General features: G+C 73.8%; 211 protein-coding genes, 1 tRNA gene and 2 pseudogenes (2 of these 214 only partly in view). 97 read left to right on the top strand and 117 right to left on the bottom strand.

The window, feature by feature from the left end; translation table 11 throughout:
• From FHX73_RS02870 to FHX73_RS02825, 7 genes are all read right to left on the bottom strand, one after another.
• On the bottom strand, positions 1–2,063 hold the 5' portion of the coding sequence (locus FHX73_RS02870) for an ABC transporter permease (protein ID WP_145903109.1). It extends 382 nt beyond the left edge of the window; the window shows 2,063 of its 2,445 coding nt (coding positions 1–2,063); its start codon is at positions 2,061–2,063; its stop codon lies beyond the left edge, outside the window.
• The gene (locus FHX73_RS02865; protein WP_145903108.1) at positions 2,060–2,836 is read right to left on the bottom strand and encodes an ABC transporter ATP-binding protein; all 777 of its coding nucleotides are present in this window, start codon (positions 2,834–2,836) and stop codon (positions 2,060–2,062) included. Before FHX73_RS02865 ends, FHX73_RS02870 begins: the two co-directional genes overlap by 4 nt.
• A 193-nt stretch (positions 2,837–3,029) precedes the next feature.
• Positions 3,030–4,364: a DUF2252 domain-containing protein gene (locus FHX73_RS02860; protein ID WP_145903107.1), complete on the bottom strand. Its 1,335-nt coding sequence runs from the start codon at positions 4,362–4,364 to the stop codon at positions 3,030–3,032.
• A 128-nt stretch (positions 4,365–4,492) separates the two neighbouring features.
• Positions 4,493–4,882 (bottom strand): RNA-binding S4 domain-containing protein, encoded by a 390-nt coding sequence (locus FHX73_RS02855; protein WP_145903106.1) that lies wholly within the window; start codon positions 4,880–4,882, stop codon positions 4,493–4,495.
• 235 nt (positions 4,883–5,117) lie between these two features.
• Positions 5,118–6,839, bottom strand: a complete 1,722-nt coding sequence (locus FHX73_RS02850; RefSeq protein ID WP_145903105.1) for an AfsR/SARP family transcriptional regulator — start codon at positions 6,837–6,839, stop codon at positions 5,118–5,120.
• Positions 6,840–7,077: 238 nt separating this feature from the next.
• Positions 7,078–8,421 carry a CHAP domain-containing protein gene (locus tag FHX73_RS45475; RefSeq protein ID WP_211786120.1) on the bottom strand — a complete coding sequence of 448 codons (1,344 nt, stop codon included), beginning with the start codon at positions 8,419–8,421 and terminating at the stop codon, positions 7,078–7,080.
• 116 nt (positions 8,422–8,537) lie between these two features.
• Positions 8,538–9,971, bottom strand: coding sequence for a transcriptional regulator (locus tag FHX73_RS02825; RefSeq protein ID WP_145903103.1), 1,434 nt, complete (start codon positions 9,969–9,971; stop codon positions 8,538–8,540).
• Positions 9,972–10,401: 430 nt separating this feature from the next.
• Between FHX73_RS02825 and FHX73_RS02820 the strand changes: the two genes are divergently transcribed.
• Positions 10,402–11,655 (top strand): S53 family peptidase, encoded by a 1,254-nt coding sequence (locus tag FHX73_RS02820; RefSeq protein WP_246213318.1) that lies wholly within the window; start codon positions 10,402–10,404, stop codon positions 11,653–11,655.
• A gap of 301 nt (positions 11,656–11,956) precedes the next feature.
• Here FHX73_RS02820 and FHX73_RS02815 read toward each other — a convergent pair whose 3' ends face one another.
• Both FHX73_RS02815 and FHX73_RS02810 read right to left on the bottom strand, forming a co-directional pair.
• A complete protein-coding gene (locus tag FHX73_RS02815; protein ID WP_145903102.1) occupies positions 11,957–12,448 on the bottom strand; it encodes a TrmO family methyltransferase domain-containing protein in 492 nt (163 codons plus the stop codon).
• Between the two features lie 51 nt (positions 12,449–12,499).
• Entirely contained in the window at positions 12,500–13,750 is a 1,251-nt protein-coding gene (locus FHX73_RS02810) for a helix-turn-helix domain-containing protein (RefSeq protein ID WP_246213317.1), read from the bottom strand.
• Between the two features lie 154 nt (positions 13,751–13,904).
• On the opposite strand from FHX73_RS02810, the gene FHX73_RS44440 reads away from it, so the two are divergent.
• Both FHX73_RS44440 and FHX73_RS47045 read left to right on the top strand, forming a co-directional pair.
• Complete coding sequence (locus FHX73_RS44440) at positions 13,905–14,078, top strand: hypothetical protein (RefSeq protein ID WP_170304814.1); 174 nt, start codon at positions 13,905–13,907, stop codon at positions 14,076–14,078.
• Positions 14,071–14,421 (top strand): annotated as a pseudogene (locus FHX73_RS47045) (ATP-binding protein); the annotation flags it as partial. The gene FHX73_RS44440 and the pseudogene FHX73_RS47045, both read left to right, overlap by 8 nt.
• Before the next feature lie 99 nt (positions 14,422–14,520).
• On the opposite strand, the gene FHX73_RS02800 reads toward FHX73_RS47045, so the two are convergent.
• Positions 14,521–15,270 (bottom strand): GNAT family N-acetyltransferase, encoded by a 750-nt coding sequence (locus tag FHX73_RS02800; RefSeq protein WP_145903100.1) that lies wholly within the window; start codon positions 15,268–15,270, stop codon positions 14,521–14,523.
• A 112-nt stretch (positions 15,271–15,382) separates the two neighbouring features.
• Here FHX73_RS02800 and FHX73_RS02795 point away from each other — a divergent pair, with 112 nt between their 5' ends.
• The 3 genes from FHX73_RS02795 to FHX73_RS02785 all read left to right on the top strand — a co-directional run bounded on the left by FHX73_RS02795 (position 15,383) and on the right by FHX73_RS02785 (position 17,490).
• Positions 15,383–16,273 (top strand): MerR family transcriptional regulator, encoded by an 891-nt coding sequence (locus FHX73_RS02795; RefSeq protein ID WP_145903099.1) that lies wholly within the window; start codon positions 15,383–15,385, stop codon positions 16,271–16,273.
• Positions 16,274–16,413: 140 nt separating this feature from the next.
• Positions 16,414–17,160, top strand: a complete 747-nt coding sequence (locus FHX73_RS02790) for a ferritin-like domain-containing protein (RefSeq protein WP_145903098.1) — start codon at positions 16,414–16,416, stop codon at positions 17,158–17,160.
• A 12-nt stretch (positions 17,161–17,172) separates the two neighbouring features.
• Positions 17,173–17,490, top strand: a complete 318-nt coding sequence (locus FHX73_RS02785; protein WP_145903097.1) for a hypothetical protein — start codon at positions 17,173–17,175, stop codon at positions 17,488–17,490.
• Here FHX73_RS02785 and FHX73_RS02780 read toward each other — a convergent pair.
• A complete protein-coding gene (locus tag FHX73_RS02780) occupies positions 17,468–17,815 on the bottom strand; it encodes a hypothetical protein (protein WP_145903096.1) in 348 nt (115 codons plus the stop codon). The genes FHX73_RS02785 and FHX73_RS02780 overlap by 23 nt on opposite strands.
• An 80-nt stretch (positions 17,816–17,895) precedes the next feature.
• Between FHX73_RS02780 and FHX73_RS02775 the strand changes: the two genes are divergently transcribed.
• Entirely contained in the window at positions 17,896–18,180 is a 285-nt protein-coding gene (locus FHX73_RS02775; protein WP_145903095.1) for an ArsR/SmtB family transcription factor, read from the top strand.
• Between the two features lie 47 nt (positions 18,181–18,227).
• Here FHX73_RS02775 and FHX73_RS02770 read toward each other — a convergent pair whose 3' ends face one another.
• Both FHX73_RS02770 and FHX73_RS02765 read right to left on the bottom strand, forming a co-directional pair.
• On the bottom strand, positions 18,228–19,415 hold the full coding sequence (locus FHX73_RS02770) for an alpha/beta hydrolase family protein (protein ID WP_145903094.1): 1,188 nt from the start codon (positions 19,413–19,415) through the stop codon (positions 18,228–18,230).
• Positions 19,416–19,747: 332 nt separating this feature from the next.
• Positions 19,748–20,197 (bottom strand): GNAT family N-acetyltransferase, encoded by a 450-nt coding sequence (locus tag FHX73_RS02765; RefSeq protein ID WP_145903093.1) that lies wholly within the window; start codon positions 20,195–20,197, stop codon positions 19,748–19,750.
• 198 nt (positions 20,198–20,395) lie between these two features.
• Between FHX73_RS02765 and FHX73_RS02760 the strand changes: the two genes are divergently transcribed.
• The 3 genes from FHX73_RS02760 (at position 20,396) to FHX73_RS02750 (ending at position 22,851) form a co-directional block, all read left to right on the top strand.
• Complete coding sequence (locus FHX73_RS02760; RefSeq protein WP_145903092.1) at positions 20,396–21,151, top strand: SDR family oxidoreductase; 756 nt, start codon at positions 20,396–20,398, stop codon at positions 21,149–21,151.
• A 132-nt stretch (positions 21,152–21,283) separates the two neighbouring features.
• Positions 21,284–21,922 (top strand): hypothetical protein, encoded by a 639-nt coding sequence (locus tag FHX73_RS02755; RefSeq protein WP_145903091.1) that lies wholly within the window; start codon positions 21,284–21,286, stop codon positions 21,920–21,922.
• 356 nt (positions 21,923–22,278) lie between these two features.
• Positions 22,279–22,851: a DinB family protein gene (locus FHX73_RS02750; RefSeq protein ID WP_145903090.1), complete on the top strand. Its 573-nt coding sequence runs from the start codon at positions 22,279–22,281 to the stop codon at positions 22,849–22,851.
• Between the two features lie 7 nt (positions 22,852–22,858).
• Here FHX73_RS02750 and FHX73_RS02745 read toward each other — a convergent pair whose 3' ends face one another.
• Positions 22,859–23,392, bottom strand: a complete 534-nt coding sequence (locus FHX73_RS02745; protein ID WP_246213316.1) for a DUF6817 domain-containing protein — start codon at positions 23,390–23,392, stop codon at positions 22,859–22,861.
• 213 nt (positions 23,393–23,605) lie between these two features.
• On the opposite strand from FHX73_RS02745, the gene FHX73_RS02740 reads away from it, so the two are divergent.
• Positions 23,606–24,496: a LysR family transcriptional regulator gene (locus tag FHX73_RS02740; RefSeq protein WP_145903089.1), complete on the top strand. Its 891-nt coding sequence runs from the start codon at positions 23,606–23,608 to the stop codon at positions 24,494–24,496.
• Positions 24,497–24,579: 83 nt separating this feature from the next.
• Positions 24,580–25,053, top strand: a complete 474-nt coding sequence (locus FHX73_RS02735) for a nuclear transport factor 2 family protein (protein WP_145903088.1) — start codon at positions 24,580–24,582, stop codon at positions 25,051–25,053.
• Between the two features lie 19 nt (positions 25,054–25,072).
• Here the strand turns inward: FHX73_RS02735 and FHX73_RS02730 are convergent, their stop codons facing one another.
• Both FHX73_RS02730 and FHX73_RS02725 read right to left on the bottom strand, forming a co-directional pair.
• Positions 25,073–25,783 (bottom strand): RraA family protein, encoded by a 711-nt coding sequence (locus FHX73_RS02730; RefSeq protein WP_145903087.1) that lies wholly within the window; start codon positions 25,781–25,783, stop codon positions 25,073–25,075.
• A gap of 83 nt (positions 25,784–25,866) precedes the next feature.
• Entirely contained in the window at positions 25,867–26,721 is an 855-nt protein-coding gene (locus tag FHX73_RS02725; RefSeq protein WP_145903086.1) for an oxidoreductase, read from the bottom strand.
• An 85-nt stretch (positions 26,722–26,806) separates the two neighbouring features.
• Here FHX73_RS02725 and FHX73_RS02720 point away from each other — a divergent pair, with 85 nt between their 5' ends.
• Positions 26,807–27,724, top strand: coding sequence for a LysR family transcriptional regulator (locus tag FHX73_RS02720; RefSeq protein ID WP_145903085.1), 918 nt, complete (start codon positions 26,807–26,809; stop codon positions 27,722–27,724).
• A 77-nt stretch (positions 27,725–27,801) separates the two neighbouring features.
• Positions 27,802–27,872 (top strand) — tRNA-Cys (locus tag FHX73_RS02715).
• A gap of 73 nt (positions 27,873–27,945) precedes the next feature.
• On the opposite strand, the gene FHX73_RS02710 is transcribed toward FHX73_RS02715, so the two are convergent.
• From FHX73_RS02710 to FHX73_RS02700, 3 genes are all read right to left on the bottom strand, one after another.
• Positions 27,946–29,547 carry a glycoside hydrolase family 27 protein gene (locus FHX73_RS02710; protein ID WP_145903084.1) on the bottom strand — a complete coding sequence of 534 codons (1,602 nt, stop codon included), beginning with the start codon at positions 29,545–29,547 and terminating at the stop codon, positions 27,946–27,948.
• A gap of 192 nt (positions 29,548–29,739) precedes the next feature.
• Positions 29,740–30,924, bottom strand: coding sequence for a winged helix DNA-binding domain-containing protein (locus tag FHX73_RS02705; protein WP_145903083.1), 1,185 nt, complete (start codon positions 30,922–30,924; stop codon positions 29,740–29,742).
• A gap of 71 nt (positions 30,925–30,995) precedes the next feature.
• Positions 30,996–32,366, bottom strand: a complete 1,371-nt coding sequence (locus tag FHX73_RS02700) for an NsdA family TPR-like regulatory protein (protein ID WP_145903082.1) — start codon at positions 32,364–32,366, stop codon at positions 30,996–30,998.
• 210 nt (positions 32,367–32,576) lie between these two features.
• On the opposite strand from FHX73_RS02700, the gene FHX73_RS02695 reads away from it, so the two are divergent.
• A complete protein-coding gene (locus FHX73_RS02695; RefSeq protein WP_145903081.1) occupies positions 32,577–33,026 on the top strand; it encodes an ATP-binding protein in 450 nt (149 codons plus the stop codon).
• Between the two features lie 160 nt (positions 33,027–33,186).
• Here FHX73_RS02695 and FHX73_RS02690 read toward each other — a convergent pair whose 3' ends face one another.
• Together FHX73_RS02690 and FHX73_RS02685 are read right to left on the bottom strand one after the other, a co-directional pair.
• The gene (locus tag FHX73_RS02690; protein WP_145903080.1) at positions 33,187–34,173 is read right to left on the bottom strand and encodes an NAD-dependent epimerase/dehydratase family protein; all 987 of its coding nucleotides are present in this window, start codon (positions 34,171–34,173) and stop codon (positions 33,187–33,189) included.
• Positions 34,174–34,258: 85 nt separating this feature from the next.
• Positions 34,259–34,690: a DNA-binding protein gene (locus FHX73_RS02685; RefSeq protein ID WP_145903079.1), complete on the bottom strand. Its 432-nt coding sequence runs from the start codon at positions 34,688–34,690 to the stop codon at positions 34,259–34,261.
• A 35-nt stretch (positions 34,691–34,725) separates the two neighbouring features.
• Here FHX73_RS02685 and FHX73_RS02680 point away from each other — a divergent pair, with 35 nt between their 5' ends.
• Positions 34,726–36,996, top strand: a complete 2,271-nt coding sequence (locus tag FHX73_RS02680) for an FUSC family protein (protein WP_145903078.1) — start codon at positions 34,726–34,728, stop codon at positions 36,994–36,996.
• Here FHX73_RS02680 and FHX73_RS02675 read toward each other — a convergent pair.
• From FHX73_RS02675 to FHX73_RS02660, 4 genes are all read right to left on the bottom strand, one after another.
• Complete coding sequence (locus FHX73_RS02675; protein WP_145903077.1) at positions 36,970–38,475, bottom strand: carboxyl transferase domain-containing protein; 1,506 nt, start codon at positions 38,473–38,475, stop codon at positions 36,970–36,972. The genes FHX73_RS02680 and FHX73_RS02675 overlap by 27 nt on opposite strands.
• A gap of 70 nt (positions 38,476–38,545) precedes the next feature.
• Positions 38,546–39,034, bottom strand: a complete 489-nt coding sequence (locus FHX73_RS02670; protein ID WP_246213315.1) for a GNAT family N-acetyltransferase — start codon at positions 39,032–39,034, stop codon at positions 38,546–38,548.
• An 11-nt stretch (positions 39,035–39,045) separates the two neighbouring features.
• Positions 39,046–40,533: a methionine--tRNA ligase gene (gene metG / locus FHX73_RS02665; RefSeq protein WP_145903076.1), complete on the bottom strand. Its 1,488-nt coding sequence runs from the start codon at positions 40,531–40,533 to the stop codon at positions 39,046–39,048.
• Positions 40,534–40,761: 228 nt separating this feature from the next.
• Positions 40,762–41,763: a helix-turn-helix domain-containing protein gene (locus FHX73_RS02660; RefSeq protein ID WP_145903075.1), complete on the bottom strand. Its 1,002-nt coding sequence runs from the start codon at positions 41,761–41,763 to the stop codon at positions 40,762–40,764.
• 68 nt (positions 41,764–41,831) lie between these two features.
• Here FHX73_RS02660 and FHX73_RS02655 point away from each other — a divergent pair, with 68 nt between their 5' ends.
• From FHX73_RS02655 to FHX73_RS02640, 4 genes are all read left to right on the top strand, one after another.
• Positions 41,832–43,094: an MFS transporter gene (locus tag FHX73_RS02655; protein ID WP_145903074.1), complete on the top strand. Its 1,263-nt coding sequence runs from the start codon at positions 41,832–41,834 to the stop codon at positions 43,092–43,094.
• Positions 43,095–43,126: 32 nt separating this feature from the next.
• Complete coding sequence (locus FHX73_RS02650) at positions 43,127–43,768, top strand: CGNR zinc finger domain-containing protein (protein ID WP_145903073.1); 642 nt, start codon at positions 43,127–43,129, stop codon at positions 43,766–43,768.
• A 190-nt stretch (positions 43,769–43,958) separates the two neighbouring features.
• Positions 43,959–45,677 carry a chitinase gene (locus FHX73_RS02645; protein ID WP_145903072.1) on the top strand — a complete coding sequence of 573 codons (1,719 nt, stop codon included), beginning with the start codon at positions 43,959–43,961 and terminating at the stop codon, positions 45,675–45,677.
• A 38-nt stretch (positions 45,678–45,715) separates the two neighbouring features.
• Complete coding sequence (locus FHX73_RS02640) at positions 45,716–46,576, top strand: alpha/beta fold hydrolase (protein ID WP_145903071.1); 861 nt, start codon at positions 45,716–45,718, stop codon at positions 46,574–46,576.
• A 16-nt stretch (positions 46,577–46,592) separates the two neighbouring features.
• Here the strand turns inward: FHX73_RS02640 and FHX73_RS02635 are convergent, their stop codons facing one another.
• The 5 genes from FHX73_RS02635 to FHX73_RS02615 all read right to left on the bottom strand — a co-directional run bounded on the left by FHX73_RS02635 (position 46,593) and on the right by FHX73_RS02615 (position 50,746).
• Positions 46,593–47,402: a nucleotidyltransferase gene (locus FHX73_RS02635; protein ID WP_145903070.1), complete on the bottom strand. Its 810-nt coding sequence runs from the start codon at positions 47,400–47,402 to the stop codon at positions 46,593–46,595.
• Between the two features lie 55 nt (positions 47,403–47,457).
• Entirely contained in the window at positions 47,458–47,886 is a 429-nt protein-coding gene (locus tag FHX73_RS02630; RefSeq protein WP_145903069.1) for a cupin domain-containing protein, read from the bottom strand.
• Entirely contained in the window at positions 47,883–49,031 is a 1,149-nt protein-coding gene (locus FHX73_RS02625; protein ID WP_145903068.1) for a M48 family metalloprotease, read from the bottom strand. The genes FHX73_RS02630 and FHX73_RS02625 overlap by 4 nt, the downstream gene beginning before the upstream one ends.
• A gap of 69 nt (positions 49,032–49,100) precedes the next feature.
• Positions 49,101–50,267, bottom strand: a complete 1,167-nt coding sequence (locus FHX73_RS02620) for a PP2C family protein-serine/threonine phosphatase (RefSeq protein ID WP_145903067.1) — start codon at positions 50,265–50,267, stop codon at positions 49,101–49,103.
• A gap of 62 nt (positions 50,268–50,329) precedes the next feature.
• Positions 50,330–50,746, bottom strand: a complete 417-nt coding sequence (locus FHX73_RS02615) for a gamma-glutamylcyclotransferase family protein (RefSeq protein ID WP_246213314.1) — start codon at positions 50,744–50,746, stop codon at positions 50,330–50,332.
• A 137-nt stretch (positions 50,747–50,883) separates the two neighbouring features.
• Here FHX73_RS02615 and FHX73_RS02610 point away from each other — a divergent pair, with 137 nt between their 5' ends.
• From FHX73_RS02610 to FHX73_RS02550, 13 genes are all read left to right on the top strand, one after another.
• Positions 50,884–51,843, top strand: a complete 960-nt coding sequence (locus FHX73_RS02610; RefSeq protein WP_145903065.1) for an EamA family transporter — start codon at positions 50,884–50,886, stop codon at positions 51,841–51,843.
• Positions 51,844–51,915: 72 nt separating this feature from the next.
• Entirely contained in the window at positions 51,916–52,152 is a 237-nt protein-coding gene (locus tag FHX73_RS02605; protein ID WP_145903064.1) for a hypothetical protein, read from the top strand.
• 157 nt (positions 52,153–52,309) lie between these two features.
• Entirely contained in the window at positions 52,310–54,061 is a 1,752-nt protein-coding gene (locus FHX73_RS02600) for a peptide-N4-asparagine amidase (RefSeq protein ID WP_145903063.1), read from the top strand.
• Positions 54,062–54,492: 431 nt separating this feature from the next.
• Positions 54,493–56,526 carry an ATP-binding protein gene (locus tag FHX73_RS02595; protein WP_145903062.1) on the top strand — a complete coding sequence of 678 codons (2,034 nt, stop codon included), beginning with the start codon at positions 54,493–54,495 and terminating at the stop codon, positions 56,524–56,526.
• Complete coding sequence (locus FHX73_RS02590; RefSeq protein WP_145903061.1) at positions 56,523–56,972, top strand: roadblock/LC7 domain-containing protein; 450 nt, start codon at positions 56,523–56,525, stop codon at positions 56,970–56,972. Before FHX73_RS02595 ends, FHX73_RS02590 begins: the two co-directional genes overlap by 4 nt.
• 65 nt (positions 56,973–57,037) lie before the next feature.
• Complete coding sequence (locus FHX73_RS02585; protein ID WP_145908016.1) at positions 57,038–57,493, top strand: DUF742 domain-containing protein; 456 nt, start codon at positions 57,038–57,040, stop codon at positions 57,491–57,493.
• Between the two features lie 40 nt (positions 57,494–57,533).
• Positions 57,534–58,130 (top strand): GTP-binding protein, encoded by a 597-nt coding sequence (locus FHX73_RS02580; RefSeq protein ID WP_246213760.1) that lies wholly within the window; start codon positions 57,534–57,536, stop codon positions 58,128–58,130.
• Between the two features lie 71 nt (positions 58,131–58,201).
• Positions 58,202–59,431, top strand: coding sequence for a styrene monooxygenase/indole monooxygenase family protein (locus FHX73_RS02575; protein ID WP_145903059.1), 1,230 nt, complete (start codon positions 58,202–58,204; stop codon positions 59,429–59,431).
• Between the two features lie 113 nt (positions 59,432–59,544).
• Positions 59,545–60,684, top strand: coding sequence for a DUF4190 domain-containing protein (locus FHX73_RS02570; RefSeq protein ID WP_145903058.1), 1,140 nt, complete (start codon positions 59,545–59,547; stop codon positions 60,682–60,684).
• Between the two features lie 364 nt (positions 60,685–61,048).
• Positions 61,049–62,197, top strand: coding sequence for a cytochrome P450 (locus FHX73_RS02565; RefSeq protein ID WP_145903057.1), 1,149 nt, complete (start codon positions 61,049–61,051; stop codon positions 62,195–62,197).
• Between the two features lie 14 nt (positions 62,198–62,211).
• On the top strand, positions 62,212–63,210 hold the full coding sequence (locus FHX73_RS02560; protein ID WP_145903056.1) for a methyltransferase: 999 nt from the start codon (positions 62,212–62,214) through the stop codon (positions 63,208–63,210).
• A gap of 73 nt (positions 63,211–63,283) precedes the next feature.
• Positions 63,284–65,116, top strand: coding sequence for a RiPP maturation radical SAM C-methyltransferase (locus FHX73_RS02555; protein ID WP_145903055.1), 1,833 nt, complete (start codon positions 63,284–63,286; stop codon positions 65,114–65,116).
• A gap of 4 nt (positions 65,117–65,120) precedes the next feature.
• On the top strand, positions 65,121–65,606 hold the full coding sequence (locus FHX73_RS02550; protein WP_145903054.1) for a DUF5825 family protein: 486 nt from the start codon (positions 65,121–65,123) through the stop codon (positions 65,604–65,606).
• Here FHX73_RS02550 and FHX73_RS02545 read toward each other — a convergent pair.
• Positions 65,590–68,409, bottom strand: a complete 2,820-nt coding sequence (locus tag FHX73_RS02545; RefSeq protein WP_145903053.1) for an NACHT domain-containing protein — start codon at positions 68,407–68,409, stop codon at positions 65,590–65,592. The genes FHX73_RS02550 and FHX73_RS02545 overlap by 17 nt on opposite strands.
• On the opposite strand from FHX73_RS02545, the gene FHX73_RS02540 reads away from it, so the two are divergent.
• Positions 68,399–68,653, top strand: coding sequence for a hypothetical protein (locus tag FHX73_RS02540; protein WP_145903052.1), 255 nt, complete (start codon positions 68,399–68,401; stop codon positions 68,651–68,653). The genes FHX73_RS02545 and FHX73_RS02540 overlap by 11 nt on opposite strands.
• Here the strand turns inward: FHX73_RS02540 and FHX73_RS02535 are convergent.
• Together FHX73_RS02535 and FHX73_RS02530 are read right to left on the bottom strand one after the other, a co-directional pair.
• A complete protein-coding gene (locus tag FHX73_RS02535; protein WP_145903051.1) occupies positions 68,630–68,881 on the bottom strand; it encodes a helix-turn-helix domain-containing protein in 252 nt (83 codons plus the stop codon). The two genes, FHX73_RS02540 and FHX73_RS02535, sit on opposite strands and share 24 nt — an antisense overlap.
• Before the next feature lie 144 nt (positions 68,882–69,025).
• The gene (locus FHX73_RS02530; protein WP_145903050.1) at positions 69,026–70,012 is read right to left on the bottom strand and encodes a zinc-binding dehydrogenase; all 987 of its coding nucleotides are present in this window, start codon (positions 70,010–70,012) and stop codon (positions 69,026–69,028) included.
• Positions 70,013–70,388: 376 nt separating this feature from the next.
• On the opposite strand from FHX73_RS02530, the gene FHX73_RS02525 reads away from it, so the two are divergent.
• Entirely contained in the window at positions 70,389–71,009 is a 621-nt protein-coding gene (locus FHX73_RS02525) for a GNAT family N-acetyltransferase (protein WP_145903049.1), read from the top strand.
• 25 nt (positions 71,010–71,034) lie between these two features.
• Positions 71,035–71,685 (top strand): hypothetical protein, encoded by a 651-nt coding sequence (locus FHX73_RS02520; RefSeq protein WP_145903048.1) that lies wholly within the window; start codon positions 71,035–71,037, stop codon positions 71,683–71,685.
• 217 nt (positions 71,686–71,902) lie between these two features.
• Here FHX73_RS02520 and FHX73_RS02515 read toward each other — a convergent pair whose 3' ends face one another.
• A complete protein-coding gene (locus FHX73_RS02515; RefSeq protein WP_145903047.1) occupies positions 71,903–72,589 on the bottom strand; it encodes an alpha/beta hydrolase in 687 nt (228 codons plus the stop codon).
• A 267-nt stretch (positions 72,590–72,856) separates the two neighbouring features.
• Between FHX73_RS02515 and FHX73_RS02510 the strand changes: the two genes are divergently transcribed.
• Genes FHX73_RS02510 through FHX73_RS02500 form a run of 3 tightly spaced genes read left to right on the top strand, consistent with a single transcriptional unit; the run spans position 72,857 to position 75,142 of the window.
• Positions 72,857–73,354, top strand: coding sequence for a MarR family winged helix-turn-helix transcriptional regulator (locus tag FHX73_RS02510; protein ID WP_145903046.1), 498 nt, complete (start codon positions 72,857–72,859; stop codon positions 73,352–73,354).
• Entirely contained in the window at positions 73,351–74,226 is an 876-nt protein-coding gene (locus tag FHX73_RS02505) for an ATP-binding cassette domain-containing protein (protein ID WP_145903045.1), read from the top strand. The genes FHX73_RS02510 and FHX73_RS02505 overlap by 4 nt, the downstream gene beginning before the upstream one ends.
• On the top strand, positions 74,186–75,142 hold the full coding sequence (locus tag FHX73_RS02500) for an ABC transporter permease (RefSeq protein ID WP_145903044.1): 957 nt from the start codon (positions 74,186–74,188) through the stop codon (positions 75,140–75,142). The genes FHX73_RS02505 and FHX73_RS02500 overlap by 41 nt, the downstream gene beginning before the upstream one ends.
• A 32-nt stretch (positions 75,143–75,174) precedes the next feature.
• On the opposite strand, the gene FHX73_RS02495 is transcribed toward FHX73_RS02500, so the two are convergent.
• From FHX73_RS02495 to FHX73_RS02470, 6 genes are all read right to left on the bottom strand, one after another.
• Positions 75,175–75,774 (bottom strand): hypothetical protein, encoded by a 600-nt coding sequence (locus tag FHX73_RS02495; RefSeq protein ID WP_145903043.1) that lies wholly within the window; start codon positions 75,772–75,774, stop codon positions 75,175–75,177.
• Between the two features lie 47 nt (positions 75,775–75,821).
• Entirely contained in the window at positions 75,822–77,159 is a 1,338-nt protein-coding gene (locus FHX73_RS02490) for a DUF58 domain-containing protein (RefSeq protein WP_145903042.1), read from the bottom strand.
• Entirely contained in the window at positions 77,159–78,217 is a 1,059-nt protein-coding gene (locus tag FHX73_RS02485; RefSeq protein ID WP_211786118.1) for an AAA family ATPase, read from the bottom strand. The genes FHX73_RS02490 and FHX73_RS02485 overlap by 1 nt, the downstream gene beginning before the upstream one ends.
• A 22-nt stretch (positions 78,218–78,239) precedes the next feature.
• The gene (locus tag FHX73_RS02480) at positions 78,240–78,875 is read right to left on the bottom strand and encodes a hypothetical protein (protein ID WP_246213313.1); all 636 of its coding nucleotides are present in this window, start codon (positions 78,873–78,875) and stop codon (positions 78,240–78,242) included.
• Entirely contained in the window at positions 78,875–79,705 is an 831-nt protein-coding gene (locus tag FHX73_RS02475) for a DUF4129 domain-containing protein (protein ID WP_170304812.1), read from the bottom strand. The genes FHX73_RS02480 and FHX73_RS02475 overlap by 1 nt, the downstream gene beginning before the upstream one ends.
• Positions 79,706–80,036: 331 nt before the next feature.
• A complete protein-coding gene (locus FHX73_RS02470; protein ID WP_246213312.1) occupies positions 80,037–81,071 on the bottom strand; it encodes a DUF4129 domain-containing protein in 1,035 nt (344 codons plus the stop codon).
• A 214-nt stretch (positions 81,072–81,285) separates the two neighbouring features.
• On the opposite strand from FHX73_RS02470, the gene lepB reads away from it, so the two are divergent.
• Entirely contained in the window at positions 81,286–82,074 is a 789-nt protein-coding gene (lepB, locus tag FHX73_RS45970) for a signal peptidase I (RefSeq protein ID WP_246213311.1), read from the top strand.
• 69 nt (positions 82,075–82,143) lie between these two features.
• Here the strand turns inward: lepB and FHX73_RS02460 are convergent, their stop codons facing one another.
• The 3 genes from FHX73_RS02460 to FHX73_RS02450 form a co-directional block, all read right to left on the bottom strand.
• Positions 82,144–82,878, bottom strand: coding sequence for a succinate dehydrogenase/fumarate reductase iron-sulfur subunit (locus FHX73_RS02460; protein WP_145903038.1), 735 nt, complete (start codon positions 82,876–82,878; stop codon positions 82,144–82,146).
• Positions 82,875–84,782: a fumarate reductase/succinate dehydrogenase flavoprotein subunit gene (locus tag FHX73_RS02455; RefSeq protein ID WP_246213758.1), complete on the bottom strand. Its 1,908-nt coding sequence runs from the start codon at positions 84,780–84,782 to the stop codon at positions 82,875–82,877. Before FHX73_RS02455 ends, FHX73_RS02460 begins: the two co-directional genes overlap by 4 nt.
• Positions 84,783–84,871: 89 nt before the next feature.
• Entirely contained in the window at positions 84,872–85,495 is a 624-nt protein-coding gene (locus FHX73_RS02450; RefSeq protein WP_246213757.1) for a succinate dehydrogenase cytochrome b subunit, read from the bottom strand.
• Positions 85,496–85,735: 240 nt separating this feature from the next.
• Between FHX73_RS02450 and FHX73_RS02445 the strand changes: the two genes are divergently transcribed.
• The gene (locus tag FHX73_RS02445; RefSeq protein WP_145903035.1) at positions 85,736–86,668 is read left to right on the top strand and encodes a LysR family transcriptional regulator; all 933 of its coding nucleotides are present in this window, start codon (positions 85,736–85,738) and stop codon (positions 86,666–86,668) included.
• A gap of 126 nt (positions 86,669–86,794) precedes the next feature.
• On the opposite strand, the gene FHX73_RS02440 is transcribed toward FHX73_RS02445, so the two are convergent.
• Complete coding sequence (locus tag FHX73_RS02440; RefSeq protein WP_145903034.1) at positions 86,795–87,385, bottom strand: TetR/AcrR family transcriptional regulator; 591 nt, start codon at positions 87,383–87,385, stop codon at positions 86,795–86,797.
• A 245-nt stretch (positions 87,386–87,630) separates the two neighbouring features.
• Between FHX73_RS02440 and FHX73_RS02435 the strand changes: the two genes are divergently transcribed.
• Together FHX73_RS02435 and FHX73_RS02430 are read left to right on the top strand one after the other, a co-directional pair.
• Positions 87,631–88,854 (top strand): MFS transporter, encoded by a 1,224-nt coding sequence (locus tag FHX73_RS02435; protein WP_145903033.1) that lies wholly within the window; start codon positions 87,631–87,633, stop codon positions 88,852–88,854.
• Positions 88,855–88,866: 12 nt separating this feature from the next.
• The gene (locus FHX73_RS02430) at positions 88,867–89,259 is read left to right on the top strand and encodes a nuclear transport factor 2 family protein (RefSeq protein WP_145903032.1); all 393 of its coding nucleotides are present in this window, start codon (positions 88,867–88,869) and stop codon (positions 89,257–89,259) included.
• 586 nt (positions 89,260–89,845) lie between these two features.
• Here the strand turns inward: FHX73_RS02430 and FHX73_RS02425 are convergent.
• The 4 genes from FHX73_RS02425 to FHX73_RS02410 form a co-directional block, all read right to left on the bottom strand.
• Complete coding sequence (locus FHX73_RS02425) at positions 89,846–90,247, bottom strand: hypothetical protein (protein WP_145903031.1); 402 nt, start codon at positions 90,245–90,247, stop codon at positions 89,846–89,848.
• A 13-nt stretch (positions 90,248–90,260) separates the two neighbouring features.
• Complete coding sequence (locus FHX73_RS45965; protein ID WP_246213310.1) at positions 90,261–90,887, bottom strand: restriction endonuclease; 627 nt, start codon at positions 90,885–90,887, stop codon at positions 90,261–90,263.
• 99 nt (positions 90,888–90,986) lie between these two features.
• Positions 90,987–91,505 carry a nucleotidyltransferase domain-containing protein gene (locus FHX73_RS45470; RefSeq protein ID WP_211786117.1) on the bottom strand — a complete coding sequence of 173 codons (519 nt, stop codon included), beginning with the start codon at positions 91,503–91,505 and terminating at the stop codon, positions 90,987–90,989.
• Between the two features lie 37 nt (positions 91,506–91,542).
• On the bottom strand, positions 91,543–92,589 hold the full coding sequence (locus FHX73_RS02410; protein WP_211786116.1) for an amidohydrolase family protein: 1,047 nt from the start codon (positions 92,587–92,589) through the stop codon (positions 91,543–91,545).
• 361 nt (positions 92,590–92,950) lie between these two features.
• Here FHX73_RS02410 and FHX73_RS02405 point away from each other — a divergent pair, with 361 nt between their 5' ends.
• Entirely contained in the window at positions 92,951–94,639 is a 1,689-nt protein-coding gene (locus FHX73_RS02405) for a serine/threonine-protein kinase (RefSeq protein ID WP_145903030.1), read from the top strand.
• A 25-nt stretch (positions 94,640–94,664) separates the two neighbouring features.
• Here the strand turns inward: FHX73_RS02405 and ligA are convergent, their stop codons facing one another.
• Both ligA and FHX73_RS02395 read right to left on the bottom strand, forming a co-directional pair.
• Positions 94,665–96,752, bottom strand: a complete 2,088-nt coding sequence (gene ligA / locus FHX73_RS02400; RefSeq protein ID WP_145903029.1) for an NAD-dependent DNA ligase LigA — start codon at positions 96,750–96,752, stop codon at positions 94,665–94,667.
• Positions 96,753–96,919: 167 nt separating this feature from the next.
• Entirely contained in the window at positions 96,920–97,648 is a 729-nt protein-coding gene (locus FHX73_RS02395; RefSeq protein WP_145903028.1) for a VOC family protein, read from the bottom strand.
• A 136-nt stretch (positions 97,649–97,784) separates the two neighbouring features.
• On the opposite strand from FHX73_RS02395, the gene FHX73_RS02390 reads away from it, so the two are divergent.
• A complete protein-coding gene (locus FHX73_RS02390; RefSeq protein ID WP_145903027.1) occupies positions 97,785–98,993 on the top strand; it encodes a serine hydrolase domain-containing protein in 1,209 nt (402 codons plus the stop codon).
• 30 nt (positions 98,994–99,023) lie between these two features.
• On the opposite strand, the gene FHX73_RS02385 is transcribed toward FHX73_RS02390, so the two are convergent.
• Positions 99,024–99,557, bottom strand: a complete 534-nt coding sequence (locus FHX73_RS02385) for a hypothetical protein (protein WP_145903026.1) — start codon at positions 99,555–99,557, stop codon at positions 99,024–99,026.
• An 18-nt stretch (positions 99,558–99,575) separates the two neighbouring features.
• Complete coding sequence (locus FHX73_RS02380) at positions 99,576–100,160, bottom strand: TetR/AcrR family transcriptional regulator (RefSeq protein ID WP_145903025.1); 585 nt, start codon at positions 100,158–100,160, stop codon at positions 99,576–99,578.
• 98 nt (positions 100,161–100,258) lie between these two features.
• On the opposite strand from FHX73_RS02380, the gene FHX73_RS02375 reads away from it, so the two are divergent.
• Positions 100,259–101,035: an SDR family NAD(P)-dependent oxidoreductase gene (locus FHX73_RS02375; protein WP_145903024.1), complete on the top strand. Its 777-nt coding sequence runs from the start codon at positions 100,259–100,261 to the stop codon at positions 101,033–101,035.
• 18 nt (positions 101,036–101,053) lie between these two features.
• On the opposite strand, the gene FHX73_RS02370 is transcribed toward FHX73_RS02375, so the two are convergent.
• The gene (locus tag FHX73_RS02370) at positions 101,054–102,805 is read right to left on the bottom strand and encodes a S53 family peptidase (protein WP_170304811.1); all 1,752 of its coding nucleotides are present in this window, start codon (positions 102,803–102,805) and stop codon (positions 101,054–101,056) included.
• Between the two features lie 695 nt (positions 102,806–103,500).
• On the opposite strand from FHX73_RS02370, the gene FHX73_RS02365 reads away from it, so the two are divergent.
• The gene (locus tag FHX73_RS02365) at positions 103,501–105,222 is read left to right on the top strand and encodes a hypothetical protein (RefSeq protein WP_145903022.1); all 1,722 of its coding nucleotides are present in this window, start codon (positions 103,501–103,503) and stop codon (positions 105,220–105,222) included.
• Positions 105,223–105,329: 107 nt separating this feature from the next.
• Here the strand turns inward: FHX73_RS02365 and FHX73_RS02360 are convergent, their stop codons facing one another.
• Together FHX73_RS02360 and FHX73_RS02355 are read right to left on the bottom strand one after the other, a co-directional pair.
• Positions 105,330–105,719 carry an SCO5389 family protein gene (locus FHX73_RS02360; RefSeq protein WP_145903021.1) on the bottom strand — a complete coding sequence of 130 codons (390 nt, stop codon included), beginning with the start codon at positions 105,717–105,719 and terminating at the stop codon, positions 105,330–105,332.
• 156 nt (positions 105,720–105,875) lie between these two features.
• On the bottom strand, positions 105,876–107,927 hold the full coding sequence (locus tag FHX73_RS02355) for a transglycosylase domain-containing protein (RefSeq protein ID WP_145903020.1): 2,052 nt from the start codon (positions 107,925–107,927) through the stop codon (positions 105,876–105,878).
• A 112-nt stretch (positions 107,928–108,039) separates the two neighbouring features.
• Here FHX73_RS02355 and FHX73_RS02350 point away from each other — a divergent pair, with 112 nt between their 5' ends.
• Positions 108,040–108,702, top strand: a complete 663-nt coding sequence (locus FHX73_RS02350) for a DedA family protein (RefSeq protein WP_145903019.1) — start codon at positions 108,040–108,042, stop codon at positions 108,700–108,702.
• Positions 108,703–108,777: 75 nt separating this feature from the next.
• Here FHX73_RS02350 and FHX73_RS02345 read toward each other — a convergent pair whose 3' ends face one another.
• Positions 108,778–108,966 (bottom strand): hypothetical protein, encoded by a 189-nt coding sequence (locus FHX73_RS02345; protein ID WP_145903018.1) that lies wholly within the window; start codon positions 108,964–108,966, stop codon positions 108,778–108,780.
• A 162-nt stretch (positions 108,967–109,128) separates the two neighbouring features.
• Here FHX73_RS02345 and FHX73_RS02340 point away from each other — a divergent pair, with 162 nt between their 5' ends.
• Positions 109,129–109,479 (top strand): hypothetical protein, encoded by a 351-nt coding sequence (locus FHX73_RS02340; protein ID WP_145903017.1) that lies wholly within the window; start codon positions 109,129–109,131, stop codon positions 109,477–109,479.
• Positions 109,480–109,483: 4 nt separating this feature from the next.
• On the opposite strand, the gene FHX73_RS02335 is transcribed toward FHX73_RS02340, so the two are convergent.
• Positions 109,484–111,571 (bottom strand): S9 family peptidase, encoded by a 2,088-nt coding sequence (locus tag FHX73_RS02335; RefSeq protein ID WP_145903016.1) that lies wholly within the window; start codon positions 111,569–111,571, stop codon positions 109,484–109,486.
• 240 nt (positions 111,572–111,811) lie between these two features.
• Here FHX73_RS02335 and FHX73_RS02330 point away from each other — a divergent pair, with 240 nt between their 5' ends.
• On the top strand, positions 111,812–112,135 hold the full coding sequence (locus FHX73_RS02330; RefSeq protein ID WP_145903015.1) for a hypothetical protein: 324 nt from the start codon (positions 111,812–111,814) through the stop codon (positions 112,133–112,135).
• Positions 112,136–112,172: 37 nt separating this feature from the next.
• On the opposite strand, the gene FHX73_RS02325 is transcribed toward FHX73_RS02330, so the two are convergent.
• From FHX73_RS02325 to FHX73_RS02315, 3 genes are all read right to left on the bottom strand, one after another.
• Positions 112,173–113,693, bottom strand: a complete 1,521-nt coding sequence (locus FHX73_RS02325) for a sigma-70 family RNA polymerase sigma factor (RefSeq protein WP_145903014.1) — start codon at positions 113,691–113,693, stop codon at positions 112,173–112,175.
• 150 nt (positions 113,694–113,843) lie between these two features.
• Positions 113,844–115,196 (bottom strand): sensor histidine kinase, encoded by a 1,353-nt coding sequence (locus FHX73_RS02320; RefSeq protein WP_145908010.1) that lies wholly within the window; start codon positions 115,194–115,196, stop codon positions 113,844–113,846.
• Between the two features lie 58 nt (positions 115,197–115,254).
• Entirely contained in the window at positions 115,255–115,932 is a 678-nt protein-coding gene (locus tag FHX73_RS02315; RefSeq protein WP_145903013.1) for a response regulator transcription factor, read from the bottom strand.
• Positions 115,933–116,391: 459 nt separating this feature from the next.
• Here FHX73_RS02315 and FHX73_RS02310 point away from each other — a divergent pair, with 459 nt between their 5' ends.
• Together FHX73_RS02310 and FHX73_RS02305 are read left to right on the top strand one after the other, a co-directional pair.
• Positions 116,392–117,507, top strand: coding sequence for an MGDG synthase family glycosyltransferase (locus tag FHX73_RS02310; protein ID WP_170304810.1), 1,116 nt, complete (start codon positions 116,392–116,394; stop codon positions 117,505–117,507).
• Positions 117,504–118,220, top strand: coding sequence for a polysaccharide deacetylase family protein (locus FHX73_RS02305; protein ID WP_145903011.1), 717 nt, complete (start codon positions 117,504–117,506; stop codon positions 118,218–118,220). Before FHX73_RS02310 ends, FHX73_RS02305 begins: the two co-directional genes overlap by 4 nt.
• 97 nt (positions 118,221–118,317) lie before the next feature.
• Here FHX73_RS02305 and FHX73_RS02300 read toward each other — a convergent pair whose 3' ends face one another.
• The 6 genes from FHX73_RS02300 to FHX73_RS02275 form a co-directional block, all read right to left on the bottom strand.
• Positions 118,318–119,472, bottom strand: coding sequence for a cytochrome P450 family protein (locus FHX73_RS02300; protein WP_246213309.1), 1,155 nt, complete (start codon positions 119,470–119,472; stop codon positions 118,318–118,320).
• The gene (locus FHX73_RS02295) at positions 119,427–120,836 is read right to left on the bottom strand and encodes a cytochrome P450 (protein ID WP_246213756.1); all 1,410 of its coding nucleotides are present in this window, start codon (positions 120,834–120,836) and stop codon (positions 119,427–119,429) included. Before FHX73_RS02295 ends, FHX73_RS02300 begins: the two co-directional genes overlap by 46 nt.
• 53 nt (positions 120,837–120,889) lie before the next feature.
• Positions 120,890–121,492 (bottom strand): GTP-binding protein, encoded by a 603-nt coding sequence (locus FHX73_RS02290; protein ID WP_145903009.1) that lies wholly within the window; start codon positions 121,490–121,492, stop codon positions 120,890–120,892.
• Positions 121,470–121,826, bottom strand: coding sequence for a DUF742 domain-containing protein (locus tag FHX73_RS02285; protein WP_145903008.1), 357 nt, complete (start codon positions 121,824–121,826; stop codon positions 121,470–121,472). The genes FHX73_RS02290 and FHX73_RS02285 overlap by 23 nt, the downstream gene beginning before the upstream one ends.
• A complete protein-coding gene (locus FHX73_RS02280; RefSeq protein WP_145903007.1) occupies positions 121,823–122,236 on the bottom strand; it encodes a roadblock/LC7 domain-containing protein in 414 nt (137 codons plus the stop codon). Before FHX73_RS02280 ends, FHX73_RS02285 begins: the two co-directional genes overlap by 4 nt.
• Before the next feature lie 62 nt (positions 122,237–122,298).
• Positions 122,299–123,666 carry an ATP-binding protein gene (locus FHX73_RS02275; RefSeq protein WP_145903006.1) on the bottom strand — a complete coding sequence of 456 codons (1,368 nt, stop codon included), beginning with the start codon at positions 123,664–123,666 and terminating at the stop codon, positions 122,299–122,301.
• 197 nt (positions 123,667–123,863) lie between these two features.
• On the opposite strand from FHX73_RS02275, the gene FHX73_RS02270 reads away from it, so the two are divergent.
• Positions 123,864–125,720, top strand: a complete 1,857-nt coding sequence (locus FHX73_RS02270; RefSeq protein WP_145903005.1) for a potassium channel protein — start codon at positions 123,864–123,866, stop codon at positions 125,718–125,720.
• Between the two features lie 69 nt (positions 125,721–125,789).
• Here FHX73_RS02270 and FHX73_RS02265 read toward each other — a convergent pair whose 3' ends face one another.
• The 7 genes from FHX73_RS02265 to egtA form a co-directional block, all read right to left on the bottom strand.
• Positions 125,790–126,692: an AurF N-oxygenase family protein gene (locus FHX73_RS02265; protein ID WP_145903004.1), complete on the bottom strand. Its 903-nt coding sequence runs from the start codon at positions 126,690–126,692 to the stop codon at positions 125,790–125,792.
• Positions 126,689–127,366: a TetR/AcrR family transcriptional regulator gene (locus FHX73_RS02260; RefSeq protein WP_145903003.1), complete on the bottom strand. Its 678-nt coding sequence runs from the start codon at positions 127,364–127,366 to the stop codon at positions 126,689–126,691. The genes FHX73_RS02265 and FHX73_RS02260 overlap by 4 nt, the downstream gene beginning before the upstream one ends.
• A gap of 96 nt (positions 127,367–127,462) precedes the next feature.
• Positions 127,463–128,317, bottom strand: a complete 855-nt coding sequence (locus FHX73_RS02255; RefSeq protein WP_145903002.1) for an alkaline phosphatase family protein — start codon at positions 128,315–128,317, stop codon at positions 127,463–127,465.
• A gap of 47 nt (positions 128,318–128,364) precedes the next feature.
• Positions 128,365–129,342, bottom strand: coding sequence for an L-histidine N(alpha)-methyltransferase (gene egtD, locus FHX73_RS02250; RefSeq protein WP_145903001.1), 978 nt, complete (start codon positions 129,340–129,342; stop codon positions 128,365–128,367).
• The gene (gene egtC, locus FHX73_RS02245) at positions 129,339–130,130 is read right to left on the bottom strand and encodes an ergothioneine biosynthesis protein EgtC (RefSeq protein ID WP_145903000.1); all 792 of its coding nucleotides are present in this window, start codon (positions 130,128–130,130) and stop codon (positions 129,339–129,341) included. The genes egtD and egtC overlap by 4 nt, the downstream gene beginning before the upstream one ends.
• Positions 130,130–131,479, bottom strand: a complete 1,350-nt coding sequence (gene egtB, locus FHX73_RS02240) for an ergothioneine biosynthesis protein EgtB (protein ID WP_425461427.1) — start codon at positions 131,477–131,479, stop codon at positions 130,130–130,132. The genes egtC and egtB overlap by 1 nt, the downstream gene beginning before the upstream one ends.
• Entirely contained in the window at positions 131,476–132,798 is a 1,323-nt protein-coding gene (gene egtA, locus FHX73_RS02235; RefSeq protein WP_145902998.1) for an ergothioneine biosynthesis glutamate--cysteine ligase EgtA, read from the bottom strand. Before egtA ends, egtB begins: the two co-directional genes overlap by 4 nt.
• Before the next feature lie 347 nt (positions 132,799–133,145).
• Here egtA and FHX73_RS02230 point away from each other — a divergent pair, with 347 nt between their 5' ends.
• From FHX73_RS02230 to FHX73_RS02220, 3 genes are all read left to right on the top strand, one after another.
• Entirely contained in the window at positions 133,146–133,886 is a 741-nt protein-coding gene (locus FHX73_RS02230; protein WP_246213308.1) for a TetR/AcrR family transcriptional regulator, read from the top strand.
• A gap of 155 nt (positions 133,887–134,041) precedes the next feature.
• Positions 134,042–135,556 (top strand): MFS transporter, encoded by a 1,515-nt coding sequence (locus tag FHX73_RS02225; protein WP_145902997.1) that lies wholly within the window; start codon positions 134,042–134,044, stop codon positions 135,554–135,556.
• Positions 135,557–136,535: 979 nt separating this feature from the next.
• Positions 136,536–137,576 (top strand): S66 family peptidase, encoded by a 1,041-nt coding sequence (locus FHX73_RS02220; protein WP_246213754.1) that lies wholly within the window; start codon positions 136,536–136,538, stop codon positions 137,574–137,576.
• Positions 137,577–137,711: 135 nt separating this feature from the next.
• Here the strand turns inward: FHX73_RS02220 and FHX73_RS02215 are convergent, their stop codons facing one another.
• Positions 137,712–138,311 (bottom strand): O-methyltransferase, encoded by a 600-nt coding sequence (locus tag FHX73_RS02215; protein WP_145902996.1) that lies wholly within the window; start codon positions 138,309–138,311, stop codon positions 137,712–137,714.
• 170 nt (positions 138,312–138,481) lie between these two features.
• On the opposite strand from FHX73_RS02215, the gene FHX73_RS02210 reads away from it, so the two are divergent.
• Positions 138,482–138,691, top strand: coding sequence for a hypothetical protein (locus tag FHX73_RS02210; RefSeq protein WP_145902995.1), 210 nt, complete (start codon positions 138,482–138,484; stop codon positions 138,689–138,691).
• Positions 138,692–138,720: 29 nt separating this feature from the next.
• Positions 138,721–139,386: a response regulator transcription factor gene (locus tag FHX73_RS02205; RefSeq protein WP_145902994.1), complete on the top strand. Its 666-nt coding sequence runs from the start codon at positions 138,721–138,723 to the stop codon at positions 139,384–139,386.
• Positions 139,387–139,415: 29 nt separating this feature from the next.
• Here FHX73_RS02205 and FHX73_RS02200 read toward each other — a convergent pair whose 3' ends face one another.
• From FHX73_RS02200 to FHX73_RS02190, 3 genes are read right to left on the bottom strand one after another with little or no spacing between them, the layout of a single operon-like run.
• Positions 139,416–140,705, bottom strand: coding sequence for a sensor histidine kinase (locus FHX73_RS02200; RefSeq protein ID WP_145902993.1), 1,290 nt, complete (start codon positions 140,703–140,705; stop codon positions 139,416–139,418).
• Positions 140,698–142,068 carry an ABC transporter permease gene (locus FHX73_RS02195; protein ID WP_145902992.1) on the bottom strand — a complete coding sequence of 457 codons (1,371 nt, stop codon included), beginning with the start codon at positions 142,066–142,068 and terminating at the stop codon, positions 140,698–140,700. The genes FHX73_RS02200 and FHX73_RS02195 overlap by 8 nt, the downstream gene beginning before the upstream one ends.
• Positions 142,069–142,073: 5 nt before the next feature.
• A complete protein-coding gene (locus tag FHX73_RS02190) occupies positions 142,074–142,826 on the bottom strand; it encodes an ABC transporter ATP-binding protein (RefSeq protein ID WP_145902991.1) in 753 nt (250 codons plus the stop codon).
• Positions 142,827–143,124: 298 nt separating this feature from the next.
• Between FHX73_RS02190 and FHX73_RS02185 the strand changes: the two genes are divergently transcribed.
• The gene (locus tag FHX73_RS02185; RefSeq protein ID WP_246213307.1) at positions 143,125–145,038 is read left to right on the top strand and encodes a phosphocholine-specific phospholipase C; all 1,914 of its coding nucleotides are present in this window, start codon (positions 143,125–143,127) and stop codon (positions 145,036–145,038) included.
• Positions 145,039–145,051: 13 nt separating this feature from the next.
• Here FHX73_RS02185 and FHX73_RS02180 read toward each other — a convergent pair whose 3' ends face one another.
• Positions 145,052–146,536 carry a hypothetical protein gene (locus tag FHX73_RS02180; protein ID WP_145902989.1) on the bottom strand — a complete coding sequence of 495 codons (1,485 nt, stop codon included), beginning with the start codon at positions 146,534–146,536 and terminating at the stop codon, positions 145,052–145,054.
• 74 nt (positions 146,537–146,610) lie between these two features.
• Entirely contained in the window at positions 146,611–147,495 is an 885-nt protein-coding gene (locus FHX73_RS47480) for an NAD(P)-dependent oxidoreductase (protein ID WP_145902988.1), read from the bottom strand.
• A 274-nt stretch (positions 147,496–147,769) separates the two neighbouring features.
• Here FHX73_RS47480 and FHX73_RS02170 point away from each other — a divergent pair, with 274 nt between their 5' ends.
• A complete protein-coding gene (locus tag FHX73_RS02170; RefSeq protein WP_145902987.1) occupies positions 147,770–148,147 on the top strand; it encodes a hypothetical protein in 378 nt (125 codons plus the stop codon).
• Positions 148,148–148,210: 63 nt separating this feature from the next.
• The gene (locus FHX73_RS02165; protein ID WP_145902986.1) at positions 148,211–150,400 is read left to right on the top strand and encodes a wHTH domain-containing protein; all 2,190 of its coding nucleotides are present in this window, start codon (positions 148,211–148,213) and stop codon (positions 150,398–150,400) included.
• A 15-nt stretch (positions 150,401–150,415) separates the two neighbouring features.
• On the opposite strand, the gene FHX73_RS02160 is transcribed toward FHX73_RS02165, so the two are convergent.
• Positions 150,416–150,760 carry a putative quinol monooxygenase gene (locus FHX73_RS02160; protein WP_425461357.1) on the bottom strand — a complete coding sequence of 115 codons (345 nt, stop codon included), beginning with the start codon at positions 150,758–150,760 and terminating at the stop codon, positions 150,416–150,418.
• Between the two features lie 142 nt (positions 150,761–150,902).
• On the opposite strand from FHX73_RS02160, the gene FHX73_RS02155 reads away from it, so the two are divergent.
• Entirely contained in the window at positions 150,903–151,235 is a 333-nt protein-coding gene (locus FHX73_RS02155; RefSeq protein ID WP_145902985.1) for an ArsR/SmtB family transcription factor, read from the top strand.
• 4 nt (positions 151,236–151,239) lie between these two features.
• On the opposite strand, the gene FHX73_RS02150 is transcribed toward FHX73_RS02155, so the two are convergent.
• Positions 151,240–152,175, bottom strand: coding sequence for a LysR family transcriptional regulator (locus FHX73_RS02150; protein WP_145902984.1), 936 nt, complete (start codon positions 152,173–152,175; stop codon positions 151,240–151,242).
• A gap of 155 nt (positions 152,176–152,330) precedes the next feature.
• Between FHX73_RS02150 and FHX73_RS02145 the strand changes: the two genes are divergently transcribed.
• Positions 152,331–153,575, top strand: a complete 1,245-nt coding sequence (locus tag FHX73_RS02145; RefSeq protein ID WP_211786115.1) for an MFS transporter — start codon at positions 152,331–152,333, stop codon at positions 153,573–153,575.
• A gap of 34 nt (positions 153,576–153,609) precedes the next feature.
• Here FHX73_RS02145 and FHX73_RS02140 read toward each other — a convergent pair whose 3' ends face one another.
• Positions 153,610–153,891 carry a hypothetical protein gene (locus FHX73_RS02140; RefSeq protein WP_170304809.1) on the bottom strand — a complete coding sequence of 94 codons (282 nt, stop codon included), beginning with the start codon at positions 153,889–153,891 and terminating at the stop codon, positions 153,610–153,612.
• Complete coding sequence (locus FHX73_RS44435; RefSeq protein WP_170304808.1) at positions 153,888–154,322, bottom strand: ATP-binding protein; 435 nt, start codon at positions 154,320–154,322, stop codon at positions 153,888–153,890. Before FHX73_RS44435 ends, FHX73_RS02140 begins: the two co-directional genes overlap by 4 nt.
• Positions 154,323–154,560: 238 nt before the next feature.
• Between FHX73_RS44435 and FHX73_RS02130 the strand changes: the two genes are divergently transcribed.
• Both FHX73_RS02130 and FHX73_RS02125 read left to right on the top strand, forming a co-directional pair.
• Positions 154,561–155,424, top strand: coding sequence for a helix-turn-helix domain-containing protein (locus FHX73_RS02130; protein ID WP_211786114.1), 864 nt, complete (start codon positions 154,561–154,563; stop codon positions 155,422–155,424).
• Entirely contained in the window at positions 155,421–155,633 is a 213-nt protein-coding gene (locus FHX73_RS02125) for a DUF397 domain-containing protein (protein WP_145902980.1), read from the top strand. Before FHX73_RS02130 ends, FHX73_RS02125 begins: the two co-directional genes overlap by 4 nt.
• Positions 155,634–155,705: 72 nt before the next feature.
• Here the strand turns inward: FHX73_RS02125 and FHX73_RS44430 are convergent, their stop codons facing one another.
• A complete protein-coding gene (locus FHX73_RS44430; RefSeq protein ID WP_170304784.1) occupies positions 155,706–156,203 on the bottom strand; it encodes a hypothetical protein in 498 nt (165 codons plus the stop codon).
• A 206-nt stretch (positions 156,204–156,409) separates the two neighbouring features.
• Between FHX73_RS44430 and FHX73_RS02120 the strand changes: the two genes are divergently transcribed.
• Positions 156,410–157,513: an NUDIX hydrolase gene (locus tag FHX73_RS02120; protein ID WP_145902979.1), complete on the top strand. Its 1,104-nt coding sequence runs from the start codon at positions 156,410–156,412 to the stop codon at positions 157,511–157,513.
• A 35-nt stretch (positions 157,514–157,548) separates the two neighbouring features.
• Here FHX73_RS02120 and FHX73_RS02115 read toward each other — a convergent pair whose 3' ends face one another.
• From FHX73_RS02115 to FHX73_RS02105, 3 genes are read right to left on the bottom strand one after another with little or no spacing between them, the layout of a single operon-like run.
• The gene (locus FHX73_RS02115) at positions 157,549–158,196 is read right to left on the bottom strand and encodes a LutC/YkgG family protein (protein ID WP_145902978.1); all 648 of its coding nucleotides are present in this window, start codon (positions 158,194–158,196) and stop codon (positions 157,549–157,551) included.
• A complete protein-coding gene (locus FHX73_RS02110; RefSeq protein ID WP_145902977.1) occupies positions 158,196–159,704 on the bottom strand; it encodes a lactate utilization protein B in 1,509 nt (502 codons plus the stop codon). Before FHX73_RS02110 ends, FHX73_RS02115 begins: the two co-directional genes overlap by 1 nt.
• Positions 159,701–160,519 (bottom strand): (Fe-S)-binding protein, encoded by an 819-nt coding sequence (locus FHX73_RS02105; RefSeq protein WP_145902976.1) that lies wholly within the window; start codon positions 160,517–160,519, stop codon positions 159,701–159,703. Before FHX73_RS02105 ends, FHX73_RS02110 begins: the two co-directional genes overlap by 4 nt.
• Before the next feature lie 230 nt (positions 160,520–160,749).
• Here FHX73_RS02105 and FHX73_RS02100 point away from each other — a divergent pair, with 230 nt between their 5' ends.
• Entirely contained in the window at positions 160,750–161,370 is a 621-nt protein-coding gene (locus FHX73_RS02100) for an SRPBCC family protein (RefSeq protein WP_170304807.1), read from the top strand.
• Positions 161,371–161,399: 29 nt separating this feature from the next.
• On the opposite strand, the gene FHX73_RS02095 is transcribed toward FHX73_RS02100, so the two are convergent.
• The 4 genes from FHX73_RS02095 to FHX73_RS02080 all read right to left on the bottom strand — a co-directional run bounded on the left by FHX73_RS02095 (position 161,400) and on the right by FHX73_RS02080 (position 164,886).
• Positions 161,400–162,218: a phosphotransferase enzyme family protein gene (locus FHX73_RS02095; protein ID WP_145902974.1), complete on the bottom strand. Its 819-nt coding sequence runs from the start codon at positions 162,216–162,218 to the stop codon at positions 161,400–161,402.
• A gap of 39 nt (positions 162,219–162,257) precedes the next feature.
• A complete protein-coding gene (locus FHX73_RS02090; protein WP_145902973.1) occupies positions 162,258–163,019 on the bottom strand; it encodes a FadR/GntR family transcriptional regulator in 762 nt (253 codons plus the stop codon).
• A gap of 680 nt (positions 163,020–163,699) precedes the next feature.
• Positions 163,700–164,374, bottom strand: a complete 675-nt coding sequence (locus FHX73_RS02085) for a class I SAM-dependent methyltransferase (RefSeq protein ID WP_145902972.1) — start codon at positions 164,372–164,374, stop codon at positions 163,700–163,702.
• Complete coding sequence (locus FHX73_RS02080) at positions 164,371–164,886, bottom strand: RidA family protein (protein ID WP_145902971.1); 516 nt, start codon at positions 164,884–164,886, stop codon at positions 164,371–164,373. The genes FHX73_RS02085 and FHX73_RS02080 overlap by 4 nt, the downstream gene beginning before the upstream one ends.
• Positions 164,887–165,096: 210 nt before the next feature.
• On the opposite strand from FHX73_RS02080, the gene FHX73_RS02075 reads away from it, so the two are divergent.
• Positions 165,097–165,741, top strand: a complete 645-nt coding sequence (locus FHX73_RS02075; protein ID WP_145902970.1) for a TetR/AcrR family transcriptional regulator — start codon at positions 165,097–165,099, stop codon at positions 165,739–165,741.
• 98 nt (positions 165,742–165,839) lie between these two features.
• Positions 165,840–166,679, top strand: coding sequence for a glucose 1-dehydrogenase (locus FHX73_RS02070; protein ID WP_145902969.1), 840 nt, complete (start codon positions 165,840–165,842; stop codon positions 166,677–166,679).
• 207 nt (positions 166,680–166,886) lie between these two features.
• Here FHX73_RS02070 and FHX73_RS45960 read toward each other — a convergent pair whose 3' ends face one another.
• Entirely contained in the window at positions 166,887–167,444 is a 558-nt protein-coding gene (locus FHX73_RS45960; protein WP_246213306.1) for a hypothetical protein, read from the bottom strand.
• A gap of 133 nt (positions 167,445–167,577) precedes the next feature.
• Here FHX73_RS45960 and FHX73_RS45955 point away from each other — a divergent pair, with 133 nt between their 5' ends.
• Positions 167,578–168,075: a DinB family protein gene (locus FHX73_RS45955; RefSeq protein ID WP_246213305.1), complete on the top strand. Its 498-nt coding sequence runs from the start codon at positions 167,578–167,580 to the stop codon at positions 168,073–168,075.
• A gap of 106 nt (positions 168,076–168,181) precedes the next feature.
• Positions 168,182–169,576: an FAD-binding oxidoreductase gene (locus tag FHX73_RS02060; protein ID WP_211786113.1), complete on the top strand. Its 1,395-nt coding sequence runs from the start codon at positions 168,182–168,184 to the stop codon at positions 169,574–169,576.
• 63 nt (positions 169,577–169,639) lie between these two features.
• Here the strand turns inward: FHX73_RS02060 and FHX73_RS02055 are convergent, their stop codons facing one another.
• On the bottom strand, positions 169,640–171,703 hold the full coding sequence (locus FHX73_RS02055) for a carbohydrate binding domain-containing protein (protein ID WP_145902967.1): 2,064 nt from the start codon (positions 171,701–171,703) through the stop codon (positions 169,640–169,642).
• Positions 171,704–171,981: 278 nt separating this feature from the next.
• Positions 171,982–172,785 (bottom strand): class I SAM-dependent methyltransferase, encoded by an 804-nt coding sequence (locus FHX73_RS02050; RefSeq protein WP_145902966.1) that lies wholly within the window; start codon positions 172,783–172,785, stop codon positions 171,982–171,984.
• Between the two features lie 459 nt (positions 172,786–173,244).
• On the opposite strand from FHX73_RS02050, the gene FHX73_RS45950 reads away from it, so the two are divergent.
• Positions 173,245–174,048, top strand: a complete 804-nt coding sequence (locus tag FHX73_RS45950) for an aggregation-promoting factor C-terminal-like domain-containing protein (RefSeq protein ID WP_246213304.1) — start codon at positions 173,245–173,247, stop codon at positions 174,046–174,048.
• 69 nt (positions 174,049–174,117) lie between these two features.
• Here the strand turns inward: FHX73_RS45950 and FHX73_RS02040 are convergent, their stop codons facing one another.
• The 6 genes from FHX73_RS02040 to FHX73_RS02015 all read right to left on the bottom strand — a co-directional run bounded on the left by FHX73_RS02040 (position 174,118) and on the right by FHX73_RS02015 (position 178,580).
• Positions 174,118–174,996 carry an ABC transporter substrate-binding protein gene (locus FHX73_RS02040; protein ID WP_145902965.1) on the bottom strand — a complete coding sequence of 293 codons (879 nt, stop codon included), beginning with the start codon at positions 174,994–174,996 and terminating at the stop codon, positions 174,118–174,120.
• A gap of 47 nt (positions 174,997–175,043) precedes the next feature.
• Positions 175,044–175,715, bottom strand: coding sequence for an ABC transporter permease (locus FHX73_RS02035; protein ID WP_145902964.1), 672 nt, complete (start codon positions 175,713–175,715; stop codon positions 175,044–175,046).
• Positions 175,712–176,377 (bottom strand): ABC transporter permease, encoded by a 666-nt coding sequence (locus tag FHX73_RS02030; RefSeq protein ID WP_145902963.1) that lies wholly within the window; start codon positions 176,375–176,377, stop codon positions 175,712–175,714. The genes FHX73_RS02035 and FHX73_RS02030 overlap by 4 nt, the downstream gene beginning before the upstream one ends.
• A complete protein-coding gene (locus FHX73_RS02025; RefSeq protein WP_145902962.1) occupies positions 176,367–177,485 on the bottom strand; it encodes an ABC transporter ATP-binding protein in 1,119 nt (372 codons plus the stop codon). The genes FHX73_RS02030 and FHX73_RS02025 overlap by 11 nt, the downstream gene beginning before the upstream one ends.
• A gap of 214 nt (positions 177,486–177,699) precedes the next feature.
• Complete coding sequence (locus FHX73_RS02020; RefSeq protein ID WP_145902961.1) at positions 177,700–178,086, bottom strand: rhodanese-like domain-containing protein; 387 nt, start codon at positions 178,084–178,086, stop codon at positions 177,700–177,702.
• Positions 178,080–178,580: a cysteine dioxygenase gene (locus tag FHX73_RS02015; protein ID WP_145902960.1), complete on the bottom strand. Its 501-nt coding sequence runs from the start codon at positions 178,578–178,580 to the stop codon at positions 178,080–178,082. Before FHX73_RS02015 ends, FHX73_RS02020 begins: the two co-directional genes overlap by 7 nt.
• Positions 178,581–178,934: 354 nt before the next feature.
• Here FHX73_RS02015 and FHX73_RS44425 point away from each other — a divergent pair, with 354 nt between their 5' ends.
• Positions 178,935–179,339 carry a hypothetical protein gene (locus tag FHX73_RS44425; RefSeq protein WP_170304806.1) on the top strand — a complete coding sequence of 135 codons (405 nt, stop codon included), beginning with the start codon at positions 178,935–178,937 and terminating at the stop codon, positions 179,337–179,339.
• Between the two features lie 47 nt (positions 179,340–179,386).
• Here FHX73_RS44425 and FHX73_RS02005 read toward each other — a convergent pair whose 3' ends face one another.
• The 4 genes from FHX73_RS02005 to FHX73_RS01990 form a co-directional block, all read right to left on the bottom strand.
• Positions 179,387–179,620, bottom strand: coding sequence for a hypothetical protein (locus FHX73_RS02005; RefSeq protein ID WP_145902959.1), 234 nt, complete (start codon positions 179,618–179,620; stop codon positions 179,387–179,389).
• Positions 179,617–180,018 carry a hypothetical protein gene (locus FHX73_RS02000; protein WP_145902958.1) on the bottom strand — a complete coding sequence of 134 codons (402 nt, stop codon included), beginning with the start codon at positions 180,016–180,018 and terminating at the stop codon, positions 179,617–179,619. The genes FHX73_RS02005 and FHX73_RS02000 overlap by 4 nt, the downstream gene beginning before the upstream one ends.
• A gap of 96 nt (positions 180,019–180,114) precedes the next feature.
• The gene (locus FHX73_RS01995; RefSeq protein WP_145902957.1) at positions 180,115–181,557 is read right to left on the bottom strand and encodes a sensor histidine kinase; all 1,443 of its coding nucleotides are present in this window, start codon (positions 181,555–181,557) and stop codon (positions 180,115–180,117) included.
• Positions 181,554–182,276 (bottom strand): response regulator transcription factor, encoded by a 723-nt coding sequence (locus FHX73_RS01990; RefSeq protein WP_145902956.1) that lies wholly within the window; start codon positions 182,274–182,276, stop codon positions 181,554–181,556. Before FHX73_RS01990 ends, FHX73_RS01995 begins: the two co-directional genes overlap by 4 nt.
• 90 nt (positions 182,277–182,366) lie before the next feature.
• On the opposite strand from FHX73_RS01990, the gene FHX73_RS01985 reads away from it, so the two are divergent.
• A complete protein-coding gene (locus FHX73_RS01985) occupies positions 182,367–182,633 on the top strand; it encodes a GlsB/YeaQ/YmgE family stress response membrane protein (protein WP_145902955.1) in 267 nt (88 codons plus the stop codon).
• A gap of 36 nt (positions 182,634–182,669) precedes the next feature.
• Here the strand turns inward: FHX73_RS01985 and FHX73_RS01980 are convergent, their stop codons facing one another.
• Both FHX73_RS01980 and FHX73_RS01975 read right to left on the bottom strand, forming a co-directional pair.
• The gene (locus tag FHX73_RS01980) at positions 182,670–183,026 is read right to left on the bottom strand and encodes a hypothetical protein (RefSeq protein ID WP_145902954.1); all 357 of its coding nucleotides are present in this window, start codon (positions 183,024–183,026) and stop codon (positions 182,670–182,672) included.
• Positions 183,023–183,484, bottom strand: a complete 462-nt coding sequence (locus FHX73_RS01975) for a prevent-host-death family protein (protein WP_145902953.1) — start codon at positions 183,482–183,484, stop codon at positions 183,023–183,025. Before FHX73_RS01975 ends, FHX73_RS01980 begins: the two co-directional genes overlap by 4 nt.
• A 131-nt stretch (positions 183,485–183,615) precedes the next feature.
• Between FHX73_RS01975 and FHX73_RS01970 the strand changes: the two genes are divergently transcribed.
• The 4 genes from FHX73_RS01970 (at position 183,616) to FHX73_RS01955 (ending at position 188,196) form a co-directional block, all read left to right on the top strand.
• Positions 183,616–185,154, top strand: a complete 1,539-nt coding sequence (locus FHX73_RS01970) for a ricin-type beta-trefoil lectin domain protein (RefSeq protein WP_145902952.1) — start codon at positions 183,616–183,618, stop codon at positions 185,152–185,154.
• A 107-nt stretch (positions 185,155–185,261) separates the two neighbouring features.
• Positions 185,262–185,546 (top strand): hypothetical protein, encoded by a 285-nt coding sequence (locus tag FHX73_RS01965; RefSeq protein WP_145902951.1) that lies wholly within the window; start codon positions 185,262–185,264, stop codon positions 185,544–185,546.
• Complete coding sequence (locus FHX73_RS01960) at positions 185,528–185,941, top strand: PIN domain-containing protein (protein ID WP_145902950.1); 414 nt, start codon at positions 185,528–185,530, stop codon at positions 185,939–185,941. The genes FHX73_RS01965 and FHX73_RS01960 overlap by 19 nt, the downstream gene beginning before the upstream one ends.
• A gap of 218 nt (positions 185,942–186,159) precedes the next feature.
• Positions 186,160–188,196, top strand: coding sequence for a serine/threonine-protein kinase (locus FHX73_RS01955; protein WP_145902949.1), 2,037 nt, complete (start codon positions 186,160–186,162; stop codon positions 188,194–188,196).
• A 64-nt stretch (positions 188,197–188,260) separates the two neighbouring features.
• On the opposite strand, the gene FHX73_RS01950 is transcribed toward FHX73_RS01955, so the two are convergent.
• The 3 genes from FHX73_RS01950 to FHX73_RS01940 form a co-directional block, all read right to left on the bottom strand.
• Positions 188,261–190,084 (bottom strand): putative Ig domain-containing protein, encoded by a 1,824-nt coding sequence (locus tag FHX73_RS01950; protein ID WP_246213752.1) that lies wholly within the window; start codon positions 190,082–190,084, stop codon positions 188,261–188,263.
• Positions 190,085–190,579: 495 nt separating this feature from the next.
• Positions 190,580–191,170: a TetR/AcrR family transcriptional regulator gene (locus FHX73_RS01945; RefSeq protein WP_145902947.1), complete on the bottom strand. Its 591-nt coding sequence runs from the start codon at positions 191,168–191,170 to the stop codon at positions 190,580–190,582.
• Positions 191,171–191,217: 47 nt separating this feature from the next.
• Positions 191,218–192,243, bottom strand: coding sequence for an aldo/keto reductase (locus FHX73_RS01940; RefSeq protein WP_145902946.1), 1,026 nt, complete (start codon positions 192,241–192,243; stop codon positions 191,218–191,220).
• Between the two features lie 274 nt (positions 192,244–192,517).
• On the opposite strand from FHX73_RS01940, the gene FHX73_RS01935 reads away from it, so the two are divergent.
• From FHX73_RS01935 to paaE, 7 genes are all read left to right on the top strand, one after another.
• On the top strand, positions 192,518–195,004 hold the full coding sequence (locus FHX73_RS01935) for an RICIN domain-containing protein (RefSeq protein ID WP_145902945.1): 2,487 nt from the start codon (positions 192,518–192,520) through the stop codon (positions 195,002–195,004).
• A gap of 508 nt (positions 195,005–195,512) precedes the next feature.
• Positions 195,513–196,793 carry a M20 family metallopeptidase gene (locus FHX73_RS01930; RefSeq protein WP_211786112.1) on the top strand — a complete coding sequence of 427 codons (1,281 nt, stop codon included), beginning with the start codon at positions 195,513–195,515 and terminating at the stop codon, positions 196,791–196,793.
• Between the two features lie 218 nt (positions 196,794–197,011).
• On the top strand, positions 197,012–197,974 hold the full coding sequence (gene paaA / locus FHX73_RS01925) for a 1,2-phenylacetyl-CoA epoxidase subunit PaaA (protein ID WP_145902944.1): 963 nt from the start codon (positions 197,012–197,014) through the stop codon (positions 197,972–197,974).
• On the top strand, positions 197,967–198,254 hold the full coding sequence (gene paaB / locus FHX73_RS01920) for a 1,2-phenylacetyl-CoA epoxidase subunit PaaB (RefSeq protein WP_145902943.1): 288 nt from the start codon (positions 197,967–197,969) through the stop codon (positions 198,252–198,254). Before paaA ends, paaB begins: the two co-directional genes overlap by 8 nt.
• 11 nt (positions 198,255–198,265) lie before the next feature.
• Positions 198,266–199,144: a 1,2-phenylacetyl-CoA epoxidase subunit PaaC gene (gene paaC / locus FHX73_RS01915; protein ID WP_145902942.1), complete on the top strand. Its 879-nt coding sequence runs from the start codon at positions 198,266–198,268 to the stop codon at positions 199,142–199,144.
• Positions 199,145–199,146: 2 nt separating this feature from the next.
• Complete coding sequence (paaD, locus tag FHX73_RS01910; RefSeq protein WP_145908002.1) at positions 199,147–199,623, top strand: 1,2-phenylacetyl-CoA epoxidase subunit PaaD; 477 nt, start codon at positions 199,147–199,149, stop codon at positions 199,621–199,623.
• On the top strand, positions 199,623–200,693 hold the full coding sequence (gene paaE / locus FHX73_RS01905; RefSeq protein ID WP_145902941.1) for a 1,2-phenylacetyl-CoA epoxidase subunit PaaE: 1,071 nt from the start codon (positions 199,623–199,625) through the stop codon (positions 200,691–200,693). Before paaD ends, paaE begins: the two co-directional genes overlap by 1 nt.
• On the opposite strand, the gene FHX73_RS01900 is transcribed toward paaE, so the two are convergent.
• Both FHX73_RS01900 and FHX73_RS01895 read right to left on the bottom strand, forming a co-directional pair.
• Positions 200,681–201,745 (bottom strand): FAD-dependent oxidoreductase, encoded by a 1,065-nt coding sequence (locus FHX73_RS01900; protein WP_145902940.1) that lies wholly within the window; start codon positions 201,743–201,745, stop codon positions 200,681–200,683. The two genes, paaE and FHX73_RS01900, sit on opposite strands and share 13 nt — an antisense overlap.
• 43 nt (positions 201,746–201,788) lie before the next feature.
• A complete protein-coding gene (locus tag FHX73_RS01895) occupies positions 201,789–202,160 on the bottom strand; it encodes a YbjQ family protein (RefSeq protein ID WP_145902939.1) in 372 nt (123 codons plus the stop codon).
• A gap of 102 nt (positions 202,161–202,262) precedes the next feature.
• Here FHX73_RS01895 and FHX73_RS01890 point away from each other — a divergent pair, with 102 nt between their 5' ends.
• Both FHX73_RS01890 and FHX73_RS01885 read left to right on the top strand, forming a co-directional pair.
• Positions 202,263–203,183, top strand: coding sequence for a hypothetical protein (locus FHX73_RS01890; RefSeq protein WP_145902938.1), 921 nt, complete (start codon positions 202,263–202,265; stop codon positions 203,181–203,183).
• Between the two features lie 9 nt (positions 203,184–203,192).
• Entirely contained in the window at positions 203,193–203,894 is a 702-nt protein-coding gene (locus FHX73_RS01885) for an aminoacyl-tRNA hydrolase (protein WP_145902937.1), read from the top strand.
• Positions 203,895–203,901: 7 nt separating this feature from the next.
• Here FHX73_RS01885 and FHX73_RS01880 read toward each other — a convergent pair whose 3' ends face one another.
• Positions 203,902–205,125 carry an MFS transporter gene (locus FHX73_RS01880; protein ID WP_145902936.1) on the bottom strand — a complete coding sequence of 408 codons (1,224 nt, stop codon included), beginning with the start codon at positions 205,123–205,125 and terminating at the stop codon, positions 203,902–203,904.
• Positions 205,126–205,226: 101 nt separating this feature from the next.
• On the opposite strand from FHX73_RS01880, the gene FHX73_RS01875 reads away from it, so the two are divergent.
• Positions 205,227–206,327 (top strand): DUF5937 family protein, encoded by a 1,101-nt coding sequence (locus FHX73_RS01875; RefSeq protein ID WP_145902935.1) that lies wholly within the window; start codon positions 205,227–205,229, stop codon positions 206,325–206,327.
• 7 nt (positions 206,328–206,334) lie between these two features.
• Here FHX73_RS01875 and FHX73_RS01870 read toward each other — a convergent pair.
• The 3 genes and pseudogenes from FHX73_RS01870 to modA all read right to left on the bottom strand — a co-directional run.
• A pseudogene (locus FHX73_RS01870) lies at positions 206,335–207,333 on the bottom strand (ABC transporter ATP-binding protein); the annotation flags it as partial.
• An 89-nt stretch (positions 207,334–207,422) separates the two neighbouring features.
• Complete coding sequence (gene modB, locus FHX73_RS01865) at positions 207,423–208,220, bottom strand: molybdate ABC transporter permease subunit (RefSeq protein ID WP_145902934.1); 798 nt, start codon at positions 208,218–208,220, stop codon at positions 207,423–207,425.
• Positions 208,217–209,140, bottom strand: coding sequence for a molybdate ABC transporter substrate-binding protein (modA, locus tag FHX73_RS01860; RefSeq protein ID WP_145902933.1), 924 nt, complete (start codon positions 209,138–209,140; stop codon positions 208,217–208,219). The genes modB and modA overlap by 4 nt, the downstream gene beginning before the upstream one ends.
• A 331-nt stretch (positions 209,141–209,471) precedes the next feature.
• On the opposite strand from modA, the gene FHX73_RS01855 reads away from it, so the two are divergent.
• The 6 genes from FHX73_RS01855 to FHX73_RS01830 all read left to right on the top strand — a co-directional run bounded on the left by FHX73_RS01855 (position 209,472) and on the right by FHX73_RS01830 (position 216,727).
• Positions 209,472–210,458 carry a hypothetical protein gene (locus tag FHX73_RS01855; protein WP_145902932.1) on the top strand — a complete coding sequence of 329 codons (987 nt, stop codon included), beginning with the start codon at positions 209,472–209,474 and terminating at the stop codon, positions 210,456–210,458.
• Positions 210,459–210,557: 99 nt separating this feature from the next.
• Complete coding sequence (locus FHX73_RS01850) at positions 210,558–211,235, top strand: response regulator (RefSeq protein ID WP_145902931.1); 678 nt, start codon at positions 210,558–210,560, stop codon at positions 211,233–211,235.
• Positions 211,236–211,341: 106 nt separating this feature from the next.
• Positions 211,342–212,712: a diaminobutyrate--2-oxoglutarate transaminase family protein gene (locus FHX73_RS01845; protein WP_211786111.1), complete on the top strand. Its 1,371-nt coding sequence runs from the start codon at positions 211,342–211,344 to the stop codon at positions 212,710–212,712.
• Positions 212,709–214,196, top strand: coding sequence for a pyridoxal phosphate-dependent decarboxylase family protein (locus tag FHX73_RS01840; RefSeq protein ID WP_211786110.1), 1,488 nt, complete (start codon positions 212,709–212,711; stop codon positions 214,194–214,196). Before FHX73_RS01845 ends, FHX73_RS01840 begins: the two co-directional genes overlap by 4 nt.
• Before the next feature lie 578 nt (positions 214,197–214,774).
• Positions 214,775–215,503 carry a tRNA-dependent cyclodipeptide synthase gene (locus tag FHX73_RS01835; RefSeq protein ID WP_246213303.1) on the top strand — a complete coding sequence of 243 codons (729 nt, stop codon included), beginning with the start codon at positions 214,775–214,777 and terminating at the stop codon, positions 215,501–215,503.
• Positions 215,504–215,557: 54 nt separating this feature from the next.
• Entirely contained in the window at positions 215,558–216,727 is a 1,170-nt protein-coding gene (locus FHX73_RS01830) for a cytochrome P450 (protein WP_246213302.1), read from the top strand.
• A 139-nt stretch (positions 216,728–216,866) separates the two neighbouring features.
• Here FHX73_RS01830 and FHX73_RS01825 read toward each other — a convergent pair whose 3' ends face one another.
• Complete coding sequence (locus FHX73_RS01825) at positions 216,867–217,670, bottom strand: inositol monophosphatase family protein (RefSeq protein ID WP_170305044.1); 804 nt, start codon at positions 217,668–217,670, stop codon at positions 216,867–216,869.
• Positions 217,671–217,770: 100 nt separating this feature from the next.
• Positions 217,771–218,532 carry a MerR family transcriptional regulator gene (locus tag FHX73_RS01820; RefSeq protein ID WP_342795276.1) on the bottom strand — a complete coding sequence of 254 codons (762 nt, stop codon included), beginning with the start codon at positions 218,530–218,532 and terminating at the stop codon, positions 217,771–217,773.
• A 154-nt stretch (positions 218,533–218,686) separates the two neighbouring features.
• Here FHX73_RS01820 and FHX73_RS01815 point away from each other — a divergent pair, with 154 nt between their 5' ends.
• The 3 genes in view from FHX73_RS01815 to FHX73_RS01805 are tightly spaced (each overlapping or abutting the next) and all read left to right on the top strand, a layout consistent with a single transcriptional unit that may run on beyond the window.
• Positions 218,687–220,228, top strand: coding sequence for a flavin-containing monooxygenase (locus tag FHX73_RS01815; protein WP_145902928.1), 1,542 nt, complete (start codon positions 218,687–218,689; stop codon positions 220,226–220,228).
• Positions 220,225–221,136, top strand: a complete 912-nt coding sequence (locus FHX73_RS01810; protein WP_145902927.1) for an alpha/beta fold hydrolase — start codon at positions 220,225–220,227, stop codon at positions 221,134–221,136. Before FHX73_RS01815 ends, FHX73_RS01810 begins: the two co-directional genes overlap by 4 nt.
• Positions 221,133–221,366, top strand: partial view of an SDR family oxidoreductase gene (locus FHX73_RS01805; protein WP_145902926.1) — the 5' end (the start) only. Its footprint extends 663 nt past the window's final position; only the first 234 of its 897 coding nucleotides appear in the window; the start codon lies at positions 221,133–221,135; its stop codon lies beyond the right edge, outside the window. The genes FHX73_RS01810 and FHX73_RS01805 overlap by 4 nt, the downstream gene beginning before the upstream one ends.

Raw genomic sequence — 221,366 nt, 5'->3', positions numbered from 1 at the left:
TTGATCTCCTGGTCCTTGTTCGCCTGCGCGGTGAAGCCCGCGGCGTCCGTCACGCTGAGCCCCGGGGAGAGCTCGGCGAGCGCGGCCGCCACCGCCGCCCGGTCCGCGCCCGGCGCGTCCCGCACCAGCAGCTGGCTGTCGTAGCCGGCGGTCACGTGCGCCGCCAGGTCGGCCCGGGGCAGCAGCACCTGGCCGAAGCCCAGCCCGCGCTGGTACGTCGCCACCAGGGTCGGCCGCACCTGGGTGCCGTCGCCGAGCCAGAGCGCGACCGGCTGGCCGAGCCGGGCGCCCAGGCTGTCCGCCAGCCCGGCGTCCAGCGCGACCGTGCCCGGCCGGGCCAGGTCGGCCGTCGAGCCGGACCGCAGGCCCAGGTCGAGCACCTGGTCGAGCTGCGCCGGGTCGCCCGAGACGCCGAGGGCGGTGGCCGAGCTCAGCGTGTCGTCGGACCGGTAGACCACCCCGCCGCGCAGCACCCCGGCGGCCGCCCGGACCCCGGGCAGTTCGGCGGCCCGCTGGGCGCTGCCGGCCGGCAGGCCGGGCGCGCTCGCGCCCACCACCTGGTCCGCGGTGATGCCGGCCCGCACCTGGCGGACCGACTCGTGGCTCAGCGTGCTCTGCAGGAAGAGCAGGGTGCCGCAGAAGCCGGTGACCATCACGATCGGCGTGATCGCCGAGGCCAGCCGCCGGGCGTTGGCCCGCGCGTTGTCGGCCGCCAGCGAGGCGGGTGCGCGCAGGTGGCGCAGCGGCCAGCCCAGCACCGCCACCGCCAGCCGGGCCACCCACGGCCCGAGCAGCGCGACCGCCAGCAGGAAGCACATCACCACGCCGAGCGCGGTGTTGGCCGCCGTAGCACCGTTCAACGAGGCCGCCACGCCGGAGAGCACCACGCCGCCCACCGTCGCGAGCAGTCCGACGGCGGTGCGCACCGGCCCCGGCAGTCCGCGGTCCAGCGCCGCCGCGCTCAGCGCCAGCCCCGGCCGCAGCTTGGCCGGCCGCCGGGCCGCCAGCCGGCCCGCCGCCAGCGCCGCGAGCAGCACCGCGCCGACCGCCGCCAGCAGCGGGACCGGGCCGACCGAGAGTGACACACCGTCAGGCACCATGCCGCGCCGCACGAGTGCGTCGAGCCACCAGTGCGCCAGCGCCAGCCCGGGCAGGATGCCCAGGGCGCCCGCCGCCGGGGCCAGCAGCAGCGCCTCGGTCGCGATGGTGCGCCGGATCTGCCGCGGCGTCGCCCCGATCGCCCGCAGCAGCGCGAACTCCCGGGCCCGCTGGCCGACGGCGAGCGCGATGGTGCCCATCACCACGAACACCGCGGTGAACGCCGCGATGCCGCCGAACGATCCGCCCAGCGCCGTCAACAGTTCGCGCGCCTGCAGGAGTTGGGGGTGCTCCAGGACCGCCCGGTCGTCCCCGGTGAACACCTTCGCCCGGCCGTCCACGGCCGCCCGCACCTGCGCGGCCAGCTGCGCGGTGCCGACTCCGGGGCGGGGCTGCACGGTGATCGCGTCGACGGTGCCGGGGTGGCCGGCCAGCCGTTCCGCCGCCGCCGGGTCCAGCCAGAGCCCGGAGCGACCCTGGTCCACCGCGCTGATCCGGTAACTCTGGCTGCCAGTAGGCCCGTTGAGCGTGACCTGGGCGCCGGGCCGCAGGCCGGTGTCGCCCCCGGTGGTCAACCCCGCACCGCTGTCGCCCGCGTGCACGGTCCGGCTCGCGCCCGTCCCGTCCAGTGCGGTGAAGGAGAGCTCCGGCCGGGCCTGCGCGACGCCGGGTTGACGGGCAATCAGATCCGCCAAGTCGGCTTCGATGCGCGCCTGTTCGGGCAGCGGTGTGCTGACGGTCTCGGGCGACTGCCCGTGCTGCACGGTGATCCGCACGCTCGGGTCCGCGGCGACCACCACGGGGGCGTCCGCGTACCGCACGGGCGCCAGGTGCGCCGTCAGCCCGGTCTGCAGCAGCACCCCGCAGCCGGTGATCACGGCCGCGCCGAGCAGCAGGGCCAGGAAGCTGCCGACGAACGAGGCGGGCCGGAACCGCACCGAGGCGCGGGCGAGTCCGTTGCTCACGCGGCCACCCCCGCGGCCGGGGCGGTCAGTCGGGTCATGGCGTCGGCCACCCGGCGGGCGTCCGGCCGGTCCAGCGCGTCCACCAGCAGGCCGCCGGCCAGGAAGAGCACCCGGTCGGCGTGCGCGGCGGCGGCCGGGTCGTGGGTCACCATCACCACGGTCGCCCGCAACTCGTCCACGGCTTGCCGCAGCAGGGTCAGCACCTCGTGCGCCGTGCGGGTGTCCAGCGCACCGGTCGGCTCGTCCGCGAAGATCACCTCCGGCCGGGTGATCAGCGCCCGGGCGATCGCCACCCGCTGCTGCTGCCCGCCGGAGAGCTGGGCCGGCCGCCGCCCGCCGTGCTCGCCCAGCCCGACCCGCTCCAGCAACTCCCGGGCCAGCCGCCGGTCCTGGCGCTCGCCGGCGAGCCGCTGCGGCAGCAGCACGTTCTGCAGCACGCTGAGCGAGGGCAGCAGGTTGAAGGACTGGAAGACGAACCCGATCCGGCTGCGCCGCAGTTCGGTCAGCTTCTGCTCGCTCAGCGAGCTGATCTCCCGGCCGCCGAGCAGCACCTGGCCGGCGTCCGGCCGGTCCAGGCCCGCCGCGCACTGCAGGAAGGTGCTCTTGCCCGAGCCGGACGGACCCATCACGGCGGTGAACGTGCCCGGCGCCAGCGCCAGGTCGATCCCGCCCAGCGCCCGCACGGTCCGGGCGCCGCGCCCGTACTCGCGCCGCACGCCGCGCAGCTCGACGGCGAACTCGGGCGGGCCGGAACGGGGTTCGCGGGGTGCCATGGGGAGGTCCTTCCTGCACGGATCGACGTGGATCGACACGGATCGACAACGTGTTCCAGGCTAGGAAGCGGCGCGGCCGGGAACCATGGCGTTCCCCGGCGTCCGGGCCCGGGGGTTATCCCCACCCCGGGGCTGCCCGATCAGTCCTCGGCGACCGACCCGCCGCTCAGTCCGCGGCCGCCGGACCGCCCGCTCAGTCCTCGGCCGCCGGCACGGAGCCGGCGGCGATCGCGGCGGTCAGCTCGGCGTGGTCGGCCGCCGTCTGGTCCGCGTAGTGCAGCGCGAAGTCGGCGATCGCCCCGTCGAAGGCGTCCCCGGCGCCCAGGTAGGCGGCGATCGCGATCCGGTCCCCGGAGCGGGCGTGCGCCCGGGCCAGGGTCTGGCCGCAGAGCGCGGCGTAGTCGCGCAGCCCCTTGGCGGTCATCCGGTCCACCTCGGCCGAGCCCTTCATGTCGCGCAACTGGCGGCCGTAGAAGTGCCGCCCGGCCGGGCCGGTGGTCCAGCCGAGGAAGATGTCGCTCGCGGCCTGCAGCAGCCGCTGCCCGGCCACCACCCGGTGGCCCTGGTGCGCGGGCGAGCGGCCGGGCAGGTGGGACTCCAGCACCGACCGCTGCGCCTCCTTGAGTTGGAGGAAGAGCGGCTCGCCGTGGGTGCGGCCGAGCAGCAGCGCGATGTAGCAGCGGGTGCCGACGCTGCCGACGCCGACCACCTTGCGGGCCGCCCCGGTCAGCTGGAACCGGTCGAGCAGGTGGCGGCGGTCCTCCGCCAGGGTGCCGCGGTAGCCGCTGAACACCTGGCCGATCGCCTTGAGTTCGTCCGCCGGCACGGGTACCAGCAGCGGCGGGTCGCTGATGATCCGGTGCCGGCCGTCCCGCTCCTCGGTGAGCTTGGCGAGCGCCTGCAGGCTGGTCCGGCGGCGGGCGTGCGCGAGGGTCCGCTCGGCCCGCGCGCGGCGGCGGCCGGTGAGCAGGGCCAGCACCTGGTCGGCGTCGACCTTCTCGTACCAGACCCCGCACTCGCCCGTGCCGGCCAGTCGGCGCACCGCGGTGCGGTAGGCGGTGGCGGCGGCCCGGGCGGCGGCGTGCGCCTTGGCCGCCGGCTCGCCGTTGTCCAGGGCGGCGACGGCGACGCTGGCGGCCAGCCGCTTGACGTCCCACTCGAACGGTCCGGGGTAGGTCTCGTCGAAGTCGTTCAGGTCGAACAGCAGCTCGCGCTCGGGGGAGGCGAAGAGGCCGAAGTTCAGCAGGTGGGCGTCGCCGCACAGCTGCACCTCCAGGCCGGTGTCCGGCACGGCGGCGAGGTCGGCGGTGAGCACGGCCGCGGCGCCGCGCAGGTAGGCGAAGGGGGAATCGGCCATCCGCCCGTAGCGGATCGGCAGCAGGTCGGGCACCCGGTCCGCGCCCTGCTCCAGCAGCACCTTCAGCGGGTCGGGCCGGTCGCCGGCCGGGATCCACCGGCCGTGCTCCCGCCGCCCCACCCGCCGGCGGGCCGCCCGCCCCCGCTTGGCCCGCTCCGCCGCACTCGCCACCCTCGCCCGCCTCTCGGTCCGGGGCCGCGCGGCCCGCCGAGCCCATCGTCGGGGCTGGGCCGCCCGCCCGCATCCGGGAGCTGGCGGGGCGTCAGGGTGAGGGTGGGTCAGCCGGCGCGGGGGCGGGCTCAGCGGCCGCGGCCGAGGACCTGGTCCAGCGAGCGCCGCTCGCGCTTGGTGGGGCGGCCCGCGCCGCGGTCGCGGACGGCGACGGGGGCGTTGACGTTGAACGGGTCGGAGGCGGGGCGCGGCGGGCTGTTGTCGACGTAGCAGTCCACGGCGACCGTGGCGCCCACCCGCTTGCTCAGCAGCCTGGTGACCACCACCACCCGGTCCCACTCCTCCTGCCGCACCCGCACCTCGTCGCCCACCTTGAGCGGCTGCGCCGGCTTGGCCCGCTCGCCGTTGACCCGGACGTGCCCGGCCCGGCAGAGCCCGGCCGCCACCGACCGGGTCTTGGCCAGCCGCACCGACCAGACCCAGGCATCCACCCGGACCGCTCCCACCTCTTCAGCCATGGCCCCGACTCTAGGGGGTGTCTTTCGGGTCACGCCGGGCGGGCACGCACGCCCCCAGCCTTCGGCCGGGAGGGACCCCCACGCCGGCTTCTCGTCAGTCGCCGATGGCCCCCATCCTCGGCGCCGCCGATGCACGCACCCGTGGGGGCACCTCCCGGCCGAAGGCTGGGGGAGACGCCCGCTATCCGACGTGACCCGAAAGACACCCCCTAGCGCCCGGCCCCAGGCCGACCGGTCACCTTTTCGCCTCCGGCGGGCCCAGCCAGCGGGCGAACGCGTGCGAGAGCCGGGGCAGCGCGTAGCGGCCCGGCACGGGGCTCACCACCAGGTGGGCGTCGACCAGGCGCTCCAGCACCTCTTCCCCGGGTGTGGGCGCGGGCGACCGGGGCGTCCCCAGCCGTCGGAACGCCGCCGCGGCCTCCGGGTCCAGCCGCCCGAAGCTCTCCGCGTACGCCCGCCGGACGTCCAGCGAGCCCACCCGCAGCTCCTCCAGCACCCGGTCGGGCGCCGCCAGCCGGCCCGCCAGGTGGGCCAGCGACCAGGCCGGCCGGGTGCCCAGCCGGGCCGCGCAGATCCGCAGCGCCAGCGGCAGGCCGTCGCAGGCCGCCAGCAGCTCGGCCGCCGCGCCCGGCTCGGCGGCCAGCCGGCGCGCCCCCAGCAGCCGGACCAGCAGCTGGCGCGCCTCCTCGGGGGAGAGCGGCTCCAGCAGCAGCGGGCGGGCGCCGGGCAGGTCGGCGAGCCGGTCCCGGGAGGTGACCAGGGTCGCGCTGCCCGGGCCGGTCGGCAGCAGCGGCAGTACCTGCCCGGTGTCCCGGGCGCCGTCGAGCACCAGCAGCACCTGGCGGTCGGCGAGCACCGAGCGGTAGAGCGCCGTCCGGGCGGCCGTTCCGGCGGGGATCGCGGCGGCCGGCACCCCCAGCGCGCCGAGCAGCGTGCGCAGCACCCGCCCGGTCGGCTCCCCGCCGCCGCCCGGCCCGTCCCCGCCCAGCCCGCCGTCGAGCTCCGCGTACAGCGTGCCGTCGGCGAACACCTCCCGGACCAGCTGCGCCGCCCGCAGCGCCAGCGCGCTCTTGCCCACCCCGGGGCCACCGGTCAACACCAGCACCTGCGGCGCCCCGTGCGCCGCCCCGGCACCGGCCAGCCGCTCGGTGAGCCGGCGCAGTTCGGCCGAGCGGCCGGTGAAGTCCGGTGCGCCGGGCGGGAGCTGATGGGCGCTGACGAACCCGGAGGAGGCCAGCAGCCGGCGCCGCGCCGAGCGCAGCTCCGCCCCCGGCTCCACCGCCAGCCCCCGGCGCAGTGCGGCCCGCGCCGCCCGGTGGGCCGCCAGCGCCTCCCGGGGCCGCCCGTCGCGCTCCAGCGCGGCCGTCAACTGCACCCAGAACCGCTCGCGTTCCGGGTGCGCCGTGGTCAACTCCCGCAGTTCGGCCAGGGCGTCGGCGTGGCGGCCGAGCCGGAGCTCGGCGGCCATCCGCAGCTCCAGGGCGTCCAGCCGGGTGGCGGACAGCCAGTCGGCCTCCTCGCGGTGCAGTGCGTCCGAGGGCACGTCCACCAGGGCCGGGCCGCGCCACAGCGCGAGCGCCTCGCGCAGCAGGGTGGCGGCGTGCGGCACGGCGTCGGCGCGCAGCGCCGCCAGGCCCCGGTCGCGCAGCTCGGTGAACCGGTGCAGGTCCACCTCGGCCGGTGCGGCGCGCAGCAGGTAGCCGCCGCCCGCGGTCTCGATCCGCTCGCCGGCCGGCCCGAGCACCTGGCGCAGCCGCATCACGTAGTTGCGCAGGGTGCTGTCGGCGCTGCGCGGCGGCCGGCCGTCCCAGAGCAGGTCGGCCAGCCGGTCCGCCGTCACCGGCTGCCCCGGGCGGATCAGCAGCGCCGCCAGCAGGATCCGCTGCTTGGGCGCCGGAACCGCACGGGCTCCGGCCGTGTCCTTGACCAGTAGCGGTCCGAGAATCCCGAACTCCACCTCGGTGGCCCCCTCGTTCGTATGGCGAGGGCATGTCTAGCGCGCGGTCGGCGGTGCGGGGGCGGCTGCTGCCGACGGTCAATCAATTCCGGTCAACGCGGCGCCGGCCCGCCCCGGAGGCGTTCCCCGGGGCGGGCCGACGTGACGGACGGTCAGGAGCTGATCGGCCAGGAGCCGATCGGTCGAGAACTGATCGGTCGGGAGCTGATCGGTCGGGAGCTGATCGGTCCGGAGCCGGTCAGCCGCAGTGGCTCCAGCCGCTGGTCCAGGAGGTGCCCGCGTAGGAGCCGCCCCACTGCACGCAGGTGGCCGCCGCGTGCTCGATCACCGGTCCGGCGTAGTAGGTGAAGTTGCCCGGGTTGCTGGCCGAACTTCCGCCCTGCACGGCCAGGGTGGCGTTCATCGCGACCGGGCCGGACGGCTCGGCGGCCAGGGTGACCACGCAGTTGTCCCCGGTGGAGGCGTTGTAGAGCAGGTCGACGGTCGCGTTGCCGAGGCCGTGGCTGTCGATCACCGCGTAGCCGCTGCCGCAGACCTGGGCGGCCGTGTACTTGTTGCCGCTGCCGGGGCCGGGGGTCGGCGTGCCGGTGCCGCAGTGGTCCCAGCTGCTGGTCCAGGAGCTGCCCGCGTAGCTGCCGCCCCACTGCACGCAGGAGTTCGGGGCGTAGGCGGTGACCGGTCCGGCGTAGTAGGTGAAGTTGCCCGGGTTGGTTGCCGAACTGCCCCCCTGCACGGCCAGGGTGGCGTTCATCGCGACCGCGCCGGACGGCGTCTTGGCCAGCGTGGTCACGCAGTTGTAGCCGGTGGTGCCGTCGTACAGCAGGTAGACGACGGCGCTGCCGAGGTCGTGCGAGTCGATCACGCCGTAGCCGCTGCCGCAGACCTGGGTCGGCGAGTAGGGGTTGGCGCCGGTGGAGCCGCTGCCGCTGGTCACCGGGGTGGTGTAGCCGACGATGTAGTAGCCGTCGGCGGTGTCCACCGTGCTCGGCTCGCTGCCGACCGAGGTCTGCCCGGCCGGGATGGTGATCTGCACGACGCTGGAGGTCACCGCGAAGCCGGCCATGGTGCCGGTGCCGGTGGTGCCGCCCCAGTCGCCGTTGGCGGTGGTCACCGAGCCGTCGGCGTTCACCGCGGTCACGATGCCGACGTGGTGGATGGCGCTGTCCAGCGTCGAGCCGTACTCGACGGCGTCACCCACCTGCGGCCGGTAGTCGGCCGCGGTGTGCTGGGAGCCGTTGTTGAGGCCGTAGGTCTGGAAGCTGGCGGCGCCCGCGTCGAGACCGCCGGTGTAGAAGCCGGAGTTCTGCCAGACCCACATGGCGAAGTCGGCGCACCAGTACTCCGGTCCGCCGGAGTAGCCGCCCGCGCAGCTGTGCTCGAACTGCGAGCCGCCCAGGCTGTTGTAAGTGGGGTTGTTGGCACAGGTGCCGGCGCTCTTGCCGATGTTGGCGGAGGCGAGTTGGGCCGCGCCGGTGCCGGTGGCGGCCGAGGCGCCGGCGGCCGGCAGCAGGGTGGCCAGGCCCATGACCAGGACCACCACCGCGGCGCCGGTGGCCCGGCGCAGAAGTCGTATGACGTTCACCGTTCTCCTCTGGGGGAACCTGCGGACACTCCGCGCCCCACCGTGGTCCGGTGGGGCGCGGGTGCGCAGTCTGAACGGCGTCCGTATCGGCTGCGTATCGCGGAATTGACGGGCCGTCAGCCCATGTTGGTGACGAACCCGGCGTTGGGGTAGCGGCAGGCGGCCTGCCTGGCGGTGCTCCACTGCTCGGGGGTCAGCTCCACGGGCTGCCCCGGCTGGTCGGAGCCGGCCGCCGGCGCGGTGCGGGCGTCGGCCGCGTCGGTCGGGCCGTCGCCGCCCAGGCAGGCGGCCGCCACCACGGTGATCGGCTGCGGAGCGGCGGTCAGCCCGGTCGCCTGCCAGCGGTAGAGGAAGTTGTTGCTCAGGCTGCCGACCATCTGGACCTGGTGCCAGCCGGCTTGGCCGGCCGGGGCCGGCGAGGCGCTGGCCGGGGTGGGCGAGGTACCGGCCGGGGTGGGCGGCGCCGCGGCGTAGAACGCGGCGTACCCGACGATGCCCAGGTGGGTCCCGGTGGTCTGGAGCTGGAGGGTGTCGGGATTGTCCAGCGACCGCTCCACGGTGAGCCCGACTCCGCTGGGCGCCGGGGTGTCGGCGGGGCAGTCGCTGGCCTGCATGGTGCCCGGCGGGTTGCCGTGGATGATGGCCGAGGCCACCACGCCGCCGCCGTACACCTTGAACCAGCGGATGTCCGGGGCGCCCCCGGTCGGGTCGAAGACCACGTCGCCGAGGCAGTAGCCGGTCAGGTGCAGCCGGCAGCCGGGCGGGACGGTGTTGATGGTGGTCGAGTTGAGGCTCGCCCCCGACCGCACGTGGGCGCCCTGGCCGTAGGTGACGCCGATGAAGTCCTGCGCCGCGCTGCCCGCCGTGGGGGAGGGGGGCATCGGGCCGCAGGAGAGGGCGTCCTGCTTGTGCTTGTCGCCCAGCAGCATCGGCAGCAGGACGACCAGCAGCGCGACCACCACGACGGCGGCGAGGCCGGCGGTGACGGTGCCCCGGCGGCCGGCCGGCCACCAGCGGCGCCCGCGGGGGGCCGGGGCGTCGGGGTCGGGGGATCCGGTGGCGGCCGGGTTGCTCGCGTCGGTCGCGTCGGTCGCATCGGTCGGGTTGGCCGCGGGGGAGGTGGCCCCGGCGGCGTCGGGTATCGGCTCGGCGGCGGGCTCGGCCGACGGGTCGTCGGGTACCGCCGGGTCCGGGCCGTCGGGTATCGACTGGTCCGGGTCGTCGGGTACCGCCTGGTCCGGCGTGGGCGGGGCCTGCTCCCTGGCCTCGGCGACCCGTTGGTCGTTCAGCACCCGGTTGAGCTCGCGCCACCGGGCCTCCCACTCGGCGGTGTCGCCGCCGCAGGCCCCGACGTAGGCCAGGGTCACCTCCAGGCTGGGTGGCCGTACCCCGCCGGCCGCGTCGCTCAGGGTGGTGGCGCCGAACCCCGCTGTGGTGGCGAGGGCCCGGTAGGTCGGGTTGCCGGCCTGTTCGCGTACGAGCCGCAAATCGTGCGCGAAGGCCTGGAGCGGGCCGGCGGCCGGGTCGATGGGACGTGGTTTGCGGGCCAACGAGTCTCCTGGGCTCTGCCCGAACCGCCGCTGCTGCGGGGCGGCCGGGACTGTCGTCCGAACGCGCGTTCCGATTATCGGTGTCTTCGGTAACTGAAGGGTGGTCAGTATGGCGCCAGCGATCGTACTCGCTGCTCATCCGGCCCGGCGAGGGTGTGGTCCGGCCAGTGTTCGGTTACCGCTGACCGCTCGACAGGTAACGGTCGATCACCTCCCGTGGGCGCTGTGTGAACGCGCTGTTGAATCCCGTCCGAACCCTTGTTGACCTGCCCATGTCCTGATTAGCCTCTGGGCCAGCCGATCGGCCAACCGGAGATTCGGTCGCCCCGTCATCCCCACCAGCCCCACCCGTCCCTGACCTTCCCTCAGGGCGAGATGTGGCATGGGCATGCCGTGGCTCTGGTCCGCTCCCCCCACAGGAGGCAGTACCTTGCTCAGCTCCCCCACCACCGCCCGGATCCGTCGCCTCGCGCTCGCCCTCACCGGCACCGCCGCGCTCGCGCTCTCCAGCCTGGCGGTCGCCGCCGGCCCCGCCGACGCCGCGGCCGGCACCGCCGCGCACGGCAAGGGCGCCTCGTGGGTCCGCTCCTGCGCGACCCTGGCGGCCGGCGACACCATGGCCTGCAACGCGCTCAAGGTCACCAGCGTGGCCCAGCACGTCAGCCCGCTCGGCGTCACCCCCAACGCCGCGCCGTCCGGCTACGGCCCGTCCGACCTGCTGAGCGCCTACAACCTGCCCGCCAACGGCGGCGCCGGCCAGACCGTCGCCATCGTGGACGCCTACAACGACCCCAACGCCGAGTCCGACCTCGCCGTCTACCGCTCCCAGTTCGGCCTGCCCGCCTGCACCACCGCCAACGGCTGCTTCAAGAAGGTCAGCCAGACCGGCAGCACCAGCAGGCTGCCCGCCAGCAACTCGGGCTGGGCGGGCGAGATATCGCTCGACCTCGACATGGTCTCCGCGATCGCGCCCAACGCGCACATCATCCTGGTCGAGACCAGCACCGCGAGCATGACCAACCTGGGCACGGGCGTGAACGAGGCGGTCAAGCTGGGCGCCAAGTTCGTCTCCAACAGCTACGGCGGCAGCGAGTCCTCGGCCGACTCCTCCTACGACAGCAGCTACTTCAACCACCCCGGCGTCGCGATCACCGCCTCCTCCGGCGACTCGGGCTACGGCGTGGAGTACCCGGCGGCCTCCAAGTACGTGACGGCGGTCGGCGGCACCTCGCTCACCCGCGACTCCAGCGCCCGCGGCTGGACCGAGTCGGTCTGGTCCACCAGCGCCACCGAGGGCGCGGGCTCCGGCTGCTCGGCCTACGAGGCGAAGCCCAGCTGGCAGACCGACAGCGGCTGCTCGCACCGCACCGTCGCCGACGTCTCCGCCGTCGCCGACCCCGCCACCGGCGTGGCCGTCTACCAGACCTACGGCGCCTCCGGCTGGTCCGTCTACGGCGGCACCAGCGTCGCCTCCCCGCTGATCGCGGGCGTCTACGCCGACGCCGGCGCACCCACCGTCGCCGTCCCGGCCGCCGACGCCTACGCCAACCCGGGCGCCCTCAACGACGTCACCACCGGAGCCACCACGAGCTGCACCCCGTCCTACCTGTGCACCGCCGGCCCGGGCTACGACGGCCCGACCGGCCTCGGCACCCCCAACGGCCTGGCGGCCTTCACGGGCTGACCACCTCCCGCCGGCCACCACCCGCGCGGCCCGGTGTCCCTCCGAGTGGGAGGGGCGCTGGGTCGCGTTGCTGCGCTCGCGTGTCCTTCCAGGTGCTGAGCCTTGGACAAGTGACGGTGCGTTCGGCCTCGGCAAGGGTAGAGGTCCCTTCCACACCGACGCCCACTCGTCCTCGCCGAGTCCAGGCTCTCGGGTGCGAACGTAACCAGGGCATCGGCACCGAGACCTGACGGCCCGCCGGAATACTCGTCCACAGGGATTCCGACGGGCCGTCAGGCACTGCCACGCCCGCCGTCGTCCGTCAGCCCTCGGCCGGTTCCGCGAAGTAGTCGCCCAGCATCTCCGTCGTCCACGCCGCCTGCCGGACATCGCCGCGCGGGCCGAAGTCGACGAACCACGGCTTCACGTCCAGCACGGGGGTGCCGGCCACCGCGTCCAGTTCGGCGACGTGCAGGTCGAGGCCGTCCACCTTCAGCAGGCGGCAGCGCGATACGCCGAGCCAGTTGAGGCGGCGCATGTTGCGGTGGCCGAAGATGCCGACCTCGGGCCAGTCGGGGTTGTCGCGGGGCCGGCGCGCGCCGAGGTGGAGGTCGGCGGGGTCGGTGAGGTGGAAGCGGAACACCACTTCCAGGTGGGAGAACTCTTCCAACCCGCGCGTCGCCTCCGGCGTGAACCGCGCACTGTCGAGCCGGATGACCGCCTCCGTTCCGCCCCAGTAGTCGTCGGTGGGCTCGATTCGTCCGCCGACCACGTGGCCGAGCGGTTCCACTTCGAACACCTGACGGTCGGTCATCCGATCTTCCTCTCAGTGGGACCTGCACGTGTGTATCGAGCGCTCGCTCGGCTACTGCCGCTCCTGCCGCAGAAGGTGGTCGTACCCGTCGAGCAGCGCGCGCACCTCGGGGACCTCCGCGAACGCGCCCAGGCGGTGCAGGAGGACACGGGACCGTTCGGCGATCCGCTCGCTGGCCACACCGCCGGCGATGACGTTCCGTGCCTGCTCGGCCGCCTGCTCCGGCTCGTTGGCGTCGGCGAGGGCCATCGCGAGCCAGGACCGGTAGAGGGCGATCTCGCGCGCGTGGGTGGGGTCGTAGGTGGCCAGGACCTCGGTCAGCAGCGGTACCGCCCGGAGCGGGCGGCGCAGTTCGGTCGCGACACGGGCGTCCATCACCCGCAACTCGTCCTCGGAGACCCAGTAGGCCCACTGCGGCGCCTCCTCGGTCGCGTCCGCCGAGAGTGCTTCGTGGGCGCGGCCGAGCGCGGTCAACGCCGGTTGCGGTTCGCCGGTGCGGGTGTGGGTCCAGGCGATGCGGTCCAGGAACAGGGCCCTGGTCTTGGGGTGCGCCGCTGGGCCCGCATCGGTCAGCGCCGCCCGTGCGAGGTCCCGACCGTCGCGCGCGCGGCCGTTGTTGCTCCAGTGGTAGGCGAGGGAGCCTTCGAGCTGGCCGAGCAGCGGGCGGTCCCCGGCCTGTCGAGCGGCTGAGATGCCGAGCCGGTAGGCCTGTTCCGCGTGATCGCCGCAGCCCGCGTCGCTGGCGATCCAGCCGGCGATCTGGGCCAGCTCACCGACCTGGACGAGCAGTGCCCGGCCGGTCTCCTCGGTGAATGTGTGCTCACGGTGCAGCCGCGCCGCCTCGCCCAACTCCCGGAAGGCCGGGCCGATCAGGTCCTGTCCCGCCAGGACGTCGTCCGCGAGCCGCAGTCCGTGGACCCGCCCGGCCAGTACCGCTACGGCCTGCGCGCCGAGCCGGCCCCCGGGTCGCGTCGGGACGGGGACCAGAAGGTCCTCGGTGGCGAGGAGTTGACGCAGCGTCTCCACGTCTTGGCGGGGCTGCGGGGCGGTGATGTCGCCGCGGGCGTGGGCGGCTGCCCGTTCCAGGTCGGCCAGGGGGACAGAGAGGGCGCGGGCGATGAGGGGGAGCCAGTCGTTGGGGATCCGTTCTCCCCGCTCCCAACGGGAGATCTCGTTGTGGGTGACGGTGGCCGGTCCCGACACCATGCAGAGCCGGGCGGCCAGCTGGCGCTGGCTCAACCCCGCCGTCCGCCGCAGCAGCGCGAGGCGCGCTCCGAACTTCCGCCGACGGTCATCGATCACGGGCCGACTCCTCTCGGCCTCCCATTCTGGCCCCTCCCCGGCCCCCTGGCTGGCCCCTTCGCCGGAGGGGTTCGGCCCGGTTCGATGGCAGGGCGGGCCCCGACCGATGTGCTGGTGGCCCGGAGCACGGCCGATCCGGAGGAAGTGGACCGACATGAACACCGACATGAACGCCGACGTGACTGCCGGCACGAACGACGGCGCCACCGCTGCTGGGGCCGGACGATCGAGGGCGCGCGGAGCACCCGTTCGAAATCTCGGGTTCGCGCTCGCGCCGGTCCTGGCGCCGGTCCTGGCGCCGGTCCTGTTCGGGGGAGACCGTGGCTGAGCTGCTCGACGTGTCGCCGCCCGCCTCCCTGGGGGAGGACCGCTGCTGGTTGCCGCCGAGCGAGCGGTCGCCGGGGGTCGCGCGTCGGCGGCTGGCGGCGCTGCTGGCGCGGGTGGAGGGCGGGCACCGGTTCCTGGACGGTGGACTGCTGTTGGTCTCCGAACTGGTGACCAATGCCGTGCTGCACGGGACGCCGCGCGGCAATCTGCTGTGCCTGGTCCTCGCGGCGGACCGCGAGCGGTTGCGGATCGAGGTGCACGGCGCCCGCGCGGACCGCGCCCCGGTGCTGCGCCGCGCCGGGGCTCAGGAGGAGTCGGGGCGCGGGCTGCTCCTGGTCAAGTCCCTGGCGCAGCGCTGGGGTTGCTGTCCGCGCGGGGTGGTGGGCAAGATCGTCTGGTGCGAGATCGGCCCGGCGGCCGGAGAGTGGGGAGACCGGTGCCCCTCAGATCGCGTGCCGCAGCCACACGTTCGGCTCCACGTACACCGCGGTGTCCGCCGACAGGTCGCAGTGGACCGGGGCGAGTGCGCCGGGGACGTCGACGGGGCCCGACTGGTCGAACGGCAGCGAGGTCCAGCCGCGCCATTCGGTCAGTGAGCCGGAGATGGTCATCGAGGCCGGGGCGACCTTCTCCACGGTGGCGCCGGCGCGGACGTGCACGCGGAGCCAGGGGTCGTGGGGGAGGCCGTCGTGGTCGCGGGTGCGGAAGGCGTACTCGGACATGGGGGTGCGCGGCTCGTGGTGCTTGGCGCTGGGGCGGACCGGGGCGACCAAGGTGGTGAAGCCGCGGGTGGCGGCGTTGCGGCGCATCGCCGTCAGCAGGACGGCGGAGAGGCCGGAGCCCTGGGCGTCGGGGCGGATGGCGATCTCCAGGGCGGTCACCGTGTCCGGGGCGGTGCCGCGGCGGCGGTCGGAGAGGGCCCAGGTCAGCACCTGGTCCCAGCCGCGGTCGGGGAGTTCGCCGCCCCGGGCGGCGAGGGCGAACGGGACGCTGAGGCCGCGTGCGACCAGGGTGCCGTCCGGCTCGGTGGCGATCAGCACGAACTCCGGGAAGACGTCCGGGACCTGGCCCAGGCAGGCGCCGGCGACCGGGTCGTTCAGCATGAACGGGACCCAGCTGTCGGGCATCTGCCAGAGGCGGTCGGTGTACTCGGGGCGCTCGGCGAGCGTGGTGATGGTCAGGGAGGCACTCATGAGGCTGAAGCCTAGGGAATCCGGTTGACGGTGGGCGAACGGAATTCCCAGGGGTAGTCCCGCCTGGTCCCGGCTTGCACCTCCCCTTGGGGGAGGCGCCAGGCTGGGACGCGTGAACGGCGACGCGAGCTACTCGATCGGTGACCTGGCCCGACATGCCGGGGTGACGGTGAAGGCCGTCCGGTTCTACTCGGACCGCGGGCTGCTGCCGCCCGCCGAGCGCAGCCCGGCCGGCCACCGCAGGTACCGGCACGAGGCCCTGGCGCGGATCGAACTGATCAGGACGCTAAGGGAGTTGGGTCTTGATCTGCGGACGGTCCGGCAGGTGCTGGACCGCGAACTGCCGTTGCACCGGGTGGCCGCCACCCACGCCGCCGCACTGGAGGTGCAGATCCGCACCCTGCGGCTGCGCCAGGCCCTGCTGACGGCGGCCGCCGAACGCACCGCGACGCTGGAGGAGATGGAGACCATGCACCGACTGGCCCGACTGTCCGAGCGGGAGCGGCGGGAACTGATCGAGGACTTCCTGGCGGCTGTCCTCCCCGACGGGCCGCAGTTCCGCGGCGTCGCCACCTCGCTGACGCCCGAACTGCCCGAGCAGTGCACCGAGGTCCAGCTGCGGGCCTGGGTGGAGCTGGCCGAACTCGCCCAACAGCCCGACTTCCGGGCCGTGTTGCGCGGTCTCGCCGAGCGGCAGGCCGCCCGGCAGGCGGCCGGTGCGGTGCCCGTGCCCGACCCGGTCGCCAGGGTGCTGCGCCGGGTCCGCCCGGCCCTCGCCGCCGGCCTCGCGCCCGAGGCGCCGGGCGCCGCCCCGGTGGCCGCGACGGTGGCCGCCGAGTTGCGCGCGGCGGGGGTCGACCCCGCGGAACTGGCGCAGGCCCACGACCCCCGCCTCGCCCGCTACCTCGACCTGTTGGCCGTGGTGAACGGCTGGCCCGCGCCCGAGGATCCGGGCCCGGCCCTGGCCTGGGCCACGACGGCCCTGCGGGCGCACGGCGCCTGAGGGGGGTAGAGCCGCAATCATTTGAACGCGTTCAATTGTGCGGTACGGTTGCCCCAGGGCGCGCCGAATTGCGGCGGTCTGCCCTGCTGTGCCCCCGCATCTCGGCGGGCGGTTCGCGCTCCTGATGGGGGGACATGGGAATGACCGTGAACGGTTTCACCGACTGGGTGGCGGAGTTCGAGGCGGAGCGCACCCGTCGGGAGGCGGCGGGGGATCCGGACTGGACCCGGGGTGCGGACCTGCCGGCGGTGCTCTGCCGCAGCCTGCAGAAGTTCCAGGTCGGCGAGGACGGCGACGGGCGCAACCTGTTCGCCAAGGCCGACCGGGCGGGCGATCCGGAGTACTCGACCGCGGTGCGGCTCTTCATCGACGAGGAGCGCAACCACGCCCGGCTGCTGGCCGAGCTGCTGGGCACGGCCGGGGTGCCGCTGCTGAGCGGTCACTGGACCGACGGCCTCTTCGTGCGGGCGCGCCGACTGATGGGCCTGCGAACCGAGTTGATGGTGCTGATGGTCGCAGAGCTGGTCGCCGTCGAGTACTACCGGGCGGTTCGGGACGGCGTCGCCGACCCGCTGACCCGTGACGTGACGGGGCGGATCCTGCGCGACGAGCGCCGCCACATCCCCTTCCACATCCGGCGGTTGCGTGCCTCGATCGCCGAACTCTCTTCACCCGCACGACCGTTGAGCATTCTGGTCTGGCGCCTGTTGGTGCTCGCGGCGGCCGTCTTCGTCGCGGTGGACCACGGTCCGGCGCTGCACGCCGTCCGGGCCTCCAGGGTCGGCTTCGTGTTCGCGGTACTGCGGCACTGCTCGGTGCTCGCCCGGCAGCTGAAGGGCGGCGGATCGCGCGCGGGGCGCACCGAAGTTGTCGCCGAGCAGGGGTAACATCCTGGCGCTATGACGGATGTGATGGTGAATGAGGAAGCACCGAGGCTGCAGACGCACGAGATCCGGGAGAGCGGGCCGGGCTGGATCGCCCTGGTGGTACGGGTCCACGCGACCGTCCGGGTCGGCGCCACCTTCCGGTGCGTCGACGAGGACGGTCGCGAAGTGATCCTGGAGTTGCGCGAGATCCAGAAGTACCGAGGCGTGACGCTTCGTCAACTGGAGCCACCGAACGCCGCGTTGATGGTGTTCTGCGGACCAGGTGCGGAACGGCTGGCGTTCGGCCGGCTGGCGGAGCTGATCGGCGTCAACCCGCCGACGGCCGGCTGAACTGCACGTACTCGATGACGGCGCCGCCGGCGTGGCGCAGGGTCAGGTTGCGACCGGTCGGCACGTCGTTCGGGCCGTCGAGCACGGCGCCGGTGTCGAGCACCTCCGCCAGGTCGGCCACCAGTACGGTGGCCTGGGTCTGCCGGTAGGGGGCCAGTGCCTCGGGCGTGCCGGCGATCAGCAGGAAGTTGCCCACCGTCGCCAACTCCAGGTCACGGTAGGCGAATCGCTGGCGCACCGGCTCGCCGGCCAGGGCGGTGAAGGTGGGCAGGGCGGTGTCCAGGTCGTCCACGTAGATGCGGGCGAGGGTGGCGAGGGCGGGCATGGCGGGGCAACCTCCGGGGTCGACGAGGCATGATCGTTTCGACTTTCCCGAAATGTCGAAACGATCGGCATACTACTGCCATGGCGGAGGAACTGGAACTGGCGACCGTCCTGCACGCGCTCGGCGACCCGGTACGGCTCGCGCTGGTGCGCGGGATGGCGGACGGCGCGGAGAGCGCCTGCTCCCCGGAGGGGCTGGTGGTGCCGCGCTCGACCCTCTCCAACCACTGGCGGATCCTGCGCGAGGCCGGCCTGACCAGCACCCGGCAGGACGGCAAGAACCGGATCATGTCGCTGCGCCGGGCCGAACTCGACGCCCGGTTCCCGGGCTTGCTGGCCGCGGTGCTCGCCGGGATCTCCGGCTGAGCCGGAGATCCCGGCCGCCTGCCCGCACTGCCCACCCACCCGCAGGCTCAGTGCTGGAACGCCACCTCCGGGTACGCCGCCGACGGCCCGTCCAGCAGCGGCTGCGGGATCCCCTTCAGTTGCAGGTCGAAGAAGGCCGCGACGTAGGCCCGGGTGATCTGCGCCTCGCGCTGCGGCGGCGTGGTGTCGCCGCGCATCGGGACGCCGAGCGCGGCCGCGAGCAGCGGCTCGTCGGTGAAGCTCGGGTGGGTGAACCCGCTGACCGTCAACCAGCGCTTCCAGCCGTCCAGTTGTGCCCAGGCCTTGGTCCAGGACACGTCCATGCCGGGCGACTCGGCGGCCTGGGTGCCGAGCATCAGGAACGGCCGGTCGCCCACACCGGCGGCGGGCGCCTCCTGCTGGAAGCTGCCGTCCAGGTTCACCCCGGCCAGCACCCGGGGATCGGCGGCCATGGTGGTGGCGGCCGAGGAGCCGCCGAGCGAGTGGCCGGCCATGCCGATCCGGTGACGGTCGATCAGCCGGGCCGCGTACGGCCAGGCGGGGTGCGGGCCGGTCAGCTGGTCGATCACGAAGGACATGTCCTTCGCCCGGCTCAACTCGACGTCGGCCCACCCGTGCGGCGGCGGGTTGTCGAGGATCTCGGCGGGCAGGGTCCGGCCGTCCGGGAAGGTGACGCCGAAGCTCTCGTAGGTGTGGTCCACCAGGGCCACCACGTACCCGCGCGAGGCGAGGTCCTCGGCCAGCCCCGTGAGGGTGGCGCGGGAGAGGTTGAACCCGGGCGAGAGCAGCACCAGCGGGTACTTGCCGGGCGCGGGCTTCGCGTCCTCGGCGGCCCAGCCGGCGGGCAGCGGCACCGGCCCGGGCGGGATCGGCGTGCCGGCCGGCGCCGCCCCGGCCAGCAGCGCGTGGGCCTCCGGCTGGGTCATGTACGGCGCGGGCCCGCTGCCCGTGCCCGGCCGGGCGGGGTAGAAGACCGAGACCATCAGCTGCCGCGGCCCGGCCGAGGGCACCCACGGATCGGTGCGCTGCTGGTCCACCAGGTCCAGCACGCTGCGGCCCACGGCGTGCGGGCCGGTGGGCCGGGGGAGCGCGACGGCGACCGACGCGGTGGTGCCCGCGACAGGGATGCCCGCCGGGCCGGGCCCGGCCGCGAAGGCGGTCGAGGCTGCGGAGAGCGGCGAGACGAGGGCGAGGACGAGGGCGGCGGCGACGGCCGCCCGGCGCGGTGTGATCATGTCGGCAACGCTACGGAGACGGCGGCGACCTGACGTCGGCCCAGCGGATGCAGCCGGGAGGATGACGAGCCGTCAGTCCCGGGTGGGCGGCGTGTGGACGTCGAACAGGACGCTGCCCGCAGCCCGGCGTGGCACGGCGGCTGCCCCGGCTCGATCAGCCGGAGCCGGCTCAGACCCGGCTCTCGGCCCGCCGCACCTCGGCCCGCTCCAGCTCCAGCGGCGGGTGCCAGACCGAGTAGCGCCCTATCCCGGCCCCGCCCCGTCCCCGCGGCGGTACCACCCCACCGCCGGGCCTGCGCGGCGTCCGCGCGCCCGGTCGGGCGCCCACCGGCTCAGCCCCGGTTCCGCGGCAGGCCGAAGCCCGCCATCTGCTTCTCGGCCAGGCTGAGGAAGCCCAGCGAACGGTAGAAGGCGTGGTTGCGGGCTCCGCCGGGGGCGCTCTCGGCCTCGGTGGAGAGCAGCACGAAGCGGCAGTGCCGGTAGCGCTCCTTGAGCTCCTCCACCAGCGCCCGCCCGATGCCCGCGCGGTGGTGGCCGGGGTGCACCAGCAGGTCCTGCACGTAGCAGACCGCCGCGTCGTCGGAGATGGTGCGGGCCATGCCGAGCAGGGTGCCGGCGCCGTCCCGGGCGGTGAGCACCAGGTGCGAGTTGACCAGTCCGCGCAGCATCCGCTCGGGGTCTTCGGTGTAGCCGGTCCACTCGACCGAGGCGTAGAGCGCCAGGAACTCGGCGCGGTCGAACTCGCTCTCGGCGGCGATCCGCAGGTCGGTGTGGCTGGGCATGCGCGATCGGTCCCCCTTCCGTCGCGGCGGGCGGCCGATCCCGGGCGGGACCGGTCCGATCGTCATCCTGCCAGCCGGTTCGGCGGCGCTGACCTCGGGGTTCCCGCCGAACCGGACCCGGGCGCCGGGTGCCAGCATCGAGTCCTATGATCATCCGTCAGAACGACTAGGGATCATGTGACTTCGAGGGGAATTGTCATGACTCAGGCGGGGGAGCGGGACCTCGGCGGCAAGGTCGCCATCGTGGTCGGCGGCAGCCGGAACCAGGGCGCGGCCTGCGCCGAGGTGCTGGCGGCGCGCGGCGCGACCGTGGTGATCAGCTACGCGAACGACCGGGCGGCGGCCGAGCAGACCGTCGAGGCGCTGCTCAAGCACGGTGTGGCGGCGGAGGCGGTGCACTCCGACGCGGCGGTCTCGGCCGACGTCACCGCGCTCTTCGAGGGCGTCGTGGAGCGCCACGGGCGGGTCGACATCGTGGTGCACACCCCCGGCATGGTGCTGAAGAAGCCGCTGGCCGAGGTGACCGACGAGGAGTTCGACCGGGTGATCGACCTGAACACCCGCAGCGCCTTCTACAGCCTGCGCGCGGCCGCCCGCACGCTGAGCGACAACGGCCGCTACGTGGTCCTGTCCACCACCCTGACCTCGGTGATGACCGGACCGTACGGCCTCTACTCGGGCAGCAAGGCGGCGGTGGAGCGGCTGGTGCTGGCGGCGGCCAAGGAGCTCGGCCCGCGCGGCATCACGGTCAACGCGGTCGCGCCCGGCCCGGTGGACACCTCGTTCTACCGCGCCGCCGAGACGCCCGAGTCGATGGCCGCCGCCGCCCTGCACAGCCCGCGCGGCCGGATCGGGCAGCCGGGCGACATCGCGCCGGTGGTCGGCTGGCTGGTCGGCGAGGAGGCCGGCTGGGTCTCCGGGCAGACGGTGCGCGCCAACGGCGCGATGTTCTGAGGCCCACCGGCGCCGCTCACCGGGCCACGGGTCCGAGGAGCGGAACCCCCGCACGGCGCGGCGGCCGCTGTCCTAGGCTGCCCGCCGTGCAGGTGAACCGATCTTCAGACCATGACAGCGAGGGGCGGACCGATGGCTGACTGGGCCACCATCTCCGCGCTGGCCACCGCCGGCGGCACCCTGGTGCTCGCCGGGGCCGCCTTCGGCTCGATCCGCTCGGCCGACCGCGCCGCGCTCTCCGCCGAGCGGGCGGTGCTCGCCTCGCTGCGCCCGCTGCTGATCTCCTCCCGGCTGGAGGCGCCCACCCAGAAGCTGATCTGGATGGACGGGCACTGGGCCCACCTGCCGGGCAGCGCGGGCTACCTGCGGATCGTCGACGGCGGCCTCTACCTGGCCGCCTCGATCCGCAACGTGGGCCCCGGACTCGGCGTGATCCACGGCTGGCGGCCGGTCGAGCACCCGCTCACCTACTCCCAGGAGAGTCCGGACCCGGCCGACTTCCGCCCGCAGACCCGTGACCTCTACGTGGCCCCGGGGGACACCAGCTTCTGGCACGCGGCGGTGCGGGACGCGGCGGACCCGTACTTCGAGGAGGTGGCCGTGGCGGTGAAGAACCGGGAGCGGGTCAACATCGACCTGCTCTACGGCGACGGCGAGGGCGGCCAGCGCACGATCAGCCGGTTCTCGCTGATCCCCGCCAGCAAGGACGACGAGTCCTGGGTCTGCCAGGTGGTCCGGCACTGGAACCTGGACCGGCCCAATCCGCGCTGACCCGGACCGATCCCCGCTGACCCGGACCGGTCCGCGCCGACCCGGCCCGAACGGGTGGCGGACGGACCTTCCAAGACGTTGTGTCAGCTGATATGAATTCAGTAGATCAGCTGATCAACCGAGATGGTGGACGAAGCTCGCTGACCGGCACCCGGTCGGTCATCGTCCGTCGCCCCGTCACCGTTCGACCGTGCTGGCGGTCGGACGAGATCTGCGGGTGCCGCCGTCGGGAGTGTGGGCTCCCGCCGGCGGCGCCGCGCAGCCGCTCCGGCAGAGCGCCGCGCTGGCGGGATCTCGACGGCGGGTGGCATTCCCGCCACTGGCGCGGACCGTGCCGAACCCGGCACGCTAGGCCCATGACCAGCGCGAACGACTCCTTCGAAGATGCCATCGTCCCCGACACCAAGGACTGGACCTGGGTGTTGGAGCGGGCCTGCCCCGACTGCGGGCTGGACACCCCGGCCGTGGCCCCCACCGCCGTCCCGGCCCTGGTCCGGGCGAACGCCGCCGGCTGGACCGCGGTGCTGGCCGCCGAGCCGGCCGCCGAGCTGCGCCGCCGCCCCGACCCGGCCACCTGGTCGGCCCTGGAGTACGCCTGCCACGTGCGGGACGTCTTCCGGCTCTTCGCCTTCCGGCTGGACCTGATGCTCACCCAGGACGGCCCGCTCTTCCCCAACTGGGACCAGGACGAGACCGCGCTCGCCGAGCGCTACGGGGAGCAGGACCCGGCCGTGGTCGCGGTGGAGCTGGCCGAGGCGGCCGAGCGGATCGCCGCCGACTTCGAGCAGGTCGCGGGCGAGCAGTGGGCGCGCACCGGCGACCGCTCGGACGGCGCCCGGTTCACGGTGCGCACCTTCGCGCAGTACTTCATCCACGACCCGCTGCACCACCTGCACGACGTCACCGGCGTGCCGGCCGGCACCGCCTGAGCGGTGGTCAGCCCAGCAGCTCGGCGACCGTCCGCCGGGCCGGGGCGCTGAGCAGCGGCTCGAACCGGGTGAACAGGCCCAGCAGCGCGGGGCCGTAGCGGGCGCGGAACTCCGGGTCCTGGCGGACCAGGTCCAGCTCGTTGGCGGCGGTCAGCTCGGCGAAGTCCCGCTGCTGCTCCGGGGTCGGGCCGTAGGTCCGCCCGGCGAAGCGGTCGTGGAAGAGCGGCGGAACGGCGGTCAGCGAGCGGTAGGTGGGGGCGCGCTCGCAGCTCGCGTAGGCGTGCACGATCGCCTCGGCGGCCGGTCCGATCGCCGCCGCCAGCTCGGCCCGCCGGTCCGGCGGGAGCAGCGCGGTGGCGAAGCCGTCGGTGCCGTAGCAGGCGTGGCAGAGGCCGGCCAGCTGGAGGTCGGGCCGGGCGCCCCAGTCGGCGAGCAGCTCGCGGACCCGGTGCAGGTGGGCCAGCAGGGTGCCGCCGGGGTGGTCCAGTTCGGCGGCGCCCAGCGAGCGCAGCAGGGCATCGGCCAGTGGGAGTGCTGCCACGGTTCGGGTCCCCTTCCGGAAGGCGATCCCCGGGGCCGGCACCTGTCCCTCGCGGTCGTCGTCCGGGTCCGGATCGCCGCCGCCGTTTCCCCCGGACAGGTACCGCCCCGGGCCACTGACGATGGTTCAGCACCGCGCACATCCAAGTCAATCATCTGGTTTTCTTCCATTTCTCCAAGGGATTCCTTGGGTTCGAGCCGCTACCGTGGCCCCATGACCCTCGATGACCTGCGAGTCTTCGTCGCCGCCTGCGAGGCGGGCAACCTGAGCGCGGTGGCCCGGGAGCACGGCCGCACCCAGTCGGCGATCAGCCAGCATGTGCGGCGGCTGGAGACGGAGCTCGGCCTGACCCTGTTGGAGCGTCAGCCGCGCGGCGTGGCGCCGACCGAGGCGGGGCGGATCCTGCACCGGGCGGCCGGCGGCAGCATCGCCCAGCTCGACCTGGCGCTGCGGCGGCTGCGCGACCTGCGCGACGGCGAGAGCGGCACGGTGCGGATCACCACCGGCGCCACCACGGTGCGGCACTTCATGTCGGCGGGCGTGGTGGAGTTCCGGCGCCGACACCCGGAGGTGCACCTGGAGTTCCGCACCGAGACCTCCACCCGCAGCTGCTTCGACGCGCTGCTGGCCGGCGAGGCCGACCTGGCCTGGATCACCATCGGCGCACCGGTGCGGGGGCTGGAGCAGCGCCCGGTGCTCTCGCTGCCCTGGGTGCTCGCGGTGCACGCCTCGCACCCGCTGGCCGGCCGCGAGCGGGTGGCGGCCGCCGAGCTGCACGGGCTGCAGCCGATCCGGCTGCCGGAGAACTCGGCCGGCCGCGCCCACCTGGACGGCCAACTGGCCGCGGCCCCCGGCGGACCCGGCGAGCCCGGCGCGACCACCAGCGTGGCCGACTGGGACACCGCCGTGATGCTGGCCGAACTGGACCTGGGCACCGCCGTGGTGCCCGCGCTGCCCGGCTGGCGGGCCGCCGAGCACCCGTCGCTGCGGCTGATCCCGATCCCGGAGCTGCCGCCGCTGGCCGTCGGCTGGGCGGCCCGGCAGTGGGACGCGCTCAGCCGGCCGGCCCGGGAGTTCGCGGACGCGGTGGGGGTCCGGCAGTAGGAGCAGTAGAAACGGAGCGCGTGGTCCGATTAGTATCCGGAGTGATCAGTCCGTCTGAGTCGTCGTCACTCCGGAGGTCCGCCATGCCCGAAAGCAACTCCAGCGCCACCAGCACCGCCACCGGCACCGCCACCACCACGCCGCGCGAGGTGATCGAGGAACTGCTGCGCCGCACCGCCGCCGGCCCGTCCGAGGAGATGGCCGAACTCTTCGCCGAGGACGCCGTCTTCGAGCAGCCCTACCGGCTGCCCGGCGCCCCCGAGCAGCCGCCCGGGCGGGCCGCCTTCCGCGAGCACCTGCGCCAGGGTGCGACGGTGCAGCGGTTCGAGGCGGTGACGGACGTGCGGGTGTACGAGGCCGCGGACGGCGAGTCGGTGGTCGCCGAGCACCGGCTGCACGGGCGGGTGCCGGCGACCGGCCGGGAGTTCGCCCTGGACCTGCTGCTGATCGCCCGGGTGCGGGGCGGCCTGATCACCCGGCTGCGCAGCTACGCCAACCCGCTGGCGGTGGCCGAGGCCTTCGGGCTGCCGCTCGCGCCGGGGGCCGACCAGGGCTGAACGGGCCTGCGCTGGAGGGCTACTCCTCGATCGCGCCGCCGATGCCGCGCAGGTGGTCGCGGAAGGTGTGCGCCGGGTTCCGGTCGCGCTCGGCGAGGTAGGCGGCGAAGCCGAGCTGGGCCCGCAGCGAGGTGCCGCCGTGGATCCGCTCGGCCTGCCGGCGCTCGGTGTCGCGGATCGACTCGGCCAGGGCGAGCAACTCCTCGGCCCGGTCGGCGGGGAGGAAGAGCACGCCGTCCTCGTCGCCGAAGACCAGGTCCGACCGGTCCACCCGCCAGTCGCCGACCACGGCGGAGGCCACCGCCTCGGCGTGCCGCGGGTCCAGGCGCTGCGGGCCGGTCGGCAGGGCGCCCAGGCTGAACACCGGCAGCCCGATGGCGCGCAGGTCGGCGGAGTCCCGGTGCAGGCCCCAGATCACCACGCCGCCCAGCCCGGCGCGGGCCACCTCCAGCGCCACCAAGTCGCCGACGCACGCCTCGTCGAGCCGGCCGCCGTTGTCCACCACCAGCACGTCGCCCGGCTCCGCGTGGCGTTCCAGCACCTCCAGGAACAGGTCCACGCTGCCGACGTGCCGCGCGGGCGCCACCCGGCCGGCCACCTTGCCGCCCGCGAGGAACGGCCGCACCGCCGCCGGCGCGCACCGCACGGGCGCCGCGGCCCGGATGCACGCGTCGGCGAGGTGCGCGGTGGTGAGGGTGGCGAACCGCTCCGTGAGCTCCTGCTGGTCCATCTCGATCCCTTCGGTCGGGCGGCCGACGATGCGTCGACGATCCCCGGCGGATTCTGCCAGGGCCCGGCCGCCCTGACCCGCCGTCAGTCCTGGTGCGCGGTGCTCAGGCTCAGCTCCGCGGTGGCGTCCAGGTCGGCGGCGACGGCGGCGAGCTTGCCGCGGATCGCCGCGACCGCGTCCGCGCCCAGTGCGAGGCGCAGCGGCGGCTCGGGCAGGGCGAGCGCGGCGAGCAGCGCGTCGGCGGCCTTGGCCGGGTCGCCGGGCTGCAGGCCGTGGCTGCCGGAGAGGCCGCTGCGGACCGGGCCGACGGTCGACTCGTAGTCCTCGATCACCGTGGAGCCCTGCAGCGCGGGACCGGCGAACTCGGTGCGGAAGGCGCCGGGTTCGACGATCAGCACCTTGATCCCGAGCGGCGCGACCTCGCCGGCCAGCGCCTCGGAGGCCAGCTCCAGCGCGCCCTTGGCGGCGCTGTAGCCGCCGACGCCCGGGAAGGAGAGCGCCCCGCCCATGCTGCTGACCTGCACGACGGTGCCGCTGCGCTGCGCCCGCAGGTGCGGCAGCACCAGCCGGGTGAGCCGCAGCGGGCCGAAGAACATCACCTCCATCAGCCGGCGCAGCTCCTCCTCGCCGGTCTCCTCGACGGCGCCGACCAGCCCGAAGCCCGCGTTGTTGACCAGCACGTCGATCCGCCCGAAGGCGGCGAGCGCGTCCTTGACGGCCTGCTCGCACTGCTCCGGGTCGGTCACGTCCAGGCGCACCGCGCTGATCCGGCCCGGGAACTCCCCCACCAGCCCGGCCACCGTCTCCGGCCGCCGCACTCCCGCGACCACCAGGTCGCCCGCGGCCAGCGCGGCCCGGGCGAAGGCCGCGCCGAAGCCGCTGTTGGCGCCGGTGATGAACCAACGGCGCGCGCTGTCGTCGATCTGACTGTCCGTCATTCGATCCCCCTCGATCACTCTCACGTGCTGCCGACCCTACCGAAGCGGCCGGCACTGTCGGACCCCGTCCCTATACTCCCCGATCATGGAACTGCGCCAGCTTCAGTACTTCGTGGCCGTGGCCGAGGAGCGCAACTTCACCAGGGCGGCCGCCCGGGTGCACGTGGCGCAGCCGGGGGTGAGCGCCCAGATCCGGCGGCTGGAGCGCGAGTTGGGCCAGGAGCTGCTGGACCGCTCGGGCCGCTCGGTGCGGCTCACCGAGGTGGGCGCGGCGGTGCTGCCGTACGCCCGGGCGGCGCTGGCGGCCGTGGCCGGCGCCCGGCAGGCGGTCGACGAGCTGACCGGCCTGCTGCGCGGCCGGGTGGCGATCGGCGCGGTCACCTCGCACGACGTCGAACTCCCCGACCTGCTGGCCGACTTCCACCGGGACCACCCGGCGGTCGAGATCACCCTCGGGGTGGCCGACTCGGCCGAGCTGATCGAGGGCCTGCGCGGCGGCCGGCTCGACCTGGCCGTCGTCAGCATCGGCCCGCGCACGCCGGACGGCCTGGCGGTGCGGGTGATCGAGGACCAGCCGGTGGTCGCCGCGGTCAGCCACGACCACGAGCTGGCCGCCCACGACGTGCTGCCGCTCGCCGAGTTGCGCGACCAGCCGCTGATCAGCCTGCCCGAGGGCACCGGCCTGCGGGCCCTGCTCGCGGACGCCTGCGCCGAGGTCGGGATGACGCCGCGGATCGCCTTCGAGGCCAGCGACCCGGGCACGCTCGCCGCGCTCGCCGCCCGCGGCCTGGGTGCGGCGATCCTGCCCGGCGGCTACGCCGCCGCCCGCCCGGACGAGTTGCACACCATCGCGATCGACCCGCCGGCACTGCGCGGCCGCCTGGTGCTCGCCTGGCGGGCCGACGGCCCGCACAGTCCGGCCGGCCGGGCGCTGCTGGCCCGGGCCGGCGCGCTGTTGGGCCGGACGGGCGGTGTCCGCGCGGGGCGGCCGCCAACGGAGTGAACGGGCGCGCGCCGACTCGTCCGCGCCGTCCCGGGTCCGCCATGATCGTGTCGTCCGAGTGACACCGGATGACACCGGGTGGAGTGGCCGAGTGGCGAGGCAGCGGCTCGCAACGCCGCGCACAGAGGTTCGAATCCTTTCTCCACCTCGGCAGCACGACGGGGCCGGTCGGCTGACGCGCAGTCAGTCGACCGGCCCCGTCGGCGTCAGCCGAGCACGGCTCAGCTCAGCCGCCACTGTTGGTTGGAGCCGCCGGCACAGGTCCACAGCTGGGCGAGCGCGCCGTCCGTGACGCTGCCCCCGGTCACGTCCAGGCAGAGTCCGGACTGCACCCCGGTGACCGTGCCGTCGGGGTTGAACCGCCACTGCTGGTTGGCGCCGCCGTTGCAGCTCCAGATCTCCACCTTGGTGCCCGGGGTGGTCTGGTTGTCGTAGGCGTCCAGGCAGCGGGTGTCACCGCCGGTGTAGACGGTGAGTTGGCCCGACGGGGTCCGGGTCCACACCTGGTTGCCGCCGCCGTTGCAGTCCCAGATCTCCAGCTGGGTGCCCGGGGTGGTCCCGGCCCACGGCACGTCCAGGCACTTGCCCGCCCCGGTGGCCGAGACCACGCCGGACGGGACGGCGGGCGCGCCGCCGCCCGAGACCCGGTACATCACCGTGCCGTGCCCCGGCACCGTCGCGCTGATCGGGCCGCCGGTGGTGCTGCTGGCCCCGCTCCACAGGTCGGTCAGGGTGTAGGTCCCGGCGGCCGCCTTGCCGATCGCGCCGGTGCTGGTGGAGATGGTCGCGGCGGCGGAGTTCTCGTTGAAGAGCACCACCGCGACGTCCCCGCCGGCCAGCGGCTTGGCCAGCACGTCCAGCCCGCCGCCGGCGGCGACCAGTTGCCCCTGGCGGCCCAGCGGGTCCTGGTCCACCGCGAGCACCTGACGGTTGGTCAGGGTGGCCAGCGTGTCGGCGGAGGCCGCGGCGACGTTGGTACCGGCGATCAGCGGCGCCGACATCTCCGACCAGAGGGTGAACTCGCTGCGGTCCTCGGTGGCGGACATCCCGTTGCCCACCTCCAGCATGTCCGGGTCGTTCCAGTGGCCGGGCCCGGCGAAGGCGCCCAGGCCCACGTTGGCGTGGAAGATGCCGAGCATGCTGCCGTAGCTCGCGTTGATGTCGTTGGTGGTGCGCCAGGAGTTGCCGACCGGCGCGCCCCAGGTCCAGACCGACTCCTGGCCCCAGTTGCAGAGGCTGAACAGGATCGGCCGCCCGGTCGCGCGCAGCGCGTCCCGCATCGCGGTGTACCGGGTGGTGGCGCTGATCCCCTGGTTGGAGCAGTTGTCGTACTTCAGGTAGTCGACGCCCCAGGCGGCGAACGAGGCGGCGTCCTGGGTCTCGTGGCCCAGGCTGCCGGGGTAGCCGGCGCAGGTGGCGGTGCCGGCGTCCTCGTAGATGCCGAGCTTCAGCCCGAGGCCGTGCACGTAGGCGGCGGTGCCGGAGATGCCGTCGGGGAACTTGGCCGGGTCGGGCACCAGGTGGCCGGCGGCGTCGCGGTTCGAGGTCATCCAGCAGTCGTCGATGTTGACGTACTGGTAGCCGGCCGCCTGCATGCCGTTGCTGTGCATGGCGTCGGCGGTGGCCTTGATCAGCGCCTCGGAGACGTTGCAGCCGTAGGCGTTCCAGTCGTTGAAGCCGAGCGGGGGAGTGGTGGCCAGGCCGTTGTCGAGCGCGGCGGCCGGGGGAGCGGCGGCGAGCAGGGCGGCCGGGGCCAGCGGTGCCAGGAGGAGCAGCACGGCGGCCTTGGCGAGCAGGGAGCGGGTCAGTCGACGGATGTGCATCAGCGGCTCCGGGGAGAGGGGAGGACTGAGCCAAAATGTTGGAACAAGAGAACTATTGAGCGGACGCTCCGTCAATTACCGTGCAGTATCGAGTTTTTGTGTTGAAAAATGATCAGTAGGGTGTGAGTTCGGTCAGCTGCGCTCAAGCGGTCAGCTCAGGCGGCCCGATCAGCGGACCGATCAGCGGCCCGCTCAGGCGGTCAGCTCGCGCTCCAACGGGGTGCGGAACCGCGGGGTCACCCGGACCCCGTCCAACCAGCCCGCCAGCCGCTCCGCCTCGGCCGCCACGGCCACCTCGCCCGCCGTGCCGACGTCCCGCAGCAGCCGCCAGACCAGCTCGCCGTCGGCCCGCTGCGCCCAGCCGCCGACCACCCGGCCGTTCCACCACACCGTCGGACCGTTGTTGCCGCTGCGGTCGAACAGCGCCGGCGCCAGCTCCGGATCCAGGTACCAGTCGCGGCCCCGCCAGCCGAGCACCGTCGGGTCCAGGCCCGGCAGCAGCGCCGCCCAGGGCTCCACCTCGGTGGACTCCTCGACGTCCCCGGGGAGCACCAGGCCGGTGCCGCCGCCGTCCAGCGACACCTCCACCGCGCCCAGGTCGGCCAGCGCCGTGCGCACCTCGCGCAGCGTCCAGCCGGTCCACCACTTGACGTCCTCCACCGTGCCCGGCCCGTAGCCGGCCAGCCAGCGGCGGATCACCTCCGCCTTGGCCTCGCGCACCGGCACGTCCGGCCAGGGCGCGACCAGCGCCCACGGGTAGCTGCTGCTGAGCCAGGAGCCGCGCGGCTTGCAGCGCCGCATGTGCCCGTCCGAGGCGAGCAGCCGCAGCAGCCGGCTGCCCACGCTCTGCCGAGCCTCGTACGGCTTGCCCGGCGCCATCAGGATCGTCTCGCGCAGCGCCGGCACGTCCTCGGCGAGCTCGGCGGTGGTCGCCTCGCCCCGCTCGGCCAGTGCGGCCAGCACCGCCCGCTCGGCCTCGGCCAGCCGCCGCTCGTCCCACCCCTCGGCACCGTCGCGCAGGTGCTTCATCAGGGTGGCCCGCTCCTTGACCGCGATCGCCCTGGCCGCCGCCGCACTCACCTGCGGTGCCAGCTCCGCGCTGACCGCGAAGATGGTGCGCCGCATCGACAGCAGCTTCACCAGGCTGACGTCCCCGTAGAGGGCGCGCTCCACCTCGGCGGCCGAGGGCTCGGCCAGCCGGGCGCAGGCCGACAGGTACACCGTGGCCGCGTCGGTGGCGTGCAGCCCGACCAGGGCGTCCGCCACCCGCTCCACCCGGCCCGCCCGGGCGCCGGGCAGCAACAGGTGCCGCCGGGCCAGCCGGGCGCGGCGCTGCTCGTCGGTGAACCGGGCGGGGCTGGTGGGGTGCGTGGCCATGCCCCGGAGCGTAACCGGGCGCTCCGACAGTCCGGCGCACCGTCAGCGGGCGGTGCGCCGGTGACGATCCGTCAGGCGGCGGCCTTCTGCCGGGCCACCTCGCGCACCCGCTCGCCCAGCCGCCGGACCTGGCGGTTGCCCGGCTGGCTGGTCAGGCTGCGGCGCAGCACGTCGAAGTGCTCGTCGCCGCGGGAGGTGGAGAGCGCGGTGTAGTCGTCCAGGAACTCGCCCCAGGTGCCGGCGGCGGCCTCGATGTGCCCCAACTCCCACTGGCGGGAGGCGAGCACGCCGTTGGCGTGCAGCCGGCCCTGGCGCTCGTTGGCCGGTCGGACCCGGTTGGACTGGATCATCGCCCGGATCGAGCCCGGCAGGTCGCCCAGCGCGTACAGCACGCTGGAGACGTGGAAGTGGTAGGCCGCCCAGTCGTAGCCGCCGACCGCGTCGTTGCGGCCGTCGGCCTTGCCCAGCGCGATCTCCGTCTCGTTCAGCCGGGAGAAGGCGAGCCGCTGGTCGTGCACCAGGGCGGCGCCGTGCGCCTGTTGGCCGCGCAGGAAGGCGGTCAGCCGGGGGCCGGCGGCCGGCGCGCACTCGGCGGCGGCGTCCGCGTACTCCAGGGCGCGCGGACCGTAGCCCAGGTTGGCGGCCTGCAGCGACATGCCGCGCAGCGTGCGGCAGTAGGTCACGTGGTCCTGGCCGTCCTGGGCGAGGGACAGCGCCTCGCCGAAGTACTGCTGGCCCAGGCCGTGCGCCCGTTCGTACATCGCCATCCAGCCGGTCAGGTAGACCAGGTCGGAGGCGGCGGCCAGCATCGACTTCTTGGTGCTGGGCGAGCCGTCGGCGGAGAGCCAGGGCATCACCGTGTTGGCCAGGAAGGCCGCGCTCATCGGGCGGGCGTGGCCGCCGCCGAGCTCGTCGAGGATCGCGGCTATCCGCTCCGTCATGGCGCGCACGGTCTCGACTTCGCTCTCCCCGATGCGGACCGTGCGCCCGGCGCGCACCTCCTGCTGCGCGCCGTCCAACCGGTGCCCGAGCTCCGTGTACCCGGGCACCAGCATGGCGGCCGAGTAGAGGCCGGCGGCCAGCATCGTGCGGCGGGACGGATCCATGTCGTCCCGGACCAGGTCGACCAGGCCCTCCAGGCGGTTCCCGTCGGCCGGTCCGGTGGTCAGGCGGCTCCCGGCGGTCTTCGGCGTCGGACCGAAACCGGCCTCCTGGGAGGTGACCGGTCGGCCGAGCCGACGGGCGAAGGCCTCGTTGATCACCGGGCGGACCGCCGGTCTCGGCCGGACCCCCCGGAGCCAGTGCGAGACCGACGAGTGGTCGTAGGTCAGTTCCAGCCCGGCGTCCCGGCCGGTGCGGTTGACCGCCCGGGCCAGCTGGTCGTTGCCCCAGCGGGCCTCACCCATCAGTGAGGCCAGCTGTCTGTTCGGTGTGCGGGTCATGGCTCCCCCGTTCCCTTGCGCCCCCGTTTATCGGACCCCTTGGGACGCCCCCGCGTCCAGGGTCCGGTCGCGATTCACGTCATTCACGACTGAGTCAAGCATGGCCCGTTCTCAACCATCACGTAACCCGATTGACTGTGTATCAGTCGTGGGGGGCGGCTTGAGCGGATCCGCTCGGCCGTTCCCCGGGAACGTCGAGGAGAAGCCGTCATGGAGCGCGACTACCGTCCCCTGCGGGACGAATTCCACCTCACCGCCAACGGCGACGCGGTGCGGCGGGCGCGTGAGCGGGTGGTCGGACTCGCGCGGGACTGGGGGACGCCGCTGTCCGAGGACACCCTGGACGACCTGCGGTTGTGCGTCAGCGAGTTGGTGGCCAACGCGCTGGAGCACGCCGGGGGCGAGTGCCGGGTCTCGGTCGTCTGGGGGGACGAGACGCTCCTGGTCGAGGTGGCGGACCGCTCGCAGCGGCCGCCGGTGATGCTCTCGGCCGGGGACGAACTGCCGTCGGGGCGCGGGCTGGTGCTGGTGGACGCGCTGGCCGGGGGGTGGGGGTGGCGGCCGTTGCCGGGGGGCAAGGTCGTCTACTTCGCCTTCCCGGTGGGGGCGGTGCCGACCGGGCGGCGCGGGGGACCGGTGGCGGTGGGGCAGCGGCGGTAGCGGCCCCTCGGGGGAGGTCGCGGGCGGCCCGGCCGTGGGGGCCGGGCCGCCCGCTCGGTGGTCCGCATGGTCGATAAAGCGTCATATGCACATCGGCTGTGCGCGGGGGTTTCGGCGTGCGGGCCCCGGCCCGCCGCGGTGGACCGGGGCTGAGTGCGGGTCAGCCGCCGAGCAGGCGGCGCTCCAGCTCCTCGGTGATGCCGGTCGGCGAGTGCGCGGTGCCGGCGGGCGCGCGGCCGGGCAGGGTCCGCAGCCAGGCCCAGGTGTCGGCGACGGTCTCCTGCAGCGGCCGGCAGCGCAGGCCGGCGGTGGCGGCCTTGGCGGTGTCGCCGAGGTGCATGACACGGTGCAGGTCGCCCGGCGGGATCCAGACGGGCAGTTGGGTCCACGGTTCGACGCCGGCGGCCGCGAGCGCCTCGGGCGGGAGCCAGACCGGCTCGGCCGCGGCGCCGGTGACCGTGACGCAGGCGTCGACCAGGTCGCCCATGGTGTTGGCACCCGGCGGGGAGACCAGGTTGTAGGCGCCGCCCAGGCCGGCCGCCGCCGCGTCCAGCCCCCAGCGCGCGAGGTCGCGCGCGTCCAGGTACTGGATCGGCAGCTCGCGCGGGCCGGGGGCGAGCACCCGGCCGCCCCGGGCGATGTGGTTCAGCCACCAGGGCAGTCGGCCCACGTTCTCGTGCGGTCCGAGCACCAGGCCCGCCCGGGCGAGCAGCGCCCGCTCGCCGAACACCTCCTGCGCGGCGAGCTCGCCCCCGCGCTTGGCCGCTCCGTAGGGGGTGGCGTCGGTGCTGCCCGGGTCGCCGTCCTCGACCGCCGCCAGCTCGTTGAGCCCGTCGACGGTGGGGAAGGCGTAGACCGACCGGCTGGAGACGTAGAGGTAGTGGCCGACCCGCCCGGCCAGCCGCCGGGCCGCGGCCCGCACGGCGGCCGGCGCGCCGCTCCAGGTGTCCACGGCGATGTCCCAGTCGCCCTCGTCCAGCGCCCGCAGCCCGTCGAACGCCAGCCGGTGCCCCCACAGTGACCGCACCCCCTCGGGGGCCGGATGGTTGCCCCGGTTCAGCAGGGTCACCTCCCACCCGCGTGCCACCGCCTCCTCGGCGAACGCCCGCCCGACGAACTCGGTCCCACCCAGTACCAGAAGTCGCATGGGCCGACTTTCGCAGCCGGGCGCGGACCCGACAACGCCCGCACGCTCGCAGCGAACGCGGTCCGCTGTGAGCGCAGACGGTGGCTCAGCCCTCGGCGCCGTCCGCCACCCGGTCCGTGAGCCGCTCCGCGCGCTGCCGGGCGGCCTGCGGGGTGTTGAGGCCCAGGCCGAAGGCGATGTCCTGCCAGGTGAGGTCGCGGCCGCGGGCCATCCGGAGCAGGCCGAGCTCCAACTCGTCCAGCTCGGCCCGGACCAGGGGGAGCAGGGTGAGCGCGGCCAGCACGTCGTCCCGGTCCACGGCGGCCTCCCCCTCCTCCGCGAGGGCGGCCCCGGAGAGCAGGAAGCCGACCAGCCGGACCGCCTCGTGCGGCCCGAGCACCATCGGGTGCACCTGGCGGCCCCGCTGCTCGGGCGTGGCGGCGTGCCGCTCGGCGATCCGGAAGAGCGCGGCGGGCACCCGCTTGGCGCGGGCCTGCTCGGGGTCGGGGGCGGCGAACGGGTTCTCGGTGGCAGTCATGGTGGCAAGATTGACGGCTAGTCATCTTGTTGTCAATGGATAATGTTGAACACCTTGTTCATGTCGGGCGTGTGCTCCCGGACCCCGCCGCCCGGGCGGGCGAGGATCGACCGGTGAGCACCGCGAACCACCGCACCCCGGCGGAACCCGACGCCCCCTCAGGACGCGTTCCCCGCCTGGCCCCGCCCGGCTGGCTGCTCCGCACGCTGCGGCCCCAGCCGACCCCCGTGCCCAGGGCGGCCGCCGCCCGGGCCGCCGTCGGCATGGCGCTGCCGCTCGTCGTCGGCTTCGCCACCGACCACGCCGCGAGCGGTGCGCTGGCGGCGATGGGGGCGCTCGGGGCCGTGCTCGGCGACACCGCCGACGCCTACCGGCTGCGGGTCTTCAACATCGCCGTCCCGCAGCTGTTCGCCGCCGTCGGCCTGGTGCTCGGCGAGCAGGTGCACGGGCACGGCTGGACGGCCGTCATCGCGCTCACCGGACTGGCCCTGGTCGCCGGGATGATGAGCAACATCGGCGCGGTCTCCTCCGCCGCCGGGCTCAACCTGCTGCTCATGGGCGTGATCGGCGCCGGCCTGCCGATGCCCGCCCCCTGGTGGCGCGGGCCCGTCCTGGTGCTGCTCGGCGCCGCCCAGATCCTGCTGCTCGCACTGCTCGCCTGGCCGGTCCGCTCCCGGGTGCCCGAACGCTCCGCCGTCGAGCAGGCGTACCGCGCCGCCGCCGACCTGCTGGACGCCGCCGGCGGGCCGCAGGAGCAGTGGACCGCCGCCCGGGCCCGGGTCACCGCCGCCCTCGACCACGCCTACGACCTGCTGCTCTCCCGCCGCGCGCTGGCCCCCGGCCGCAGCCACGGCATGTCCCGGCTGATCGCCCTGCTCAACGCGATCACCCCGCTGGTCGAGGCGGCGCCCGCCGCGCACGAGGCCGGCGGACTGCCGCCCGGCCCGCTGAGCGCCGAGGTGCGCCAGGTCGCGACGGCGATCGGCCGCGGCGGCGCCCCGGTGTCGGCCCCGGCGTCGGCGGAGCCGGTGGCGCGGACCGGGACGGCGGCGGAACGCGCGGTCGACGCCGCCCTGGTGCACGTCCACGAGGTGCTGGCGGGCGAGCACCAGGTGCCCGACCGGATCGGCGCGCCCACCTCGCTGCGCAGCCGGTTCCGCTCCGCCACCCGCGAACTGCTGCTCTCCAGCGACTCCTGGCGCTACGGGCTGCGGCTCGCACTCTGCCTCGGGGCGGCGCAGGCGCTGGTCTCCACGGTGAGCGTGCCCCGCTCCTACTGGGTGCCGCTGACGGTGACCTTCGTGCTGAAGCCGGACTTCGGGTCCGTCTTCTCCCGGGCGGTACTGCGGGCGCTCGGCACGGCGGTCGGACTGGTCGGCGCGGCCCTGATCCTGGAGGCGGTGCCGCGCGGCTGGTGGGAGGTGCCGGTGGTGGCGGTGCTGGCGGCCCTGCTGGTGGTGGTGTCGCGGCGCAGCTACGGGCTGCAGACGGCGGTGATCACGCCGCTGATCCTGGTGCTCTCCGACCTGTTGAGCCATCAGGGCGTGCACCTGCTGGTGCCGCGGCTGGTGGACAGCCTGATCGGCTGCGGGATCGTGCTGGTCGCCGGCTACGCACTGTGGCCCGAGAGCTGGCACTCCCGGGTCGGCGCCCGCCTGGCGGACGCGGTGGACGACGCGGCGCGCTACCTGGAATGCGCCTTCGCGGGTTCGGCCGGCGCGCCCGGCGTGGCTGGTGCACCCGGTGGGCCCGGCCCGTCCGGTGCACCAGGCCTGCTCGGCGCTTCCGGCGCGCCCGGGTCCCCCGGCCGCTCTGGCGCGTCCGGATCCCCCGCCCCGCCTGCCCTGTCCACCTCTCCCACCCCTCCCACCCCTTCCACCTCTCCCACCCCTCCCACCCCTCCCACCCCGGCGGCTCGGGCGCGGTTGCGTCGGCGGCTCTACCGGGACCTGGCCGGGATGCGGGCGGAGTTCCAGCGGGCGCTGGGCGAACCGCCGCCCACGGGGGCCCGGGCGGCGGCCTGGTGGCCGCTGCTGGTCTCGGTGGAGCGGGTGATCGACGCGGGGACGGCGGCCGTGGTGGAGACGGCGCACGGCGCGCCGCCGCCCTCACCGGCGGAGGTGACGGCCACCACCGCCGCGCTGCGCGAGCTGGCCACCGCCGTGCGGACCAACACCCGCGCCCCGGAACCGGCTCCCGTGCCGCCGGGCCCGCTCGCCGCCGTCCGCCGCGAGACCGCCGCCGCCCGGCACGCCCTCCGGGGGCCGGTCGACGCACCGTCAGCCGCCGAGTCGGCTCCCGAGTGAGCGGAACCGGTCGATCCGCGCCGCGGGTACCACCAGCCGGGCCGCGTGCGCGAGTTCGGCGGCCAGCGCGGGGAGCAGCTGGGCGAGCAGGTCGGGCGACTCCGGGACCAGGCGGTCCACCACCCCCTCGCGCAGCAGCTCGCGGGCGCCGATGCGCTGCTGTGCGGCGAGGCGCGGGGCGTGGTCGGGCGTGCGGTGCAGGATCACCGAGGCGCCCTCCGGCGGGAGGGGGGAGAGCCAGGCGTGCTGCGCTGCGAGCGCCCGGTCGGCGGGCAGCAGGGCGAGCGCCGCGCCGCCCGCGCCCTCGCCGAGCAGCAGGCTGACCACCGGCACCGGCAGGGCGCTCAACTCGGCCACGCAGCGCGCGATCTCGCCCGCCAGGGCGCCCTCCTCGGCGGCCGGGCTGAGTTCCGCGCCGTGGGTGTCGATCACGGTGAGCAGTGGCAGCCGCAGCTCCGCCGCCAGCCGCATGCCCCGGCGGGCGGTGCGCAGGCCGCCGGGGCCGACCGGGCCGTGCAGCGCGGCGGCGGCCCGGTCGTGGCCGACCACGACGCAGGAGGCGCCGGCGATCCGGGCCAGTGCGAGCCGCATCGCGTCGTCGCGCTCGCCGGCGCCGGTGCCGCTCAGCGGCACCACCCGGTCCGCCAGCGCGAGCAACTCGGCCAGCCCCGGGCGATCCGGCCGACGGGTGATCCGGACCGACTCCCAGACGTCCACTCCGCCGACGTCCGCCCCCGACGGTGCGTCAGAAGTCGGCGGGCCCGACGTCCCACGCGCCGTCAACACTTCCGACGCCGCCAACACCTCCAACACCGCCACCAGCCGCTCCCGCAGCTCCGCGTCCGGCAGCACCGCGTCCACCGTGCCGAACCGCGCCAGGTGCTCGGCCCGCTGCACGCCCTCCGGGAACGGCTCGCCGTACAGCGCCTGGTGGACGCGCGGGCCGAGGAAGCCGACCAGCGCGCCGGGCTCGGCGGTGGTGAGCTGGCCGAGCGAGCCCCAGGAGGCGAGCACGCCGCCGGTGGTCGGGTGCCGCAGGTGCACCAGGTACGGCAGCCCGGCGGCCTTGTGCGCGGTCACCGCGTTGGCGATCGCGATCATCCGGACGAAGGCCGGCGTGCCCTCCTGCATCCGGGTGCCGCCGGAGGCGGGGAAGCCGAGCAGCGGCAGCCGTTCGGCCGTGGCCCGCTCGACGGCGTGCAGCAGCCGGGCGGCGGTCGCGGTGCCGATCGAGCCGCCCAGGAAGCCGAACTCGCTGAGCAGCAGCGCCACCCGGTGCCCGCCGATCCGGCCCTCGCCGGTCAGCGCCGCCTCGTCGGCACCGCTGCGGGCCCGGGCCCGGGCCAGGTCGGCGGCGTAGTCGGGCCCGGGGTCCGGGTCGGTCACCGGGGTGTCCCAGGAGCGGAAGCTGCCCGGATCGAGCAGCCGCTCGGCGAAGGTCAGCGCGGCGGGCCGGGGCGGCGGTCGGTCGTCGGTCACACCGTCAAGTGTCGGCAGTGCCGCCGCGCGCGGACAACATCGACTCGGTCACACCGACTCGGTCACACCGTCAGACGACCACCGGACTGCGCCGCTCGACCAGCACCACGTCCCGCCACCGGCCGTGCAGCCGGCCGATCCGCTCCCGGGTGCCGATCACCCGGAACCCGGCCCGCCGGTGCAGCGCGAGGCTGGCCGTGTTCTCGGGGAAGATGCCGGACTGCACGGTCCAGATCCCGGCCGCGTCGGTGGACTCCAGCAGCGCGGTGAGCAGCCGGAAGCCGACGCCCCGCCCCTGCGCCTCGGGGCGCACGTACACCGAGTGCTCGACCACGCCCGCGTACGCCGCCCGCTCGGACACCCGGGAGACGGCGGCCCAGCCCAGCACCAGGTCGTCCCCGTCCACCGCGACCAGCCGGTGCCCCGGCAGCCGGCCCGCGTCGAACCTCTCCCAACTCAGCTCCGCCGTCTCGAAGGTGGCGTTCCCCCCGGCGATCCCGAGGCGGTACACGTCGAGCACCTGCCGGGCGTGCCCGGGCCGCATCGATTCGATCTTCATGACAGCCCAGGCTAGAGCCGGGGGAAGAGCGTGCCGGGAGCGGGCAGGCGGCCGTCCGGGGCGGGGGTGCACTGGGCCAGGATCCGGGTGGCGGCGGTCGGCAGGAACGGGGCGAGTTGCTCGCCGAGGGTGCGGCAGGCGTGCAGCAGCACGGCGAGCTGGTCGGGGGCGTCGGCCGGGTCGGACCAGGGGCGGGTGCGGTCGAGGTGGCGGTTGGCCGCGGCGGTCAGCCGGCAGAGCGCCCCGGTGGCGCGGCGCGGGTCGTAGGCGTCGAGGGCGGCGGCGATCTCGCCGGGGAGGGCGACGGCCTCGGGGAGCGGCGCGGCGGGCGCGGCGCTCCCCGCCTTGCCGTCGAGCTGACGGTGGATCAGGGTGACGACCCGTTTGACCAGGTTGCCGATCCCGCCGGCCAGGTCGGTGTTGGCCCGGTCGACCAGCCGCTCGACCGTGAAGTCGGTGTCGCCGACCTTCGCCACCTCGCGCAGCAGCCACCAGCGGACGGCGTCCACGCCGTGTTCGGCGACCAGGCCGACGGGGTCCACCGTTGTGCCCGCCGACTTGCTGATCTTGCGGCCGCCGACGGTGAGGTAGTCGTGCACCAGCACCTCGGTGGGGAGCGGCAGGCCGGCCGAGAGCAGGATCGCGGGCCAGTACACGGCGTGGAAGCGCAGCACGCCCTTGCCGCACAGGTGGGTCCGGCGCACCCCGTCCCGCCACCAGCGCCGCAGGTCGGGCGTGTCGCGCGCGTCGGCCGGGTCGGGCGAGCCGAGGCCCAGCGCGCTGAGGTAGCCGGCCAGCCCGTCCCACCAGACGTAGACCACCTGCGAATCGTCCCCGGGCACCGGGATGCCCCAGCCGCGCGCCCGCTCGCGGGACCGCGAGACCGAGAAGTCGGGCAGGCCGACTTCCAGCAGCGCGAGCACCTCGTTGCGCCGGGCCGGCGGGTCGATCCGTAGCCGGCCCTCGGTGATCTCGGTGTGCAGCCGCGCGGTGTGGCGGGAGAGGCGGAAGAACCAGTTCTGCTCGGCGACCGTCTCGGGCTCGGTGTGGTGCTCGGGACACCGCCCGTCGACCAACTCCTCGGGCTGGTAGAACTGTTCGCAGCCCACGCAGTACCGGCCGCGGTACTCCTTGCGGTACAGGTCGCCGGCCGCCGCGCAGCGGCGCCACAGTTCGGCGACGCCGGGAGCGTGCCGGGGATCGGCGCTGGTGCGCAGGAAGTCGTCCAGCTCGACCTCCAACGGAGCGGCCAGGGCCCGGAAGGCCGCCGCATGGCGGGCCACCAGGGTGCGGACGTCGGTCCCGGCGGTCCCGGCGGCGAGCACGTTCTTCAGCGAGTTCTCGTCGGTACCGCCGAGCAGCCGCACCTCGCCGCCGCTCGCGCGCCGGTGCCGGGCGAGCACGTCGGCCTGCACGAGTTCCAGCGCGAACCCGAGGTGCGGGCGGGCGTTGACGTAGGGGAGCGTGGTGGTCAGGTAGCTGCGCTGACGCGTGGTCATGGGGCGGTCCTCCGGCTCGGGACTCGGAACGGGAATTGGCCGGGGCCGCGCGGAAAGACGAACGAGGCCCCGTGGTGGCGGGGCCTCGGACGGTTCTGGGCATCCGTCGGCTGCTACCCCGCGGGGCGGGGCATCAGCCGGTGGGTGGCGCAGAACGAGGTCATGGCACGAGGCTACGCGGCCGGCACCCGCAGGCGCACCGGCTTTTCGCTCCGCCCTGACGCCGCGTCAGCCCTCCGTCCCCTCGCCCGCGCCCAGCAGCGCCTCCGCCACCGGGGTGCGGTAGTACAGCACGGTGCGCCCGTCCCGGGCCCGGCGCAGCAGGCCCGCGCGGCGCAGCACCCCGAGGTGGTCGCCGACCGCGCCGGGGGCCATGCCCAGGGAGCGGGCCAGCTGGGTGGTGCCGGCCGGCTCGGCGAGGGCGGTGAGCAGCCGGGCGCGGGAGCGGCCGAGCAGCTCGGTGAGCGCGGCGGGGGAAGTCGGCTCGGCCGACTCCCAGAGCGCGGCGGTGCCCCGGGCCGGGTAGACGATCGCCTTCGGCCACGGGTCGTCGACGAACGCGGCGGTCCCCGGCTGGATCAGCACCGACGGCACCAGCAGCAAACCCTCGCCGGCCAGCCGCACCACCGTGCTGGTGGAGTTGTCGGGCAGCTCGATCCCGCCCTCGTGCCAGCGCACCCGGGAGTGCAGCCCGCCGAGCGCGGCGGCCCAGCCCCGGCGGCCGAGCAGCCCGGCCCGGTGCACCACGTCCCGTTCGCAGATCGCCCGCAGCTGCGGCCAGTCGGGGGCGAGCAGCGCGTGCCAGGCCAGGTCCAGCGCGGCCGCGACCCGCTCCACCACCCGGGGGCTCGCCAGCACCTCGGCCACGGCGGGGGAGGCGGCCGGTCGGACGGCCAGGCAGCGGGCGATGTCGGCCCGCGCGGTGGCAGGCGGCGTGGCCCGGGTGGCGGCCAGGTCGTCCGCCCAGGTCTGGGCGAGCCCGGCGGTCGGTGGCAGGGCGATGAAGTTGGCACCGAAGCTCGCGGTCTGCAGCGCCAGCACCGCCGCCAACTCGCTGTGCGCCAGCAGCCGTTCGAAGACCGGCCGGAGCCGGGCGGCCCAGTGCGCGGGCAGCGCGCGGTGCGGCGGGGTGCCGTTCAGCGCGTGCAGCAGGGAGCACAGCTCGAACGCGGGGGAGAGCGCGAACCGACTGTGCAGCAGGTCGTCGGTGCCCACCTCGAATCGCAGCATGGGCGCGAGCTTACGTCCCAGGACGAAAGAATCGCCCTGGCCGCGCCCGCCGGTGGACGCTGCCGGGCATGACGACGAGCACCGCGCACGCCACCTCGACCACCCGCCGGACCGGGTACCGCGAGGTGCTGGCCAACCCGGTCTTCCGGACGCTCTGGGTGACCGGCGCCCTCGCGGTGGCCGCCGACGGGCTGCGGATCACCACCTTCTCGATGCTGGTGTTCGCGAGCACCCACTCGCCGCTGCTGGGCGCGCTCGCCTTCGGCGTCGGCTTCGCGCCGCAGTTGCTCGGCTCCCTGCTGCTCGGCGCGCTCGCGGATCGGGGGCGCCCGCGCGCCCTCCTGATGACCGGTCACCTGCTCGCCGCCGCGGTCGCGCTGCTGATCGCGCTGCTCGCCCTGCCGGTCGCCCTCGCCCTGGCCCTGGTCGCCGCCGTCTGCGCGCTCACCCCCGTGTTCGGGGCCGCCGGCACCCGGCTGGTCGCGGCCGAACTCGACGGCGACGCCTACGTCCTGGGCCGCTCGCTGACCAACATGGCCAGCTCCGGGGCCCAACTGGTCGGCCTGGCCTGCGCGGGCGCGGTGGTCAGCCTGCTCGGGCCGCGCGGCGCACTGGCGCTCAGCGCGGCCGGCTACCTGGCCGCGGCGCTCACGGTGCGGCTGCGGCTGCCGGCCGCCGCGCCCGCACCGGCTCCCGCGCCCACCGCCACCGCCACCGGCGGCCGCCTGCTGAGCGGGAGTTGGCACGGCGCCAGGGCGCTGCTCGCCGACCGTCCGGTCCGGGTGGTGCTGCTGGCCCAGTGGCTGCCCTCGGGGTTCGCGGCCGGCGCCGAGGCGCTGGTCGTGCCCTACACCGGCCAGCGGGGCCTGCCGGTCGGGGTGGCCGCGCTGCTGCTCGGCGCGCTGCCGGTGGGCATGCTGCTCGGCGACCTGCTGGTCGGCCGGCTGCTGCGCCCGGCCACCCGGGAGCGGTCGGTGGCGGCGCTGACCGCGCTGCTCGGGCTGCCGCTGACGGCCTTCGCGCTGCGCCCCGGGGCGGTCACGGCGGCGCTGCTGCTCGGCGCCTCGGGGCTCGGCTTCGCCTACGGCCTCGGACTCCAGGCCCGCTTCCTGGCGGCACTGCCGACGGAGCGGCAGGGGCAGGGCTTCAGCCTGCTGTCGGCCGGCCTGATGACGGTTCAGGGCATCGGGCCGGTGCTGGCCGGCGCGGCCGCCCAAGGCAGCTCGGCGGCCGGGGCGATGAGCGGGGCGGGGCTGGCGGTGCTGCTCACCGCCGCCTGGCAGCGGCAGGCGCTCAAGGGGTCAACCAGTGCTCGACCGAAGAGCGGTTAGAATCGGCCCGCAGACCGAGCCAGGAGAGCCCCATGACCGAAGCAGAAGCAGCGGCGCCGGACGCACCGCAGCCGCCCGCCGACCCCCGCCCGCTGCCCGGCGAGCCGCTCTGCCTCGACCTGCTCAACACCCGCTGGCACGACGGCGGCAACCCGCGGGACCTGCTGGACTCCCTCGACGGCTTGGCGCTCTGGCTCCGGCTGAACGGCTTCGCCGAGCAGGTGCCCGCCGACCGGGCCGCGCTCGACGCGCTGCTCACCACCCGCGCCGCCATCGCCGGCCACCTCGCACAGCTGCGGGCGCAGTCGGCGCCCGAGGAGGGCCCGGGCGCGGAGCACCCCGACCTCGAAGCCGCCCGCCCCGACCTCGAAGCCGCCCGCGCCGAGCTGAACGCCGTCCTCGCGCACGGCGCCCTGCGCCGCACCCTCGCCGCCGACGGCCCCGCCGAGCGGGCCGAGGCGGACACCCCGGCCTGGCTCCCCGCCTGGCTGGCCGCCGCCGACTACCTGCGCCTGCTCACCGAGGCCCCCGACCGGATCCGCTCCTGCGCCCACCCGGACTGCGTGCTGCACTTCTACGACACCTCGAAGAACGGCACCCGCCGCTGGCACTCGATGGCCACCTGCGGCAACCGGGCCAAGGCCTCCCGCCACTACGCGCGCAGCAAGGCCTGACGCCCGCTGACGCCCGCTGACGCCGGATCAGGCACCCCCGGAAGCCTCCCCGGAGGCATTGACACGGACTGGTCCAGACCGGTTCAGTGGTCTAGTCCAAAAGGGGTGCGCACCGGCGGGGTCGCCCCCCGTCCCGCCTGCCCCGACGGACTCCCCCACAACGAGGCGTTCGAGGCAGGAGCATCCCCACATGCGCAGTCTCAGCAGAACCGGTTCCACCCGGCCCGCACCGCGGCGCAGTTCACGCCGCGCGGTGGCGGGCGCTACCGCCTGGACGGTCGCCGCCGGCCTGGTGGTCGGCGGCCTGGTCGGCCTGGCCCCCAGTGCGTCGGCCGGCGAGTTCCTCAGCAACGGCGGCTTCGAGAGCGGCAGCCTGAATCCCTGGAGCTGCGACGGCAGCACCGGAAGCGTGGTCACCGGCCATGCGCACAGCGGCACTTACGCCCTCGCGGGTGCGGCCACCGCCGCCGACGACGCGCAGTGCACCCAGACCGTGGCCGTCTCGCCCAACACCACCTACACGCTGAGCGCCTGGGTCAACGGCGCCTACGTCTACCTGGGCGTCAACGGCGGTACCAGCACCTGGAGTCCGAGTACCGGCGGCGCCTACCAGCAGCTCTCGGTCAGCTTCACCACCGCCGCGACCCAGACCAGCGCCACGGTCTTCGTGCACGGCTGGTACGGCCAGGGCACCTACTACGCGGACGACGTCTCGCTGTCCGGCCCGGGCGGCCCCTCGCCGACCGGTTCGCCGACCACCACGCCGCCGACCAGCGCCCCGCCCACCACCACCCCGCCGACCACGGCGCCCCCCACCACCGCCCCGCCGACCACGGCTCCCCCCACCACCGGCACGCCCACGCCCACCGGTTCGCCCACCCCCGGCGGCGGCCTGCCCGCCCACGCGCTGGTCGGCTACCTGCACGAGAGCTTCGCCAACGGCGCCGGCTACCTCAAGATGTCCGACGTGCCCGACTCCTGGGACGTCATCGACCTTTCCTTCGGCGAGCCCGACTCGGTGACCTCCGGGAACATCCACTTCACCCGCTGCGCGGTCGCCGACTGCCCCGGCATCGAGTCGGACGCCGACTTCAAGGCCGCGATCGCCGCCAAGCAGGCCAAGGGCAAGAAGGTGCTGCTCTCGATCGGCGGGGCCAACGGCGAGGTCCAGCTGACCACCACCGCGGCCCGCGACAACTTCGTCAACTCGGTCTCGGCGATCATCGACCAGTGGGGCCTGGACGGCCTGGACGTGGACTTCGAGAACCAGTCGCTCTCGCTGAACGCCGGTGACACCGACTTCAAGAACCCGACCACCCCGGTGATCGTCAACACCATCTCCGCGCTGCAGGAGCTGAAGGCCAAGTACGGCTCGAAGTTCGTGCTGACCATGGCGCCGGAGACGTTCTTCGTCCAACTCGGCTACCAGTACTACGGATCCGGCCCGTTCAACGGCCAGGACCCGCGCTCCGGCGCCTTCCTGCCGGTGATCTACGCGCTGCGCAACGACCTCACCCTGCTCACCGTCCAGGACTACAACTCCGGCTCCATTATGGGCCTGGACAACCAGTACCACTCGATGGGCGGCGCGGACTTCCACATCGCGATGACCGACATGCTGCTCTCCGGCTTCCCGGTCGCGGGCAACACCAACAACATGTTCCCGCCGCTGCTGCCCTCCCAGGTGGCGATCGGCATGCCGGCCAACACCTACGCCGGCAACGGGTACGTCGCGCCCGCCGCGGTGGACCAGGCCCTCGACTGCCTCACCAAGGGCAGCAACTGCGGTGGCTACACCCTGCACTCCGGCCCGCACCCGGACCTGCGCGGCCTGATGACCTGGTCGATCAACTGGGACAACTACAACGGGAACGAGTTCTCGAACAACTTCCACAGCTACTTCGGCTGATCCTTCCGCTGCGGAGTGCGGCGTGCCAGGGTGACGGCATGCCGCACTTCGCCTCCTACGACGACACCGGGCTCTGGTACGAACGGCTGGGCACCGGCGCCCCGTTGGTGGTGCTCCCCGGCGGGCCGGGCACCGACCTGCGCTACCTGGCCGGGCTCGGCGGCCTCGACCGGCACCGCGAACTGATCCCGCTGGACGGCCGGGCGAGCGGCCGCTCCGAGGTGCCGCACGACCGGGCGACCGTGGCGTTCACCGCCCAGGCCCGCGACGTCGAGGCGCTGCGCGAGCACCTGGGCCTGGAGCGGCTCGACCTGCTGGCGCACTCGGCCGGCTGCTTGACCGCCCAGGAGTACGCCGCCGCCCACCCGGGCCGGGTGCGCCGGGCCGTGCTGGTCACGCCGGTCGGGCGGGCCGGCCGCGAGCCGGACCCGGCCGAACTCGCCGACCTGCACGCCGCGCGCGCCGCCGAGCCCTGGTACCCGGCCGCCGCAGCGGCGCAACGACTGCTGACCGCAGGTGACTTGACGTTCCTCCAGCAGGGCATGCTGCAGGTCCGGACGCTGCCGTTCGCCTGGCACGAGTGGAACCAGCGGCACAAGGCCGAGCACGTGCCCGGCCACGCCACCCGACTGCCCTGGCTGCGCGCCGCGTTCTACGCCGACGCGGCCACCCCGGACACCCTGGCCGACCGCCTGGCCCGGCTGGCCGGCCCGCGGGTGCCCTACCTGGTGATCGCGGGCGCCTCCGACGGCATGATCGGCACCGCCCCCGCCCGCGCGGTGGCCGAACTGCACCCCGACGCGCGGCTGGAAGTCCTGGCCCGCTCCGGCCACCGCCCGTGGGTCGAGCAGCCGGCGGAGTTCGTGCAGTTGGTGACGGAGTTCCTCAACACACCTTGATCAGAACAGAGTTGCATTAGGGCCGGGGCGACCTGACGCCGTGCCGGGCCGTGTACTCCTCGGCCAGCCACGGGCCCAGCCGCTCCAGCAGCAGCTCCAGGGCGGCCGGGTCCGCCGTCCCGGCCGGGGCGATCCGCGCGACCGCGCGCATCTGCTCGGCGCGGTCCGGGTAGTAGTGGCCGAAGGCCTCGGCGGACTGCGCCAGGTCGCTGGTCCAGCCCTGCCAGCGCGGCATCACCAGGGTGAACCCGGTGCGCACCACCTTGCGGGCCGCGCCCCGGGTGAGCCTGCGCAGCGCCGCGGGGTCGCCGCCGGCCGCCGCGGCCCGCTCGCGCCAGCGCGGGAGCAGGTCGGCGAGGTCGCCGTTGGTCTCCCGGGCGAGCTCCGAGTCCAGTCGGTAACGGGGCAGCCGCTCGGCCAGGTCCGGGCCGAGCAGCGGGGTGCAGAGGCAGGCGACGAACCACCCCAGGTCGTACCGCTCCGCCTCGCTGAGCAGCCGCTCGACCCCGAAGAGCAGCACCCCGCCGCCGTCGATCTGCGGGAAGCCGGCGTCCAGCGAGGCGAGCAGCCGGTCGGCCGCCGCCCGGTCAGCCGCGGTGGGCTCCTGGCGCAGCGCCAGCAGCAGGTCCAGGTCGGAGCGGCCGGCCACGGCGGTGCCGCGCGGGATGCTGCCGTACAGGTAGGCGCTGTGCAGCGCGTCGCCGAAGGCCTCGGTGACGCCCGCCCGCACTGCCGCCACCACCGGCGCGAACTCCTCGGGCACCCGCTCCAGCGCGCCCTCACGGAGCATCAGACCGTCCTGGTCGAGTCCGGTTCCCCTGCTCATCAGCCACCCCCGCGATCGTTCCTGGCGGCATCGTGCCGGTCGGCATCGCCGCAGGTCAACCGAGATCCACCGTGGGTTCCCAGGGCCCCTGCTCGGGGCGTGCCTCGGCCGGGCCCGGCCAGGCGGGCACGGTGGCGCCCAGCACCACCAGCGGCTCCCCGGCGTCGGCGTCGGCGCGGAACTGGAAGGCCGTGCCGAGCGGGATGCTCGCCGTCAGCCCGGGCCGCAGCGGCGTCAGCTGCTCCACGCCGTCCTGACGGCGCCACAGCTGCCCGCTCCCGGAGAGCACGTGCCACAGCTCGCGCACCGTCCGGTGCGAGACCGCCGCGGCGACCTCGCCCGGGGCCAGCTCGAAGCGCGCCATGCTCACCACCGCGGGCAGCTCGCCCAGCTGCCGCACCAGGGAGCCGTCCGGCGCCCGGACCACCGGTGCGTCGGCGAGCGGCCGGCTGTCCGGACGGGGCTCGGGCCCGGCGCCGGTCACCGGTGGCCGCCCGCCGGGGTCCAGGCCCGCGCGGCGGCGATCCGGCGCGCGGTGCTCGGGTGGGTGGCGAAGAGCAGCTCCAGCAGCCGGGGCGGATCGACGTCGGCGACGTTGGTCAGCGCGAGCCGGCGCTGCATCGCGACGAACTGCTCCGGATCCCCCGTCAGGTCGAGCGCGTGCCGATCGGCGCGGGCCTCGATCCGGCGGCTCACCGCCGCCTGCGCCGGCCCGCCCAGCGCGCCGAGCACCGCGGCGCAGGCCGCCAGCAGCGGCAGCGAGCGCGGATCGGAGACGCTCGCCACCCCGGCGGCCGAGAGCAGCGGGTGGAGCGAGAGCAGCAGGCCCAGCACGGCCACCGCGACCGCCGAGCCGAGGGCCGCCGCCGCCGTGCCGCGCGGCACGTCCCGGTGCTTCACGTGCCCCAGCTCGTGCGCCACCACCAGCTCCACCTCGCGCGGCGTGGCCGTGCTGAGCAGGGTGTCGTAGGCGACGATCCGGCGGGTCGCGCCGAAGCCCGAGACGTAGGCGTTCAGCGCGGTGGTCCGGCGCGAGGCGTCGGCCACCAGGACGTCGCGCACCGCCACGGCGTCCCGCTCGGCGAGCGCCAGCAGGGCGGTGCGCAGCTCGCCCGCTGCCATCGGGGTGAAGCGGTTGAACAGCGGCTCGACCACCAGCGGGAACAGGAAGGACATCAGCACGGTGAGCACCGCGGCGGCGCCGGCCGCGGGCAGCCACCACCAGTGCCGGGACCAGCCGGTCAGCGCGTAGACGCCCAGCGCGGCGGGCAGCGCGAGCACCAGGGTGAGCAGCAGGCCGCGCAGCAGGTCCACCAGCCAGCCGGCCCAGCCCTGGGTGACCAGGCCGAACCGGGTCCGCACCACCCGGACCCGCGCGTTGAACGGCAGTCCGAGCAACTGGCCGAGCAGCACCAGGGCCGTGGTGCCGGCCAGCACCCGGGCCGTCCAGGAGCCGCCGAGCAGGTCGCCGCTCCCGCGCACCAGGGCCGCCCCGGCCGGGGTGAGGCCGAGCACCAGCGAGAGCGCCAGCCCCGCCAGCCGCCCGCCGAGCACCCACGGCACCTGCGCCTGCCGCAGCGCCCTGCCGCGGGCCAGCTGCTCGGCCGTGAAGTCGTCCTGGTCCGCCATCGCGCCGCCCCTCTCGCACTCCGCCGACCCCACACGCTAGGGCATCGGGCCGCCCGGCGGGGTGCTGCCTCAGGCCGCGCGGCGGTGGCGCTCCGGCAGGCGCTCCACCGCGACCATCGCCGCGTCGTCGCCGAGCCGCCCGCCGGCGTGGGCGAGCAGGTCGTGCCGCAGGTGGTGCAGCAGGGCGGCGGGACGTTCGGTGGCCCAGCCGCGGATCCGGTCGGTGAGCGGGTAGAAGGTGCGGGCGGCGTCCCGGGCCTCGATCACGCCGTCGGTGTAGAGCAGCAGGCGGTCCTCGGGGGCGAAGGAGAAGTAGTCCGGGTGGTACTGCGTCTCCAGCAGGTTGCCCAGCCCGAGCGGCGGGGCCGGCCGGCTGGCCTCCAGGCTGAGCACCCGGCCGTGGTGCAGCAGCAGCGGCGGCGGGTGGCCGCAGTTGATGATCTGGATCCGTGACCCGTCGTCGGGGATGTCCAGGATCACCGCGGTGATGAAGGACTCGGCCGCGTCCGGGCCGGCCGGTCCCACGTCGTCCTCCTCGTCGTCCGGCGGGCCGCAGCTGTCGGCGGCGGCCAGGTCCCAGCTGACGCTGCCGTCCAGGTAGGCGGCGAGCTCGGGCAGCGAGGCCTGGAGGTGGGCGGCGGCCCGGAAGGCGCCGAGCAGCAGCGCCGCCTCGCCGAGCGAGGTCAGCCCCTTGCCCCGGACGTCGCCGACGATCAGCCGGGTGCCGTCCCTGGTCCGGGAGGCGGCGTAGAGGTCGCCGCCGATCTGCGCCTCGGCCTCGGCGGCCAGGTAGACCGAGGCGATCCGCAGCGAGCCGATCCGGGTGGGCAGCGGGCGCAGCAGCACCTGCTGCGCGGCCTCGGCGACCGAGCGTACCTGCACCAACTCCCGGTCGCGCCGGTCGCGCAACGCGCAGAAGCCGACCACCAGCGCGGAGACCAGGATCAGCGCGGCGATCTGGCTGCGGTGGTTGGAGGTGCTCAGGCCGTCCCGCATGATGCCGATCACGGTCAGCGCGGCCACCGCGAGCACGCTCACCAGCGCGGTCAGCCGGGCGCCGGCGAAGGAGGCGGTGAGCGCGGGGGCCACCACGAGCAGCGGGCCGAGGTGGATGTTCGAGGGGGAGAGGATGTCCACCACCGTGATCACCACGATCAGGCCGAGCGGCAGGGTGACCAGGGCGCGGCCGGGTTGCCGCGGCCGGGGGCCGGGGGCGGATCGCTGGTGGGCTGGCACGCTTCCTCTCTACACCCCGCCAGCCCCCGGCGCACCGTGAGTTCACCGGCCCCGTCCGGGGCTCAGCCGGGCGTGCGCCGGGTCCAGTCCCCGGAGGCGATCGGCGCCGGGTGCGCGCGCAGCCGCGCGGCCGCCGCCGGGCCGGCCAGGTAGACCCAGGCGGGCTCGTCGGCGCCGCCGACCCGGACGGTCAACCGCTCGCGCAGGTAGAGCCCGGTGCCGTCGGCCCGGCAGCCCTCCAGCTCGTCCAGTTCCGCCAGCACCTGCCGGTAGGCGGCCGGCCGGACCGTGATCAGGTCGCCGATCACCCGCCGCCCCGGCTCGGGCAGCACGAACGGGTAGCCGGGCCCGTCGTGCAGGGCCAGGCCGTCCAGCACGGCGGGCCGGATCAGCGCGCAGCGCCCGGCCAGGAAGGTCTGGTGGTTGCGCAGCCCCGGGCGGAGCGTGCCGTAGGCGAAGAACGGCAGCGGGTCGGTCACGGCGGGCGTCTCCTTTCGTACGGGAGCGGGCTCGGTGCTGGCGAGAGCCTCTCGAACACCGATACCCACTGGCGTGCGCGGTCTCCGATGCGCTCTCATGTCTCCCGATCGGACAGTAGCGAACCAAGGAGATACCCATGACATCGGTCGGGGACAGACAAGCAGCGGCAGCGCTGGCGGCCCCCACCCGGATCTCTGGCACGGTCTGGGCCGCGCTGGCCGTGGTGTACGTGGTGTGGGGCTCGACCTACCTGGCCATCCGGGTCGTGGTGGAGAGCATGCCGGCGCTGCTGTCCGGCGCCATCCGGTTCCTGCTCGCGGGGGCGCTGCTGCTCGGCTGGGTGGTGGTGCGCAACGGGCCGGCGGCGGTGCGGGTGACCTGGCGTCAGCTGGCCTCGGCCGGCACGGTCGGGGTGCTGCTGCTGGTCGGCGGGAACGGGCTGCTGGTGATCGCCGAGGGCACCGTGCCGTCCGGGCTGGCCGCGCTGCTGGTCGCCGTGGTGCCGCTCTGGGTGGTGCTGCTGCGGGCCGTCTCGGGGGAGCGGCAGGGCCTGGCCCGGGTCGGGGGCGTGCTGCTCGGCCTGGTCGGCCTGGCGGTGCTCTCGCTGCCCGGGCTGTTCAACGGTTCAGGGGCAGGCAGCATCGGGCTCGGCGGCGTGGTGCTGGTGATGATCGGCGCGCTCAGCTGGGCGGTCGGCTCCTTCGTCGGCACCAAGCTGCCCCGGATCGAGAACGCGATGGCGGCCAGCGCCTACCAGATGCTGATCGGCGGCCTCGGCTGCCTGGTGGTGGCGCTGGCCCGGCGCGAGCAGCAGCACTTCCACCTCACGGAGGTGACCACCCGCTCCTGGCTGGCGCTGCTCTACCTGGTGCTGGTCGGCTCGCTGGTGGGCTTCACCGCCTACTCCTGGCTGCTGCAGAACGCGCCGCTCGGGCTGGTCGCCACCTACGCCTACGTCAACCCGGTGGTGGCCGTCTTCCTGGGCTGGCTGGTGCTGGCCGAGCGGCTGGCCACCTCCGAACTGGTGGGCGGGCTGATCGTGGTGGCCGCCGTCTGCGTGGTGGTGAGCACGGAGCGCCGGGCCCGGGCGCGGTAGCGCCGCGACGGCGCTGCGCCGGGCCCGGGCCGGTCGTACGGTGGACCGGGGGTGAGCGAAGGGAGCACGAAGATGCCTGGATCCGTCACCATCGGCCACCACCTGGAGAACCCGGCCATGGTCGAGCACGCCGACGCCGAGCGGCTGGCGGTGCTGCTCGACGAGCTCGGCCACCTGCTGGCCGTGCAGGGCCCGACCCGGCTGAGCGACGAGCAGGCGAGCGCGCTGCTCGGCGGTGCGGACGAAGGGCGCACCGAGCTGGCGCACTGGTGCCGCGGCCTGTCGGCGCGGCTGCACGACCGGCTCTGACCGACCTGCCCTGACCGAGCTGCTCCGACCGACCGGCTTCGACCCGCTGGAGGGCGCCGGCACCCCGCCCGGGGTGCCGGCGCCCTCCGCTGTCCGGCGGAGCGTCAAGGCCCGGGCCGCGCACGGATCTTGACAGTGCCTCGCGGACCGTGAGTACATGCCAACCGTGCTGATACCCTCCCTGATCCGCCGCTCCCGCCGCGCGCTGACCGCGCTGGCGCTGGCCGCGGCCACCGTGCTGATCGTGCCCGCCGCCGCCACCGCGGCCCCCGCCGGCGCCACCGCCCCGACCGCGAACCGGGTGGAGACGAACTACGGCAACCCGGTCACCGCGCTGCCGCCGATCAGCCGCCCGTCCGGCAAGCACTGCACGGTCACGGCCATGCAGCACGACTTCGCCAACAGCTACGGCCAGCCGTTCACCGGCACCCTCACCCCGCCCTCCGACTGCCCCGGGCCGTGGTCCAAGGTGGTGCTGGACTGGAACGGCAGCGTGGCCGGCCGTCAGTACGACCGGCTGGCCGGGGTCTGGATCGGCGGCGCCGAGGTGCTGCGCACCAGCACGCCCGAGCCGGACCCGGCCGGGATCAGCTGGCACGTCGACCAGGACCTGACCCCGTTCGTCCCGCTGCTGCGCACCGCGCAGCCGGTGGTGGTGGACCTCGGGAACGTCGTCAACTCGACCTACACCGGCACCTACCACATGACCATGACGGTCACCTACTACCAGGCCGACCGGGACAACCCGCCGGCCGCCACCGCCGACCAGGTGCTGCCGGTCTCGCAGTCGACCACCGCCGCGGGTTGGTGGACGCTGAACAAGGGTCAGACCGCGACCGCCTCGCTGACCTTCCCGCGCAACCTGACCGGCCTGCGGATGCAGGTCTACGCCCGGGGCGGCGGCTGCGAGGAGTTCTGGTACTCCAACGTGCCGGACGACTTCGCGGCGGCCCACCCGGACTGGGGCCTGTGCGGCGGCGGCACCTACCGCGAGGTGCAGGTGCTGGTGGACGGGCGGCTCGCGGGCACCGTGCAGCCGTTCCCGGCGATCTACACCGGTGGGATCAGCCCGCTGATGTGGCGGCCGATCCCCAGCATCGACGCCTTCCGCACCCAGCCCTACGACGTGGACCTCACCCCGTTCGCGGGCACCCTGACCGACGGGCGCCCGCACACCGTCACCCTGGTGCCGCCGGCCGGGATCAGCGACTCCTGGACGCTGGACGGGAACCTGTTCCTCACCACCGACCCGCTGCGCGCGCAGACCACCGGCGCCGTCACCACCGACACCATCGCCGCTGCGCCGCAGTCGGCCACCACCGAGGCGGCCCAGCCGGACGGCAGCGAGCTGATCACCGTGACCGCCGGGCGGGACTGGACGGTGTCCGGGTACGTGGACACCTCGCGCGGGCGGATCACCACCCGGATCGACCACCACGGTGAGTACCGCAACACCGACACCCTCTCCGACCAGGGGCAGCAGCAGGTGACCAGCCAGCGGGACAGCGGCTGGACCGTGGTCTCCACCGGTGACGGGCACGGCCGCCCGGACCAGCGCCGCAGCACCTGGTCCTACCCGCTGGACGTGACCAGCACCTACGTGCCCGGCACCGGCAGCGACAGCTTCACCGCGACCGGCAAGGTCTCGGTGGCCCGGGAGCTGACCGACCAGGCCCGGCACGGCCAGGGCGCGTGGAAGCAGCAGGACCGCACCGACGACCGGCTGCAGGCCCAGGGGGTGTTGCAGCGTCAGAACGGCACGGAGCTGCAGGCCGACGGCAGCTCGCACGAGCGCTACCTGGGCAGCACGGCGGACGGCGGGTGCTACGAGCACGAACTCGCCTCCGACCACGGCTACCTGACGCTGGACCGGGTCTCGGACTCCGCCGGCGGGGGTGGCTGCCGCTGAGTGCGCGCGGTCGGGAGTTGTCCAGCCGCCGGGCCGGACGACTCCCGACCGGCGTTCGTCAAGACCGCGTGAAGGGCTGGAGCGGATGCCGTCGGGACGGCTCTGACCAGCCCTTTGTCGCTGCGTCAGGGCGGGATTGGGCAGGTGTTCGGTGCGGGTGAGATCTCCGTCACACCCGGCGGTCTTGTCGGGATTTGTCTGACCTGCCGCAATCCGTCGCTGACCTGCGGAAATGACCTTGAGGTCAGCTTCATGATGGATGATCATCCAACTTCGTCCACGAAGTTGATCTTGTCCTCCGATGGGTTCTGCGCTTCACTCGTGCGGGTGCCAGCGGCGAGGGGGGTGCGGCCGGCTGGAACAGGACGCCGCGTCGGCTGGTGACGGTCTCGCGGTGCAACCGGTTGGCGAGACAGAGAGCACCTTTGCGCATGACGATCGCGAGTCGGAAGCCCCCGTCGGCCGGTCGCCCCGACCGCGTGCCCGCCCGCAGACTCCGCAGATCCCCGCTCCTCGGCAGACCCCTCGTCCTGCTCCCCGGCCTGGCCACGCTGACCGGCTGCTCCGCCCAGTCCGGCGCCACCGAGGCCGTCGGCGGTGCGGTCGCCGTGGTGCTGATCGGCGCCACCGCCGTGGTGGTCCGCCGGGTCACCGCCCGCCCGCTGGAGCGGGCCCGCGCCCGCGCCGACCGCAACCTCTCCCAACTCCTCGACGAACGCGCCGGACTGGTCGCCGAACGCGACCGGCTGGCGGCCGACCGGGACGCCCAGCAGAGCGGCCGGCAGCAGCTGGCACGGGACTTCGAGGAACTCCGGCGCCTGCACCACGAGCTCACCGCCGCACACGGCACGGCCGTCGAGCGGATGGCCGAACTCGGCGCCGAGCGCGAGCAGCTGGCCGCCGAACGCGACCTGCTGACCGCCGAGCGGGACGAACTGGCCAAGGAGCGCGACGAACTCCAGGGCAGCGTGGACGCCACCTTCGTCAACCTGGCGATGCGCACCCTGACCCTGGTCGAGCGCCAACTGGTGCTGATCGAGGCGCTGGAGGGCCGGGAGGCCGACGCCGCGCAGCTGGACAGCCTGTTCCGGCTCGACCACCTGGCCACCCGGATGCGCCGCAACAGCGAGAACATGCTGCTGCTGGCCGGCCTGGAGAACAGCCAGCGCAGCCGCAAGACCGTCACCCTGCTGGACGTCGCGCGCGCGGCCGTCTCCGAGATCGAGCGCTACGAGCGGGTCAAGCTCGGCTTCCTGGCCGCCGTCCGGCTCACCGGTGCGGTCGCCGACGACACCAGCCACCTGCTCGCCGAACTGCTGGAGAACGCCACCGCCTTCTCGCCGCCGCAGGAGCAGGTCGAGGTGGGCGGCTGGCTGCTGGACAACGGCGAGCTGATGATCTCGGTCAGCGACCGGGGCATCGGGCTGCCGCCCGAGCGGATGCGGGCGATCAACGAGCAGCTGGCCGAGCCGACCCCCGAGGACCGCGCGGAGCGGCGGGACGCGCTGCTTGCCGGGGCGCTGACCGGGCGGAGCATGGGCCTGTTCGTGGTGGCCCGGCTGGCGGCCCGGCACGGGCTGCGGGTGCAGCTGCGGGAGAACGGGCGGGGCGGCGGGGTCACCGCGATGGTGGTGCTGCCGCGCGAGGCGCTGCACCAGGACGGGGTGAGCAGCGCGGACCTGGACGACCAGCGGCGGGCCGAGCGGTCGGTGGCGGCGGACGCGGCGCGGGCGGCGGCGGTGGCCGCCGAGTCGCTGCCCGCGGCGCCGGTGGTACCCGTGGTGCCTGTGCAGGCGGCGGCGGAACCTCCCGCGCTGCCGCGTCGGCGAGGCGCGCACGCGGCGGGGGCAGGGGTGGGCGACGGTGCGGCCGTCGAGCCGGGTGCGGTCGAACCCGCCGTCGCTGAGGTCGAGGTCGTCGAGTCCGCCGCCGCCGAGCCGCCTCCCCTTCCGCGCCGGCGGGCCGCGCACGCGGCGCCGCAACAGCCGGTCCAGCCGCCGGTGTTCGACGACCCGCCGACCCAGCAGCTGATGCTCCGTCAACTCCGGGACGGGCTTGCCGAGTCCGTCGCGGCGGACCGCACCGCCGAGCCGGCGCAGCCCGAGACCGGGCCCGAGGCCGAGGCTGACAGCGCAGAGGCACCCGAGCTGCCCCGGCGGGTCCCGCGCGGCGCCGGCCTGCCGGGCACCGGGGAGGCGCCGACCTCCGGCCTGCGCCGCGCCACCGCGCCCGCGCCCGCACCTGCTGCGGCGGCCGGCACGCCGGACGGCCGGGCGCCGGGCGAGCCGGACGCCGCCGTCGAGCAGGGCGCCGCCGCCGCGCCGGTCGCCCCGCCGAGCGGGTCGGCCCGGGTCGACGCCGAAGAGCTGCGCCGCCGACTCGGCGGCTTCCAGAGCGGGCTGCGCCGAGCGGCCCGCGAGACCGCCGCCGCCGAGCGCCCCGACCCCGAGGAGCAGGACCGATGAGCGACGCCGACTACCAGCTGGCTCCCGCCCAACCCCGGGTCAGTCAGGCCGCGATGAACGTCCGCTGGCTGCTGGGCGAGTTCCTCGGCCAGGTGCCCGGCGTCAGCGAGGCGGTGGTGGTCTCCTCCGACGGGCTGCTGCTCGCCGACTCCGAGCAGGGCCGCCAGGCCGAGCAACTCTCGGCCATCGTCTCGGCGTTGACCAGCCTGGCCGGCGGCATCGCGCGGGCCATCGAGTTCGGCGGGGTCAAGCAGACCATGGTCACCATGGACGAGGGCCACCTGGTCGTGATGGCCATCAGCGACGGCTCCTGCCTCGGCGTCTACGCCCGACTGACCTGCGACCTGGGCGTGTTGGCCTACCAGATGTCGCTGCTGGTCGAGCGGGCCGGCCATGCGCTGACCCCGCAGGTGCGCAGCGAGCTGCGCGCGATGGCGGTGCGATGAGTCCGGCCGAGGACGCCCCGGATCCGGTGGAGCAGAGCACCCAGTACCCCCAGGAGGTGGGAAGCATGTCCGGCACCGCCCACAGCGGTACCACAGCGAGCGGCGTCGGGCCCGGCGCCGGGCATGCCGTGCGGACCGACAGCGTCCGTCCGGGCAAGGGCCGTTCGTCCCGGGTCCGCCCCTACGCGATCACCCGCGGCCGCACCAGGTTCGGCCGGGTGCTGCTGGTCGAGACCCTGGTCTCGGCGCTCAACCGCCCCGCCGACCCGGCCGACCGCAGCCTGCCGGAGCTGGGCGCCATCTGCGAGGTGACGCGGGGTCAGATGCGTTCGATCGCGGAGATCTCGGCGCTGCTGCAGATCCCGCTGGGCGTGGTGAAGGTGCTGGTGAGCGACCTGGCCGAGCAGGGCCGGGTGCGGGTGCACGGCGAGGACGCCGCCGACCCGCTGGACGACGAGGGCGTGCTGCCGGGCAAGCGCGTCCTGCTGGAGAGGGTGCTGGGTGGACTTCGCAAGCTCTGACCCGTTCGCCGACCGGGGCGACGGTCCGTCAGCCGGTTCGCTGCCGCCCGTCGCACCGCCCGGGGTGCCGCTGGTCCCCGGCGGCGCCACCTCCACCAAGATCGTGGTGGCCGGCGGCTTCGGGGTCGGCAAGACCACCTTCGTGCGCTCGGTCTCCGAGATCCCGCCGCTCACCACCGAGGCGGTGATGACCGAGGCCAGCGTCGGGGTGGACGACACCGCCGCCGTGCCCGGCAAGACCTCCACCACCGTGGCGATGGACTTCGGCCGGATCACCCTGGAGTCCGACCTGGTGCTCTACCTGTTCGGCACGCCCGGGCAGGGCCGGTTCTGGTTCATGTGGGACGACCTGGTGCGCGGCGCGGTCGGCGCCGTGGTGCTCGTCGACACCCGCCGACTGGCCGACTCCTTCCCGGCGTTGGACTACTTCGAGGGCAGCGGGCTGCCGTTCGTGGTCGCCGTCAACCAGTTCGACGGCGCGCCCGTCTACACCGCCGAGGCGGTGCGCGACTCGCTCGCCGTGCCGGACCGGGTGCCGGTGCTGCTCTGCGACGCCCGGCAGCGGTCCTCCACCGTCGAAGTGCTCACCCGACTGGTGCTGCACGCACTGGCCGAGGAGCCGGTCGCGGCCCGCTGAGCGCCCGACCTCCACGCCCACTAGGTACGACTAGCTACGACTCGCTACGACTCGCAAGAAGGCAGGGAGCTTTGCGCAAGATACTGATCGTCGGCGCCGGGCAGGCCGGGCTCCAGCTGGCGCTGGGCCTGCAGGCCAACGGCTACGACGTCACGGTGATGACCAACCGCACCGCCGACGAGGTCCGGGACGGCCGGGTGCTCTCCACCCAGTGCATGTTCAGCACCTCGCTGGGCCTTGAGCGCGAACTGGGCCTGAACTTCTGGGAGGAGGCCGCCCCCAGGGTCGAGGGCGTGGGAGTCTCGGTGGCCGGGCCCGACTCCCAGAGGGTGATCGACTGGGTCGGTCAACTCGACGGCTACGCCCAGTCGGTGGACCAGCGGATCAAGATGTCCGGCTGGCTGGAGACCTTCGCCCAGCGCGGCGGCAAGGTCGTGGTGCACGGCGTCGCCGTCTCCGACCTGGACTACTTCTCCCGCACCTACGACCTGGTGCTGGTCGCGGCCGGCAAGGGCGAGCTGGTCTCGATGTTCGGCCGGGACGACTCCCGCTCGCCGTACAGCGCCCCGCAGCGCGCGCTCGCCGTCAGCTACGTGCACGGCCTCGGCCCGCGCCCGGAGCACGACTTCAAGGCGGTGCGCTGCAACCTGGTCCCCGGGGTCGGCGAGCTGTTCATGATCCCGGCGCTGACCGGCAGCGGTGCCTGCGACATCATCTTCTGGGAGGGCATCCCCGGCGGTCCGCTGGACGCCTTCGGCGACGTCAAGGACCCGGCCGAGCACCTGCGGCTCACCCTGGAGCTGATGCGGACCTTCACGCCCTGGGAGTACGAGCGCACCCTCGGCGGCGTCGAGCTGACCGACGGCGGCGCCACCCTGGCCGGCCGGTACGCGCCGGTGGTGCGCAACCCGATCGGCGAACTCCCCAGCGGCGGGCTGGTGCTGGGCGTGGCCGACGTGGTGGTCGCCAACGACCCGATCACCGGCCAGGGTTCCAACAACGCGGCCCGGTGCGCCGCGATCTACCTGGACGCGATCCTGGCGCACGGCGACCTGCCGTTCGACCGCGACTTCATGCAGGGTGCCTTCGACCGCTACTGGGCCGCCGCCGCGCCGGTCACCAAGTGGACCAACGCGATGCTGGCCCCGCCGCCGGAGCACGTGCTCAACCTGATCGGCGCCGCCGGCCAACTCCCGCAGGTGGCGCACCGGTTCGCCAACGGCTTCGACAACCCGGCGGACTTCGAGAACTGGTTCTTCGAGCCGGAGAAGGCCGCCGCCTACCTGGCCTCGCTGGGCTGAGCCGACCCGGTCGCCGCACGGTGCCCGCACCCCCGCCCCGGGGTGCGGGCACCGTGCGTTAGAGTCCCGGATCGATTCGGTGGATCTTGGGGCGGACGAGTTGGGGGACGGTAATGACGACTGACGGGCCTGACGACGTCTGGGCGGCTCCGGCGGACGAGCCGGCGGCGCAGCCGCGCCGCTCCGCGCCGCCGGGGCAGCCCGGCTACCCCGCCCACCCCGGCTACCCCGCCCACCCCGGCTACCCCGCCCACCCCGGCTACCCCAACTACCCGGGCTATCCCGGGTACGGCGGGGTGTCCGACGTGCGGCCCGGGACCAACGGCCTGGCGATCACCTCGCTGGTCACCGGCGTCATCTGCTGCTGCTGGCCGGCCGCGATCGGCTTCGGCATCGGCGCCCTGGTGCAGCTGCGCAGGCGGCGGCAGGCCGGCCGCGGGCTGGCCGTCGCCGGGTTGGTGCTCGGCCTGATCGGCGCGCTGCTGACCGCCCTGCTGGCCGTCGAGGTGGTCCGCCACGCGCAGCCGGAGACCTCGGTCTTCAAGCTGCGGGTCGGCGCCTGCTTCCAGCAGGCGCCCAGCCCGATCCAGCAGATGGTCACCACGGTGCCGTGCACCTCCCCGCACTACGGCGAGGTGTCCGGCACCGTCAACCTCACCGACCCCGCCTTCCCCGGAGCCGTCGCCGCCCGGCGGGAGACCGACCAGGACTGCGGGAACACCGAGGACACCTACATCCTCGACCCCTGGGCCCGGCCGGCCACGCTGCGCGAGTACCACCTCGCCCCGGCCGACCAGCTCGACTGGGACCAGGGCGGCCACATCGGCGTCTGCTTCCTCACCGACACCGCTCCGGACCCGGTGCCGCGCCCGCTGCGCGCCGACGGCGTCACCCTGACGCCGGACCAGTTCCAGTTCGTCTCGGGCATCGACGACCTCGACCTGGACCGGACCGCCCCCGCCGACCGGGCCAGGATCGCGCGGACCGCCCGTGACCTTCCGATGCTGCTCATCTCCTTCAGCGGCAGGTTCTCCGCCGGTATCCAGCCGCAAATCACCGCCTTCGACCAGGAATTGACCCAGGACGTGCCGCTCTGGCAGGCCGCTGCCGCCGATCCCACCACCCCGGTCGCCGACCTCTACGCCCGACTCGCCGGCCATGACGGCACCGCGTCCGAGATCGCGCTCCGCCGGACCTTGGGTCTGGTCGACCAGCCGCCGGCCGGCAACGGCTCGTCGGCGGACGGGGTTTGAGACCGTTCGCGACATTTGGCAAGGGGGGGATGGTGCACGATCGGCGTCAGGTCGGCCCACTCGGGCCAAATCACTGTGAATTGACCCAATATGACGCCGCCACAGGATCCGCACTGTCCATGCCATTGCCGGACGGCTGAAGAGGGACCTACAGTCGACGAAGTTTTCCTTTCGAGCGGCGGGAAGGGGGGATTCCCATGCAGTACGTCTGGCCGACCGACTAATGGATTCCGAGGGCGCGGCCGCGCCGCTCATTCTTCTCCCGGTGCGACCGCGCCTTTCTCCGCTTTCCCGTTGTTCGCTGACGCATCGCATTCGTTCTTCGCTGTCGTGCTCCGATGCCGAATGAAGGAGTCGTCCCGCAGTGGCAGCCTCCGACGATCTGTTCGACCCGCGCTCCGCGGAGTTCATCGCGGATCCCTATCCGACCTATCGTCGGCTGCGCGCGCAGGACGGCCCGCACTGGTTCGAGCCGCTGGACTCTTGGCTGGTGTCGACGTACGCCGACTGCCAGGCCGTGCTCCGGGACACCGCGGCCTTCCGGTCGCCGCCGAACCTGACGGGCATCCAGGCGCTCGACCCGCCGCAGAGCCTGCCCTACCGCAGCCTGATCCGCTCCGGGCTGCGCGCCGCGCAGAGCCCCGAGTTCGAGGCGGACCTGGTGCGGGCCGGTGCGCAGCTGCTGCGCGCCGCGCGGGCCGGCGGGCCGTTCGACCTGGTCCGGGACTTCGTCACGCCGTTCTGCCTGGCCGCGGTCAGTCGGCTGGTGGCGGTGCCGGTGCCCGACGGCGGGGTCTTCGAGGAGTACACGACCGCGCACCAGCGCGCGATGGACTCGCAGGTGGTCGACCCCGCCGAGCGCGAGGCCGTCGCGGCCCGGGCGGCCCGCAGCCGGGCCCGGATCGCCGAGCTGATCGACCGGTGGAGCGCCGGTGGCGCCCCCGGCATCCTCACCCACCTCCAGCAGGGCGGCGGCGCGCTGGGCATCACCGCCAAGGCGGAGCGCGCCACCGTCTACTTCGTGGTCTTCTCCACCTACGGGACCGGCACCGCCGCGCTCGGCAACGGGCTGGCCGCGCTGCTGCGCCGACCCGGCGGGCTCAAGGAACTGCGCGCGCTCGGGCCGGCCGGCTGGGACCGGGCCACCGACGAACTGCTCCGCTACGACCCGCCCGTCCAGGTGCTGGCCCGGACCTGCACCGCCGACACCGAGCTCGGCGGCCGCACGATCCGGCAGGGCCAGGGCGTGCTTGCGCTCGCGGGCTCGGCCAACCACGACCCCGAGCAGTTCGCCGACCCGGAGGAGGTCGTGCTGACCAGGGAGCACAACCCGCACTTCGGCCTCGGCTGGGGTGCGCACGTCTGCCTCGGCGCCCCGCTCACCCAGCTGATGTTCCGGGCCGCCTTCCGGGCCCTGCTCGACGAGGCGCCCGGCCTCGCGCTGGTCGGCGAGCCGGTGCGCAGGCCGATCTCCACCAGCCGGGCCTTCGAGGCCATCCCGGTCGACTGCTGACGAGGACCCATCCCATGGACCCCAGATCCGACGGCGAGCACCTGGCTCAGCTGCTGGACGGGCACATCACCACCCAGTTGATCGCCGCCGCGGTGCGCTTCGGCATCCCCGACCTGCTCGGGGAGGAGGTCGTCGCCGTGCCCCGGTTGAGCGCGGCCAGCGGAATCCGCCTTGCCGAATTGCCGCGATTCCTCTACGCCCTGCAGCGGATCGGACTCGTCGAAGCGGTGGGGGCCGGGGAATTCAAGGCCACCCCGATGATGCGTCACCTCCGCAGCGGGACCGGTGGTCTGCACGGGCACGCGCTGATGGCGGGAAAGATCTATTACGACGTCTGGGCCGACCTGGACCACACGCTGCGCACCGGCGGATCGGCATTCGACCACCACGGTGGCAGCCTCTGGGACCACCTCGCGAAAGAACCGGAGACGGCCGCCGCGTTCACCAGGACGATGAACTGGAACACCGGCCGGATCCTGGACGAACTGACCGCCCTCTACCCCTTTCCGGAGACCGGGATCATCGCCGACCTGGGAGCTGGTGAGGGCACGGTCACGGCCGGCCTGGCCGAACGGCTCCCGGGGGCCGGGTTCGTGGTCTTCGAGCAGCCCTCGGTGATCGGGAACACCCGCCGGGCACTGGCGGAACTCGGTGTCGCGGATCGCTGCTCGTTCGTCTCCGGCGACTTCCTGGAGCAGGTCCCGCCGGGCGCCGACCTGTACCTGCTCAAGTCCGTGCTGCACAACTGGGGTGATCCCGCGGCGGACCGGATCCTGCGCAACTGCCGTGCCGCGATGGCCGGTCGGGGACGGCTGCTGGTCATCGAGCACGCCGCCGACAGCGTCGACCCGGTCGCCGCCGCGATGCGCGACATGATCATGCTGGTGCTGTTCGGCGGCCGGGACCGCACCGTCGGCGAGTACGGCGCACTCCTTGAGGCCGCCGGCTTCGAGGTCTCCCGGACCTGGTCCGGCTCGGCGGGCCTGCGCCTGCTGGAGGCCGTTCCCCGCTGAGCGGCCGCCGCCGGCCCTCCCGTACCGCGATCCCCGCACCGCGAGGCCGGGGCAACCGATGAAAGGACCCCTGGTGCGCATCGCGCTCGTTTCGGCGCCGTGGAACCTGCTGGAGACCCCCTCGCTGCCGCTGGGCATCCTCAGCGCGGCCGCGGCCGGCTGCCAACGTCCGCCAGAAGTACAGGAGTTCTACGCCAACCTGGACTGGGCCGACTACCTGCTCGACGCCTCCGGCGGAGACCTCACACCGGCCGACTACGGCTACGTGGCCAACCTCGGCGTCTGGTACGGCATGGGCGACTGGGTCTTCACCTCGGCGCTCTACGACCAACCCGACTGGCACCGCGCGGAGTTCACCGCTCACCTGGAGCGGGTCGGGGTCCCGCCGGGACGTTCCTTCGAGATGGCCCAGCACGCCGAGCGGTTCGTCGAGCTGACGGCCCGCCGGATCCTCGCGTCCGACCCCGACGTGGTCGGCTTCAGCTCCACCTTCCAGCAGAACATCGCCTCCCTCGCACTGGCCCGCCGGATCAAGCAACTGCGCCCCGAGGTCCGCACGCTGATGGGCGGCGGCAACTGCGCCGGCTCGATGGGCGCCGCGATCCACCGCAACTTCGACTACGTCGACTACGTGATCAGTGGCGAGGCCGAGGACTCGTTCGTGGAGTTCGTCGACCACCTGGACGGCTACCGGGAGGTCTCGGAGGTCGCGGGGCTGTCCTGGCGGGCGGAGGACGGCTCGACCGTGGTCAACAAGCCGGCGGGCGCGGTCCGGATGGAGTCCGCCCCGTGCCCCGACTACCGCGCCTGGTTCGAGGCCGTCAACGCCAGCGCGGTGCGCCCGTTCATCCAGCCGAAGCTGCTCTACGAGGCGGCCCGCGGCTGCTGGTGGGGCGAGAAGCACACCTGCACCTTCTGCGGGCTGAACCAGCTCACCATCGGGTTCCGCTCCAGGCCGGCCGAGCAAGTGCTCGCCCACCTGCGCGAGATGATCGAGCGCTACCGCCTGCTCGACGTCGTCGCGGTCGACAACATCCTCGACATGGCCTACCTCAAGTCGCTGCTGCCCCAACTCGCCGCCGAGGACTGGGACCTGCACTTCTACTACGAGATCAAGTCCAACCTGCGGGAGGCCGACGTCCGGCTGCTGCGCCGGGCCGGACTGGTCCAGGTGCAGCCGGGCATCGAGAACCTCAGCTCCAGGGTGCTGAAGATCATGGAGAAGGGGGTCCACGCCACCCAGAACGTGGTGCTGCTGCGCGACTGCGAGGAGAACGACATCACGGTCGACTGGAACTACCTCTACGGATTCCCCGGCGAATCCGACGAGGACTACGACGAAGTGCTGGCCCAGTTCCCCGCCCTGGCCCACCTCCAGCCGCCGGCCGGCAGCGTGCGGATCATCCTGGAACGGTTCAGCCCGTACTTCGAGCGGCCGGAGCTGGGCTTCGGACTGCGCCGCCCGGCGGCGCACTACGAGCACCTCTACGACCTGCCGCCGGACGAACTCCAGGAGATCGCCTACCAGTTCGTCACCGACGAGCGCGGGATCGGCGCCGACAAGGCCGCCGAGGTCAGGGCGGCCGTCCGGCAGTGGCGCGCGGCCTACCCGCAGAGCAGCCTGACCCTCGCGCCGGACGAGGACGGCTCGCTCACCCTCGCCGACCGCCGGACCGGCTGGCCGCAGCGGGAGGTCCGACTGGCCGCCGGGTGCGAGGCGGCGGCCTACACGGCGCTGCTCAAGCCACGGCGAGTCGAGGCGGTGGCGGCCGAACTGGGCATCGCCGCCGCGGACCTCGAAGCACTGGTGGCGGACTGGCAGCGGCAGGGCCTGGTGTTCCGCGAGGGCGGCCGGGTGGTCGCGCTCGCCACCCGGTGCACCAGCATCAAGAGCGGGGAGGCCTGATCCGATGTTAGACGCACTGGGCTTCGTCGCCGACCTGCGGGACCGCACGGCCCGGGGCGAGCGGGTGGACTGGCAGCTGGAGGCCCTCGGCCTCGCCCCCGACCCCGAGCTGCTGTGCCACCTCGCACCGCCGGCGCCCGACCAAGCACCCCGCTGGCACGAACTCCACCGCTTCGGGCTGCTCTACTACCGGCGCGGCCCGGGCTTCGTGATCGTGTACGACGCCAGGCCGACCGCCACGGCCGCCCAACTGCTCCTCGACGACCCCGACGAACTGCGGCTCTTCGACCGCCTCGCCCGCCCGGGCCCGCTCGCCTCCGACGACCCAGCCGCGCGGCGCTTGCGAACTGCCCGGCTGGTCATGGAGGTTGACGGGTGGGCGGTCGCACTGCCGTACCGGGAGTCGCGGTTGGTGCTGCCGCTGGACATCATGTGCATGCCGTCGAACGTGTCGCCGAAGGCCTCGCCGACCGCTACCAGTAGTGGATGACGGTGCCAGGGGGGAACTGGTCGGTGTTCAGCAGTGTGGTGGGGCCGTAGACGGTCACGCTTTCCAGGGCGGGGAGGAGGCGCAGTGGGGCGAGGTCCAGCTGTGGCGGATGAGGCAGGTAGTTGATGGTCAGTCGACGCAGCTGCGGGGTGAGGCTCGGCAGTTCCTCCAGGAAACCCGGGTCACTGTCTCCGCCGACCAGGAGATGGGTGAGGTAGGGCAGGCGGGGCAGTTGGGGGCGACCGGGGCACCACAGCGACAGGACGTCGAGGGCCGGGAGCAGGGCGAGTTCGTCCAGCGGTTGACTGCCGTCGTAGTCGAGGGCCACCGCCCGCAACTCGGCCCACCGGCTGATGCCGGTGATCTCGGTCGTGAGAAGTGCCTTCTTCCAGAGGGTGAGTGACACCAGGTCGTCGGGTGCCGGGAGCGTGCGCAGGGTCGCGCAGCGCAGCGGTACGTCCAGCGTGAGGTGGCGCAGGCCCTGGAGTTGGGCCAGCGGTTCGTGGCTGGCGATTGGCGTTCCCTGGAGCATGAGGCGCTCCAAGGGCAGCTCACCGATGGGGCCGAGGCCTTCGCGGACGACGCAGCCCAGCAGGGCGAGATTGGTGATCCGCTGATGCTCCCGGAGGAACCGCAGGCTCTCGAAGTCACCTCCGCTGAGCCGGAGTTCCTGGCAGTCGTGAAGTCGGCCCGTGGCGATCAGGTCGGCCGCCTCGAAGGGGCCGGTGAACTCGATCCGCGAGAAGGTGGCGGCCATCGGCAGAGCCGCGAGGTGTTCGGGGCCACTGACGGTGAGCAGGCCCTGGCCCGAGCCGTGGGAGAGGATCTCCCGGGCGTACTCGGCGGGGTCGATCCGAGGGGAGGCCCAGGCGCGGCCGAGCGCGTTCCACAGTGCGACGCCCGTCAGCGATCGGAACCGCTTGAGGAAAGGCATGGCCAGTTCCCCGCCGGCCCGCGCGGCGGTGTCGACGACGAAGCACCGCTCGATGTCCGTGAGGTCCTCCGGGCCCGGGAGCAGGTCCAGTACCAGGGGGCCGCAGGCCGACAACCGGTCGACGGCGTAGGACGAGCGCGGTGGGAGGTGCTCGCGGAGCCGGTCCTCGACCTCTGCGCGGACGGTCGGATCGAGCACGCTGACCTGCTCCAGGCAGGCCGCCGCCAGCAGATGGAGCCGGGTGAGGTGATCGGCGTTCGCGTCCCCCCGCTCGATCAGCATCCGCAGCACTCGTGCCGCCTCGTCCGGGCGGGCGTGGGCCACGGCCATGCGCAGCACGTCCTCCCACTGCGGGTCGGTCGCATGCTCGTTCAGCACGCCGAAGTCGAGCCCGGTGACGGCCGCCTTGGCCCCCAGGAAGTCCTGGAACGTCCGGTGGATGAAGTCGACCGTCTCAGCGGTCGGTTGGCGCAGCAGGCCGCTGCGCGCGATGAGGTGCGTGAGCACCTGTCCGGCATCCCCCTGCGTGCTCACGTCGGGCATCGCCGGGAGCGCGGCGGCTACCGCGTGCGTGGCGTCCGGGAGTTCGGCCTCGGCCAGGCCGTTGCGGATCATCCAGTAGGCCAGTCGCTGGAGCAGCTCCGTGGTCTGCTCCTCGTCGAGCACGATCCCCTCGGGCGCGGTGATGTCCCGCTCGTCGTCGCGGCGGATCATCAGCATCGAGAGTGCGGCGCTGTAGAGCGCCTTGCGTCCTCGGGGCAGGTGCCCGCGGCGGTCGCGGTGCAGGGCGCAGACCAGCGCGCAGAGCAGGGGAGTGGTGGTGAGCTGGGCGAGGTCGCGCTGGGCCGTTACGGTGTCGCCGAGTTGGCGTTCGAGCTGGGTCAGCCGGTCCGCCTCGGCGGGATCGTCGGTCTCGGCCCGGGCGGCGTCGTGCCAGCGTTCGACGAAGACGGCGACGTCGCGCAGGCTCATCGGACGGACCGTCAGCTCGGCGAACCGGTCCCGGACCAGGGCGCCCTCGGCCAGCGCGGACGGCCGGGTGGTGACGGCCACGAAGCATGCGGGGTACGCGGCGAGCAGGTCGCTCAGCCACTCGAAGGTGCGGTCGCGGTCGCGCTGCGGCACCTCGTCCAGGCCGTCCAGCAGCAGCATGCCGCGCCCGTCCGCGAGCACCCGGTCCGCCCAGTCCGGGGGTTGGCTGCCCGCCAGCGGACAGCCGATGCTCTGCAACAGTTCGTCGGCCGTCGGGAACGCCGTGCTCCGCACCAGCCGCCGCAGCGGAAGCAGGAAGGGGACCACTCCGCGCAAGCGTGACAGCTCGTCAGGGAGTTGGTCCTGAGCTGCGGCGACCGTGAGCCACTGCAGCAGGGTGGTCTTCCCGCTCCCGGCCTGGCCGCGCACCAGGATCCGCTGTTTGCCGGCCAGCGCCTGTTCGGCCCGCTGCACCAGGTGGACCTGTGTCTCCTGCGGCGAACGGGCGGCGGGGGAGGCGAGTTCGAGGCTCAGGTAGGCGGTGTCGAGCGGCCAGCGGGAGCGTTCCGGGTGGCTGAGGTCCAGGCCGATGATGTCCAGGTGGCTGTGCCGCTTGACCAGGTAGTCGCAGTACCGCCGTTCGAACTCCCCGCGCGTCGCGACGGCGGGAGCCGGCCCCGCCGCCCGCCTCCGTAGCTCCAGCAGCGGCCCCTGCTCGGCGCGCAGGGCCGTGGCCAGCACGATGACCGTCCGCTCGGAGGGCAGCTTGGCGCCGTTCAGCGCCTGGCTCACCGTCGTCCGTCCCAGGGCCGACCTGCGGGCGAGCTGTTCCACCGTCAGGTTGCGTTGGACCATCAGCTGCCGCAGTGTGTCGGCCAGTTCCACCATGGCGTTCATCTTCGTTCAGCTGAACGGCGCCGAACACGACTTCCGCCAGATTGGCTCCCGTCCGCCCAACCCGGCCGATCGGAGAAGTCCAGTGCTGACGCTGCTCGTTCCCTACCTGCTCCTGCTCACCGTCCTGCTCCTCCTGGGCGTGGTGCTGCCCGCCGTCTGGTCCCGCCGACCGGCCCGGCGGGCGGCCGCGCGCGAGGTGCTGAGGCTCCTGCTGGCTGCGCTACGGCGCCCCCGCCGACAGTGAGCCGTCCGCGGGCGGCGGGCCCACCCGCCTGCTGCGCAGCCGCAGCAGGGGGACGGGGTCCGCGCCCAGGGCGCGGGCGAGCAGGAGCACCGTGCGTTCGGAGGACGGGCCGCCGTTCAGCACCTTGCTGACCGTGGTGCGGCCGAGGCCGGAGCGGCGGGTGAGTTGATCGACCGTCAGGTGGTGGCGGCGCATGATGGTCCGGAGGGCGGCGTCGAGTTCAGCCATGGGGACATCATGGTTCAGCTGAACACGGTCAAACCAGAGGGCGCTCGCTCACCGATACCGGCTCGCAGGCGCTCGCTCGCCTGCCCTCTCGCCCGCTCGCCCGCTCACTCACCCGCTCGCCCGCTCACTCACCCGCGCACCCGCTCACTCGCCCGCGAGCCGCAGCAGGAACTTGCCCGTGGTGGTGCGGGACTCGATCAGGCGGTGCACCTCGGCGGCCTCCTCCAGCGGGTGTTCGGCGGTGATCAGCGGGTCCACCGCGCCGCCCGCGACCAGCGCGAAGGCCCGCTCGGCGAGGGCGCGCAGCTCGGCGGGGTGCTGCTGGGAGAGCTCCAGGATCGACATCGCGCCGATGCTGCGGCCCGGCGCCAGGTCCGGCACACCCGCCTGCCAGGGCGCCTCGCCGTCGGCGTTGCCAAAGGAGACCAGGCGGCCGAAGGGGGAGAGCACGGTCAGGCCGGTGCGCAGGGTCGCGCCGCCGATCGGGTCGAGCAGCAGGTCCACCCCGCGGTCGCCGGTGGCGCGTTGGGCCCCGGCGGCGAACTCCGCGCCGACGAACACCTCGTCGTAACCGGCCTTGCGGGCGTACTCCGCCTTGGCCTCGGTGGAGACCACGCCGAGCACCTGGCCGGCTCCGCCCAGCTTGGCCAACTGGCCCAGCACGCCGCCGATCCCGCCGGCCGCGCCGTGCACCAGCACCGAGTCGCCGACCCGCAGTCGGCCGATCTCGTGCAGCAGCGCGTGGGCCGTGGGAAGCACGGTGGGCAGCGCGGCGCCGGTGCGCAGCGCGACGTCGTCGGGGAGCGCGAAGACGGTGTCGGCCTCGGCCACGGCGACCTCCGCGTAGCCGCCGAACCTGGTGAGCGCGGCGACCCGCTGGCCGGGGTGCAGCCCGTGGCTCTCGGCCACCCCGGCGCCGACGGCGCGGATCACGCCGGCGACCTCCAGGCCGGGCTGGAAGGGCAGCGACTCGACCCGGTAGCCGACGCTGCGGGCCTTCAGCTCCGCGAAGTTGACGCCCGCGTAGGCGACGTCGATGCTCACCTCGCCCGGACCCGGCTCGGGCACCGGCAGCTCGGCGAGCCGCAGCACCTCGGGACCGCCGAATTCCTCGACCACGATCGCGCGCATGACGTCATCCCCTCGTCGCGGAGGCACGGCCGGGACCGGCCGCCTCCGCCTGCTCAACCTGTTCAATGGAAAGCGAACACCTAGAGTGTATGGATTTCATCGAACACTCGGCAAGGGGGTACGTGGGGTGGGCGTCGGCCGGATGGGGGGCCGGCAGGACGCTGACGAACTGGCTGGGAAAAGCCATGCTCAGCCAGCACTTCGCGGTGCTAGGCTCGGCCGGTTCGGTCGGGGGGAGGTGGACCGGCCCGGGCGCGGCTCGCCGGGTCCGGGGTCAACTCCGCTTCCCGCCGGCGTCGGTGCCGTGGGGTCGGGCCGCACCGGTCGGGCCGCCATCGGGGCGCCACCGGCCAGGAGATGGACGAGGGGACGAGAGATGGCCGAGTACCGGATCCGCCGCCGCTGGTCGGCCGATCTTGAGGGCTGCGTGCGGGCTCTCGCCGAGGTCTATGAGGCCGACGGCTATCCGCAGGTCTGGCCGGCCCGCCCGTCCGTCTGGCTGGTCGATCCGGACCAGCTCGCCGGCTGGGTGGCGACCGGGCCGGACGGCAGCGTGGTCGCGCACGTCTCGCTGGTCGCGGGCGCCCGCTCCTCGGCCGCCCGGGTCTGGGCGGACCGGACCGGACGCCGGGTCGAGGAGACGGCGGCGGTCAGCCGGCTCTACGTCGCGCCGACGGCGCGCGGGCGCGGCCTGGGCTCCGAACTGCTGGACGCCGCGGCCGAGTACGCCCGGGAGCAGGGGTTCTGCCCGGTGCTGGACGTGGTCACCGGCCACACCGCCGCCGTCGAGTTGTACGAACGGCAGGGCTGGGAATGGCTGATGACGGTGGATCAGCAATGGCCGGACGGGCAGGTGGTGCCGGTGCACTGCTATGCCCTGGACGGTGCGTTGGGCGGGGCGCTGGACGGGGCTCCGGACGGCGAGTCGGGTGGCGGGGCGGGCGGGGTCTCGGGCGGGGCGCCGGATGAGGTGGCGGACCGCACGTTGGAGAGGTAGGCGGCGGGCGGGTAGGGTCCGCGCCATGAATCATGATCAACTCACGGCTGCGGCAGCTGACCTGGAGCTCGCGGTGCACTCCGCCGTGACGGCGCTGGAGCCCGCGGCGGGGGCTGACTGGACGGTGCTCGCGGGCGGGCTGGAGTGGGACTGCTGGGAGACCATGGAGCACATGGCCGACGCGCTGTTCGGCTACGCGCTGCAACTCGGGCCGTCGAAGCCGCCGTTGGACCACTGGGTGCACCTGGCCTGGCAGCGCGACCGGCCGGCCGCGCCGCCCTCGGCCTTCAGGGTGGAGCGCGAGGCGGGCGCGGGCGCGCTGCTGGAGGCGGTGGAAGCGGCGGGTGCGGTGCTGGTGGCGATGGTCCGCACGGTGGCGCCCGACGTGCGGGCGTTCCACTCGTACGGGGTGTCCGACCCGGCCGGTTTCGCGGCGATGGGCATCGTGGAGGCCCTGGTGCACGTCGACGACGTGGCGCGCGGGTTGGGCATCGAGTGGGCGCCGCCGGCCGGTCCGTGCGCGCGGGCCCTGGCGCGCCTCTTCCCCGAGGTTGAGGTCGAGGTGGCCGATGACCCGTGGGTCGCGCTGCGCTGGGCCACCGGGCGTGGCGAGCTCCCCGGCCGGCCGGGGCTGCGGCAGTTCGAGCAGTGGCACAGCGCGCCGCTGGGGGACTGACGGCGGGGGTGCTCCGTGGGGGGTGGGGGAGCGGGGTGGGCGAGCAGTGTAATGCTGGCCATTATTAATGGTTGGCATTACGGTGCGCGCTTGCCCTGCCGCGGTGCGTCGGCGTGCTGCGTGCGCCGCGCGCCCGCCTGGGCGCTTACTTAATGCCACCCATTAATGCTGCCCAGTATTAACGGTCGCCCAAAGCGGCGCGGGCCAAGCTCGGCGGCTACCCCCGCGGCGGCAGCGGTGTGCGCAGTTCGCCGACGGCGACCGATGACGGCTCGCCACCGAGAACGGTCAGCACGAACGCGGTGGTGAGCGCGCGGACGGCGTCCGCCTGCTTCACCAGGTAGTGGCTGCCGCGGGGCACCTCGTAGCGGGCCAGGTCCGGGGCGAAGGGCAGGGCTCGCCGGGCGTAGTCGAGCGACTTGGCGGCGCTCGCTTCGGTGCGGTCCCGGTCGCCGTGGATGATCAGCACCCGTCGGCCCGTCAGGTGCTCCACCGGGGCGCCGTCCGGCAGCCACGGTGCGATGCCGACCACGCCCGCGACCGCCGGGTGGCCGGCCTCCTGGAATGCGGCGCGTCCGCCGAGTGAGTTGCCGATCAGCACGATCGGCACATCGCCGTACCGGGCGGCGAGTTCCGCCAGCGCCCAGCGGGTGTCCGTGGCCGTGTCGGCGGAGGCGCCGTTCCAGCCCGCGTAGCGGTAGTGCAGCAGGTGGACGGCGATCCCGTCCGGGCGCCCCCGCTCGGTGAGCTCGGTCGCCAGCTCGTGCAGCCCCTGCTCGACGAACTTCAACGGCCTGAGTCGGCTGCGGACGAACCCGCCGGGCAGGAGCAGTGCAACGCCCCGGACCTTGCCGCCGCCCTGCCACTGCGTCAGCTCGGCGGTGCGTTCTCGCGACCTGAACATGTCGTCCCTCCCCGTCTGGCACGCAGATCCTAGCGGCGCACAATGCTGCCCAGTATTAATGCTCCCCATTACCGGGCGCCCTCCCCGTCCGATCGCACTGGTCGCACTGGTCGCACCGGTCGCACCGGTCGCACCGGTCGCACCGGTCACACCGATTGATCGATTGCACCGATCGCACCGATTGCCCCCAGCCATTTACCTCCCAAGGTGAGCCAGTTCCTCGTAGCCTCTCGACTTTTAGCTCTCACTGAGAGATAAAATGATCGTATGAGCGAACCCCCCATAGCCCCACCCGAGATCGCTCCCCGCGACCTCCTCCTCGCCGACGAGTTCTCCACGCTCCTCGTCGGCATCCAGCGGCTGCTCCGCCGCCGGCTGCGCCGGGGGCAGACGGAGCCCCGACTGCGTGGTGCCCACGTCGAACTGCTGCGCCTGGTGCAGGACAGCCCCAACCTGCGGGTGTCGGACGCCGCTAAGGAGCTCGGGCTGGCCGGCAACTCGGTCTCCACGCTGGTCAACCAGCTGGTCACGCAGGGGCTGCTGCGCCGCGAGGTGGACCCGGCCGACCGGCGGGCCGCACTGCTCAACATCACCGACGAGGCGATCGGGCGGCTCTCCGAGTGGCGCGCCCGCCGCACCGCCCTGGTCGAGGAGCTGGTGGCCGGCCTGCCGGTCGAGGACCGTGCCGCGCTCACCGCCGCCCTGCCCGCCCTGCGCGGTGTGGCCGCCGGTCTGCGCGCCCAACTGGGAGAGGAAGACCGATGACCGGATCCGGTTCCGCGGCGCAGGTCCCGGACGCCGTGGTCTGCCAGGCCCTGGAGTACTCCTTCCACCGTGGCCGGGGCAAGGAGAAGGCCACCAAGGCGGTGGACGGCGTGGACCTCACCGTCCGCACCGGCGAGGTCTTCGGCCTGCTCGGCCCGAACGGCGCCGGCAAGACCACCACCATCCGCGCCATCACCACCCTGCTCCCGGTGCCCAGCGGCATGGTCCAGGTCTTCGGCAACGACACCGCGCGCCGCAAGATGGACGTCCGCCGCCTGCTCGGCTACGTGCCGCAGATGCTCTCCGCCGAGGCCGGACTGACCGGTCGGGAGAACGTCAGCCTGTTCGCCCGGGTCTTCGACGTGCCGCACGCCGAGCGGGCCGAGCGGGTCAGCCAGGCGCTCGCCGCCGTCGACCTCACCGAGGCCGCCGACCGGATGGCCGGCACCTACTCCGGCGGCATGGTGCGCCGCCTTGAGCTGGCCCAGGCCCTGGTCAGTGCCCCGCGCCTGCTGGTGCTGGACGAGCCCACCATCGGCCTGGACCCGATCGCCCGCACCAGCGTCTGGGAGTGCATCGACGCGGTCCGGCAGGCGACCGGCATGACCGTCCTGGTCACCACCCACTACATGGACGAGGCCGACCAGTACTGCGACCGGATCGGCCTGATGGACCGTGGCAAGATCCGCGCCCTCGGCACCCCCGAGGAGCTCAAGCAGCGGGTCCGGGAGCAGGTTCCCGAGCTCGCCTCGCCCACCCTCGACGACGTGTTCCGCCACTTCGCCGGACGCGACCTGGCTCGCGGCCAGGCCCAGGAAGGAGAGTTCAGCGATGTCCGCCGTACCCGCCGCACCGCGTCCCGCGTCGGCTGAGGCCGCCGTGACCACCGCCGAACAGAGCCCCGAGCAGAGCTCCGAACAGAGCTCCGCGCCGAGCGCCGAGCAGGCCACCGGCCGGCGCGCCCAGCACAGCAGTGCCCGCCCCGACCTCGGCCTGCTGCTGGTCGCCCCCCGGGCCCGGACCGGCTGGCGCCTGGTGCCCGCCCGGGTGTTCGCGATGTGCGCGGTCGAGCTGCAGAAGCTCCGCCACGACCGCACCGAGCTCTACACCCGCGCCGTCCAGCCCGCCCTCTGGCTGCTGATCTTCGGTGAGACCTTCACCCGGCTGAAGGCGATCCCGACCGGCGGCATCCCGTACCTGGACTACCTGGCCCCGGGCATCATCGCCCAGTCCGCGATGTTCATCGCGATCTTCTACGGCATCATGATCATCTGGGAGCGGGACTCCGGGGTGCTCACCAAACTGCTGGTGACCCCGACGCCACGGGCCGCGCTGGTCACCGGCAAGGCCTTCGCGGCGGGCGTGAAGGCGGTGATCCAGGCCGTCGTGGTGGTGCTGATCGCCGCCCTGCTCGGGGTGGCGATGACCTGGAACCCGTTGCGCCTGCTCGGCGTCGCCGTCGTGGTGCTGCTGGGCTCGGCGTTCTTCTCCTGCCTGTCGATGACCATCGCCGGCATCGTGCTCACCCGGGACCGGCTGATGGGCATCGGCCAGGCGATCACCATGCCGCTCTTCTTCGGCTCCAACGCCCTCTACCCGGTGAGCCTGATGCCGACCTGGCTGCAGGTGGTCAGCAAGGCCAATCCGCTGAGCTACCAAGTGGACGCGCTGCGCGGCCTGTTGATCGGCACCAAGGCCCACCTGCCGCTCGACTTCGGCGTGTTGGCCCTGGCCACCGTGCTCGGCATCACCGCGGCCTCCTCGCTGCTGGGTCGGCTGGCCCGCTGAACCGGGCGCAGCCCACACCGTCTGACGCTCCGTCAGTCGCCTTCCGTGCGGCGCTGGTGGAGCGTCAGGCCGATCGCGGCGCCCGCCACCGCCACCCCCAGCGCGGCCAACAGCCGTGCGGACTGGCTGCTCTGGGCCGGCAGCAGCGCGGCGGCCAGCACCACGGCGGCCGCCGCGCAGGCGGCCACCGTGGCGGCGGGCCCGGCCGGCAGGTGGGCGTGGCCGCGCGCGTCCACGTGCAGCAGGTAGCCCAGCAGCAGGGCGGTCACCGCCACCGCCAGCCAGGCCGGCGGGTTCCCTATCGCCGCCAGCACGACGGCGGCCACCGCCAGCACCGTGTTCCGGTGCCGCATGATCCGCATCCCCAGCCGCGCCGAGGGTGCCACCGGCCGCGCCGTCAGCGGCGCCGCCGCCCACCAGCCGAACAGGGCGCCCGCCACGGCGAGCACGGTGCGCGCCGTCCCGCCCTGCGCTGCCATCGGGTCGACCGAGGCAACCAGCAGCACGGCGCCCAGGAACCGCGACGGCAGCTGCCGCCCCAACTCCCGCCACGCCTGGGCCCCGTCGGAACCGTCGCCGCCGACCGGCAGCACGGACCCGCGCGACCCGGCGGCTCGACCGTCCTCGGCCACTCCACCGCCCCCCACGGACCGCTCCGACCCTGTACCGAGTACCCCGCTCACTCCCGCCTCCCGCGGATCCGGCCGCGCTGCAGCGGCGCGATCGCCAAGTCCAGTGCCTCCCCGGCCTGGTGGGTCACCACCGGGACGCCGCGGTTGCGCAGCGCGAACCGGATCGCCTCCCGGTCGGCCCGCCAGAGCCGCCCGGCCCACACCTCGGCCTGGTCCTGCGGGTCCACGGCCGGCTCGCCGAACGGGATCTCGACGACCACCAGCGGATTGCCCCGGTCGGCCAGGTCGCCCAGCACGTCCAGGATCCGCTGGTCGGCCAGCGGCGTGAACGCGTACACCAGCGCCCCGGCCGGCAGGGCGGCGGGCGGCAGCCGGTTCAGGTCGGGGGTGCGGTAGCCGAGGTCCCGGCGCACCTCCAGCACGCTCTGCACGATCCGGTAGAAGTGCTGCTCCCCGGAGCCGGCCTGCAGCCAGCGGGTCCGCCCGCCGACCGAGACCACCCCGATCCGGTCGTGGGTGCGCAGGTAGGCCCGGGTCAGGCCGGCGGCCGCCCGCAGCGACTCGTCCAGCGAGGAGGCACCGGTGGCCGGGTCGGCCAGGTCGCCGAACGCGTCCAGCAGCATCACGGTGTCCACCGCCCGCTCGGCGCCGAACTCGATCAGCTGGATGCCGCCGCGCCGGGTGGTGGACGGCCAGTGGATCCGCCGCTGCCGCTCGCCCCAGACGTGCGGCCGCACGCCCGTCACCTCCACGCCGTCGCCGTGCTGACGGGCCGTGTGCTCGCCGAGCCGCTGCGGCAGCCGCACCGGAACCGGCGTCAGCCCGGCGGCGCTCGGCACCGGGAAGACCTCGACCTCGCCCAGTTCGACCCGGACGGTGCGCCGGGCCAGGCCGCCGCTGTCGTAGAGGTCCAGATCGACCAGGCCGAGCGTCCAGGCGCCCCACCGGGTGGCCCGGAAGTCCAGCTCCAGGTGGTCCGTGCCGACCCGTTGGCCGGTCAGCGTCAGTCCGGGGCCGCCGATCAGGCCGGCGTCCAGCAGGCCGATCTCGCCGTCGTGCGCCACGTCGATCCGGGCGGTCACCGACTCGCCCTCGAAGAGCCGGCGCGGCTCGACCTCGGCGGCCACCGCGACCGTGGTCGGCCGGGTCCGTCCGGGCGCGGCGAGGGTGACCAGCACCGCGGGGCCGGCCGCCAGGGCGAGCAGCCAGGCGTGGCCGGTGAGCAGCGCCGCGGCGGCGGCGACCACGGCGATGGTGAGCAGCCGCAGGGTGCGCTCGCCGGTCCGCCAGCCGGCGGGCGGGGCGCTGAGCCGGTCGCTCAGCCCCACTCGGGGGCGGCCGACGACGGAGCCCTCGCCGGCCGCCGAGCCGGCAGCACCGTCCATCACGACGCCGGGACGGCGGCGGGCTCGGCCGTGCCGGTGCCACCACGAACAGCCGCACCGCCCGCACCCGTTCCCGTGCCCGCAGCGGCCCCCGGCAGGGTCGTCGGCGTGGGCACCTCGGCGACCAGGCGGCCCAGCACGTCGTCGGCCGAGACCTGACGCACCCACAGCTCCGGCTTGAGCGTGACCCGGTGCGCCAGCGCCGGCACCGCCACGGCCTTCACGTCCTCCGGCGTCACGTAGTCGCGGTCCTCCAGCATCGCCCGGGCGCGGGCCAGTTGCACCAGCGCCAGCCCGCCGCGCGGCGAGGCGCCGACCTGGATCTGCGGGTGCTCGCGGGTCCGGCTGACCAGCGCCATCACGTACTCCACCAGGTCGTCGTCGACCTCCACCCGCTCGACCGCGGCCCGCATCGACAACAGCAGCTCGGGGGAGGCGAGGGTGCGCAACTCGGCCTCGGGGGCGGCCCGGTCGATCCGGGCCCGGAGCATCGCGGTCTCCAGCTCGGGAGCCAGGTAGCCCATCCGGACCCGGAGCAGGAAGCGGTCCAGCTGGGCCTCGGGCAGCGAGTAGGTGCCGTCGTACTCGATCGGGTTGGCGGTGGCGATCACGGTGAACGGGTCGGGCAGCTTCCGGGTGGTGCCGTCGATCGACACCTGCGCCTCGGCCATCGCCTCCAGTAGGGCCGCCTGGGTCTTCGGCGGGGTGCGGTTGATCTCGTCGGCGAGCAGCAGGTTGGTGAAGACCGGGCCGGCGCGGAAGACCATCTCGCCGCTGCGCTGGTCGTAGAAGGGCGCGCCGGAGACGTCCGAGGGCAGCAGGTCGGGGGTGAACTGGATGCGGCGGAAGTCCAGGCCCAGCGTGGTGGCGAAGGAGCGGGCCAGCAGGGTCTTGCCGAGCCCGGGCAGGTCCTCGATCAGCACGTGGCCGCCGGCCAGCACGCCGAGCATCACCAGTCGCAGCGCCTCGGGCTTGCCGACCACGGCCCGCTCGATCTCGGCCAGTACCTCGTTGGACAGCTTGCCGGCCTGGCGGGGCGTCAGTTCTTCGGTGGTCACGGGGGTCCTCACAGGAAAGTGGCTACAGGGTGTCGAGCCGCTGGATCAGGTCGCCGAGGCGGTCGGCGGGAATGGTCCGGGCGGGCGCCGGCTGCTCCGGGTCGAGCCAGGGCCAGTTCGCCGGGCCGATCAGCTCGGCCGCCTTGGCGGGCTCGGCGTAGAGCGAGACGCCGTGCTGCTCGGAGAGCTTGGCGGCGAAGAGCCGCTGGAGCTGGGGGCGCAGGGCACTGGCGTAGCCGTCGTCGTCCACGCCGTTGCGCACGGTCCAGTACCAGTCGCCCAGGCCCGGCACCCGGGAGGTCATCAGCCGGGCCTCCCGGCGCAGCCCGCTGTCCTGGGACGCGGCGCCCGCCACGTAGCGGCCGGCCAGCAGGGCGGTGGCCGCGATCGCGGTGGCGCCGAGGCCGAGCGCGGGCAGCCCGCCGACCAGGCCGAGCACCAGCTCGGTGGCGGCCGCGACGGGCAGCAGCACGGTCAGCGAGTGCCGCACCGAGCCGGCACCGGCAGTGGTCGACGGGTTGGCGTCGCCGTCCGGGGACAGCCGCCCGGAGGTCCGCTGGTCGGCGAAGGCGCGGCGGATCCCGGCCTGCACGGCGTCCTGCCGGGCCGCGTGCACGGGCGAGTTGTACCGCTCGTGGCGGCTCTGTCGGTTGTCCATCAGCTGGCCTCCGCGGGTGCGGGCTGGTTGTCGGCGAGCTGGGCGGCGATGGTGTCGAGTGCTGCGCGGGCGCGGTCCAGTTCGGGGGTGCCCATCGGGTGGCGGGAGTAGCGGGCTTCGCGGAACAGTTCGGTCAGCGCGGTGGCCTCGGGCTGGGGGACGCTGCCGGTGGCGACGGCGCGGGCGAGCAGGTCGGAGGGGCTGTCGGCGAGTTCGCGGGTCACGCCGGAGTCGGCGAGTGACTCTTCCATCGCGGCGTAGCAGGCGATGACGGCGGCGCGGGCGTCGTCGCCGAGCAGGGCGCGGCGGCCGGAGGCGATCGCCTCGGCCAGCTGCTCCTCGGCGGGGCGCGGTGCGGGGGTCATCGCCAGACGCGGCAGCGTCCGGTGGCGCAGCCGGCGCCAGAGCAGCACCACCGCCAGCACCGCCAGCAGGCCCAGCAGCACCTCGACGACCAGCTCGGCCAGACCGTAGTGGTGGGTCGGGGCCGGCGTGGTGTCGAACACCATCGGCGGCGGCGGGGCGACGGAGGGCGGCGGCGCCGGCTTCGAGTGCTGCGAGAAGTACCCGACCAGCAGCGCGACCGGGACCAGCACGGCGACGGGCGGCAGCAGACGCACCGTCAGGTCGCGCAGCCGGTCGGCGGTGGGCGACAGGTCGCTCGCGCCGCGCACGGCGGCCTGGTAGCGGCGGTGGATCGCGGCGATGGCGAGCAGCCAGCCGGCGCAGCACAGCAGCACCGGGAGGAGCGCGCCGAGCGGCGCCCGGCCGGCCTTGAGGAGCCCGGTGGACGGACGCAACAGCACGGCCGCGAAGGCCAGCGCGGCCACCGCGAGTAGCACCGTCGCGGCGCGCGGCGCCCGGCCGGGGCCTGCTGCGGACCGATCCGGTGTGGACCGATCGGGCGCGGACCGATCAGGTGCGGACCAGCCCGGTCTCGCGGGTGTGGTCATGGCTCGGTAACTCCCCCCAAGCGGGTCCGCTCCGCTGTCCGGCGGCCGCTCGACGGCAGCTTGGCACAGACCAGTGGGGATTGTCAGCACCCGCAAGATGCACCCCGAGCCCCGGCCCTCCGGCGGCCCACGCGGCGACCGCCACCGATCGTTCGTGTACCCGAGGGCACCGCCGCTGCGTGCTCGTGGCGGCTCTGCCGGCTGTCCATCAGCCGGCCTCCGCGGGTGCGGGGTGGTGTTCGGCGAGCTGGGCTGCGATGGCGTCGAGTGCCGCGCGGGCGCGGTCCAGTTCGGGGGTGCCCATCGGGTGGCGGGAGTAGCGGGCTTCGCGGAACAGTTCGGTCAGCGCGGCTGCTTCCCGTTCGGGCACACTGCCGGTGGCGACGGCGCGGTCCAGTAGGTCGGAGGGGCTGTCGGCGAGTTCGCGGGGCACGCCGGAGTCGGCGAGTGACTGCTCCATCGCGGCGTAGCAGGCGATGACGGCGGCGCGGGCATCGTCGCCGAGCAGGGCGCGGCGGCCGGAGGCGATCGCCTCGGCCAGCTGCTCGTCGGCGGGGCGCGGTGCGGGGGTCATCGCCAGGTGCGGCAGCGACCGGTGGCGCAGGTGGCGCCAGAGCAGCACCACCGCCAGCAGCACGAGCGCGCCGAGCAGCACCTTGACGCCCAGCGCGGCGAGGCCGCGCAGCCCGTAGTGGTGGGAGACGTGCTGGGCGGTGCCGACCACCGGCTTCATCGTGGGCTGCGGGTGGGGGTCGAGGTTCGGCGGCTGCCGCTGGTAGTCCTGGCTCGGTGGCACGGGCTCGGTGTGCTGCGCGAAGTAGCTGATCAGCAGCGCGACGGGGACCAGCACGGCGACGGGCGGCAGCAGGTGCAGCGTCAGGTCGCGCAGCCGCTCGGCCCGGGGCGTCAGGTGGCCCGAGGCCTGGACGGCGGCCTGGTAGCGGCGGCGGACGACGGCGATGCCGAGCGGCCAGCCGGCGCAGAGCAGCAGCACCACCGGGAAGAGCGTGCCGAGCGGGCCGGGGCCGGTCGAGAAGAGACCGCTGGACGGGCGCAGCACCATCGCGGCGAAGGCGAGTCCGGCGACGGCGATCGCTGCCAGTGCGGGGCGCAGCGTGCGGGTGGACGGCGCCGACGGCGCGGATCGGGCCGGGGCGTCGGTCGCGGATCGGGCCGGCTGCCCGGGCGCGGGCCGCGCGGGCCCAGCGGGTGCGGACCGGTCCGGTCTCGCAGGTGTTGGCATGGTTCGTAACTCCCCCCGAGCGGGTCCGCTCCGGTGTCCGGCGGCGGCCCGACGGCAGCATGGCAGGGGTCGCCGGGGATTGTCAGCACCCGCAACATACACCGTGCGCACCGGCCGTCCCGGGGGCCCCGCGCGGCGGGAACTTCCGATCGTTCAGATACCGGGGGTACCGTGCCCCTGCTGGTCGGCGCGGCCGGAGGACAGGGGAGTGGGCATGGACGGGGAGCGGGCGGAGCGCCGGCGGGGACTGCGGTGGCGCGGGCGCACACGCAAGCAGCGGCCGTTCTGGCAGGAGTTGCCGATCCTGGTGGTGCTGGCGCTGCTGCTGGCCCTGGTGATCAAGAGTTTCTTCGTGCAGGCCTTCTCGATCCCGTCCGGCTCGATGGAGAACACCCTGCAGCCCGGTGACCGGGTGCTGGTGGACAAGCTCACCCCGTGGTTCGGCGCGAAGCCGGAGCGCGGGGACGTGGTGGTCTTCAAGGATCCGGACGGCTGGCTGGACGACGAGCCGGTCGCGAAGGCGAACGTGGTCCAGGAGGCGCTCAGCTACGTCGGCCTGATGCCGGCGGCCGGGGACCGGGACCTGATCAAGCGGGTGATCGCGGTCGGCGGCGACACCGTGGACTGCGAGGCCGGCAAGCCGGTCACCGTCAACGGCGTCGCGCTGAACGAGCCGTACATCTTCCCCGGGTCCACGCCCTGCGACGACTACCCGGTCGGAAAGATCACCGTGCCCAAGGACCACCTGTGGGTGATGGGCGACCACCGCAACAACTCCGCCGACTCCCGCTACCACCAGGTGCGCGGGCCCGGTGACGGCTTCGTGCCGGAGTCGGACGTGGTCGGCCGGGCCTTCGCGGTCGCCTGGCCGCTGACCCACTGGGCCACCCTGCCGGTGCCGTCCACCTTCCAGCAGCACGGCCTGGCCCAGGGTGGCGGCGCGGTCGGCATGGCCGCGGCGGTCCCGGTGCTGTACTGGTACCGCCGTCGCCAGGGCAGCTGACGCTCCGTCGGAACCACTACTGGGCGCAGCGCCTGACGAGTCGTCAGGAACTGCGCCCAGTGGCGTTCCTCAGCTGCGCCGGAGCAGGAACTCCCGGTTCAGCGTGCCGATCGCGTCCAGGCCGATGCCCTTGGGGCACGCGGTGGCGCACTCGCCGGTGTTGGTGCAGCCGCCGAAGCCCTCGCCGTCCATCGCGGTGACCATCGCCCGCACCCGGGAGCCGCGCTCCGGCGCGCCCTGCGGGAGCAGGTTGAGGTGCACCACCTTGGCGGCGGTGAAGAGCATCGCCGAGCCGTTCGGGCAGGCCGCCACGCAGGCGCCGCAGCCGATGCACTCGGCGTGCTCGAAGGCCCGGTCGGCGGTCTCCTTGGGCACCGGCGTGGCGTGCGCCTCGGGGGCGCTGCCGGTCGGCGCGGTGATGTAGCCGCCGGAGCCGATGATCCGGTCGAAGGCCGAGCGGTCCACCACCAGGTCCTTGATCACCGGGAAGGCCGCCGAGCGCCAGGGTTCGACGTCGATGGTCTGGCCGTCCCGGAAGTGCCGCATGTGCAGTTGGCAGGTGGTGGTCCGCTCGGGGCCGTGCGGCTGCCCGTCGATCACCACGCCGCAGGCGCCGCAGATGCCCTCGCGGCAGTCGTGGTCGAAGGCGACCGGCTGCTCGCCGCGCAGGATCAGCTCCTCGTTGAGGGTGTCCAGCATCTCCAGGAAGGACATGTCCTCGCTGATGCCGCCGACCTGATAGGTCGTCATGGCACCCGGGGCGTCCGGTCCGGCCTGCCGCCAGATCCGCAGGGTGAGGTTCACGCGTAGCTCCGCTGGGTGGGGTGGACGTGGTCGAAGACGAGTTGCTCGCGGTGGAGCACGGGCGGGCCGGCGGGGTTGAACTCCCAGGCGGCGGCGTAGTCGAACTCCTCGTCGCGGCGGGCGGCTTCGCCCTCCGGGGTCTGGCTCTCCACCCGGAAGTGGCCGCCGCAGGACTCGGCGCGGTGCAGCGCGTCCAGGCACATCAGCTCGGCGAGGTCGAAGTAGTCCACCAGCCGGTTGGCCTTCTCCAGTGACTGGTTGAACTCCTCGCCGGTGCCCGGCACCTTGATCCGGCGCCAGAACTCCTCGCGCAGTTCCGGGATCCGGGCCAGTGCGTTCTTCAGCCCCTCGGCCGTGCGGGCCATCCCGCAGTCGTCCCACAGCAGTTCGCCGAGCTCGCGGTGGAAGGAGTCGGGCGTGCGGTCGCCGTCCACCGCGAGAAGGGCGGCCAGCCGGTCGGCCGACTCCCGCTCAACCGCCGTGACCGCGGGGTGATCCGGCGCCACCTGGTGGGCCGGGGTGCGGGCCAGGTAGTCGTTGAGCACCGGCGGCAGCACGAAGTAGCCGTCGGCCAGGCCCTGCATCAGGGCGCTGGCGCCGAGCCGGTTGGCGCCGTGGTCGGAGAAGTTGGCCTCGCCGATCGCGAACAGGCCGGGGACGGTGGTCTGCAGGTCGTAGTCCACCCAGAGGCCGCCCATGGTGTAGTGGATCGCCGGGTAGATCCGCATCGGCACCCGGTACGGGTCCTCGGCGGTGATCCGCTGGTACATGTCGAACAGGTTGCCGTAGCGGGCCTCCACCGCCGCCCGGCCGAGCCGGGAGATCGCGTCGGCGAAGTCCAGGTAGACGCCCTGCCCGCCCGGTCCGACCCCGCGCCCCTCGTCGCAGACCGCCTTGGCGGCCCGGGAGGCGATGTCGCGCGGCACCAGGTTGCCGAACGACGGGTACATCCGCTCCAGGTAGTAGTCGCGCTCCTGCTCCGGGATCTCGGCGGCCGGGCGGGTGTCGCCCTTGGCCTTCGGCACCCAGATCCGGCCGTCGTTGCGCAGCGACTCGCTCATCAGGGTCAGCTTGGACTGGTGGTCGCCGGAGCGCGGGATGCAGGTCGGGTGGATCTGGGTGAAGCACGGGTTGGCGAAGTAGGCGCCGCGCCGGTGGGCCCGCCAGATCGCGGTGGCGTTGGAGTTCTTGGCATTGGTGGAGAGGTAGAAGACGTTGCCGTAGCCGCCGGTGGCCAGCACCACCGCGTCCGCCAGGTGGGTGGTCAGCTCGCCGGTGACCAGGTCGCGGGCGACGATGCCGCGGGCCCGGCCGTCCACCACGACCAGGTCGAGCATCTCGGTGCGGGCGTGCAACTCCACGTTGCCGGCCGCGATCTGGCGGGACAGCGCCTGGTAGGCGCCGAGCAGCAGCTGCTGGCCGGTCTGGCCACGGGCGTAGAAGGTGCGGGAGACCTGCACGCCGCCGAACGAGCGGGTGTCCAGCAGCCCGCCGTACTCCCGGGCGAACGGCACGCCCTGCGCCACGCACTGGTCGATGATCTCCACCGAGACCTGGGCCAGCCGGTGCACGTTGGACTCGCGGGCGCGGAAGTCGCCGCCCTTGACGGTGTCGTAGAACAGCCGGCGGATCGAGTCGCCGTCGTTGCGGTAGTTCTTGGCCGCGTTGATGCCGCCCTGGGCGGCGATCGAGTGAGCGCGCCGGGGGGAGTCCTGGAAGCAGAACTGCACCACGTGGTAGCCCTGTTCGGCCAGCGTGGCGCCGGCCGCGCCGCCCGCCAGGCCGGTGCCGACCACGATCACCGTGCGGCCGCGCCGGTTGGCCGGGTTGACCAGGTTGGCCTCGAACCGCCGCTGGTCCCAACGCTGTTCGATCGGGCCGTCCGGCGCCTTGGTGTCGCTGATCGGCTCGCCGACCGTGTAGCGCTCGTCGGTCCTTGCGGTGGGTGTGGTGGCTGCGGTGGTTGAGGTGGCTGCGGGGGTTGCGGAGGTGCTCACTTGACGACTCCCGTCATCACGCCGATCGGGATGGAGACGAAGCCGGCCGTCAGGGCCAGGGCCAGCAGGTTGGCGGTGGCCTTCAACGCCCGTTCCCGGCGCCGGTTGTTCAGGCCCAGGGTCTGCGCGGCGCTCCAGAAGCCGTGCCGCACGTGCATCCCGAGGGCCAGCATGGCGACGATGTAGATCGTGTCGCCGTACCAGGTGCGGAAGGTGGCGACCAGGTTCTCGTAGGGGTGGCCGGCCTCGGCCCGGGGGTTCACGGTCAGCGTGGTCAGGTCGAGGATGTGCCAGACGATGAACAGGCCCAGGATCACCCCGCCCCAGCGCATGGTCCGGGTCGCGTAGCTGCTCCGGGCCCGGGTGTGCCGGTAGCCGACCGGACGGGCCCGCAGGTCGCGCCTGCTCAGCTGGAACGCCGCCGTGCCGTGCACCACGGCCGCCGCGACCAGCACCACCCGGGCGATCCAGAGGAACCACTCGTGGCCCAGGAACGGCTGGCCGATGGTGCGCAGCCAGGCCGCGTAGCCGTTCAGGTCGGACGCGCCGACGAAGACCTTGAGGTTGCCGATCAGGTGGGCGACCAGGTAGCCCAGCAGGATCGCCCCGCTGACCGCCATGGCCGCCTTCTTGCCGACGGTGGAGTTCCACAGGGCCGCCACCGTGGAGCCGCCGCCGGGGCGTTCGCCGCTGCCGCCGGAGCGTTCGCCGCTGGAGCCCTTGCCACCGCTGGAGCCTTTGTCGCGCTGCCCCGTGCGCTCACTCGTCAGAGCCATGCCATGAAAGGTAGGGAGCGGGCACACCATCCGTCCAAGACAGGTTACGGCTCACCACGATAGGCCTGGCCTATCATGGCTGACGTGCAGCTCCAACAGCTCCGGTACTTCGCCGCGGTGGCGGAGACCCGCCACTTCACCCGCGCGGCCGAGCGGCTGCACGTCGCCCAGCCCTCGCTCTCCCAGCAGATCCGCTCCCTGGAGCGGGAGTTGGGGGCCGAACTGTTCCACCGCGGGCGCGGCGACACCGCGCTCACCGACGCCGGCCAGGCCCTGCTGCCGCTGGCCCGGCGGATCCTGGCGGACGCGGAGAGCGCCCGCAGCGCGGTGCAGGAGACGGTGCAGCTGCGGCGCGGCCGGCTGCGGCTCGGCGCCACGCCCAGCCTCTGCGGCAGCCTGGTGCCCGACGTGCTGCGCGCCTACCGTGCTGACTACCCGGGCGTGCGGCTGCTGGTCCGCGAGGACGGCTCGCGCGACCTGCTGGGCAAGCTCGCGGCGGGGGAGCTGGACCTCGCGCTGGTGATCACGCCGCCCACCGTGGACCGGCCGCCGGGCCTGGCGCTGACCGAGTTGCTGCGCGAGGACCTGGTGCTGGTCTCCGACCGCCCGCTGGGCCGGCGCCGGGCTCGGATCCAGGACCTGGCGGACCGCCCGCTGGTGATGTTCCGTCAGGGCTACGACCTGCGCGAGGCCACCCTGGCGGCCTGCCGGGCGGCCGGCTTCGAGCCGGAATTCGCCGTCGAGGGCGGGGAGATGGACGCGGTGCTCGGGTTCGTCCGGGCCGGGCTCGGGCCGGCCGTGGTGCCCGGGATGGTCGCCGACCGCAGCGGGCTGGCGGTCACCCCGTTCGCCCGGCCCGGGATCGGGCGGGCGATCGCGCTGGCGCACGGTACCGAACTGCCGCTCAGCCGCGCCGCCGCCGCGATGCGCGAGGTGCTGCTGCGCTACCTGGCCGAGGCGGCCGGGGCGGGCGCGCTGCCGCCGGGGACGCGGCTGCCGGACGCCCAGGGCCCGTAGGTCACGTCTGGGTGATGCGCTCGACGGCCGACGCTCGGGGCCCGTCGGTCACACCTGGGCGATGGGCCTGCCAGTCACACCTGGGTGATGGGCGCGCCGGTCACGCCTGGGTGATGGGCCTGCCGGTCACGCCTGGGTGATCAGCTCGGCCGCCGCGATGGCGGCCCGGCGGACCCGCTCCATCGCCTCGGGGCCGTCGCCGACCATCATCCGGCGGACCTGCGGCACGGCCAGCGGCCAGCCGACCAGGCCGGTGAAGATCAGCATCAGGGTGGCCGGGTCGATCGCCTTCGCCTGCTCGGACCCGGGGGTGCGGGCGCCGGCCAGCGCCTCGGACTTCTGCCGGTAGTGGGCGGCCCGTGCCGCCTCGTCCGGGACGGCCCGGTCGCGGTACTCCAGCGCCTCCCAAAGCAGCAGTCGGAGCACCTCGGGGTGGCTCTGGTGGTAGGCGAGCAGCCGGTCCACGTAGTCGGCGGCGGCCACCGTGCCGTCCGGGCCGGCGGGCGGCACGGCGGCGGCCAGCTCGCTCAGGGTGCCCTCCAGCACGGTGGCGAACAGCTGCTCCTTGTCGCCGAAGTAGCGGTAGATGGCCTGCTTGTTGGCCTGCGCCTGCTCGGCGATCCGGTCCACCCGGGCGCCCGCGATGCCGTGCTCGGCGAACTCGGTGAGGGCGGCTTGGTAGATCTGACTCCGGGTCCGCTCCGAGCGTGCGGTCATGGTCCGGCCTCCTCCTGGGCGCCGTGGGCTGTGGGTACGCCCCAGCCTTCGGCCGGGAGCTGCCCCCTCCCGGCCGTGGGCTGGGGGAGGGATCCCGCAGCAAGGGTAGCAATGGGAGGCCCTAACTCAACTATCCAGTTGAATAAACTATCTGGTTGGTTTAGCTTGGCCGTGCTGATCCGGGCGCTCATGTCGCCCGGGTGTTCGCCTTCCGCTCATCGACACCCCCAGGGGAGGGACCTGTCATGTCGTCACCTGTGGTGGCACCGCGCTCGGTCGCGGCCACCCCCGCCCGCGGATCCGCCCGACCGCTGCTCTTCCTGGCCATGGCCGTCTGCAGCGGCGCGACCGTCGCCAACGTCTACCTGGCCCAGCCGCTGCTCGCCCTGCTCGCCGGCGGGTTCGGCGCCTCGCGCTCAGCGGCCGGCGTGGTCGTCACCTGCGCCCAGTTCGGGTACGCCGCCGGGATCCTGCTGCTGGTCCCGCTCGGCGACGTCCGCCGCCGTCGGCCGCTGCTCGGCGCCCTGCTCGCGGTCACCGTCGCGATGCTGCTGGCGGCCGCCGCCGCACCCGGCCTCGCCGTGCTCGCCGCCGCCACCGCGCTGATCGGTGGCGCCACCGTGATCCCGCAGGTGCTGGTGCCGCTCGCCGCCGAACTCGCCCCGCCCGAGCGGCGCGCCTCGGTGGTCGCCAACGTGCAGATCGGGCTGCTGACCGGGATCGTCGGCTCCCGGGTGGTCGGCGGCGCGGTCGGCCAACTCCTCGGCTGGCGTGCTGTTTACCTGCTCGCGGCCGCGCTCACGGCGGTGGCCGGCGCGGTCACCGTGCGGCTGCTGCCGGCGGAGGGGGAGCGCACCGGGCCGCGCTACACGAGCCTGCTCGCCTCACTGCCGCGCCTGCTGCGCGAGCAGCCGGCGCTGCGGCACTCCAGCCTTCTGCACGGTGCGCTGTTCGGGGCATACAGCGCCACCTGGACCACGCTCGTGCTGGTGCTGACAGGCCGTCACTACCACTTCAGCAGTGCGGTTGCCGGACTGTTCGGACTGCTGGGGCTGGCCGGTGCGGTGGCGGCACCGTGGGCGGGGCGGTTCATCGACCGGCGCGGCCCGCTGCCGATCGCCGCCGCCGCGCTGCTGCTGACGCTGCTCTCCGCCGGGGCGTACGCGCTCGGGTCCTCGCGCCTGGTCGCGGTGATCCTGGGCATCGTGCTCGCCAACGTCGGCGTGCAGTGGAGCCAACTCGCCAACCAGGCACGGGTGCTGGCCCACCTGCCGGACGTCCGCAGCCGGGCCAACACCGTCTTCATGGTCATCGTCTTCCTCTGCGGCGCCGTCGCTGCCGCCGCCTCGACCGCCTGCTACGGGGCCTTCGGCTGGGGCGGGGTCTGCGCGGTGCAGGCCGCGCTGGCGCTGGCCGGGCTCCTGGTCCTCCCCGCCGCCTACCGCTACGACAGCAACAACCACCACTGAAAGGTGAGTTCGATGACCTTCCCCGCCATGCCCGCCGCCGTGTCGCAGTTCTTCGACGCCTCGCAGCGCGCTGACGCTGACGCCTGGGCGGACTCCTTCGCCCCGGATGCGCTCTTCCACGACCCGGTCGGCACCGAGCCGCTGCGCGGCCGCGAGGCGATCCGCGAGTTCATCGCGGGCGTGCTGCCGAACTTCGCGCCGTTCCTGGGGCTGACGCCGCTGGAGGCCCACACCGTGGGCGGGTTCACCGCCGTGTCCTGGCGCGGTGCGGCGGTGTCGCTGGACGGACGGCCCGTCAACTGGTCCGGCATCAACGTGTACGAGCTCGACCCGGCTTCCGGGTTGATCCGTGAGGCCAAGGCGTACTTCAACCACGCGGTCTTCGCGGCCCAGCTCGTCGCCTAATAATGGGCATTAGCAATGTCGAAGCCGTTGCTAATGCCCATTATTAACGCCCGTTAGTAGTGCCCGTTGCTCACGGCCGAGCGGGATCGAGCGGGGCTGAGTGGCCGTCATTAGCCCGTTGGCCCCCGCCGCTAATGCCCATTATTAACGGAACGCCCACAGTCTGACGCCCACTCAGCCACCACCCTTTGCTAAGCCTCCAGGGTGACCTCTGCCCAGCGTTGAGCCGCCATGGTCGGCGCCAGCCCGGTCCCCCGGCGGCCCGGCCGCGATCCACAAGGCCCGCTGGATCGGCGCCATGCCCTCCGGTGGCTACGGCTTCTATAGCTTCATGACGGCTCATCAGGGCCTTTTCGCGGAACCAGGTTGCGTCCTGGCCAAGCTCACCGATGCGCACGGCGCGCTCACCGGGGTCGCCAGCGACCTGACCATCGACGCCGACCTGGTGGTCACCTATCACGCGTCGCTGCCCCCGACGCCGCCCCCGCCCCCGACACCGCCTCCGCCCCCGACGCCCACTCCGCCGACCCCGAGGCCCCCGCTGTCCGATATCGGGACCACGGCGCTGCCGCTCCTGCTGGGAGCCCTACTGTCCGGGCTCGCAGGCCTGTTGCTCCTGGCGGTCCCCCGCCTGCGTCGCCGGCGCTGACCGGCCACCCTGAACGACGTGCGACCAGGACCCCTGGACCACTCTCACCTGCTCCGCCGCGATCAGGCCGGTGGCCGGCCCGGACCCGCCCGCGTCCGCCTCGAACGCCACCAGCACCGGTGGCAGTTCACCGACCTGACGCACCATCAGTGCGAGCTCCTCGGCCGTCGGCTCGCGGAACTCCGGGTCGTGGAACGCCGAAGGGCACGCGACGTACATCGGATCGCTGAACACCAGCTCCAACTCGTGGTGGTACGTCAGGTCGTAGCCCGCCCCGAACCGCAGCCGTCCGGGGATCCACTCCACCACCTCCCAGTCCCACCACGATCCCTCTGGCAAGGCGAACACCGCTTCACTCCCAAGGCGCCGGACCCGTGCGGCTCGCCCAGCCGGCGAGTGCGGTGCCATCGTACGTGCGGATGCCGAGGCGGCGGCTGTAGTCGAGGGCGTGCCGGGTGAAGGTGGAGGTGGTCACCACCGCTGCGATGTCCGCGCCGTGGATCTGGCGGGCGGTGCCGCCGACCTTCTGCATGTCGCCCGAGCCGACCTTGGTGCTGGGGGCGTACCGCTTCGCCTGGAGCACCAGGCGCTGCCCGGCGGGCGTCATGGCGATCACGTCGGCGCCCAAGTCGCCCGCGCCGCCCACTACTTTGACCCTGGTGCACCCGTCCCGCCGGCACAGGTCCGCGAGCGCCCGCTCGAACTGGGTCGCGGTCATCCGGTGGTACTCGGCGAGCGTGTACGCGTGGGTCGCCCGCAGCTCGAACCGTGCCTGCTGCTGTCGCTGGTGGACCAGGTAACCGCCAACTGCGGCCCCGGCGAGGAGCACGACCAGGACGGCCGCCCCGAGCGGGTGCTCCGAGACCGTCCGCACGATCAGCAGCAGGATCACGGCACCGACCAGGAGCGCGATCCAGAGCCCACTGTTCGCGCGCCGTCGACGGTAGTAGCGCCTGCGGGCAGGACGACGTGACGCCACGAAGCATCCCCTCACGGTCCGGAGCCTGGGTCGTGTGGGAAGTGTATGAGCGCTGGGGCAGGACAGGAGGTGGTTTTGCTGACACCGGGTCAGCTGTCGCTACCGAGGGTCGTCGGTGTTCCAGGGGTACTCGAAGCCCGCCGGGGACAGCCGCCAAGCGTCGAGCACGCGCAACAGCTCGCCCTCGTCCGCCGCCGAGGCGGTGCGCACCAGCTCCTCGCCGATGTCGTAGTCGAAGCCCTCGGTCTGGTCGGCCTCGTACTCGCGGTGGTCCACTCGGAAGCCCGTCCCGCCCCGAACCGGCGTGACATCCACGAACGCCCGCCGGCCCGGGCGCGAGGCCGGCACCTCGGTGACGAGCCGCGGACCGAGCCGGAGGGCGGTGAGTTTGTCGGTCGGCCAGCCGTAGCCCTGGTGCGATGTCACTTCTCCTCCTTCGCGCCGAACATCGAGCGCCGCCGGCAGTTCGGCCGGCAGCACGACCAGGTCGAGGCCGGAGCGGGCGCGCGTGGTCGCACCGACCAGCGCGTCCACGCCCCATCCGCCGTCCACCCGCGCCGTCACTCCAGCCCGTGCCAGCTTGCGCAGAACGTCGATCACGTCGACTTCCGAGAACACGTCACGAACCTCCGCCCTCCCGTCCTCCCGTCCTTCGTCAGGCGATGATCCGGCCGCGCAGGATGATGCGGCTGGGGTGGGCGAGAACCGACGGGTCGAGGGTCGGATCGGCGTCGTAGGCGACCAGGTCGGCGGGGGCGCCCTCGACCAGTCCGGGCAGGCCGAGCCAGTCGCGCGCCGCCCAGGAGGCCGCGCCGAGCGCGATCTCGGCCGGCAGTCCGGCCCGGACCAGCCACTCCACCTCGGAGCCGACGGTGCCGCACGGGAAGCTGTCCGTCCCGGCCAGCAGGGTGACCCCGGCCTCGTGCGCGGCCCGCACGGTCGGCAGCATCCCCGCCCAGCCGGCCAGCCACCAGTCGCGGCGGGCGCTCGGCTCGGCGGCGCGCATCCGGTCGGCGCCCGCGCCGAAGACGCTGAGGGTGGGGACGAGGGCGGTGCCCTGAGCGGCCATCAGGTCCAGCAGGCCGGGGTCCAGGTGCATCCCGTGCTCCAGGCTGTCGACCCCGGCCTCGACGGCGTTGCGGCAGCCGTCGGCGGTTTGGCAGTGCGCGGCCACCTTGCCGCCGACCGCGTGCACGGCCGTGACCACCGCGCGCAGCACCTCCAGCGGCAGCGCGGGCTGGTCGAACCGCCAGTCGGCGACCACCTTGCACCAGCCCGAGGACGCCTGCGCCTCCTCCACGGCGGCGCGCGCAAGGTCGGCCTCGTCGACGTCCCGTCCGAAGCCGGGGAAGAACCGCCCGGGCGTCGCCAGCCAGCGCCCGGCCGACCGCACCCGGGGCAGCTCCGGGTCCTCGTCCACCCAGCCGGGGATCCGGGCTGCGGACCCGGGGGTCCGGACCAGCAGCACGCCCGCGTCCCGGTGCGCCACCAGGTGCCGACGGAGCACCTGGTCGCCGAACGGGACGGCCCGGTCCTCGGTGCCGGGGTGGGTATGGGCGTCCACCAATCCGGGCAGCAGCCAGCCGCCGTCCACCACGAGCTCGGCGCCGCGCACGGGCTCGGTCCGCAGGCGGTCACCGTCGATCCAGAAGGACCGCTCCTCCCGCTCCGGCAGCACCACGCCCCGCACCTGGAGTACCACCGGTGACCCCTCCCACCACACGTGATCGAACCCGGCCGATCCTACGGGCACCGGATCCCGGGATCCCCGCGTTGCCGGTCCAGCGCAACGCCGCCCCGAACCGGAGCTCCCACCGTCGCGTCGTGGCCGGTCATCGCACGAGCAGGTATGGCCGTAGCGGGACTCCTCCTGGCCGTCCCGGGGGCGAGCCTGAATCCCACCACTCCGAACTAGGGCGCCAACGGTTCGCCTTACCTGATGCTTCGTCATCACACCTTCCCTCTATAGGCACTTCGCCGCCCCGAGCCGCCACGCACCGGTGTACGGTCGTGCCGGGTCGGCCGGGGAGGCGGGCCGGTGGGGTTGGGGAGGGAAGCAGGTCATGGAGCCACTGGAGCCGGACGACCCGCGTCAGGTCGGTGAGTACCGGGTGCTGCGGCGGCTGGGTGCGGGCGGGATGGGTCGGGTGTACCTGGGGCGCACGGCGGGGGGCCGTGCGGTCGCCCTCAAGGTGGTGCGCAGCGAGCTGGCCGAGGACCGCGAGTTCCGCGCCCGGTTCCGGCAGGAGGTCCAGGCGGCCCGGCTGGTCGGCGGCGAATGGACCGCGCCGGTGCTGGACGCGGACACCGAGAGCCGCCACCCCTGGGTCGCCACCGGCTACATCGCGGGCCCGGCGCTCGGCGCGGCCGTCCGGGAGTTCGGGCCGCTGCCGGTCGACTCGGTGCGGGTGCTGGGCGTCGGACTGGCCGAGGCGCTCGCCGCGGTGCACGCGCTCGGCCTGGTGCACCGGGACGTCAAGCCGTCCAACGTGCTGCTCACCTTCGACGGACCGCGGCTGATCGACTTCGGCATCGCCCGGGCCCTGGACGCCACCAGCTCACTGACCCGCTCCGGCCTGGTGATCGGCTCGCCGGGGTTCATGTCGCCGGAGCAGGCCCTCGGGCGGGAGGTCGGGCCGCCGTCCGACGTCTTCTCGCTCGGCACCGTGCTGGCCTACGCGGCGACAGGGGCGCAGCCGTTCGGCGAGGGCCTCAGCACGGCGGCCCTGCTCTTCAAGGTCGCTTACGAGGAACCGGAGTTGACGGGCCTGGACGCTCAGCTGCACGGGATCGTGACGGCCTGTCTGGCCAAGGATCCGGCGCAGCGGCCGGCGCCGGCGGAGCTCGCCGCGCGGCTCGACGCCTCCGGTGCGGGGCTGGTCCGGCCGCGCGAGGGAGCCTGGCTGCCGGGCGCCCTGGCGGCGGCGGTGGGACGGCAGGCGGAGGAACTACTGAACCTGGACCACGTGCCGGGACCGGCCGGGCCGCCGCCCACCGCGCCGCCCACCGCGCCGGCGACCGGGCTGCCCGGTGGCGGCCCGGCGGGGCAGCCGCACCTGGGCCCGCCGACCGGGGTCTTCGGCGCGCCCGACAACCCGTACGGCGGCGGCCACCCGGCCCCGCCGTACGCCCCGTACCCACAAGCGCACCCGCAGCCCCGAGCACAACCACAAGCGCCGCGACGCCGCTGGCCCGCCGTGCTGGGCGCGTCCGTGCTGGTCGCGGCGGTGGCGGTCGGGACCACCCTGTGGCTGACCAGCGGTGACGGCTCGTCGACCAACGGCCAGTCACCGCCCGCCGCGCAGCCGCCGGCGACGAGCAGCGCACCGCCCCGACAAGAGCCCAAACCGTCCACCGCCGCACCTGCCACCCCGTCAGCCTCAGCAGTCTCAGGGGCGATCCCGCAGGCGTACCTCGGTTCTTGGAGTGGCACCCTGAGCGAGCCGGGCGTCCTCGGCTCGGTCAGCTACCAGGTCACCCTGCACCAGGGCCAGGTGGACCAGGTGGTCGCCACCGCCACCACCCTCTGGCCGAACGGCATGACCTGCACCGGCACCGACTACCTGGAGTCGGCGAGCAACAACCAGGTCGTGCTGAAGATCTCGGCGCTGTCCGGCGGCCTCGGCTGTACCCCGGACGGCAAGCCGCGGGTGTACACGCTCAACCCGGGCGGCACCCTGCACCTGGAGGTGGACGGCGGCTCCGGCACCCTGACCCGACCTGCTCCGGGCATGCCGCCCTCGACACCCTGACCCGCAGCGGCTGAGCCCGGCCGGTTCAGCCGAGCTGGTCCGCGACCAGCTCGGCGAACTCCTCGGGCGTGAGGATGCGGATGCCGAGCTCCTCGGCCTTGGCCCGCTTGGAGCCGGCCTTCTCGCCGGCCACCAGCAGGGTGGTCCTCTTGGAGACCGAGCCGGAGGCCTTGCCGCCGGCCCGCTCGATGAGTTCGTTCACCTCGTTGCGGGACAGCTCGGCGAGCCGGCCGGTCATGCTGCCGGTCACGACCACGGCCTCACCGGCCAGTGGGCCGGATCCGCCCTCCGCCGACCCGCCGCCCTCCGCCGACCCGCCGCCCTCGGTCGGTCCGCCGTCAGCCGCAGCACCCGTCGCGACAGCCGGCGCGGTCGGCACAGTGACGGCGGTGCCGACCTCCTGCGCGAGCAACCGGTCGATCAGCGGCGCCAGTTCGACGAGTTCGGCGACGATCACCCGGGCCTTCTCCGCGCCGATCCCGTCCACCTGGGCGAGCGCCTCGGCGTCGGCCGCGCGGATCGCGGCCATGGAGCCGAAGTGCGCGGCGATCCGGCGCGACATGCTCCGGCCCGTGCCACGGACCCCGAGGGCGCAGAAGACCCGGTTCAGCGGTTGGGCCCGGGCCGTCTCGATCGCCGCGAGCAGGTTGTCGGTGCTGGTCTCGCCCATCCGGTCCAGGGCGAGGAGCTGCTCGCGGGTCAGGGTGAACAGGTCGGCCAGGTCGGTGACCAGGCCGGCCTCGACCAGCTGGACGGCGCGGGTGCCGCCGAGGCCCTCGATGTCGAGCTGGTCGCGCCCGACGGCGTAGCGGATGCCCGCCACCGCCTGGCAGTTGCGGCCGCGCACGCAGCGCCAGCGCTGCTCGCCGGTGTCGATCGCGTCCCCGCAGCGGGGGCAGACCTCGGGGAAGGTGATGGGCTGTTCGGCGCCGGTGCGCTCGTCGACCAGCGGCGCCTCGACGCGCGGGATCACGTCGCCGGCCCGGTAGACGAACACCCGGTCGCCGATCATCAGGTCGCGGCGGGTGATGTCCGCCGGGTTGTGCAGGGTCGCGTAGGTGACGGTCACCCCGTCGATGACGACGGGCTCCAGCACGCCGCGCGGGGCGATGATCCCGGTGCGGCCCACGTTCCACTCCACCCCGAGCAGCCGGGTGACCTTGTGCACGGCCGGCAGCTTGCGGGCCACGGCCCAGCGCGGCGCCCGCGAGCCGGCGCCGGCCAGCTCCTGGTCGGCGGCGGCGTCCGCCTTGACCACGACGCCGTCGATGCCGAACGGCAGCTCGACGCGCAGGTCGGCGATCTCCTGGACGCGCTGCTGGGCCTCCTCGACGGTGGCGCAGTGCCGCGGGTGGGCCGCGGTGCTGCGGGCGGTGTTGGCGCCGAGCTCGGCCAGGCGCTCCAGCAGCGCGGTGTGCGACAGCTCGGCGGGCAGGCCGACGGCGTCGTAGCCGAAGAAGGTCGACTCGACCCGGTAGGGGCGGTCCTTGGCCCGCAGGGTGCCGGCGACGGCGTTGCGCGGGTTCGCGAACGGGGCCGCGCCGTGGGCCGTGCGGGTCTCGTTGGCATGGTCGAACTGGGCCTGGGTGAAAAGGACTTCGCCGCGGATCTCGACGTCGATCGACTCACCGAGCAGCTCCGGCAGGCCCAGCACGGCCTCGGCGGCGTGGGTGATGTCCTCGCCCGCCAGGCCGTCGCCACGGGTGATCAGCCGCGCGAGGCGGCCGGCGGTGTAGCGGGCGGCGACCGCCAGCCCGTCCAGCTTCGGCTCGACGCAGAAGCCCGCGGCGGGCCGGCCCAGTCGGCGCTCCAGGTTGGTGGCCCAGTCCGCGAGCTCCTCCGCGGAGAAGACGTTGTCGAGCGAGAGCATCGGCACGCTGTGCGGCACGTCGCCGGTGGCCGCGCCGCCGGCGACCTTTCCAGTGGGCGAGTGCGGCAGCACCTCGTCCGGGTGCAGCGTCTCGTAGGCCTCGATCGCCTTGACCAAGGCGTCGTACTCGTCGTCCCCGAGCGTGGTGGACCCGTCCGAGTAGTAGGCGGCGGCGGCCTGCACGGCGGCCGCGACGGCATCGCCGTACTGGGCGGAGGACAGCGGAGCGGTGGTCTCGATCATGGACACAATCCTCCCGCCCGGCACTGACAGCCGCCCGCAGGCAGTCCGGCGGCATCGACGGGCGCGGGCGCCCGTCGATCACCGACCAGGCCTCCCGGACGGCCGGCACCAGCGGGAGGAGGACGGCGTTGTGGCGGGGCGGGCCCGCCACGACACGCCCCGAGCGCTCAACCCAGCCTGCCCGTCTCCGGGTTGCGCGACGTCAGGCAGTACACGCCGCCCGCCGGGTCGCGCAGCACCACCCAGTACGGGAACTCGGCGACCACGACCGCGCCCAGCGCCTCGTGGCGGGCCCGGGTGGCGGCCACGTCCGCGCAGGAGAAGTCCAGGTGCGCCCGGGTCGCGGCCGGCTCGTCCAGGCGCTGGATCAGCAGGCGCACCGGCAGCGAGGCCGGCGACTGCACCGCACGGAACTCCGGGCGCGAGCCGGTCAGCACGGGCCAGCCCGTCAGCTCGCTCCAGAACGCCGTCTCGGCGTCGTGCGCGTGCGGTGCCACGTCGATCGACACCTGGTCGAGCCGGGTCCCCTCGAACACCTCCGAGCGCACCGCCTCCCCGCGCGACCCGACCACGCAGAACCCCAGGCCGCCAGGCGAGTCGAGCACCAGCAGGCTCCCGTGGTCGGCCACCAGCGCCGCTCCGAGCGCGATCGCCCGGTCGGCCGTCGCGGCGACATCGTCCACCACCAGGTCCAGGTGCGCCCCACCCGCCGGGGCGTCGACGCCCTGGAGCTTCAGGTGGGCGTCCCCCGCCGCCGGCACGAAGGTGGCGAACTCCCCGTCGGCCCCGCGCCGGGGCGAGAGCGAGGTGCCGGTCACGGCCGTCCAGAACTCCGCCGCCCGCTCGAACCGCTCCCGCGGCCGGTCCACGAAGGCGTACACCCAGCTGATCACCATCTGCCCCCTGTCTTCGGTGGGCCCATCGTATGCGGGTCGTCTCCGGGGCACCTCAGGGTTGATCCGGATACCGACCGGGTCCGTCCGCTCGGCAGGATGATCACGTTCACCGAACGGATCTGAGGAAGAGTCACCCATGATGCGCAGTACCGTGAAGCTCGGCACCGTCGCCGCCACCCTGGCGGCGCTCACCCTGGGCGCGGCGACCCAGGCGTTCGCCGCCGCCCCGCAGGCCGGCCAACTCCCGCCGCTCGACCCGGCCGCCCTGCAGGCCGCCATCCAGCCGCAGCCGGGCGACGGCGTGGCCGGCGTGATCGCCCGGGTCGGGGAGCCGGGCGGCCGGCTCTGGCGCGGGTCGAGCACCGACCAGGTGACGGGGCGGCAGATCCCCGCGAACGCGCACTTCCACATCGGCAGCATCTCCAAGGCGTTCGAGGCCACGGTGGTGCTGCAACTCGCAGCGGAGGGGCGGATCGACCTCGACCAGACGGTGCAGTACTACCTGCCCGGGCTGCTGCCGGACGACTTCCAGCCGATCACCGTCCGCGAACTGCTCAACCACACCAGCGGGTTGCCGGACGTGGACGAGGGCGCCCCGGCGCAGAGCAACGACCAGCTGATCGCGGACCGCGCCGACTACCGCACCTTCGACCAGATCATCCAGCAGACCCTGCGCCCCGCCCACCGCCCTTGGCCGGGCCCGCACTTCGCGCCCGGCACCGAGCAGGAGTACAACTCGCTCGGCTACCGGATCGCCGGCAAGCTGATCGAGCAGGTCACCGGCCACTCGTTCCGGGACGAGGTGTCGGAGCGGATCCTCCAGCCCCTGCACCTGGACCAGACCTCGGTGCCCGAGGACCACCTCGCGATGCCGCGCCCTTACCTGCACGGCTACCTGACGAACAGTCAGGGTGTGAACGTGGACGTCAGCGAGCAGGGCGGCGACCCCTCCAACATGATCTCCACCCCGGCCGACCTGGACCACTTCATCACCGCGCTGTTCAAGGGGAAGCTGCTCCCGGCCGCGCAGTTGGACGAGATGTTCACCTTCCCGAAGGGCGACGACGGCAAGGTGGTCCCGTACGCGGGCACCTTCGAGTGCGCGGTCAACGGCAAGCCGGGCCCGGCCTGCTTCGGCGCCGGCCTGATGGCCACCCCGCTGCCCGGCGGCCAGCTGCTCTGGGGCAAGACCGGCCACGACCTCGGCTACGCCAACGGCATGTTCGCCACCCGCGACCTGACCATGCGGGGCGTCTTCTCGCTCTCCAACACCACCGGGAACGACGGCCCGAACGAGCTCTCCAGCCGCCTGCTGATGGCGGTCCTGATGCCGCACAAGAACTGACGTACAGTCAAGCCCTGACCCGAGAATCGATCAACTCGCCGGTAGGTGGATCATCCACGGCTCGACCTGCGCCCCTGGCCGGGTCCTCGCCACCTGCTGGTAGCGGGCCCAGGCGTCCGGGTCGGCGTGGGAGAGCCGTAGGGACCGGCGGTGGACCGCCATGAGGGTGCGGCGCTTGGTGCGGATCAGCAGCACCAGCGCCCCGGACTCGATCAACTGGACGGTCTCGGCAGGGTTCAGCGCGTGCGAGCTCGGGAACCCCGGCCCCGGCGACCTCAGTTGCCAGATGACGAAGGCGAGGAGCGCGGCGCCGAGCACGGCCAGGGCGGTCCGCGCGACCGTCGAGTGGGTGCTGTGCCTGCCCACCGAGAGTGCGGCCTCGGGGCCCAGCACGCTCCCGATCAGGGTCGCGGTCAGCAGGCGGGAGGGCACGATCGCCAGCACCTGCTCCGCTGTCACCGTCGGTCGGGCCAGCAGTCGCCGCAGCCGGACGAACTGCAGCACGTGCAGCGCCGTCCCCGCGACGACGAGGACGAACAGTGCCGCGATGATGTCGTCAGTCACGGCCCCCAGCGTGCCCGCCTACCGGCTCGGCCAAGCGCGCAGCGCGAGATCGACCGTGCGCCGCAGCTCCTCGCGGGTGGCGCCGCCGGCGGCCCGCACCGCGAGGCCGTAGGAGACCGTGTAGAGGTACTCGGCGAGGTCGGCCACATCGGTCTCGGGCGCGAACTCGCCTTCTTCCTTCGCCCGTTCGAACCGCTCGCACAGATCGGCCTCGCCGGCCAGCCGCCGCGCCACGGCGTCGGCGCGCACCGGCTCGGCCTCGGCGCTGGTGGTCAGTGCGCCCTGGATCAGCAGGCAGCCGGGCCCCTCCCCGCCGGTGACGACGGCGATGACGCCGTGCAGCAGGTGCTCGGCGGCGGCGCGGGCCGTCGGCTGCGCCAAGGCGGTGCGGACATGGCCGGCGGGGCCCTCGCGGTAGCGGTCCAGGCACTGCCGGAACAGCGCCTCCTTGTTGCCGTAAGCGGCGTACAGGCTGGGCCGGTTGATGCCCATCGCGGCCGTCAGGTCGGCCATCGAGGTGCCCTCGTAGCCGTGCCGCCAGAACACCCGCATCGCGCGGTCCAGCTTCTCGTCCTTGTCGAACCCGCGCGGTCGACCGGTCATCGGGGCACGCCTCCGTCCCTGTGATTCTGTACCGATCGATATGCTACCGTCCTGCTTGCGTACCGAGCGGTACAGAATTCGAACCGGAGGGGGCTCTCATGGCACGGGCGGCTGTGGCGCAGCTGGGGGCGAAGCCGTTGCAGGGCAAGGTCGCCCTGGTCACGGGCGGTTCGCGAGGGATCGGGGCGGCCACGGCGCGCAGCCTGGCCGAGGCCGGCGCCGACGTGGCGATCAGTTACGTCGCCTCGGCGGAGAAGGCCCTGGCGGTGGTCGAGGAGCTGGTGGCGCTCGGAGTGCGGGCGCAGGCCTACCAGGCCGACCAGGCGGACGCCGAGCAGGTCGCGCGGCTGGTGACCACCGCGGCGGCGGACTTCGGGCGGCTGGACGTGCTGGTCAACAACGCGGGCGTGTTCGCCGGCGGCACGGTCGACGACCCGGAGGCGGACGGCGCCGCGCTGGAGCGGCAGTTGGCGATCAACGTCGGCGGCGTGACGGCGGCGATCCGGGCCGCGGCCACCGTGCTGGCCGAGGACGGGCGGATCGTCACGGTCGGCTCCAACCTCGCCAGTCGCCCCACCCGCCCGGGCATGGCGGACTACGCGGCGACCAAGGCGGCGATCGTCGCCTTCAGCAAGGCCGCCGCGCTCGACCTGGCGCACCGTCGGATCACCGTCAACGTGGTGCAGTCCGGTTCGGTCGCCACCGACATGAACCCGGAGGACGGCCCGGGTTCGGACGCCCAGCGGGCGCTCAGCGCGCTCGGGCGGTACGGCCGACCGGAGGAGATCGCCGCCGGCATCGTCTTCCTGGCCGGCCCGACCGCCTCCTTCATCACCGGCACCACGCTGAACATCGACGGCGGCTACCTCGCCTGAAGGTGAATTGACGGTGCGTCAGATCACTGCCCCGCTGGGCTCCGTGCCCGTGGCCGGACCGGGGATGCGCGCCTGCGCCGCCGTCGTGCCCAGCTTGCGCAGCCCGTCCAGCAGCGCCTGGCCGCCGGGGCTGCCGAAGCCCGAGCAGGCGTCCCAGCCCGGGCCGGCGGCGTAGGCGCCGTTGCCGCCCCGGGTGATGTCGCGGAGCACGCCCGTCCCGAAGTGGGCGTACAGCAGCGGGTTGAGGAAGCCGACCGGGGCGCCCAGGCCCTGGTTGATCCGGGCCAGCAGGGCCGACCACTGCGGCGCGGCGGCACTGGTGCCACCGATCTGGACCAGGTGCTCCCCGTCCACGCTGATGATCATCACCCCGGTCTGCGGGTCGGCCAGCGCGGCGACGTCCGGGACGCCCCGGCCCCGCTGGTGCGGCGGGTTGGCGGACGGCGGCACCGGCGTGCCGGACTGCCAGGGCGGCACGGGGAACCAGCGGCTGACCCCGCCGCCGGTCGCGCTGCCCGGTCCGTCGTCCCAGACCGTCTCGCTGACCACGGTCGCGCCGTCGACCACCAGCCGGGTCCCGCCGACCCCCAGCACGTGCGGGCTGGAGGCGGGGAAGTCGGCGTGCGCCAGTGCGTCGCCGGCCTGGTCGCGGGAGCCGTCGTCGCCGGAGGCGCAGCAGATGCTGATGTTGTGCAGTCCGGCCTGGGCGAAGGCCTGGTCCACGCTGGTGATCGCCATCCTGGTCCAGGCCGAGCCGGGGTCGTCCTCCGGGTTGCCGTAGCTGCACGAGACGATGTCCGGCCGGTTGGCGGTGTCGGTGACGATCGCGTTGATCGCGTCCACCCAGCCCTGCTCGGTGAACTCGGTGAAGTAGACGACGATCCGCGCGCCCGGCGCGAGCGCGCCGACCACCTGCAGGTCGAGCATGATCTCGGCGGTGCTGTCGTTGGGGTCGCCCTGGCCGTCGTCCCGCCCCGGGTCGTTGCCGGGGCCGTGCACCAGCACGTCGGTGATCTGCGGCACCGGCGCGTGCAGCACCTCGGTGAAGTAGGTGTGCAGGGCGTCGAGCCGGTAGCCGCCGGACGGCACGCCCGGCTGGGTCTGCCCGTTGAAGGCCAGCACCGCGACGGTCTGCCCGGTGCCGTCCAGACCGCTCGGGTAGGCGTACGGCGCGGCCAGCGCGTTCGGCAGGAAGGTGCCCGCGGGCAGCCCGGTGTCGTCGGCGGCGAGCCGGGCGAGCGGGATCCGAGCGGTGCGGCGGGCCAGCCGCGTGCCGCCCAGCGGCCGGTTGTCCAGGCCGAGCACGGCGGTGACCACGCCGGCCAGCTCCGCCGGCAGATGCACCGCACCCTCCCGGCCGCGGTAACTGCGCCGGCGCCCGTCGCGGTCCTGGTAGCGGTAGCGGGCCAGGGTGACCTGGAACGCCTCGGCGAGCTGGGCGGCGGTGCCGGTCAGCCGGACGCTGCGGGCCGCCGGATTGACGGCGCCCACCCGCAGGCCGTGCTCGGCGGCGAACCGCGCGACCAGCGCGGCGTCGGCCGGGTCGGCGTGCAGCGCGCCCGCCAGTGCCGCGTCATCGGGCGCCGGGCGCAGGGTCGGCGGGATCGCCGCGTACGCGAGCAGACTCGGCGCGGGCGGGGCGCCGGGCGGACGGCGCAGGTACACCGTGACGGTGACGGACTCGGACGGACTGGCCGGCCCGGCGACCACGGCGCCGTGACGGGGCGTCCGGTCACTGTCGGGTAGGGCGAGGTAGGGGGATCGCGGCACGGGTGTCACCAGCTTCCGACTGGGCTGCTGCCGACCGAACGGCACACAGGTGCTCTGTGCACCCAGGTTTGGTCCCGGTGCGGCGGGGCGTCAAGGGGGCGGGGGCGCGCAGGCCCACGCCGTGCGCGGATCACGGCGGATGACGGTCGAACAGTGCGGAACCTCCACCGGAACAGACGTCCCGCCAAGCAGAACGTGACGGCGCGCCACCGCCGCTCCGACCGGAGACCGCCGCCGAGTTCGGCCGCACCCGCTCGATCGGATACGACCTGGTGCCCCGCGCCAAGACGCCTCCGGGCTCGGCTCCGCCGCCGTGGACGACCGCCACCCGGTGCTCGGGCAGGGCGCGTTCGGCCACCCCGGCGGCCCGGAGGCCGTCCACCACCGACTGATCCCGGTGCTGCACGCCCAGGTGACGGCTCCCAACCGCTGACCCGACATCAGTGGTTCACCCGGCGCCGGTGGCGGCGGACACCTCCGCCCGGGGTGCGTGGACCTCCTCCGGCGCGTGTCACGCCACCGGTGACGGCGCGCGCGGGGCATTGTGGCACCAGCGAAGGCCGGGTGCGTGCAAGGCTCGAACGCCCACCCGTATCCTGACCTACCAGCACGGACACCGGATGCGGCGCACGCTCCACCACCGCCGCCGGTGGCCGTACCTACGCAGCCCCTCGCCAGGAATCCGGACGATCCCCATGACAGTGCTTCCCGTGCAGAACGCCGACGTGCCGCCGCAGGACCGCTCCGCGGACTCGGTGCCCGACCCCGCACCGGGTCTGGGCGAGAACCTGCTCAGGTACGCCGAACTCGGCGGCTTCGAGCTGGCCGCCGACACCCACGCCTGGTACGCCGCCGCCGACACCGTGACCGGCGCCGAGGAGGCGCGGGCCGCCTCCACCGCGCTCGCCGAGGTGCGCGGCGGCGACCTCAACGCCCTGCGCGAGGCCGCCGACCGGCTCTCCGCCGAGGCCGCCCTGCGCGAACCCACCACGGTGGCCGAGGTGGTGACGCTGGTCGGCCTGCTCCGCCGGATCCGCGAGACCGCCGGCACGCTGCGCTCGGGCGCCTACGAGGCCGACCTGGACGCGCTCGCCGCCGCCACCGCCAACGGCAGCTGGCGCAAGGAGCGCGGCCTGAAGATCTCCTGGGGTCGGCGCCGCAAGCTGCGCGCCGAGGCCCGCCGGCTCGCCGTCGCCGACCGCCCGCGCCGCGACGCGCTGCACGCCGCCCTGGTCGCGGCCGCCGCCGAGCGCGAGGAGTGGCAGGCGCTGGCCCCGGCCACCGGCACGGTTGCCCGCCCGGTGGACGCCGAACTGCTGGAGCTCACCGGCCAGTGCGCGGACAGCCTGATCGGCGGACTGCGCGAGCTGGGACGGCTGCTGGCGGGCCGTGAGCTGATCGCACTCGGGTTCGACGAGCTCGCCGAGCTGGTCGAGGCGCTCGCCGCCGACGAGGGCACCCTCTACCGGCTGCCCGAACTGCGCACCCTGCGCGCCGGGCTGGACGAGGGCGGGATCGAGGAACTGCTGGCCGAGCTGACGGCCGCTCGGGCCGACCGGGCCGCCGCGCAGGAGCTCTGGGCGGCGCACACGGGCACGGCGGAGGTCGACGACCTGTCCGAGGCCGAGACCGCCGATGCCGAGCTCGAAGCCGAGGAGGTCGCCGAGCCGGCGCCGGTGCTCGCCACCGAACTCGCGGTCGACGTGGACCTGATCGTCATCCCCTCGCCCTCCCCGGAGCCCTCGGTCGAGGTGATCGCCCCGGCCGAGCCCGAGGCCGTGGCCGAGGCGGATGTCGAGCCCGAGCCCGAGGTTGTCGAGGAGCCGCTCGTCGAGGAGCCGGTGGCCGAGGTGGCCGAGCCCGTCGAGGAGCCCGTCGCGGTCGAGGAGGAGCCCGCCGCCCCGGTCGCCGAGGCGCCGGTGGTCGAGGACGCCCCCGAGACCGAGCCCGAGACCGAGCCCGAGGCTGAGGTCGCGGTCGTCGAGGAGCCGACGGCCGAACTCGTCGAGGAGGAGCCCGTCGCCGAGGCCCCGGTGGTCGAGGAGACCCCCGAGCCCACCGTCGAGGAGCCCCTCATCGAGGAGCCCGCCGCCGTCGAGGAGCCCCTCGCCGACGAGACCGCCGCCGTCGACGAGCAGCCCGCCGCCGACGAGCCCGCCGCCGAGAAGCCCGCCCCCGCCCAGCGCCGCGTCCGCCGCCCCAAGCGGCCCGAGCTGACCGCCGGCAAGCCGATCACCGCCTACAGCGCCGACGAACTGCTCGCCCTGGTCCGCTGGATCGACAGCGACTTCACCACCCGCACCGACGACGAGCTGCTCCGCGCCGCGATGAAGGAGCTCGGCTTCGCCCGCCTGGGCCCGCGCATCAAGGAGGCGCTGGCCACGGCGGTCTCCGCGGCCCGCGCCGAGAAGAACTGACGCAGCATCAGATCGAACGCCGCGGGGCCCGGGTGCCGAGCTGACAGCTCGGCACCCGGGCCCCGCGGCGTTGGGGTGGGCGCCGACCGCTCACCCCGCGCCACCCGTCAGCAACTGCGCAGCTCCGGCGTCTGGTTGAGCAGCTGCGCCCGCATCGAGGTGAACCGGCGGTAGGCCTCGCCCTGTTCGGCGCCGACCGGGAAGACCGCGACCCGGTGGCAGTTCATGAAGGCGAGCTTGACGCCGAAGTGCCGCTCCAGGCTGCCGCGGATCGAGTCGCTGGCCATCGCACGCAGCAGCTGGGCCCGCTCGGCGTCGGTCGGCTCGACCTGGTTGTCGGCGAACGGGGCTCCGCCGTCGGCGAGTTCGGCGGTCAGGTGCTCGACCATCGTGTACGCGTAGGGCAGCGACTCGCGCACCGTGGCGACGAAGTCGGCCTGGTCGACCTCGCCGGCCTCGGCCTGGGCGAGCAGTTCGGGGGAGACGGTCAGCGACATGGGGGCAGGATCCTTCCGGGAACGGATAGAGAAAATGAAAGCCATTTCCAGTAACTGATCCTGGATCACCTTCCCATGTGCTGTCAACGAGCCGCGCCCGCAAGCCGAAGGGCCCCCGGGGAGATGATCCCCGGGGGCCCTGGCGCACCGTCGGTGCTACTGCAGCGGCACCGTGGTCAGCGGCGTCGGGTCGGTGCCCTTCAGCGCTCCGGTCATCGCGTCGCGCCAGATCGGGCCGGCCAGCGTGCCGCCGAACGCCTGCCCGATCACCTGGCCGCCGATGCTCTGGCCGTCCAGCTGCTTCGGGTTGTCGGTGTCGGTCACCACGGTCGCGCCGGACAGCTCCGGCGTGTAGCCGACGAACCAGACCTGCTTGCTGTCGTTGGTGGTACCGGTCTTGCCCGCGCTGTCCCGGTCGGTCAGGCCGGCGGGGGAGCCGGTACCGTCCTGCACCACACCCTTCAGCATGGTGGTGATCTGGTCGGCGGTCTGCGCCGACATCGCCTGGGTGCACTGGCTCTGCGGCACGCTGATCGGCTTGCCGTCGGGGCCGGTCATGCTGTCGATCGCGGTCGGCGTGCAGTAGCTGCCGTGCGCCGCGAAGGTCGCGTAGACGTTGGCCATCTCCAGCGGGGTCAGCGAGTTGGAGCCGAGCGCCATCGCGGGGGTGACCGCCAGCGGGGTGCCGCCGGCCTGCTGCTCGATGCCCAGCTTGTTGGCCATCTGGGCCACCGAGCAGAGGCCGACGTCGCCCTCCAGCGAGGCGAAGTAGGTGTTCACCGAGGCGGCCATCGCCGGCCCCATGGTGAACGGGCCGACCAGCGAGGTGCTGTCGTTGTGCACCGTCCCGGTCTGCGCGCCGGAGTACTTGTTCCCGCTGCAGTCGGTCATCGTCGGCCAGGTCATGCTGTACGGCGAGGCGTACGACTGGGAGGGCGTGATGCCGGACTCCAGCGCCGCCGCGGCCACGATCGGCTTGAAGGTCGAGCCGGTCGGGAAGCCGATCCCGCCGCCCATCGACTTCTCGACGTTGTAGTTGATCTGGGTCTGGTTGGCGTTCACGCCGTAGGGGCGGCTCTGGCCCATCGCGATGATCTTGCCGGTGCCGGGCTGGACCACGGTCGTCGCGGTCGCGGCCTTGTCGCTGGCGTAGACGTGGCTGGTCACCGAGGACTGCAGGGCCGTCTGGGCCTTCGGGTCCAGGGTGGTGTGGATCTGCAGGCCGCCGCGCTTCCAGAGCGCCTGCCGGGCCGCGGAGTTGGCGCCGAAGGCCGGGTCGTTGAGCACCTGGTCCTTCACGTAGTCGCAGAAGAAGCCCTCGCCCTGCTGGGCGGTGATGCAGCCCTGCTGCGGCTTGCTGACGTTCAGCTGGACCGGGGTGGCGATCGCCTGGTCGGCCTGCTCCTGGCTGATCGTGCCGTACTGCGCCATCTTCCGCAGCACGGTGTCCCGGCGGTCCTGGGCGGCCTTCGGGTTGGCCACCGGGTCGTAGCCGCTGGGGGACTGAACCAGGCCGGCCAGCAGTGCGGCCTGCGGCAGCGTGAGGTCCTTGGCGTGCTCGCTGAAGTAGCGCTCGGAGGCGGCCTCGATGCCGTACGCCTGCTCACCGAAGAAGGTGATGTTCAGGTAGTTGGTGAGGATCTGGTCCTTGGTCAGGGTCTCCTCGACCTTGATCGCGTACTTCATCTCCTTGAGCTTGCGCCCCAGGCTCTGGGCCTGGGCCTGCAGCACGGCCTGCTGGTCGTCGCCGGCCTCCTCGACGAAGACGTTCTTCACGTACTGCTGGGTGAGCGTCGAGGCGCCCTGGGTGCCGCCGCCGCCCGCGTTGTTGCCGACCGCGCGCAGGATGCCCTTGGGGTCGATCGCGCCGTGCTGGTAGAACCGGTTGTCCTCGATGTCCACCAGCGCCGACTTCACCAGCGGCGATATCTGGTCGCTCGGCACCACCGTGCGGTCGCGGTCCCAGACCGTGGCGATCACGTTGCCGGAGGCGTCGTAGATCGTCGACGCCTGGGTGAGCGGCGGCGCGATGAAGTCGTCGGGCAGGTTCTGGAAGTCGTCGGTGGCGTTCTTCGCCGTCAGCCCGAGCCCGCCGACGGCGGGTACGGCGATTCCGGCGGTGAGCACTCCGGCGGCTGCGCTGGCCCCCAGGAACTTGGCGGCGAGGCGGCTTTTCCGGGCAAAGGAGCCCATACGCGGCGAAGACATGGTTCGCACTCTATGCAGAAAAGATGAGGAAACCGACCAAAGGGAGCGCGTTCTCTGTCACAGCCCTGCGACAATGTGCGCCTACGGACCGTCGGAGAGCGAGGTGCGCCCCATGACCGCCGCCCTGGCCACCGCTCCCGCACCCGCCCCGGCCACCACCCCGGAACTGCCCGGCCCGCTGGCCGCCCTGGCGCCCTTCCTGGAGCACTACGGCTACCTCGCCGTGGGCCTGCTGGTCCTGCTCGACAACGCCGCGCTCCCCGTCCCGGGCCAGACCGTGCTGATCCTCGCCGCGGTCTACGCGGGCGCCGGGCGGCTCTCGTTGGCCGGCGTGGTGACCGTCGCCCTGGCCGCCGCGGTGCTCGGCGACAGCCTGGGCTACCTGCTCGGCCGCTCCGGCGGGCGCGCCCTGGTGCACCGCTGGGGCCGCTACGTCGGCCTGACCGCGGCCCGGCAGCAGAAGGCGGAGGAGTTCTTCACCCGCAACGGCGGCAAGGTGGTCGTGGTCGCCCGGTTCATCGACGGGCTGCGCCAGACCAACGGCATCATCGCCGGCACCACCGAGATGCCCTGGCGCCGCTTCCTGCTCTGGAACACGCTGGGCGCGGTGCTCTGGGTCGGCGCCTGGAGCTCGGCCGGCTACCTGGCCGGCAGCGACATCGGCGAGGTCTACCACCAGGCGCTGCGCTACCAGCTCCTGCTGCTGGCGGTGGCGGCCGCCCTGGTGATCGCCCTGGTGCTGCGCCGGGTGATCCGGGCCCGCCGCCGCGGCTGACACCGGGCACCACGACGGCGCCGCCGCCGACCGGGTCGGCGACGGCGCCACCTCGAACGGGGTGCCGGCGGGCGCTCAGGGCAGCAGGCGCTCCACGGCCGACGCCCCGTACTCCTCCAGGGCCTGGCGGGCGCGCTCCAGGCGCTCCGGGGTCACGTCCCGACCGGAGGCGCGCACCATGTCCTCCGGGTCCACCGGATGCTCGGCTCCGGTGTGCAGCAGGCGGTCGGGAGTGGGGGACTCGCTGGGATTCGGCTCGGACATGGGAAGCCTCCGTGGGTCGGGGCACGGCCGGATGGGTCCTTGCACTCACGAGTGTGTGCCAGAACTCCCGCCCGGCGCACGCCGGAACCGGCACGCTGAGTGGTTCGCCCCCTTGGCCGTCTCGGGTGCGCCCCGCCCGGCGCCGCTGCTTAGTCTGCCGACATGACCAGCCACGAAGTGACGTCCCGGGTCGGGGCGCGATCCCGGGAGCAGGTTGAGAGCGCGCTCGCGCGCCTGGAGTACATCGGCGAGACCCCCTTCGAACCCTCACCCACCCGCCACGGTTCGCTGGACGCCTACCACTGGGCGCTCGGCCACGGCCGGCTCGCCCCGGTGACGGCGAGCGTGGCCAGCGGACCCGAGGGCCCCTGCCCGGCGCAGCTCGCCGCCGAGCAGCAGGCCGCCCAGGTCCGCCACCTCGACCTGCGGGTCGACCCCGCCCAGCGCGAGTACGCCCGCGGCGCGCACGACGCGCTGGCCTGGGTCTGCGCCCGCAGCGACGTCCAGCCCTGACGGCTCAGCGGGCGGTCACCCCCAGGTGGCGGCGGAGGAACTCCACCTGGTGGTCGAGCAGCGGGGCGCTGAGCGCGGAGTGGGTGGCGCCGGTGAGCGGCAGCACCTCGTGCGGCCGGCCGGCCGCGAGCAGCTCGGCGGAGAGCCGCAGGGTGTTGGCCGCCCACACGTTGTCGTCGGCCAGGCCGTGCACCAGCAGCAGCGGGCGGCTCAGCTTCGGCGCGTCGGGGAGCAGCGAGCAGGCGTCGTAGCGCTCGGGGTGCTCCGCCGGGTGGCCGAGGAAGCGCTCGCGCCAGTGGGTGTCGTAGAGCCGCTGGTCGACCACCGGGGCGCCGGAGACCGCGGCGTGGAAGACGTCGGGGCGGCGCAGCACCGCGGCCGCGGCCAGGGTGCCGCCGAACGACCAGCCGCGGATGCCCACCCGGCCGAGGTCGAGCAGGCCCGGGCGCAGCGCGGCGGTCCCGTGCAGGGCGGCCACCTGGTCGTCCAGCGCGGGGCCGACGGTGTCGCCGTGCACCTCGCGCTCCCAGCGCGGCCCGCGCCCGGGGACGCCGGCCCCGTCGGCCACCAGCACCGCGAAGCCCTGCTCGGCGAACCACTGGGAGAGCAGCACTCCCCAGCTCCGGTCGTTCTGCACCCGCTGCATCGCCGGTCCGGCGTAGGGGTCGAGCAGCACCGGCAGCGGGGCGTCGCCCGGCCGGTGCCAGGAGGGCAGCAGCAGTTGGGCGCGCAGCTCGCGCGGGCCGACGGTGAGCAGCTCGACCCGGGGCTCCAGCACCGGCCGCTCGGCGACCGAGGTGATCTCCACCGGGGCCGCGCCGGGGCGGTGCACCCGGGTGGCGGGGACCGGCAGGTCCAGTGAGCGGGCGGTGGTCACCAGGGTGCCGGCCCGGTGGGTGCCGTCGTGCACGCCGGGTCGGTCGGTCAGTCGGCGGGCGCCGTGCTCCGGGTCCCAGCTCCACAGCTGGACCTCGGTGGGCTCCTCGGAGGCGGTGAAGAGGACGGTCTCGCCGTCCACGGCGAGCACCTGGCGCAGCTGCACGCCGGGCGCGGTGACCGGTTCGCCGGCGGCCGTCAGGTGCCGGGTCCCGTCGAGGTCGGCGGAGCCCAGCAGCCGGCCCGCGGCGGTCCGCGCGGGCAGGCCGACGACCAGCTGCACCCAGCACGGGTCGTGCTGCTCGGCCAGCACGGTGGTGGCACCGGTGACCGGGTCGATCGCCAGCGTCCGCACGGTCCGCTGGTCCCGGCTCTGCACGGCGGCGAACGGGCCGTGCCCGTCCCAGCCGGCGGCGGTCAGGTACTCGAAGGCCGCGCGGTCCCAGCGCACTTCGGTACGGGTGCCGTCCAGCGCGGTGAGCCAGAGCGAGACCTCGGCGTTGGCGGTGCCGACCGGCGGGTAGCGCAGGGCCCGGGGCGGGGTGGCCGGCTGCGCCGGGTCGGCCAGGTACCAGAGCGCCACCTGGGACTCGTCGACCCGGGCCACCAGCAGGTGCTCGCCGTCCGGGGCCCACCAGTAGCCGCGCTGGCGGTGCATCGACTCGGCGGCCACGTGCTCGGGGCGGCCGAAGGAGACCTCGGGGCCGTCCGGCACGGCCACCGGGCGGTCGCCGGTGCCGTCGGCCTCGATCACCCGCAGGGTGTCGCCGCTGCGGTAGGCGATCCGGCGGCCGGTCGGGTCCGGCCGCGGGTCCACCACGGGTGCCTCGGCGGGCAGTCGGCGGGCGGCGCCGGAGGCGGGGGCCACCGTCCACAGCTCGCCGGAGAGCGCGAAGACGACCAGGGTCACCGCCCGGTCGGTGGTGTAGCCGACGATGCCGCTGCCGCCCTGCCGGGACCGCTCCCGGCGCACCCGCTCGGCTTCGGACAGCTTCTCCTGGGCGCCGCCGAGCAGTTCGGCCGGGTCGCAGAGCAGGCGCTCGGCGCCCTCGGCCAGGTCGAGCGCCCAGAGGCAGCCCACCGGGTCGCCGCCGGTGCGGGTGCGCACGAAGAGCAGGGTGGCACCGTCCGGGGTGACGGTGAACTGCTCGGGCCGCCCGAGCGTGAAACGACGGGTGCGGACCAGCTGCTCGGGAAGGGTCATGGTCGTAGGCATGCTGACACCATGTCACCTGCTCCGGGCCGTCCAGAAGGGTGAGGAGGATCATCGGATCGGCCGACCGGCGCGAAGGTGACGGTCATTCAGCTGAAAATACGCGGCCAATCCGGTCGTCCGGGGTGCGCGGGAGGCCCGGCGGGGCCAGTCTGGGCACATGGGCGGAGTCGAGCGGACACACAGGGTGACCGAGGCTCGAACCGTCCAGAACCCTGGAGTTCTCACCCTGGAGAGGACCCGATGACCTCGGACCTGACATCCCACCAACTCGTCGCCGGACGGCCGCCGATCCCGATCGACTACCACCCGATCGACGGGCCCGCCCAGCAGCTGATGGTCAGCGGCGAGCAGCTGCACGCCAACGCCTGCCTCTACTGCGGCACCGACCAGCAGCAGCTGCACACCGCCGGGCACGCCTACACCCACAGCGGCGGGCTCGCCTGGGTGGTCGTCGCCTGTGCCGCGCACCTCGCGCTCGGGCGCGCCGAGGTGGCCCAATACCAGGCAGCGCAGTACGAGGCGGCCCGACAGGCGCTGGAGCAGGAGGACGCGCAGGCCCGCTGACGCCCCCGGTCCTGCTCCGCCGGGCGGGGCAGGACCGTCAGGCCGGGGCGCCGAAGTCCTGGGTCCACCACGGCCCGCCGGTGCCGAAGTGCACGCCGACCCCCAGCTCCCGGTAGTCGCAGTTGAGGATGTTGGCCCGGTGGCCCGGACTGTCCATCCAGCTCGCCATCACCGACGCCGGGTCCCGCTGGCCGCGCGCGATGTTCTCGCCCCAGGTGCTCCACTGGTAGCCGGCCGCTTCGATCCGCTGCTGCGGACCCGCGCCGTCCGGGTTGGTGTGGTCGAAGAACCCCCGCGACGCCATGTCGTCCGACTGCCGCTGGGCCGCCAGCTGGAGCTTTCCGTTGGTGGCCAGCGGGCCGCAGCCGGCCTGCGCCCGCTGGGTGTTCACCAGGTCCAGCACCTGGCGCACGTAGTCCGCCTGGGTCGCCGAGACGTCGCCGCGCCGGGTCGGCACCGCCTGGCTGGTCGAGGGGGCCGGGGCCGGGCTGCTGGGCGGGGCCGGGGCCGGAGCCACCGAGGCCGCGTCCACCTGGACCGGGGAGGCGGAGGACTGCGGCGGCGCCGGGTCGGCCGCCGCGAGCGGGGTGCCCGTCGCGCCGCCGTCCGACTGCCCCTCCCAGAGCAGCCCGGCCGCTGAGACCGCGACCACCGCGCCGAGCGCCGCGACCGCGATCCGCCGTCGGCGCACCCCCGCCCGGCCGCGCTGCCGGGCCCGCCGGCCGGACGGCCCGGGACGGTGCCGGCCGGCACCGACCACCGTGACCGCGCCGGCCGGCTGCAGCGCCGGCACTGCCAGGTGGGGCGGCGGCAGCAGCAGCGCCAGGCCGGCCAGCAGGCCCTCGGCGGGTACCAGCCCGCGGGCCGGCTCCTGGCAGTCGGCGCAGTCCCGCACGTGCCGGGTGATCCGCTTGCGCCACAGCGGCGCCGGTGCGCCGTCCCAACCCGCCGTCAGCTCGGCCAGCACCGGGCAGCCGGGGCGGGCGGCCAGCGCCCGGACCACCGTGCGGGCGCCGTCCAGGCGCTCCTTGACCCGCTGCACCCGCACCGCGGCGTGCTGCGGGCTGAGCTCCAGCGCCGCCGCCAGCTCGGCCCGGCTCAGCTGCCCGGCCGCCTCCTGCCACCACAGGGCCAGCACCTCGCGGTCCGGCCCGTCCAGCCAGCGGGTCGCCTCGGCGACCTCGCGGCGCTGCCCGGACAGGCCGAGCCGGACGATGGTCAGCTCGGCGAAGTCGCCGGCCGGGTCGGGCAGTTCGCCGAGCTCGTCCAGCCCGTCCGGCTGGCCGGCCTGGCGGGCCTGGTGGCGCCGGCGGACCTGGTTCATCGCGATCGCCACCAGCCAGCTGCGGAAGGAGCCCGGCTCGCGCAGCGCGGGCAGGCCGTCCACCGCGCGCAGCATGGTGTCCTGCACCACGTCGTCGGTGTCGGGGTGGCCGTCCAGCGCCCGGCCCACGATGTTGTAGACCAGCGGCAGGTGATCGCCCAGCAGTTCCTGGCGGGCCGTCGGATCGCCCGCCCGCGCCCGGTCCGCCAGCTCGCGGTACCTGTCCGTCTCCACCCGTCGCCCACCTTCTCCAGCCGGTCCACCTGTCCACTGCAGGAGACCCGCGGCGGGCCGCCGGATAACGGAAACCGGACAACTGGACCCGGCTGCCGCAGCGCCGCCGACCGATCGACCCTAACCCGGGCCCAAGGCGGCGGGGCCCGGTCAGTCGGTGCGGGCGGGCGGCAGCCGGAGCACGAACCGGGCGCCCCGCTCGGCGTCCTCGGCGTTGAGCGTGCCGTGGTGGTGGTAGGCCAGGTCGCGGGCGATGGCCAGGCCGAGCCCGGCCCCGCCGTGGTCCCGGCTGCGGGCGTCGTCGAGCCTGGTGAAGCGCTCGAAGACGCGCTCGCGGTCGGCCGGCGGGATGCCGGGACCGTCGTCGGTCACCTCCAGCACCGCCAGCCCGTCCTCGGGCGCGCGGGTCAGCCGGACCTCGACCGTGCGCTCGGCGAACCGCTGGGCGTTGTCCAGCAGATTGGTGACCACCCGGGTCAACCAGAGTCCGCTGCCGATCACCTGGACGTCCCCGGCCAGCTCGGCGCGGATCGGCAGCCGGTCGCCGCGGCGCTTGTCGATCGCCTCGCGGACCAGCTCGGTCAGGTCCAGCGGCTGGCTGGGCAGCGGCTCGGCGGCGTCGATCCGGGCCAGCAGCAGCAGGTCGGCGGCCAGGTGCTGGAGCCGGTCGGTGTCCTCCAGCGCGCCGCTGATCAGCTCCGGCCAGGCGGCCGGGTCGCGCACCGCCAGCGCCACCTCCAGCTGGGTGCGCAGCACGGTGATCGGGCTGCGCAGCTCGTGCGAGGCGTCCGCGATGAACTGGCGCTGGCGCTGGCCGGAGGACTCCAGCCGGTCCAGGGTGGCGTTCATGGTGAGGGCGAGCCGGGCGATCTCGTCGTGGGTGGCCGGCACCGGCACCCGGCGGTGCAGGTCGCGGTCGCTGATCTCGGCCACCTCGGCGCGGATCGCCTCGACCGGGCGCAGCGCCCGGCCGGTCACCCACCAGGTGACCCCGGCCACGGTGACCAGCAGCAGCGGCACGCCGACCAGCAGTGCGGCCGAGGTGGTGTTGTCGGCCGCGTCGGCGTCCCGCAGCGAGGTGCCCGCGTACACCGTGACCAGGCCGCCCTCGGTCTCGGTGGTGACCTGGACCACCCGCTGGCGGTAGTCGTCGCCGAGCGGGCCGACGTCCCAGGTGGAGCGGATGGTGCCGGGCACGGTCGGCCGGGTGGGGGAGATCGGCGGATGGCCCGTCAGGTTCTGACTGGAGGTCAGCACCTGGCCGCTCTCGCTCACCACCTGGATGAAGTCGGCGCCGTGGGTGGGCGGCAGCAGCGGGTCCAGCTTGCCGGCCACCGCCGCCTGGGCCACCGCGGCGGCCTGCGCGTCGGCGTCCGCCTCGGCGTTGTGCAGCAGGTTGGCGTCCAGCAGGCCGAGCAGCGAGAGTGAGGCCACTGCCAGGGCGATCGCCACCACGGCGCTGGCGCCCAGGGTGGCCCGGGCCCGCACGGTCAGCGGGCGCAGCCGGGCCAGTCCGCGGCGGCGCGGCCGGGGGCCGGTGGCGAGCTGGCGCGGCGGACGGTCAGCCACCGTCGGCCGCCAGCCGGTAGCCCGCCCCGCGCACCGTCTCCAGCGCGCTGCGCCCGAACGGCGCGTCGATCTTGCGGCGCACCGCGCTGATGTGCACCTCGACCACGTTGGGGTCGCCCTCGAAGGCGCTGTCCCAGACCTGCTCCAGGATCTCCCGCTTGGGCACCACCTCGCCGGCCCGCCGGGCCAGGTACTCCAGCACCGCGAACTCACGGGCCGTCAGCTTGATCGGGGTGCCGCCGCGGGTGCAGGAGTGCCGGGCGGGGTCGAGCAGCAGGTCGCCGAACTCCAGCACCTGCGGGCGGCGGCGGCCGGTGCGCCGGGCCAGCGCACGCAGCCGGGCGACCAGCACGACGAAGGAGAACGGCTTGGAGAGGAAGTCGTCGGCGCCGGTGTCCAGGGCCTCGGCCTCGTCGTACTCGCCGTCCTTGGCGGTGAGCATCAGGATCCCGGCCTCGTTGCCGGCGGCCCGCAGCCGGGCGCAGACCCGGTAGCCGTTGACGCCGGGCAGCATGATGTCCAGCACGATCACGTCGTAGTCGTGCTCGCCGGCCAGCCACAGGCCCTGCGGGCCGTCGTGCGCCACGTCCACCGTCATGCCCTCGGCCTGCAGCCCGCGCTGCAGCGCCGCGGCCAGCCGCTTCTCGTCCTCCACCACCAGTACCCGCATGCGTTACAGGATCCCAGGCGGCCCTGGCCGATTGCTGAAGACCCCTTCAGCTGTCTTCAGCTTGGCTTCAGGTGGGCCCCACCATGCTGGGCGCGGAAGTTCGATGGAAGGATTCGGTCCCGGGAGCCGGCGCAGGCCTCGGCCGGACCGACAGGTGGGACAACGGGGACGTATAACCGCGTGTTTGTTGGCTGAGCTGTCGGGGGGTGGACACCTGGTGTCCGGATGCCATCCACGCGGACTCCCGTTGGGCGCCCTACCGTCACGTGCCTGACCGGCCCGATCACTCGGGCCGGCTCCGAAAGGGATCTCGGGGCCGGTCCGTCCGGTTCGTGGTCCGGTCGGCCGGCTATCCGATCAGGAAGGCCAGGCAGGGGTCCCTGTACATCCGTACGACGCAGTGAGTCGCGGGTGCGGCTCCGTCATGGGCGGGTGCCGGATCCGCCTGGAAGGAGCCTGATGCGGTCGAGTCAGCCGAGCCGGATCACCGTCGTGTCCGCGAGCGTGGGGGCGGGCCACGACGGTGCCGCCCGGGAGCTGGTGCGCCGCCTTGAGGCGGCCGGCTTCGAGGCCGAGTGCCACGACTTCCTCGACCTGCTGCCGCCGGGCTGCGGACGACTGCTGCGGGCCAGCTACGCGCTGGAGCTCAAGGTGGCTCCGTGGGCCTGGGGCTGGCTGCTCGGCGGGCTGGAGAAGAACCGCTCGTCCTCCGGGATGGTCGGCTCGCTCTTCGCCCGGGCCGCGGCCCGCCGGACCAGGAAGCTGGTCGGCGCCGGCACCGCCGCCGTGGTCTCCACCTACCCGCTGGCCAGCCAGGCGCTCGGCCGGCTGCGCCGCCGGGGCGAGGTCGAGGTGCCGGTCACCACCTTCCTCACCGACATGTCGGTGCACCCGCTCTGGGTGGCCGAGGGCGTCGACCTGCACCTGGCGCTGGACCCGGTGGCGGCCGCCCAGGCCGCCCGGCACGGCGCCACCGACATAGAGATATGCCAGCCGCTGGTCGGTCCGAAGTTCCGGCCCGCCCGCTCGGCCGCCGAGGTCGCGCACGAGCGCGCCCGGTTCGGCCTGCCCGTGGACCAGCCGGTCGCGCTGATCACCGCCGGCTCCTGGGGAGTTGGCGAGGTCGAGCAGACCGCCCGGGAGATCGCCGCCGCCGGAGTGGCCGTGCCGGTCACCGTCTGCGGCCACAACACCGCGCTGCGGGACAAGTTGACCGCCGCCGGCACCGGGATCGCGCTCGGCTGGGTGGAGGACATGCCGGCGCTGATCCGGGCCAGCGACGTGGTGGTGCAGAACGCCGGCGGGCTCACCTCGCTGGAGGCGATGGCCAGCGGCGTCCCGGTGGTCAGCTACCGCTGCCTGCCCGGCCACGGGGTGACCAACGCGGCCGCCCTGGATGAGGCCGGCCTCGCGGTCTGGATACGCGACGAGAAGAAGCTCGCCCCCGCGCTCACCGAGGCGATGACCGGCCCGGCCCGCCACTGGCGCCGCAGCGCCCCCGCCGCCGACCACGTGATCGCCGAGCTGGCCGGTGCCCAGGCACCCGCCGCACCGGTCCTGGAGGTGGCCTCGTGAGGACGACCCGTGCCCTCGCCCTGACCGCCGGCGCCCTGGCGCTCGGCCACGGCCTGCCCGCGCTGACCTCGCTCGGCCCGGTCCGCCCGCTGCTCGCGCCGAAGTTGAGCGGCCCCGGCGACCCCGGCCACGTCGCGCTCACCTTCGACGACGGGCCCGACCCGGCCTCCACCCCGCTCTTCCTGGAGGAGCTGGCGAAGACCGGCACCAAGGCCACCTTCTTCCTGCTCGGGCAGATGCTGGAGAAGGCCCCCTGGCTGGGCCGCGACCTGGTGGACGCCGGCCACGAGGTGGCCGTGCACGGCTGGGCGCACCGCCCGCTGCTGATCCGCGGCCCGCGCGCCACCCTCGACGACGTCACCCGGGCCAAGGACCTGATCGCCTCGGTGACCGGCCAGGAGCCGGCCTACTACCGGCCGCCGTACGGCGTGTTGAACAGCGCCGCGCTCTACGCGGCCCGCCGCAACGGGCTGCGGCCGGTGCTGTGGACCCACTGGGGGCAGGACTGGACGGCCAAGGCCACCCCGGACTCGGTGCTGCGCACGGTCACCCGCGGTTCGCTGGCCGGGGCCACCCTGCTGCTGCACGACTCAGACTGCACCTCCGCGCCGCAGGCCTGGCGGTCCACCCTGGGCGCGCTGCCGCGGGTGCTGGAGCGGTGCGCCGAGCAGGGGCTGAAGGTCGGCCCGCTGCGGGAGCACGGGCTGCGCTGAACGCGGCTGACCTGGCGCCAGGTCGACAGGACGTCAGGTCGATGATGTGACGTCAGAGGGGGCGGACCCGGCCGGGTCCGCCCCCTCTGACGCGTTCTCAGGCCTGCGGGGCGAGCACCACCGGCAAGTGGCGGTGGCCGTTGGAGATGAAGGACTCCACCGGAGTCAGGTCGGCCCCCTCGGCCAGCGCCAGCCCGGGGAAGCGCTCGAACAGCGCCGGCAGCGCGACCTGCGCCTCCAACCGGGCCAGCGGGGCGCCCAGGCAGAAGTGCGCGCCGTGGCCGAAGGCCAGGTGGTCCTTGTCGGTGCGCAGCAGGTCGAAGGCGTCCGCGTCCTCGCCGTGCACCTGCGGGTCCCGGCCGGCCGCCGCGTAGGCGGCCAGGATCGGCTCGCCCTGGCGGATCAGCACGTCGCCGGCCTGGACGTCGCGCACCGCGTAGCGCAGCGGCAGGTTGGCCACCGGGGACTGCACCCGCAGGGCCTCCTCGATCACGTCGTTCCAGCCCGCCTTGCCCTCGCGGACCAGGGCCAGCTGCTCGGGGTGGGTGAGCAGCAGGTGGATCGCGTTGTCCAGCAGGTTGACCGTGGTCTCGTGGCCGGCACCGAGCACCAGCAGCAGGGTGTCGATCAGCTCCTGCTCGGTGAGCGAGCCGCCGTCGCCCTCCTCGGAGTCGTCCCGGGCCGAGATCAGCATGCTGGCCAGGTCGTCGCCGGGGTGCTCGCGCTTGTGGGCGGCGAGTTCGGCCAGGATCCCGTAGATGCGCTCGCCGTTGGCCACCGCCGCCTCGGGGGCGATGCTGGTGTCGAAGATCGCGTCCACGCACTCGCGCAGCCCCGCGTGCAGGTGCTCCGGCACCCCGAACAGGTCGCAGATCACCTGGATCGGCACCGGGTAGGCGTAGGCCTCGCGCAGGTCCACGGTCGCACCGGCGGGGACGTCGGCGAGCCGGTCCAGCAGCTCGGTGGTGAGCGCCTCGATCCGCGGCCGCAGCCGCTCGGTCTGCCGGGCGGTGAAGGCGCCGGCCACCAGGCGGCGCAGCCGGCGGTGGTCCTTGCCGTAGGCGGTGAACATGTTGTTCGGGGTGACCCAGATAGCCAGCGGCCAGTCGGCGGGTATCTCACCGTCGACGAAGGCGGTCCAGTGCTGGCGGGCGCTCTTGGAGACGTCCGGGTCGGCCAGCAGTTGCTTGACCAGCTGCTGGCTGGCTACCGACCACGCAACCACGCCACCAGGGAGCTCCACCTGGGCCACCGGCCCGTCCTGGTGGACCCGGCGGGCCTCCCCGTAGATGTCACTACCGCTGGGGTCGAGGCGGAAGGGGCAGCGGTCGGGTTCCATGCGGGGTCTCCTGAGGCGTCGTCGGATCCGGGGGGAGCGGGTACGGCGGGCGCGTTGCCGGAGGCGGCCGGTCGGGCCGCCGCCGGCACGGCGATCTGGGTGGTCACGGTGGCCGGCGGGAAGCGCACCGGCAGCTCGGCCAGGGCCCGGTGGAACGGGCCCGGCCGCCAAGTCAACTCATCCGCCTTGACGGCGAGTTCGACGTCCGGCAGGCGGTCCAGCAGGCGCTCCACGGCGACCGAGGCGATCAGCCGGGCGTGGCTCTGCGCCGGGCAGGCGTGCGGGCCGGCGCTCCAGGCCAGGTGGGCCCGGTTGCCGGTGCGCGGCGAACCGGCCAGCGCCGGATCGGTGTTGGCCGCCGCGAAGCTGATCACCACCGGCTCGCCCTCGGGCAGCCGCACCCCGGCCAGCTCGACGTCGCGGACCGGGAAGTGCACCGCGTAGTTGGCCATCGGCGGGTCGGTCCAGAGCACCTCGTCCAGCGCGTCCTCCACCGGCAGGCTGCCGCCGGCCAGGTCGCCGGCGAACCGGTCGTCGGAGAGCAGCAGCCGCAGCGTGTTGCTGATCAGGTTGAGCTGCGGCTCGGTGCCGGCGCCCATCAGCAGCACCAGGTGGTGCAGCATCTCCTCGTCGTTCAGCCCGGCCTGATGGGCCATCAGCCAGCTGGTCACGTCGCTGTCGGGGTTCGCCCGCTTCAGCGCGACCAGTTCCAGCAGCACCTCGGTGAGCTCCTGGTTGGCCCGCTCGGCGTCGATGCCGTCGAAGATGCCGGTCATGCCGCGCACCAGGCGATCGCCGAAGTGCTCGGGGGAGCCGAAGAGTTCGTTGAAGACCAGGAGCGGCAGCGGGCGGGCGTAGTCGGCCACCAGGTCGGCCTCGCCGTGCCCGGCGAAGCCGTCGATCAGCCGGTCGCAGGCCCGCTCCACGTAGTCGCGCAGCGCGTTGGGGTCGATCCGGTCCAGCGAGTCGGTCACCGCGCCGCGCAGCCGGGCGTGCGTGTCGCCGTCCGAGAAGAGGCAGTTGGGACGGTAGGCCATCATCGGCACGGCCGGGTTGTCCGGCGTCACCCGGCCGTCCGCCAGGCCCTTCCAGCGCCGCGGGTCCTTGGAGAAGGTCTCCGGGGTGCGCAGCACCTCCAGCGCGGCGTGGTAGCCGATCGCCAGGGTGGCGGTGGCGCCGGGGTAGAGCTCGACCGCGGCCAGCGGGCCCTCGGCGGCCCGCAGCCGGGCGTAGACGCCGGCCGGATCCTCGGCGAACTCCGGCCCGTACAACGGCATGGTGTGCAACTGCGGCTGGTGGGCCGGGCAGCCGGGCGGCGGCGTGGGGTCGTTCACACGTGCTCCAGGGTGGCTTCTTGACCGATCAGGTACTGGACGAGCGAGATCAGTGCCCGGGTGGCCGACTCCGGGTCGCGGGCGTCGCAGCTGACCAGCGGGGTGCCCGGCAGCAGGTCGAGGGCCTCGCGCAGCTCCGCCTCGGCGAACTCCGGTGAGCCGTCGAACCTGTTGACGGCCACCGCGTACGGCAGGCCGTGCTCCTCCAGCAGGTCCATCACCGGGAAGGAGTGCTCCAGCCGCCGGGTGTCGGCGAGCACCAGGGCGCCCAGCGCGCCGAGCGCCATGTCCCGCCAGAGCGGGGTGAAGCGCTGCTGGCCGGGGGCGCCGAACAGGTAGAGCACCAGCTCGGGGTTGAGGGTGAGCCGGCCGAAGTCCATGGCCACCGTGGTGGTCTGCTTGGCGGGCACCCCGGTCAGGTCGTCGACCAGCACGCTGGCCTCGGTCATCGGCTCCTCGGTGCGCAGCGGCTCGATCTCCGAGAGCGCCCCGACGAAAGTGGTCTTGCCGACCGCGAAGTGACCGGTGATCAGCAGTTTGACGGCGGTCTGCACCTCCGCCCCGAGGTAACTGACCTCAGAGTCGGGCACGGAGCCCATCCAGAACCTCCTGGAGCAGCTGGGACGCGGGGAGTTGGGCGCGCGGAACGGGCGCCCGGGTGATCACGTGGCCGGAGTCCACCAGGTCGCCGAGCAGCACCTTGCAGACGCTGGCGGGCAGCCGCAGGTGGGCGGCGATCTCGGCCAGCGAGAGGGTGCCGTCGCGGACCAGCAGCACCAGCCGGCGGTGTTCGGGCCCCAGGCCCGGCAGCGGCCGGTCCGGCACCCCGAGCACCAGGGTGACCAGGTCGAAGGTGTTGCGCGAGGGCTCGGAGCGGCCGTTGGTGACCACGTACGGCCGGACCAGGCCCTGTTCCCGGCGCGGGCGGCTCACCGCACGACCCCCGCGTCCGCGCGCCGCGGTGTGCTGAGTTCGCGGCCGAGCCGGTCCACCAGCTTCTGCATCCGGTAGCTGACCGCCTCCATGTCCACCGAGGCGCCGGCCGAGACCGCCAGGTAGGCGCCGGGGCCCGCGGCCACCAGGAAGACGTAGCCGCCCGCGAACTCGATCAGGGTCTGCTGCCAGGCGCCGGGTTCGGCGCCGAGGAAGCCGTTGGTGCTGCGGCTGATCGACTGCACCCCGGCCAGCGCGGCGGCCTGCCGGTCGGCCTCGTCCCGGGTGATGCCGGCGGAGTGGGCGCGCAGCAGGCCGTCGGCGGAGAGCAGGATGGCGTGCCGGGCCTCGGGCACCTGCAGCACGTCATCCAGCATCCAGCCGAGGTCGGTGTTCGGGCGGCCGTTCATCGTGCTCTCCTAGCGGGCGAAGCGGTGCTGACTGTTCGTCAGTCGGAGGGTCCGGGCTGGGCTCAGCCGTGCCGGTCGTCGGGGTCGCTCTCGCGGCCGGCCCGGGTGCCGCGGGCGAAGGCGCCCAGGCGGCGGGCGGTGGCCTCGGCGTCCCTGGCCCACTGCTCGGGGGTGCCGGACGCATGGTCGGCCGGTTCGGTGTGGTCGGCCGAGCCGGTGCGGGCCTCGTGCTCGGGCTGCTCGGCGTAGGCGGCCGGCTCGCGCCGGCGGCGCTTGGGCAGGCCGCCGGCGGTGCGCTGGGTGATCGGCGGTGAGGTGTGCTCGTGGGCGGGGGTCGGCTCGGCGGCGGCGGGCAGGTGCCAGTCGTCGCCGCGCGGGGTCGGCGGTGCGGCGGGCGCGGGGGCCGGGGCGGGTACGGCGGTGGACACGGGCGGCTCCGGGGCGAGCTGGGTGAGCAGCGCGGTGGGCAGGAAGAGCACCGCGCGCACCCCGCCGTAGGGGGAGCGGGTGTCCACCGAGACGCTGAAGCCGTAGCGGGCGGCCAGCACGCCGATCGCCGCGAAGCCGAACTGCGGCGGGTCGCCGAGCTTGGTGACGTCCACCGAGCGCTGTCCGGTGAGCAGTTCGGTGGCCAGCTGCACCTCGCGCGGGTCCATGCCGACGCCGGCGTCGTCGATCACCACGCAGGCGCCGTTGTGCGCGGGCTGCAGGTTGACCTCGACCGTGGTGTTGGGCTGCGAGTGCCGGGCCGCGTTGTCCATCAGTTCGGCGACCGCGAGCACCACCGGCTCCACCACCCGGCTGATCACCGCGAGTTCGACCTGGGTGCGGATCTCCACCCGCTTGTAGTCGCGGACCCGGCCCTTGGCGCCGCGCACCACGTCGCTCAGCGAGGAGGCCGAGCGCTGCCGGCCGGGCCAGGAGCCGCAGAGCACCGCGATGGCCTGGGCCCGCCGCCCGAACTGGGAGTTGGTGTGGTCGATCTCCAGCAGGTCGCGCAGCACGGCCGGGTGGTCGTGCCGCTCCTGCATCTGCGAGATCGCCATCTGCTGCTCGTTGGCCAGGCCCTGGAGCGCCCGCACCGCGCCCTTCAGGGCGGCCTTGGCGTTCTGGTCGGCGCGCACCTGGGCCCGCTCGACGGCGCTGCCGAAGTGCTCGGCCACCAGCTGCACGCTGGCCGCGAACTCGGTTCCGGCCAGCAGCGGGTCGACTCCGCCCGGCTGCTGCACGGTGGCCTGGCCCAGGGTCGGCAGCCGGACCGCGGCGAGGCGGTGCGCCTCCTCGTCCCGGGCCCGGACGGCCGCCCGCAGCCGGGTCAGCGAGGCGGCCTGGGACCGGGTGGTCCGCCACTGGCGGAGCAGCAGCACGAGGGCCACCAGCAGTACGGCGCCCAGGCACCAGGTCACCGGCTGGGGTATCTGTGACATCAAGTTCCTTGCACGGCCGTTCGGTTCACGACCCGAACGGAGGCGGGCCGAGTGGGGAGCTCAGGCGCCGTTCATCCAACCACATTGACGACTGGTTGTCAGAGAACCGTCTCAGCCTGTGACCTGATGGTCCGTTTGTGATCGGAGTGGCTGGAATCATTCGCTCGGCGGGGCCCGAAGTAGGCATTACCATCCGGACCATGACTGAGGCCGCCCGCGGAACCGACCCCTCCGCCGCCGGGGAGCAGCCGTTCGCCGACCACTACGTGGTCTGCGGGGCGAACGCCCTGGCCCACCGGCTGATCCTGGAGCTCACCGAGCACTACGAGGTCCCGGTGGTGGCGGTGGTGCCCGACCGCAGCCGGGATCACGCGCCGCGGATCGAGCAGCTGGAACAGGTCGCCGCGGTGCTGGAGTTCCCCGGCGTCACCCAGGAGGCGCTGGCGGCGGCCGGGGCCGCGACCGCCCGCGGGATCGCCCTGGTGGACGGTGACGATCAGGCCAACATCCACGCCGCGATGAGTGCCCAGGGGATGAATCCGGAGATCCGGATCGTGCTGCGGATGTTCAACCAGCGCCTGGGCGAACAGATCCAGACACTGCTGAAGAACTGCGCCGCGCTCTCCGGCTCCGCCACCGCCGCCCCCGCCTTCGCCAACGGTGCGCTCGGCCGGCCCAACTCGGTGCAGGTCGGCGACCGCTACCTCTACGTCGCCCACGACCCCGACGAACTCGCCGGGCACCTGTGCGTGGCCGCCGACCGGATCGACCGTCAGGACCTCGACCGGCTCCGGCTGCTACCCGAGACCGAGTCCGCCGCCCGCCCGTTCATCGAGCTGGCCACCGCCTTCGGCGAGGGCGGCCCGATCGCGGTGCGGGTGCCGCAGCAGGGCGAGGACGGCGAGCCGCCGGCGGCGCGGGTGCAGCCGGACCGCGAGGAGGGCATCGCGGTGCTGCAGACCCTGACGACCGAGCCCCGGGCGCGGGTGCCGCTGCCCTCCCGGCTGCGCTACCGGATCCTGGACGCCCTGCGGTTCTTCACCGGCGCCCGGATACGGCTGGTGCTCTGCACCGCGTTCGCCGCGATCCTCTCCGCCGCGGTGGTGATCTGGCACTTCAACCACAGCATCGGCTGGACCGCCTACCTGACCATGCTGGACGCGGCCGGCTCCGCCCAGCCGGACCAGATGAGCGACCCGACCGGCGGCACCGGCGGGTTGTGGCAGCGGGTGGCCCAGGTGGTGATCACCTTCAGCGGGATCGCGCTGCTGCCGGTGCTCACCGCGATCGTGGTCGACGTGCTCGCCTCCGGCCGCCGCGGCCTGCCGCGCAGCCCGAGCGCCGGCCTGCGCGGGCACGTGATCGTGGTCGGCCTTGGCAACGTCGGCACCCGGGTGGCCCAGCAGCTCAACGAACTGGGCGTGCCGGTGGCCTGCGTCGAGATCGACCCGCAGGCCCGCGGCGTGGCCGCGATGCGCCCGCTCGGCATCCCGGTGGTGGTCGGGGACGGCCTGCTCGCCGACCAACTGCGCTCCGCCCGGGCCAAGTACGCGCGCGCCGTGGTCGCGGTGACCAACGACGACGCGGTCAACCTGGAGGCGGTGCTGGAGGCCCGGGCGCTGCGCGAGGACATCCGCTCGGTCGTGCGGCTGTTCGACGACGACTTCGCGCACCACGTCTACGCGACCATCGGCAACGTCGCCTCCCGCTCGGTCTCCTACCTGGCCGCGCCGGCGTTCGCGGCCGCGCTGATGGGGCGTGAGGTGCTCGGCACCCTCTCGGTCTTCCGCCACGTGCTGCTGATCGCCGAGCTGACCGCCGACCCGGGCAGCCCGCTGGTCGGGATGAGCCGCAACGACATCGAGGCGATCGGCGGGCTGCGGGTGCTCGCCGTCCGGCTGGCCCGTGCGCCGCAGTCCTACCAGTGGGGCTACGCCGACCGCAGCCGGGGCCTGGCCGCCGGTGACCGGGTGGTGGTGGTCGCCACCCGGGGCGGCCTGGCCCGGCTGAACACCGCGGCGCCCGAGACCGTGCTCGCCGAGAGCGCCTCGAACTGACGGCGTCTCGAACCGACGGTGTCTCGAACTGACGGTGTCTCGAACTGAGGGTGTTCGCCGGCGTCGGCCTCAGGGCATCAGGTGGGCGCGCCGCCAGATCCGGGCGGTCGAGTCGTCGATGATGCCCAGCTCGGTGAAGAAGGCCACCGCCTTGCGCGACCAGTCCAGCTTGGCGGCCTGCCAGTGCGGGTTGGCCCGGGCGGCCCGGCGGGCCTCCTGCGGGTCCAGCCCGGCCAGCGCGTAGACCCGCGGGTTGACGCACTCGCGCACCGCCTCGGTGACCAGCAGCGCCAGCACCCGGCGGAACAGGGCCTTGCGCGGCGCGCTCATCGCGGCCCAGCGGCGGGCCAGTTCGGGCTTGGCGTAGCCGATGTGCCGGGCCTCCTCGACCACGTGGATCCGGGCCACCGAGCGGGCCAGCGGCTGCAGCGAGTCGTCCCGGATCATCTCGCGCTGCATCGCGTCGGCGAACTCCTCGACGAACACGGCGCCGGCCAGCGTCAGGGCGATGTCGTTGATCATCAGGTGGATCCGGCCGCGCCGCTCGGCCCGGCGGGACGGGCGGGCCGACGGGTACCCGGTGGCGGTGATGTAGCGGGCGAACATGGTGGAGTGCCGGCACTCGTCGGCGACCTCGGTGAGCGCGTACTGGGCGTGCCGGGTGGTCAGGTCGGCGTCGTAGACGTGCCGGATCAGACCGTTCATCAGCAGCAGCTCGAACCAGATCCCGGCGGCGGTGGTGCTGGCGAACTGGTTGGTGCTCAGCCGGGCGCGCTGACGGTGGCTCATGGACTCCCACAGCCCGGTGCCGTAGAGCGTCACCCGGTGGGCGGGGAGGGCGAACTGATCCGGGTCGATCGGGGCGGACCAGTCGATCTCGGTGAGCGGGTCGTAGGAGTGCTTGGCGGAGGCGCGCAGCAGGCGTTCGGCGTTGCGCTCGCGCTCCGCCGCGGGATCGGCGGTGGTGGTCACGGGGCGGCTCCGGCGGTTCCGGTGAGGAGGGTGGGGGAGGTGGGGACGCTGCGGGGGTCGGGAGCGGCGGGCGTCGGCGCGGGGAAGCCCAGTGCGCGCAGCGAGAAGGCGATCAGGGCGGGGACCAGGTCGGCGGGGGCCCGGCCGTCGGCCAGCGGCCCGACCAGCGCCTCGCCGACCCCGCCGACCAGCAGCGCGGCGGTCAGTTCCGGGTCCTGGGCGGGCAGTCGGCCGGCCGCGGTGCCCTCGGCGACGGCGGCCGCGATCACGTCCCGGAAGGCCCGGCGGAAGACCAGGCGCTCGGCCTCCACCTCCGGGTCGACCGGCTCGGCGAGCAGCGCGTAGGCGAGCCTGGGCGCGCCGAGCGCGCGACCGGCGAAGGTGCCGATCACCGAGGCGACTTGGGCGTGCAGGTCGCCGCCGTAGGCCGCGGCCTCCCGGACGGCGGCCACCTCGCGGCCGACCACGCTGCGGAACAGCTCGGCGACCAGCTCGGCCTTGCTCGGGAAGGAGCGGTAGACGCTGCCGGTGGCGATCCCGGCCCGCTCGGCGACGGCGGCCACCGAGCAGGCGGCGTAACCGCGTTCGGCGAGCAGCTCGGTCGCGGCGGCGAGCACGGTCGCGCGCTGGGCGTCGAGCCGGGCTTGGACGGCGGGGGTCTTCCGGTAGGCCACGGCAAGAAGTGAAGCAGTGATTCACTGCTTCAGCAATAGCCTTGGCTGCCTCGGATTCCTTGGGATTCCTCGGGTGCGCTGGGGCTTTTGCGGGCGTCAGTTCCAGACGTCCCGGACCGGCGCGGCGTCGGCGGCCGCGCCGGCGTGCCCCAGCCCGTACATGTCCTCGACGGTGCGCAGCACGGTGAAGTGGTCGATCGGCTCGCCGTAGCTGCCGATCCGGACCGGACCGCCGTCGAAGAAGGTGGCGATCCGGTTGCCCGGGGAGCCGTCGTTCTCGTCGAAGGTGGTGATCAGCAGGCTGTCGTGCTGCCGGGCCCACTGGACGTACGGGTCCAGGTGCGTGCGCAGCCAGCCGTCCGCGGTGCTCAACGGGCAGTCGTGGGCGTCGTCGCAGAGGTTGGGGATCACCCAGGAGACGGTGGGCAGCCGGTTGAAGTCGGTGGGGAAAGCGGTGAACGGCGCGCTGTCGCCGGCCGGCACGTTGCTGAAGTCCAGCCAGGGCACGTGCTTGCGGGCGTACTCGCCGGCGGCGCAACTCGACCGGTCGGCGGGCAGGTTCTCCGCGTAGCCGGTGAAGCCCAGCCCCTTGGCGGCGAGTTCGGTCGCCAGGTTGTCGGAGCCGAAGGAGTGCGGGCAGGAGTCGTCGGTCACGCCCTGGTCCGAACCGGCGAACAGGTCAAGGTAGTTCGGCTGGCTCGGGTGGGTGATCGCCGTCGAGTCGGTGAACTGGGCTCCGGTGCGGGCCAGTTGGTTGAGGTAGGGGGCGCTCGGGTTGCCGAGCACCGCGTCGGCGGCCTGGTTCTCCAGCACCACGACCACCACGTGCGCCGGGCGCGGCAGGCCGCCGCCGCTACCGGACCCGCCGCTGCCGCTTGTGCTGCCGCCCGAGCAGGCGGCCAACAGGCCGAGTGCGCCCGCCAGAACGGCGATCCTGCCCGGCGGGCGCACGACGGCCTCCTCGACTCGAAGGGTGACTCGAACGGTGACCCGGACGGTCAGTCCACGGGCTCGGCCAACGAGAGGCCGAACCGGCCCTCGGGGTCGGTCCACCAGTGCCGCAGCGCGAAGCCGGCCGTGGCCAGCTCCGCGGCCACCCCCTCGCGGCGGAACTTGGCCGAGATCTCGGTGCGCAGCTCCTCGCCCTCGGCGAACTCCACGGTCAGCTCGACCCCGGGAACCGGCACCCGCTGCGCCCTGACGGAGCGCAGCCGCATCTCGATCCACTCCTGCTCGGCGTTCCACAGCGCCACGTGCTCGAAGGCCTCCGGATCGAACCCGGCGTCCAGCTCGCGGTTCAGCACGTTCAGCAGGTTCTTGTCGAACTCGGCCGTCACCCCGGCCGAGTCGTCGTACGCCGCGACCAGCACCGCCGGGTCCTTGACCAGGTCGGTGCCGAGCAACAGCGAGTCCCCGGGAGACAGTTCGGCCCGCAGCGCGGTCAGGAACGCGGACCGCTCGGCCGGGTTCAAATTGCCCAGGGTGCCGCCGAGGAAGGCGACCAGCCGGGGCGCCGGCACCTCGCCGGGCAGCCCGAGGCTGGCGGTGAAGTCGTTCAGCACCCCGTGCACGGCCAGCCCCGGGTAGTCCTCGGCCAGCCGCCGCCCGGCCTCGCGCAGCGCGCTCTCGCTGACGTCCACCGGCACGTACTCGCGCAGGGTGCCGAGGGCGCCCAGCGCGTCCAGCAGCAGCCGCGTCTTCTCCGAGGAGCCGGAGCCCAGTTCGACCAGGGTCCGGGCCTTGGTCGCGGCGGCGATCTCGTCGGCCCGCGCTGTCAGGATCGCCCGCTCGGCCCGGGTCGGGTAGTACTCGGGCAGCCGGGTGATGTCCTCGAACAGCTCGCTGCCCCGCTTGTCGTAGAACCACTTCGGCGGAAGCGACTTGGCGGGCGCGGTCAACCCGCGCCGGACGTCCTCGCGCAGCGCCCGGGCGAAGTGGTCGGACGGGAGCAGGCGGGTGAGTTCGAAGCTGGTCATCGGATCAGACTCTCCTTGCGGCTCGGCAGCGGCGGTTGGACGCGGCTCGGTTCCAGCGGGCGGACCACCACGGCGTCGGGGGTGGCGAGCAGGACGGACCGGTCGGGCACCGGGGTCCAGCCGGGGCCGTCGTCGCCCGGCTCGGAGGCGACCAGCACCGATCGGCCCGGCTCCAGACGGTGGAACAGGGTGTCGCCCCAGGCGGTCGCGGCGATCACCCGGCCGTCGGTGACCAGCAGGTTGAGCCGGGCCTCGGTGTGCTCGACCACCTCGGCCACGACCCCCGCGAGCGCCTGCTCGACCGGCTCGCCGGCCCGCAGCCGACGCAGCAGCAGCGCCCAGACCAGCGCCGAGTCGCAGTGCGCCGCGAGCCCGAGCAGCTCGGCGGGGTCGAGCAGCGCGGCCAGTGCGCCGAGGCCGTTCGGCCAGCCGGCCAGCGCGCCGTTGTGGCTGAACAGCCAACCGTCGGCGGCGTAGGGGGCGGCGGCGCTGCGCTCCGGAGTGGTGCCGACGGTGGCCGAGCGGACCGCCGCCAGCAGCGCCCGGGTGCGCACCACCCGGGCCAGGTCGGTGAAGTTCTCGTCGGACCAGATCGGTCCGGCCTGCCGGTAGCGGGCCGGCAACGGGTCGCCGTCGGCGTACCAGCCCAGGCCGAAGCCGTCCGCGTTGACCGTGCCGAACCGCTGCAGCCGGGGCGACCAGGATTGCCGGTGCAGGCCGTAGGGCGGCTCCACCAGCAGCTCGGCCGGCGTCACCGGGGCACCTAGGTAGGCGAGATGACGGCACATCAGGCACGTTCCGACAGGTCGCGGGCGGTCCGGAAGCCGGCGAAGATCTGCCGTCGGATCGGGTAGTCCCAGTTCCGGAAGGTGCCCCGGCAGGCCACCGGTGCGACCGCGAAGCTGCCGCCGCGCAGCACCTTGTACTCGGCCGGCCGGTCCGGCCGGGCGAAGAAGACCTCCGAGTACTCCCGGTACGGCCAGGCCCGGAACCCCGGGTAGGGGGTGAAGTCGCTGGCCGTCCACTCCCACACGTCGCCGATCAACTGCCGTGCTCCGCAAGGAGCCTGGCCGGCCGGGTAGCTGCCGACCGGGGCCGGCTGGAGGTGGCGCTGGCCCAGGTTGGCGTGCTCCGGGCCGGGCGGCTCGTCGCCCCAGGGGAAGCGGCGGGAGCGGCCGGTGGCCGGGTCGTGCCGGGCGGCCTTCTCCCACTCCGCCTCGGTGGGTAGCCGGCGGCCGGCCCAGGCCGCGTACGCCTCGGCCTCGTAGAAGGTGACGTGCAGTACCGGCTCGTCGCCCGGCACCGGCTCGGTGCGGCCGAACCGGCGGCGCAGCCAGACACCGTCCTGCTGGAACCAGTGCAGCGGGGCGCAGAGGTCGGCCTCCTGACGGTGGGACCAGCCCGCGGCGCTCCACCAGTGCGGCCGCTGGTAGCCGCCGTCGGCGATGAAGGCCTGGTAGGCGGCGTTGCTCACCGGCACGGTGTCGATCGCGAAGCCCGGCAGGTCCACCTGGTGGGCGGGGCGCTCGTTGTCCAGCGCCCACGGCTCGGTGTCCGTTCCCATGGTGAACGGGCCTGCGGGGACAAGGACTTCGCTCGGCAGCGGGTCACCGGGAGCCGGCGCGGGAGCCGGCGCGGCGAGCACCGGCTCGCCGGCGCGGAGCTGATGGGTGATCAGCATCGTCTCGTCGTGCTGCTGTTCGTGCTGGGCGATCATGCCGAAGGCGAATCCGGCCCGCAGCAGCGGCGGTCCGGAGAGTTCCGCGCCGGCCAGCAGGTCCAGCACCCGACCGCGCACCTCGCCGGTGTAGCCGCGGGCCTCGGTGGGCGGCAGCAGCGGCAGCGCGGGCCGGTCGGCGCGCGGGTGCTGGAAGGCGTCGTAGAGCGGGTCGATCTCGGGGTGCATCGGGTCCTGGCCGCCCACGTTGCGCAGCAGCCAGAGCTCCTCCTGGTTGCCGATGTGCGCGAGGTCCCAGACCAGCGGGGACATCAGCCGGGAGTGCTGCGCGACCAGGTCCGCGTCGTCCACCGCGTCGGTCAGCAGCGCGGTGCGCGCCCGGGCGGCCAGCAGCTCGTCGGCGATCGCCTCGCGCAGCCGCTCGTCGCCGCCGTCGGGGTCGATGACGGTGGGGTTCAGCACGGTGCGTCCTCTCGGGAGGGGTGCTCAAGCAAGTCGTCGGCCGGACATCGGCCACGGGACGGGTAGCGCTCCGCGAAGGCGGCGAGCGCGGAGCGGATCCCGCCGTCCACGCCCGCCCGGCCCAGCGCGGCCTCGGCGGCGGCGAAGCAGTCCAGCGCCGCGCGGCGCAGCACCGGGTCGGCCATGCCGCGGGTGGCGGCCCTGGACCAGGCGGGGCCGCGCGGGCCCGGCTCGGCCAACGCGGCGCTGAGCGGCTCCAGCGCCGCCTGCGCGGCATCGGTGGCCCGGGGGTCGGCGAAGAGCGCGGCGGCCAGCGCGGCCGGCACGATCCAGCCGTCGTCCGGCTGCGCGTCGATCATCCGCAGCTCCAGGTAGCCGCGCGGGCGGACCGGCGGGAAGAGCGTGGTGGTGTGGTACTCCAGGTCGGCCAGGGTCGGGCGCTCCGCCTCGGGACGGCGCAGCCAGTCGCGGAAGGTGAGGCCGGATGGGGCGCTCCACGGCGCGCCGTCGGCCCGGCGCACGCAGAGCACCTTGGCGTCCAGCACGTAGCGGGCCCAGGCCTCGCGCGGGTCGCCGGCCCCCGGGGCCTGGGTGCGGGTGCGGTCCATCCGGGCCCAGACGGCCTGCCGGGCGGACCGGTAGCCGGTCGGACGGCCGTCCAGCAGCGGGGAGTTGGCGAAGGCGGCGACCAGCACCGGGCCGAGCCGGTGGGCCAGCCGCCAGCGCTCGCGGAAGTCGGTGCTGCCCGGGGCCTCGGTGCCGGCGTCCAGGCAGACCTGGGTGGAGGCGGTGGCGCACATCATGATCCGGCCCCACGGGCCGGCGCGGTCGAAGAACTCCTCCATGGCCAGGTAGCGCGGCTGGCGCAGGGTCACCTGACGGTCCTTCGGGTGGGGCTCGACGCCGTAGCCGACCAGGCTCAGGCCTTGGGCGGCGAAGGCGGCGCGGAGGGCGGCGAGGTCCGCGCCGGTGGTCCGGATGCAGGCGACGAGGCCGTCGGCGGCGGGGGAGCTGAGCTCGACCTGGCCGCCTGGCTCGCGGGTGATCCGGGAGCCGCCGGGGAGCACGGGGTGCTCGGTGTACTGGGTGTGTTCGGTGTGCTGTTGCTTGCCTTGGTGGTTCTCGCCGCGGTCGGGGTGCTGGTGGTCCAGGGCGGCCAGGGCGGCGGCGATGCGTTCCGGATCCGGCGCGCGGTCGGGCTGTTCGGAGTCGTGGACGAGCCATTCCAGCTCGACCCCGATCCGGGCGGGCGGCCCGATCTTGAAGCACGTGCTGGCGACGAAGGCCTCCGCGGTGGACTCGGTCAGCGGGGTCACGGTCGGCGGCGCTTGGGGTGGTGCACTGGGGGGTTGGGTCGACGGTCGTGCGACGTTCACGTGCAATCACGTCCTCTGCTGAACCGGCGATGACCACGCGGGCACGGGCAGCCCGCACTTCTCGATCCAGTGTGCGACCGGTCACGCGCAGTTGCCCGACACGTGGTCGTATGTGCTGGATTCCCCACGCCCGCCCGGGGCAACCGGGTGAGGTGAGGCGGCTCACATCGTCGGAAAATCCGGTGGACCGGAAATATGTGGGGACCATCTCCCCGTTTGCCGTACAGTCGATGGAAGTGGGGGATGAGTCCCCAGATCGACGAGCCAACGAGGAAGGGAGTGCGGTCATGGACATGCTCGACGTAACGGCGCCCGTGTGTGCCACCGCCCCCGACCCGGCGGCCGACACCGTCGGTGCCGACGCCGTCGGCCCTGACGCCGCGAAGCCGGTCTGCGCCGCCGCGCCCCGGCTGCGCGCCGACGCGATCCGCAACCGCGAGCGCATCGTCGCCGCGGCGGGGCAGCTCTTCGCCGACGAGGGCGCGGACGTTCCGCTGGACGAGATCGCCCGGCGGGCCGGCGTCGGCAACGCCACCCTCTACCGGAACTTCCCTGACCGCACCGCGCTGATCCACCAGGTCGCGCTCACCGTCATGGAGCGGATCCGGGACCGGGCCCGTGAGGCGGTCGCCGGCGGCGGCGACCCGTTCGAGGCGCTGTGCGCGTTCGTGCACGCCACCGCGGACGAGAAGATCGGCGCCCTGTACAGCATGCTCTCCGACCACGTCACGGCCGAGGCCGAGGAGGAGTACTTCGGGATCAAGGCCGAGACCGACCAGCTCACCGCCCAACTGATGACCCAGGCCCGGGAGGCCGGCACGCTCCGGCCCGACGTCGGGCCCGGCGACCTGTTCGTCGCGCTGGGTCGACTCGCCAGGCCGATGCCCGGCGCCCACTGCCTGGTCCTGGACCAGGCCGTCACCATCCACCGTCACCTGCAGCTGTTCCTGGACGGACTGCGGGCCCCCGCGCCCTCGGTCCTGCCCGGCCACGTGATCACGCTGGAAGAGCTGCGCCGGAACCACTGATTTCCGTCCGGGGGGACCTCCCGGACCCGTACATCCGGGAGCACCTCCCGGGCCGCGTACATCCGGGAGTACCTCCCGGGCCACGTACATCCCCGGGCGCAGCCCCACCGCGCCCGTCGTAAAGCACCGATTCCTGCCGTTAGGTGAGTACACCCATGTCTGACTCCGTCGTGCCTCAGGCCGACCCCAATCGCTGGAAGACGCTGGGCTTCATCGGCCTCGCCCAGCTGATGGTGGTGCTCGACGCCACCATCGTGAACATCGCGCTTCCCTCGGCCCAGAAGAGCCTCGGCTTCTCCGACGTCAACCGGCAGTGGGTCATCACCGCGTACGCGCTGGCCTTCGGTGGCCTGCTGCTCTTCGGTGGTCGCGTGGCCGACATGTGGGGCCGCCGCCGCACCTTCATGACCGGTCTGATCGGCTTCGCGCTGGCCTCCGCCGTCGGTGGTGCCGCGCAGAACTTCTCCATGCTGGTCGGCGCCCGCGCGCTGCAGGGCATCTTCGGCGCGCTGCTCGCGCCGTCCGCGCTCTCGCTGCTCACGGTGAGCTTCACCGAGGCCAAGGAGCGGGCCAAGGCGTTCGGCATCTACGGCGCCATCGCCGGTGGTGGCGGTGCCATCGGTCTGATCCTCGGCGGTGTGCTCACCGAGTACCTGAACTGGCGCTGGACCTTCTACATCAACGTGCCGTTCGCGATCATCGCGGTGCTGGGTGCGGTCTTCGTGATCCGCGAGCCGGCCGGCAACCGCAACCGCAACCCGCTCGACGTCCCCGGCGTGCTGCTGGTCTCCAGCGGTCTGGTGGCGCTGGTCTACGGCTTCACCGAGGCCTCCGAGAAGGGCTGGGGCGCGCACCTGACGGTCGGTCTGTTCATCGCGGCCGCGGTGCTGCTGATCTCCTTCGTGATCGTCGAGAGCCGGCTGCGCGCTCCGCTGCTGCCGCTGCGCGTGGTGACCGACCGCAACCGCGGTGGCTCGTACCTGGCGCTGGGCCTCGCGGTGATCGGCATGTTCGGTCTCTTCCTGTTCCTGACCTACTACATGCAGAACATCCTGGGCTACACCCCGGTCACCACCGGTGTGGCGTTCCTGCCCATGGTCGCCGGCATGATCACCGGCTCCACCCAGATCGGCGCCCGGCTGATGAACCGGGTCCCGGCCCGGTTCCTGATGGGCCCCGGCTTCCTGGTCGCGGCGGTCGGCATGGCGATCCTGACCCAGATCAAGGTCGACTCCTCGTACTGGCTGATCCTGCCCGGCCTGGTCCTGATGGGCCTCGGCATGGGTACCGCGTTCATGCCGGCGATGAGCCTGGCCACCTTCCGGGTGCGGCCGACCGACGCCGGTGTCGCCTCGGCGATGGTCAACACGTCGCAGCAGGTCGGCGGCGCCATCGGCACCGCGGCGCTGAGCACGGTGGCGACCAGCGCGACCAAGTCGTTCTTCACCAGCCACCACGTCAACCCGGCCCCGACGAAGGACCCGATGCAGCTGATGCTGCAGGCCCAGGGTGCGGTGGAGGGCTTCTCGCACGCGATCTGGTGGTCCTTCGGGTTCCTGCTGGTCGCCTCGGCGCTGGCCTTCGCGCTGCTGAACGGCGGCGGCAAGAGCAACCACATCGCGGCCGGTGCGGACGGCGAGGTCGCCGACGTCCCGGTGATGGCGCACTGACGCGCTGACAGTGGGCCCCGGGCCCGCCTGACGGCCTGTTCGACACCGGACGGCGCTGCTGCTTCCCCGATGGGGAGGGGGCGGCGCCGTTCGGTGTTTCGCGTGTGGGCGAAAGGTGGCGGGGGGTTTCGCGTGTGCGCGAAAGGTCGCCGGGGGTTTCGCGTACGTGGGAAGGGTGGCGGGGGGTTTCGCGTACGCGCGAAAGGTGGCGGGGGTTTCGGGTATGCGCGAAAGGTCGCCGGGGGTTTCGCGTACGTGCGAAAGGTGTGCGGGGGGTTTCGCGTACGCGCGAAACCTGCTGGACACTCCTCGCGGGTGCGTGATCGACTCGCCGGATCGATCGCCACCACCCCCTGGAGGATCCCGGATGACCGTCAGCCCCGTCTCCCCCCTGGACCGGTTGCGCCTCGCCGTCGAGCGCACGGCCGAACTGGTGCAGGGCCGTGCGGCCACTGGGTTGAGCCACGACGACGCCGACCCGGAGCACGGCACCATCGCCACCGACGGGGCGATCGGCTTCGACCCCGTACCGCTGCTCGCCGAACTCGACCGCCAGGGCGCGCCCGTCGTCGCCATCGGCCAGGTCGCCGGCATCCTGCACGGCTCCCTGGAGCTGACCGGAGACCTCGACCTGCTCTGGGACGGCGACCCCGCGCGGGCCGAGGCCATGGCCAAGGCCTTCGCCGCCGTCGGTGCCCGGCTCCTCGACGAGGAGGGCGCCGAACTCCCCTGCACACCCGAGGCTTTCGGAGCGCGCAAGCTCGACTACCGGACCCCGCAGGCCTCCGGCGACCTCTGCACCCCCGCGCTGCCCTGGGGCGAGCTGGACGTCGCCGGCTTCGCCGCTCGTGCGCTCACCACCCCCGGTCCGGACGGCACCCTGCTGCGCTACCTGCGGCGGGCCGACCTGATCGCGATGCGCCGGGCCATCGGCCGTCCCAAGGACCTGCGCCGGGCCGCCGAGTTGGAGCAGCTCGCCATCGTCCCCGCCGCTCCGCCCAAGCCGCGTCCCGGCGACCGGATCGCCGTGCTGTCCGCCGGTGCCGGTCTGCCGCAGATCTTCCCGCACCCGCACGAGCTGGGCCTGCGCCGCCTGCGCGAGGAGTACGGCCTGGAGCCGGTCGAGTACCCGACCACCCGGGTCCTCGGTGCCTCCCCCGAGGACCGGGCCGCCGACGTGAACGCCGCCTTCGCCGATCCCACCGTCAAGGCCGTGATCGCCACCATCGGCGGCGAGGACCAGATCACCGTGCTGCCCCATCTGGACCGCGAGTTGATCCAGGCCAACCCCAAGCCCTTCTTCGGCTACAGCGACAACACCAACCTGCTCCTGCTGCTGCGCAACCTCGGCATCGTGTCGTACCACGGCGCCAGCGTGATGGTGGAGCTCGGCCGGGGCGGCCGGGTGCACCCGGACACCGATGCCTCGCTGCGCGCCGCGCTCTTCGAGTCCGGGCCCTACGAGCTGCGGCCGGCCGAGCGGTTCGGCGACGAGAACCTGGACTGGAACCAGCCGGAGCTGCTCGCGGGCGAGCCGACGGACGAGCCCGGTACCGGCTGGTCCTGGCACGGGCCGGAGCGGGTGGTGGACGGGCCCGGCTGGGGCGGCAACCTGGAGATCCTCTCCTGGATGGCGATGGCCGACCGGGAGATCCGCCCCGTCGAGGAGTACGCCGGCGGCGTGCTGCTGCTGGAGACCTCCGAGGAGATGCCCGGCGGCGAGGAGGTCTTCCGGATCCTGCGCAACCTCGGCGAGCGCGGGCTGCTGCGACAGTTCCCGGCACTGCTGATGGGCCGGGCGAAGGCCTGGAACATCCTGGCTCCCCGCACTGCAGAGGAGAAGACCGCCTACCGCACCGCCCAGCGGGAGGCCGTGCTGCGGGCGCTGACCCAGTACGCGCCGGACACGATGGTGGTCTTCGACGTGGACTTCGGGCACACCGACCCGCAGACGGTGATGCCGATCGGCGGCCGGATCCGGGTGGACGGGGCGGCCAAGCGGATCACGGTCTGGTACTGACGGGGGCTTAGCCGTCCGGGGCTGAGCTGTCTGGGGATGGGCAGCTTAATACTGCGCATTATTGACGAGCCGTCAGCATTGATGTGGTGCGGCTAGGTTAATAATGCGCAGTATTAACGTGCTCCCGGCGTACCGTCAGCGCAGGCGCCCGACTACCGAGCTGAGGTCGGGCGCCAGCCGCAACTCGGTGGCGGCCAGTGCCGGGTGCTCCAGCCAGTGCAGTCGGGCGGCGTCCGGTCGGCCCTCGTGCAGGGGCGGCCACGTGGTGGCCGGGGTGAAGTCGTCGATCACCACCGTGCCGCCCGGAGCCAGCAGCCGCTCCGGATCCGCCGCGGCAGTCTCGTTCTTGCCCTGGCCGCCCCCGTCCAGCACCAGGAGGTCGAAGGGGCCGCCGCGCCGGTAGAGCGCCGTCCAGTCCGCGCAGACCACCTCCACCTGCGGCAGCCCCGCGAACACCTCCGCCGCCACCGCCGCCCGTGCCTCGTCCCGCTCCACGCTCAACAGCCGCACCCCGGGCGGGGCTCCGGTGGCCAGCCAGGCCAGCCCCACCCCGCACCCCGTCCCGGTCTCCGCGATCCAGCGCACCGCCCCCTGGGCGAGGGCGTGCAGCAGCCGCCCCTGTTCCGGCCGGCACGAGTTGTCGAACCCGTGGGCCTGCGCCGCCTCGACCGCCTTGCGCACCAACGGCGGCAGCTCCTTCGCCGCGCGATGCGCGTCCGTACCCCGAAGGGACACCGGTACCTCCCCGTCAACCGATCCATCGTTCTGACACTCACTCAACACCCGGACCGCCCCACCCCGCAGCTGACCGGGTGATTCCGCCTGTGTCGATCCGCCCGCCGCGTCGGCAGGTGTGCGGATTTCCGGACGATCTGCTGAGGAACCGCACCTGACGGAGGCACGGCGTGAGCACCTGGTCCCGGCGCATTTGGGCGATGATGATCGCGGCGGTCACGGCGCTGTTCGGGGCGGCGTCGGCCTCTGCCGGGCCGCGGCCGGCCGTCTACTTCGTGGATGCCAGCGACAACTACGCGTCGGTCCGCGACCCGCACACACTTCAGGAGAGCGCCCGGACGCCCCAGCACACGGTGTGGCTGGTGCTGGTGCGCGGCTGACCGGTGCTGGTGGGGCCGATAATGGCGTGGTGATCAACGAGCGTCTGCGCGTGGTGCTGGCCGAGGACTCCGTCGTGCTGCGGGACGGCATGGTCGAGTTGCTCGGTGCCCGTGGTTGTGAGGTGGTGGCCACCGCCGGGACGGGGTCCGAACTGCTCGCCGCCGTGGCCGAGCACCGGCCGAGCGTGGCGGTGGTGGACGTCCGGATGCCGCCCACGCACACGGACGAGGGCATCCGGGCCGCGGTCGAGATCCGGGCGAGCGCGCCGGGTGTCGGCATCCTGGTCTTCTCCCAGCACGTCGAAGCCTCCTGGGCCACCAGGCTGTTGGCGGACGGTGCGTCGGGCGTCGGCTACCTGCTGAAGGAGCGCGTCGCCCGCACCGCCGAGTTCGTGGACGCGCTGCGCCGGGTCGCCGCCGGGGGCACCGCGCTGGACCCGGAGGTGGTGGCCCAGCTGACGAGCAGTGGGCGACGCAGCAGGCTGGACGCCCTGACGCCGCGTGAGCGCGAGGTGGTGGAGCTGATGGCGCAGGGCCACTCCAACCGTTCCATCGCCGCGCTGCTGGTGGTGTCGGAGCGGGCGGTGGAGAAGCATGTCGCCGCCGTGTTCGGCAAGTTCGACCTGCCGGCGACGGAGGCGGACAACCGGAGGGTGAAGGCCGTGCTCACCTACCTGGCGGAGGGCGGTGGCTGACCGGTCGTCACAGACGGGACAGCCAGCCGTCACAGCCGGTTCGGCAGGTCGGCGGTGATCACGGTGGGCCCGCCCGGTGGGCTGATGATGCGTAGGGTGCCGTCCACCGCCGCCAGGCGCCCGGCGAGGCCGGTCAGGCCGGTGCCGGCGCCGAGCGCCGCGCCGCCGTGGCCGTCGTCGCGCACGGTCAGGCGGACCCGGTCGGCGGTGGTGGTCACCGTGACGGCGGCCGAGCGGGCGCCGCTGTGCTTGGCGATGTTGGTGAGCAACTCGGCGGTGCAGAAGTAGACGGCTCGTTCGATCGTCGGGTCCGGGCGCTCCGGAAGGTCCGGGAGGTCAAGTTGGAGCGTGACCGGGACGGGCGAAGTGGCGGTGAGCCCGGGCAGCGCCGCGCCGAGGCCGCCGTCGAGCGCCACCGGGTGGATGCCCCGGGTGAGGAGCCGGAGCTCGGCGATTGTGTCGTCGATCTGGCCGCGGGCTCGGCCGACCAGGGCCCGCATCCGCCCGAGGTCGGGGTTGGGGGTGGGGTCGGGGTCGGGGTCGGTCGAGGGAGCCAGTGCGTCCTCGGCCAGCGAGAGGGTGATGGCCAGGGCGACCAGCCGGGCCTGGGTGCCGTCGTGCAGGTCGCGCTCAAGCCGGCGGAGCTGGTCGGTGTTCTCCGCCAGCAGGGTGGCCCGGGCGGTCTCCAACTCCCGGACGCGCTGCTGCGCGCCGGCCGGGCTGAGCAGCAGCCGGGCGAGCCGGCGGTTCGCTCCGCTCAGCGTGCGGACCGCGCTGGGCACCGCGAGCAGCAGCATCAGGCCGAGGAGCACGGCGGTGGTGTCCAACCAGAGGGGTGACCACCGGTCGGATTCCAACAGCCTGTCCCAGAGCGGGAAGCCGACCAGCCAGACGCAGCCGAGCGGAAGCCCGACGGTGGCCACGAATCCGAGGACGCCGAGTGGCAGTCGCAGCAGCAGGTAGAGCAGCGTCCGCCAGGCCACCGGGTCGATCAGCACGACTCGGCCCCTGGCGATCACGCCTGCCGGGCGCGGCAGCGGGGCCGGCCGCTCGACGGTCTCGCCGAGCAGTCGGCCGGTCAGCCAGCGGTGCAGCGCCCCGAGACCACGCGTCCCCAGCAGCGCGGCGACCAGGAACGGCAGGCCGAGCACGGTGAGGGAGAGCAGCACCCCCGCGTACAGCACGGCGATCGCGTAGGCGCCGGCGAGCAGGGCGAGCGGCAGCCCGAGGACGGCGAACGCCCACTCGCCGCCCCGGACGGACAGGTACGCCCGCCGGGCGGGGGCGGCCGCGCCGACCGGGCCGCTGCGCTCAGTCACGGCCACCACCCACCAGCTCCGCCGCCGGGCCCCGCACCGCGCGCAGGCCGGTGAGCACGATGCCCGGAACGGTCAGCACCGCCGCACCCGTGACGATCCACCAGCAGGCGGCCGTGGGGACGGTGGGCACCGGCGAGCCGGTGACGGAGGTGCTGAACGCCGCCGAGGCGGCACCGGCGACCGCCGCGCCGAGCAGCACACCCACCGCCGCGGTGAGCACCGCCTCCACCGTCAGCATGCGCATCAACTGGGCCTGGGTGGCGCCGATCAGCCGCAGCAGCGCGAACTCGCGGCGCCGCTCGGCGGTCACGGCGACCAGGGTGTTCACGGTGGAGACGGCGGCGAAGCAGACCAGCATCGCCAACTCGGTCTGGCGCAGCCAGACATCCGTGCTCGATGCGGCGCTGGTCGCGGCCGCGCCGGCGGCGTGCTCGGCGGTGCTCGTCATGATCGACATGGTGCCTGACAAGCCCACCAGCAGGGCGACCGGCACGACGGCGGAGGACAACCGCCTCGCGTAGCCGCGCAGATTGGCGTCGGCCAGCCACCCCGCGCCGGGTGCCAGCGCACGCAACGGCGCGCCCAGCACCGCGGTCAGGGCGCGCGCCAGCAATGGTCCCGCCAGGGCCAGTGCGATCAGCAGCACCAGTGAGCCGAGTAGTGCGGCCTGCCCCGCCTTGTCCGCCTGCTCGGCCGGGCGCGTCGCGGCCAGCCGCAGCAGCAGGCTGCCGCCCGTCAGCGCGCTGGCCCCGGCGAGCAGGCGCACCACACCCGCGCGCCCCTGCTCGGTCGAGCTCGCGGCGAGCGCGGCCGCGGGTGCGATCCGGGAGATCCGCCGCGCCGCGACGGCCGAGGCCAGCAGGCCGACGGCGAGCGCCACGCCGAACGCGACAAGCATCGGCACCGTGGTCGCCGACACCCGCAGGCCCGGCGCCGCCATGCCCCGCCGCTGCAACTCGGTGAGGAACCGGCGGGCCGCCGCCGTGCCGACGACCCAGCCCGGTACGGCCACCAGCACCGTGATCGCGACCACCTGCCCGCGGACCAGCCGCCGGACCTGACGGGGCGTCGCTGCGACGGTGCGCAGCAGGGCCAGCTCGCGGTGCTGCTGGCGCAGTGCGAAGCCCAGCGCGTTGATCACGACGAAGAGCGCGACCAGGACGGCGATCTCCCCGAAGACCCCCGCGATCACCTTCGGCCCGGGCCCGGCGACCGCCTGCCGGGCGGGCGAGGGTCCGGAGCCGTCGGCGGCGAGGAGCGACCCGAAGAGCGTCATCGTCGCGAGGGCGAGGAAGAGCGCGACCGCCAGGCCGACGAAGGCGGCCGGACGCCGCCGCAACTGCCCGAGGACGAGCGCGGCCATCGCCCTCACCCGCCCATCCGGCTGAGGAGTTCGCCGACTCGGGCGGCCGTGGGCCGGCTCAGCTCCTCCACCAGCACGCCGTCGGCGAGCAGCAGCACCCGGTCGGCGTACGCCGCGGCGACCGGGTCGTGAGTGACCATCACACAGGTCTGCCCCTCCTGGTCCACGCCCGAGCGCAGCAGGTCGAGGACCTCGTGGCCGGTGGTCCGGTCGAGCGCGCCGGTCGGCTCGTCGGCGAAGAGCACCTGGGGACGGCAGACCAGTGCCCGGGCGATCGCCACCCGCTGCTGCTGCCCGCCCGACAGCTGGCCCGGCCGGTGCCGCTCGCGCCCGGCCAGCCCGACCCGGGCGAGCGCCTCCCGCACCCGCTCACGGTCCGGCCGCTCGCCCGCCAGCCGGCCGGGCAGCTCGACGTTCTGCGCGACCGTCATCGCGGGCATCAGGTTGAACGCCTGGAAGACGAACCCGACCCGGCTGCGCCGCAGTTGCGCCAGCCGACGCTCGGGCAGCCGGGAGACTTCGACGCCGCCCCAGAAGACCGACCCCCGGGTCGGCCGGTCGATGCCCGCGAGGCAGTGCAGCAGGGTGGTCTTCCCGGAGCCCGAGGGGCCCATCACCGCCGTGAACGTCCCGGGCGCGAAGTCGACCGACACCCCGCGCAGTGCCCGGACGGCGGCGCCACCGCGCCCGTAGTCGCGGTGCAGGTCCCGGGCCAGGGCGGCGGGTCCGGTCGCGAAGTCCTTGGTCATCTCAGCCATGCCCTCATCCTCGGCGAGCCGGGCGCGGCGATCGATCGTGCCAGCACCCGAATCCGGGGTTCGGTTTTCCGAACCCTCTCCGGGGGGCTGGACGGTCATCCCCTGGCGGAGTTCCAGCGCAGCCGATCTGACGAGTTGTCCGGACAACCGGGACTCACATCGAGGCGGCGATCGGGTGTCTGCACGGGGGTTCCGCTGTTCACCGCGGGCTGGGAGCATTCCTACCCACAGGTAACCAGACGACCCACTGGGAGGACCCGTGTCCCCGCTGTCGAGACGTGCTCTGCTTGGAACCGCCGTGGCCTCCGGCGCCGCCGTCGGGCTCGGCGGTCTGCCCGGTTCGGTGCCCGAGGCGCTCGCGGCGCCGATGGGGCCGGGGACGCTGGACGGCATCGAGCACGTCGTGGTGCTGATGCAGGAGAACCGGTCCTTCGACCACTACTTCGGGACGCTGAACGGCGTGCGCGGCTACGGGGACACCTCGCGGGTGCGGTTCCCGAACGGGTCGGACGTGCTGCAGCAGCGGCTGCTCGGCACGGTCGGCGGGACCACCCTGCTGCCCTGGCACCTGGACACCTCGACCAGCGACGCGCAGCGGATCTTCGACCTGGACCACTCCTGGGGCGGCACCCACAGCGCCTGGGCCAACGGCCAGTGGTGCAACTGGATCCCGGCCAAGACCTGGTACACCATGGGCTACTACCGCCGCCAGGACATCCCGTACCAGTACGCGCTGGCCGACGCGTTCACCGTCTGCGACCAGTACTTCTGCTCCGCGATGACCTCCACCGACCCGAACCGGCTCTACCTCTGGTCCGGGATGATCGACCCGGCCGGCACGCACGGCGGACCGGCCACCGACAACAGCAAGAGCGGCTTCACCTGGACGACCTACCCCGAGCGGCTGGAGGCGGCCGGCATCTCTTGGAAGGTCTACCAGCAGCAGGACAATTTCGACGACAACGCCTTGGCCTGGTTCAAGTCCTTCCAGACCGCGGCGCCCGGATCCGCGCTCTACGAGAAGGGCATGGCCCGGCGCGGCGCCGACGACTTCGCCAACGACGTGGCCAACGGCACGCTGCCCGCCGTCAGTTGGGTGGTCGCCCCGACCGCGCAGTCGGAGCACCCCAACTACCCGCCGGCGCAAGGGGCGGACTTCACCTCCACGGTGGTGCTGCAGGCGCTGGCCGCGCACCCGGAGGTCTGGGCGAAGACCGTGGTCTTCCTCAACTACGACGAGAACGACGGCTTCTTCGACCACGTGGTGCCGCCGGTCGCGCCCGACGGCACGCCGGACGAGTTCGTCAACGGGGCCCCGATCGGCCTCGGCCCGCGGGTGCCGATGATCGTGATCTCCCCGTGGAGCCGTGGCGGCAAGGTCAACTCCGAGGTCTTCGACCACACTTCGGTGCTGCGCTTCCTGGAGAACTGGACCGGCGTGAAGGAGACCAACATCTCCGCCTGGCGCCGCACGGTGTGCGGCGACCTGATGTCGGCCTTCGACTTCACCACCAGCAACCGCACCTTCCCCGCGCTGCCCGACACCAAGCAGCTGCTGGCCGACCTGGCCGCCCAGGACAAGCTGCTGCTGCCCCCGCTCTTCCCGCCGTTGATCCAGCAGCAGCCGCAGGTGGAGCCGGGCGACCGGCCGGCGCTACCGACCGGCTACCGGTTCGGCTCCTCCTCCCGGACCGACACCTCGAACGGGCAACTCTGGATCACCATCGACAACTTGGGCACGCTCGGCGCGGGCCTGTCGATGTACACGGTGAACCACCGGCAGTTCGGCGCCTGGCGCTACACGCTGCCGGTCGGCGGCAGCGTCAGCGATTTCTTCAGCGCGCTGGGCGTCAGTGGCGGCCCCTACGACATCGACGCGCACGGCCCCGACGGCTTCCTGCGCGGCTTCAAGGGCGACGTGCGTACCTGGAGCGACCCGACGAAGGGCCACCCGGAGGTCGCCTCGCAGGAGTCGGCGGACGGCGTGCTGCTCACGCTGACCAACCAGGGCGGCCGGGCGGTCACCTTCTCGGTCGGTGCCAATTCGGCTTTCGGGGCCGCTGGTTCGGCTGCAACGGTGGTCACCGTGCCGGCCGGCGGCAGCGCCGAGCGGCTGCTGGCGCCGACCGACGCGGGCCGGTACGACTACACCGTCACCGCCGACACCGGCGACGGCTTCGAGCGCCGGTTCGCGGGTCGCGTGCAGCCGTAGTCGTCGTCGAGGGTCAGACCCCGGCGAGGGCTCGGTCGAGGAGTGCGTGGAGGCGGTCGGTGGTCAGCGCCGGGTTGGCGGCCGCCGCCTCCGCGAGTTCGGGGTCGTCGAGCAGCCCGTCGAGCAGGTCGAGGGGGAGCAGCGGGTTGCGGGCGGCGGCCTGGCGGACCACCTCCGGGGTGGCGGCGTCGAGCAACTGGACGGGAGCCGCCGGGAGGGTGGGGTCGGCGGCGGCCAGCGCGCGGACCTCCGGATCCTGGTGAGTGAGCAGCGAACGCAGGCCGGTGCGCGGCAGGTTGGCGCGGGTGAGCAGGTAGTGCCGCTGGTCGGGGCAGGCGAGGAAGGCGTCGAGGACGATCCGCCCGGGCGCCGACGGGTGGTTGAGGGCGAGCAGGTGGCGGACCTCCGGGTCCGGGTCGTCGGCCAGGCGCTCGACGAGCTCCTCGGGAAGCTCGCCGCAGGTGGCGGCAACTCGGCGAAGCGTGGGATTGGTTGACGTCGCGCAGGCGGTGTACCAGGCCGGTTCCGGCTCGATGACCAGGTCGCGGACCGGGCCGACGCAGTCGGCGGTGTGGCCGATGACGCGGGTGACCGCGGCGCACTGCGGCCAGGTGCGCGGGAGCGGCTGCGCCAGTGTCCGGGTCCGGACGAATTCGTCCGAGTCGGCTGCTAGTGCAGCGAATTGATGCTCGGTCAGATCAGCCCGGGCGGCGATCAGGGCCCGTACCCCGGTGTCGGGATCGGTGGCCAGTGCGGCCACCGTCCCGGCGGGTGTGAACCGGTTGAGGGCCAGCGGCGTCAGGCCGCGCCGTTGGGCGAGGCACTGGTCGGCGACGTCCTGGGAGATCGCGTAGGCGTGCAGCCGGAACTGCCGGTCGCGACCGTCTTCCTCCGGCAGTTGGGCGGCCATCGCCCCGGGGTCGAGGTACTGGTCCTGCCGGCGGGCCTCGTCCCGCACCTCCTGGGCCGGGTCGGTCCGCAGTCGTGCCCGCTGCTCGGGGGTCAGCCAGGTCCACAGGGTGCTTGCCCAGCGGCGCAGTCCGGGGTTCGGGTGGGTCAGGGCCCGGTGGCGGAAGGCGGCCGGGATCTGCGAGGAGAACGAGAGCTCCTGCGCGATCTCGTTGGCGGTCAGCAAGCCGGGCTGGTCAGGCGCGGTGAGCAGGGTCTCCAACACGTCGTCGGGCAGCGGCGTTCCCCGGCCGAGCCGGGGGGACGGACCGCCGGCCAGGCTCGCGCGGACGAAGGCGTCCGGGTCGTTCACCAGTCGGCCGCGCTGGGCCGGCTCGGCGAACCGGTTGCGGGCGAACGCCTGCCGCACCGCCCGCTCCGGGTGCGCGAGGACCGCCTCGACCAGGTCGGCGGGAAGCGCACGCTCGCGGCAGAGCGCCTTCCAGGCGGGCTTGCCCTGCGGGGTCAGCAGGCGCAGCAGGACGTCGGAGGGTGCGGCCGGATTGGCGGCGACCCCGCGCAGCCAGGATTCCACGGGAACGGAGGGCATCCGGCCATCCTGGCAGCAGCCGCGCGGCCGCGTCGACGAGGATTGCCCGTCGACGCGGCCGCGCGGCGGGCTGGTCAGGCCTGGCGTCCGTCCAGGTTGGCACGGCGGCGGGCGGTGCGGCCGAGCGCGGCGCCGTCGAGGTGCCCCTCGCCGTGGGCGAGGTTGTCCAGCAGGTTGTCGCGCAGCAGGCCGGCGAGCGGCAGCGGCACCCGGTTGTCGGTGCCGGCCTCCAGCGCGAGGTTGACGTCCTTCAGCGCGAGGTCCAGCCGGAAGCCGGCCGGCTCGTAGCGGTCGGCCGCGATCTGGCCGCCGTAGCCCGCGTAGACCGGGCCGGGGAAGATGGTGCCGGTGATCACCTCCAGCAGGTCGCTCGCGGCCAGTCCGCCCGCCTCCGCGAGGGCGGCGGCCTCGGCGAAGGCCTCGACCGCCGAGAAGATCATGAAGTTCGCGCTGATCTTCGCCAGGTTGGCCGACTGCGGCTGCTCGCCCAGCCGGTAGGTGTGCCGGCCGATCGCCTCGAAGAGCGGGGCCACCCGGTCGACGAGCGCCTCGGGGCCCGCCGCCAGGATGTTGAGGTTGCCGGCGGCCGCCACGTCGGGTCGGCCCAGCACCGGTGCGGCGACGTACCCGATGCCGTGCCGCTGGTGCAGCTCGGCGGCCCGGACGGCGAGCGCGGGCGAGACCGTCGCCATGTTGACGTGCACCTCGGCGGTGGCGCCGGCCAGCAGTTGCTCGTCCAGCAGCAGCGTGGTGAACGCCTTGTCGTCGGCCAGCATCGAGAGCACCACCTCGTTGCCCAGCACCTCCGCGATGCTGCCGGCCGCCACCGCGCCCTGCTCGACCAGCTGCTTGACCGGCTCGGGCGACCGGTTCCACACCTGGACCCGGTGCCCCGCCGCGACGAGCTGGCCGGCCATCGCCCGCCCCATCGTGCCCAGGCCGATGAATCCCACGTTCATGCTCTGCTCCTCGTGATCCTCGTGAAGTGGTGCGTGGTCGGTGGTGCGTGGTCAGTGGTGCGTGGTCAGTGGTGCGTGGTCGGTGATCAGTGGTGGGTGATCAGTGGTGCGTGGTCAGGGCGTCCTGGAAGCCCAGGAGTTGATCTTAGGCACGGTCGGCCCGACGGCGGCGGCCGCAACCACGGCGGTAACGGCTGTACCTGGTACGTATGAGCAGGTATGTTCGTGCGCCGTGCAGTTCCCGTGTACGTGTTCCGATGACTGATGGAGCCTCATGACCGATATGCAGAGCGCCGCCCTGCTCAACCTGGCCCTCACCGCGATCACCATCCTCGCGCCGCTGGTCGGCGGCATCGTGGCCGCCATGGCGATCCGTCGCCGGGGGCGCAATGCCCGGCTGGCGATGATCGGCTGCCTGGTGATGGTGCCCGGGCCGATCGTGTCCGGCGTCGCCATGGCGCTGGGCTTCGGTTCGCTCGGCAACGCCATCGGCTACGGAGTGGCCGCCAACGTGCTCTCCGGGCTCGCCATGCCCTTCCACCTGGTCGGGCTCGCCCTGGTGCTCGCCGGGGCGCTGGCCGCGCCCGCGCAGCCGGCGGCCCCGGCGGTTCAGCCGGAAGCGATGCTGGGCGGGGAGCGGGCTGCCCGGTAGCGGCGGTCGGGTGACAGACTGTCGAGCGGTGGGCCATCGGGTGGGTCGCGTACTGGGGGAGCGATGTCCGAACGTGAGGCCGGTGCTGGAGCCAACCTCCTCGCCCGGATGCTGGGGGCGCTGGGCGGCGGGCAGGCCCGGCCGCCGGTGGAGCCACTGCCGACCGACCCGGTGATCACCAGCCGGGCGCTGAACGGACTGGAGCCCCGGCTGCGGAAGCGGTCGACGGTGCCGGTCGAGCACCTGCTGCGGGCGGCGGTCGTCACGGGTCGGACGCCCGGTGAAGTGGCCCAGCGGTTGCTGGAGTTGGGCTTCCGGCCGGCTGAGGCGCCGGCGGACGACGCGGTGCGTCCGGGCGACCGGAAGCTGATCAGCGTGCGGCACGACGGGAAGCCCGGCTGGCTCCCGCTCGGCCTGCGGGTCCAGTACCACGAGGTGCTCGCCGCCGCCTCCGCCAGCGGCACCACACCCGCGCAGGCCGTCGACCGGTTCGGGGAGCTCGGCTACCGGGTCGCCCCGGCCCGGTTCCCGGCCGTCCTCCAGCCGCACGACCTCGTCCTGGTCTCCCGCGACCTGGACGGTCGGGAGCCGTGGCTGCCGCTGGACGGTGACGTCAAGGTCGGCCACCTGTCGCGGGCCGCCGTGGTCACCGGGGAGCCACCGGCCGAGCTCGCGCACCGCCTGCTCGAACTCGGCTACCGGGTACCGGCCGAGCTGCCCACGGACGTGGTCCGGCCGGGCGACCGGACGCTGCTGAGCCGGGACCTCGACGGCCGGCCGCCCTGGCTGCGCCCCACCGTGCAGGTGGACGTCGAGCGCCTGCTGGCCACGGCCGTCGCCACCGACAGCACGCCGCGCCGGGTGGCGGTCCGGTTCGGCGAGCTGGGTTACCAGGTCACCAAGGCCGAACTGCCCGGCATCGCGCGGCCCCACGACACCCTGCTGCTGAGCCGCGACTTGGACGGTGGCCAGCCTCAGCTGACGCACGGTCAGCGAATCTCCTCCGGGCACCTGTTGCGGGCGGCCGTCGTCACCGCCCAGAAGCCGAGCGAAGTGGCGCAGCGGATGGTGGAGTTGGGGTTCCGTCCGGAGGAGGCGCCGGCGGACGACGCGGTCCGGCCGGGGGACCGCGAGCTGATCAGCGCTGGCCACGACGGGAACCCGCCCTGGCTGAGGACCGGCCAACCGCTGCAACTCGGTGCCGTGCTGGTCGCGGCGCTCGCCACGAACACCGCACCACGGCAGGTCGCCGACCGGCTGGAGCAGCTCGGCTACGAGGTGCCGAAGACCGGGATCCCGGAGCAGGTACGGACGGTCGACCCGGTGCTGCTGAGCCGGGACCTGGACGGGCGGGTGCCCTGGCTGCGGGACGACATGGCGGTCCCCGGTCGCCACCTGTTGCGGGCAGCGATCGTGGCGGAGCGCCTGACGGTCCGCGAAGCGGCGCAACGGTTGCGGGAGTTGGGTCACCGGACCGCCGCCGGGGCGTCGCTCGACGAGCCGGTGCGGCCGGGCGACCGGCAGTTGATCAGCGACAGCCATGACGGGAAGCCGCCCTGGCTGAAGCCCGGGTCGCCGGTCCAACTCGGCTGGCTGCTGGCCGCGGCGTCTGCCACCGGCACGGGCCCGCGGGAGGCCGCGGCCCGGCTCAAGCAGCTGGGCTACGACGTGCCGGAGAGCGGACTCCCGGAGCGGGTGGACAGGTCCGATCTGGTGCTGGCGAGCCGGGATCTGAACGGGCGCCGGCCCTGGCTGGCGCACACCGATCTGGTGAAGGCCGGCCACCTCGTTCGCGTGGCCGCCGTGACGGGCCGTGGGATCGAGGAAATCGCGCTGAGGGTAGCGGAGTTGGGCTTCCGGGTGGCCAAGGTGGCGGCCACGGCGCGGGTGTTGCCGACGGACCGGCAGCTGCTCAGCGAACGGGGTGACGGAGCGGCACCGTGGCTTAGGCCCGGTTCGCCCGTGCCGCTGGGCCGGATCCTGTCGGCCGCCCTCGCCGCCGGTGCCACGCCGCGCGAGGTCGCCCTGCGGCTGGCGGAGCTCGGCCACGAGCTCCCCGGTACGCAGCTGCCGCCGCTCGTCGAGCCTGCCGACCTGGTCCTGATCAGTCGTCATGCCGACGGCGCGGCACCGTGGTTGCCGATCGAGGACGTCGTTCCGGCGCGCCATCTCCAGCAGGCCGCCCTCGCAGCCGACCGCTCGCCGGAGACGGTGGTCGCCCGCCTGCGGCAGCTGGGCTACACGGTCGACTGAGGGGTGGGCCATCGGTCAGGCGCCCGCCGGGGTCGCCCGGTCGGCCGGGTACGGGCTGTGCATCGTCAGGTAGCGGATCTCCAAGTCCTGTTCCAGGTAATCCATCCGGCGCTCCCAGAAGTCCCGCAGGTGGGGCAGGGCGAGGTGGGCGTTCAGGTCCTCCTCGCTGCGCCACGCCTCGTAGAAGACGAAGAGCCCGGGGGTGTCCCGGTCCTCGTGGAAGTGGTACTCCAGGCAGCCGGGCTCCTGCCGGGTCGGCTCGACGAAGGAGAGCAGCAGCTCGCGCAGGTCCTGCGCGCGCTCGGGCTTGGGGCGGGCGGTTCCGACGAGGGTGAAGGGCTGGGGCACGGCGCGGTCCATCCGTAGGCGTCCATGAGCACTGCGTTCATGGGCAAGGCGTTCAGAGGTAGGCGTTCAGAGGTAAGAGAATTCTCGTACCTCGGACGCTAGCAATCCGAGAAGGTACGATGCAAGTCATACCTAGCTACCGGGAGGACGAGCGATGCCCGACGAGGAGGGACACCCCGAGACGGCGGAGATCGCCCTCGGTCCGGTCCTGGCGGCACTCGCCGACCCCAATCGCCGCCGCGTCGTCCGCGAACTGGCGCTGGCCCCCGCCGGCGAGGCCCGGACCTGCGTCTCCTTCGGCCTGCCGGTCAGCAAGGCCACGCTGACCTACCACTTCCGGACCCTCCGCGAGGCCGGGCTGATCCGCCAGGTCAGCCGGGGCAACAGCCGGACGGCCACGCTGCGCCGCGCGGAGATCGATCAGCTCTTCCCGGGCCTGCTCGCGATCATCGCGGAGGAACGAGGCGACGGACAGGCGGAGGAGTGAGCGCTCAGCGCGGCCGCACCCAGCTCGGCCGCCAGGTCCCGGCGGCGTCCAGGCCGGGTGTCGTCGCGGTGAGGTGCTCGCGGAGCGTGGGCAGCGCCGGGTGCGGGTTGTCGCGGTGCCACAGGAGCGAGTGCGGGTAGACGGGCACCGGGTCGATCACCGGGATCCGCCGCAGGCCGTGTCCGGCCGGCCAGACCAGGCGGGTGTGCCCGCCCATGAAGGTGGCCAGCGCCGGGGTGTCGGCGATGGTGTCGAGCAGCGCGTCGGAGCCGAAGTTGGGGCCGGTCGCCTCGATGGTGAGGCCGAACTCGGCGACCAGGTCGTCGTAATAGGCCCCCCACTCGGTGCCGGGAACGATGCCGGGCATCCAGATCCGGTGCCCGACCAGGTCGGCGAGGGTCACCGACCGGGCGGCGGCCAGCGCGTGGCCGGGGCCGGTGAGCAGTTCGAGCGGCTCGTCGACCACCCGGGCCGACTCGATGTCCTCGGGCAGCCGCCGACCGGGCATGGCGACGGCCCGGAAGGAGGCGTCGATCGTGCCGGACCGGATGGCGGTGACGGCCGTCTCGATCTCGAACAGCATCAGCACGTCCAGGTCGATCTCCGGGTGCGCGCCGTGGAAGTCGCGCATCAGGCCCGACGCCGCACCGCGCGAGGAGATCACGTCGACGCGCAGCGGACGGCGGCCGGCGCGCACGGAGGCGACGGCGCGCTCGGCGACCCGCAGCAGCTCGCGGGCGTGCGGCAGGAACGCCCGCCCGTCGATGGTGAGCTCGGCGCCACGGGGCGCGCGGGTGAACAACCGCACGCCGAGGTCCCGCTCCAGTGCGGCGATCCGCTTGGAGACGGCCTGCTGGGTGATCGACAGGTCGGTCGCGGCCTTCTGGAACTGGCCCGCGTCGGCGACGGCGACGAAGGTGCGCACGGCTTCGAGATCCACGCCGCCACCCTAATGAACAACAGATGGTTGTGCGGCGTGGGTGAACCGGTTGTTTGACCTGCCGCTGTCCGGCCCGGTTAGCTCTCAGCGGTCAACGCCGGTTTGTCCGGTGATCGGGACGGGATATCGACGGATGTCGAGGGAGCGGGCTGAGCATGATGGCCAGGCGGCGGTTGGGCCGGCAGTTCGGCTGGCTGTGGGCGGCCTACGCCGTGAGCGCCTACGGCTCCGGGCTGGGGTTCGGCGCGCTCCCGCTGATCGCCGTGCTCGCCCTGCACGCCAGCCCCGCCGAGGTGTCGGCGCTGTCCGCCGTCGGGCCCGTGGTCGGCGCGCTGATTGCGGTGCCGCTCGCGCCGTGGGTTGAGTTCCGGCGCAAGCGCCCCGTCATGATCGCGATGGACCTCGCCCGGTTCGCGGCCATGGCGACGATCCCGATCGCCTACGCCTTCGGCCGGCTCGGCTTCGGCCAGCTGCTCGCGGTCTCGGCCGTGATCGCCGCCGCCAAGATCGCGTTCAACGCCGCCAGCGGCGCCCACCTCAAGGCCCTCGTCCGGGCCGAGGACCTGCTGGTGGCCAACGCCCGCTTCGAGTCCACGAACTGGAGCTCCATCGCGATCGGCCCCCCGCTGGGAGGGGCGGCGATCGGCCTGTTCGGGCCGGTCACCACCGTGGTGGCCGACGCGCTCAGCTACCTGCTCTCCGCGCTGGGCATCACCGCGATCCGGGGCCGGGAGGAGGTGCCGCAGCCCGCCGACCAGGGCCGGGCCGGGGCCGGCGCGGTGCTCGACGGCTGGCGGCACATCATGGGCGACCCCGGCCTGCGGGCGCTCTACCTCAACAACATGCTGGTCGGTGGCCTGATCATGGCCACCGAGCCGGTGCTCTCCGTCCTGCTGCTGCGCCAACTCGGCTTCCCACCCTGGCAGTACGGCCTCGCCTTCGCGCTGCCCTGCCTCGGCGGACTGATCGGCTCCCGGCTGGCCCGCCGGGTGGTGACCCGGTACGGCCGGGACCGGGTCTTCCGGACCGTCGGCACCCTGCGGGCCGTCTGGCTGATCGGCCTGGCCTTCGTCCGCCCCGGCGTCATCGGCCTGATCACCGTGATGGCCGTCGAGTTGGCGATCATCATCAACATGAGCCTGTACAGCCCCGTGCTCGCCACCTACCGGCTCGAACGCACCCCCAAGCACCTCGTCGCCCGCACCCTGTCGGCCTGGTCGATCGGCCAGCAGGCATCCATCGCCCTGTGCACCGCGCTCGGCGGACTGCTCGCGGACGTGACCAGCCCGCGCACCGTCCTGGCCGTGGCGGGACTGCTCATCCTGGGCACGCCGTTCCTGCTGCCCTGGCGGGCACAGACGGCGCAGCACGAACCGGAGTTGGCCCGGACTCCCGCCTGAGGTACTGCCCCGGCCTTGCGGAAGAGCGCAGAGCCTACGGCGGGCTGGGGTAGAGGCGGAGGAGGTGGGGGCCGTCGGGGAGGGTGAAGGTGAGCGCCACCTCCGGCTCCCGGGCCAGGCGTTCGCGCATGTACTGCTCGGAGCGCGGGCGGGCGAGGATCAGCTCGAACGCGCAGCAGTGCGCGGGATCGAGCGGGAGCAGCCGCATCGACTCCCAGGTGGCGGCGAGCGCGTCGGCCAGCTGCGGGAACCTGGCCGGGCAGGTGATGCCGGTGAGTTCGACGACCACCGGCCCCTCGATGTAGCCGCCGCTCACGGCGCGGCGCCGGCCGGGCTCGGCGCGCAGACGCACCAGACGCGCTTGCCGACGCCTTCGCGCGGCCCCCAACCCCAGGCGTTGGCCAGCTTGCTGACCAGGTGCAGCCCGTAGCCGGACTCGGCGGCGGAGAGCGCCCGCAATTGCGGCGGCAGGTCGGAGGCGTCCTCGACGGAGACGATCAGTCGCTCCTCGTCCGCCTCCAGCGAGAGCTTGATCAACTGCCCGCGCTGGGTGCCGTGTTGCAGCGCGTTCGTGACCAGCTCACTGACCAGCAGCTCGCCGGTGTCGGAGAAGCGCGCGCCGTTGGGCAGGGCGGCGAGGAACTCGCGCAGCTGCTGCCGGGCGAGGCGCGGGGTCCGCTTGCTGTACGGCAGCCAGAAGTGCTGCTGGGCAGTGGGGGACGGAGGCTGGGAAACGGCTTCAGGCATGGCAAAGCTCCCTTGCAGCAAGGCTGTTGGATGTCCGGCCTGTGGCATGAGGATGCCCGGTGACGGATCGTCAAGATCACGTTCCGTGTGGAGGTCTCCACGGCGAGTAGCATGCTCTCCAGTTGTGATCGATTGCAAGTGCAGATTGCTTGCACTTCCAGAAATCGCTAAGCGGTTCGATCGACTGGGAGGGGGTGGCAGACTGTGTATCCACGCACACGACCAGGGAGGGTGACGGGTGGACAGTCCAACCGTGCTGCGTCGTAGGCTCGGCTCCGAGCTGCGAGAGTTGCGAAATCGGGCGGGACTCACCGGCAAAGACGTCGCCGACGCGCTGGACTGGTCCGCGAGCAAGGTCAGCCGCATCGAGAGCGGTGAAGTCGGCCTGCGCGAACGGGATGTGCGGCCGATGCTGGCGCTTTACGGGGTCAGCGACCCGAACGAGATCAAGCAACTGACGTCGCTCGCGCGGAAGAGTCGGCAGCCCGGTTGGTGGCAGAGCTACGGCGATGCACTTCCGGAGTGGTTCAAGGCGTATGTCGGCCTTGAAGAGGATGCATCTGCTATCCGTACCTATGAGTCGGAGTTGGTGCCGGGACTGCTGCAGACCGAGGAGTACTTTCGCGCTGTGGTTCGCGCGACCGTGCCGGTGAGCTACGAGGAGGCGGCGGACGCTGGGGATCGCCGGATCGCTTTGCGGATGCAGCGTCAGGAAATCCTTTCCCGCCCCAATCCTCCGTTGCTCTGGGCCATCATCAATGAAGCCGTGCTGAGACGCCCGGTTGGGTCGCCCGAGGTCATGCGAGCTCAGCTGGAACACCTGGCCGATGTAGCGGATGCGCGGCAGAACGTCATGGTCCAGGTCCTCCCGTTCAGTGCCGGCGCACATCCCGCCATGACTCAGTCCTTCTCACTGCTTTCGTTCAAGGACATCCCCGGAAGCATCGTCTATTCCGAATCGCCGACGAGCAGCACCTATACAGAGAAACCAGCGGATACGGAGTATCACCAGAGGGTCTTTGACCGGCTCATGGCCTCGGCGGTCCAGCCTGAGAAGTCGGTCCTCTGGTTGCGCGACGTTGCAAAGGAGTACATGAAGTGACGCGGAACCCTACGGCTGTCGTGTGGCGAAAGTCCTCGTTCAGTGGTGGCACTGGTGGCAACTGCCTTGAGGTGGCGGTGGGAACCCCCGGCGCCGTCCCCGTGCGCGACAGCAAGGACCCGCATGGTCCCGCCCTTGTCTTCGGACCCGACGCCTGGAGTGCGTTCGTGGCGAAGGTGCGCGCGGGGGGCTTGCACGCGCAGGCGTGAGCCCTATCAGATGCTAATGACCCCGGTCCGTCGACCGGGGTCATTGCACTTGCATCCGGCTCCCGCTCCGGCTCAGTGCTGGATCGGCGGGCAGTAGCCGGTGTTGGCGCCGATCGAGTTGATTTCCGCGTTCGACCGGGGGTCGCCCGCGTAGTTGATCTGGTCGGTGCACTTCACGCCCGGCTTGTTCGGGGTGCCCGAGGGCGTGGCGGCGCCGCTCTTCTCCGGGGTCGGGCAGTGGCCGGTGTTGGCGCCGATGGAGTTGATCTCGGCGTTGGAGCGGGGGTCCCCGGCGTAGTTGATCTGGTCCGTGCACTTCTCGCCGGCTGTCGCCTTCGGCGTGCCCGACGGCTTGGTGTGCGCCGGGCTGGCCGGGCTGGCTGCGACAGGTGCAGCGGCAGCGGGCGAGTCGGCGGCGGCGGGCGTGCCGGCGGCGGGGGAGGCGGGGGCCACCGGGCTGGCGGCGGCGGGCGGCGCGGCCTTGGGGGAGCTGTCGTTGCCGCAGGCGGTGAGCGACAGGCCGACAGCGACGGCGACGAGGGTGACTGCCGACAGCTTCCGAACGCGCATGGTTTTTTCCTCTTCCGGCCGAGCTTCCCGCTCCGGTGAACGGGCCTTCCGTGAAGCATGACGCGGTGAGCAGCCGCCGCCGTTCAACGCCGCGGCGTGCCGGGACATGTCTGTGACAAATCGACAGAACCCCTGTGACATGCGGTTTCGGGCGGGGCGTCAGAACTGGGAGGCGGCGCGGGACCCCCGCCACTACGCTCCGCTGCATGGGTGGGATCGACGTGGTCAACGGCGTGGCCGGCGCCGTCATCGGGATGCTGGTCGCGGTGCTGTTCCAACAGCCGCTGCAGGACGCGTGGTTCAGGCTGCGCAGGCGCTGGTTCGGCGCGGTCCGCAGCCGCTGGACCAAGGAGGTGTCCAGCCCGTCGTGGTCCACCTTCTCGCTCGGCCCGCTGCGCACCACGGCGCTGATCGTCGAGGGCGACGGCGAAACGCCCATCCCCGCCGAGGGCGTGCACATCCAGGTGCTCGACGGCGAGACCGGGCTGCCCGCGGAGATCGCGCACTGGTGGGAGGAGATCGAGGCCGAGAGCGCCCGGCTCCAGGAGGAGGGGCGGACGCCGATCTGGAACGGCCCCCGGTACGCCGTCGAGTCGTTCGCCGTCTCCCGCACGCCCACCGAGGAGCAGCCGGAGGTTCGCCTGCGGCTGCGGCCGACGGACTACTACACCTTCCTCGCCGCCCAGCAGCTCGACCGCCGACTGCCCGACGGCAGTACCCTGCGCTCCCGCCACCTCGACCCCGACCGCCCGCTCGACGCACCGGCGTTCTTGCAGTGCAGCCTGGGCGTGAACGTCGCGGTGGTGACCGCCGACGACATGCTGGTCGTCACCCGGCGCAGCAACCGTGTCCGGACCGGGCCGGGCATCTGGAACTCCTCGGTCAACGAGGGGCTGTCACGGCACATCGACTCCGCCGGGCGGAGCGCGCCGGTGCTCCACGCGGTCGCCCGGCGCGGCATGCGGGAGGAACTCGCGCTGGAGCCGCACGAGTACTCCCTCGAACTCCTGGCCTTCGTGCTGGACGTGGAGCGGCGCCAGTGGGCCGTCCACTTCTACGCGCGCCTCAACGAGCTGACCCACCAGGGATTGCAGGACCGGTTGAGCCGGGGAGTGGCGGACCGGTGGGAGCAGGAGACCATCGACTACGTCCCGTTCCGCGCGGCGACGGTCGCCGGGTACCTGCTGCACCCCGACCGCATCCACCACTGGGCCCCGGTGGCCCCGGCCCTGTTCCACCTGGCCCTGGTCCACGTGTACGGACGGGCGGCGGTGGAACGGGCCGAGGCACAGGCCGTCCGACGCCTGTAAGTTCGTCGGTTCCCCTCCCCGGCCGGCCGGCCGGGCTACGCCTGCGGTGCCAGGATCACCACGTCCAGCCGCCGGGGACCGTGCACCCCCTCGACCCGCTCCAGCTCGATGTCACTCGTCGCGGACGGCCCGGAGATCCAGGTCTGCGGGCGGGCCGGGTCGAGCAGCGGCAGGGCCTGCGGGACGGCGGCGACGACCTGGTCGGCGCGGATCACGCAGATGTGGTGGTCCGGGACCAGGGTGAGCCGGCGGCGTCCCTGGGCGGCGCCGGCGTCGAGCACGATCGTGCCGGTCTCGGCGATGGCCAGCGCGCAGCCGGTCAGCGCCGTGTCGGTGCGTTCCAACCGATCAGGCGTCAGATCGGCGCCGTCGACGAGGAGTTCGACGTTGCCGAGCTCGCCGGTCCAGGCGTCCGGCAGGTCGGCCGGGACGGCCAAGGTCCGCGAGCCGTGGGCCTTGAGCAGCTCGGCGAGCGTGGCCGGGAGTTCGGCGGCGGTGGAGCGGTGCACCACGGCCCGGTAGTCGGCCAGGTTCTCGGCGAGCAGGTCGAGCAACTCCGGGACGGGCAGCTCGGCGTGTGCCGTGCGGTAGCCGCGGGTGGGCTCGGGCGGCTCGGGGTGGTCGGCCAGGGCAGTGCGGATCCGGGCGAGGACCCGTTCGCGGGAGCCGGTCGTCGGGCTCATCAGTTCGCTCCGTCCTGCTGGTCGCGATCGGTCGGCTCGGTCCGCGCGTTCGGCGCGTTCGGCTTGTTCCGGTCGCTCTGGTCGGGGGTCCGCTCTTTCCACCAGCTGCGGAACGACTGTTCGGGCAGGGGCGGCAGGTCGCGGCTGTCCGTCCACGCCTTCGCCGCCCCCGGCAGGGGCAGTCGGCGCGGCTGGACGCCCCGGGCGAGTCGGCTGGCCTTCAGCGCCGTCGAGTACGCGGCCGGGTGGTCCAGCAGCCAGCTCGCCGACTTCATCGCCGCCCGCTCCAACCGGTGCCCCGCGCCGCCCTGTTCGGCCACCTTCTCGCGCAGGTGCACCAGCACCTCCGGGATGTCGATCGCCACCGGGCAGACCTCGTAGCAGGCGCCGCACAGCGAGGACGCGTACGGCAGCGAGGCGTCCACCTCGCTCTGCAGGCCGCGCAGTTGGGGGGTGAGGATGGCGCCGATCGGGCCCGGGTAGGGGGAGCCGTAGGCGTGTCCGCCGGCCCGCTCGTACACCGGGCAGACGTTCAGGCAGGCCGAGCAGCGGATGCAGCGCAGCGCCTGGCGGCCGACCTGGTCGGCGAGGGTGTCGGTGCGCCCGTTGTCGAGCAGCACCAGGTGGAAGTCTGATGGTCCGTCACCGTCCGCGGCGCCGGTCCAGGTCGAGGTGTACGGGTTCATCCGCTCGGCGGTCGAGGAGCGGGGCAGCAGTTGGAGGAAGACCTCCAGGTCCTGCCACGTCGGCACGACCTTCTCGATGCCCACCACCGAGATCAGGGTCTCCGGCAGGGTCAGGCACATCCGCCCGTTGCCCTCGGACTCCAGCACCACCAGCGTCCCGGTCTCCGCGACCAGGAAGTTCGCGCCGGAGACGGCGACCTTGGCGCGCAGGAATTTCTCCCGCAGGTGCAGCCGCGCCGCCTCCGCCAGGTCGGCCGGGGTGTCGGTCAGGCCCTCCGGGGCCGGGCGGCCCCAACTGGCCATGTTGTCGCGGAAGATCTCGCGGATCTCGCCCCGGTTGCGGTGGATCGCCGGGACCAGGATGTGCGAGGGCAGGTCGTCGCCCAACTGCACGATCAGCTCGGCTAGATCGGTCTCGTAGGCGGTGATGCCCTCGGCGGCGAGCGCCTCGTTGAGCCCGATCTCCTGGGTGGCCATCGACTTGACCTTGACCACCTCGCGCTCGCCGGTGGCCTTCACCAGGTCCGCGACGATCCGGTTCGCCTCGGCGGCGTCGGCCGCCCAGTGCACCGTGCCGCCGGCTGCCGTGACCGCCGCCTCCGCCTGCACCAGGTACTCGTCCAGCCGGGCCAGCGTGCGGTCCTTGATCTGCTTGCCGGCGAGCCGGAGTTCGGCCCAGTCGTCCAGCTCGGCGACCGCGCGGGCGCGCTTGTCGCGGATGGTGTGGGTGGCGTGGGTGAGGTTGGCGCGCATCTGGCGGTTCTGCGTGGAGACGGCGGCGGCCTTCGGGAAGGCGGGCATGCCGATGAAGGTGCGGCTCATGCGGACACCACCAGGCTCTCGGTCGGGCCGTCGGTCGGGCCATTGGTCGGGCGCGTGGGCGGGCCATCCGGAAGGTCTTCGGTGGCGGCCAGGATCTCCGCGATGTGCAGTGCCCGCAGTGGCTCGTCCTGACGGTGCAGCAGACCGCCCAGGTGCATCAGGCAGGAGTTGTCGGCGCCGCAGAGCACCTCGGCGCCGGTGGACCGGGCGTTGCGCACCTTGTCCTGCCCCATCGCGGTGGAGACGGCGGCGTTCTTCACCGCGAAGGTGCCGCCGAAGCCGCAGCACTCCTCGGCGCCCGGCAGCTCCACCAGGTTCAGCCCGCGCACCGCCTGCAGCAGCCGGCGCGGCCGGTCGCCCAGACCGAGCATCCGCAGGCCGTGGCAGGACGGGTGGTAGGTGACGGTGTGCGGGAAGGACGCGCCGACGTCGGTGACGCCCAGCACGTCCACCAGGAACTCGGTCAGCTCGTGCACCTTGGGCACCAGGGCGCCGGCCGCCCGTTCGAGTGCGGTGCCGCGCCCCTCCGCGCGTGTCCTGGCGCCGATCCGGGGGTAGTTGTCCCGCACCATCGCGGCGCACGAACCGGAGGGGGTGACCACGTGGTCGTAGTCGGCGAACACCTCGGCCATCCGGCGCACCAGCGGCTCGGTCTCCCGCCGGTACCCGGTGTTGTACTGCGGCTGCCCGCAGCAGGTCTGCCCCGTCGGGAAGTCCACCTCGACGCCGAGGCGTTCGAGCACGGTCACCACGGCGCGCCCGGTGTCCGGGTACAGGGCGTCGTTGACGCAGGTCAGGAAGAGTGCGACACGCATGGAGGTCCTCGGGTCGGCCATTCTTTGGTCTGACCATACACCCGGAGGGGCTGATTCCGCGTGTGGTCGGTGCGTGATCCGGGTGAGCGGAGCGGTGCGGCGCTCGTCTCGTCTCGACTCGAACGGGCGGCGGCCGCGACACCTGCCGCCCGGCGGGCTCGTTGACCCGCGCAGCCGCCCGGACGGGCCGGTATTGGCCGGTATTGGCCGGTTTTGGAGGAGAGGTCATCGTGAGCGTCACCGACTGGATCGGGCAGACCAGCCGTGAGGTGCGGATCCGCGAGCTGCGCTCGGGCGCACCCGGCTGCGCCGCCGTCGTCCGGCGCACCTACCAGGCGGGCGCCGACGAGTTGTGGAGCGCCGTCACCTCGCCGGAGCGGATCGCGCAGTGGTTCCTGCCGCTCTCGGGTGACCTGCGCGCCGGCGGCACGTTCCAACTGGAGGGCAACGCCGGCGGCGAGATCCTGGCGTGCGACCCACCCCACCGGCTCCGGCTGACCTGGACCTTCGGCGGGGCACCGGAGAACGAGGTCACCCTGACCCTCACCCCCGCCGGCCACGGGCGGACCACCCTGGAACTGGAGCACGCCGGACCCGGCGAGGGCGACGGCGTCCCACCGCTGGTGCTGGCCGTCGGCGTCGGCTGGGACCCCGCACTGGTCGGCCTCGGCCAGTACCTGAGCGGCGATCACCCCGACCGGACGTGGTGGTTCGAACCCGCGCAGGCCCGCGAGTTCACCCTGCTCTCGGTGACCGCCTGGGCCGCCGCCCTGGACCTGGCGAAGGTCGCCGCCCCCGAGGTGGTGGCGGCGACGGCGGAGCAGACGCTCATGTTCTACGCGCCGGAGTGACGGGCCGGCGCGGCCTGGCTGGGCGACCGTCAGGACAGTAGGGCGGCGCTGAACTCCGTGCGGTGGGCGGCGAGCCAGGACTGGAGGCGGTCCCAGCGGGGCCAGCCGCCGCGGGTGGTGAAGGCGTGCAGGTAGGCGGGGTCGCCGGTGGCCACGCGGTGGGCGACGAAGGCGCGGCAGGTGGCGGTGGCCTGTTCGACGACGGTGGGGAGCTCGGCGCGGTCGGCGGGGGAGAGGTCGTAGCCGTCCGCCAGGACGCGCAGGCGGTGCGCCGGGTCGAGTCCGGCCGGGTAGAGGGCGGCGGCGGAGGCCGGGTCGAGCATGGGCGCCCAGTAGCGGGCCGTCATTGCCACGTCCCAGAGCGGGCGGCCGGGCGCGGCGAAGTCGAAGTCGATCAGGGCGGCCGCGCGGCCGTCGCGGAAGACCACGTTCTCCGGGCAGACGTCGTTGTGGCACAGGACCGTTCCGCCCAGCGGGTCGGCGAGGTCGCGGGACCACGGGGCGGTGGTGTCGAGCGGGACCGCTGCTGCGGCGTCGTGCAGCCGGCGCAGGAGGGTGCCGAGGGAGCGTAGCGCGGCCGAGGTCATCGCCCAGGCTGGGAAGGGGGGTTGGGGTACGTCGCCGGGGAGGAAGGTGAGCTGCTCGCGGCCGGCCGAGGTGAGGCGGACCGGTGCTGGGCAGGCGTCGAACCCGTGGGACCGCAGCGCCCGTAGGTGGGCGTGCAGGGCGCGGGCGGCGGGCGGTGCCGGGCGATCGACGAGCGGGCCGCGACGGAAGACGGCGCCGGCGTTCGCCAGGCCGCCGGCGAGGGGTTCGGGGGCGGCGAGGGGTTCGGGGACGGCGGTCATGCGGTCACGGTAGCCGGGTGGCAGTGCGTCCGGATGGGTTCAGGACGGGTCGGGCCGGGACAGCGCCGGGAGCGCCACCTCGTGGTGGAAGCGGTGGATGTGAGCCTCCATCAGGTCGCCCGCCGACTCCGCGTCGCCGCTGGTGATCGCCCGGTGGATCGCGTGGTGCTCGACGCGCAGGGTGGCGGCGGCCGCGTCCCAGTCGGCGATCCGGTGGAAGGCGGCGAGCAGGGGATGACGCACGGCGTTGCGGACGGCGATGGTGAGGTCGGCCATCAGCCGGTTGCCACCGGCCTCGGCGACGGCGACGTGGAACGCGGTGTCGTACTCGTTGAACTGTTCGCGGGTCAGCTCGGGATCGTCCATCCGGGCCAGCAGCTCGCCGGCCGCGGCGAGCTGCTCGGCTGCCTCGCCCGTGGCGGCGCGCTCGGCGGCGAGGCGGGCGCTGGAGCGTTCCAGGGCGGCGCGGGTGTCCACCATGTCGGCGAGCGGGAAGTTCGCCAGAGCGAGGTGGAAGCGGAGCAGCTGGCTGAGCCCGGCGCTCGGCAGGGCGGCGATCACGCTGCCGGAGTCCGGGCCGGTGCCGACCTTGGCCCGGACGACCCCCTGCGCCTCCAGTACCCGCAGCGCCTCGCGGATCGCGGCACGACTGACGCCGAGCAGCTCGACCAGCTCGCGCTCAGGGGGGAGGCGGTCGCCGACCCGGAGCTTGCCGGCGCGGATCTGCTCCTCGATCCGGTCCAGCACCAACTCGAAGGTGCGTGAGCGGGGAACCGGTTCCCAGTCAGTCGGCTCCGCCATGACGCTCTTCCGCTCCGCTCCGCTCGCACCCGGACGGCGCGGCTCCTGTCCGGCCTGACCGGCCCCGATGGTTCTCCCGATCATAGGTCAACCCGGGTGGAGGTCGGGGTGGGCGCGGGGTGTCGGGGTGGGGGTGAGTGTGGGGGCGGTGTGGGCCGGGGTGTGGGGGAGTGGGTGTAGCGGGGTGCAGGGGTTCCGGCTTGGGCCGCTGGTGAACGGTCCAGCTGGGGTCTGGGGGTGGGCCGTCATGCGGTCGTCAGGGGGCGCCTGCGGGGTGGCCGGACGTCTCGGGGTGCTGGGGGTCGCGCGGGAGCGGGTGTTGTGGGGCGTTGGGCTTCCGGCTTGGGCTGCCGGTGATCGGTCCAGCTGGGGCCCGGGTGACGGATCGTCAGGCGGTCGTTGGTGGGAGTGGCCGTCCCGGGGTGTGTCGGGTCGCCCGGGGGCGGGTTGTCGGGGTGGGGCCCCGGGGGTTGCGCGGTGTCGGGCTTCCGGGCCGGGCTGCTGGTAATCGCTCCAGCCCAGGGTCAGAGTGACGGGTCGTCAGGTGGTCGCTGGTGAGGGCGGCCGCCTTCGTGGCGGCCGGGGCGCTGGGCTCAGGGTCGTCCGCGTGTTCCGAGGTGCTGCGCTCCTGGTTCGGGCCGCCGGTGATCGCTCCCACCGGCGGCCCGGGTGACGGATCGTCAGGCCTTGGGTGTCTCGGCCGGCTTGCGGGCGAGCAGGAGGGCCTGCGGGACGAGCTCGGTGCCGTCGGCGGCGGGAGCCCGGACCAGGCGGGTGTGGACGGGGAGGCCCGCGGTGGCGAAGGCGGCGATGACGAACTCGGGGGTGCGGGAGTAGTAGTCAAGGCTCACCGGGCGGCCGAACAGCTCATCGCGGCGGTGCGGGCGGTCGCGGACCTGGAAGGCGGTGAGGAGTTCGCCGCCGGGGGCGAGCACCCGGTGGAACTCGGCCAGCGCCTGCGGGAGTTGCTCGTCGGGAAGGTGGATCAGCGAGTACCAGGCGAGGATCCCGCCGACGCTGTCGTCGGGGAGGTCGAGGTCGGTGATCGAGCCGACCTCGAAGCGCAGGCCGGGGTGGGCCTGCCGGGCCTGGGCGATCATCTGCGGCGAGAGGTCGATACCGAAGGCGTCGAGGCCGTGGTCGCGCAGCCGGACGGTGAGTCGACCGGGACCGCAGCCGAGGTCGGCGACCGGGCCGAGGCCGGCGGCGGCGACCGTCTCGGCGAAGGTGCTGAACACCGCGCGGTCCAGCGGCTTGATGTCCGGGGCGTCGCCGAACCGAGCGGTGTAGTCGGCGGCGATCGCGTCGTAGGAGGCGCGGGTGTTGCTGAGGAAGTCGGGCTCGGCGGGGGTCATGCGGAAGACCCCTCCGACGTGGCTGCGGTGGCGGTGCTCGTGGCGGCGGCAGCACCGGTGGTGCCGGTGGTGCCTGCGGGCGCGTCGGCCGGAACCACGGCGAGGGCGTCCACCTCGACCAGGACGTCGGGGCGGAACAGGCCGGCCACGACCATGGCGGTGCTGGCGGGAGGGCGCTCGGTGTCGATGACGGCGTCGCGGGCCACTCGCAGGGCGGGCAGCTGGTCGCGGTCGGTGACGTAGAAGGTCAGCTTGAGGACGTCGGCGAAGGTGGCGCCGGCCGCGGCGAGGGCGCGGCCCAGGTTCTCGAAGACCTGGCGGGCCTGGGCCTCGGGGTCGCCCGGGCCGACCAGCTCGCCCTTCTCGTCGAAGGCGACCTGGCCCGAGACCGCGATGGTGCGGCCGGTGCCCCAGGCCACGTGGCTGTATCCGTTGCCGGGCGCCAGCCCCTCCGGCGCGACCAGATGCACGTTCTCGGACAATGGAGCTCCCCTGTTGGTAATGCCCACCATTAATAATGCCCAGCATTAAGCGTCGTCGTCCGCGCTCCGGTCGCGTGGGGCGAGCATCGAACGTCGACGGTCGAGAGTCATGAGTCGAGGGGCGATGGTCGATCCGGCGATCGGGGCCCTGACGGGACGTCGGGCGAGATCACGGTAGGCGAATCGCCGAGATCTCGCTGATGCTCGACATTAATAATGGCCAGTATTAACATCGATGGCATGGCACGCAGCACAGGACAAAGCGACACCCGCGAGAAGCTGATCCTCGCGGCCGAGCAGCTCTTCGCGACCCAGGGCGTGGACGGCGCGCAGACCAGGGACATCGTCCGGCTCGCCGGACAGGCCAACCCCTCCGCCGTCCAGTACCACTTCGGCTCCCGGGCCGGCCTGCTCGAAGAGATCATGAAGGGTCGGCAGGACCGGGTCGAGCACGCGCTCGCGCCCCGCCTGCCGGAACTCATGGCGATGGGCCTGCCGGACCTGCTCCGCACCCTGGTGGGCGCCGAGGCCACCGAGCTCGGCACCGAGCGCGGCCGCTGCGCGCTGCGGATCTCCGCGCAGGTCAGCCACCAGAGCGGCATCCGCACCCGCACGCCGCACCCCACGCTGGCCGGCGGCGGCTACTGGCGCCTCTTCGACCACATCGGCGAGCGGCTCGCCACCCAGCCCGGCGCACCCGGCCTGCCCGAACCGGTCCGGCTGGAGCGCCTCGACCTGGCGCTCACCCTGATCGGCGCCGCACTGGCCGACCGTGCCCGCCAGTACACCGACGGCGAGCAGCCGCTCACCGACGAACCCTTCTTCCTCGCCGACCTGGCGGGGATGGCGACGGCGCTGCTCCAGGCGCCGGCACCGCAGCTCTGACGCGGACGGGCCCACGCCGGGCGCAACCCGGCCCCGGTCCCTGACGCGTCGACAGCACTCCCACGCAGTACGCAGTACCCCACGAGGACGTGATCCAGATGACCGACCGCACCGACAACCAGCCGACCACTGCGGCTACCCCCGCTCCCGCCCCGGCCCCCGCTCCGAGTGTCGCGCCCGACCTGACGGGCAAGACCGTCATCGTCACCGGTGGCGCCCGCGGCCTGGGCGCCGAGGCGGCGCGGCTCGCCGTAGCCGCCGGCGCCAACGTGGTGCTCACCGACCTGCTCGACGAGGAGGGCCGGGCCACCGCCGCCGAGCTCGGTGCCCGTGCCCGGTTCGTCCGGCACGACGTGACCTCGGTCGAGGACTGGCAGGCGGTGGCGGAGTTCGCGCTCGCCGAGTTCGGCTCGATCGACGGCCTGGTGAACAACGCCGGCATCGCCACCGGCACCTTCCTCGCGGACGAGAGCGTCGAGTTCTTCCGCAAGGTGGTGGACGTCAACCTGACCGGTGTGTTCATCGGGATGAAGACGGTGATCCCGGCGATGCGGGCGGCGGGCGGCGGCTCGATCGTCAACATCTCCTCGGCGGCCGGCCTGATGGGCCTGGCGCTGACCGCCGGCTACGGTGCGTCGAAGTGGGGCGTCCGGGGCCTGAGCAAGATCGGCGCGGTGGAGCTGGGGACGGACCGGATCCGGGTGAACTCGGTGCACCCCGGCATGACGTACACCCCGATGACCGCGGTGGCGGGCATCCAGCGCGGCGAGGGCAACTACCCGAACACCCCGATGGGCCGGGTCGGCGAGGCGCCGGAGATCGCGTCCGCCGTGGTGTTCCTGCTCTCCGAGCAGGCCTCCTACATCACCGGCGCGGAGCTCGCGGTGGACGGCGGCTGGACCACCGGTCCGACGGTGAAGTACGTCATGGGTCAGTGACGGCGGCCGGGGCGAGGCGCGGGAAGAGGCGCTCCCGTCCCGGCGCGCCCAGCCTGGGCCGGTGATCAGCAGCCCGCCGCGCAGCAGCCAGCTGCCGCGATCGCACGGCGGCTGGACAGCTGGACCACCGGCCCGTTGGACCACCGGCCCGACCGTGAAGTACGTCATGGTCAGTGACGGTGGCCGGGTCGAGCCCAGGAGGCGGAGTCAGAGGAAGAAGGTCACCCCGGTCGCCACCACGCTCGCGCAGAACGCCAGGACCAGCGCCTGGCAGTAGCGCAGCCACGCGCTCGCGGCGCGGCGCGTCCAGCGCGGGGCGGTGATCAGCGGTGCATCGCGCTGCAGCCAGGTGCGGGCTGCTGTCAGCAGTGCCCGCAGGCTGGCTGTCGTGATGGCGAGGAGCAGGCACTCGCTCAGCAGTCCCAGGGCGACGGGGAAGGCTTCCGGTTGGGTGCAGGCGTGGCCGGTGCAGCGGAAGTCGAGCGTGCCGCCGGGGGCGGGCTGGGGGAGCGGGTCGTGCAGGGCGAGGCTCCAGCCGGCGGAGCGGACGTGCATCGTGCCGGTGCACCAGGTGTCGACGCTGGAGCCCTTGGTGACCTTGGTGACGGTGGTGGTGCAGTGGTCGTTCTGGAAGACGGCCCGGTCGCCGGCCACCCCGGCGGCGCGGCCGAGCGGAAGGGCGAGGCCCAGCTCCAGCCGACCGACGAGCAGCAGCCCGAGCACCCCCGCGACCAGCAGCGTGGCCGCTTTGAGCAGACGCCTCATCCCGTTCCCCCTCCCCGAAGATCGTTTGTCGCCGACCGGGAGGGTAGCGCACTGCTGTTCGACTGTCAGTGGGCCGTGCCAGGCTGGAAGTGGAAGGGACGCACGGTCCCTGACGAGACGTCGGGAGGCTGCAGTGCCGGATTTCGTACCACCGGTGGCGGACGAGCGGTCGGCCTTGCTCGGGTACCTCGGGAAGCAGCGCGACGGGCTGCTGGCCGCGGTCGGCGGGCTGACCGAGGAGCAGGCGTGGTCGGTGCCGTCGGCGAGCGAGCTGTCGCTGGCCGGGCTGCTCAAGCACGGTGCGGTCACCGAGCGGCGCTGGGTGCAGGCGGGCCTGCTCGGGCGGGCCCTGCCAGAGCTGTGGCCGATCGTCGATCCGGCCGGCGAGTTCCGCCGCGAGGACGGCGACACGGTGGCGCGGTTGCTGACGGCGTATCGGGAGGTGGGCGCGGAGACGGAGCGGACGGTCGCGGAGCTGGCCTCGATGGACGTGCCGTGCCTGCTGCCGGAGGCGGCCCAGTGGTCGGCGCGGTGGGTGCTGCTGCACCTGATCGAGGAGACCGCCCGCCACGCGGGCCACGCGGACGTGATCCGGCAGTCGATCGACGGCGCGCACGCCGCCGACTTGTAGGGGGAACGCCTCGCCCGGCCCCGAAGACCCGCGACAGCGAAGAGCCCCACCACAGCGTGGCCGTAAACCGACCGCCGACCGCGCGTGCCCCGGTAGCGTGGACCCCATGGCGATCAGTGAAGGGGTGCTCGCCGAGCTGCGCGCGGTGCTCGGGAGCGGTGGCGTGGTGGCCGGTGACGATCCGGTGGCCGGGTTCGTGCGCGACGAGCGGGGGTTGCTGACGGCGCGTCCGGCGGCGGTGCTCCGGCCGCGCAGCACCGAGGAGGTCGCGGAGGCGGTCGCGGTCTGCCACCGGCACCGGGTGCCGGTGGTCCCGTTCGCGGGCGGTACCGGCCTGGTGGGCGGGGCGATGCCGGTCGGTGAGCGCGAGCAGGTGGTGCTCAGCGTGCGCGGGCTGGACCGGATCCGCAGCGTCGATCCGGCCGACTTCGCGCTCACGGCGGAGGCCGGCTGCGTGCTGACGGACGTTCAGCAGGCAGCCGAGCGGGCCGGTCTGTACTTCCCGCTGCGGCTGGCCTCGGAGGGCAGCGCCCGGCTCGGCGGCGCGGTGGCGACCAACGCGGGCGGCAGCAACGTGCTGCGGTACGGCATGACCAGGGAGCTGGTGCTCGGCCTGGAGGCGGTGCTGCCGGACGGCCGGATCTGGCACGGCCTGCGCAGCCTGCGCAAGGACAACACCGGCTACGACCTCAAGCAGCTGCTGATCGGTTCCGAGGGCACCCTCGGCGTGGTGACGGCGGCGACGGTGCGGCTCTTCCCGCTGCCGCGCCACCAGGCCGTCGCCCTGCTCGCGCTCCCCGGCCTGGAGTCGCTCGGCCCGCTGTTCGCGCTGGCCCGCGAGCAGTTGGAGGACCGGCTCAGCGCCCTGGAGCTGTTCGGCCGCACCGGCCTGGAGCTGCTGCTCGCGCACCAGAGCGGCACCCGTGACCCGTTCGACCGCCCGTACCCGCGCTACCTGCTGGTCGAGGCGACCGCCGCCGAGGACGGCGCGGGCCTGGCCGCGCAGTTGGAGCGGTTCCTCGCCGAGGCCGTCGAGCGCGGCCTGGCCGCCGACGCGGTGCCGGCGCTGGACCGTCCGCAGGCCCGCGCGCTCTGGGCCCTGCGCGAGGGCCTGCCGGAGGCCGAGAAGCGGGCCGGCGGCGCGGTGAAGCACGACGTCAGCGTGCCGCTCGGGTCGATCGGCGCCTTCATCGAGGCGGCCGAGCGGGCCCTCGCGGCCGCCTTCCGCAACGTCCGGGTGAACGCCTTCGGCCACGTCGGCGACGGCAACGTCCACCTCAACGTGCTGCTGCCGCCCACCCGCGCCCCCGAGGTCTCCCCGCTGGTGCACCGGCTGGTCGCCGAGCACGCCGGCTCGATCAGCGCCGAGCACGGCATCGGCCTGCTCAAGCGGGAGGCCCTGGCGGAGTACCGCAGCCCGCTGGAGCTGGAGCTGCTGCGCACCGTGAAGGCGGTCCTCGACCCGCTCGGCATCATGAACCCGGGCAAGATCGTCAAGTAGCGAAGGTGACCTGAGGCCCCGTCGGCAGTCGCCGACGGGGCCTCAGGTCACACCTCAGGACGTTCAGTTGATGGCGAAGTCGTCACCGTAGACGTTGCCCTGCCCGTACCAACCGTGCAGGTACACCGTGACGGTGCCCGTGGAGCCGGTGGTGAACGGCACGGTCAGCTGGGTCCAGCTGGTGCTGTTGGCCCAGCTGGAGGCGGTGGCACCGCCGCTGACGCCGACGTAGGCGTAGGGGCCCTGCACCCAGGCGGTCAGGGTGTAGGAGTGGTTCGGCAGCAGGGTGACGGTCTGGTCGCACTCACCGGTGGTGCCGGCGGTCGGCGAGACCTGCAGCGCGTGGCTGCCCGAGTGCACCGGGGAGCTGACCACGGCCGCGCCGCTCTGGCAGGTCCACGGGCTCAGCGAGCCGGTCTCGAAGCCGCCGTTGACCAGGCTGCCGCCGCTGTTGGAGCCGGTGACGGTCAGGGTGTAGGTGGCGGTGTGGCTGCCGGAGGCGGCGGTGCCGGTGATGGTCAGCGGGTAGCTGCCGGGGGCGACGGCCGAGGTGGTGCTGAGGGTGAGCGTCGAGGACGAGCCGGCGGTCACGGAGGCCGGGCTCAGCGAGGCGGTGACGCCGGCGGGGGCGCCGGAGACGGAGAGCGCCACGGACTGCGCGCTGCCGGAGGTGACCGCGGTGCTGACCGTGGCGGTGGCGCCGGCGCCGGCCTGGACCGAGCCGGACGCCGGGGAGGCGCTCAGCGAGAAGTCGTTGGCGGTGCTGCCGGTGACGGTCAGGGTGTAGGTGGCGGTGTGGCTGCCGGAGGCGGCGGTGCCGGTGATGGTCAGCGGGTAGCTGCCGGGGGCGACGGCCGAGGTGGTGCTGAGGGTGAGCGTCGAGGACGAGCCGGCGGTCACGGAGGCCGGGCTGAACGAGGCGGTGACGCCGGCGGGGGCGCCGGAGACGGAGAGCGCGACGGACTGCGCGCTGCCGGAGGTGACCGCGGTGTTCACCGTGGCGGTGGCGGAGCTGCCCGGGGCGACCGAGCCGGTGGCCGGCGAGTCGCTCAGCGAGAAGTCGTTGGTGGTGGTGCCGCCGCCCGTGGTGAAGGGCTCCAGCGCGTGGCTGAAGTCCCAGGTGTTCTGGGCGATGCCGGAGCAGGTGTCGGAGCCGGCGGTGCCGGTGCAGCCGCCGTTGTCACGCTGCAGGGCCCAGAAGGCCAGGGTGTTGATGCCCTTGGCGGTGGCCCAGGTCTGGACGTTCTGCGCGTCCGCGACGGTGGTGGTCTCGCCCGCGCCGAAGTCGTCGATGCCCGGCATCAGGGTGATGCCGATCGAGTTCCACAGCTGGGCGGCGGTCTTGCCCGGGTAGAGCTGGGCCAGCTGGCCCTCCAGGCCGGTGGCGGCGTTCTCGGCGTCGGTGCCCATCTCGTGGCTGGCGCCGTCGTAGTAGTCGAACGTCATGATGTTCACGACGTCGATCCGCGCGTTGTTGCTGACCGCGTTCTTCAGCACGGCGAGGCCGGAGTCGGCCAGGCCGCTGGTGGTGGTCGGCAGGGTGTAGGAGAACTGGACGGTGCGCCCGTTCGTCGCGGCCCAGTCCTCGACCAGCTTGATCGCCTTGTTGCGGCGGTCGATGCCGGCGGTGTTGGTCAGCGAGTTGTCCTCGGTGTCCAGGTCGATCCGGCTGACGTTGTAGGTGGTGATCACCGACTCGTAGGCCGCCGCGATCTGGTTCACGTCGGTGCAGCTGTCGGCGATCTCGGTGCCGCCGTCGTCCGCCGCGTAGCCGCCGAAGGACGGGATCACGTTGCCGCCGGCCGCCTGGATGGCCGAGATGTCGCTGCCGAAGCTGGAACTGGCGATCGGGGTGGTGGTGTCGCCGTCCCAGTACACCGAGCAGGAGCCCTTGGTGGCCGCCTGGACGAAGGCCATGCTCAGGTACTTGTTGCCGGACGCGGTGGCCTGCCCGGAGAGGCTGCCCGGGGTGTAGGCCTCGTAGTACGGCGCGAAGACGTGGGCCGGCAGCGGCGTGCCGGTGGTGGCCGCGTGGGCGGCGGTGCCGACGCCGACGAGCAGTCCGGCCGAGGCGGCCAGGGTGGCACCGGCGGCCAGCGCTGCCTGGACTGATCTGTGAAGTCGCATCAGTGTGCTCCAGCAGATGGGGGATATGGGGGTGGTGGCGCACGAACGGGCTTTGCACATGACAACGACCGGCGCGGCAGCGTCGGTTCGGGATCGGTGTGCGGGGGCGGGGGCGGCGGTGGGCAGCGTGGGGGTGCGACCACCGTCCGGCGGGGACGAGTCATATCGTTGGACTAGACCAGTTATCTGTCAAGAGACCTAACAATCCAACGGCCGGGACTCGCCCCCACCCTTCGGGTGCTCTTAAGGCACAGTTGAGGAACCGTCAGCCCCGTCCCTCAGTGCCGCCCCGCCGTCAGCAGGTGCCCGCTGATCCCCAGCAGCGTGGGCTCCGACTCGGCGGTGCGCAGCGCGGCCAGCACCTGCTCGCGCTGGTCCGGGTCGTCCAGCCGCTCCTCGATGCCGAGCAGCCAGGCGGCGCCCTCCAGGCCGTACTGGCCGGTCGTGGTCAGCCCGGCGGCGGTGAACTCGGCCGGCACCTCCTCGGGCCGGTGGAAGTAGGCGGTGGTGAAGAGGTTCTGCTCGCTCGCCGGGCGCAGTGCACCGCTGGCCACGCAGGCGTCGGTGGCGGCCCGGTTGGCCGGATCGAAGTAGGCGCCGCTGCGCATGGTGTCGTGCAGTCCGGCGAACCGGTTGATGGTCGCCGCCACCACCAGGCCGCCCGGGCGCACCGCGCGGCGGGCCTCGGTGAGGGTCGTCAGCCGGTCGGCCGGATCCGGCAGGTGGTAGAGCGGGCCGAGCAGCAGCACTGCGTCCGCCTCCCCGTCCGGCACGGGCAGGGCCCGCGCGTCACCCAGCGTGGCGGTCACGCCGGGTAGCCGGCCGGCCTGCTCGACGTGCAGCGGCACCGGGTCCAGCAGCTCGACGCGGTGGCCGTCGCCGGCCAGCCACTCGGCGTGCACGCCGGCTCCGCCGCCGACGTCCAGGACCCGCAGCGGGCCGGGTCCCAGCTCGGCCAGCAGGCGGCGCAGCACGTCCTGGGTGCGCCAGAGCTCCAGGCGGTTCTTCGGCAGGGCCAGCCGGCCGGCCTCGTTGCCGCGGTCGTAGTAGGCGAGGACTTCGGGGGCGAGGGAATGCGTCATGGCCGCGAGCCTGTCCCGTGCGGCCGGACGGGTGCAAACGAGTTTCCCGTTGCTCACCGTGAGTGACCAAGCTGGTGACCATCCCCACAGGCGTTTCCGGAGTACGAGCACGGGTCGTAGCGGTCTCCGCAGTGCTGGAGCGGTCGGCGCGGGCGGTCGGCACCGACCTACTACCGGGCGTCGTAGGGGCGGTGCTTGCTGCCCCGCCGAGCGCCGGGTTAAACCTGGACGAGTCGCCAAGCGCACCGCCCTCACCGGGACGGACCGTTCGGGTTCACCGGTACCGGCCATCGAGCCTGCTTCGAGTCTTCGAGGTGGTGGAGCGCTTCCGTACGGGCACCGACCGGCAACGGCGTGCCCACGGTCACCGACGCGCCCACGCAACAGTCCCGCGGCCCCGCGCCGCGCGGTGATGTTGTCGTGCGTCCGGGACCGGCAACCCCGAAGAGGTAAAGCAGTATGCGCAGCGCCCTGATGACCACCGTGGGTCGACGATCCTCCGTGGTCCTCGCCACGGCCGGCCTGACCGCCGCCGTCGCCGCCTCCGCCGTGGCCTTCGCGCTCCCCTCCGACGCCGCCACCGTCGCCACCGGCACCGCCGCCGGCGCTCCCGCGCACTCCGCCGCGGTCGACGCGCCGCACGGTGCCGAGCTGATGGACAAGCTGAAGCCGGCCCTGAACGGCACCCCCGTGAGCCTCACCCCGGCCGCCGCCGGCGGCAAGATCGAGAGCGCCCCGTACCTGGAGCCGGCCGCCAAGGGCAACGGCACCGCCCTGGCGATGCCGTTCCAGACCGAGCAGGCCAAGCCCGCCACCCCGGCCGCCCAGCCGGCCGAGGCCCCGCAGCCGGCCGCCCAGCCCGCCGCCGAGCAGCCGGCGCCGCAGCCGGCCCCCGCCCCGCAGCCGGCTCCGGCCCCGCAGCCCGCGCCCGCCCCGGCCCCGAAGCCGGCCCCGGCGACCGCCACCGACACCAGCCCGAGCGGCCTGCGCGCGCTGGCGCAGAGCATCGTTCCGGCCAACCAGTGGGCCTCGTTCAACAACATCGTCACGCACGAGAGCACCTGGAACTACCAGGCGGTCAACCCGTCCTCCGGCTCCTACGGCCTGGGCCAGGCGCTGCCGGCCAGCAAGATGGCCTCGGCCGGCGCCGACTGGAAGACCAACCCGGTCACCCAGATCAAGTGGACGCTGAACTACATGAACGAGCGCTACGGCAGCCCGAACGCCGCCTGGACCTGGTGGCAGGCGCACCACTGGTACTAAGCCGACCAGTGCACGCACGACCGGTGCCCCCGGATGGAGAACTCTCCGTCCGGGGGCACCGGCACGTGCTCAGGCCAGGCCGTTGGCCTTCACCCACTCCTTGGCCACCTGCGACGGGTCGTCCTTGTCCACGCTGACCTGCTTCATCATGGCCAGCAGCCCGGCGGTGTCCAGCTTGGCCGAGACCGCGTTCAGGGTGTCGGTGACGGTGCTGTTCGCCTGGGACTTGTAGACCACCGGCGTCACGTTCTGGGCGCCGAACAGGTTCTTCGGGTCGGCCAGCGGCACCAGGCCGAGCGAGGTGATCCGCGGGTCGGTGGTGAAGACGTCGCCGACCTGCACCGTGCCGTCCTTGATCGCGTTGGCGGTGGTGTCGGCGGTCGGCTTCCACTCCTTGAAGCCCACGCCGTAGACGTCCTGGAACTGCTGCTCGCGGCGGGACTTGAACTCCGGCTGCCCGCCCACGGTGAACTGGGCGCCCAGCGGCGCCAGGTCGGCGATGCTCTTCAGGTTGTACTTGGCGGCGGTCTCCTGGCTGACCGTCAGGGTGTCCTTGTCCTCGGCGGCGGCGGAGTTGAGCAGCTCGATCGAGCTCGGCAGGTCCTTGGCCAGCGCGGCGTTGACGTCCGCCGAGCTGGCCGCGGTTGACTTGGGATCCAGATAGCTCAGCAGACCGCCGTTGTACTCCGGCAGTATGGTCAGCTTGCCGTCCTTGAGCTGACCGTAGAGCACCTCGCGGCTGCCGATGTCGAACTTCTCGGTCACCTTGACGCCCTTGGCCTGCAAGGCCTGCGAGTAGATCGAGGCGAGCAGCACGTTCTCCGGGAAGTTCGCCGAGCCGATCACCACCTTGTTGCCGGAGAGCGGGTCGCTGGAGGAGCAGGCGGTCATCGAGAGGGCGGCGGCAGCGGCGACGGCGGCAGCGGTGAGCACACGTGCGGACAACATGGGGTAGTTCCTTCCGAAACGGTGAGACTGACGGGGTGTGAGGGGGATCAGCCGCGCGGCCGGCGCAGCCCGGCGGGCAGCGCGAAACGCAGCAGCAGCGCGAACAGCACCTGGGTGGCCACGGCCAGCAGCACCACCAGCAGCGCGCCGCCGAAGGTCTGCGCGAAGTCCTGGGTGGCCAGCCCGTCCACCACGTAGCGGCCGAGGCCCCCGAGGCCGACGTAGGCGGCGACCGTGGCGGTGGCGATCACCTGGACGGCCGCCGTGCGCAGCCCGGCCAGCAGGGCGGGCAGCGCCCACGGCACGCAGACCTGGAGCAGCACCTGACGGTGGGTCAGCCCGATGCCGCGGGCGGCGTCCCGCAGTTCCGGGTCGGTGGACCGCACGCCCTCGCAGGCGGCCACCAGCAGCACCGGTGCGGCCAACGCGACCAGCGGCACCAGCACGGCGGTCTCGCCGACCCCGGCCAGCAGCACCGCGAGGGTGACCAGGCCGAGGGTGGGCAGCGCCCGGGCCGCGCCGCTCAGCGCGGTGACCAGCCCGGCCGCCTTGCCGGTGTAGCCGAGCAGCAGGCCCAGCGGCACCGCGATCAGCACCGCCCAGCCGAGCGCCTCGCCGGAGAAGACCAGGTGCTCGGTGATCCGGTGGACGATCGAGTCCGGTCCGTGCTGCCGGTCCGCCGAGCCGAAGAAGTCGGAGAGCCAGGAGAAGACGTTCACCGGCCCACCGCCTCGCGCCGGGCCCACGGTGCCAGCAGCCGGCGGGCCAGCAGCAGCACCGCGTCGGTCACCAGGGCCAGTGCCGCGACCAGCACGATCCCGGCCACGATCGGGGTCGGGAAGGTGCGCTGGAAGCCGTCCATGAAGAGGTAGCCCAGGCCGCCGCGGCCGACCAGCGCGCCGACGCTGGCCAGCGAGATGCTGGAGACCGCCGCCACCCGCAGACCGGCCATCAGGTACGGCACCGCGGCCGGCAGTTCGACCGCGGCCAGCCGGCGCCACGGCCCGTAGCCCAGCGCGGTGGCCGCCTGCCGGACCGGCTCCGGCACCGCGCGCAGCCCGTCCACCGTGGTGGGCAGCAGCACCGCGAGCGCGTAGCAGGTGAGCGGGATCATCACGGTGGCCTGGGTGGCCAGCCCGGTGTACGGGATCAGCACGACGAAGACGGCCAGCGCCGGCAGCGCGTAGATCACGTTGAAGAGCGCGGCGAGCGGCTGGTAGAGCCGCCCGTAGCGGGTGCAGAGCAGGCCGAGCGGCACCGCGATCAGCAGGCCGATCAGCACCGGGAGGAGCGAGATCTCGGCGTGGTCGACCAGCAGGCCGCGCAGGTAGCCGAGGTGGCTGCGCACCCAGTTCCAGCGGACCAGGGGTTCATCGCCCATCGGTGACCCCCGAGGCCGTTATCCCGGCGGCGGGCTGCGTCCTCGTGTCGGGGCCGGCCGCGTCCAGCGCGTCCAGCACGGCGGCGCGCGGGGCCAGCCCGAGCACCCGGCCGTCCCGGTCCACGGCCACGGCCGCCCGGGCGGGGGAGAGCACGGCGCTGTCCAGGGCGGTGCGCAGGGTGTCCGCGCCCGGCTGGTAGACGGCGACCTGACGGATCGTTTCTGTACGGTCCAGCGGGACACCGTCGACCGGGGCGCGCGCCGGGCCCTGCCAGCCGGTCGGGCGGCCGTCCTGGTCCACCGTCAGGGTCCAGCCCTCGAACGGCTCGCCGGCCGGGCGCAGCGGGATGTCGGTCGCCGGGCGCAGCGCCAGGCCGCGCAGGCCGCGGTCCCGGCCGAGGAACGCGGCCACCTGCTCGTCGGCGGGGGCGGCCAGCAGGGTGGCCGGGTCGGCCACCTGGGCGATCCGGCCGTGCTCGCGCAGCACCACGATCTGGTCGCCGAGCCGCACGGCCTCCTCGATGTCGTGGGTGACGAACAGCACCGTCTTGTTCAGCTCGGCCTGCAGGCGCAGCAGTTCGTCCTGGAGCCCGGCCCGGACCACCGGGTCGACGGCGCTGAACGGCTCGTCCATCAGCAGCAGCGGCGGGTCGGCCGCCAGCGCCCGGGCCACGCCGACCCGCTGCTGCTGGCCGCCGGAGAGCTGGAACGGGTAGCGGCGCGCCGTCTCGGGTGCCAGGCCGACCAGCTCCAGCAGCTCCATCGCCCGCTTCCGGGCCCGCCGGCGGTCCCAGCCGAGCAGCCGGGGCACCGTGGCGATGTTGTCCACCACCCGGCGGTGCGGGAACAGGCCGGCCTGCTGGATCACGTAGCCGATGCCGCGCCGCAGCTTCGCCGCGTCCAGCCGGGCGACGTCCGCGCCGTCCAGCAGCACCCGGCCCGAGGTCGGCTCGACCATCCGGTTGACCATCCGCAGGATGGTCGTCTTGCCGCAGCCGGACGGGCCCACCAGCACGGTGGTCCGGCCCTGCGGCACGGTGAGGTCGAGGCCCTCGACGGCGAGCGTGCCGTCCGGGTGGCGCTTGGCGGCGCCGTCGAATCTGATCACGTGAACGTTCCTGGCCAGGGTGCCGGGGCACCGGTCGATGGACTCCAAGTCGATGAGGTCCGGAGGTGACGGGGCGTCGGGACCGGCACCCGTGGCTGCCTGCCCGTGTCAGCACCAAGGGAAACCCTCGACGGCGATCGGTGACGCATCCGACACGCCGCAGGATCTGGCATATTGTCAGATCCTGCGGTGTCAGTTCTGTGAGGCCGGGAACTCACGCCCCCGGCGCGGTGGGCAGCCCGGCCGCCTCCCAGGCGCGGAACCCGCCGTCCAGGTCGGTCGCCCGGTGCAGGCCCAGCTCGCGCAGCGAAGCGGCCGCCAGGCTGGAGGCGTAGCCCTCCGAGCAGAACAGCACGATCTCCAGGTCGTAGCCGGTGGCCTGCGGGATCCGGTGGCTGCCGGTCGGATCGAGCCGCCACTCCAGCACGTTCCGCTCGATCACCAGGGCGCCCGGGATCGCACCCTCCTCGGCCCGCTGCTGGACCGGGCGGATGTCCACCAGCAGCGCGCCGGCCCGGTGGGCGGCGTGGGCCTGCTGCGGGTCCGGGCGGTGCACGCCCGCGCGGGAGCGGGCGATCAGGTCGTCGATGGTGGTCACCACTGGTCCGGTCCTTCCACGGCCGTCTGCTTCAGGCCGTCGGCCCGCAGCTCGTACCGGGTCATGCCGCCGAGCGGCGGGGAGTATGCGTGCAGGGTCACGGCGGGGCCGTTGGTCGTGTTGCGCACGTCGTGCAGGTAGTCCGGGCCGAACGCGCGCACCGAGCCGGCCGGCAGCCGGCGGGTGTGCAGGGCGCCCTGGTCGCCGCCGAGCGAGAGCTCCTCCAGCTCGCCCAGCGCGACCGTGAACGCGCCGCGCGAGCCGCCGTGGTCGTGGAAGCCGGTGGACTGCCCCGGCAGCCAGCTGATCAGCCAGACCTCGTGGTCCTCGGTCAGGGCCAGCCGCTGGTACCAGCGTTCGTCCGAGGAGAGCCGGACCAGGTGGATCCACTCCTGCGGCCGGTCGGCCAGCTCGGCGACGAGGGCGCGCAGCTCGGCGGGGGTGAGGGGGGCGGTGCTCGTCGTGGTGGCGGTGCTCGTGGTGGTGCTGTTGGTCATGGCGGACCTCGGCAATGGCGGAGCGGGGCGCGGAGCGGCCCGGGACGGAGGTGCGACGGCGCGTGCGGAGGGCGTGCGGCGTGCGCGGAAGGCAGGACGGCCGCCGGCGGACGGGTCCCGGAACGCACCACGGGATCAGCCGGTCAGGCGGAAGAGCGGGGGAAAGGCAGTCTCAGCTGCTCAGCAACAGGCACACATGTCGCTCGCCTGGCGTCGCAGATCGACGTGCAGGCGGCAGACGAGGAAGGTGCCGTGCTCCATGCCGCAGATAGTGGTAGATCCGCGACCGGCCCGTCAAGCCGGACATGCGGCTATCGTGTGGTCACGCCGCGAGTGCGGCGTTCGGCAGAGCGCATGGGGGAGCAGCCCGTGGACATCGACGCCACCGTCATCCAAGCCGTCACCACCGCCGCCAGTGCGGCCGGCACCGCCGCCGGGGGCAAGGCCTGGGAGAGCCTGCAGGCCATGCTGACCCGGGCGCTCAAGCGACGGGCGACCGGCGCCGAGGTCGCCACCGTCGAGCCGGCTGCGGCGGTGCAGGTCGACCCGGGCAACGAGCAGCAGGTCCGCGAGCTGTGCGGGGTGCTGCTGGAGCGGCGGGAGCAGGACCCGGAGCTGGCGGCGGAGCTGGCGGGGTGGCTGCGTGCGCAGGGCGGGACGCACATCGGGAGGCTGACCAACTCGCTCAATGACAAGGCCCGGGCGGATCAGGTCATCCAGACCGGTCAGATCAACGGAGGAATCACCTTCAACATGTGACATGCCGTCAGCCCCCGGGGCTGCGGTCCCCGGGGGCTGACGTGTCTTCAGTTGCCCGGCGCCGCCGTGGCGGTGTCCTGCGCGGCGTCCGAGTCGGCGGCCGCGGCTGCGCTGTCGGCCGCGTTGACCTTCTGCTCCATCGAGCTGAGCTGCGGGTCGGGCGTCGTCGTGGTGGTGGCGGCGGGCTGTTGCGGGGCGGCGGCGGGCGCCGAGCTGCCGCAGCCGGTCAGCAGCACGGTGGCGGTCAGGGCGACCGCCGCCGTGGCGAGCAGTCGCCTCACTGGGCCTGACCCTGGCCCAGACCCTGCGAGGTGCACCAGGTGGCGACCGCGTTCAGGTCGCTCTGACGGGTGCTCAGGGTGCCGACCAGGCTCTTGCGGTAGGTGAGCCGGTCGTTCAGGTAGGTGTAGACGGCGGTGTGGCCGGCGTTCTGCGCGTCCGTCACCCGCTGCTGCAGCCGGGCGATCGAGCCGACCTCGGTGGCCGGCCCGTTCAGCCGGTTCAGCGCCTTCTGGATCCGCTGCTCGGTCTTCGGCAGCCGCTTGCAGATGCCCTTGGCGCCGTCGCTCTTCGGCGCGGCGGCCGTGGTCGCGGCCTGCGCCGGCGCGGCCGTCGCGAGCAGCGCCGCACCGAGCGCGAGAGTACCGGCAGCAGCAGCGGCCTTGCGGTAGGAGAGCATGGCGAGGTCCTCCGTTCGTGGGACGTCCGGGCGTTCGCCCGACTGACCCGTACGGTAGGGAGCCTCTTTGTGGAAACCCTGTGGGACGCAGGCCGTTCAGTGCGAGGCGGTGATCCAGTCGCGCCGGGCGGGCAGCGGCAGGGTCGGCGCGTTCGGCCGGACCAGCGGCAGCCGCAGCTCCATCCGGCAGCCCGTGCCGCCGGGCGGGTCGGTGACGGTCACCGTGCCGCGATGCAGGGCCGCCTGCTGGGCCACCAGGGTCAGGCCGAGACCGGAGCCCGGGCTGTCCGGGCGGCGGTGGAAGCGGTCGAAGACGGCGGCCCGCTCGGCCGGCGCGATGCCCGGCCCGTGGTCGTCGACGGTGAGCACCGCCTCGTCGCCCTCGCGGCGCAGGCCCACCGTGATCCGGGCCGGTTCGCCCGGCCGGGCGCCGTGCACCGCCGCGTTGCCGAGCAGGTTGTCGCAGGCGATCCGCAGCCCGGCCTCCCAGCCGAAGACCCGCAGCTCGGCCGTCGCCGGGAGGCCGGCGAGCTGCAGGTCGGGTCGGCGCCGGCGCAGCTCGACCAGCGCGGCGGTGAGCGGCTCGGCCAGGTCCACCGGGCCGAACGCCTCCTCCTCCACCAGGTCGCCGCGGGCCAGCGTGCGCAGCGCGGTGAGCAGGTCGAGCAGCCGGCGGTGGTCGTCCCGCAGGTCGGCCAGGATCTCCGCGCGGTCCGGGTCCGGCAGGTCGGGGTGGGCGGCCAGCACGTCCAGGTTGGTCTGCAGGCCCATCAGCGGGGTGCGCAGCTCGTGCGAGGCGGCGGCGGAGAACGACCGGGCGGTCTCCAGCGCCTGGGCGGTGCGGGCCGCCTGCTCGTCGTAGCGGGAGAGCGCCCCGGTCAGCGCGGCCGCCAGCTCGTCCACCTCGCCGATGCCGCTGGGCCGGTGGGTGAAGCCGGCCGCGCCGGCGCCCGGGTCCAGCTCGGCGGCCTGCCGGCCGAGCCGGCTGAGCGGAGTGGCCGCGCGCCGGGCCACCGCGAAGGCGAGCAGCCCGCCGACAGGCGCGGCCAGGCCCGCCACCAGCAGGATCCGCCCGCGCACCGCGTCGACCTGCGGGTTCGTGGCCGAGGAGGGCACGGCCAGCCAGAGCGTGCCCGGGTTGGCACCGGCGACCTGACGGGCCAGCAGCTGCCAGCTGCGCCCGTCCGCCTGCACCGTCACCGGCTTGGTGGCGCTCGCCGGGTCGGGCAGCGTGCTCGGCATCGGTCCGCCGCTGGTCACCGGCTGGCCGGCGGCGTCGTCCACCCGGACGCCGACGTCCAGCGCCGCCTCCAGCAGCTTGCGGTGCTGGTTCTGCTCGACCTGGCTGCGGCCCTGGCGGTCCGCGTTGAGCAGCGCCCGGACGTTCGGCAGCACCGCCTGGGCGCGGTCCTGGAGCTTGGTGTTCTGCTCGGCCCGCAGGTCGTGGGTGACCAGGCCGAGCAGCAGCGCGCCCGCGCCGAGCACGAGGACGCAGACCACCGCGCCGGACCAGAGCGCGATCCTGGTGGCGAGCCTCATCTCTGCACCCCCGGTATCCGCAGTACGAACCCGACCCCGCGCACGGTGTGCACCAGCCGCTCCCGTCCGCCGTCCTCCAGCTTGCGGCGCAGGTAGCTGACGAAGGTGTCGACGGCGTCGGTGCGCACCTCGAAGTCGTAGCCCCAGACCCGGTCCAGCAGCTGATCGCGGGTCAGCACCAGGCCGGCGTTGCGGGCCAGCTGCTCCAGCAGCTCGAACTCGCGGCGGGTCAGGTGCACCGGCTCGCCGTCCCGGCGCACCTCGCGGGTGGCGGGGGAGATCTCGAGCGGGCCGACCCGCAGCACGCCGTCGCCGGCGGGCGGACGGCGGCGCAGCAGGGCCCGCAGCCGCAGCACCAGTTCCTCCAGCGCGAACGGCTTGACCAGGTAGTCGTCGGCCCCGGCCTGGAGCCCGGACACCCGGTCGCCCAGCTCGTCCAGCGCGGAGAGCATCAGCACGGGCAGGTCGCAGCCGTCCGCGCGGAGGCGCCGGCAGACCTCGGTGCCGGACAGGTCGGGCATCGAGACGTCGAGCACGACGACGTCCGGCGGCGTCTCGGCGATCATTTCCAGCGCTGTCGTGCCGCCGTCGGCCGAGCGCACGGCGAACCCGCTCAGCCGCAAGCCGCGCTCCAGGGAGCGGCGGATGGTGGCGTCGTCGTCCACCACCAGGACCTGTCCGGTGTGCTCGGTGCTGAGCGTGCTGAGCGTGCTGGCCATGGGCGACACGGTCGCACGGTCCGATGAGAGTTTTCTCAGCAACCGGGAAGACGGTGAGTGGCGTCCCACTCCATGACGAAAGGGGAGGACATGGGTGTTCTGAGTTGGATCGTGCTGGGCCTGCTGGCCGGGGCGATCGCCAAGCTGCTGCTGCCCGGCCGCGACCCGGGCGGCCTGATCGTCACCACGCTGATCGGCATCGCCGGCTCGTTCGTCGGCGGCTGGCTCTCCTCGCACTTCCTCCACCGCCCGGTCGCGCGGCACTTCTACGACCTGCAGACCTGGGTCGCCGCCATCGCGGGGGCGCTGGTGCTGCTGATCGTCTACCGGCTGCTGTTCGGCAACTCGCGGCGCTGAGACGCGGATCCAGAACGGGTCCGCCCGGAGATCGGGTCAGCTGTCGGTGTCCTTGGGATGCCGAGGCGAGGCGTAAACGAGATGGACGGTGCGGGTGGGCTCGTCGATCAGGTAGCGGACGCGCCCACCGGCGGTCACCTCGTACTCCCACTGCGGCAACTCCGTTCCTCCCAGGACACGGGTCGCCAGGCGCCCGCGGAGTCGGTGCTGCCGATCCGGGTCGGTCAGGGAGTCCGGCGCGGTGCGGAGCGCTTCGAAGCAACGCCGGGTGTTCCCAGGTGCCTCCACACAGAGATCGCCCCACCCCTTCGCCGCCTCGTTCGTGGCGAACCGCAGTCGCCACTCGCCACCGATCGGGGGTGGTGGGACATCGTCGCCACGCTTGGGGCTCACGGGGCCGGCACCTCACCGTGGTCCTCGCTGGGGAGGGGCTCGGTGAGCTGCACGGCCAGGCTGGGATCAGCCAGGATCCGGGCGGTGGCGCGCCATTCGACGATCACGCGGTGCAGATTGGCGTGGACATCCAGCTCGACCACGTCGCGGGTGGCGTTTATGAGGTCGACGACGAACTCCCGAACCTCTTCGGCCGACAGATGTCGAGTCCACGGGAAGACCTCGGGCAGCGCGAGAAGGACGGCGCGCGCCCCCTCGTCGCTGGCGATCAGCGCGGCGAACAACCGCGCGGTGACATCGGCGGTCTCCTCGCGCTCGCGGTCGTGACGCTCGGTGGTCAGATAGAGATCCTCGCCGTCCCGGCGCGTCACATGGACCCGCTGGGCCTGTTCGACGGTGTCCGCGACACGCTTCGAGTTCTTCGAGAGGTCGGAGAACGACACGGTGAGAGTGGACATGGGTTCACGCTATTTCGGAATACGTTCCGAAGTCAACCGTTCGGCATTGATCGTGCAGGTACTGCACGCCGCCGCGGGGGCTGGGGCGGCGCTGGATCTAGGATCACCCGCAGACGACAAGGGGGGTCCTCATGCGAAGCACCGCCTCGGCACGACGCCGAGTGGCACTGCTGGGCGCCGCGCTGTTGTGCGCGGCCACCGGATCCGGCCCGTTCGCCGGGGCGGCCGCGGCCGCCCCGGCCGGGCCGGTGTGCGGGCAGAACACGGTCACGGTGGCGGGCGGCTACGAGGTCGGGGCCGGTGAGTGGAACGCGGACCCGGCCAAGGTCCAGCAGTGCGTCAGCACCGACGGCGGCGCCGACTTCACGCTCACCACCAGCCAGTTGACCGCCGGCACCATCACCAACCCCAACCAGGGACCGGGCGCCTACGCCTACATCAAGCCCCTCCAGGGCCTGCCGATCCCGGTCGCCTCGCTCGGTGACGCGACGAGCAGCTGGCACACGACCCAGGGCGTCCCGGGCACCTACGACGCCGCGTACGACCTGTGGTTCAGCGCCAACGCCACCAGCTGCGACCCGACCGGCAGCGACGAGCTGATGATCTGGCTCAACGGCCAGGGGCCGCAGGCCAAGCCCTACGGTCCGACCGCCGTCGGCACGGTCGACATCGGCGGCACCGGCTACCAGGTGAACGCGGCGACCATCTCGCCGACCCACCACCTGATCAACTATCAGCTGCCCACCGCGACCACCGCCGTCGACCACCTCGACCTGCGGCTGTTCGCGATCGACGCGATCAGCCGGGGCTACCTGCCCCAGGCGCAGTACCTGTGCGGCGTCTCCGCCGGCTTCGAGGTCTGGGAGAACGGCACCGGGCTGGCCACCAACGCCTTCTCCTTCGAGCCCGCCACCGGCCTGCCCACCGGCGCGGTCACCTCGGGCATCCCGGGCCGCTGCCTGGACGACTACCACTCGGCGACCACCGACGGCAGCCCGGTCGACCTCTGGGGCTGCAACGGCACCAACGCGCAGACCTGGACCTTCGCCGACGACGGCACCCTCCAGGTACTGGGCAAGTGTCTGGAGCCCACCGGCACGGCACCCGGGAGCCCGATCGTGATCGGCCCTTGCACCGACGCCGCCGCGAAGTGGCGGCCCGGCGCCTCGCACTCGCTGGTGAACGCGGGGACCGGTCTGTGCTTGGACGACCCCAACTCGTCGACCACCTGGGGCGTGCAACCGCAGCTCTACCCCTGCAACGGCACCGCCGCCCAGCAGTACCGGCTGCCCTACAACGGCGTGCAGATCTCCGGCGGACTCACCAACGCGGCCGCCCAGAAGTGCCTCACCGACACCTCGGCGGGAACGGCGGCCGTGCTCTCCGGCTGCACCTACACCGGTGCGCAGATCTGGACCCTCGCCAACGACGGCACCCTCCGCGCCCTCGGCCAGTGCCTCCAGCCGACGGCCACCGGCTCAACGGTCACCCTCGCCACCTGCGACGGCACCCCGGGCCAACAGTGGGCCGTCCACCCCAGCGGCTACCTGAGCCACGTCGCGGATGGACTCTGCCTCGACGACCCCCAGAGCTCGACGGTAGCGGGCGTGCAGCTCCAACTCGCGGGCTGCACGGTGTCGAACAGCCAGACGTGGTACCTGCCGTCCTGACCCGGACAGCAGCTGGTGGATGGGCCGGCAGATGGGACAGTGAGCGACGAAGGCCTCGGGTTAGCTGTGATCGAGGCCTCTTCCTACTTCTTTGATAATCTGGCTCCATGACTGAGACGCCATACAGCATTGGCGAGGGACCAGCCACTAGGGTCAGCCTCTCGCTGCCCGAAGGTACGGCTGAGGCGATTCGCCAACGCGTGGGCAAGCGCGAGTTCTCGGCCTTCATCGCCATGGCCGTCGAGCGGGAACTGCGCGGCCAGATCCTGGACGAGTACCTCGCCGACTATGAGCGCCGGCAGGGCCCGATTTCGGCGACCGAGCAGGACCGGGCCCGCCAGGTCTTCGACGAGGTGTTCGCCGAGGAGGGCGAATGGCCCGTCGCAAGCTGAGTCACGAGGGAACCTTGGTGCTCGACTCCGAGGGCCTCTCCAAGCTGCTCAATGATCACGAGCCCGCTGTCGCGATGGTCGCTGAGGCTCGCAGGCGGGGCATGGAAGTGGTGATCAGCGCTCTGACCATCATCGAAGCCGTCCACAGTCGCACTGACCAGGCTCGACTGCGATGGATCCTGTCGGGTCTGCGGATCGTGCCGATCGGCGAAGAGGAGGCGCGAACCGCTTCGGCGATACTGATCGGCGCGGGCCTGCACGGTCACAAGTACGCGATCGACGCGGCCGTGGCCGAGATGGCGCTGCGTCAGCAGCGGCCGGTCGTGCTGCTGACGTCGGACGTCGACGATATGACCAAGCTCTGCGGTGATCGCGTGAGGATCGTGGCTGTCTGACGGACTGGCTTGTTGGAGCGGTGATGCGTCGGGCCAGGGACGTCTCCGTGCCGGTCATCGCGTACATCCGGTGGGAGCATGCTCGACGTTGCCGCCCGATGGCCGGTCGAGCTCGACGTCATGTCCTACGCGTCGAACCCGAGCGGGCGGGCCGGGGCAGTGCCACGGTGGCTGTCGTCAACTAGCCTTGGCCTCCCAAGCTGAGGTTCGGGGGACGCATGCAGGGGACGGTTCTTGACGGTCGGTACCGGTTGGAGGCCCTTCTCGGGCACGGCGGCATGGGTGCGGTGTGGAGCGCCCATGACGAGCGGCTGGACCGCGAGGTGGCCGTCAAGCTGATTCGGAGTCAACTCGGTCGTGCTGACTCGGAGCTGGGCTCCCGCTTCCGGCGTGAGGCGAGGCTCGCGGCGCAGTTGCTCGGCCACCCGCACATCGTCGCCGTGCTCGACTTCGGCGTGCAGCAAGACTCCGGCGGCCAGGGCACGCCCTTCGTGGTGATGGAGCTGGTCCGAGGCAGTTCCCTCAAGGACGTCGTCACCAGCCGCTCGCAGGTGTCTCCCGCTCAGGCCGTCGAATGGTGTGCACAGGTCTGCGACGCGCTCGCCGCTGCGCACGGTGCCGGGATCGTGCACCGGGACATCAAGCCCGACAACGTGCTGCTGGTCAAGCAGCCGGTCGGTGGCAGCAGCGGCATCGTCAAGGTGGTGGACTTCGGCATCGCCGCCTACCTGCATGCCGACCGCACGAGGATCACCCGGGACGGCGAAGTCGTGGGCTCGGCGCACTACATGGCACCGGAGCGGATGGAGCCGGGGCAGGCGGTGGATCCGCGCTCGGACCTGTACAGCGTCGGCTGCCTGCTCTACGAACTCCTCACCGGGCGGCCGCCGTTCGAGGCCGATGACACGCTCGGCGTGATGTGGGCCCATGCCCGCTCGCAGCCGGAGGCGCCGAGTCGCCGGCGTGAGGGCATCTCGGCCGCGCTCGACGAGCTCGTCCTGGGGCTGCTGGCCAAGCAACCCGACGACCGGCCGGCCGACGCGGCCACGGTGCGCGACGCACTCCGCGTCATAGAAGCCGGCGGCGTCGAGGACAGGAGCGCGGGCGGCGGGCAGACCGAGGTGGTGCGGCTGGCCGCGGATCTCGCCGCTGATCTGGAGCGGGCCTTGGGCCCGGACCACCCCGACACCCTGGCGGCCCGACAGGACCATGCGCGGTACGTCGGTGAGGCCGGGGACCACGCGGAGGCAGTGCGGCTCTTCGCGAGCGTGGCCGCTGACCGTGAGCGTGTGCTGGGTCCCGGTCACCTCGATGCCCTGAACAGCCGGGATCACCATGCGTGGAACGTTGGTGTGGGCGGGGACCGCGTGGAGGCTGCCCGGCTCTTCGCGAGCGTGGCGGCGGACCGTGAGCGGTTCCTGGGCGCCGACCACCCCAGTACCTTGCGCAGCCGCCACAACCATGCGGACAACGTCGGCGCGGCCGGGGACCGTGCGGAGGCGGTGCGGCTGTGCGCTGATGTTGTCGTTGATCGTGAGCGGGTCCTGGGCGCCGACCACGTCGACACGCTGATCAGTCGAAGCCTCCACGCGTGGCACGTCGGTCAGGCCGGGGACTACGCGGAGGCTGCTCGGCTCTACGCCCGTCTGGCCGCCGATCGTGAGCGTGTGCTCGGCCCCGACCATCCCGACACCCTGAACGCCCGATCCAATCAGGCGCGGCGCGTCAGTGAGGGCGGAGATTATGCGGAGGCCGCTCGGCTCTTCGCGCGCCTGGCCGCTGATCGTGAGCGTGTGCTCGGCCCCGACCATCCCGACACCCTGAGCACCCGGCACGACCACGCGCGGTACGTCGGAGAAGCCGGGGATCGTGCGGAGGGTGCTCGGCTCTTCGCGCGCGTGGTCGCTGACCGTGAGCGGTTCCTGGGTGCCGACCACCCCGGCACCTTGAGCAGCCGCCACAACCATGCGTACAGCGTCGGCGGGACTGGTGACTACGTGGAGGCCGTGCGGCTCTGCGCCGGCGTTGTCGCTGATCGTGAGCGGGTCCTGGGCGCCGACCACGTGGACACCCTGATCAGCCGGAACCTCCATGCGTCCTACGTCGGTGCGGGCGGGGATCACGTGGAGGCCGCACGGCTCTTCGCCCGGCTGGCCGCTGACCGTGAGCGTGTGCTCGGCCCTGACCATCCCGACACGCTGCGCGCCCGCCGCGGACACCTGTCGAACCTGGGCAAGGCCACGGGCCGGGTCTGACACTGAAGCGGGCCCGGGGGTGGCAGCCCCCGGGCCCGCTCGTCCAGCGGTTACTGACTGAGCATCAGCTCGCGTTCAGCGCCGTGTCGTCGATCACGAAGCTGGTCTGGGCGGAGGAGGAGTTCTCCACGCCCTTGAACTGCAGGGTGACGCTCTTCCCCGCGTAGGCGGAGAGGTCGTAGGTCTCCTGGACGTAGCCGTTGTTGGCGTTCAGGTTGGAGAAGGTGGCGATGGTGGTGCCGTTCGCCGTGACGGTCAGCTTGTCGGAGGCGGTGCTGCCGGTCTTGGCGGTGTCGATGTGCAGCCAGAACGAGAAGCTCGCCTTGCAGCCGGCCGGGACGGAGACGGTCTGGGCCAGGGTGTCGGTGTGGGCGGAGCCGTAACCGTCCAGCCAGGCGTCGTAGTTGCCGCTGTGGGCCGGCTCGCTGACGGTGTCACTGTTGATCACGCCGGCGGTCGCGGTCCAGGGGGAGGCGGAGCCGGTCTCGAAGCCCGGGTTGCCGAGCAGCTGGCCGCTGCCGGTGCAGGTGCCGCCGGAGCCGGTGACGGTCCAGGTGAAGGAGGTGGTGCCGGTGGCGCCGGTGGTGTCCTTGGCGGTGACGGTCACGTTGTTGCTGCCCGCGGTGGCCGGGGTGCCGGTGATCAGGCCCGAGGAGCTGATCGACAGGCCGGCCGGCAGGCCGCTGGCCGAGTAGCTCAGGGTCTGACCGGAGGCCGAGTCGGTGCCCTTGACCTGGAGCGAGACGGCGGTGCCGGTCGCGGTGGTCTGGTTGCCCGGGTTGGTCACCGAGACGGTGTTGCCGCCGGTGCTGCCGCCGTTGGTGAAGGCGGTCAGGCCGTTCGGGGTGCCGAGGCCGGTCGGGCCGTCGTAGCCCGGGCCGGCGGTGCACAGGTAGGACGGCGAGCAGGTGCCGTTGTTGCCGGTGGTGACGTCGTTCAGCGCGCTGGTGTGCTGGTACGGGTACTTGGCCGGGTAGTCGCTCGCGCCCGGGGTGCCCGCGTCGGCGTAGACCGAGGCGATGATCGGCGAGGAGGCGCTGGTGCCGCCGTAGACGTTCCAGCCGGAGCCGCCGTAGGTCTGGTAGACCGCGACGCCGGTGGCCGGGTCGGCGACGGCGGAGACGTCGGAGATGGTGCGGTTGGAGCAGCCGCTGTCGGTCTGCCAGCTCGGCTTGGGGTCGTAGGCCGAGCAGCCGGAGCCGGTGCCCTCGGTGCTGCTGGTGGACCAGACCGACTCGCTCCAGCCGCGGGTGCTGGAGTCCTTGGTCAGCGAGGTGCCGCCGACCGAGGTGACGTACTGCGAGGCGGCCGGGTACTCGGCGCCGTAGGCGGAGTCACCGGCGGAGACGGTGATCGCCACGCCTGGGTGGTTGAAGTACTGGCTGTCCGAGGTGGTGTCGGTGGAGTCCTCGGAGCCGCCGTAGCTGTTGGAGACGAACTTGGCGCCCTTGGCGACGGCCTCGTTGACGGAGGCGCCCAGGTCGCTCATGTTCGCCGAGGTGGCCTCGACGAGCAGGATGTGGGCGTTCGGTGCGACGGCCGAGACCATGTCCAGGTCGAGCGAGATCTCGCCGGCCCAACCGGTGTCGGCGGTCGGGTAGTTGGTGCTGCCGTCCTCGGCGATCTTGCTGAAGCAGCCGTTCGCCGTGGAGCAGGCGGGCAGGCCGTACTGGCTGCGGTAGGTGGCCAGGTCGGACTCGGCGTTCGGGTCGTCCTGGGCGTCCACGATGGCGACGGTCTGGCCGGCGCCGCCGTTGGCCGGCAGGTTGTAGGCGCTCTGCAGGTCGCCCGGGCCGTAGCCGGAGGGGGTGGCGTTCGGCGACACGGCGTTCAGGGCGAACGCGTGCGGCTGGGCCACGTTGGTGCGGACCAGCGCGAGGCAGGCCATCTCACCGGGGTGGGTCGGGGCGGCGCAGACCCGCTTCACCGCGTCGGAGCCGGCGGGGGTCGTGCCGGTGGCCGCGTGGGCGGTGGGGGCGAGCAGGCCGAGCACGGTCAGTGCGCCGGCCGGCAGCAGTGCGGTCAGCGCGCGAGCGCGCTGACCGCGGGGGGAGTGGGTGCGCAAGTGAACCCTCCGTGGGGGTCGTTGAGGTTCCCGGGAACCGCGCGCGGCGAGTGCAGGCCGGCGCGGTGTGCGCTGTTCCGTGAAGGAGGGGTCGTCAATGTCACGTGCATGACACGTGAAAGCGCAAAGAAGGGCCCCGCGCCGACCCGGTGGGGTAGGGCGGCGCGGGGTCGAGGTTAGGGGCCATTAACTCCGGGCGGCAAGGCATCGCGCACAGCTTTAACCGGCCGGTAACTGTGAACTTGGCTGACCAGTGGGGTGATTCACATACCGTCAGGGGCGAGCCGACGCATCGTCAGAGGACGACCGAACGCACCGTCAAGGGCGCCGCAGGCCCTCGCTGATCAGGCGCCAGAGCGCCTCGAAGTCCTCCGTCGACCGGCCCTCGTCGGCCCACTCGGCGGCGTGCGCCGGGTCGTGGAAGTGCGCCATCGCCTGGAACACCGCGCGCGCCGTGGCCGGCACCGGCAGGTCGGCGAACTCGCCCTGCGCCACGCCGTCCGCGACGATCCTCGCCACCTGCCCGGTGAGCACCTCCAGGTGCCCGGCGACGGTGTCGCTGTGCTCGGCCACCAGCACCAGGTAGGTGGCGAACAGCTCCGGATCGTCCAGCGCCTTGCGCCGCTTGGCGGCGAACAGGGTGCCCAGGAACCGGTGCAGCCGCTCGCCGGCCGGGCCGCCCTCCTCGGCGACCGCCTGCAGGCTGTCGTGCGCCTGGTCCAGCCAGCGCTGGGTGACCGCCTCGCGCAGCGCGGCCTTGCTCGGGAAGTGCCGGTAGACGCTGCCGTGGCTGACGCCCAGTGCGCGGGCGATGTCCACCACGGTCGCCTTGCTCGGGCCGAACCGCCGCAGGACGTCCTCCGCCGCGCCCAGGATCTGCTCGGGGGTGAGTGCGCTCTCGGTGGTCACGGGGGAGGTACGTCCTTCACTGGGTCCGGTCGGCCCGACCCGGTCGGCTAGCGCCGCTCGCTGTCCAGGGAGGCCATCTGTGCGGCAGCGTACCGGTCGCCGGCGGCCGCGCCGACCGGCACCGCCGCCTCGATGGCCGCCAGGTCGGCCGGGTCCAGCCGCAGGTCGAGCGCGCCGAGCGCCTCGGTGAGCCGCTCCCGGCGGCGGGCGCCGACCAGCGGCACGATGTCCTCGCCCTGCTGGGCGACCCAGGCGATCGCCACCTGGGCGGTGCTGGCGCCCTTGGCCTCGGCGATCCGGCCCAGCTGCTCGACCAGCGAGAGGTTGTGCGCCAGGTTCTCGCCCTGGAAGCGGGGGCTGTGGCCGCGGAAGTCCGTGCCGTGCAGCTCGCGGCCGGCCGACCAGTGGCCACTGAGCAGGCCGCGGGAGAGCACGCCGTAGGCGGTGATGCCGATGCCCAGCTCGCGGGCGGCGGGCAGTACCTCGGCCTCCAGGCTGCGGGAGATCAGCGAGTACTCGATCTGCAGGTCGCTGATCGGGTGCACGGCGGCGGCCCGGCGCAGGGTCTCGGCGCCCACCTCGGAGAGGCCGATGTGGCGCACGTAGCCGGCCTGGACCAGCTCGGCGATGGCGCCGACGGTCTCCTCGATCGGCACCTGCGGGTCGAGCCGGGCCGGGCGGTAGACGTCGACGTGGTCGGTGCCGAGCCGGCGCAGCGTGTAGGCGAGCGCCGTCTTGGTGGCGGCGGGGCCCGCGTCGTAGCCGATCCAGTTGCCGGCCGGGTCGCGCTGGGCGCCGTACTTGACGCTGATCCGCACCGAGTCGCGGTCGCGGCCGCGCAGCGCCTCGCGGATCAGCAGCTCGTTGTGGCCCATGCCGTAGAAGTCGCCGGTGTCGATCAGGGTGATGCCCGCGTCCAGGGCGGCGTGCAGGGTGGCGATGCTCTCGGCCTCGTCGGCCGGGCCGTAGAGGTCGGACATGCCCATCGCGCCGAGGCCGAGCGCGGAGGTGACCGGGCCGGTGGTGCCGAGGCGGCGGGTGGGGAGGTGGGCGGGGGTGTGGGTGCTGGTCATGGAACGACTATGGCATGACGGATGACAGATTTCAATTTCTGTCAGTCCATCCACTGGTCCATCCACCGACCCATGCACCGGCCCGCATGTGAAGGTCCGCCGCGTCGGGCCGTTCGGCGGATGCTGTGACACCTCATTCGGGGACGCTCAAATCCCGTTGCTGCGCGCTCTCTTGACGCGCCATCGGGCCGTTCCTACTGTTTGCTCCTGCTCGATTCCGTTCGAATCAGCACCCCCACCCGCGCACAACCCACCACGTGAGGACTGCGCCCCCATGCGAACCTCTCCCCGCGCCCTACTAGCCCTGGTCGCCCTCCTCCTGGGCCTGCTCACCGCCCCCGCGACCGCCACCGCCACCGCCGCCACCACCGCGACCGCCGCCGCCCCCGCAGCGGCGGCCACCGCCACCAACACCGCGATCACCGTCGACGGCACCTCCCCGGGCCGCACCTTCGACGGCGTCGGCGCGATCAGCGGCGGCGGCGGCAACTCCCGGCTGCTGCTCGACTACCCCGAGCCGCAGCGCAGCCAGATCCTCGACTACCTGTTCAAGCCCGGCTACGGGGCCGCGCTGCAGATCCTCAAGGTCGAGGTCGGCGGCGACACCAACTCCACCGACGGCGCCGAGGCCTCCATCGAGCACACCCGCGGCACCATCGACTGCAACGCCGGCTACGAGTGGTGGCTGATGGAGCAGGCCAAGGCCCGCAACCCCGGCATCAAGCTCTACGCCCTCTCCTGGGGCGCCCCCGGCTGGGTCGGCAACACCGGCAGCGGCGGCAACTTCTGGTCCCAGGACATGGTCGACTACCTGACCGACTGGCTCGGCTGCGCCAAGCAGCACGGCCTGTCCATCGACTACCTCGGCGGCTGGAACGAGCGCGGCTACAACGCCGCCTGGTACGAGAACCTGCACGCCACCCTGGCCGCCCGCGGCTACGGCGCCACCCAGGTGGTCGGCGCCGACGACAACTGGTCGATCGCCACCTCGATGCAGAGCGACCCGGCCCTCAAGTCCGCCGTCGACGTCATCGGCACCCACTACCCGTGCGGCTACATGTCGGCGATGAGCAGCTGCTCCAGCACCGCCGACGCGCAGGCCAGCGGCAAGCGGCTGTGGGCCAGCGAGAACGGCTCCGAGGACGCCGAGAGCGGGGCCGCCCCGATGGCCCGGGCGATCAACCGCGGCTACCTGGACGGCAAGATGACGGCCTTCATCAACTGGCCGGTGGTCGCCGCCCTCTACCCCAACCTGGGCTTCAACTCGATGGGCCTGGTGACGGCCAACCAGCCCTGGTCCGGCGCCTACACGGTGGGCCGCTCGGCCTGGGTGACCGCCCAGACCACCCAGTTCACCGCCCCCGGCTGGCAGTACCTGGACACCGCCTCCGGCTACCTGGGCGGCAACCGGGCCAACGGCAGCTACGTCAGCTACGCCAACCCCGGCCGCTCCGCCTGGAGCACCGTCTTCGAGACCATGGACGCCACCGCCCCGCAGACCGTCACCCTGCGGACCGCCGGCGGCCTGCCCGGCGGCACCCTGCACGTCTGGTCCACCGACCTGACCGCCACCGCTCCGGTGATGGCCGCCGCCCCCGACCTCAAGGCGACCGGCGGCAGCTACCAGCTCACCCTGCAGCCCGGCCGGCTCTACACCGTGACCACCACCACGGGCCAGGGTGCCGGCACCGCCGCCACCACCGTGCCCCAGCGCGCCCCCCTCGCGCTGCCGTACACCGACTCGCTCGCGGGTAGCGGTAGCGGCACCGGTCAGGAGGCCAAGTACTTCAGTGCGATGAACGGCGCCTTCCAGACCGCGCCCTGCGCCGGCGGCCGGGCCGGGAACTGCCTGACCCAGCAGGCCCCGACCACCCCGATCCGGTGGACCGACGAGAGCGCCGACCAGCCCTACACCACCATGGGCGACCTCAGCTGGTCCGACTACACGGTCGGCGTGGACGCCCTGCTCCAGCAGTCCGGCACCGCCGAACTGCTCGGCCGGGTCGGCACCCAGGGCCGCAACAACAACGGCCTCGACGCCTACAACCTGCGGGTCGGCGACAACGGCAGCTGGACCCTGCTGAAGAGCGACACCTCCTGGAACTTCACCACGCTGGCCTCCGGCACCGTGCCGGCGCTCGGCCTGAACACCTGGCACCACCTCGCCATCTCCTTCCAGGGCGACACCCTGACCGCCCAGCTGGACGGCAGCACCCTGACCACGGTGACCGACGACAGCTACGGCGCCGGCCAGATCGCGCTGGGCACCGGCGGCTACTACCCGGTCCAGTTCAGCAACCTGACGATCACCCCGAACGGCACGCCCGCCCCGCTGGACGGCACCTACCAGCTGGTCAACGCCAACAGCGGCCAGCTGCTGGACGCGGCCAACCAGGGCACCGCGCCCGGCACCCCGATCATCCAGTGGACGAACAACGGCGGCGCCAACCAGCAGTGGCGGCTGACCGGCACCGGTGACGGCTACTACACGGTGACCGGGGCGGCCAGCGGCCAGGCGCTGGCGATCCCGGGCGGCACCACCATGCCGGACACCCAGCTCCAACTCGCCGGCCCCACCGGCGGCGCCGCCCAGCAGTGGCAGCTGGTCCCGGCCGGCCAGGGCCGCTACACCCTGCAGGCCCGCTCGGACGGCGACCTGCTGGACGTCGAGGGCGCCTCGCTGACCATGGGTGCGCACGCCATAGAGTGGCCGGCCAACGGCGGCGCCAACCAGAGCTGGCAGCTCGTCAAGATCGGCTGACCCACCGTCAGAGCCGCGGCCCCCGCTCCTCGGAGCGGGGGCCGCGGTGCGTCACCCGTCCGGCACGGATCCGCCCGCCGCTGGCCGTTCGCCGGGCCGAAGCGGCCGGGCGGGCGCATGGTGGGAGGCAGTGGGCGCGATCCGCTGTCGGCGGGCCGGCCGCGCCGGCGCCGACCCGGGGCCGGTGCCGGGCCCGGCACCGCCGCTGCGCCCGGGTGCGCCGGCAGGGCCACCTCGCCTGGAGCACGACCGTTCTTCTAGGCTCACTTCGGCTTCCCCTGCCACGGCGACACCCGCGCCGCCAGCCGGAGGCGCAGCCCACGGGGGTCCCGGTCGAGCCGGGACCACCCGGTTCGAGCGAGGAGGACTACATGTCGACCAGCCGTTCCATCGCACCACGCACCCCGCAGCCACCGGCCGGGTCCGGCCGGCCGGCGGCGGGCGGTTCGCCGCGCGGTGTGCTGAGTAGCGGTGCGCTGAGTACAGCCGGCCAGCACGGAGGTGCCCGGTGAGTCCGAACACCACCAGCCCGGTGCCCGGCCCGCAGGCCCGGACCGTCGACACCCCGCCGGCGCCGCCCGCGCCCGCGGAGGGCGGCGATCCTCTCTCTGCGCCCGCCGCCGGCGCGCTGCCCGGCAGCCTGGCCACCCGGGCCGAGAACCTGGCCGGCGCGGTCCGCCGCCGCTGTACCGAGCTTGCCGAGATCGAGTCGCCCAGTGGGGATGCCGAGCGACTGGACCTGCTGGCCGAGGAGCTCTCGGCCGGCTACCGGGCGGTGGGTGCCCAGGTGCGGCGCGAGCCGGGCCCGGCGGGGGACCACCTGCTGCTGGAGTGGGCGGGGCAGGACGAGAGCCTGCCGTACCTGCTCTTCGTCGGCCACCACGACACGGTCTGGCCGGCCGGCACGCTGGCCGACTGGCCGGTGGCCGAGCACGACGGGGTGCTCAGCGGCCCCGGCGTGCTGGACATGAAGGCCGGACTGGCGCTGCTGGAGGGTGCCTTCGGCCTGCTCGGCGACCTCGGGCTGCGGCCGCACCGCCCGGTCCGGGTGGTGATCACCGCGGACGAGGAGATCGGCAGCCCGGACGGCCGGCGGGTGGTGGAGCGTCAGTTGCGCGGCGCCGCAGCCGTGCTGGGCCTGGAGCCGCCGCACGAGGACGGCAGCCTGAAGACCGCCCGCCGGGGCTCCACCCGGGTGCGCCTGATGGTCACCGGCCACGAGGCGCACGCCGGCAGCCACCCGGAGGACGGCACTTCGGCGGTGGACGAGCTGGTCGACCAGCTGGTCGAGATCCGCAACGAGCTCGGCCACCAGCCGGGCACCGAGCTCAACACCGGCCGGATCCGTGGGGGGACCCGGGCGAACGTGGTGGCCGGCCAGGCCGAGGCGGAGCTCGGGCTGCGGTTCTCCACCCCGGAGGCGCAGGCCAGCACGCTGGACACGCTGGCCCACCTGACGGCGCTGCGGCCGGGCGCGCTGGTCACCACCGAGGTGCTCTCCAGCCGGCCGGCCTGGCCCGAGCGGCACGAGGACAACCTGCTGCTCCAGCACGTGCGCCGGCTGGCGGGCGCGCTCGGCCAGCAGCTGGACGGCGCCCCGGCGGGCGGCGCGGGCGACACCAACCTGGCCGGCGCCCGCGGCCTGCCGACGCTGGACGGCCTCGGCGCGGTCGGCGCGGGCGCGCACGCCCGGGACGAGCGGATCCGGGTGGACCGGCTGGCGCCCAGGCTGGCGCTGCTGGCCGGCCTGCTGGCGGCCCCGCTGCCGGGCCTGCCCGGCCGTAGATAGCCGGTACCACGGAAGGGGGCGGGCCCGCCCTCCTTGCCCGCCAACGGGCAGGAGGGGCCCAGGGTCCGCCCCCTTCGGCGTCTCCACGGCGTCTCCGCGGCGTCACCGCGGCGTCTGCTCGGCGGCTTCCCGGGGTGCGGGCCAGGTGGTCCTTGTCATCGGTAGGGCAGTGGCTACAGAATGGAACCGACCGAATGGTCAGTCGGGAGGAGTTGGTGATGGCCCCAGTGCAGACGGCGGAGCCCCAGGGCACCCCGGAGCTCGCCGAGCGGTTCGAGGCGGTGATCGCCGCCGAGCAGCGCATCGAGCCCCGGGACTGGATGCCCGACGCCTACCGCGCCACCCTGGTCCGGCAGATCGCCCAGCACGCGCACTCCGAGATCATCGGGATGCAGCCCGAGGGCAACTGGCTCACCCGGGCCCCCTCGCTGCGGCGCAAGGCGATCCTGCTGTCCAAGGCGCAGGACGAGGCGGGCCACGGCCTGTACCTCTACGCGGCCGCCGAGACCCTGGGCGTGGACCGGGGCGAGCTGACCGAGATGCTGATCAGCGGCCGGCAGAAGTACTCGTCGATCTTCAACTACCCGACGCTGAACTACGCCGACACCGGCGTGATCGGCTGGCTGGTGGACGGCGCGGCGATCTGCAACCAGGTGCCGCTCTGCCGGTGCAGCTACGGACCGTACGCGCGGGCGATGGTGCGGGTCTGCAAGGAGGAGTCCTTCCACCAGCGGCAGGGCTTCGAGCTGCTGATCACGATGATGCGCGGCACCGCCGAGCAGCGGCGGATGGTGCAGGACGCGGTGGACCGCTGGTGGTGGCCCTCGCTGATGATGTTCGGCCCGCCGGACGCCGACTCGCCCAACACCGCGCAGTCGATGGCCTGGCGGATCAAGCGCCACACCAACGACGAACTGCGCCAGCGGTTCGTGGACATGACGGTGCCGCAGGCCCAGCACCTCGGGGTCACCCTGCCCGACCCCGAGCTGCGCTGGAACGAGGAGCGCGGCGGCTGGGACTTCGGCGAGCCCGACTGGGCCGAGCTGATGCGCGTGATCAAGGGCAACGGGCCGTGCAACGCCCAGCGGGTCGAGGTCCGCCGGGCCGCCCACGAGGACGGCGCCTGGGTCCGCGAGGCCGCCGCAGCGTATGCCCGCAAGCAGGAGGAACGTGATGTCTGACCAGTCCTGGCCGCTCTACGAGGTCTTCGTGCGCCCCCGGCGCGGCCTCAACCACGTGCACGTCGGCTCGCTGCACGCGGCCGACGACCGGATGGCGCTGCTCGCCGCCCGGGACCTGTACACCCGCCGCAACGAGGGCGTCAGCCTCTGGGTGGTCCGCTCCACGGCGATCACCGCCTCCACCCCGGACGAGCGCGACCCGTTCTTCGAGCCCAGCGGTGACAAGGTCTACCGCCACCCGACCTTCTACGACATCCCCGAGGATGTCCCGCACATCTGACGGGGACCGAGATGACGGACGATCACGTCTACCTGACGCTGGCCCAGGAGGACCACGAGGCCGAGGCCCGCTGGGCCTACGGCACCGGCTTCGCCGATCCGCTGCTGGGCGTGGACACCACCCTGGCACCGGACGTCGACGGAGCCGACCTCTCGCGCTACTGCCTGCTGCTCGGCGACGACGCCCTGGTGCTCGCCCAGCGGCTCATCGAGTGGTGCACCCACGCGCCCGAGCTGGAGGAGGAGGTGGCCCTGGCCAACCTCGGCCTCGACCTGCTCGGCCAGGCCCGGCTGCTGCTCACCCGGGCCGGCCAGGCCGACGGCAGCGGGCGCACCGAGGACGACCTCGCCTACTGGCGCACCGAGCACGAGTTCCACAACGTGCGCCTGGTCGAGCTGGAGAACGGCGACTTCGCGCACTGCGTGGCCCGGCTGCTGCTCTTCGCCACCGCCCGGCACGCGCTCTACACCCGGCTCGCCGAGCGCGCCCCCGACCCGGTGCTGCGCGCCGTGGCCGCCCGCGGCGCCAAGGAGCTCGCCTACCACCAGGAGTACGCGAGCAGCTGGCTGCTGCGCCTGGGCGACGGCACGGCCCACTCCGCCGAGCGGATGCAGGCCGGGCTGGACGCGCTCTGGCCGCTGCTGGACGAGCTCTTCACCGCGCACGAGAGCGAGCTGCGGCTCGGCCTCGACCCGGCCGAGCTGCGCGAGCCGGTGCTCGCCGAGCTGGCCGAGCTGGTCGCCGAGGCCCGGCTGACCGTGCCGACGGCGCCGCCGCTGGCCCGGATCGGCGGCCGGGGCGGCCGCGAGGGCGCGCACACCGAGGCGCTCGGCCCGCTGCTCGCCGAGCTCCAGGCGGTGGCCCGCCAGCACCCGGGAGCGACGTGGTGACGATGGGTGTCGCCGAGATCGCCGGAGCCGTGCCCGACCCCGAGCTGCCGATGCTCACGCTGGCCGACCTCGGGGTGCTGGCCGGCGTGGACGAGCGGGCGGACGGCGTCACGGTCTGGCTCACCCCCACCTACTCCGGCTGCCCCGCCGTCGCCGAGATGGCCGGCGACGTGGACCGGCGGCTGCGCACCGCGGGGTTCACCGGGGTCGAGGTGCGGCTGCGCCTCGACCCGCCGTGGAGCACCGACCTGATCACCGAGGCCGGCCGGGCCAAGCTCGCCGCCGCCGGGATCGCCCCGCCCGGGCCGGCCGGCCCCACCGGGCTGCTGAAGCTGGGACCAACCCGCCTCGCGGTGCCCTGCCCGCAGTGCGGCTCGGCCGACACCCAGGAGCTGTCCCGGTTCGGCTCCACGGCCTGCAAGGCGCTCTGGCGCTGCCGGGCCTGCCAGGAGCCGTTCGAACGCATGAAGGAGATCTGATGGCCGCCCGCCGCGCGCAGTTCCACCCCCTGCGGATCGCCGCACTGGAGCGGCTCTGCGAGGACGCGGTGGCCGTCACCTTCGAGGTGCCCGAGGAGCTCGCCGCCGACTACGACTTCCGGGCCGGCCAGACGCTGACCCTGCGCCGGCTGGTGGACGGCGCCGACGAGCGCCGCTCCTACTCGATCTGCTCGCCGGCCGGCGGCTCGCTGCGGATCGCCGTGCGCGAGGTGCCCGGCGGGCTCTTCTCCGAGCAGCTGGTGCGCCGCGCGGCCGTCGGCGACGCCGTGGAGGTGTTGCCGCCCAGCGGCCTGTTCACCGCCGACCTGACGCAGCCCGCGCACCACGTGCTGCTGGCGGCCGGCTCCGGGATCACCCCGATGGTCTCGATCGCCGCGACCGTGCTGGCCGCCCACCCCCGGGCCACCGTCATCCTGCTCTACGGCAACCGGAGCAGCGACACGGTGATGTTCGCCGACGAGCTGGCCGACCTGAAGGACCGTTACCTGGACCGGTTCGAGCTGGTGCACGTGCTCTCCCGGGAGGTCCGGGACGCCGAGCTGCTCAGCGGCCGGCTGGACACCGAGCGGGTCCGGGCGCTGCTCGGCGCGCTGGTGGACGTCGAGTCGGTCGGGCACTGGTGGCTGTGCGGGCCGTTCGGCATGGTCGCCGAGGCCCGGGCGCTGCTGGCCGAGCTGGGCGTGCCCGCCGCGGCGGTGCACCAGGAGCTGTTCCACGCCGAGGACGAGCCGGTCGCCGAGCGGCCGGAGCCGACCGAGGCCGACCAGGGCGAGCTCAGCGAGGTCGCCCTGGTGCTGGACGGCCGGCGCAGCGTGCTGCGGCTGCCGCGCGACCGCTCGGTGCTGGACGGCGCCCAGCGCTCCCGCCCCGACCTGCCGTTCGCCTGCAAGGGCGGGGTCTGCGGCACCTGCCGAGCCCTGGTCACCGAGGGCGAGGTGGAGATGCGGCGCAACTTCGCCCTGGAGGAGAAGGAACTGGCGGCCGGTTACGTGCTGACCTGTCAGGCCCGGCCGGTCTCCGACCGGGTGACGGTGGACTACGACGCCTGAGCGAGCACCGGGCTCAGCAGCTTGACGATCCCGTTGACGGCGGCCCGCCCGGCCCGGTTGGCGCCCACCGTGCTGGCCGACGGGCCGTAACCCACCAGGTGGACCCGCGGGTCGGCGGCGGCCTGGGTGCCCAGCATCCGGATGCCGCCGCCCGGCCCGCGCAGGCCGAGCGGCGCCAGGTGGCCGACCTCGGGGCGGAAACCGGTGGCCCAGATGATCGCGTCCACCCGCTCCTCGACCCCGCCCCAGGCGACGCCGTGCTCGGTCAGCCGGTCGAACACCGGGCGGCGGTGCAGCACGCCCAGCTGCTCGGCCCGGCGCAGCGCCACCGACGGGCCGAGCCCGGTCACGCTCACCACGCTGCGGACCGGCAGCCCCTCGGCGACCCGCTGCTCGACCAGCGCGACGGCGGCCCGGCCGGCCTCGGGGGTGAACGGGCCGTCCCGGAACACCGGCTCGCGGCGGGTCACCCAGACCGTCTCGGCCAGTTCGCCGAGCTCGGCCAGCAGCTGGACCGCCGAGGCGCCGCCGCCCACGACCACCACCTTCTGCCCGGCGAACCCCTCCGGGCCCCGGTAGTCGGCGTAGTGCAGCTGACGGCCCGTGAAGTGTCCGGGGTAGTGCGGCAGGAAGGGCCTGGTCCAGGTGCCGGTGGCGTTGATCAGCGCCCGGGTCGTCCAGTCGCCCGCGGTGGACTCCACCAGCAGCCGCTCGCCCAGGTCGCGCACCGCCGTCACCTTGGCCGGCCGGACCACCGGGAGGGCGTGCCGGGCCTCGTAGGCGGCGAAGTAGCCGGGCACCACCTCGCGGGCCGGGGCCAGCGGGTCGGGCTCGGGCAGCTCGGCGTCGGGCAGGTCGTGGAAGCCGTGCACGGTCGCCATCCGCAGCGAGGGCGAGCGGTGCGCCCAGGCGCCGCCGGGTGCCGGGTCGGCGTCCAGCAGGACGAACCCGGTGTGCGGCGCGAACCCGCGCCGGTGCAGGTGGTAGGCGGCGGACAGGCCCGCCTGTCCGCCGCCGATCACCACGACATCAGTTGAAGCTGCAACGGTCACGGTCGTGGAACATTGGGACCATCGAGAATCATCCCAGCGAAGATCATCCCAGCGGGCTGATCACCACCGCCGTGCCGTACGCGCAGATCTCCGTGCCCAGGTCCGCCGCCTCCGTGACGTCGAAGCGCATCGCCAGCACCGCGTTGCCGCCGCGCGCCCGGACCTGCTCCACCAGCCGCTCCATGGCCTGGTTGCGGCTCTCCACCAGGGTCTTGGTCAGCCCCTTCAGCTCGCCGCCCAGCATCGACTTGAACGAGGCGCCGATCTGGGTGCCCAGGTGCCGGCTGCGCACCGTGAGCCCGAAGACCTCCCCGATCACGCGGTCCACCCGGTGCCCGGGGACCTCGTTGGTCGTCACCACCAACACGTCCGAGTCCGCCGGAACGCCCCCGCCGTAATCCGCGATGTTCGTCATCCCCCCATCCTGCGCCCGCCCCGGCCGAGAAGGCGGCAACCGCGCCCGAATATCCCGTACCCGGGCGGTGAGCCCGGACGGGAAAAGCCGTACCGTAGGCGCATGGGCGAGCGTAGTGATCATCCACAGGGGTCGGGCGCGACGGACAACCCGGGCGCGCTGGAGGTCGAGGCGACGGTGGTGCTCGGGATCCGGGTGACCGACTGGCCGGCGTTGCGGGCGGCGGCGGTGGCCGCGGTGCAGGAGTTCGACTTCACCGGCATCGACGCGGCGGGCCAGCGCAGCGAACTGCTGCGCGAGGTGCAGGAGGACCCGCACGCCGCGCTCGGCGCGCTGCTGCACCCCGACCGCCTGGTCGCCGCGGTGCCCGGCATCGAGGCGCTGGGCGGAACCCTGGAGCTGAGCACCACCGACGAGTTCTCGCCGGACTTCGCCGAGCTCTTCCCGCTCGACAGCGAGGACGACGCGGCCGGCGACTGGACGCTGACCCCGCGCACCGCCTGCCTGCTGCACACCCAGCTGCTGGCCCTGGCCGACGCCGCCTACGACGACCTCGACGAGCACGGCGACGAGCCGGTGGTCGACGGCGAGGACCACGACTGGGCGGTCTTCGCCCGGCTGCCGCAGAGCAGCTGGCCGATGCACCGGTCCTGGCGGCGGGCGATGGCCCGGGCCTTCGACGACCTGGCCGAGGACCTGGGCCTGGGCGAGTGGCCGCTGCCCCGCTGCCCCGGCGAGGAGCTCGCGCTGCGCCTCGCGCTGGCCGACGCCCGGGGCCTGCTCTCCACCCAGCCGCAGGCGGTGGCCGACCTGATGGGCGACCTGCCGGCCGACCTCTACGACTACGACTGGGAGGGCTGCGCCGACGAGCTGCTCGGCGTCTACGACATGGCCGGCCAGGACCCGGACGAGGACGGCGAGACGCGGCTGGAGCAGCTACTATCCGTCACCCACCCCGAGGGCTGGTTCCTCAGCTACGACGAGGCCGAGGAGCGCGAACCCGGCCGCGGCTACCGCCGGTAATCTGTCCCGGTGACCTCTCCTTTCACCACCGAGCCCGACGACCGCGACGAGAAGCAGCAGTACGTGCTGCCGCTCGTGGTGCACCTGGAGAAGGCCGACCCGCCGGCCCGCACCGACGCGCTGGAGACCTCGGCCCGCGCCGTGCTCACCCTGCTCGCCGACCCCCGCGCGACGGGGGAGGGCGAGTGGGCCGAGCTCGTGCACGCCTGGGAGGACGCCCGGATCCGCAAGGTGGTCCGGCGGGCCCGGGGCGGCGAGTGGCGCAAGACCGGTGAGCTGGCCGGCATCACGGTCACCGGCGAGGCGGCCGAGGTGCGGGTCTTCCCGCCGGTCCCGCTGGACGGCTGGCCCAAGGAGCTGGCCAAGCTCCAGGTCTCCGGCACCGAGCTGGACGACCCCGAGGGCCACGTGCCCGCCGCCCCCGCCCCCGAGCTGCCGGTGCTCTGGCTCAACCCCGAGCTGGAGATGAGCGCCGGCAAGACCATGGCGCAGACCGGGCACGCCGCCCAGCTGGCGTGGTGGCGACTGGACGAGACCCAGCGCAAGGAGTGGCAGCAGGCCGGCTTCGCGCTGGCCGTGCGCACCGCCCCGGCCGACCGCTGGGCCGAGCTGACGGGCAGTGGGCTGCCGGTGGTGCGGGACGCCGGCTTCACCGAGATCGCGCCCGGCTCCTGCACGGTGGTGGCCGACCACCCGGCGCTGCGCGGCTGACGGGCAGTCACCCCTGGGGCGCGGTGCGCCGCATCGCGGCCGCGCCGAGTGCGGTGGCCGCCGCGAGGGTGCCCCAGAGCAGGCCCGGGCCGGCGGCGAGCAGGGCGGTCAGGGTGGCGGGGGCGGCGGCCGCGCCCAGGCCGTTGGAGAGCTCCCAGCGGGCCAGCGCCCGGCCCAGCCGCTCCGGTGGGGCGGTGGCCATCACCAGGGCGGTGCCGGCGCCGGTGTAGACGATCTCGCCCGCCGTGTAGACCACCGCGACCAGGCAGATCGCGCCCGCCCCCGCCGCGCCGCCGAACCCGCCCGCCACCCAGAAGCCCAGGTAGGAGGCGGCCAGCAGGGCCCCGCCCAGGGTGAGCACCGAGCGCCGGGCGCGCCCGGAGAGCCGCCGGACCACCAGCAGCTGAGTGGTGATCACCAGCACGGTGTTGCCCACGAAGATCCCGGAGGACCAGGCCGCCGAGACCTGGAGCCGGGTCACCAGCAGCGCCGGCAGCGCCACCTCCAGCACGTCGAAGCAGAACGCGAACGGCAGGTTGGCCAGGCTCAGCAGGGTGCTCGCCCGGTCGGCGGGGCCCGCCTCGCGGTGGCGCGGCGGCGCCGCCGGGGCGGTCAGCCGCAGCGACCAGACCAGGGCGGCCGCCGCGGCGCAGGCCAGCGCCGTCAGCACGGCGAGCGCCCGCAGGCTGCCCGCGCCGCCGGCCAGCGCCACGGTGGCCAGCAGCGCGCCCGCGCCGAGCCCCGCGTTGCGCAGCGAGCGGCCCGCGGCCAGCGCGTCGTCCCGGGTCCGCCCGGTCACCAGGGCGGCCACCGTGGCCGCGTGCGCGGTGGGCCAGGACTGGCTGCCCAGCCCCAGCAGCACCGCCGCCAGGGTGAACCCGTCGGCCCCCGGCACCAGCAGCAGTGCCAGCACCCCGGCCGCGCGCACCAGCAGGGTGGCGGCCACCGGCAGGCTGCGGGCGCCCCGGTCGATCCACCGCCCGGTCAGCGGCAGCGCGGCCAGGCCGACCAGTAGCCCGAGCGAGAGCGCCAGGCCCGCGCGACCGGGGCTCAGGCCGAGCACGCTCACCCCGTAGAGCAGCAGGAAGGGGCGCAGCAGGCCGGTCCCGAGGGCGTCCACCACCAGGGCGGCCGCGTACCGGCGGCCGCCGGCGAGCAGCAGCAGACGCAGCGGGCCGGGCTCGCGGGGCGTGCTGGTGGCGGCGAGGCAGGGGGTCTGAAGGATCGTCATGGACAGACCGTCCGTCACCGCCGACCGGGCGGGCACGCGGATTGACGACTCCCGTCAACCGGTGCCGACGGCGCCGGGGCCGGCTGGCAGGATTCCGGTCCGTGAGCCTCACCATCGACGTCACCGGCCTGCCCGAGGACCGGCTGCTCTTCGCGCCCTCGCCGCTGGCCGAGCTCGCCGCGATGCTGCACCTGCTCGCCGAGCCGGCGCACCACCCGACCCTGCACGGGTGGGCGACCGCGACCGCCGCCCGGCTGCCCACCGAGCTGGCCGACCGGCTGACCGAGGCGGACTTCCTCTGGCGGCACTCCCGGGCCGACTTCCTGATCCCGTCCCGGCCGGGCGCGACGCTCGCCGAGGAGCTGGACGCCGTCGACCGGGTGGACGACGAGCGGTACGCGGCCGCCGCCCTGCTGACCAGCTGCGGGGCCGCCCGGCTCAGCTACCGGCAGTCCGCCTCCCCGCTCACCGACGAGGGCGCCCGGGAGCGGGCCCGGGAGCTCGCGGCGGCCCGCGGGCCCCGGCAGGCGGCCTTCACCGAACTGCTGCTGGCCAAGCCGGGGGAGGTGCGCCGCCGGGTGCGGCGGCTGCTGGAGGAGTGCGGCGAGGCGTTCTTCGCCGACACCTGGCAGCAGCTGCTGCCCTCGCTCGCCGCCGACGCCCGGCACAAGGCCGACCTGCTGGCCCGGCACGGTCTCGCGGCGGCCGTCGCGGCGGTCTCGGGGGCCGCCGCGCTGGAGCAGACGGCGGACGGGCGGCGGCGGATCGTGCTGGACAAGCTCCAGGACACCGCGGTCAGCGCCACCGAGCGGGGCGGCCTGACCTTCGTGCCCAGTGCCTTCGGGCGTCCGCACCTGGTGGCCGTGCACGCCACGGGGTGGCAGCCGACCGTGCAGTACCCGGTGCCGGAGGCGGGGCTGCCGGAGGCCGTCTCGCTCGACCTGGTGCAGCGCCGCCTGGCCGCGCTCGCCCACCCGATCCGCCTGCGGCTGGCCCGCACCATCGCGCGCGGCCCGCACAGCACCGGCGAGCTGGCCGCCGCCTGGCAGCTCACCGCCCCCGAGGTCTCCCGCCACCTCGCCGTGCTGCGCAAGGCTGGCCTGCTGACCGTCCAGCGCCGCGGCCGGTACGTGCTCTACTCGCTGGACCTGGGCACCAGCGCCCGGCTGGGCGCCGACCTGGTGGAGGCGGTGCTGCGCTGACGGGGCGTCAGGCCGGGTAGGCGCGGGTCTGGGCGGCCTTGACGGTGGCCCAGACCCGGGAGCCGGTGGCGAGGTCGAGGTCGTGCACGGCGGTCGGGGTCAGGTCGGCGGCCAGGTCGAGCGGGCCGGCCAGCTCGGCGCGGACCAGGTCGCCGTGCAGGTCGAGGCCGGTGACGGTGAGCTCCCAGCAGTTGCGGGCGCTGCTGTCCGGACGCGACCGGTGCAGGGTGACGGCGGCCGGCGGGAAGGCCGCGAACGCGGGGCCGGTCAGCTCCTCGGCGGTGGCCAGCCGGACCCCGCCCGGCAGCTCGACCTCGCGCCCGGCGGCCTCGCCGCGGTAGAGGTTGAGGCCGACCAGGCGGGCGATGTAGTCGGTGCGCGGGTGCCGGGAGACCTGCTCGGGCGTGCCGGACTGCACCTCGCGCCCCTGCTCGATCACCACCAGCCGGTCGGCCAGCACCATGGCGTCCAGCGGATCGTGCGTCACCAGCACCGCGACCGCCTCGAACTCGGCCAGGTGGCGCCGCAGCTGGGCGCGCACGTCCAGCCGGGTGCGGGCGTCCAGCGCGGCCAGCGGCTCGTCCAGCAGCAGCAGCCGGGGCCGCACCGCGAGCGCCCGGCCGAGCGCCACCCGCTGGGCCTGGCCGCCGGAGAGCCGGCCGGGCCGGGCGGCGGCGTGCTCGGCCAGGCCGAGCCGGTCCAGCCACTCGGCGGCCTCGGCCCGGGCCGCGGCCTTGGCCCGGCCCCGGCAGCGCAGGCCGAAGGCGACGTTGTCCAGCGCGGACAGGTGCGGGAAGAGCAGGTAGTCCTGGAAGACCACGCCGACCGGCCGGTGCTCTGGCGGGACGTGCACCCGGGCGGCCGGGTCGGCCAGCACCGTGCCGTCCAGCGTCAGGCGGCCGCCGTCCAGCGGCAGCAGGCCGGCCAGCGCCCGCAGCGCGGTGGACTTGCCGGCGCCGTTCGGGCCGAGCAGGGCCACCACCTCGCCGGGGCGGGCGGCGAGGGCGAGGTCGAGGTCGAAGCCCGGGCGGGTGACCCGCAGCCGGGCGTCCAGTCCGGCCGGCGCGCTCGGAGCGTCCATCAGCTGATCCTCCGTCACGGCGTGCTCATCCAGCGGCCGCGCAGCCCGGCCAGCACGGCGACGGAGACCGCGAGCAGCACCAGGCTGAGCGCGATCGCCGCCTCCGGGTCGTTCTCCATCGCCAGGTAGACCGCCAGCGGCATGGTCTGGGTGCGGCCGGGGAAGTTGCCCGCGAAGGTGATGGTGGCGCCGAACTCGCCGAGCGCCCGGGCCCAGGCGAGCACCGCCCCGGCCGCCACCCCCGGGGCGACCAGCGGCAGCGTCACCCGGCGGAAGGCGGTCAGCCGGGAGGCGCCGAGGGTGGCCGCGGCCTCCTCGTAGCGGGGGTCGGCGGCCCGCAGCGCGCCCTCCACGCTGATCACCAGGAACGGCATCGCGACGAAGGCCTCGGCCACGATCACGCCGGTGGTGGTGAACGGCAGGGTGTAGCCGAAGGCCGAGTCCAGCCAGCGGCCGACGATCCCGTTGCGGCCCAGCACCAGCAGCAGCGCGACACCGCCGACCACCGGCGGCAGCACCAGCGGCAGGGTGACCAGCGCCCGGACCAGCCGCCGCCCGGGGAACTCGGTGCGGGCCAGCAGCCAGGCCAGCGGCACCCCGAGGACCAGCGAGACGCCGGTCGCCGAGGTGGCGCAGATCAGCGAGAGCTTCAGCGCCTCCCAGACGTCGGCGCTGGACAGCTGCGCCGGCAGCGACCGCCACGGGGCCCGGACCAGCAGCCCGACCAGCGGCAGCACCAGGAACAGCAGCCCGAGCAGCCCCGGCAGCAGCAGTGCCACCGGGATCCGGCTCCGGGAGGCGCGCCGGCTCACTGAGCCGAGGCGGAGGCCGACGGCGCGGCGGACGGCGCGGCGGACGCGGAACCCGACGGCGCGGCCGAGGCCGGGGTGGAGGCGGCACCGGCCGGCTCGCCGCCGGTGGTCGGCTGCTGGAAGCCGGCGGCGGTCAGCACCTGCTCGCCCGCGGCCGACTCGACGAACTCGACGAAGGCCTTGGCCGCCGCCGGGTTGGGCGCCTTGGCGAGGTCGGCGATCGGGTAGTCGTTGATGGCCTTGGCGGCCTCGGCGAAGTCCACACCGTCGATCTTGCCCTGATCGGCCTTCACATCGGTCTGGTAGACGATCGACGCGTCGACCTCGCCCAGCTCGACCTTGGTCAGCGCGCTCTTGACGTCCTGCTCCTGGGTGACCGGGGTCAGGTTGACGCCGCCGATCTTGAGCGCGGACTGCGCCGCCGAGCCGCACGGCACCTGCGGGGCGCACAGCGCGACCTTGATGCCGGGGGCGGCCAGGTCCTTGAGGGTGGCGATGTGCTTCGGGTTGCCCTTGGGGACGGCGATCTCCAGGGTGTTGCGGACGAACACCTTGGGGTCGCTCGCGTTGTCCTTGGCGTCGGTGACGGTCTTCATGGTGGCCGGCGAGGCGGCGGCGAAGACGTCGGCCGGGGCGCCGCTGACGATGCTCTGGGCCAGCTGGGAGCTGCCGCCGAAGTTGAACTTCACCGAGGTGCCCGGGTGGGCGGCCTCGAACTTCTTGCCGAGGTCGGTGAAGGTGCCCTGGAGCGAGGCGGCGGCGAAGACGGTCACGGTGCCGGAGAGGGCCGGCGAGCCGGCGGCGGCCGGGGTGCCCGAGGACTTGGCGCCGCCGCCCGAGCTGGAGCAGGCGGTGAGGCCGACGGCCAGTGCGAGGACGGCGGCGGTCGCGGCGGCGACCCGGGTCGGGGCGGTGATCATGAACGTTCCCCTCCTGCCGGGCCTGGCGGGTCCCGGCGGTGCGGTCAGGTGCGGGCCGGTCCGCCGCGGTGTGCGGCGGAAGAGGGCGGCCCCGGCGGCGGACCCGCTGCTGCTCGGACCCGTGTCGGAACGCGTCTGGGCTTGCAGGTGCGGCCGCCGTGGCGATCATAGTGCCGCAAATGCAAGCCTTGAATCCCTTGTGTCTTCGCACAGGCCGGTTCACCGGAGCCCGCTGCCCCGCTGTGCGAACGCGCACCCCGGTGAGCTGCGGCGACGCACCGGAGCGCGGTGCTGACCGGGAGTGGCCGATTTGGACCGTACGCTGACAAATATGATCACGCGTCAGCACGGCCGGCCGACCGGACCGCGCTCCCCGGAGCACTGGACGGCGCTGCTCGACGGCTTCCGCCGGACCAGGACCGCCGCCCCCGGGGAGCACGGCCGGTCGGCCGCCGTGCTCGGCCACGAGATCGCCCTCGGCGCCCCCGCCGCGCTCGCCGCCGCCCTCTTCGACCCGGTCGCCGGACCGGGCGCGGCCGGCGAGCGGGACGGCTGGGTCGGCCCGCTCTGGGAGGTACTGGCCCGCCGGCACACCTGGGCCGTGCTGGCCCCGCTGCCGCTGCCCGCGCCGGTCCGCACCCTGGTCGCGCACACCAGGGTGCTGCTCGGCGACCGGCTGGCGCAGGATCAGCAGGGCCTGACGGGCGATCAGCACCGCGCCGGCCCCGCGCCGCTCGACCTGCACCCCTGGGAGACGGCCGGCTGGGAGCCCGCCGCCCGGGTCACCGTCTACGGGCGGGACGGCCGGGCGGCCACCGCGCACTACCCCCTCCCGGACAGCCGGGAGGGCCTGGCCCCGATGCCGCTGCCGCCGCCCGCCCGGCCGCTGCCCGGGCCGGTCCGCCCGGCCACGGCCGCGCTGGCCGCCCTCGGCGACTGGCTGGACGCCCGCTGCACCATGGGCACCGCCCCGCAGGCCGCCGCGCTGCTCTGCCCGGCCGCCCGGACCGGCCCGGTCACCGCCGGCTACCTGCCGTTCGCCGCCGCCTACCCCGCCCTGGTCCGGGTCGGCTCCGGGGTCGGCGCGCACGGGCGCTCGCAGGGCGCGGCGCGCGGCCGGCTCGCCGTCTGGCGGGTGCTGGCCGCGATGGCCGACCCGCTGGGGCGCTGCGGGCCGGCCGAGGTGGACGCGCTGGTCGCCCGGATGCGTTGCTTCACCTGGTGCGAGCCGGCCGACGAGATCTGGCACCTGCACCTGGCGCTGGAGGATCCGGCCAGCGGGCTGGCCTGGGCGGTCAGCGGGCGGGACGACGGCTGACCCGGACAGGGCGAGCGGGCCCCGCCGCCGGTCTTTGGCGGATCCTCCAAGTATGGTGGGGCGGTCGACTGTGCTGCTGGTACGGGGAGGACCGCAGGCGTGACACGGGTATTGGTGGTGGACGACCAGGCGCTGATCCGGGTCGCCCTGGCCGCGCTGCTGCGCTCCATGCCCGGTCTGGAGGTGGTGGGGGAGGCCGCGTCCGGGACCGAGGCGATCGCGCTGGCCGCCGCGACCCGGCCGGACGTGGTGCTGATGGACATCCGGATGCCCGGGGGTCCGGACGGCATCGCGGCCACCGCCCGGATCCTCGCGGAGGCCGTCGAGCCGGCGCCCCGGGTGATCATGCTGACCACCTTCGACCTGGACGAGTACGTGCACGCCGCGCTGCGCGCCGGGGCCGCCGGGTTCCTGGTGAAGGACACCCCGCCGGAGCGGCTGCTGGCCGCCGTCGAGACGGTGGCGGCGGGGGACATGCTCTTCTCGCCGAGTGTGGTCGACCGGCTGGTCGACGCCTGCGCCGACCGGGTGGACGCGGTGCCGCTGGGCGGGAACCCGCCCGACCTGGACCCGTTGACGGGCCGTGAGCTGGACGTGCTGCGGCTGGTCGGGCGGGGGCTGTCCAACCCGGAGATCGCGGAGCGGCTGCTGGTCAGCGTGGCCACCGTGAAGACCCACCTGAACCGGGCGATGGCCAAGCTCAACCTCTCCAGCCGGGCCCAGGCGGTGGTGCTGGCCTACGAGAGCGGCCTGGTGACGCCGGGGCGGACGGCCTGACCCGCCGTCAGGGGTAACCGGCGGGCGGCCGGTTCGTTGTACCGGGTGGAGCGGAGAGCACTGCGGCACTGAGCTAAGGTTAGCCTTACCTAACCTTGGAGGTGCCGTGACCCTCATCGCCCCTGCCGACGAGCTGTCCGCCCCGCCCGCGGAGGCGATCCTGCGCCGCCAGCGGGTGCGCGAGTCGGCCGCCCGGACCTACGCCCGCTCCTTCCCGATCGTGCCCGTGCGGGCCAGCGGGATGACCGTCGAAGGCGCCGACGGCCGCCGCTACCTGGACTGCCTGGCCGGCGCCGGCACCCTCGCCCTCGGCCACAACCACCCGGTGGTGCTCGCCGCCATCCGCCGCACCCTGGACAGCGGCGCCCCGCTGCACCTGCTCGACCTGGCCACCGCCGAGAAGGACGACTTCACCACCACCCTGCTGGAGAGCCTGCCCGCCGAGTTCGCGGACGGCGCCCGGGTGCACTTCTGCGGCCCGGCCGGCACTGACGCCGTCGAGGCGGCGCTCAAGCTGATGCAGACCGCCACCGGCCGGCGCGGCACCCTCGCCTTCACCGGCGGCTACCACGGGATGACGGCGGGCGCGCTCGCGGTCAGCGGCAACGTGGCCGTCAAGGAGGCGCTGCCCAGCGGCGGCGAGGTCACCCGGCTGCCCTACCCCTTCGCCTACCGCTGCCCGTTCGGGCTCGGCGGGGAAGCGGGCGAGCGGGTCGCCGCCCGCTACACCGAGCGGCTGCTGGACGACCCGGCGGGCGGGGTGCTGCCGCCCGCCGCGATGATCCTGGAAGCCGTGCAGGGCGAGGGCGGCGCCGTGCCCGCGCCCGACGGCTGGCTGCGCGAGATGCGCCGGATCACCGCCGAGCGCGGCATCCCGCTGATCGTCGACGAGGTGCAGACCGGGGTGGGCCGCACCGGCGCGATGTGGGCCGTGCAGCACAGCGGGATCGTGCCCGACGCGATGGTGCTCTCCAAGGCGATCGGCGGCAGCCTGCCGCTCGCCGTGCTGGTCTACCGGCCGCAGTTCGACGGCTGGCGCCCCGGTGCGCACACCGGCACCTTCCGGGGCAACACGCTGGCCATGGCGGCCGGCGCGGCCACCCTGCGGTACGTGGCCGAGCACGGGCTGGCCGACCGCGCCGACCGGGTCGGGCGGTTCCTGACGGGCGAACTGACGCAGCTGCAGCAGCGGTTGCCGGTGATCGGCGACGTCCGCGGGCGCGGGCTGATGATCGGCGTGGAACTGGTGGACCCGGCCGGCGAACCGGACGCGTGCGGCGCCCGCCCGGCCGACCCGGCGCTCGCCGTGCGGGTCCGCGAGGCCTGCCTGGCGCGCGGGCTGATCGTCGAACTGGGCGGGCGGCACGACGCGGTGCTGCGGCTACTGCCCCCGCTCACCATCACCGACGAACAGGCCCGGGCGGTGCTGGACCGGCTCGCCGAGGCGATCGAGGCGGCCGCCCGGGAGGCGCGGTGACCGCCAGGCCGGACCCGACGGCGCTGGCCGGCGGGGTGGCCGGGCCGGCGGCGCTGCGGCCGCTGGTGGAGACGGTGCTGACCGCGCTCGCCGACGGGGCGGCGGCGCGCGGCGGGCCGGTGGCGGCGGGCCGGCCGGACGAGCTCGCCGCCGGGGTGCGCAAGGTGCTCGACGGTGCGTCAGCCGATCCGCTGTCAGAGCTGACCCGGCTGCTGGCCGAGGGCGCGGCCGACCCCGCCGACCCGGCCTGCGCCGCCCACCTGCACTGCCCGCCGCTGGCCGTCGCGGTGGCGGCCGACCTCGCGGTCAGCGCGCTCAACCCCTCGCTGGACTCCTGGGACCAGGCGCCCGCCGCGACCGTGCTGGAGACCGAACTGATCGGCGAACTCGCCGAACTGGTCGGCTACCCGCGGGAGACGGCCGCCGGGGTGCTGACCTCCGGCGGGACGGAGTCCAACCTGCTCGCCCTGCTGCTGGCCCGGGACACCGTGCTCGCGGCCGACGGCCGCCGGGTCGAGCTGGACGGCGTCGACCCGGCCCGCCGGCCCCGGCTCTTCGCCTCCGCCGCCGCGCACTTCTCGGTGCAGCGCGCGGCCGCCGTGCTCGGGCTCGGTGAGCGCGCCGTGGTCCCGGTGCCGGTGGACGGCGCGCAGCGGATGGACCTGCGGGCGCTCGCCGCCGCGCTGGCCGCGGCCCGGCGGGCGGGGGAGACCCCGGTCGCCGTGGTGGCCACCGCAGGAACCACCGACACGGGCGCGATCGACCCGCTGCCCGCCTGCGCCGACCTGGCCGCCGAGCACGGCGCCTGGCTGCACGTGGACGCGGCCTACGGCGGCGGCGCGCTGCTCAGCGACCGGCTGGCCCCGCTGCTCGCCGGGGTGGAGCGGGCCGACTCGATCGCGCTGGACTGGCACAAGCTCGGCTGGCAGCCGGTCGCCGCCGGGGTCTTCCTGGCCCGCCGCGAGCAGAGCTACGCCTCGCTGGCCCGCCGGGCCGCCTACCTCAACCCGGCCGACGACGAGGCGGCCGGCTACCCCAGCCTGCTCGGCCGCTCGCTGCGCACCACCCGCCGGGCCGACGCCTTCCCGATCGCGGTCACCCTGCGCACCGTGGGCCGGGCCGGGCTCGGGCGGCTGGTGGAGCGCTGCCACGAGCTGGCCGGGTACGCGGCGCGGCGGATCCGCTCCCACCCGGAGCTCGAACTCTGGGGCGACCCCGCGCTGACCACGGTGCTGTTCCGGCTGCGCGGCCTGGACGACGCCCAGCACGCGCGGCTGCGCCGCCGGCTGCTGGCCACCGGCCGCGCGGTGCTGGGTCGTGCGGAGGTGGGTGGTGCGGAGGTGGGTCGTGCGGAGGTGGGTGGTGCGGGGCTGCCGCCCCTCACCACCTGGCTGAAGCTCACCGTGCTCAACCCGCACGCCACCGAGTCCGATCTGGACCGGCTGCTCGCCGAAGTCCTCCGCACCGCCCACGAGTCGGGCTGACCGCCGGGCACTCGGGAAACGGGGCGGAAAGGAGCGCGGCGGGAATTCCGGGGAGCGGTTGGAAATCTTCGGGTACGCAGGTCTTTCGGCCAGCCGGGAGGCTGTTTTCGGCCACGGCAGTGCGATATTCCGCCAACCGGAGGGTATTTGTTGCGAAGGTCCGCAGCGGCGGCGATAACGTCGGGTAGTCGCCGCCACACCGGGAGCACACGGCTCCACTGGGACTAGCGGCGTGCACGAGGGGGATCCGTCATGCGCAACCGCGTTATCGCGGTGTCTGCGGCATGTCGTAGCGATCGGACGCGGCCCGTACCGGCCCCGGCGTCCGTGGTGGCCACCCCCGACGGCATGCCGCCGGTCGCGGCATGCGCGACCTGAACCCGTAACCAGCCGTCCGCCCTGGGCCGTCGCGCCCGGCGGACGTGAATTCCGCATGGCCATTCGCTGAACCCACTGTCGAACACCCGCCGGAGCTTGCGCACGCCTGCGCATTCCCGGGTGCTGCCGTGCGCCTTTTTCCTTCGCCTTTCCTTCCCCCGTCGCTTTCCCGCTCCCGCTGCGACCGCCCCGGAGGCCGCGTGTTGACTCTCCCGAACTCTCCGAACTTTCCGAACGGCCCGCTCCCGTCGTTCCAGGCGGTTCCGTTCTCCGACCGCTGCCGCCGGCTCTGGGGCGACGGCGACCACCTGCTGATCGGGGTGAGCCCCGGGAACAGCTACTTCAGCGCCGGGCGGATCGCCGAACTCGTCCGCTGGGCCCGGGAATCCTTCGACCGGGTGGACGTGGTGCACGCCGACCTGCACGTCGCCGCGCAGTTCGAGGCGGCCGGCTACACCGCCGAACACGCCGAGCGCCGGGCCGCCAAGGAGGTCAAGGCGACCGCCCGGCGGATCCGCAGCGGCGTTGAGCAGGCCGGCCGCAGCGGCGTCCACTGCCACCCGCTCTCCGCGTTCACCGGCGACCCGGCCTACCGGCGGCTGCGCGCCACCGTGGACCTGGCGCTCGAAGGGGACGCGGAACTCGCCGCGGCCGCCGAGGGCATGGCCCGCTCCTTCCTGGCCGCCCGGCTGACCCCCGACCACCGGCCCACCCCGACCCAGCTCGCCGCCGGGCTCGACTACATAGCCGCCGAGCTGCCGTTCTTCCTGGACACCCCCGCGCTGCTCGGGGTGCGCAGCTCGATCAGCTGCTACCACCTCGAACTGCCGCTGACCCCGGTGCTGTTCGGCCGCGCGCACGGCCTGCGCGCGCAGCCCCGGCAGGGCTACGCGGTGGTCCGGCCGGCCCCCGTGCTCGCCGCCGTCTGACCGCAGATCACCCGACGAACCGTCAACCACCGTTACTTTGAGGAGAAGAGCACTGTGAGTGCCAGCGCTGTCCCGTTCCCGCTCGCCCGGCGCGGCGACCTGCTCGACCCGCAGGCGCTGCGGCTCTGCGCCGAGCAGCCGATCACCCGGGTCCGCACCATGACCGGCGACCCCGCCTGGCTGGTGAGCAGCCACCGACTGGCCGTCCAGGTGCTGGAGGACGAGCGGTTCAGCCTCAAGGACACCGCCAACCCGGGCGTGCCGCGGCAGTACGCGCTGACCATCCCGCCGGAGGTGGTCAACAACATGGGCAACATCAACAGCGCGGGCCTGCGCGAGGCCGTCATGAAGGCGCTCTCGCCGCGCGCCGACCGGGAGTTGGACGGCTGGCTGACCGCCGAGGCGGAGCGCCTGCTGGACGCCGTCCGGGCCGAGGGCGCGCCCGCCGACCTGCGCTCCGCCTTCGCGGACCCGTACTCGGCGGCGCTGCACTGCCGGTTGCTGGGGATCCCGGCCACCGACTGGCGCCGGCTGATGGCCGGGATCGACCTGGCCTTCGTCACCAGCCCGCAGCCCTTCGAAGGGTCGGCCCCCAACTGGTACAAGGACCTCGGCTACCTGGTCGACCACCTGAAGGCCGGCCCGACGCAGGGCCTGCTCGGCCGGTTCGCACCGCTGCGGGCCTCGGTCGACGACGAGCTGCTCGCCACCGTCGCGCTCTCGCTCTTCGGCGCGGGCGCGGTGAGCACCTCGGCCTTCCTGCAGTACGCGATCATCGCGCTGGCCGAGCGCCCCGAGCTGGCCGACCGGCTGCGTGCCGAACCCGAGCTGATCGGGCGGGCGGTGGAGGAGCTGCTGCGGGTCAACCTGTCGATCGGGGACGCGCTGCCCCGGCTCGCGCTCGCCGACGTGCGCGTGGGCGGGGAGCTGGTGCGGGCCGGGGAGCTGGTGCTGGTGCTGGTGGAGGGGGCCAACCACGACCCGGCCGTCTTCCCGGACCCGGAGCGGATCGACTTCGACCGGGCGGACGGCCCGCACCTGTCCTTCGGCGCCGGCCGGCACTTCTGCCCGGCCTCCGCGCTCGGCCGCACCCACGCGCAGATCGCCCTGACCGTGCTGGTGGAGCGGCTGCCCGGGCTGCGCCTCGCCCTGCCGGCGGACCAGCTGGCCTGGCGGCCCGGCTTCATCAAGCGGCTGCCCGAGCGGCTGCCCGTGCTCTGGTAGCCGGGCCGGTCGAGCGCGTCGACCCGCTCCGGGCGGCCGTCCCGGTGGCGGCTGCGACACCGGCCGCAGCCGGTGTCGCAGCCGCCACCGGCTGAGTAGGCCGCTGAGCAGGCTGCTGAGTAGGCCGCCGGGCGCGCCGCTACTCGGGCAGGCCCAGCAGGATCGCCCGGGTCCGCTCCCAGGTCTGCGGGTCGCAGGCGACCAGCAGACCGTCCACGCCGCCCGGCGGGTCGGCCCGGTAGGGGGAGCCGTCGAGCCGGGCCGAGACGCCGCCGGCCTCGCGCACCAGCAGCGAGCCGGGGGCGTGGTCCCACGGGAGGGTGTGCCAGTAGAGCAGGAACTCCAGCTCGCCGTCGGCCACCAGGGGGTACTCCATGCCGGCCGAGCGCCTGCCGCCGGTCAGCTGGCCGAAGGCCGGTATTCGGGTGTCCAGGCCGGGGAAGAGGCCGGGGCGGCGCAGGTAGTGCTTGACCGAGCCGCGCCACTGCTGCGGCCGCTCGCCGGCCGGCGCCCGGGTCAGCCGGTGGCCGTCCCGCCAGGCCCCGGCGCCGAGTTCGGCCACGTAGCTGGTGCGGGTCATCGGCTGCCAGATCCAGGAGGCCACCGCCTCGCCGTCCCGGACCAGCGAGGCCATCACGGCGAAGTCGGGGCGGCCGGCGACGAAGTTGGCGGTGCCGTCCACCGGGTCGACCAGCCAGCAGGCGGGCTCGGTGTGCAGCGCCCGGGCCAGTGCCGGGTCGGCCGCCACCGCCTCCTCGCCGACCACCGGCACCGGCAGCAGCTCGCGCAGCCGGCGGGTGATGATCAGCTCGGCCTCCCGGTCGGCGACGGTCACCACGTCGCCCGGAGCCTTCTCCATCACCTCGCCCGCCGCCAGGGCCCGGAACCGCGGCTCGACGGCCTCGGCGGACGCCTCGCTGAGGATCTCCGCCACCTTCTCCATGAGCACGCCGGCACGCTCCCTTCCGTTCGCTACCACTCTCGCACGGTCGAGGTGGTGCGACCTTCCCCAGCCCGGCGAACGGTGGGGGCCTGAGGGGGCGTCACCCCGTCCGGTGACGGCGCAGCAGTTCCTCGTACTCCGCGCGCACCCGGCGGTCCAGGGCGAGCCCGATCTGGGCGTCGGCCACGGTGCGGGCCAGCGGGCGGATCCGGTGCAGCTGCTCGGTCAGGTGGGCCGCCTCGCCCGGCGGCAGCGGCTCCTCCGCGGCGAGCGCGCCGAGCAGTTGGTCGCGGATCAGGCCGACGAACACCTCGGCGATCGCGTCGGCGAACTCCTGCGCCTTGCGGGCGGTGTCGAGCACGGCCGCCAGCGGGATGTCCTCGTGGACCAGGGCCACGGTGGCGTCCATCAGCCGCCGGCTGACGTGGGTGATCCCGTCGTCGGTGACGGTGATGTAGCCCTGGGCCAGCGACTCGGCGGTGTTGGCCTCGGTCAGCTGGTCGCCGAAGGCGGCGCGCAGCTCGGTCCAGCCGAGCGAGACCGGGGTCTCGTCGGACCAGGGGGAGATGATCGCGTCGGCCAGGCCGATCAGCTCGGCCACCTCGCGCCCGCGCTCGCCGGCGCCGATCAGCTCGGCGATGCCGCCGAGGGTGTGGCCGCGCTCCAGCAGCTCGGCGATCATCCGCAGCCGGGCCAGGTGGGCCTCGCCGTACCAGGCGATCCGGCCCTCCTTGCGCGGTGGCGGGAGCAGCTTGCGCTCGCGGTAGAAGCGGAGCGTGCGGGTGGTGATCCCGGCGGCCTCGGCGAGCTCCTCCACCCGGTACTCGCGGGCCTGCTCCGGCTCGTTCTCGGTCTGCGCCACGGGGCCCAGCATAGGGCTCGGCGTGCGGGAATTCCGCCTCTCCCGACCCCTTACTAGATTCGCTGTCAACAGCTACTCTGCCAATCGCGCCAGTAATCACTGGCACGATCACGCCTCCTCTACGCTCGCCTCGCCCCCCGAAACGAGGACCCGCATGGCAGCCCGTCGTACCCCCACCCCGCGCACCCCCGAACCCGCCCCCCACCTGCGGGTCGTCGTCATCGGATCCGGATTCGGCGGCATCGGCGCCGGAGTGCGCCTGCGCCGCGCCGGGATCACCGACTTCGTGATCCTGGAGCGGGCCGACTCCGTCGGCGGCACCTGGCGCGACAACAGCTACCCCGGCTGCGCCTGCGACGTCCCCTCGCACCTCTACTCCTTCTCCTTCGCGCTCAACCCCGACTGGCCGCGCAGCTTCTCCGGCCAGCAGGACATCCGCGACTACCTGGAGCGGGTCACCGACACCTACGGCCTGCGCCCGCACCTGCGGCTCGGCCACGAGGTCACCGAGGCCCGCTGGGAGGCCGAGCACGCCCGCTGGCGGGTCAGCACCAGCCGGGGCAGCTGGACCTGCGACGCGCTGGTCTCCGCCACCGGCCCGCTCTCCGACCCGCAGATCCCGGCCGTCCCCGGCCTCGCCGACTTCCCCGGCCAGGTCTTCCACTCCTCCCAGTGGGACCACGACCTCGACCTGACCGGCAAGCGGGTCGCCGTGATCGGCACCGGCGCCTCGGCGATCCAGATCGTCCCGTCCATCCAGCCCAAGGTCGCCGAGCTGACGGTCTTCCAGCGCACCCCCGCCTGGGTGCTGCCCAAGCTGGACCGGCGGATCACCGAGCTGGAGAAGCGGATCCACCGGGCCGTGCCGGCCACCACCGCACTGCGCCGGGCCGCGCTGTTCGCCGCCCGCGAGCTCCAGGTGGACGCCTTCGTCCGGCGCCCCGGCCTGCTCAGGCTGGTCCAGCGGATGGCCGAGCGGCACCTCGCCCAGCAGGTCGCCGACCCGGCGCTGCGGGCCCGGCTGACCCCCGACTACCGGATCGGCTGCAAGCGGATCCTGCTCAGTCAGAGCTACTACCCGGCGCTCGCCGCCCCCAACGCCGAGGTGGTCGCCAGCGGCCTGCGCGAGGTGCGCGGCTCCACCCTGGTGGCCGAGGACGGCACCGAGACCGAGGCCGACGCGATCGTCTTCGGCACCGGCTTCCACGTCACCGACACGCCGATCGCCGGCCGGGTCTTCGGCGACCGGGGCCAGAGCCTGGCCGAGGAGTGGAAGCCCGAGGGCATGGAGGCGCTGCGCGGCACCACGGTGCGCGGCTTCCCCAACCTGTTCCTGGTGATCGGCCCCAACACCGGCCTCGGCAACAGCTCGATGATCCTGATGATCGAGTCCTCGCTGACCTACCTGGTGGAGGCGCTGACCACCCTCCAGTCGGTCGGCGCCACCGCGCTGCAGCCCACCGAGCGGGCCCAGCGGCACTGGAACCAGCGGCTCCAGCACAAGATGTCCCGCACCGTCTGGACCACCGGCGGCTGCCGCAGCTGGTACCTCACCGAGAGCGGCAAGAACACCACCCTGTGGCCCGGCTCCACCGGCTCCTACCGCCGCGCCACCAAGCGCATCGACCTGACGGAGTACGAGCTGATCAAGCGTCAGCCCGCCCCCGCCGCCACGAAGCAGGAGGCCACCGCGTGAGCCACTACGAGCTGCCGCAGCCCGCCGAGCGCCGCCGGATCCGCTCGGCCGACGGCCACTGGATCAACGTCGAGGCCTACGGCCCCGAGGACGCCCCGCCGGTGCTGCTCGCGCACGGCTGGACCTGTTCCACCCGGTTCTGGGCCCCGGTGATCCACCGGCTGGCCGCCGACCACCGGCTGATCGCCTACGACCAGCGCGGCCACGGCCGCAGCGACATCCCGCCCACCCCGCGCGGCTACTCCACCACCGCCCTGGCCGACGACCTGGAGGCGGTGCTCACCGCCGCCGTCCCCGCCGGGCGGCGGGCCGTGCTGGTCGGTCACAGCATGGGCGGAATGACCATCATGGCGGCCGGCGACCGCCCCGCCGTCGCCGAGCGCACCGCCGCCGCGCTGCTCTGCAGCACCGGCCCGGCCCACCTGGTGGAGCGGCTGCGGGTGCTGCCCGCCGCCGTGCCGGCCGGCCCGCGCCGCTTCCTGCACCGCCGGATCCTGCTCTCCCGGCTCCCGATGGGCCCGATCACCCGGGTCAGCAAGGCGGTGCTCAAGCAGGCCGTGATGGGCTCGGCCAGCACCCCCGAGCAGGTGCGGGCCACCGCCGAGACCGTCTTCGCCTGCCCCACCGCCGTCCGCGCGCGCTGGGCCCGGGTGCTCGGCGAACTGGACGTCCGGGACGGCCTGGAGCGGCTCGCCGCGCCCACCGCCGTGCTGGTCGGCGAGCAGGACAAACTGACCCCGCCCCCGCACGCCGATGCCATGATCGCCGCACTGCCCAACCCCGACGGCCTGCTCCGGCTCCCCGGCACCGGCCACATGTCCCCCGCCGAGCGCCCCGCCGAGGTGGCCGCCGAGATCCGCCGCCTGGTGACCCGTCACCTGGCCACCGAGAGGACCGATGCCGCATGACCGCCAACCCGCCGCTGCACCAGCAGGTCGTCGTGATCACCGGGGCCGCCCGGGGGCTGGGCGCGCTGATGGCCCGCAAGCTCGCCGACCGGGGCGCCAAGGTGGCGCTGGTCGGCCTGGAGCCCGAGGAGCTGAAGGCCGCCGCCGCGCTCTGCGGGCCGGGCGCCAGCCACTGGGAGGCCGACGTCACCGACCTGGACGGCATGACCGAGGTGGCCCGCCGGATCACC

This window comes from Kitasatospora viridis (assembly GCF_007829815.1).
In the GTDB taxonomy this organism is placed as follows: Bacteria; Actinomycetota; Actinomycetes; order Streptomycetales; family Streptomycetaceae; genus Kitasatospora; species Kitasatospora viridis.
The sequence above is the reverse complement of the archived record's forward strand: the minus strand, read 5'-3'. Positions and strand labels throughout refer to the sequence as shown.

Excerpts from the sequence above, each read along its gene's own strand:
- FHX73_RS02440 (WP_145903034.1), bottom strand. The coding sequence starts at position 87,385 with ATGACCGCACGCTCGGAGCGGACCCGGAGTCAGATCTACCAAGCCGCC.
- paaE (WP_145902941.1), top strand. The coding sequence starts at position 199,623 with ATGGCCGCCCGCCGCGCGCAGTTCCACCCCCTGCGGATCGCCGCACTG.
- FHX73_RS02145 (WP_211786115.1), top strand. The coding sequence starts at position 152,331 with ATGATGGCCAGGCGGCGGTTGGGCCGGCAGTTCGGCTGGCTGTGGGCG.
- FHX73_RS02670 (WP_246213315.1), bottom strand. The coding sequence starts at position 39,034 with ATGAAGATCGAATCGATGCGGCCCGGGCACGCCCGGCAGGTGCTCGAC.
- FHX73_RS02355 (WP_145903020.1), bottom strand. The coding sequence starts at position 107,927 with ATGTCTTCGCCGCGTATGGGCTCCTTTGCCCGGAAAAGCCGCCTCGCC.
- FHX73_RS02500 (WP_145903044.1), top strand. The coding sequence starts at position 74,186 with ATGTCCGCCGTACCCGCCGCACCGCGTCCCGCGTCGGCTGAGGCCGCC.
- FHX73_RS02800 (WP_145903100.1), bottom strand. The coding sequence starts at position 15,270 with ATGAGTGCCTCCCTGACCATCACCACGCTCGCCGAGCGCCCCGAGTAC.
- FHX73_RS02685 (WP_145903079.1), bottom strand. The coding sequence starts at position 34,690 with ATGACTGCCACCGAGAACCCGTTCGCCGCCCCCGACCCCGAGCAGGCC.
- FHX73_RS02725 (WP_145903086.1), bottom strand. The coding sequence starts at position 26,721 with ATGACGGACAGTCAGATCGACGACAGCGCGCGCCGTTGGTTCATCACC.
- FHX73_RS02380 (WP_145903025.1), bottom strand. The coding sequence starts at position 100,160 with ATGACCGGTCGACCGCGCGGGTTCGACAAGGACGAGAAGCTGGACCGC.
- FHX73_RS02055 (WP_145902967.1), bottom strand. The coding sequence starts at position 171,703 with ATGCGACTTCACAGATCAGTCCAGGCAGCGCTGGCCGCCGGTGCCACC.
- FHX73_RS02680 (WP_145903078.1), top strand. The coding sequence starts at position 34,726 with ATGGATAATGTTGAACACCTTGTTCATGTCGGGCGTGTGCTCCCGGAC.
- FHX73_RS01990 (WP_145902956.1), bottom strand. The coding sequence starts at position 182,276 with ATGGCCAGCACGCTCAGCACGCTCAGCACCGAGCACACCGGACAGGTC.
- FHX73_RS02430 (WP_145903032.1), top strand. The coding sequence starts at position 88,867 with ATGACCTTCCCCGCCATGCCCGCCGCCGTGTCGCAGTTCTTCGACGCC.
- FHX73_RS02280 (WP_145903007.1), bottom strand. The coding sequence starts at position 122,236 with ATGAACGGCCGCCCGAACACCGACCTCGGCTGGATGCTGGATGACGTG.
- FHX73_RS02730 (WP_145903087.1), bottom strand. The coding sequence starts at position 25,783 with ATGGACCAGCAGGAGCTCACGGAGCGGTTCGCCACCCTCACCACCGCG.
- paaC (WP_145902942.1), top strand. The coding sequence starts at position 198,266 with ATGACGGACGATCACGTCTACCTGACGCTGGCCCAGGAGGACCACGAG.
- FHX73_RS02120 (WP_145902979.1), top strand. The coding sequence starts at position 156,410 with ATGGGTGGGATCGACGTGGTCAACGGCGTGGCCGGCGCCGTCATCGGG.
- FHX73_RS02590 (WP_145903061.1), top strand. The coding sequence starts at position 56,523 with ATGAGCGACGCCGACTACCAGCTGGCTCCCGCCCAACCCCGGGTCAGT.
- FHX73_RS02230 (WP_246213308.1), top strand. The coding sequence starts at position 133,146 with ATGGACATGCTCGACGTAACGGCGCCCGTGTGTGCCACCGCCCCCGAC.
- FHX73_RS01965 (WP_145902951.1), top strand. The coding sequence starts at position 185,262 with ATGACTGAGACGCCATACAGCATTGGCGAGGGACCAGCCACTAGGGTC.
- FHX73_RS02510 (WP_145903046.1), top strand. The coding sequence starts at position 72,857 with ATGAGCGAACCCCCCATAGCCCCACCCGAGATCGCTCCCCGCGACCTC.
- FHX73_RS02640 (WP_145903071.1), top strand. The coding sequence starts at position 45,716 with ATGCCGCACTTCGCCTCCTACGACGACACCGGGCTCTGGTACGAACGG.
- FHX73_RS01995 (WP_145902957.1), bottom strand. The coding sequence starts at position 181,557 with ATGAGGCTCGCCACCAGGATCGCGCTCTGGTCCGGCGCGGTGGTCTGC.
- FHX73_RS02520 (WP_145903048.1), top strand. The coding sequence starts at position 71,035 with ATGAATCATGATCAACTCACGGCTGCGGCAGCTGACCTGGAGCTCGCG.
- paaB (WP_145902943.1), top strand. The coding sequence starts at position 197,967 with ATGTCTGACCAGTCCTGGCCGCTCTACGAGGTCTTCGTGCGCCCCCGG.
- FHX73_RS02710 (WP_145903084.1), bottom strand. The coding sequence starts at position 29,547 with ATGCACATCCGTCGACTGACCCGCTCCCTGCTCGCCAAGGCCGCCGTG.
- FHX73_RS01940 (WP_145902946.1), bottom strand. The coding sequence starts at position 192,243 with ATGACCAGCACCCACACCCCCGCCCACCTCCCCACCCGCCGCCTCGGC.
- FHX73_RS02740 (WP_145903089.1), top strand. The coding sequence starts at position 23,606 with ATGACCCTCGATGACCTGCGAGTCTTCGTCGCCGCCTGCGAGGCGGGC.
- FHX73_RS02490 (WP_145903042.1), bottom strand. The coding sequence starts at position 77,159 with ATGGACGGTGCTGCCGGCTCGGCGGCCGGCGAGGGCTCCGTCGTCGGC.
- FHX73_RS44435 (WP_170304808.1), bottom strand. The coding sequence starts at position 154,322 with ATGCCTGAAGCCGTTTCCCAGCCTCCGTCCCCCACTGCCCAGCAGCAC.
- FHX73_RS02505 (WP_145903045.1), top strand. The coding sequence starts at position 73,351 with ATGACCGGATCCGGTTCCGCGGCGCAGGTCCCGGACGCCGTGGTCTGC.
- FHX73_RS02030 (WP_145902963.1), bottom strand. The coding sequence starts at position 176,377 with ATGGGCGATGAACCCCTGGTCCGCTGGAACTGGGTGCGCAGCCACCTC.
- FHX73_RS02170 (WP_145902987.1), top strand. The coding sequence starts at position 147,770 with ATGACCGATATGCAGAGCGCCGCCCTGCTCAACCTGGCCCTCACCGCG.
- FHX73_RS02070 (WP_145902969.1), top strand. The coding sequence starts at position 165,840 with ATGACCGACCGCACCGACAACCAGCCGACCACTGCGGCTACCCCCGCT.
- FHX73_RS02365 (WP_145903022.1), top strand. The coding sequence starts at position 103,501 with ATGACAGTGCTTCCCGTGCAGAACGCCGACGTGCCGCCGCAGGACCGC.
- FHX73_RS44440 (WP_170304814.1), top strand. The coding sequence starts at position 13,905 with ATGAACACCGACATGAACGCCGACGTGACTGCCGGCACGAACGACGGC.
- FHX73_RS02655 (WP_145903074.1), top strand. The coding sequence starts at position 41,832 with ATGACGACGAGCACCGCGCACGCCACCTCGACCACCCGCCGGACCGGG.
- FHX73_RS02155 (WP_145902985.1), top strand. The coding sequence starts at position 150,903 with ATGCCCGACGAGGAGGGACACCCCGAGACGGCGGAGATCGCCCTCGGT.
- FHX73_RS02360 (WP_145903021.1), bottom strand. The coding sequence starts at position 105,719 with ATGTCGCTGACCGTCTCCCCCGAACTGCTCGCCCAGGCCGAGGCCGGC.
- FHX73_RS45950 (WP_246213304.1), top strand. The coding sequence starts at position 173,245 with ATGCGCAGCGCCCTGATGACCACCGTGGGTCGACGATCCTCCGTGGTC.
- FHX73_RS02595 (WP_145903062.1), top strand. The coding sequence starts at position 54,493 with ATGACGATCGCGAGTCGGAAGCCCCCGTCGGCCGGTCGCCCCGACCGC.
- FHX73_RS02090 (WP_145902973.1), bottom strand. The coding sequence starts at position 163,019 with ATGGCGGAGCCGACTGACTGGGAACCGGTTCCCCGCTCACGCACCTTC.
- FHX73_RS01825 (WP_170305044.1), bottom strand. The coding sequence starts at position 217,670 with ATGGAGAAGGTGGCGGAGATCCTCAGCGAGGCGTCCGCCGAGGCCGTC.
- FHX73_RS02075 (WP_145902970.1), top strand. The coding sequence starts at position 165,097 with ATGGCACGCAGCACAGGACAAAGCGACACCCGCGAGAAGCTGATCCTC.
- FHX73_RS02855 (WP_145903106.1), bottom strand. The coding sequence starts at position 4,882 with ATGGCTGAAGAGGTGGGAGCGGTCCGGGTGGATGCCTGGGTCTGGTCG.
- FHX73_RS02310 (WP_170304810.1), top strand. The coding sequence starts at position 116,392 with ATGCGGTCGAGTCAGCCGAGCCGGATCACCGTCGTGTCCGCGAGCGTG.
- FHX73_RS02270 (WP_145903005.1), top strand. The coding sequence starts at position 123,864 with ATGACTGAGGCCGCCCGCGGAACCGACCCCTCCGCCGCCGGGGAGCAG.
- FHX73_RS02115 (WP_145902978.1), bottom strand. The coding sequence starts at position 158,196 with ATGAGCCCGACGACCGGCTCCCGCGAACGGGTCCTCGCCCGGATCCGC.
- FHX73_RS01880 (WP_145902936.1), bottom strand. The coding sequence starts at position 205,125 with ATGACGATCCTTCAGACCCCCTGCCTCGCCGCCACCAGCACGCCCCGC.
- metG (WP_145903076.1), bottom strand. The coding sequence starts at position 40,533 with ATGACCACGCGTCAGCGCAGCTACCTGACCACCACGCTCCCCTACGTC.
- FHX73_RS02105 (WP_145902976.1), bottom strand. The coding sequence starts at position 160,519 with ATGCGTGTCGCACTCTTCCTGACCTGCGTCAACGACGCCCTGTACCCG.
- FHX73_RS02435 (WP_145903033.1), top strand. The coding sequence starts at position 87,631 with ATGTCGTCACCTGTGGTGGCACCGCGCTCGGTCGCGGCCACCCCCGCC.
- FHX73_RS02050 (WP_145902966.1), bottom strand. The coding sequence starts at position 172,785 with ATGACGCATTCCCTCGCCCCCGAAGTCCTCGCCTACTACGACCGCGGC.
- FHX73_RS01935 (WP_145902945.1), top strand. The coding sequence starts at position 192,518 with ATGCGAACCTCTCCCCGCGCCCTACTAGCCCTGGTCGCCCTCCTCCTG.
- FHX73_RS02570 (WP_145903058.1), top strand. The coding sequence starts at position 59,545 with ATGACGACTGACGGGCCTGACGACGTCTGGGCGGCTCCGGCGGACGAG.
- FHX73_RS01955 (WP_145902949.1), top strand. The coding sequence starts at position 186,160 with ATGCAGGGGACGGTTCTTGACGGTCGGTACCGGTTGGAGGCCCTTCTC.
- FHX73_RS02775 (WP_145903095.1), top strand. The coding sequence starts at position 17,896 with ATGGCGGAGGAACTGGAACTGGCGACCGTCCTGCACGCGCTCGGCGAC.
- egtC (WP_145903000.1), bottom strand. The coding sequence starts at position 130,130 with ATGTGCCGTCATCTCGCCTACCTAGGTGCCCCGGTGACGCCGGCCGAG.
- FHX73_RS02295 (WP_246213756.1), bottom strand. The coding sequence starts at position 120,836 with ATGCCGTTGTACGGGCCGGAGTTCGCCGAGGATCCGGCCGGCGTCTAC.
- FHX73_RS02225 (WP_145902997.1), top strand. The coding sequence starts at position 134,042 with ATGTCTGACTCCGTCGTGCCTCAGGCCGACCCCAATCGCTGGAAGACG.
- FHX73_RS02080 (WP_145902971.1), bottom strand. The coding sequence starts at position 164,886 with ATGGTGGGCATTACCAACAGGGGAGCTCCATTGTCCGAGAACGTGCAT.
- FHX73_RS02530 (WP_145903050.1), bottom strand. The coding sequence starts at position 70,012 with ATGCGCGCGATCGTGGTCGAGGAATTCGGCGGTCCCGAGGTGCTGCGG.
- FHX73_RS02635 (WP_145903070.1), bottom strand. The coding sequence starts at position 47,402 with ATGAGCAGGGGAACCGGACTCGACCAGGACGGTCTGATGCTCCGTGAG.
- FHX73_RS02605 (WP_145903064.1), top strand. The coding sequence starts at position 51,916 with ATGCCTGGATCCGTCACCATCGGCCACCACCTGGAGAACCCGGCCATG.
- FHX73_RS01970 (WP_145902952.1), top strand. The coding sequence starts at position 183,616 with ATGCGAAGCACCGCCTCGGCACGACGCCGAGTGGCACTGCTGGGCGCC.
- FHX73_RS02515 (WP_145903047.1), bottom strand. The coding sequence starts at position 72,589 with ATGTTCAGGTCGCGAGAACGCACCGCCGAGCTGACGCAGTGGCAGGGC.
- FHX73_RS02195 (WP_145902992.1), bottom strand. The coding sequence starts at position 142,068 with ATGGCCGCGCTCGTCCTCGGGCAGTTGCGGCGGCGTCCGGCCGCCTTC.
- FHX73_RS02040 (WP_145902965.1), bottom strand. The coding sequence starts at position 174,996 with ATGTTGTCCGCACGTGTGCTCACCGCTGCCGCCGTCGCCGCTGCCGCC.
- ligA (WP_145903029.1), bottom strand. The coding sequence starts at position 96,752 with ATGATCGAGACCACCGCTCCGCTGTCCTCCGCCCAGTACGGCGATGCC.
- FHX73_RS02600 (WP_145903063.1), top strand. The coding sequence starts at position 52,310 with ATGCCAACCGTGCTGATACCCTCCCTGATCCGCCGCTCCCGCCGCGCG.
- FHX73_RS01895 (WP_145902939.1), bottom strand. The coding sequence starts at position 202,160 with ATGACGAACATCGCGGATTACGGCGGGGGCGTTCCGGCGGACTCGGAC.
- FHX73_RS02095 (WP_145902974.1), bottom strand. The coding sequence starts at position 162,218 with ATGACCGCCGTCCCCGAACCCCTCGCCGCCCCCGAACCCCTCGCCGGC.
- FHX73_RS02705 (WP_145903083.1), bottom strand. The coding sequence starts at position 30,924 with ATGGCCACGCACCCCACCAGCCCCGCCCGGTTCACCGACGAGCAGCGC.
- FHX73_RS01890 (WP_145902938.1), top strand. The coding sequence starts at position 202,263 with ATGGGCGAGCGTAGTGATCATCCACAGGGGTCGGGCGCGACGGACAAC.
- FHX73_RS02720 (WP_145903085.1), top strand. The coding sequence starts at position 26,807 with ATGGAACTGCGCCAGCTTCAGTACTTCGTGGCCGTGGCCGAGGAGCGC.
- FHX73_RS02345 (WP_145903018.1), bottom strand. The coding sequence starts at position 108,966 with ATGTCCGAGCCGAATCCCAGCGAGTCCCCCACTCCCGACCGCCTGCTG.
- FHX73_RS02545 (WP_145903053.1), bottom strand. The coding sequence starts at position 68,409 with ATGAACGCCATGGTGGAACTGGCCGACACACTGCGGCAGCTGATGGTC.
- FHX73_RS02610 (WP_145903065.1), top strand. The coding sequence starts at position 50,884 with ATGACATCGGTCGGGGACAGACAAGCAGCGGCAGCGCTGGCGGCCCCC.
- FHX73_RS02690 (WP_145903080.1), bottom strand. The coding sequence starts at position 34,173 with ATGCGACTTCTGGTACTGGGTGGGACCGAGTTCGTCGGGCGGGCGTTC.
- FHX73_RS02395 (WP_145903028.1), bottom strand. The coding sequence starts at position 97,648 with ATGGTGATCAGCTGGGTGTACGCCTTCGTGGACCGGCCGCGGGAGCGG.
- FHX73_RS02550 (WP_145903054.1), top strand. The coding sequence starts at position 65,121 with ATGTTAGACGCACTGGGCTTCGTCGCCGACCTGCGGGACCGCACGGCC.
- FHX73_RS02000 (WP_145902958.1), bottom strand. The coding sequence starts at position 180,018 with ATGCTCTCCTACCGCAAGGCCGCTGCTGCTGCCGGTACTCTCGCGCTC.
- FHX73_RS02480 (WP_246213313.1), bottom strand. The coding sequence starts at position 78,875 with ATGGACAACCGACAGAGCCGCCACGAGCGGTACAACTCGCCCGTGCAC.
- FHX73_RS02780 (WP_145903096.1), bottom strand. The coding sequence starts at position 17,815 with ATGCCCGCCCTCGCCACCCTCGCCCGCATCTACGTGGACGACCTGGAC.
- FHX73_RS02790 (WP_145903098.1), top strand. The coding sequence starts at position 16,414 with ATGACCGTGAACGGTTTCACCGACTGGGTGGCGGAGTTCGAGGCGGAG.
- FHX73_RS02785 (WP_145903097.1), top strand. The coding sequence starts at position 17,173 with ATGACGGATGTGATGGTGAATGAGGAAGCACCGAGGCTGCAGACGCAC.
- FHX73_RS01815 (WP_145902928.1), top strand. The coding sequence starts at position 218,687 with ATGGCAGCCCGTCGTACCCCCACCCCGCGCACCCCCGAACCCGCCCCC.
- lepB (WP_246213311.1), top strand. The coding sequence starts at position 81,286 with ATGGACGGGGAGCGGGCGGAGCGCCGGCGGGGACTGCGGTGGCGCGGG.
- FHX73_RS02340 (WP_145903017.1), top strand. The coding sequence starts at position 109,129 with ATGACCAGCCACGAAGTGACGTCCCGGGTCGGGGCGCGATCCCGGGAG.
- paaD (WP_145908002.1), top strand. The coding sequence starts at position 199,147 with ATGGGTGTCGCCGAGATCGCCGGAGCCGTGCCCGACCCCGAGCTGCCG.
- FHX73_RS02645 (WP_145903072.1), top strand. The coding sequence starts at position 43,959 with ATGCGCAGTCTCAGCAGAACCGGTTCCACCCGGCCCGCACCGCGGCGC.
- FHX73_RS02190 (WP_145902991.1), bottom strand. The coding sequence starts at position 142,826 with ATGGCTGAGATGACCAAGGACTTCGCGACCGGACCCGCCGCCCTGGCC.
- FHX73_RS01985 (WP_145902955.1), top strand. The coding sequence starts at position 182,367 with ATGGGTGTTCTGAGTTGGATCGTGCTGGGCCTGCTGGCCGGGGCGATC.
- FHX73_RS02660 (WP_145903075.1), bottom strand. The coding sequence starts at position 41,763 with ATGCTGCGATTCGAGGTGGGCACCGACGACCTGCTGCACAGTCGGTTC.
- FHX73_RS02770 (WP_145903094.1), bottom strand. The coding sequence starts at position 19,415 with ATGATCACACCGCGCCGGGCGGCCGTCGCCGCCGCCCTCGTCCTCGCC.
- FHX73_RS02650 (WP_145903073.1), top strand. The coding sequence starts at position 43,127 with ATGACCGAAGCAGAAGCAGCGGCGCCGGACGCACCGCAGCCGCCCGCC.
- FHX73_RS02165 (WP_145902986.1), top strand. The coding sequence starts at position 148,211 with ATGTCCGAACGTGAGGCCGGTGCTGGAGCCAACCTCCTCGCCCGGATG.
- FHX73_RS02750 (WP_145903090.1), top strand. The coding sequence starts at position 22,279 with ATGACCAGCGCGAACGACTCCTTCGAAGATGCCATCGTCCCCGACACC.
- FHX73_RS02160 (WP_425461357.1), bottom strand. The coding sequence starts at position 150,760 with ATGGACCGCGCCGTGCCCCAGCCCTTCACCCTCGTCGGAACCGCCCGC.
- FHX73_RS02760 (WP_145903092.1), top strand. The coding sequence starts at position 20,396 with ATGACTCAGGCGGGGGAGCGGGACCTCGGCGGCAAGGTCGCCATCGTG.
- FHX73_RS02085 (WP_145902972.1), bottom strand. The coding sequence starts at position 164,374 with ATGACCCCCGCCGAGCCCGACTTCCTCAGCAACACCCGCGCCTCCTAC.
- FHX73_RS02765 (WP_145903093.1), bottom strand. The coding sequence starts at position 20,197 with ATGCCCAGCCACACCGACCTGCGGATCGCCGCCGAGAGCGAGTTCGAC.
- FHX73_RS01950 (WP_246213752.1), bottom strand. The coding sequence starts at position 190,084 with ATGGCCTGCCTCGCGCTGGTCCGCACCAACGTGGCCCAGCCGCACGCG.
- FHX73_RS02375 (WP_145903024.1), top strand. The coding sequence starts at position 100,259 with ATGGCACGGGCGGCTGTGGCGCAGCTGGGGGCGAAGCCGTTGCAGGGC.
- FHX73_RS47480 (WP_145902988.1), bottom strand. The coding sequence starts at position 147,495 with ATGAACGTGGGATTCATCGGCCTGGGCACGATGGGGCGGGCGATGGCC.
- FHX73_RS02525 (WP_145903049.1), top strand. The coding sequence starts at position 70,389 with ATGGCCGAGTACCGGATCCGCCGCCGCTGGTCGGCCGATCTTGAGGGC.
- FHX73_RS02700 (WP_145903082.1), bottom strand. The coding sequence starts at position 32,366 with ATGACCCGCACACCGAACAGACAGCTGGCCTCACTGATGGGTGAGGCC.
- FHX73_RS02450 (WP_246213757.1), bottom strand. The coding sequence starts at position 85,495 with ATGGCGGTCAGCGGGGCGATCCTGCTGGGCTACCTGGTCGCCCACCTG.
- modA (WP_145902933.1), bottom strand. The coding sequence starts at position 209,140 with ATGATCACCGCCCCGACCCGGGTCGCCGCCGCGACCGCCGCCGTCCTC.
- FHX73_RS02625 (WP_145903068.1), bottom strand. The coding sequence starts at position 49,031 with ATGGCGGACCAGGACGACTTCACGGCCGAGCAGCTGGCCCGCGGCAGG.
- FHX73_RS02060 (WP_211786113.1), top strand. The coding sequence starts at position 168,182 with ATGGCGATCAGTGAAGGGGTGCTCGCCGAGCTGCGCGCGGTGCTCGGG.
- FHX73_RS44430 (WP_170304784.1), bottom strand. The coding sequence starts at position 156,203 with ATGCGCGTTCGGAAGCTGTCGGCAGTCACCCTCGTCGCCGTCGCTGTC.
- FHX73_RS02865 (WP_145903108.1), bottom strand. The coding sequence starts at position 2,836 with ATGGCACCCCGCGAACCCCGTTCCGGCCCGCCCGAGTTCGCCGTCGAG.
- FHX73_RS02470 (WP_246213312.1), bottom strand. The coding sequence starts at position 81,071 with ATGCCAACACCTGCGAGACCGGACCGGTCCGCACCCGCTGGGCCCGCG.
- FHX73_RS01855 (WP_145902932.1), top strand. The coding sequence starts at position 209,472 with ATGATCACGCGTCAGCACGGCCGGCCGACCGGACCGCGCTCCCCGGAG.
- FHX73_RS02290 (WP_145903009.1), bottom strand. The coding sequence starts at position 121,492 with ATGGGCTCCGTGCCCGACTCTGAGGTCAGTTACCTCGGGGCGGAGGTG.
- FHX73_RS02695 (WP_145903081.1), top strand. The coding sequence starts at position 32,577 with ATGGAGCGCGACTACCGTCCCCTGCGGGACGAATTCCACCTCACCGCC.
- FHX73_RS02390 (WP_145903027.1), top strand. The coding sequence starts at position 97,785 with ATGATGCGCAGTACCGTGAAGCTCGGCACCGTCGCCGCCACCCTGGCG.
- FHX73_RS02815 (WP_145903102.1), bottom strand. The coding sequence starts at position 12,448 with ATGACCGACCGTCAGGTGTTCGAAGTGGAACCGCTCGGCCACGTGGTC.
- FHX73_RS02560 (WP_145903056.1), top strand. The coding sequence starts at position 62,212 with ATGGACCCCAGATCCGACGGCGAGCACCTGGCTCAGCTGCTGGACGGG.
- egtD (WP_145903001.1), bottom strand. The coding sequence starts at position 129,342 with ATGACCAGCTTCGAACTCACCCGCCTGCTCCCGTCCGACCACTTCGCC.
- FHX73_RS44425 (WP_170304806.1), top strand. The coding sequence starts at position 178,935 with ATGGGGGAGCAGCCCGTGGACATCGACGCCACCGTCATCCAAGCCGTC.
- FHX73_RS02330 (WP_145903015.1), top strand. The coding sequence starts at position 111,812 with ATGACCTCGGACCTGACATCCCACCAACTCGTCGCCGGACGGCCGCCG.
- FHX73_RS02315 (WP_145903013.1), bottom strand. The coding sequence starts at position 115,932 with ATGCGGGTACTGGTGGTGGAGGACGAGAAGCGGCTGGCCGCGGCGCTG.
- FHX73_RS02585 (WP_145908016.1), top strand. The coding sequence starts at position 57,038 with ATGTCCGGCACCGCCCACAGCGGTACCACAGCGAGCGGCGTCGGGCCC.
- FHX73_RS02535 (WP_145903051.1), bottom strand. The coding sequence starts at position 68,881 with ATGGCTGAACTCGACGCCGCCCTCCGGACCATCATGCGCCGCCACCAC.
- FHX73_RS01960 (WP_145902950.1), top strand. The coding sequence starts at position 185,528 with ATGGCCCGTCGCAAGCTGAGTCACGAGGGAACCTTGGTGCTCGACTCC.
- FHX73_RS02015 (WP_145902960.1), bottom strand. The coding sequence starts at position 178,580 with ATGACCAACAGCACCACCACGAGCACCGCCACCACGACGAGCACCGCC.
- FHX73_RS02755 (WP_145903091.1), top strand. The coding sequence starts at position 21,284 with ATGGCTGACTGGGCCACCATCTCCGCGCTGGCCACCGCCGGCGGCACC.
- FHX73_RS02405 (WP_145903030.1), top strand. The coding sequence starts at position 92,951 with ATGGAGCCACTGGAGCCGGACGACCCGCGTCAGGTCGGTGAGTACCGG.
- FHX73_RS02735 (WP_145903088.1), top strand. The coding sequence starts at position 24,580 with ATGCCCGAAAGCAACTCCAGCGCCACCAGCACCGCCACCGGCACCGCC.
- FHX73_RS02540 (WP_145903052.1), top strand. The coding sequence starts at position 68,399 with ATGGCGTTCATCTTCGTTCAGCTGAACGGCGCCGAACACGACTTCCGC.
- FHX73_RS45960 (WP_246213306.1), bottom strand. The coding sequence starts at position 167,444 with ATGAGGCGTCTGCTCAAAGCGGCCACGCTGCTGGTCGCGGGGGTGCTC.
- FHX73_RS02350 (WP_145903019.1), top strand. The coding sequence starts at position 108,040 with ATGACCGCCGCCCTGGCCACCGCTCCCGCACCCGCCCCGGCCACCACC.
- paaA (WP_145902944.1), top strand. The coding sequence starts at position 197,012 with ATGGCCCCAGTGCAGACGGCGGAGCCCCAGGGCACCCCGGAGCTCGCC.
- FHX73_RS01975 (WP_145902953.1), bottom strand. The coding sequence starts at position 183,484 with ATGTCCACTCTCACCGTGTCGTTCTCCGACCTCTCGAAGAACTCGAAG.
- FHX73_RS02110 (WP_145902977.1), bottom strand. The coding sequence starts at position 159,704 with ATGAGCCGCACCTTCATCGGCATGCCCGCCTTCCCGAAGGCCGCCGCC.
- FHX73_RS02180 (WP_145902989.1), bottom strand. The coding sequence starts at position 146,536 with ATGCCCTCCGTTCCCGTGGAATCCTGGCTGCGCGGGGTCGCCGCCAAT.
- FHX73_RS02335 (WP_145903016.1), bottom strand. The coding sequence starts at position 111,571 with ATGCCTACGACCATGACCCTTCCCGAGCAGCTGGTCCGCACCCGTCGT.